This window comes from Paenibacillus ferrarius, from assembly GCF_002027705.1.
GTDB lineage: Bacteria > Bacillota > Bacilli > Paenibacillales > NBRC-103111 > Paenibacillus_E > Paenibacillus_E ferrarius.
In genome coordinates this window covers 1-230686 of record NZ_MBTG01000066.1, presented here as the reverse complement: position 1 = coordinate 230686, position 230686 = coordinate 1, and the positions used below count along the sequence as shown (strand labels likewise).

The window sequence follows — 230686 nt, the reverse complement described above, 5'->3', positions numbered from 1 at the left end:
TAAATATGTCCATCTTTCCATCGCTGCTTCCAAATCAGCCGCGGTTTGCTGCTCCTGCTCATACAAATCACGAACACGGTCAAAATCGCTTCCGGCCGATTCGATTTGCTTTTTCAAACTTGCTGCTTTGTCTTCTATGGAAGCAATGGTATTTTCGATTTCGTCCCATTCCTTTTGTTCTTTGAACGAAAGCTTCTTGGGACGGCTCGAACCCGAAGCATTCCCCGCTGGGGCCGAACTCGCCGCAGTAGACGGAGCTGATTTGGCTGCGCTGGCATTGCGTATCATTTCCTTGCGAGCCTGCTCAGCTTCTTCCTCTTCCCGTTTCTCTTCCAAGTAATCCGAGTAGTTGCCAATGTATGGTTCAATTCGGCCTTGACCGTCAAATGCGAATAAATGAGAAACCGTCCGATCCAAGAAATAGCGATCATGGGACACCGTAATAACAGCCCCTGGGAATTGATCCAAGTAGTCTTCCAGTATGGTCAAAGTTTGAATATCCAAGTCATTCGTCGGCTCATCGAGCAGCAGAACATTCGGCTCGCCCATCAAGGTACGCAGCAAATAAAGTCTGCGCCGCTCTCCTCCTGACAGCTTTCCAATCGGCGACCATTGCAATGTTGGTGAGAATAAAAATCGCTCCAGCATTTGCGAAGCTGAGATCGTTTCTCCATCCGACGTGCGGATAAGCTCAGCCGCTTCCTTGATGTACTCGATGACGCGCATTTTCTCGTCCATCTCGACGTTCTCTTGCGTGTAGTACGCCAGCTTCACGGTCGTACCGGTCTCAATCGTGCCGCTGTCGGGCTGAATCCGCCCAGCGAGCATGTTCAGCAGCGTCGATTTCCCGCTGCCGTTCGGACCGATGATGCCGAGCCGATCTCGCGGCATCACGATGTAGCTGAAGCCGCTGAGCAGCGGCTTCCCGCTCTCAAATGCCTTGGTGATGGCTTCCAGCTCCATCACCTTCTTGCCTAGGCGGCTGCCGGCCAGCGCCATGTCCATCTTCTCTCCGGGACCGTCCACTTTGTGGTCCCGCAGGTCTTCGGCGCGCTGAATCCGCGCCTTCTGCTTCGTCGTGCGCGCTTTCGCGCCGCGACGGAGCCATGCAAGCTCGCGGCGCAGCAGATTCTGCCGCTTGTCTTCGCTGGATGCTTCGGATTCCATCCGCTCTGCTTTCTTCTCGAGGAACGCCTCATAGTTGCCCTCGTAGCTGTAGATCTTGCCCCGGTCCAGCTCCAGCATGCGGTTCGTGACCCGCTCCAGGAAGTACCGGTCATGCGTAACGAGCAGCAGCGCGCCGCGCCACTTGCCGAGGAATTCCTCGAGCCAGATGGCGGTCTCGTTATCAATATGGTTCGTCGGCTCATCCAGGATGAGCAGGTCGGCGGGCTGAATCAGCACGCGCGCCATGGCGACGCGCTTGCGCTGACCGCCGGAGAGCTGGCCGACGGGCTTGTCGAACTGGCTGATGCCTAGCTTCATCAGCACAGTTTTGGCCAAGGTGCTGGCTTCCCAGGCACCTTGTTCATCCATGCGCGACTGGGCTGCGAACAGCCGCGATTGTTTCTTCTCGCTGGAAGCGTCGAGCTCCAGCTCTGCTAGTGCCAGCTCATAGTCGCGAAGCGTCTTCATGAGCGGCGTGTCGCCGTGAAATACTTGCTCAAGGACCGTGGAGTTCGGATCGAACTCCGGGTTCTGCGGCAAGTATTCCACGCGGAAATGGTTCGCGTGCACAAGCTTGCCGCGATCCGCTGTTTCCAGCCCCGCCAGCAGCTTCAGCAGCGTGGACTTGCCTGTGCCGTTCACGCCAATGAGACCGATGCGCTGCTTCTCGTTCACCGTGAACGAGATATCATCGAACAACACCTTGTCACCGAATGTTTTGGTAATGTTGACTGCACTTAGTATATTCATGCTTCCACCGGCTCCATGATATAGGCGGCAAGCAGAGCTGCTGTATTCACTACTGCATCCATATGCGTTCTTTCCATGCTGTGTGACGCATGAACGCCAGGACCAACCAAGGCCGCACGAATATCGCGTCCGCCTCTGAGCGCGGCTGTTGCATCTGAGCTGTATCTTGGATAAATATCAACGGCATAGCCGATTTCCAGCTTCTCCGCAAGTTCGATCATTTTCGAAGTCATCTGATAATCATAAGGTCCCGAGGAATCTTTCGCACAGATCGAAACATCGCGTTCACTGCCGCTCAAATCATCACCAAGCGCGCCCATATCCACCGCAATGAAATCCGTAATATCTTCCGGAATGAAAGAGGAACCATGACCAACTTCTTCATAATTAGAGAAGAACAGCTTGATCGTGAATACAGGCTGCAAGCCTTCTTCTTTCATTAACTTAAGCAAACCGAACAATGACGCTACACTAGCTTTATCGTCCAGATGACGTGACTTTACGAAACCGTTGGCTTTCACTTGTACCCGCGGATCGAACGAAATATAATCGCCAACGCGAATGCCCAAAGCTTGAACCTCTTTTTTGGAATTCACCAATTCATCAATACGCACTTCCATGTTGGCTTCATCCCGTTTGTACTCTCTAGCATCCTCATACACGTGGACAGAAGGCCTTGAAGTTAAAATAGTACCATCATAGACACGTTCATCACGTGTATGAATTTGCACGTATTCATTTTCGATGGCTCCCATCATGAATCCGCCCAAAGAAGTGATTTTCAAAGTACCGTTCTCTTTGATAGAACGAACCATCGCGCCAAGTGTATCCACATGGGCAGAGATGCCGATCACTCGGTCTTCGCGTGTTCCCGGTATGGTCACAATGCCGCAGCCTTTATTCGTATATGTAAGCTCATATCCGAGTTTAGTTACTTCTTGCTCTACCTTTTGCATAATGTGGTGCGTATAACCTGTCGGACTTGGTGTGCGCAGCAGCATCTCTAGAATGTCCGTCATATAGGCTTGATTAAGTTTTGACTTCACTTGGGAATCATCCCTTTTCTATAAATTAATGGCTGTCTAAACAAACAAAAAACAGTGCAGCCTAGGATACTTAGGCATGCTAGTGACATAAATCACCAACTAACCTCTTCTAAGGATACTACACTGTTCCCTTATGTTTTTCAAACCTGATTAGCTTAAGAAATCCACACAAACCGAAGTACCATCAAGAACTGTCTTCATATGAGCCTTCACTGCTTCATGAATCGGATGTGTGTCATAGACCTTCAGATCCTCTAAGGAATCAAATTTCGTGATTAGCGCAATATCATAAGAACGTTCCAAATGAAGGATATCTGTTCCAACCTCAATATATCGGAGAACATCAATTTTGCCTTCCATATTGGTAAGAACATTTTTCGTTACTTCTACAGCTTCCGGACTGCGGTCTTTCAACTTAAAAAACACAATGTGAGTTAACATGAATCATTTCCCCCTGTGAAATTAATTGGTTACTTTCGCTGACCACTCTTCAACATCCCAAACTCTAGTTACCCAACCTTCATAGAATTCAGGTTCATGGCAAACGAGTAAAACAGTACCTTTGTATGCTTTCAAAGCGCGCTGGAGCTCTTCTTTGGCAACGACGTCCAAATGGTTCGTTGGCTCATCGAACAGCAGCCAATTGCTTTCTCGCATCAATAATTTGCAAAGTCTGACTTTCGCTTGCTCACCACCGCTAAGCTTACTCATCGCGCGCGTGATGTGCTCATTTTTGAGCCCTACCCGAGCAAGCGCTCCTCTAACCTCATTCTGCGTCATGGAAGAGAACTCATTCCAAACATCATCAATCGGTGTCATATTCGGCGCTTTCACCTCTTGCTCAAAATAAGCAGGGCTTAAATAATCGCCAAGAAATGTTTTGCCGTTGAATGGCTCAATTTTCCCCAAAATGGTCTTGAGCAGAGTTGATTTACCAACCCCATTGCACCCGACGATCGCAATCTTCTCGCCGCGTTCAATCGTGACATTCATCTCTGGTAATAGTGCGCGATCATAGCCGATCTCCAGCTTTTGCGCCTCAAAGACAACTCTGCTGCTTGAACGCGATTCTTTGAACACAAAAGTCGGTTTCATAGCCGTCTCGGGACGTTCAATGCGATCAATTTTGTCGAGCTGCTTCTCCCTACTCTTAGCCCTTGTAGAAGTTGAAGCACGCGCTTTGTTTCGCGCAATGAAATCCTCTTGCTTTTTGATAAACTCCTGCTGCTTTTCATACGCATCAATATGCTGCGATTTGTTCATCTCAGCCATATCAAGGAATTTCTCATAATTCGCTGTGTAGCGAGTTAGCTTCGTAAATTCCAAATGATAGACAACATTAACGACTTCATTCATAAATTCCGTGTCATGTGAAATAAGCATAAAAGCAAACGGGTAATCCTTAAGATACATCTTCAACCATTCAATATGCTCTACGTCCAAATAGTTCGTTGGCTCATCCAAAAGAAGCACGGTCGGCTTCTCCAAAAGAAGCTTCGCCAGAAGAACTTTCGTCCGCTGTCCGCCGCTCAAGGAAGTAACATCACGCTCGAGGCCAATTGCATTAAGTCCAAGACCATTAGCCATTTCATCAATTTTAACATCCAACAAATAGAAGCCGCCAATGTCCAAACGCTCTTGAATTTCGCCCATTTGCTCTAACAGCAATTCAAGCTCATCTGGCGTGGCATCTCCCATTTTCTCCGTAATGGCCATCATTTCTTTTTCCGCTTCAAATAAAGGTAAAAAAGCATCACGCAGAATATCACGAATCGTTTTGCCTGGCGTCAGCACCGAGTGCTGATCCAAGTACCCATAATGAACTCGTGGCGTCCACTCCACTTTTCCTGTATCCTTCAAAAGCTTACCAGTCAATATATTCATCAACGTGGATTTCCCCACGCCATTTGCTCCAACAATACCAACACGTTCGCCCGCAAGCAGTCGGAATGACACATTTTTGAATAATGTCCGATCTCCGAAGCTATGGCTCAAATCTTCAATTGTCAAAAGACTCATCTCGTAAACACAAACCCCTGTCTGTTAAAAACTAATCGCATCCATTCGCGACTTCTTATTATACCACTCGCGCTGCAAGACAGGAAGTAGTTAAATTGTTCTAGGAAGCGTATTCATGCAAGAAATGCATAAAAACGCCCCTTTTGGGACGCAATATTTTATCATCACTTGTCATTTTCGCCTTTTTTTCACCTTTTCCCTCGCTTTATAGCCTAAACCTTATTTCCTGTCTGACTATACGAATTTCGTCGCCGTCCTTCAGCGGATAACGTTGATAAGCAACCAGCAATTCGCCATTCAAGTAGGTCCCATTTGTTGAACCAGCATCTTGAATCTCGTAGCTGATCTCTTTTTTTATGATCTCGGTATGAATGCGAGAAACGCCTGCTTCTTCCAGAACACAGTCTACTTTAATATTCGCGTCTCCTCTTCCTATTGTAAAATGATCGTTAGTGATAGATATCGTTCTCACATTATCTTCGGTTTTCACTTCGATGCGCGGCCCGGCTGCTTGTAATTTTACATTCCCTAAGAACACGGTTGCGTTAGGCAGTTTATTATGAAGCAGTGATGTATGCTGGTGTAAATTGTCATAGTAATTTTGAACATCTATAAGCTTCTCATCACCCTCTGGAAATTGACTTTTCACTATACTCTCGGCTTGTATTTCACCCGATGGCGTGAACGTTTGATGTTGTCCACCTTGTGGCGTCATGGGCAAACCAAGAAATTTCAAAACAAGCCATATATCTGCCAGTATTATCGTGATACCAGCAGTAACATGCAGCGTCTCTGTCGACGGATACGTAAAATAATTTTGCCATACAAATGCACTAAGCAAAATAACTACAGCAAGTGCAATAAGTTGTGACCTTTGCGTCAGAGGTGTAAAGGAAGTTGATTGCATATCCGCTTTCACTGCTTTCACTACTTGCTCATCTTGCTGCACATTAGGTGCATTTTGATTCCATTTTTGGGGCTCCGACTGATAGTCCACTTGCTGGGCTAGATGGGGCTTTGGCAAGTTATTGAACTGTTCTGGATGTGGTGGATCTGAATATGTTCGATCCGTTTCTAATTCATATTGATGATTAACTGGAGCTGCCAACTCCTTTGGAACAACGGTTTGTTTATCCATTAGTTGCAAGAAAAAATCTTTATAGTCTTGCAGCCGATGCATGGATGTGCATGCCGTCAGAATCGCATTCACTTCATTCCTTTCCTCATCTTTCAAAGCAAGCAGCATGTGATCCATAAATAAGGCTAAAGATTTAGTAACGGACTGATCTTCCGATAACGGTTCAATAGGGATGTAAGTCAAATAGATGTCTGACCACTCAGCACCCATAAAAATAAAATTCTCCTTCAGCACATACCCTTCTTCGTTTAACATATAGTTCTTATTCGCTTCCAGAGTGCTTACGATGGCAACCATCATTTTGGCGAATTTAAGCTTGGAAAGCCCTTCTATTTTCACCACATGAGCAAGCATGCGCTTGGACGAAATGTTGTAAAGCAGGCTGATCCGGAAATCTATTTCCTGTATTTCCAAAGGCAACAGATTCGGGATGTCATTAGCCTCAAGCATCTTAACCTGCAGCATGGACAACTCTTTTGCCTCTAATCCATGCTCTTTATGAAGCGCCATATAATGGCCGTGATTGTAGACAAACTCATACCTAAGACCAAATACTTCTTGTGTCAAGGCTCCACCACCTCTTCTCATAAAAACATATAGCACCATGTCAATGCGACGCCAGGTACAACCGCATACATAAACGGAAATTTCGTGTTTTTTTGATGCTTCAAAGATCGCAAACTGCTCATGTCATGACACGCGATAGCCCCATACAACCATAGGGCGAGCTTGTGTCCAGTTGCTGCCATCTGCCTCTGAATACCGAGTAAAAGAAGACCAATAAGACCCGCACACAAGATCGCATAGAGCATGGCTTGAACAACGAATGTGACTCCCATGATGGCGCCAATTGCTGCAAACAGCTTCACATCGCCAGCACCTAAAGCTCCAAAAAAATAAAGCAAGATCAGTGCAATAAATCCAACTGCCGCTCCAACCAAGGCAAGAAGCAGCCCCTTCCATCCTTCGTAAGCAAAATGGAAAAACACACCTGCAATTGTTCCACATAGTGTCAATTTATTGGGAATGATGGAATGACGGATATCCGTAATAAAAGCTAACGTAACGAACAGTAAAAGGATAACATGAATCATAAATTCCCCTCCCATTTAAGCACCAACCCACGCTCGCTCATAGGCCCTCTTTTTTAGAATGATCTGCTGACTGATAAATGGCAAAGGAAGTTTATAAGTAATCTGAGCTTCAATGCTCAGGATTGCGTTTCCGCCGTTTTCCATACTTGGAAGGGTTATCGAGGTCACCTTGAATGTATCTTTTGGAACGGTTCGCTCATCACAAAAGGCATAAACAATCGGTGTAAAGACCGTTTGCATGCGCGGTTTTATGTGAGTGTCATAGAACTCGTCCAGCGCCTCCGCCCCCTTATCTTCACTGAGCTCACGCTTCTCTTTCTCCCATCTGATTAATTCTAAAAGTGGCTCTGGAATGTAAGCGGCGTATTCATCGGCCAAGCTTTCAACATTTGTCACTTGTGTTCTGACAGCTTGCACACGTTCGATTACGGCCGTCAATATCTCAGCCGGCCGGCTCTGTTCAAGCCTCGACTTGCTTTCTTGTACGAGGAGCTGCACTGGATACAGTTGACCTGCGATGCTTTTGGTTGCTTCGCTCACGCCTGCTTGCAGAGCTAATTCCAAAACAGCAATCTGAATACAAACAACCAAACCGACAACAAATGCCAGAAAAAAAGGAAGCACAAGTGAGGCCTCCAGTACGATCCCTCCTTGCTGCTCTTTATATAATTTACGAACCACTAATGCACTCTCCTTTGTTAGTATGCTATAGCGGCTGTTTGACTAAAGCGGCAGTAATTGCCCTGTACGTTACAGCCAAGCAAACCCGAGCCATCCAAAAGCTTCATAAGCTGTGGGATAAACCACAATCTCACTTCACTCACAGCATATCCCTGCAAATATGTCGTCTCTTGCACTAAATCCTTGCTGTTGTTAAGCTCAATAAGCGCCTGCATTCTAGCCATGAGTTTTGTATTATTGCTATGCATCATGAGGAATACACGCAAATAGTCTTTGTACGTTAAACGAAGCACTGAAGTCGTTATTTTCGCAGACAGCTCCACAGCTTCCCCTTTAATCAGTTTGCTCATGTCTTGAATCGCAAGCAGCGCTCCTTCCGCGGCTGCAGCCAAAAGAACAAGCAGCGGCGAGCCCACATTGAGCAGCTCTTTCTTGGGATCCAGAAGTGCTTCGACTGTTCGGATCGCCAATCGGAAGGAAAACATTTCCGCATACGCAGATGAGATATTCGCACCGCATGAGGAAAATCCATACAATAAATATTCCACTTCTTGATTCTTTAGAGCGTGGGCTCCCGGATCTACAAGCTCACTGGACTTCTTTGGATTCCCATTAGGATCAAGCTCCAGCCCATAAGTTCGATAATTAAATTTGGTTAGCGCAAATTCGTTCACATACAATTCATCACGGAGTGAATCCGCCGCCAAATTAAATGCCTCCAGCATTCCCATCGCTTTTAAACTCACAGGCTCTGATTTCTCGAGATCATAGGCTATTTCACTGCCAATTGTCGTTTCCTGTGCGTTGGCTTCTCGATACTTTCGATACAAGCCCTTAGCATCCGCAGATGAATTTCCTGATCCTTGCAATCTTTCATACATCGCATTATCACCATTTGACGAACTAAACACGGTGCACGTACCCATTGCTTGCTTAGCTTGATCAAGAACTGCTTGAATTTTAGTCTTTTGCTCTTGTTTATTCGTGGAAATCACGTTGTTGCGGTCCATTCGCGTTTTCTCCAGCAAGCTTTGTGTGCCATAAAATCCTACTGCTTCTGTGTTATAACTTTGATTTGCTGAATTAGCTCTGTTTGTTTGATCGGGGGTGAAAAGATATATCGAGTCCATTACTTCCTGAAAAGCAGAAAACAGCGCAGTTATGCTAGCTATAGAGGTCTGATATTTATAAAAATAATCATCTCCCATCATGGAAACATTTTGAAACACTTCATTTACGTTTTCATTTCCAATTCCAGCATTGCGAGGGATTCCATCTATTTTCGTCCGAAGCTCGTCATTCCGCTGTTTGGCTAAACGAAGAGCGGGTTCAATGTTCTGCTGCAATTGCACAATTACTTGGCCATCAGCCGGAACCTCCAGCTTTGTCGCTGCCAGCAGCGCCGCATACTTCATAATTAACTGTAATAAGACATCCAGTTCATTTAATTTCTGATTCAGCATTTGAGCTTGCTCAGCCAATCTGCTTTTCGCTTGCAGCATGTTCTGTATCCCAGCTGCACTTACTGAACCTGCTTGGCTGAGAGCAGCAATAGACATATCCATATTAGATATGGACTCACGGATTGATTCCATTTGACTCCTGATGCTGCTCATCTCGCTTTTTACTTCATCAACCGTATGCAGACCGATCTGAGCAGCTAACTGATCCAGCTCTGTGATGCGTGCTAGATAATACGTGTAATATTGCTGTGTTTGCGCATGCAGGTTCTCAGCGCTTTCCCAAGCCTCATCCAGAGCTTCCTCACGCTGATTAATAAGCCTTTCCAATTCTGCAGCATTTTTTGAGAATTGTGTGCCGAACTGAAATGGTGGTGTTGTTCCACTTTTCCGAAATTTATCCGTAATTTCTAACGTGTACTCAATAGGAGCTTTGATTTTCATATCTTCCAGCACTTGTTTTTCAAAAACGGTATGACTCGCCAACGAATACACAGGAGTAACCCGAATACTTTCATTTACAGGCCTTGTGTCTATATAATGAAAAGCACCAGCTGCTGTTTGACCTGACAAATTGGCGGTAAATACCTCTCGGAACAATGTCTCACTTTCATTCTGTGAAATGCCCAGTCCGTACAGACCCATTTTGTGAAGCTCCTGATCATACGCTGACATAACAGAACGAGCTGCGGCCTTAACAGCCGAATCGCTTTCTTTTTCTGCCAGTTTAATACGCGCAAAATCAATTAATACGGCTTGGAACAAAAAAATTGGCACAATGATTAGAATGAGATAAACAGAAACTGCGCCGCTTTCAGAACGAATGAATCTCTTCAATTACTCTCCCCTTTCTAGTTGTGTATAACAACTACAATTCCTTTGCTTTCCAACTCCTTTCGAAAAGAGCTTGAAGGCATCTCCTTGCCACTAGCATCCTTTTTGAAAAAATGCCATACAATCCCTTTTACTTGTGTCCCTTGCTTGAGCAGTTCTATGTCTTTGGGCATTTGTTCTCTGCGGAGTTGAAACTCCGTCATGCTATAAAAGGCTTGATGAGCAATTCCTCGTGCGTCCAAGGCATCAACAGTTCTGCTCAATCCCGATACAGTTTCCAATACAACTTCTTTGCCGCCAACGAGCTTTTTCAAATAAGCAGCAGCTTGACGCTCAGACTTAATCGTTACCTCAGGTCCAGCTAAATCACCATATTCTGGCTCAATGAGGGCTTCCTTGGCTTTTTGCGGGGAAATTCTGCCTTTAATGGTTTGAAAGTAAGTTCTTGTAATATCCGTTAATCGGATGAGTTCAATTGGATCGACAATATGCGAAATCCCTGTAGCAGATGTCTTATTTACATGCAGCCATTTATCTACAAATGGAGGTATTATATATGACTTATTCAGCTTCACTTCAATCTGCCTATCCAGTACATAATTCACAAACTTGGCAGTTCCAGTTATCCCCTGAGGCAACAACACTGACGCTTTGGCAAGCTTTCGCTCAACTTGACCGTTTGCTGCTAAGGCAGGAAGCTGAATTTGAGATGAGCCGCTGCCTGTCAGCATACCGAATAAATCCGAAATGTTATCTTGAGTAAGCCGCCAGTAGAGACCATCGCTTTTACTAGGGTTAAAATTGCCCGTAACGATATCTTTGTGACTGTTATCCCATGTAAACGCGAGCCGCTCGGCTGTGGATCTTGCCATTTGCTGAACAAAAACTCGCTGATACACATACATGCCCAGAAAGAGCAGCGTAACCGTACACATTAAAATAACAGGAAATACAAGTGAAGCCTCGAGCGTGAAGCTTCCCTGCTCACTGGTTGCCAAGCTATTGCGTTTGGGTTTACGGTGCACAGCTGGCCGTCGGACTTGGCGCACAGGGTACAACTGCGCTGTTGTCTTTGAGATCCGTATTGGCATCGCCAATCAACTTCTGAAACCAACTTACGATCCACTTTCTGAAAATAATTGCTATAGCAACTAGCACAGCAACAATCAATAAAATCTCCAGTGTTCCGAGACCTTCCTCATCTTCCCAGAAGTGCTTAAAGCCAGATACTAACCTTTCCATTGTTGAACTCCTCCTCATTTATTGTTCCATCATTAGTAAAGCCGGTGCAGCAACAATAACCATGACAACAACGAAAATAAGTACCATGGGGAACACCAGCTTGGAAGATGCTTCTTCCCCCAAGGTTCGTGAGACCGACTTCCTGCGCTGCCATAGATCCAATGAAAGAGAATGAAGAGAAACAGCAAAATCATGACCTCCGCGTTTATAGTTCAGCAGGAGTGTAGAAGTAAACAGCGACACTTCATGAAGTGCGCAGCGCTTGCTGAAATCCTCCATCACTTTGGTGAAAGAAATGTTCATTTGCAGTTCATGAACTGCTTGCGCCAGTTCTTTGTACAGTGGGGTGTCCGACTTGTGAGGTCTAGCCTCCACACAGCGAATCCACGCTTGATTGACAGTCTCGCCAGCATTCACAAGCAGGACGATTGTGCTCAGGACCTCCGGCAATTCAAGGATAATTAATTGCTGTTTTTTGCGAATTTGGATATCCAAATCACGGACCATAAGCAAGGGGATGATAGCGCTGAGAAGTGCGCCAAAACTCAACAAAGAACCATCTCCGCCAGCCAAAACAGAAAGGAAAGTCAACGTCATTAAACATAAAGTACTTGCGGAAATCATCTCTGCATAAAACCATTTCGTCCCTTGTGCAGCAAAGCTTCTGCCATACAAGGTAATTAGCTTGTGATAGATCTTAGCTGTAAGATCGGGCCATTTCTCTATCAAATTAAACTTATCTACAAGCAAATAGCTGTATGGCAAAAGCATCTTGATCCGAAATGGATACAATTGTCCTTTCAGCACATTGGCATATCGGCTGCGCCCCCATAGAAACAACAAAAGTAACCCAAAAACTTGTGCCATGCACACAAATGTGATCCACATGTTACACCTTAATATTCATAATTTTGTGGGTTAGCAAATAACAAGCTCCCAAGAGCAGTAAACAAACAGTCATAATGAGCAGGCCACTACCGGTATAAAGAGGCTGCATATATTCAGGGGAAGTGAAAGCCAATACGGCAACAATAGCGATCGGGGCAAAAAGCAAAACCCTCGATTCAAAACGTTTCTGTGCAATCATGACGGATATATCCTGGGATATCTCAAGCTTTTCGCCAATGACAGTGGCAGTTCTTTTCATGACCTCTATAAGATTTCCCCCTGATCTTTTGCAAGTGAGGAACACATCCGTGAAGCTTCTTACATCTTCCAAATGACTACGATCGGCAAAGTTTTTAAGTGCCGCTTCAATTGGTTCGCCATTTTCAACTCTGCGACAAATAATACTGAATTCAATGACAATGAAGCAGGCAGGATCAGAATAAAGCAGCTTCAGATCTTCCAAAGCCTCTCGAAAAGCCGTTTCAATTGATTTCCCCACCGTCATCGAAGATGATAAACAGCTTAGCGCTTGTTTAAACTGGACATATAACTTGTTTTTGCGATTTTGGATTAAATGCTGTTTGCGGAAACGTGGAAATGTGAGCCCTATCATGGATAAGCCAGCGGCGAGGATTAAGCTTTTGTAGAAAATGTAGCCAACAATAAAAGCAGGAATAGCCAGCATCAATATGGCAATCATTTTTTCTTTCGCGGTCAACTCATAAAGATTGTAGTCGATCAGTTGATTAATGTTGGAGGGTTGGGGAGCTAGAGATGTTTTATTCATAATTGAACCAATCCGGAAGCTTTTTGCCAGCCATTTGAATTTTGTGCAAGTTATTAAGTCTGTTGCCTGTGTACGTAAGCTCACCAATCACTTTTCGATCAGCCGTCTCTCCTCTTTCCTCAAATAAGAATAGTGGAAGAAGCTGTACCTCGCCCTCTTTAACATCAAGAACCTCATGAATTTCGGTTACTCTTCGCGAACGATCGCGTATTCGGCTAATATGAACGATGATATCAAGCGCCGACGCGATTTGTTTACGGATAACCTCGACTGGAAGCGGCGCACTGCTAAGCACCATTGTTTCAAGTCGACTCAGCATGTCTACGGAGGTGTTAGAATGCCCCGAACTAAGGCTTCCATCATGCCCGGTATTCATTGCTGCCAACATATCTAGCGCTTCCGCCCCACGTACCTCGCCAACGATGATTCGATTAGGACGCATACGCAGCGAGGATCGAATCAGATCTCTAATGCTGATCTCGCCTTTGCCTTCTGTATTGGCATTGCGAGTCTCCATTCGCACTAAATTAGGCACATTTTGAATCTGCAGCTCGGCGGAATCTTCAATGGTGATGATGCGTTCATGTGAAGGAATCCAGGCACTAAGTGCATTGAGGAAAGTCGTTTTCCCAGAGCCCGTACCTCCTCCAACAAAAATGTTGTAGCCTGACTCAACGAACACTCGCAGGACATCTGCGGCTTCCCGCGACACGCTCCCCATATGAATTAAATCGTCCATAAGAAGAGGCTTTTCCGGAAACTTACGGATGGTTAGCGCAGGTCCGCTTAACGAGGCAGGAGGCAATACAATATTAACCCTTGACCCATCGTGTAAACGTGCATCTACAATTGGGGTTGATTGATTCACAATACGATTCACTTTAGAAACAATCATTTGAATCAAGTCTTCAAGCTTCTCAGCACTTTCCAAAACATAGGGGTATCGTTCTACTGCTCCATTTCTTTCAAAGAAAATGTTTTCATGGCCATTAACCATAATTTCTGTTACGGATGGATCATCAATTAGCGGTTGAAGAACATCCAATCCCCGAAAAGAATCAAATATTCGCTTCACCCCCATCTGCATCTCACTAGATGTCCACCCCTGTTCATCAGCAAGGCTGAAAATGGCATGCTCAATAAGTTCAAACAATTTCGCATCACTCACTGTGCTTGAAAGATCAAGTCTCTCCTTAATATCTTGCTTCAGAGTGTGAAATAACTGTTGATTCAAGAAGCAGCAGCTCCTTCCCGCTGCGTGGCGAACCTATCCTTACCTCCACAAGTAGCTGCGAACATGTCGTACGTTTGTTCAGAAAAAACAGCTGATTGCCACATCTGAGCGGGAGAACTCACCGTTTTCCAATCAGGAATGTACGGAAGCTTAAATGCCAGCTCTTTTCCCAAAACGGAAAAATCGTTAGTTAGAATACCTGTAAATTTATTCAGTACAAAATGAATATTCGGCTTGAAACCAAGCTGTTTGTGCAGTATTTGCGTTTTGAATAAATCCGTTACGTCATCTCGGAGCAGCCAAATGATGTGATCACTGGATTCTATACATTTTACAATTCTCGGATGCAAAGTAGCCTCCAAATCAACAATGATAAAGTCGTATTCATTCTGAGCAATGATCGTATCTAGAAGCAGTCGGATATGCTCGCCGCTCATTTCCTGCATTTCCCTGATTTGATCGTCAGGACATAGATGGTCTAAACGCCATCTGGCATCATGAGATTTAAGCAGCTGCAGCTTGGGACCCAATAGATCAGGTGAGCTTTTCAAATAATAGAGAATCTGGGAAAATCGGTTTCTATCACCCTGCAGCCACTGTGAAGCAGCGCTGACCAATTCAAGACTTAAATAAAATACTTGTTGCCCGCGAAAAGACAATTGCTTTGCCAAATGCAGGGCGGTCATCGTTTTGCCACTGTTCCCACTGCTGCTGAAAATAGAAAACACCTTCGTTCTTTTCATTCCGATTCCTTTATCGTAATGATTCTTCTCCGCATAGAAGGCATGAAGACGTGAAAGCAATTGACTCAAGGACTGAAACCGATATAAAAAAGGGATTTTAGTCTCAGCTTCCTTGGAGTTAGCGATGGTTTCACTTAAAACCATTTTGAATAATGAAGTGCTCTGATTGAGCAAAAGTGGATAGAACGTCTCTGAGAACAATAAAATGCCTTCTACCGGCTGATGCTCAATGACTTCCAGGATGTATTCCCATTTGGAAAACAATTTCACCTGCAAACGCTCTGCGAACTCTGAAGAACGGACAAACGCTGCGAGTCTTTCTGCGTACAGGTTGTCATCATCCAAGACGTACAGTTGAATTTTATTCATTACTACCTCCTTTAAGTTGAGGATAATTTCGCATAAACACCACTGCCAATTAACACTAAACCAATGATGAAGAGCACAATTGCCAGACGTACGGCGGTCGCAACGTTCATGTATCAACCTCCTTTGTATGTCGGAAAAACAAAAAAAGCACGCGCCGATGGCAGAGAACGAGTCTCCACGATCAGCGGTGCTTCCGCTTGTCCGATATATGTATCCAGATTATACCACATACAACTGAAAAAACAATCCTTTTATTCCCAAGGATATTTCATCGTAAAAAAACCGGCAAGCTTCTTGCTTTCCACTCTCCGCATCCTTCTCATCTCTGCTCGTTGTGGTGCAGATTCATGAAGCTTCGTCTCTTCCTCGGTTTCCGGGATCACCTGAGGAACCTCAACCGGAACTTTGTTATCGTCCAACGCAACGAAAGTTAGGAAAGAAGTCGCGGCAATTTTTCTTGCCCCTGTCTTCAAATCTTCCGTAACTACCTTGACGAAAACTTCCATTGAGCTTTTCCCGGTCCAAGTAACGAAAGACTCCAAACACACAGAATCCGAAGTGTGAATCGGCGACAAAAAGTCTACGGAATCCGTCGAGGCTGTGACCACAGATCGCCTGCAATGTTTATGCGCGGCAATCGATGCAATATCATCAATGTACGACATTAGCTTGCCACCGAACAAGGTATTGTGGTTATTCACATCGGTTGGAAAAATGCGTGATGTTTTGAAGCAGCGAGATTCTCTGGCAAAACGTTGTTCCATAAACGAATAGCCCCCATTATTTACATGAAAATAGAAATATGACTCATCATAACACACTTATCGTGTTTGTGGTTATAACTTAGGACACGCGTGTAATATAGTAATACAAGCTAGATAACCAAAGAGGAGGTGCTGTCATGTTTTCATTCATTGTGGTGTTTCTCATTACTTATGCGCTTTTTTCAATCTCCGGTGTGCTATTCCCAACAGATCTAACTTACTATAAGACTTTGAAAAAACCAAGCTGGAATCCGCCAGCTAAGCTTTTTGGCATCGCGTGGGGAATTCTTTATGCCTTAATTTCCGCTTCAGTGGCCATTGTTTATACCAAAACGGACGGATTTCAAGAAGCCGCTGCGAGCTATGTTCTTCTTTTACTCATCAACTATTTGGCGAATCAGGCATTTACTTTCATTGAGTTTAAATTAAAAGACCGGAGACTAGCCTTTCTGGACACAGCTATCGTAGCCATTACGACCTTCTTATTGATAAATGCTACAATTCCTTATTCCAAGCTCGCTGCATGGCTGTTAATCCCCTACTTGCTCTGGTCTTGTTTTGCTACAGTGCTCGCATGGTCCATTTATCAGTTAAATAAAGATGCTAAGCATTCTGTTTAAAACGGGAAAACCATGATTTCTTTGGAGCTGACGCCCTCCTTTCCCACATGCTCGCAGGCAAAATTTCGTGAAGCAAAGGACTTAATGCATCGCTTAACCGCTCTAGAATATCAGGTCTCTCTTGAATGCATTCACCTTTCATAACAGCTTGCATGACTTCCGCCCGTGATATTTCCGGCATTGTACATAGCGGTGCAGTCGGCAGCGCATCCAGCCATTCCTTGCGATATTGTCCAGGCAGATTTCCGTTTGCAACAAAATGAACCTTTTTGCCTCGTTTCTGATACATCATAAACAGCTCAAACAAAGCTCGCGAACGGGGTCGATGGCATTTGCCGGGAGAAGCATCCAGAAGCACAACAATTTCATCTGCACTATGGCATAGCTCTTGAACAGCAGCCTCTTGCCAATTCGTCGATACGTCCCAAATGACGATCGGCTTTTTAATTGTGTGAAGAAGTTTTAAGGTGTCCGCGGGATGCCAACTGCTCAATAACCCATCAGGATGAACAGGTACCCATGTCGTAAAACCATCAGTCCAGCTGGCTGCGGTCGACAACTTTTGCTCTGACACAAGATGATGGCTGAATGCATAATCTTTGGGTGCTTTGATATCGCCATATAAAAGCATGTACAAATCCGGTTCGATCGTAGGCTCTTCAACTACAGCGTTAGGAATCTGCCTAGCATGAAGAATTCTCGCCAAGGATATCGCCGCAAAGGTAGAGCCGGCTCCGGCAAATAAGCTTCCAATCACAATTAATTTATCCGAAGAAGTGGTGAGGTTGAGTTGGTCAGAATGTAACATTTCGGGCTGCAAGGGGGATGGTACCGAATAAATCGAACGAAGCCTCATTTTCACTTCCAAAGCTGATTGACAGCGATGTTGAGGATTCTCTTGAAGGAGTAATTGTATCGTAGTGGTCAGGACCTCTGGCAGGTCAGAGCGAATATGTCCCAACAGTTTCTGAGTAAGATAAGCATATTGCCCTCTGGATAATAAATAATACAACATGGACCCAAGTGTATACAGATCCGTACGAGCGTCCGTTTGGTCGCCACTAAATTGCTCCGGTGCTGCGAATCCTATGGTTCCCATCTGAACCGTGTCTGACTGTTTGCCGCGCTCATAATGCCTAGCCACCCCAAAATCAATCAAACGTACCTGATCATGCTCATTCAACATCACATTAGAAGGTTTAAGATCACGGTAGATAATAGGTCGAGGTTGAAACGTATGCAAATAATGAAATAGATCACATAGCTGAAAGGCGATGCTCACAATTTGGGCAACGGGCAGATCACGCCCCTGCTGATCAAATAAATCTTGTAACGTTGGCCCCTGGATATAATCCATCACCAAGAAGCCTTTTCCATCCTCCGTAGTAAAATAATCAACTAATTGCGGCAGCTGCGGGTGTTGCAGTGTGGCCAGCATTTCAGCCTCTTCCAGAAAGCTCGTCAGCGTACCCTCAAGCGGCATACATTCTTTCACCGCCCATTTCTTCCCTTTAAGCTTCATATCTTCCGCCAAATATACGTGGCTCATCCCGCCTTGAGCGAGAATCGCTTCGATCCGATATCTGCCTCCAAGGCAAGTTCCAATCCAATTTATCTTCCTATTCACAGTAAATAAAAGCCCCCCTTATCAGGTAAGAATTACCTTGATTATAAGAGGGACATCTTTATAAATCTACATTTTTTTCCACATTCTATGTCTTTTGCAAATATAGCGTCAATTCTTCCCGATTGTGAAACAATTGTTTGGCTTTAAGCAGGAACAAGGACGGCTCCAATATCCGTAAAATATCGCGAACCGTTTGGAAAGGTTTCTTGTGCATAAGCTTAACCGTAATGATCGCCGTTCCCCCGCTCTGCAAGGAATAGAGAAGATCAGCCACAAGTCGTCCCATCTGCCGAGGGTCCCAGCTCATGTCACAAACAAGCAGATCAAATTCATTGTCCCGCAGCTTTACATCTCCGGCATTTTTCTTATGGATCTTGAGCAGTGGATTGCCAAGAAGCCGAGGACTCATCGCCGCTGGATCAATGGCTGTTACTTTCAGCCCACGTTCCAATAGCAAGGAGGTCCAGCCCCCAGGAGCTGCGCCGATATCAAGCGCCGTACGAGCCACACTGAAATCAATTCCGAACCGCTGTTCAGCTTCAAGCAGCTTGAATTTGGCACGGGAGATTTGGTCTTGCTCCTTCATAAAGCGGATAGCGCCACCCGACCAGTCGGATAAATTGTCGCTTGGCTTCGACAGTCCTACGAACAGCTTCGCAGCACTAATATATACCGAAATAATATGATCCGAATAACGAACAACAGGCTCACCCAAGATCTCGGAAACGATAATCTCGTCGAATGCAGCCTTAATGGAGAAAGGCGCATAGGGCACATCAGCGCGCTCATCTTTGCGAACCTGCGTAGCTATCTTCTCACCAGGAAGAATGAGACCAGCTTGAAAAGCTTCTCTCAACCAACCTTTGAGATGTTCAATATCCGCATCCGTACGGCTTATTTCAAATTCTTGAGTAACAGGCTGAACATGCCTTAGAAACATAGGCTCCTGTTCTTTGATGACGGCTATCGGATCTTCAATCTCCGCCGGTACTTCGAATAAAAACACTTCCGTAGGCACCAGCAAATAGAATTTCGTTAACGGGAATAACTTGCGTATTTCATCTTGCGCATATTGAGCGAACCCATGGTTCGAGGTGCCAATATAAGTATTTGTATGTGTCATAGCCGCATCCTTTATGTAAACTTCAATTCTATTCAATGACCTTGATCCAAGGACGATCTTGATACCACTCTAACGAAATTTGCACATCAAAAGCTTTTTGAATATTTTCAGGCGTCAGCACTTCTTCTTTGGGACCCGCCGCAATCAATTCCCCTTGTTCAATAATGGCAACATGCGTAAATAAAGGGATGATTTCTTCAATGTGATGAGTGACGTAAACGACAGTAATATTCTGTTTGCTTAGATCGTTGACATCTCGCAAAAACCGCTCTCTCTCGTAGAGATCCAGACCTGCCGCGGGTTCATCCATAATCAGAATGGAAGGTTTCATCATCAGTGAGCGTGCGAGCATCACTTTTTTGCGTTCGCCCTGGGAAAGACTTCCCAAAGGCTGATTGGCCAAATGAGGAATACGAACCTGCTCCAGCATAACCAATGCACGATCTTTTACCTCTTGCGGAATTTCCTGATAAAACCGTAGAAAAGCATATTCACCCGTCGCTACAACCTCTTGGACAGGATCGTTCAAATTCATTTTTTCAAATAACGATTGCGAAATATAGCCGATTTTCTTACGCACTTCCCTGACATCGCATTGCCCGTAACGATTGCCCAATACATCTACCGTCCCCCGACTAGGGAATTCGTATCCATTCATCATTTCGAGCAGTGTTGTTTTCCCTGATCCATTGCGACCCAGCAATACCCAGTGTTCACCTGGTGCGATGTGTACGTTCACATCATTTAGAATATGTCGTTCTCCGCGGATAAAATGAATATGAGATAAATGTATCATATGACGTTAGATTCCTTTCTTATTGCGCTTCTTTCGGATAAGTACCTTGTGCAATTTGTATAAGCAGCTCATCCGGAATCCGGTTCGGATACACAGACGTCCCTTCCGGCTTGGCCGTATAGAGCATTTGGTACATAGCTGTGCAAGCCGCCCGACTAGAGGTATGAATATAAATCGTCCTAGGGAATTTCTGCTTATGAAGAAGCCAAAGCACGACATCCATTCCCGTTTGCGCTGAAGTCCAGCCTAGATCATGATCAAGGGAAAGAATATCCACTTCGAATTCTTCAAGCAGCAAGACGCACTCATTGACATCCTTGGCTAATGTAAAACCAGAGGGACAAGGTCGCAAGTCATCTAAGTATACATGAATCATGACCGGATTTCCTTTCTTGTTCATGTCGTTTGACAATTAAGTATCTTTGACCAGCGATTTCACAAGGGCGATCTCCTGTGTATGCGTACCATCTGCACCCGAACTCGTTTCTAATACGATTGGAATATGAGTTAAGAATGGTGAACTCAATAGCGTTTCGAAATTCTCACGTCCAATATAGCCCGCCCCAATATTCGCATGCCGATCTCGCCGAGACCCATAGGGATATACCGAATCATTCAAATGAACGGCTTTCATATGCGGGAGATAATCAAGCTGCAAACCCTTAGTCTCCAGCTCGTTCCAGTTATGCCCCTGCCATAAGCCACTAGCAAAAGCATGACACGTATCCAAGCAAAATCCGATCTTCCCTGGAGATTCGCACAGCTTCCTTATCTGAACCATTTCTTCCATGGTTAGGCCAAGCTGAGCGCCTTCACCAGCCTGATTTTCAAGAAGAATGAGAGAAGAACCCTCATAGCCCTGCGTCGCACTATTCAAACATTGTATTATATTTTTGTAGCCTTGTAACGGGTCTTTTCCAACATATTTTCCAAAATGCACCACGAGCCCCACTGACCCACAGGCATCGGTAATGTCGAGCGCATTTTTCAACAGATTTACCATCAGCTCGCGCTCAGCCTCTTCAGCTGCTGGATTTAGCGGATATGGCGCATGGCCAATCGATAACAACCCATGTTCCGAACACAAATGCGCACAGGCTTGCGCATCTTGGTTATTCCATATTTTTGTAGAAAGACGACGAGGATTCATCGGAAAATATTGAAAGGCACTGGCGCCTAGCGATAACGCTGTTTTGGCCGCACCTAAATAACCACCTCTTGTGCTAACGTGCGCCCCAATAAATCGTTCACTTTGTTGCGCTTTCATGATTGGCAATTCGCGCAATAGAAACATTTACGACTGGAAACTTCTTCCTTAATCAAAAGGTGCCCACAGCGCAAGCAAGGCTCGCCTTCTCGATCATACACACGACATTTGGCATCAAATTGTCCCGTCAACCGGTCCCCAACAAATAAGGGTTCCTCCATGTAACCACCAAACTGAATAGCTTCAAGAAGCACAGTTCGCATCGCTTGATAAAGTCGATTCTGTTCTTCCTCTGTCAATGTAGGCAATTTACGCAGGGGCAGAATCCCCGCAATGAAGCAAATCTCATCCGAATAACAATTCCCGATACCGGAAAGAAAGGACTGATCAACAAGCGAAACTTTCAGATTGCTTTTCTTACTGTTCAACACTTTCTGAAACTGTGGAAATGTAAAGCCAGGCTCCAAAGGTTCCGGCCCAAGCTTCCCGAATAATTGTTGCACCTCAGACGGAGAATGCATATGCAAATACCCTAGGCGCAAACCAATGAAATATAAGTGCTTCAATCCAAAATCAATGACAACCTGCGCCGTTCTATCTGGCTTTTCTTCTTCCGAGCCGTAAAACATCCATCCCCCAAGCATCAGATGCAAAACCAATATCTCGCGCGTTTCCAAGTAAAATAGTAAATGCTTAGCTCTGCGGTCAATTCGGATAATCCGATTTCCCGTCAAGGTTCGAACAAAAAAATCCGAATCTACATTCAAAGATTTAGGACGAGTCACCTCTGCGCCTGTAATCTGTCTCCCTTGAATCAAGCGTGTTAATTGCTGACGATAGGTTTCCATTTCTGGAAGCTCGGGCATGTTATTTCCTCCTTGTTCTTTTCTTCCTTGTATGTCCAAAAGAAGGGGAACGTAAACGGAAATGGGATCATGCTGAGCCTGATTTGGAAACGTTTATATTAATCCTTCACTCACATAGATCGGCTTCATTCTTCTAGTCTTGGAGGCAGCTCTTTGATTAGCTTGCACCGCCAATGCGGTTGATTTGCGCACAGGTGTTTCTGATTTCCTCAGCTTGTCCTTTAGGCGCCTGATCCGCTTCTCTAAAGCTTCCTCGACTTCATGTTGTTTCTTATCTGCGCGCTGCAGCGAACGGCGACGCCACAGCTTCGCCCAAGCCTCTTCCGCATAAAAAATAGCTTGCTCCCAGTTCCGCTCACGATGCTCGTAGAACATAGCTAGTTCTAAATAAGGATCAATCTGCAAGGCAATACTCGCATGCTTAATCGCTATCCATCTTTTCCACAAATCAACTGCGCGAGAGTAATTCGCTCTTTTCTTATAAAATGCAGCCAACTGCAGAATCGCATGTTCGTAATCCATGGAAGATATTTCACCTTCCTGATCATTCATGAGCCTAGTGAATAATTCACTGAAATAGCTTTCTGACTTTCGTTGGCGCTTCATTTTGTCAAGCCATTGGCCGGTCCTAAAAAGCTCTTCGAGCTCAAGTTCAGGCTCTGGAATAAACGCAGGCGTGTCATCTGACAGCAGTTTGCCGAAATGAATGGCCAGCGCCGCTAAGGTTACAATGTCATGCTCATTATGCACGAATACCCCTTGGAGGATAGCTGGATTCTTCTCAGCCAGATACTGAAAATATAAGGTTGGCGCCATCGAACCAGGAACGTCGTCCACTCGTTCAAAGCCTAGCCGGCTTTCTTCAACTTTGCTTAATCGACAGGAGGTCAGCGTATTTCGCCACAAGCTGCGTGATGAATAGAGCAGATCAAGTTGAAGCAGCTTGGCATCGTCCAGCTTAAGGCGATTCAGGACATAGCGATTTTTCAGAATCGGCCAGTCAAACGTGCGACCATTATAAGAAACAATATGTGTAAAACGGCTCAGCAGCTCTTGCAAATATACAAGCATTGCCTGTTCTTCCGCAGGATTGCGAATGAATAGTTGTTCCACCGTGAAAGACTCAGCTGTATAAAAGCCGATGCCGACCATGAACGGCACATTGCCCGCACCGACGCCAAGTCCAGTCGTTTCGGTATCGAAAAAGAGCAGCGCTTCGTGCTGGACGACCTCGTCACGGTCGTGAAAGCCGCTCAGTTGCTGCGCCACTTCGGCCAGCTCACGCAGCCGATACTTGCCATGCACGCTGTGCGCGCCATACGTACAGCGCCGCATGATGAACGAGCCCGCTGAGCTCGTTTCTATATGAGCGCCGAGCTGCGCCCACTCGCCGTCTGCCACAGGCAGTGGCGGCGGAGCTGCTTGCGCCGCCGGGCCCTTCAGGCGGCCCAGCCTTTCGCGCAGCCCGCTCATCGGGCACCGCCGTCGAGCTGCGCCAGAAGCTCCAGTGCGAGCTTCTTGCCAAGCAAGCCGACCTCTTCGATCGGCCCGACACAGGCCGGACAGCCGCTTATGCAGCCGCAGCTCTGAATCAGGCTGTGCGCTTGATCCATCAGTTGTCCGTGCACCTCGTACAGCCGATCACTCAAACCGACGCCGCCTGGATAGCGGTCATAGAAAAACACGGTCGGGAGCTTATTATGCACCGCCTTCACCTGTGGAACAACCCGAATATCCATCGGGTCGCACATCAAATACAGCGGTGCCAGATGCGAGAGAACATTCGCAATGCCAAGCAGCGCGTACTGCATATCGTTAGCCGAACGTCCGGCGGACATCTCTTCATCAAAGGTGAACCAATAGGAACTGGTATGGAGTTCTTCCTCCGGCAGCCGAATTGGACCGGAACCTATGTTCTCATGTGTCCTTAGACGGATTTTTTTGAAAATGGTTGGCTGCGCATTGATGGTTACTTCACCTAATTGACGAAGCAATCCCCCGCTTCTGCCCTCACGGTTCACATGAAGTACTTTCAGCTGCACGGCCATACTGGCATCGGTATAATAATCCACATCAACTTGGCGAACGAAAGCTTTCTTCTCTTCATAGTCCAGCTTCTCAACTTGAAATTGGACCCCTTCATGTATATATATGGCTTCTTCATGAATAAGCGTTGGCGCACTGAAGCGGTCACACTCGCCAATAACCCGATTCGCGTTAGTCATATCAATAATAATAAAATTCTCTTGAGCTGCTGAGCGAAGCGATATATTGTGAGCTGGAAAAGACTGCTCCATCCAATACCAGCGATCATTCACTTGATGAAGCACCTGCTCCTCCGTTAAATACTCAAGCACATCCTTAAGAGATTCATCGCCAAACTTCTCATTCGCCTCAAAAGGCAGCTCATACGCCGCACATTTGACATGATCCACCAAGATGATCAAATTGTCAGGATGAATGCGCGCTTGCTCTGGCGGCCGCTCAAAAAAGTACCGGGGATTCTGAATCAAATATTGATCCAGCGGATTGCTGCTCGCGACGAGGATCGTCAGCGAGGTCTCCTGCCGCCGTCCTGCACGCCCGGACTGCTGCCAAGTGCTGGCTATCGTGCCTGGATAGCCATTGAGCACGCACGCTTGCAGCTGGCCAATGTCGATGCCCAGCTCCAGCGCGTTCGTGCTGACGACGCCGCGGATTTCGCCGCTGCGCAAGCCCTTCTCAATCTCCCGGCGAAGCTTCGGGAGATATCCGCCGCGATAGCCGCGAATCGATTTGCTGCCCAGCTCGTGGGTCACGAGTTCCTGCAGATAGGTCAGCAAAATCTCAACGCGCACGCGGCTCCGAGCAAAAACAATCGTCTGTATCCCGCTTCGCAGCAGTGTGCCTGCCAGCTTGCGCGTCTCCAAGACGGAGCTTTTGCGAATCCCCAGCTGTTGGTTAACGACTGGCGGATTATAGAACACGAAGTGCTTCTCGCCTGCCGGCGCTCCGTTATTGTCAATCAGCTTGACGCTTTCGCCAATAAGTCGCTCCGCATGCTCTTTGGGGTTGTCGATTGTGGCGGAAGCGCAAATAAATTGCGGCTTGGAGCCATAGAATCGACAAATGCGCTTGAGCCTGCGGATGACATTCGCCACATGACTGCCAAATACGCCGCGGTAGGAATGCACCTCGTCAATGACGATATAATTCAAATTCTCGAACAGCTTCACCCATTTGGTATGATGCGGAAGAATCGCAGAATGAAGCATATCCGGATTCGTTACTACAATATGACCGGCATTCCGAATAGCCTGTCTAACCGTCGGGGGCGTGTCGCCGTCATAAGTATGAGTCTTAATGTCGACTTCCATAAAGTCTACCATTTCTTGCAGCTCGGCAACCTGATCCTGGGCCAGTGCCTTTGTTGGAAATAGATATAGTGCACGAGAAGCATCGTTCTCGAGAATTTTTTGGAGTACGGGCAGATTGTAGCAAAGTGTCTTCCCCGAAGCCGTTGGCGTCACTGTCACTACGTGATGACCGGCTGTCACTTGATTGAAAGATTCCGCTTGGTGCGTGTATAGCTGATGAATGTTTTTGTGCCCGAGTGCAACACGAATACCCTCATGCAATCCATCTGGAAAAGAAGCCAGCTTGGGATCACGCGGGGGTATTGTATGCCAATAGGTTACTTGCGACATGATCTCAGGCGACTTGCGCAGCCCTTCAATCATTTCTACCATGGAGGAAACTTTACCTGTTAAAGGATTCATATGCGAATCTCCTTATGCATTTCGTTTCTTCCATTTTACAGAATATACGTTCGCATGTCTACATAAGATCCGATGAATCATCGTAATCATACCGTAAACCATCATGATCTCCATTAGTAAGAGCAGCGTTCACATGGAGGGCATGCTTGGCACTCTCTTGCATTTTGACTAAAACTTCTTGATAATCTCTAGAGCGCTGTTCTTCCTTTTCGTATTTCATAGCCGCTCGCAATGCTCTTTCAATGATAATGACATCATGACTAGTAAAATTCACAGTTCCTCGCACCCTCTTCTTGGAGCTTGATTTCATAACAACTAGTTTTGCCAAAATCGAGAATTACCATACTATTCATGGGAATTTTCAGAAACTCGTATTACTTGTAGAAATCAGGTAAAATTAGGAAGAATACAATCTGAAGGAGGAATTCATAGTGACAAGCTCTCTACCAACTGAAATCGAAACGAATCGTCAGCCCGATCATGAAATCAATCCGCAGTTCCTAACACGCTGGTCCCCGCGCTCATTTACGAATCAAGAAGTAACTGAGGATGTACTTCTTAGCCTATTCGAAGCAGCAAGATGGGCGCCATCCGGCAGCAATTTGCAGCCTTGGCGTTTCATCATTGCACGTACGGATGAGCAGAAAGCCAAGTTCCACGAATTCATTATGCCTGCTAATCGGGAATGGTGCGAGAAGGCTCCAGTGCTTGCCCTTGTGATCTCTCACACCAAGACATCAAGAGGCGACAACAATCCCAGCCATCAATTTGATGCAGGTACGGCTTGGGGATATCTTGCCCTAGAGGCCAATAACCAAGGACTTGTTACTCATGCTATGGGCGGATTCCATCGTGACCAAGCTCGCGAAGCGCTGCAAATTCCTGAGGATTATGACATTCACGCTGTAATCGCGATCGGCTACCGCGGCCCTGTCGATGCCCTTGCCGAGAAATTTCAAGAACGCGAAACGCCTTCAACCCGACGTCCCCTTAACGAACTGCTCTTTTCTGGAGAATTTGGCCAGACCCTCTAGCAAAAGCAAAGAAGTCTTGCTCCCATTAGGAGCAAGGCTTTTTCGCTATTCTTTCATTTATACATAGGGTGGGTCCCATGCTTTTTTATCCCATCCCAGCGTGTCGCTGACGACTTTCATGTCACGGTCAAGATGTACATTAACGCCGAAGGACAGCTTGCGTTTATACCAGAAACGTACATCACGCCACTGTACCTCGTAGCCATCACTCTTCTCGCTCCAGCTTACGTGAATTCGCTGCGCAAAGTGCAGGAATGCTCTAACCCCATCGGTCCCCATCGTTGCCTGCACGATCGGATGCGTATCCGCATTGGTATATTCCGCTTTGCTATACTCTTCTTGCACCTGGATACGACCCTCGCGAATCTCTCCCAAATAAAATCGCTTATCTCCCTCGACAACAAATTGCCAATGAAACCAGCTCAGGCTTGGAATAAGATGACATATCGCATCGCTGAGTTTAAGCTCATTTTGGACCGCTTCGATCAACCGTTTGCGCTGTGATGCCCTAATCGCGATATAGAAGAAGCTTGCGCCATAGATGAGCCCGAACATTTCACCGATGTGACTGCCACCGCTCCCTCCCCAAATGAAGAGCCAAACTAGGATTCCCAGCGTATGAAGGGCGAATAAGAAAGGTTCATACAGACAAAGCGTGTCCAGATGGAACCATTTCGCAGACAAAGGTCGAAAACACTGGACGCCGTACACATTAAACAAATCGAGAAACACGTGAAACACGACGGCTGCAAACGTCCACAAATATAAGCTTATTAAGTGCTCCCAGACACCAAACATCGCTGCTAGAGGTACACTGATAAGGACAGGCCAGATAAACAAGGCCGGCAGTGAGTGTGTAATGCCGCGATGAACACGCAAATATGTCGCGTATCCTTTGAGGCGAGCCAATGTATCGAAATCAGGAGCGTGCGAGCCAATCAGCGTGCCTGCAAGTATGGCATGCGCTAAATTTGGATCTTGCACGACTGCTGGTTCCAAGCAAGCTAAACCTGCTAGGGAGACGCCGAAAAGTAAGTGGCTTCCTGTGTCCATCTGATGATCACCTATCCTTTGGATCGATGTATGTTATCCCACTTCCGCTGTTGCAAATGCATGATTTCCTACTAAGCTGCCTTCGACTTCATCTGAACCATTTTCCCAACGCTCATGTGTATTAAACCAGTAAAACCAAGCCGCTGGCTGTTCACGAACGACTTGCTCAATGAATGAATTTAAAGTGAGATTCGCCGCGGAACGCTCTTTACGACCAGTTCCATCAAATTGTTCATGCAAATATATCGGTGTGCCAAATTGAAGCTGATGCTTAAACCCTTGAAGGCGATAGCCATAAAAGGGGACAACGGGTACTTGCAGTTCCAGCGCCAACATAGCTGCACCTTCTGGGGTGCGCGTTAGTTTGCCGAAAAGTCTGGATAACGGAAAGTTCGGCCGCCAGAAATCACCAAGCAGAAAGACGATGCCACCTGAACGCACATGCTTTTTCAAAGTTCGGTACATTTCCAGCTGGGGAACGCTATCATAATCCAAACCTTTGCAGCCCAATGCAGCAAACTTCGAGTAGAGAGGTTTAAGTTCTGGACTCCCTGCTGAAGCAACGGTCAAACAGTCATATTTCTGCGATAAATACCAATAATAATAGAAAAAATTTCCAACATGCGGAGTAAAGATGATGAAGCCTTTCCCGTTTGCCTGTTTACTCGCGTCTTCAAGCGCATTCTCACCTAGAACATTAAAATTAGCTGTAGAATGGGTTGGCAATGTTTGGGATCGAAATAAAATTTCGCACAAAGTAAACACGATATTTTCCACGTAATGCTTGATCAATAGTTTCAATGAACGCTCGGGCATTCCACCCAGCAGCTCTACTAGATTAAGCTTCATACGCCGCAGAAATCCTTTGCTTAGTGCCATATATACAATAAAAGCGACCACTGAGCATGTCATTGAAATCATCCAGTTAGGGAACAAGCTGATGACTTTTTCAATTCGAGCCATTTTCTCCTCATTAGACGTTAATTGACCGATCCAATCGTACAAATCAGATCCTCCTTGCTTGATTAGGTTGTAAGAAAATGACGTTTATAACGACGCGTAATGCGATCTTTTTGTAAAATGATGAAAAAATCCACAGTCCCGAAACTCTCGTCATAAGCCGGATCTCCGCCAATCTCTGCACCAAGCCATTGATAGCCTTTCATCAGAGGCGGGAGTTTGCGGAAAATGTCTTTATCATTGCTGTCTATTTCAAATTGTGCAAGACCATGAATGCGATGTGTAGAAAGTGGCTTAACTCCGTATCGGTCAGTAATGACTTGTTTGTGCAGGAGCAGTGAATAGATCAAATTCAGTTCTTCCAAATTCTTGATATGAACGCTCGCACAACCTATCAAATGCGTATAATTCTGTTCACTGATATAACCGGCAATACCTTCCCACAGCAGTTGAATGGCTTTGCCTCCGCGATATGCTGGATCAATGCAGCTGCGCCCGAGTTCAAGCGTGTGTAATTTGAGAGCAGCATAGGACGCCAGATCGAATTCCGTTTCTGAATAAAATCCAATTCCATGCAAAGCACGATCTCCAGGAAGCAATCGGTACGTACCAACCACCTGCTCAGTTTCGATATCTTTGACAATCAGGTGATCACAGTACGCATCATAAGCGTCTCTTTCAATACCCTCTTCGTTTCGCAGCTGCAGATTGTTCTCTTCCTCAACGAAGACTTGATACCTTAGTCGCAGGGCTTGCTCAATCTCTCGTGCACTGCGGGCAAGCGAAACCGAAAGCTTAGTATGCTGGGCGGCCGTATTCAGAAGTATTCCACTCAACTTCCTCACACCTTTCAACTGGAGTCTCACTTCTCAAGGTTAGCAGAGGATTATTAAATGTTCGTCTTCGTGTTGTTAAGCTTTTGTAATTTTTGCGCGGCATGCCAAAGACCGCAACACGTCTTCTAGACGAATTGCGGTCAGCATTTCACATTTAACTTATAAACTTCATATAAACAAGCAATCTATTCAGCATGACAGCTGCCTGTGCTCTTGTTGCATTTGCGTGCGGATCAAGCTTGGTATCTGAAACACCTTGAATCAACCCGTTTTGTAAAGTAATGGCCATGGCTTCTCGAGCCCAATCGTCAATGGCATCATGGTCTTTAAAAGGGGTCAGAATCGTGTCTTCTGACGCAGTCACAGCCGTTTGACCAGCGCTTTGTAGGGTGCGAGTCACCATAGCTGCCATCTGCTCGCGGGAAACTTTCTGAAGCGGACGAAAAGTGCCATCATCATAACCTTGAATGAGTCCAGCTTTTGCTGCCGTATCAACGATTCCAGCATACCAATCTTCTTTGCGAATATCTTGAAAGTTTCCACTTCCAGAAGCATCAAGGCTATTCTCACGAAGGCCGAGCGCTCTGATTAACAAAGCAGCAAACTCAGCTCGTGAAATCTCTTTCTCAGGATCGAACTTATCACCGCTCACACCACTGACAATCCCCTTCGAAGCTAGCTTCTCTACATCAGTTTGCGCCCAATGAGCCTGCATATCCACAAAGGACTTATTCCCATTAATAACCGTATAAATACCGCCATACTGGTCCTTAATATGCATCGTCCACTTGCCTTCATCATTGCTTAATGTAGATGGAACAAAAAATGATTCTCCCGTCATCGCATCTACTCGGACTGCTGTAGAATTGGTTGGGTACGATGCTCCCGGCAAAACAAGCGAACGCTCCACATAGAGGCCATCTAGCGTGTTAAGCACGTTTCCGCCGGCACTAATCTGGAATTCCATAGGATTCGTGACTAGCAAGCTGGCATTAGTATCAGCTACCTTCTGACTAACCGTTCCAGCTAGTTGTCCTGCTATGTGCTTAATTTGCACGCTGATCAAACCATCTCCACCGCCAGCTTGCATGGCATGATTTTTCATTAGCAGCAGTGGAATAGACATATAATTGCCGTCCAATTCAATCCGAATAACAGCCTTATAGTTGGTCATTTGTACATAGGCCAAAGCACTTGCAGGAAATTCAATCAGGGTTGTATCCTTATAATCCTGTAGATGCATTGTCAATAAAGACTCAGCATTGGCATTAAGTGTAGTAAAAGCAGAATTTAAGGCCTCCCCATTTACCCGAACTCTGGACAATAAACCGCCTTCTGGCGAATTCTCGCGAATTAATTCACCATTCAAGACACTATTGGATTTATTCGCCAAAGCATTGACGACAACACTTTGCAAAGTTACATCCACGGCAGGTCCAGTCGTTGACCAATTCCCAGCCAAATCACCCGCTTCAACCTTAAAATGATAGCTTTCACCTTGCGTCAAACTTGTCAAATTGGCTGATTGCTCACTCCCGCTTACGGTTGTTAACAAATTCGAACCGTTGTATATCCGGTAAGAGGTAACACCAACATTATCCGTTGCAGCCGTCCAAGATAACGTCACACTAGAATCTGTTGGCAGCGAAGAGGTTAGACTGGATCCATAATTCCACGTAGGAAGCAGCCCATCAACCGCGCCCGCGCCTACTGTCACATAGATGGAAGTAGATATCCCATTATAAGTGACTGTTATCGTAGAACTGCCTGCGGACAACGCTGAAAGATAACCGCTTGAGTTGACGTTTACAACCGCGGGATTCGAGCTGGTATAGCTTGAACTAGATGTTACATTGGTCGCATTATTATTACTGTCATAAGCATTGATGGTTAGATATCTGGTTCCGTTAAGCGCCAAGCTTACATTGCTGGAATCTGCTTCAATTCGACTCATGGCTGTTGTCACAGAGACCGTCGTTGAAGCAGTGAAACTGCCATAACTGGCAGTAACCGTTGTTGTACCTGCGGATAACGCCGTTAAGGCTCCGCTTGCGTTTACAGAAGCAACAGAAGGATTTGAACTTACGTAGGTGATACCGCTTGTCAAAGTTTGCGTACTGCCGTCATTTTTGTAACCGATCACATACGGATAGCGATTCGCGCCGATCTGTAAGGAATAAGAATACGTGTCAAAAGCAATACGATTCAAATTCGCAAGCACCGTCGAAACCGTCACGGATGCCGAAGCTGTTTTTCCCTGATAGGTTGCGGTCAAATAGGTCGTCCCGGATGAAACACCCGAAATAATTCCGTTTGAGTTAACCGTTGCTATCGAAGGATTGCTTATCGTATAGGTCGCTCCGGTTGAAATATTTTGTGAATTTCCATTGTTGTATGTGCCTGTCAAATAGCTGGTTGCGGTCTGGCCTGGCACTATAGCATAATTGGTCAAATCAAGCGCAATTCGATTTAAAGTTTGCGAAGTACCTGGCGTCGCTCCCCCACCCGGTCCATAGATCTGAAACTCAGCTACATTCGCATATGTGCCCGGTGTACCCACGCTTGTCGTTGTTAAACGAAAGTAGCGAGCCGTTACATTCCCTTCATCCACATAGCGCGGATCTCCCAGCTGTGAATTTCCTGTGCGGTCTGCAAAGGTATACCAAGTAAGCCCATCGATCGAAAAATCAATCTTGTAGCCATAAGCCTCGCGCCGTCTCTCATATGTCGTCTCAAAACGCTGCACATTGAGCAGCTGCCCGAGGTCAACTACAAGCCACTGCGGCAATGTGGTGCTGCTTGGCGCCCAGCGAGTTGATAAATCACCATCTACAGCCTTTGAAGAACCAAGTGCAGAGGAGAAACTGCTATACGCAGCTGTCGTTAAGGGAAAGCAGCAAGAGAGGTTCATTCGTTGTATAGACGCGAAAATCATAAATACTTGCTCCATCGCCAGGAGTCCCTACGCCTAACACTTGTATGCGTACGAATCTAGCTAGACTATCCCCAGTATCGGAATAATAGGGGAAATTCAGCTCCATATTCGTAGACTTATCGGCAAAACTGCTCCAATTCATACCATCCGTTGAAGTTTCAATCGTGTACTGATAGAAGCTATCAACATGTTCAAAAACCGTTTCAATACGCTTCACGTGAACGTTCTGAGCAAGATCAACCGTTAGCCATTGCGGCAATTGCAAGCTCCCGGCGGCCCATTTGGTCTGAATAAACCGATCTATGGCTTGGTTTGCACTGTAGGTTGCCCCTGTCACAGAAGAAGCAACGGCAGATTTTCCTTCAGATACAGGAATTTCCGCTGCCTTGGCAGTCTGGCTACAACCTATTAAGCTAAACATTGCACTTACAAACACGACTAGGAATAGTTCCATTACAGTCCGTCTGTAAACCGAATACGTCATGTCCACCCCCATTTCTTAAGCGTTTACATTAATTTTATCAGATCAAAAGCACATCCGTATATAGTCGATTTTTCCACAATATTGCAAGGGATTCGATCAAGCTACAGGCGATAAAGGTGAATCAAATGTCGAAGTGGTCATGTCAAAAGAGCGTGCTTTAGCGTTCGGCCAAAAGAAGCAAACTGACGATGACTTTTATCATGATTCAGGATCTTTGTAGGCCTGACATATTTCTCTAATCATAATGTAAAAAATGGAGGACATGAAGATTGAAAGCAGCACTTCTGCCCAAGTGATTCCCATAGTTTCACCTCAGATTTCTAACTGCTTTTGGTTAGTTTATGAGTGAAACGGGATAAAATAACTGCTCACTAATGAAATATTCACCTTCCTTAATAAAGCAAAAGGCTGTCCCCTAGGCTTCCAGATCAGATCCGTTCACCCAAGTGTAAAAGCCTGCGAAAATACAGGAATTTCTGGGCGAATTCGGTTGAAAAGTGGAAATGCCTGCAATTGTGCAGGCATTTTTATCTTTTTCGGCCGCTCATCCAGAAAAAGCCTCAAAAACCTGCACAAACGCAAGAATTTAATAGTTCAGCCTGTTTCAGGAGAAAAAAAGATGCATAATTGCAGGTTTAGAGAAAGCAACTGAGCTAGAGCTCAGAGAAAGTAGGAAGCTGATCAAGAGATTCTCAGAACCCGTAACAGCTATAGTGAAATAGATCCGGACGCCGAGCTGCCGGTAATCGAAAAGTAAAAGTAAGTTTGGTATAGGCACGATTAATCCTCTCCGAATCCCAATGAGAAAACCTCTATCGAGGCCATTCAAAGATGAGCGACCGCGTTTAGAGGTAGGTTTTATCGCCAAATAGAAAGACGTTTTCGGGAACCGAAAACTTATACTTTCTATTGTGGTCAAAAAAGCTGTCCCTCAAGTAGATTCATCTACTTATGGACAGCCCCTTTTCACACCTTTCGCGGCAATTCGAAACTCCAAAAATCTTTGGCTATATAGCTGTTCATATGAACTTGCTGAGCCTCATGCAGAAGTTCCGACACTGCATCACCTTGATAGCGTGAACTGATATGCGTCATGATCAGGACATTGGCCCCTGCTTCCCGAGCTATCCTTGCTGCATCATGTGATGTAGCATGATCAAAGGAATATGCCAGCTCCTGCTTGTCCATGGCAAACGTCGCTTCATGAACCAATATATCCGCGCCGCGAGCAAGTTGTTGTGCTCCATTGCAATAACGTGTATCACCTAGAATGACGATGATCCTCCCAGGAATCGGAGCTCCCAGATAATCCATCCCGTGGAGCGTTCGACCATCTTCCAACTGAACCGTCTGGCCTTGCTTCAGCTTTCCATAGATCGGCCCTGCGGGCACCCCCAGTTCCTTCAGCTTATCCTGCATGAGCTTGCCTGGCTGATCCTTCTCTATGATTCGAAAGCCAAAACATTCAATCCGATGCTCCAATCGTGCCGTCTCCACTTGAAAGCTGTCATCTTCGAAAATAATGCCCTCTTCGAGGATCTCCACGATCTGAAGTGCATACGTCAAATGAGCACCGCTCACTTCAAGGGCTGTATCAACAAAGCGCTTTAACCCTTGAGGGCCATACAGCGTAAGTGGCGTATCTCCTCCTAAATAAGAGCGGCTTGTTAACAACCCTGGAAGACCGTACAGATGATCGCCATGCAAATGAGTGATGAAGATCATTTCAGTACGTCCCAATTTCACAGGTGAATTCAGAATCTGCTGCTGTGTTCCTTCACCACAATCGAATAACCAATAGGTTCCTCGTTCTTCAAGCAGGTTCAACGCTATCGAAGTCACGTTTCGCTGCTTGGAAGGCATACCTGCCCCTGTTCCCAAAAAATACAAGTCCACGATTTCAAACTCCATTCTCTGCTTGTGAATTACAAATGGAAAGCGAGGACGCTGCCGAACATGAATGTCCGTATCAGCTGCCTCGCTTTATTCATTAACGTTCTAACCTACGTTAAAGTAACGCGCCTCTTTATGTCCAAATACAATGGCCGATACGGATGCTTCCGGTTCCATCATGAAGGATTCTGTCAACTCGACTCCGATATCCTCAGGCTTCAACAAGTTGAACAGCTTCGCTTGATCCTCCAGATTTGGACATGCCGGATATCCGAAGGAGAAGCGCTGACCGATATATTTCGCGCCAAATCTCTCTTGCATAGTCATATCTGCACGATCGGCAATCCCTAGTACATCCCGCATAATATGATGGATGCGTTCCGCAAATCCTTCCGCAACTTCTAGAGCTGTTGCCTGCAGCGCATGGGATTTCAAATAATCCCCTTTATCCCGCCATTCCTTGGCCAGTTCATTAATATCATGTCCTGCTGTAACTAATAGGAACCCTACATAATCCATTTGGCCGCTCTCAACGGACTTCAAATAGTCTGACAAGCACAGGTACGGCTCTTTATCCTGACGCGGGAAGGTGAAAGTCTCAAGAACCTTGCTGTGATCCTGCGGATCATAAATAATGATATCATTCCCATTTGATTGAGCCGGGAAGAAGCGATACATCCCGTGGGCCTTGATGATGCCATTTTTCTGAGCTGCATAGAGGATGGAATCCACCGTATCTTTTAACTGCATAGCCTTCGCATCTTTGTCGCCAAGCAGCTGTTCAACTTTGCCTTTTAAGCCTAAGTGATGCCCTAGCAGCATTTGCATATTGACATATGGCATCAAATGACTGATTGGATAATCCCTGAGAATGTGGCGCTCTGTATCCTGAGGAACCTGAACCGGCAAATCTTTGGAAACAGCGGAAGAACTCACACGTGTTAGCTGAGGCATGACTTCTTCTTTCTTGCCTGCATCCATAACGTCCGATTCCAGGCTCTCTCTGAGCTCTTGAATGAGTCGCTTGCGTTGTTCAGGATCACTAAGCCGGTTGGCAATATCCAACCCGTCCATCGCATCCTTCGCATACAGGACAACACCTTCATACTCCGGCTGGATACGTGTTTTCGTGAACTTACGCGTCAGCGCGGCGCCGCCAACCAATATGGGTACATCTACACCAGCTGTCTTCAAATCCTGCGCCGTGATTACCATTTGCTGCGCTGATTTGACAAGCAACCCAGATAAACCAATCGCGTCCGGCAGTTCTTTCCGATAAGCTTCAATAATTTGCTCAGGCGGTACTTTAATGCCGAGATTAACAATTTTATAGCCATTATTCGATAAAATAATCTCGACCAGGTTCTTCCCGATATCATGCACATCGCCCTTCACCGTGGCCAAAATAATTTTGCCCTTCACCGCAGTTTCGGATTTCTCCATAAACGGCTCCAAATAATTCACGGAAGCCTTCATCACTTCGGCACTTTGCAGAACTTCTGCGACAATTAACTCATTGTTGTTGAAAAGGCGGCCTACTTCCTCCATTCCCTTCATAAGCGGCCCGTTAATGACCTCCAGCGGTGAATAGGTTTGCAAGGCAATCTCCAAATCTGGAATCAAGCCTTCTTTGGTTCCTTCAACCACATAAGAACCTAGTCTTTCTTCCAAAGAAAGATTCGAAATTTTCTCTTTTTTCTCAACCTTTTTCTCACGGAAATGAGCAACGAATTGAGCAAGTGTATCGTCGTTCGTATTATAGATGAGCTCTTCAGCTAATTGACGTTCTGTGTCCGGTATGGAAGCATACCGTTCAAGCTTCTCTGTATTTACGATAGCATAATCAAGACCAGCTTTCGTACAGTGGTACAAATAAACGGAGTTCAGAACCTCACGCCCAGCATCCGGCAAACCAAAAGAGATATTGCTTAAGCCCAGAATCGTTTTGGCTTTCGGGTATTTCTCCTTGATCATCTTAATTCCTTCAATGGTTTCCACAGCAGAACCGATATACTGCGGATCTCCTGAACCAACAGGGAACATATTCGGATCGAAGATAATATCTTCTGGATTCATCCCATACTTCTGTGTTAAAAGCTCATAGGAGCGCGTCGCCACTTCAATTTTCGCCTCGCGCGAAACCGCTTGACCTCGCTCATCAATGAGAATACAGACCACAGCAGCCCCATACCGTTTGATTAATGGCAAAATGCCTTCAAATTTCGTTTCGCCATCCTCTAAATTAATCGAGTTAATGATAGCCTTCCCTTGTGAATATTTGAGTCCAAGCTCGATAATGTGATCATACGTGGAGTCAATCATTAACGGAACTTTTACTTTTTTCACAACCTGCTGCATGAACTCCTCAACCGCATAAGCCTCATCAATGTCTGTATCTTGTAAGTTAATATCGATAACATGAGCACCGTTCTTCACTTGCGTACGAGCAATTTCAGATCCTTCTTCAAACTTGCCTTCTTTGATCAGACGTTTAAATTTGCGCGAGCCCGAAATATTCGTCCGTTCACCAACCATAATAGGACGGTTCTCAGGTTCAATGAACAACGTCTCAATCCCGGAAACAGCAGGCAAATGAGTCCCATATTCCGTTCTAGGCTTATACTGACTTAATGTCTCGGCCATTGCACGGATATGTTCCGGCGTAGTTCCACAGCAGCCTCCTGCGATATTCAGCCAGCCCTGCTCGGCAAATCCAGCCATTTTCTTAGCCAATGATTCCGGAGATTCGTGATAGTGGCCGTTCTCATCAGGCAAGCCTGCATTCGGATAACAGCTGATCGCTGAATCTGCGATATCAGATAGCGTACGAATATGATCCCTCATGAACTCGGGACCGGTTGCACAGTTAAGTCCCATAGAGATAGGCTTCAGATGTTCAAGTGAAATATAAAAGGACTCAATATTTTGACCGGCTAGCGTAGTCCCCATCGGTTCAATCGTTCCTGAGATCATAATCGGAAGCTCAATACCCGTTTGTTCAAATGCACGGCGAATTCCGATGCTTCCCGCTTTCACGTTCAGCGTATCTTGGGAAGTTTCCAACAAAATGGCGTCTACACCTGCTTCAACCAAAGCTAATGCCTGCTCATAGTAGCTATCTTCCAACTGTTCGAATGTGACTCCACCTGTGACAGACAGCGTCTTCGTAGTTGGACCCATTGCGCCTACAACATAACGCGGCCACTCCGGTGTTGAGTACTTATTTGCGGCTTCAATCGCCAGCTTGGCTGCCGCCAAATTTAATTCCCGATGACGGTCTTGTAAATCATATTCTGCAAGAACCACACTCGTTGTACCGAATGTGTTCGTTTCTATCATATCAGCACCCGCAGCGAAATAAGCTTCATGAATTTTACGGATAATGTCCGGGCGTGTGACGCAAAGAATTTCATTACACCCATCTAGATCATCGCTTCCGAAATCATCAGCTGTTAAATTCTCCTGCTGAATCATCGTACCCATGGCACCATCGAGTATCATGATCTTTTTCTTGAGCTGCTCTTGAATCGGCGGTTTAGACATTACATGACTCCCTTTCAACTTATCCTACACGATATCTAATTAAAAACGACAAATTATGTTAAGATTTAGTGTAACAGAATAAGGCTTCTATGAAAAGATTATGAATAAACTTAATTACCCATAGGATTTATCGGAAAAATTTCTCTTCCTCCATCGACAGCCACCCTCATTTCAACTATAATACATAGTATATTTATTAAGAAAGAGGGATGCAGCATGGCACAAATAAGAATTCGCAAAACCAATGAACGAATTGAAGGCGAAGCAGAAGTAAAAGCCTTCTTGGATAGCCACAACGTCGTCTATGAGCACTGGAATCCAACTAAGCTTCCTGAGGCGCTTCGCGAGAAATTCATCTTGAGTGATGACGAGAAGGCTCAAATCATCAGCACGTATGAAGAAGAAATCCGTGACTTGGCCGCTAGACGTGGCTACGAAATTTGGGACGTTATTGCCCTTTCGGATTCAACGCCTGATATCGAAAAGCTTCTCCAGAAATTCGAGCAAGTCCACACGCATACCGAAGATGAAATTCGCGCTATCGTGTCCGGCAAAGGAATTTTCATTATTAAATCCGAAGACGAAGTTGGTTACTTTGACGTTGAGCTTGAGCCTGGTGACGTAATTTCTGTTCCAGAAAATACAAACCATTTCTTTACCTTAATGGACAACCGTGAAATCGTCGCTGTTCGTCTCTTTATCGAAAAAGATGGCTGGGTTGCTTACAACATCGAAGATCCGGACTTCATCAAAGCTTAATTCTATTAACAAAAGCCCAACGGTGCAGGACATTGGTCCATACAGCCGTTGGGCTTTTTGAATGATGGTGTTACCCGTTCGCAATGATCGGTATAATATCTTGAAGTCGTGACACCTCGTACGCTGGTACGATCTCGTCACCACTTTGAAGGCCATGATGGTTAATCCATATATTGCGCATCCCCACCCTGCCGGACCCCAGAATATCCGTTGTCAGCTTGTCCCCAATCATGATTCCCTCTTCAGCTTGAATATCAAGCAAACCTAAAGCATGATTGAAAATAGAAACATCTGGTTTCCCTACCCCAAATTCCCCAGAGATCACGATGTGGTCAAAATAGGCTGCGATGTTCGGTACACCTGCCAATTTTTCTTTTTGCAAATCGGGCGAACCGTTTGTTAATAATAGAAGCTTGTACTTCCCTTTCAAAGCGTCCAACACTCGGAATGTTTCCTCATATACGAAAGGACGGCTGCGGCGTTCCGCAGGAAAAAGTTCACCAAGCTTGTAACCAAGCTCGCGGTCTTCTATGCCCAGCGCGCTTAACCCTCTTGTCCAAGATTCCGTGCGATAACCGGGTGCTAGCTTTTCCAGCTTACGAAAGTTCTCGTTCTCACCTTGCGTAAAATTAGCCCAAAGGCCTTCAAATGGATTAATGCCTATCATCTTCGTGAATGCAAAAGTATCATATGTTTCATATAATGCGCGTGCTTCCTTGCGAACAGAAGCTTCTAGTTCTTCAGGATTCACTGCTGCATGCTTTGCCGCTTCGGCACATGTCGCTTCAAAAGCTTCCTGCACACTTCGGTCATCCCACAGGAGCGTGTCATCCAAATCAAAAAGCACAGCTTTCAACGTCATCATTCATTTCCCCTTTTGAATGTTGTTTCTATATGAACAAGCAACTACTCTTCGTCCGTAAACTTGATAGAATCAAGTTGAACTTTAAGATTGCCTCGGAAAGCTTCAATGTACTTTTTTCTTAATTCATTGCGTTCATCAATTTCTTCATCAGTTAAGCCGACTGTTTTTGCTTTGCGCGCAAGTTCATTGATACGCTCAATGTTTTTATCCATATCGTCACTCATAATGATCCTCCCAGACAAAAATTCAATATGACTAATACTTTGCCATCCCAATTCAGGAATGTCAAGGAAACAGCAAAAAGAGGTATAGGAAAAGTCCTCACCCCGATGTTATATAAATTAAATAATTGTGAGATTGGATCACGGAAGAATAAGTACTTGTCCTTCTTGAAGGGCGCTGGTCGTTAAATGATTGATTGTCTTAATTTTATCTATATAGGAACGAATGTTCTCTCCACTCTTTTTATGTAATGAAGCAATCTCCCAGATCGTATCGCCACGTTGAATGACAACTCGTTCTTGAACGATTGTTCTGTAAATTTGATTTGAGTTTGAAGGAGATTGCTTAACCGCTGAAGTGTTTGTAGAAGTAGTTGCTGCATCCCCTGCATAGGCTTGAACCATAGCACCACACGAAAACACCGCTACCAGAATAATCGCTAACAAGAAAAAGCGAACAAACGCTTTTGTGTTACCGAAACTAAAAGTCATCCTTTTGGATGCGTCAGCTGATCTACGAGGTAGGTGTGAGTGGTTAGTGTTCGAATAAGCCATATACATGAGTAATCATCTCCCAAACATTTGTTCTGGTATCAGAATAACACGAACACATGTTTGAGTCAATCCTTTTTCTCGAACTTATGTTTGTACGAACTCGGGTTCTATGTTATACTTTGGGTAATGATTCCCAGTATTGGAGTGATAACTATTGAGTAAGATTTCGCAGCGTCAGCAAGCTATATTGGATTTCATTAAGAACGAAGTGAAAGATAAGGGGTATCCGCCTTCCGTTAGAGAAATCGGAGAAGCTGTTGGACTAGCTTCCAGTTCTACTGTACACGGCCATTTGGAACGTCTTGAGAAGAAGGGTTTAATTCGTCGAGATCCTACCAAGCCACGTGCAATTGAGATTCTGGGCTTGGATGGCGCAGAAACGCATTTTGCCATCTCTGTCGCTCGCGTACCTCTCGTCGGGAAAGTTACCGCCGGTGTTCCTATCACAGCAACAGAGAACATTGAAGACTATTTCCCGCTTCCCGTCAGTATGGTCAAAGACAACAATGTATTCATGCTCAGCGTTATGGGAGACAGCATGATTGATGCCGGTATTCATAATGGTGATTATGTCATCGTTAAGCAGCAGCAAACAGCTAATAACGGAGACATTGTTGTAGCAATGACAGAAGACGATGAAGCAACCGTGAAACGCTTCTACAAAGAACGTGACCATATCCGACTACAACCGGAGAATTCCGCTTTACAACCGATTCTCCTGAAGCACGTAACGATTCTGGGTCGTGTTATCGGCTTGTTCCGCGACATGTAGCATGGCATACAGGACTACTTTTATTTTTTGAATCGCACTAAAGTGGATAAAGGCGAATTCCCATTCAATTGGAATGGAAATTCGCCTTTATTTTGGTTTTCTTTATATTTGCTATTTTTATGATGTCAATTCTATCGGCAGGCTCAGCGCTGATATGATGCCGTCGCCCTCCGGAGACGGCCTTTTTCGCAGGCTCAGCCTACATTCGCGGGGGCTGCCTTCTTTGCTCGTTGAGCCTGCCTTTTCGGCAGGCTCAACACGGGTTCAATGCTGGCACCCGTTAAAGCCAACTTAAGCTTCAACAAAGCCTCGCCTAAGCAGTCTGACTAAAACTTAAGTGCCCAATTCCCCGCACGGAAAATAGGTTCAACCGTGCCGTCTTCCAGATAACCATCGATCTCTAGATCTGATGTGCCAATCATAAAATCAACATGAATCAAGCTCGTGTTCCCACCTCGCGCCTTCAATTCATCCGTCGAAAGGGTTGCTCCGTCTTTCACATTAATCGGGTAGCAGCTGCCCAAAGCTAGGTGACAGGAAGCATTTTCATCAATGCCAGTGTTGTAGAAAATTCGATCCAGATTGGAGATCGGCGAATCATAAGGAACAAGGGCTACTTCGCCTAAATAGCGGGCACCTTCATCCATATCCAGCAGCCGGGATAAATGCTCATAACCAACCTCCGCTTGGTAGTCCACAACTTTTCCTTCTTCAAATCGGAATGAAAAACGATCCACTAACGCCCCGTTCACATTCAATGGCTTTGTACTTGAAACGACACCGCGAACACCCGTTCTCTTCGGCATTGTGAAGACTTCTTCCGTCGGCATATTGGCTACAAAACGAATACCACTCCCATTCGCTTTATCGCCGCCAAGCCAAATATGGTTTTCTGGCAACTCGACGGTTAAGTCAGTTCCTGTTGCGCGATAGTGCAGAGCTCGATATTTCTTCTCATTCAACACTTTGCGAACGCGTTTTAGCTGCTCAATATGCGTTCGCCACGCGGCAACCGGATCTTCTTCATATACGCGATTTATTTTAAAAATAGCCTCCCACATGGCATTAACGCGCTGCTCTTCCGGCAATTCTGCGTACACCTTGTTCGCCCATGCCACGGTAGGCGCTTTAATCAAACACCAGCTGAATGTACTTGTCCTAACATACTGCTGATACTTGCCTCTCGCCGTAGCAGCGGCTTTGGATGCTCTGGAAATCAAGCTTGCCTCTATGCCTGCATACAAATCAGGATCTGGTACCTTGATATTCAACAAAGCCCCGCCATTCTCAACAAAACGCTCCAACATTTCTGTATACCACAGTGGGTAATAATCGAAAGCTTCATCATGCGCATGTTCAAATTTGCTGCGAGTTATGACATCATCCTGCCAATGTACCTGAACGAAGTTCGCACCCGCTTCATAAGCTTTTTTTACAATAAGCCTCGTCAGCTCCAAGGACTCCAGCGGCGATTCAATCATAAGATCTTGCCCTTTATTCAAATTCACTCCGATTTTGACGACAAGCTCTGCATACTTTTCCAAATTCCTTTGAAAATTGTCCATTGCATCTCTTCTCCTTCGCGTGAAAAAGCCCATCAACCTAGTAAATTCCTAGTTTTGACGGGCTTCTCCTATCTAGTTGTTTATGCTCGAATTGACGATTATTCTAGTACAAGGAAAGATATTGATCTCGTTCCCATTGGTGAACTTGTGTGCGGTACATATCCCACTCAATTTCTTTGAGCTCATAGAAGTGAGCCAAAGCATGCTCGCCAAGTGTATCGCAGATCACGTCATCACGAAGCAACTCGTCCAGCGCTTGCTTAAGATCGAGCGGCAAGCTTGGAATACCTTGACTTTCTCTCTCTTCTTCCGACATGACATAAATGTTGCGGTCAGTTGGAGGAGGCAGCTGCATTTTGTTCTTAATTCCATCAAGACCAGCTGCAAGCATAACAGCCAGCGCCAAATAAGGGTTAGCCGCAGGATCCGGGTTGCGCACTTCAACACGCGTGCTTAATCCACGGGAAGCCGGGATACGAATCATCGGGCTCCGGTTGCTGGCTGACCATGCCACGTAGCAAGGTGCCTCATAACCAGGAACAAGACGTTTATAAGAGTTAACCGTAGGATTGGTAATCGCAGCGAAAGAACGTGCATGGCGAAGTACGCCTGCCATGTATTGTCTTGCTACAGTGCTCAATCCTAGTTTGTCGTTCTCATCATAGAAAGCATTGACATCGTCTTTGAAAAGCGATTGGTGACAGTGCATACCGGATCCGTTCATTCCGAACAAAGGCTTAGGCATAAATGTTGCATGCAGGCCATGCTGTCTAGCTACTGTTTTAACTACCAGTTTGAACGTTTGGATTTGGTCAGCAGCTTTAATCGCATCTGCATATTTGAAGTCGATTTCGTGTTGACCTGGCGCCACTTCGTGGTGAGAAGCTTCGATTTCGAAGCCCATTTCTTCCAGTGTCAGAACGATGTCGCGGCGACAGTTTTCGCCTAAGTCCATTGGAGCCAAATCAAAGTATCCGCCTTGATCATTCAGTTCCGTTGTCGGATTGCCTTTTTCATCTGTTTTGAATAAGAAAAATTCAGGCTCCGGACCCACGTTCATTGCCGTGTAACCCATTTCTTCCGCTTGTTTCAAGGCATTTTTCAGGATAGCACGAGGATCTCCAGCGAACGGGCTGCCGTCCGGCATATAGATATCGCAGATCAAACGCGCTACTTTGCTCTCTGTCACCCAAGGGAAAATAACCCATGTATCCAAATCCGGATATAGATACATATCGGACTCTTCAATACGAACATACCCCTCAATGGAAGAGCCATCGAACATCATTTTATTGTCGAGTGCTTTTTCAAGCTGGCTGAAAGGAATTTCCACGTTCTTAATGCTGCCCATCAAGTCTGTAAATTGCAAACGGATGAAGCGAACGTTTTCCTCTTTTGCAATACGAAGAATATCTTCTTTTGTATAATTATCATTGTAGCTCACGTGTGCATTCTCCTCTCGATTTTACAAACGCTTACGAAATGTTACTTGTAGAATCTGGAAAGCTGTCCTTGAATCAGTGAAACCTGATCAGGCCGTTTGCCTCCGCCAATCAATTGCTGCTTCAACATTTTGTGCAGCTGAGAGTCGGTTAATTCTTTACGCTTAACTTCCGTATGCTCGTTCAAAATGGTTGCATCCTCGGAATCTTTGTCCACAGGAATAAGAACTTGCTTGATCCCTGCGATGTTGACACCTTTTTCAATCAAATCTTTAATTTCAAGAAGACGTTCTACATCGTTAAAGGAATAGAGTCTTTGATTGCCTGCTGTTCTTGCCGGAATAATAAGTTCGTGCTGTTCATAATAGCGAATTTGTCTCGCGGTTAAATCTGTCAGCTTCATGACAATTCCGATAGGGAACAACGCCATATTTCTACGTATTTCATCACTCATGCTAATCACTCCTGCTCCGTAAGTACCTCAACCTTATTGTACCTTTCTCACAAAAACGTGTCAAGGAGTGTTAGGTTTGTTCACAGTCTCGATTTTCATATCAATTCCTTGTCTACCATATGCTGGATAGCTGTCAACACCCCTAATTTACAGTGCGAATACGTTAGTCCACCCTGCATATAAGCGATGTAAGGCTCTCGTATAGGCGCATCTGCCGATAACTCCAAGCTGCCGCCTTGAATGAAAGTCCCTGCTGCCATGATAACAGGATGCTCATATCCAGGCATGTCCCAAGGCTCCGGCACCACGTGCGAATCCACAGCAGCCGCCTTCTGGATGCCCTGCACGAAAGTGATCAAGTGATCCGCGGAAGTGAAACGAATCGCTTGGATAAGGTCCGTGCGCGGCGTCTGCCAACGCGGATGGCTCTCGAAGCCCAGCTCTTCGAACACCGCAGCGGCGAAGACGGAGCCCTTAACAGCTTGCCCGACTAGATGCGGGGCAAGAAACAGCCCTTGGAACATGGCTCGCGTAGTCCCGAGCATGGCGCCAACCTCGCCCCCGATTCCTGGGGCGGTTAACCGATAAGCGGCGAGCTCCACGAGGTCGCGCCGCCCGGCAATGTAGCCTCCGGACGGGGCGATGCCGCCGCCCGGATTCTTAATCAGCGAGCCAGCCATCAGATCGACGCCAACCTGCGTCGGCTCCTGCAGCTCGGTAAATTCGCCATAGCAATTATCGACGAAAACGATAAGCGCCGGGTTGATTTCCTTCACGAATCGGACCATTTCGCCGATTTGCTCTATTGTGAACGACGGGCGCCAGGAGTAGCCGCGGGAGCGCTGTATACCGATAACCTTGGTATTCGGCTGAATTGCCGCTGCGATAGCAGGCCAGTCGGGAGCGCCCTCTTCGGTCAGAGCAACTTCGCTGTAAGCGATGCCGAAATCCTGTAAGGAACCCGTACCGTCCCCTGGCTTTCCAATAACTTTGTGCAATGTGTCATAGGGCTTCCCCGTTATGTAAAGTAGATGTTCGCTTGGTCGCAGAACACCAAATAACGCAGTCCCAATCGTGTGGGTACCCGAAACGAAGTGAGGACGAACAAGTGCCGCTTCGGCTCCCATGGCATCGGCATATACAAGATCGAGCACTTCTCTGCCGCGGTCATTATAGCCATACCCCGTCGAAGAGGCGAAATGATAATCGCTTACTTTGTGCTCCTGGAAAGCACGAATAACTTTCCATTGATTCAAATCAATGGTTTTCTCAATTTGCCGGAAAGCACTCTCCACTTTGCGTTCAGCGCTTTCCATTAAACCCATAACTTTATCCCCGAATTGCATGGTTAGTAACTCTCTCCCTCATGATCTTGTAACTCTTGCTGCGCTTGTTGATCATAGGCGATTAATTGGTATGCCAGCTTCACGTAATCATCCTTGTTGACTCGCACTTTGAATACCATGTCTTCGCCATCTACTTCTGTCTCGAGCACATCGCCGATGCGGTACATCAAGGAAATAATATCACCTTTGTCTGCCGGAATGCGAAACTCTCTGCTTTCGCCCATCAGCTTCTCTTGAATCACATGGCGAAGCCGTTCCAGATCTTCCTGATTGTACGCACTGATTTTCAGAAATTCCCCTTCGGCAGAGATCATTTCCCGCTCTTCCTGGGAACAAACATCAATCTTATTGAAAAGCGTCAATTGTTCCTTCTGATGCGCTCCCAGCTCTTCTAATACTTCCTCAACGACACGCATTTGCTCGTTGCGCATATCTGTTGAGCTGTCAACAACATGCAGGATCAAATCAGCCTCATTGGCCTCCTCTAGCGTTGCACGGAAGGATGCGACAAGATCATGCGGCAGGTTCTGAATAAATCCTACGGTGTCCGTCAAAACGATCTCTTTGCCGCCGGGCAGCTCCATTGTCCGTGATGTAGGATCTAAGGTAGCGAACAATTGGTTCTCAATATAGACGTCAGCTTGCGTCAATTGTTTCAATAAAGTTGATTTGCCAGCATTGGTATAGCCAACAAGCGCTACTTGAAACACGCCTGTTTTCTTGCGGCGCTCGCGGTGCAAGGTACGATGGCGAACGACTTCTTCCAGCTGGGCCTTCAATTCATCAATTCGTCCGCGAATATGTCTTCGATCGGTTTCCAACTTGGACTCACCGGGACCTCTAGTTCCAATTCCTCCTCCAAGACGCGAGAGGTTTTTGCCTTGTCCAGACAGCCTTGGGAGCAAGTAGCTAAGCTGCGCGAGCTCAACTTGAATAATCCCTTCACGCGTTTTTGCACGCTGCGCGAAGATATCCAAAATCAGCTGAGTACGATCGATGATTTTCACATCCAAGGCTGCTTCCAAATTCCGCACTTGAGCGCCCGATAATTCTTGGTCAAATATCGCCGTATTCCCGCCAAGCTCTTCAAGCCGAAGTCTCAGCTCTTCGACCTTCCCTTTGCCGATGAACCATTTGGAGTCTTTGGTTTCCTTATTCTGCGTCATCGTCTCCAGAACAAGGACCCCTGCTGTCTCAGCCAACTTGACCAGCTCTTGCAAGGAATATTCGGCAAGCAATTCATTCTTCTTTTGTTTTTGAGTGACCAGGCTAACCAGTACCGCGCGGTCATCGATTTCTTTTTCTACCATATGTGAAGTTGTTTTCATATAAGGTCTCCTTTGCATGTCATTCAGACGTGGGAAATAGCCGCAATTCGGCGTATTCCTTCATCATTGTGTAGGAAATGCATGGGAAAGTCAATTTGCGGAGCAGGAATATTTGATTATAATCGAGTCTGCTGCAAAACATAAATAAAACCGAAAGGCCAGTGGCCTTCCGGTTAGCATTTCATGGCATTATGCAAATAAACTTTGCCCTAAATAGGCTCCTTTTGCCGTTACCCCCGGCAGAACAGCGAAATATCCGCCGCCTGTTGTATCGGTATAGGCAAGCATTCGATCCGGAAGCTTCGGATTCGTCAATCTCTTTTGAATGGATTCAAACTGTGTTTGAATGTTCCGATTGAAGCATACGAAGAGCAATCCTGCATTAATACGACCTACATCATCCAGATTATCCATGAAATTATACCCGCGGCGCAGGATACGTTCCCGCTCGGAATTCTCGCCAGCACGCGGATTGGATAAACGAATATGCGAATCAAGCGCCGTAACTTTGCCTTCAGCATCGCCAGCGAAATTCGGTTGATCGAACTCGCCATGCGCATCCAGCGGTGCCCCTGACACCTTCTGACGGCCCATAATGGTTTCTTGATCGGAATAGGACTGTTGATCCCAAGTTTCAATCCGCATATGAATTCGGCGAACGACCATGTAAGTACCGCCAGCCAGCCAAGGTGCACCATCGGAACTCTCAACCCACACATTATTTTTCATGAAGTTCTCATCATTTAGTGCAGGATTATTAGTACCGTCTTTGAAGCCAAAGAGGTTGCGTTTCGTTCCCTGAGATTTCACGCCGAGCTGTCCTGTCTGCTGCCACCGCAAATGAGCGACACCGCGAGCAGCCTTGGACAAATTACGGATAGCATGGAAACAGATCATAGGATCGTCAGAACAAGCCTGAATCACAATATCTCCATGTGTCAGTTGGTCCTGCAGCGAATCTTTATGGAAAATAGGCATCTCCGTCAAGCCCGCCGGCTTGCGTGAACGCAGTCCGAAGCGATCTATCCCCTCTTTTTCGAACAAAGTAGAACCAACCGCGAAAGTAATGGTCAGTTTTCCCGTATCCAGCCCGATCTGCTCCCCCGTATCGATAGGCGGAAATTTAGCATCCTGCGGCTCCACAGCCAAAGGCTTGCCAGCCATTAACGTAGCAGCCATCTCCGTCCAATGCTTCAGGAGTTCTTGCAGTTCTTTAACATCCGATGTCGTTACATCAAAGGCAGCTACATTGGCAAAGTTCTGGGCAGGAGTCACAACTCCAGTTTGATGAGCACCGTAGAACGAGATAGTTTCATTCGCAGCATCCGCAGAGGCGACATGAGAACCGCTGGGCATCACTTGTTTGGCTTTCCCCAACAGATCTCCAAGTACTACCCCGGCCGCGCCTGCAGCTGTCATTCCCAGAAACGCACGGCGATTCATTTTATCCCCCATGACCTTCGTAAGCCCCTTTCATCATCATTCTTATTTGCTTAATGTGCCTGGCATTTTCACAAGCGGCTCAGCCAGTGCTTCCAGTTTATTTTTCAAATCGATTTGTTTGGCTTGTTCTATTTTACTGAAATCGTTCCAAGTCGCTCCAACCGGAGAAAGAGTATTCATCGTCTCGATGACAGCGGCAAGGCTTTTGCTGATCTTCTCATCCAGTGCTGCGTCTTTTTTCTTCAATTCAGCTTTGACGAGGTCATAAATGGCTTGTGCGCCTTCAACGTTAGCACGAATGACTGGTACAGTCGCTCCGCTCCAGCGCTCTTCTTCACCCGTAATTTTTTTGGATTGAGCTTCTTCCATCAACTCGCCAACACCGGCGATAAAGTCAGATGGTTCAATGGTTGTTGAAGCAATGGCTTGCTGCATTTTCTTGCCGTCTTCTAATAAACGAGCAGAGAAAGACTCTGCATCCTTCACATTCTTTTTGACAAATAGTAAATACTCTATACGGTGATAGCCCGTGAATGCTGGATCTTTCTCATTTTTGAAGTCATCTACCCGTGCATCCATAACGCCATCCAACTCGCTGAATGTCTCGATAATCGGTTCTATTCTCTCATAGGGCATCCGTGATTGTCCATAGGCTTCTTGTGCCTTTTTCAAGTCGCCGCTTTTCACTGCCGCGTCAAGCTGCTCCAAAAGTGTAACCAACTGCTTGCCTTGGTCCTGTACATATTTATTGTAAGCCTTAGCTGCCTCTTGCAGCTCTTTGGAGGCTGTGATGACATCTTTATTCACTGCGCCTTTGTTGTCTGCGAAGGAAGTTGTCAGTTCGGCAACAGCAGCTTTCAGATTATTGTTAAGCGCTGTTAATGTCGGATAATCCAGCTTGTCTTGTTTCAAACCTGCTTCCAAAGGTGTTAAGAATTTTTCCACTTTAAAATACAGCTCAGGGAACTTCGGTTTGACTTCGTCCTCGAAGCTTACCCATTGATTTTCGAATTGCTCCGATAATTTCTTCGGATCTTTCACTTTGTTAGCATCCAATTGGGTTTTCAATTGATCAATACTTGCTGTAAGTGCCGCAGAACCATCTTTGAATGGAACTTTAGCTGGCTCTGTTGTTGTTGTCTTACCACAGCCTGCGAGTACTAGTGTTGTAGCTGCTGCCAAAATAATAAGTTGCTTACGTTTGTTCATCGGGAAAAACCCCTCCACTATTTCTATTTGTATGATTTATTGGATATTGCCATGTTTCTGATTTGAATGGACTTACGACGGTCCCAAAGGACTGCAAATGCTGCTGATAGCAAAAGAACAAATTGCGGGATTGCACTTTCTAAAGTTGGATAAAGTGCAATTACATCCCAGCTTGGCAGCCAAGAAGCGGTTGTTGCTGGTAAATAACCCGCTAATTGCAGCCCGTGAACACCCATCCCTGCAAATTTGAAACAGAGATAGAACACGAAGAAGCTGGACACCAGGAAGAACGGACGCATTGGAATTTTCAAACCAATCTTCAGGATTAAGAAAGAAACAATCAATAAAATTGCAACCCCGATAGCAATACCGCCGAGCAAAGAGCTCAAAGAAATCGAGGAAGCCATTCCGATCATGAAGAGTGCGGTTTCTGTGCCTTCACGAAAGACCGCAAGAAAAGCAAGCAGGCTAAGCGATACCAGGCTGCCAGTAGCCAACGCTTTGACACTCTGATCTCTTATGTACTGCTGCCAGTTGGAGACACTGGATTTGCTGTGCAGCCAGTAACTCATATACAGCAGCATGACAGCAGCGAAAATGCCGGTACACCCTGCAATCAAGAAATTGTTATTGCCAAAAGCACTGGCAGAGAACAATTGCTGAACGACAACCCCGAGGGCTACACTGACAAGCAAGCCAGCGCCAACGCCATACCAGATCCATTTTTTCTTATCACCATGGCCTGATTTATTCAGGAAACCAAGCAGCGCGATAACAACAAGAAGTGCTTCTAATCCTTCACGCAGTAGAATTGTCGTCGCATCTAGCATCGTATAGCTGGTTTTTGCTGCCAATGGCCCCAAATCAGCGTGCATGCGCGCGATAGTAGCTGAGGCATCCGTCACTTGAGGCGGAACAGCCGACAATTGTGCATAGGCTGTAACCATGTCTCTCTCCATTGACGTATAAACAGAGGAAGATTGTGTTAGAACAATCCCTTCAATTTGCAGCCAGGAATTCCGAAGCGTCTGTATACTGTCTGAAGCGCCGGCAGCATCATTTTTCTTGAGCTGATCAGCGGCAGTTTCGAGCAAAGTAACTAAGGAACCCACAGTCACGCTGCCATTATTTTGAATGGCTTTACCGAAAGCTTCCAAATTGCCATCAATGAAGCTCTTATTCAGACTGTGAAGTTCTTTAAGACCGGCTACCAGCTTCTGAGCGTCCACGGGCTGTTTCAGCGTCTGAAAGGATACTTCGCCCATCGCTTGTTCGATCTTTTGATACGCAGCAGTTGACTTCGACTTAATCCCCTCTTCATAAGTCAGCCAATTCATTTGAAACGTATCGAACAACTTGGAGGCATCCTCAAGCTTACCGCTTTCCGCCGCCTGTATGGCACTCACGATTCCTTCATCCGCTTTGGCCAGATCCGTTTCGGCAGTAGCCCCTGCACTCATTGGTACGGATATAAACATAAGCAGCGCTATCCAACTCGCTAAGAAAACTTTACGCATGTACCACAACTCCCCATCATATATAACCAATTTTAACTTCATCAATAGTGATAATCATTATCATCTTAAAAGTTCACTCTGTCTATTTTACTCCGATCAGCCAATCTGTCAATTGTTTTATACAATAAAAAAAGAGGCTCTCCCCAAAGTAGATAAATCTACGTGAGAACAGTCCTCTTCATTCTGAAATTGTTCGTTTTTTCCGAAAGTCAACTGGCAGTTTACCCCAGTCCCCGAATTCTGCATGATTCCTGCGAATATGCATCCCTTTTCACCCAATTTGCTCGAATAAGACTGCACTATCGCAGGCTTTCCATCCTGAAACGTTCACTTAAATTTCATATCTTCCGGCCTGATCGACATCAGCTCAATTTTCGAAGGGGCGTTGATATATTGGCTGAGCAGCCTTACCGCTTGATGCCTCATCGCTTTCTCCAGAATGTTGCGCACATACCTCGCATTGCTGAAAGCGCGCCATGTCGTAGCCTTCTCCTCAACTAAATGCTGTTTAAGCTTCACAATCGTCTGCGGCAGCAAAACATACTCTCGATCCTTCGCCATCAGCTCCGTGATCTGAATCAATTGTTCAATGGGATAGTCCTCGAAATCAATTTGAATGGGGAAACGTGAAGGCAGACCCGGATTCGTTGCCAGAAATTGATCCATTTCGTCGCTATAGCCGGCGAGGATGAGGATGAATTCATTCTTCTTATCCTCCATCCCTTTCACCAGCGCATCTATCGACTCCTTGCCGAAATCCTTATCTCCCCCACGCGCCAAGCTGTAGGCTTCATCAATAAATAGAATCCCACCCATCGCCTTCTTCATCAGTTCTCGGGTCTTTAATGCGGTATGCCCAATGTATTCTCCTACGAGATCTGCCCGTTCCACCTCGATAAAATGACCTTTGCTCAGAACGCCCATCGCGTGAAACATCCGGCCCATCAGCCTTGCGACCGTCGTTTTCCCCGTACCTGGGCTTCCTTTGAAAATCATATGATACACATGCGCATTGCTGATCAGTCCTGCTTCGGCACGAAACTGGGAGATTTGCAACAGCGCATATATTTCATGTACCAGCTCTTTGACATTATCGAGGCCGATCAATTGGTTAAGCTCCTTGAAAATATCCGAAAGAGGACCTTCCATCGGCGTCCTTTTTCCGGTTACTTGCGGCTCGGAATCAGCCAGCGGCGAAGCGTTTAGTGGGTCGCCTACACCATCAACCGACCGCCTATGCGTGCCAGGCTCAGGCTGCCGCAAGACGATGTTGATCTGTCTGGATGGCAAGCTTCGACCACTCATGAGGATCACCTCGTTCACAGGATGGTTTCTTGGTTCGTATCAATCCATCCTACGCTCGTTTGATCCATTTTAGACCGCGCCAGCCCTTATTGGGGCTTATAAGATTGGTTAACGATATAATGCTCGACCACAGGGAACGGATCATAGAAATGGTGCAGCAGCTTGCGCCACTCTTGATATTCCGCTGAACCTCGAAAGCCCACCGTATGGTCTTCAAGAGTCTCCCAGTGAACAAGCAGCAAATATTTGTTGCTATCCTCGAGACATACTTGCAACTCATGAGAGATATAGCCTTTCATTGATGAAATGATCGACGAGGCTTGCTGAAACGCTGCTTCAAACTCTGCATTTTTCCCTGGAATGACAGGAAGTATGGCTACTTCTAGAATCATACATATTCCTTCCTTTCTTCTGGAAAATGGGATGTATCCGCATGGAGCTGAATATGAGGTCTGCTATCCTTGAATTCAACGATACTTAAGCAAGTTGGATGAAAATAAGGCGGGTTCCACAGCTCGGCCAGCGATTTCTGCTCCAAATACGCCATGATAATTTTCAATGTCACCGAATGCGACACCAAGGCAATTGTTTTCCCTGCATGTTCTTCAACCAAACGTTCTAGAGCAGGAATAACACGTCTTTGCAGATCTTCAAACGATTCACCTTTTGAAGTCTTGTACATCTGGGGAGCGTGCCAGAACGCATGAAAGTTATCCGGGTCCAGTTCCTCAATTTCAGAGGAGATTCGCCCTTCCCATGCCCCTAAATTCATTTCTCTCCAGTCATCGGAAGTGTGAATGTCCATGTCACGTGTGCCTTTCACTATCGTTGCCGTTTGAAGAGCACGCCCGCTGCTGCTTGCACACAACTTGTCAAAATGAACATCCTGCAAAGCATTGGACAACCAAGTCGCCTGCTGCTGTCCTTTGGCTGTTAGAGGCGAGTCCAAGTGTCCTTGCATTCTGCGCTCCTCATTCCACTGTGTTTCCCCATGCCGAATCAAATAAAGCTTCGTCATTGCCCGATTTCCCCCTGTCGCTGCTAAAAATTAAGATAACATGAGTAATGCTGTAAAAGAGTCCAGATCAAGCGCTCCAAAATAACGGCGCATGTCCACTTGCGCTAATCGCTCTCTGAGCGCTGATTCCTCATAGCGCGAACCTTTTAAGATGTCTTCCAGCTCAGCCACATCGCCTGCTCCGAAGAAATCACCGTAGATTTTCGCTTGATTGATACGTCCTTCCTCAATATCTAGCCGCACATCCACAGAACCAACGCCTTTGAAGCGTTTGGAGTTTTGAACTGTGCTTTTGGGCGATTTCCCATAATTCCAGTCCCAGTTCTGGTAACGCTCTTGGGATAGCTCGTGAATACGGGACCAGTCTTCCTTAGTCAATGTATAAGTTGGAATCTGATCGGTTTCGACGCCAAAAATAAAGGAAAGCAGCTTTAATCGGAACTCTTCCATCGTAATGGGTTCATTTAGCAGCTCGACAATGTTAGCCACCCTGCTCCGAATCGATTTAATCCCTTTGGACTGGATTTTATCCGGGCTTACTTTCAGCGCGGATACGACATTTTCTATTTCGGAGTCAAAAAGCAGTGTGCCATGACTGAACATTCTGCCTTTCGTTGAGAACTGGGCATTGCCAGAAATTTTGCGCTCACCGACTTGAATATCATTTCTTCCCGTCAAAGCCGCTTCAACCCCAAGACTGCCAAGCGCAGCCACGACTGGCTCGGTGAACTTTTGGAAATTGTGAAAGGAATTGCCGTCATCTTTGGTTATGAAACTGAAGTTCAAATTCCCCAAATCATGATACACCGCCCCGCCGCCGGATAGTCTGCGAACGACATGCAGGTTGCGGGATTTCACATACTCCGAATTAATTTCTTCCAGTGTATTTTGGTTTTTACCAATGATGATGGAAGGCTCGTTGATATAAAACAGAAGATAACTTTCCTCCGAAGGCAATTGTCTCAGTGCATATTCTTCAATCGCCAAATTAATGCGCGGATCTGTAATTCCTTCATTGTCTATAAATAGCATTGTCGTTCTCCTTCTTTCAATCTTGCAATTGAATGGTCATCGTTCGATTCAAGGTCAGCATACCTAACGATTGATAAAAGGCGATGGCGCGTTCATTGAACTCCCACACGTTGAGCTCAAGCGATGAAGCTTGCCGTTGCTGAGCCCAATCGGCAGCAGCTTGATAGAGCTTCGTACCGATACCCTGCCGCTGATAATCGGGTGAAACAGCCAATTCGTTGATATAGGCATAGGTGCGAGGAACTAAAGCTTCGTAAGCCTGGCTTTTTTTCATTTCAAGCATAGCTGTGCCAACTACCAAACCGCTTGTTTCTGCTACAAGAATTGCTTTGCTCATCTGATCGGAGAAGCTCCGATACCAGCCCATAGCTACTACACGGTCAAGTCTGGCAAACCGATCCGGCAATGCATCCGCATGCTCCTCTTGCCCGGTACGAATCAGGGCGTTTACTGCTTCATAATCCTCCAAGCGCGCTGAGCGTATCTTGAGTTCCAAGCAATCTGCCTCCTATTCATCTGCAGCTGTATGTAATCCTCTGTCTCATAGCTTACCTTATAAAAGGTTTATTTTCCACTTTACCTTATTGTATTTTTATGCATAAATATGTATATTTATTTATATCGAAATGAAGATTGGAGTTGTTCCCCATTGAATAAGGAAACCGATTTGTGCTCGACGATCGAACCCATAGCTTCGAATACTTGGCCTGCTGAAGCCTCGCATCATCTTGAGCATTGGCTGGTTCGAGCCTCTCAAGGCGTTACTAAACGCGCAAATAGTGTGCTTGCTATTGGTGAGTACCCCAAAGACCCCCAATGGTTGGCGAAAATCGAGCAGTTTTATTTATCACAGCACTTGCCGGCCATCTTTCATGTGAGCGGCGCTTCTCCCGCAGGTTTGGATGAAAGGCTAGAAGCAGAAGGCTATTCGCTTGATACGCCATGTTTATTAATGAGTGCATCCAGTCATGAAGTTGCAGAACGAGCCTATAACAAACGGATTCAGCAAGCTCACTCCGCTGTCACGACAGTTTGGACGGATAAGCCAGATGCCGATTGGCTTGCCGCTTTTCTCGAGCTGGAACAGTTTCCAGAAGAACGCAGAGCCTTCTATGCAGGTCTTTTTGATCGAATGCCTGAAGCCAAAGGGTTCGTCAAGCTTCTGCAAGATGGCCAAATCCTTGCATTAGGAACCGCTCTCGTCGAAGGGGAATGGGCGGGCTTCGTTAACGTTGTCGTCCACGAGAACCACCGCGGTAAAGGTATCGGTTACCTATTGATGCATGCCTTAACGGAGTGGAGTATGGAGCAAGGAGCTCAGCGGCAATATTTGCAGGTCGTTGCCAGCAATCAACCTGCCGTTAGCTTGTATGAAAAGCTTGGCTATCAGGCTTCCTCTGGCTATCATTACCGCGTCAAGTATGATTTGTAGGCCATTGCTGCATCCTAACTAAGAATTTGGATAGGATGAAAGGAGCATTCCCTCATGGCTACAGCTACCGAACAGAAACCTGCTTTTCCCCCTCAGCACCAGAACCAGCAGCCAGGCCTCGAAGATCAGATGAATCCTCGGCCTGTGTTTGAACCAGCTCCATATAAGGCGGCAGGCAAGCTGCAAGATAAAGTTGCATTGATTACCGGAGGTGACAGCGGCATAGGCCGGGCTGTTGCTATTGCTTATGCCAAAGAAGGCGCAGATGTCGTGTTCGTCTATCTCAACGAGCATGCTGATGCCGAAGAAACACATCGTCATGTAGAAAAGGCCGGACGGCAATGCCTACATGTCGCAGGCGATATTGGCGATGAGAACTTCTGTACCCATTTGATCGAACAAGTTATTCAGAAGTTCGGCAAGCTCGATATCCTGATTAATAATGCCGCTGAGCAGCATCCGCAGCCAAGCATAGCCAATATTACATCAGAGCAGCTCGAGCGAACCTTTCGCACGAACATTTTCTCCTTTTTCTATATGACGAAAGCAGCATTGCCTCATTTGAAGCCGGGAAGCGCGATTATTAATACAGCTTCCATTACAGCTTATCAAGGGCATGAGAGCTTGCTCGATTACTCCGCTACCAAAGGCGCCATCGTCACCTTCACACGCTCATTGTCCCTTCAACTGAATGCCCAAGGAATTCGCGTGAATGCTGTGGCACCTGGACCGATTTGGACGCCTCTCATACCTTCTACCTTTACAGCAGAAGAAGTGGCAACCTTCGGCTCGACCACCCCCATGAAACGTGCTGGTCAGCCCAGCGAATTGGCAGCAAGTTATGTGTTCCTTGCCAGCGAGGATTCCTCCTACATGGCCGGGCAAGTACTGCATGTGAATGGCGGCACAATCGTGAACGGTTAACTAGGACTAGGATGCACGTCAAAAAAAGCATGACGGACAAGTGGACTTCTCCGCTTATCTGCCATGCTTTTTTCTTTTATATGCCAGCCTTTAGCAGTATTTTCGTCCATATCCATTTCGTATAGGCCATCGTTTCCCGTGCCTCATGATACGGCATGAACAGCACTTCCGACTTCGTGGAGGAGACAAGCGGCTGCTTCAAACCAACCGTTTCCGCGATATCCAGGGACCGCGAGCCATGGTAGCTATGGGTCATAATAATCGAACTGACCCAACCCTTCTGATCCATAATTTGCTTGCTGTAAAGCAAATTCTCATAAGTGCTTGTAGCCCGCGGCTCGATTAGAATGCTCTTGGCCGGCAGCCCTTTTTTCACTAAATAATCGCGCATCCCTTCGGCTTCCGTCAATTTGGAACCATTATGGTCCAATCCGCCGCTGACAATCAGCTGTTTGAATTTCCCCTGCTTGTACAGCTGAATGGCCAAATCCAGCCGTTCCTGCAGCCCTGGGCTTGGAATGTCCTGACGAAGGGAAGCGCCTAGCACAATGCCAACATCTACTTGTTCTGGCAGAGGCTGGTTGGGAGCTACTTGTACTTTCCACTGGACATAAACGATCCACGCAACCCCCAAGAGAAACCCAATCATACAAAGCCGAAACAAGGTCGTTAAACTGCGACGCAGCTTCGATTTTGGGGCATTCCCCTTGCTTTTCCTAGGTTTGGCTGTCATTGTTTTTTGGTTTTTGTTCATATGGGTTCTCACACTCATCCAAGCTACTCCTTGTCCAAAAATACGCTCACTTGACGAAACAGGTTAGGTGCATCGTCGCTATGACAAATAAGATGATCGGATCTAGGATGCCAATGGATTTCGCGTTGACCTCTCAATTTACTGTAGATATAGCGCGCACTTTGTGGATGTATTACCTGATCCCTTTCAGACTGCGCGATCAATGTGGGGATATGTACTTGGCTCAGCTCCGGTTTCAGATGCCGGACCAACCGTGTGAATTGCCAAGCGGCTCTGAGCGGCGTTGACTTGGCTTTGACCAGACTTACTTTGCGCTGGTACTTCCATTCATCGCGTATCACTTCAAGCATTCTGCCTGGACTGACGTAAATCACCGCCGTGTTAAGTAAAATAAGTCTGCGAATTGGATATCTGACCGCTAAATACGCAGCAAGCAGTCCCCCCATGGAGAAACCGACCATATCGAAAGAGCCGTATTTCGCTGTCATTGCCTGCGCATGCTCTTCAGCTGCCCGCACCCAGTCTTCCCAATGAGACGACTTCAGATGATGGTACGAATCCCCGTTCCATGGCAGTCTGGGCACTTCACAAAGCTGACCGCGGTCTCGCAAATGCCGAGCTAACGGTTCCACCTCATAAGGCCCCCCCGTAAAACCGTGGAACAATAAACATGGCTGCTTCACCCGGCATCCTCTCCTACCCTTTGTTTAAGCATTCATACTCAACACATTTATTTTTCTTTGATGGTGATCGCGTCGATCGTTACCTTTTCTTTGGGCTTGCTCGGAGTTGATTCTCCGCCCATCTCAACAGGAGTCTCGGCGATTTTGGCAATCGTCGCCATGCCTTCAGCCGTTACTTTGCCGAAAATGGTGTAGTCAGGCTTTTTGTTGAGTGCAGAGCAATCATCTCCTGAGCAAATGAAGAACTGGCTGCCGTTCGTATTCGGCCCTGAATTGGCCATGGCAACAATACCCGCTTCATATTTATGCGTTGTTTTCAGTTCATCGGCAAATTTGTACCCAGGGCCTCCTCGGCCTGTTCCTTGCGGGTCTCCCGTTTGAATCATAAAGTTTTTGATAATCCGATGAAACGTAACGTTGTTGTAAAACCCTTCTTTGGATAAGAAGACAAAGTTATTTACCGTTTTGGGAGCTTCATTGGCAAACAGATCAATCGTAAAGGAACCTTTGGACGTTTTCACTTCCGCTTGATACGTTTTCTTGACGTCAATCACCATATCCGGTGCTTTCGTCCATTGTTTGGATGCCGCAGGTGAAGCTGTGGCGCTTGTTGCTGGAGTAGCGGTTGCTGCCGCCGTAGCTCCGCTCTTAGGCGTTGCTGTCCCTCCTGCTGTTTCAGACGGCTTGTTGCCGCAAGCAGCGGCTAACAAGGTCAGTCCGATTAGTACAACCGGCAATAATTTCTTTGATTTGACTGCGTTCATTGTCATTTCCTCCAGGTGTGAAATAGTGGGATTCGTCAGAATAACTCTTCTTCATTGTAATGCTTATGGATTGATTGGAGCAATGACCTGACCTGCATCCTTCGGTTTGTCTGAAGTTCCATCCACAGGCTTGTTTGCCGGAGGAGCGCTTGGACTTGGCGAAGGACTTGGACTTGGATTGGGATTACTGCCAGGACTAGGGCTCGGGCTTGAACTAGGACTAGAACCCGGCTTATCTGTATTGGTTGGCGAAGTCGTTGGTTTAGTTCCTGGTGACGTTGATGGCCCCAAAGGATCCTTCCCATTGCCAGGCGAAGGAGATGGCGACATCGTTGGCGTTGGCGATGGACTTACACCACCCGGCAATGTGTCATCCTTCGGTACTTCTACGCCAGCCACATTCGACTTGGCCCCTTGGGCATTCGTATCTATACTGATAGGCACAACATAATATTGGTACGATTCCCCACTGTTCACGGAGGTATCATTCACGCTAGGCGTAGCTGATTGTATCAACATTCTGGCATCTGCTTCCGCTGCACCTTTACGATAAAGCTGATAAGCAATTTTGTCTCCCAGAGATGACCAAGCTATTTTCACTGACTTTTTATCAGGTTCATAAATGGCCGTCAAATCGCTGATACCGCTTGGCGGTTCCGTCAAATCAGGCACACTATCCGGCTTCACAAAGTTTGTAACGGGCCGGCCATCCAACGATTTGGTCATGACTTCCTTGAAAATCATGGACGGACTTCCGCTTCCTATCGTCACGTAATGCTTGGCATCGACTTTATCGAAGCCTTCCCACACCGCTGCTGTCCATTCCGGTGTATAACCGACGAACCAAACATCACGATCATATTGCTCAATTCCCTTGATGTCGAGTCCCGTTGTTCCTGTTTTTCCCGCTACAGGACGGTTCATTTTCGCTTTGGTTCCCGTACCGCCCGGTTCAACTACCCCTTGCAGCAGGAGCGTCATATAATAAGCCGTTTTCGGTTGAATCACTTGCTTGCTCTCAGGCTTATAAACGGCAACTTCCTTGTCTTTAGCATCTGTAATGCGCAGAATGGCATGGGTCTTATTTTGAACGCCTTGATTCGCAAAAGCTGTGTAAGCCGCTGCCATTTGCAATGGCGATACGCCATCGGTTAAGCCGCCTAACGCGATCGACAAGTTACGATCTTTTGTTGCGTTTAATGGAATGCCGAGCTTTTTGGCAAAATCCATTCCGGTTGTGACTTTAATTTGATCTAGCAGCCAGACCGGAGCCAAGTTATACGATTTTTTGACCGCCTCAAACATCGATATTTGTCCATGTGTCGCACGGTCATAATTTCGAGGCGAGTAGGTTCCGTTGCCGAATGATGTTTGCGTATCATCCATGATGGAATACGGCGTATACTTTCCGCTTTCTAGTGCCGGTCCATAGGCGGCTATCGGTTTGAAAGAGGAACCTGGCTGCCTTTTGGAATACACGCGGCTGAACCCTCTGGATTTATAATCCCGACCGCCTATCATCGCCATTAAGGCACCGGTTTTGTTGTCCATAATGACCATCGCGCTTTGAATTTTCTGACCGTCTGAAGCATCCTTTTGGAAAAAGCTCGGATTCGCATAGGTTGTCTCCATCGTTTGTTGAGCTTTCACATTCATTGACGTGTAGATGTGGTACCCTTTTGTCAGCAATTCATCTTCATCAATGCCATACATATCTTCCGCTTCATTCATCACATAGTCCACATATGTCGCATATTCCTGTGAACCTTGGGTTGCAGCCGGCGGAGCTACATAATCAACGGCTGCCGCTTCCGCACGCTCGGCTTCGGTGATATAGCCTTGATCGGTCATCAATCTAAGAACAACAGCCCGGCGCTCCTTGGAAAGATCAGGGTTTTTGAGCGGCGAATATTTGGAAGGCGCCTTCGGCAATGCCGCAAGTGTCGCCATTTCCCAAATCTTCAGATCGTTCAGATTGGACTTCCCGAAGTATACCTTGGCAGCGGCTTTGATCCCATAAGCATTGCTCCCAAAAAAGATACGATTCAAATATCGTTCAAGAATTTCATCCTTCGTATACTTCTCGTCTAGCGCAAACGCAATGGACATCTCTGTTCCTTTGCGGAACGCTGTTTTCTCAGAGCTAAGAAACACATTTTTGGCCAGCTGCTGCGTAATCGTACTTCCGCCTTCTACAGCGCTCATATGAATGATATCTTTGGCCAAAGCGCGTCCAATCGCCCAGAAGTCGACGCCTGCATGCTGTTCAAAGCGGCGGTCTTCTGTTGCAATGAACGCTTGCTTCAAGCGCTCCGGAACATCTTTAATATTGACGCTCTCGCGGTTTTCGCCTTTGTAGATCTTGGCAATTTCCTTCGCTGGCTTGTCTTTGCCATCTTTATCTTTGCCTTCTTCTTGCGCATAAATAAGCGTTGATTCATTCGTAGTCTCAATTTTATCAATATTGTTTTCCAGGATTTTGAAGCCGCTCATAATAACGACGATATAAATGGCTAATGCACATATAAGAGCTAAAATCGCTGCGATAATTGTACCTGTAATCAGCTTCCGGAAACTAAATCCCTTTTTCTTAGAACCTTTACCGTTTCCTTTCGGCTTCGATTTCGTATTCGCTGCCGTTTGCTTGTTCGTAGGTTTCTCCAAATCCACCGACTCCCCCGTTGTTCATATCTTTATCTAATAACCAACAAAAGAACAACCTTAAACAAGGTTGCTCCCACAAGTTTCTATTCGGTTAGACGATTCAGTCCATTAAAAAGTTGCAAAACGAACGAAACGAAGTATTGATTATTCCGTAGCTTCAGCTGCCGCCATGAGCGAAACTGCACGCTGCGGAGTGAAGGTAGAGATTGCATGCTTGTACACCATTTGCTGACGGCCTTCGCTATCAATGATAATGGTGAAATTGTCAAAAGCGCGAATTAATCCTCTGATTTGAAACCCATTGGTTAAATAGACGGTAACGGGAATGCTTTCTTTGCGCAGTTGATTAAGAAAATTGTCCTGGATATTAATGGATCTGTTCATCAATAGGTCCCCCTTAATGGAATGAAACTTTCGCCTGAAGGCGCTATTTTCTAATGGTGATATTTGTTAATTATATTCAATTTTATGTACAAACTTTCCTGCTAGTATATCATTAATAATTTGGAAATGGGCAGAAAAATTTGCTGAATCCGTTACATCCACCCAATGAATGTCCTTCATATGCCGAAACCAAGATAATTGGCGCTTGGCATATCGGCGTGTATCACGCTTCAATAGGGTGACTGCCGCTTCGAGACTCATGTCCCCTTCGAGATAACTTACGATCTCTTTGTAGCCCAGAGCTTGCATGGAAATCGCTTGTTTGGGACAGCCGGCCGCAAGCAAAGACTCCACTTCTTCAAGAAGCCCCTCCTGCATCATGGCATCAATCCGCTCTTCGATACGCTTATAGAGAAGCGCTCGGTCCATCGTTAAGCCAATAATACATAGTTCGTAAGGCGACTCTTTTTTCTGGGAAGCCAAATGAGTTGACATCGTTTCACCGGAAACATGGTAAATCTCAAGCGCACGTATAACTCTTCTGCGATCATTGGCGTGCAGTCGATCCGCACTGCCAGGATCAATCTCACGCAGCCTCTGATGAAGCGCCTCATCCCCGTTCGAGAGGGCGAATGCTTCCTGTTCTTGGCGGAATGCTTCATCCATACTGACATCCGTAAACTGATAATTGTAACAGACGGATTCGATATAAAGGCCCGTTCCTCCTACGATAAAAGGAATCTTGCCACGCGAGTGGATGTCCATAATCAAATCCTTCACGCGCTCTTGAAATTCAGCCGCCGAGAAGGGATAAGAAGGATCGTGAATATCAATCAAATGATGCGGGACAAGCTTCTGCTCAGCTTCGCTCGCTTTGGCTGTTCCAATATCCATGCCACGATAGACCTGCATGGAATCACCGGAAATAATTTCACAGCCAAACTGCTGAGCGATTTCTAAGCTCAGCTTGGTTTTGCCAACTGCCGTGGGACCAAGAAGCACGAGTAATTTCGGCTTGGCTGATGGGGCTAACACAGTCGAATCACTCCATACGTTGTTTTGGTCGTTGATCTTAAGACATGCTCGAATCCGAGCCGATCAAACTCTTTACTGTCTCTGCTTTCTTTGAGCACGATGCTCTTGCGGGCGACACGTCTGGCTTCTGAGAGGGAAGCTAAGCTTACGGCTTCATCGTTCGCACTGCGCCGAAGATGAGAAATCGCTTGAGATTCCTCAATCGGACTGCGGAACATCGGATCAAAATAAACGATATCCACACTTTGGTCAGCAAGCTGCTGCAAATAAGCGAGATGATTCGTTTGTTTGACTTCGATACGTCTCATTGCTTCGTTAAGCTCCGCAATTTCTGATTCATATACGGCTAACCCTTCATGAATCAGCATCGCCGGGATTTCTTCGCTTTCTAGAGCAGTCACTTTTCCCTGCTTGCCAACCGCATAGGAAAAGACAATCGCATCCGAAGCTAATCCGGCTGTACAGTCCACAATAACATGACCTGCTTCTGCACCTGAAGCCTCAATCAAGAGGTCGGATTCCCCCCGCTGCATCCGTTTCACACGAACGAGCGCCATACTCGGGTGGAAAAAATACGCAGGATGGTCATCTTCATAGTACCTGATCTCATCTCTGGTCACAAGCAGAAGGGACTTTTCTTTATAATTTTTCCTAAGATGTTCCAAAGAATACTTTTTGCGCTGAACAAGTTGACCGCCATAATCCGCCGCTAGTCGCCCTGCTTTGTGCAGCAGTTCCTTGGACGGATTGTATGAAGTTGTAACTAACACGGATTTACATCACTCGCTTAAACATTTTTTCCAACTCATAAGTCGTAAAACTAACAACAATCGGTCGACCATGCGGACACGTATACGGATTACGGCAGCTGGCAAGACGGTCTATCAATGTTTCCATTTCAAGAACGCTGAGACCTTGATTGGCTTTGATCGACGCTTTGCACGAACACATGATGGCTGCTTTTTCTCTTAACTTGGCGATATCTACGGCCTTTTTCTCGCTCAGCACCCACTCGCACATTTCTTCGACGATCCCTTTTTCCTCACCGGACGGGAACCAATGCGGATGAGCGCGAACGAGGAACGTATTTCCCCCGAAGGCTTCCATATACACGCCCGCCTGTTCAAACAAAGACAGCTTGTCCGCAATCAAACCAGCTTCCGACGGTGTGAATTCCAATGTAATCGGAACGAGCAATTCTTGGCTTGCCTCAGCAGGATTGCCAAAACGCTCGTAATAATATTCATAGTTAATTCGTTCATGCGCAGCATGCTGGTCAATCAAGAAAAGTCCTTCATCATTCTGCGCGACCAAATACGTGCCATGCATTTGTCCAATGGGATCTAATCTTGGAAATGCCGGCAGTTTCGGCGTCTCGCTGTCCGTCGTCGCCGGCAGCAAGTCCATGAAGGCTTCATTCGTGCGGCGCTGCTGCTGGATCGAAGCGCTTCTTGGATTACCGCTTGGAGGTGCATACGCGTTACTGGATGTTGATTGGGTACGAACGGGACTGGAAACCGCTGGCGTGAATGTGCTTTTTGTGGACTCCACCCTTGGTGTCCATGCTGGGACTTCACTTGTCTTCCCTGAATCTGACCGGTACGGAGTCAAGATTTCTTTGATTTGAGGCGGAGCTTCTGCAAAGCTCTGAGCTTTGGACTCCCGCTGTTGACCAGCGTTCTGAATCGACATCTCTGTTGGTGTGAAGGATTGCTGCTTAGGCGCAGGCGCAGGCGCAGGCTCTAATGTCCTTGCCAGATCCAGCTGTTCCTGCACGTAAGCGCCTTTCGGCGCTGCCGGCTTGACGCCTTGCGGAATCAGCACTTGTCTGCCGAACAATCGCTTCACTTCCGCTTCGATGAGTGCGGTCAACTCCGCTTCTTTGCTGAAGCGGACCTCAAGCTTGGATGGATGCACGTTCACATCCACCAAGGAAGGGTCCATCCCGATCTGCAGCACCGCGACGGGAAAGCGGTTGATCGGCAGCAGGGTATGATACCCCTGCAGCAGAGCTTGATTCAGCGCGAAATTGCGCACGTATCGACCATTCACGATGGTCGATATGCCGCCTCGGTTCGCGCGGGTCATCTCGGGCTTCGCCACGAAGCCCGAGATGGTATAATCCAAGCTTTCCACTTGGAGTGGAAGCATTTGCTTGCCTATGGCCGTGCCATAGATGCCGGCAATCACTTGCAGCAAATCACCGTTGCCAAGCGTCTGGAGAAGCACATTGCCGTTGTGCTTCAACGAGAAAGCGATGCCGGGATGCGCCAGGGCTAATCTGTACAAATAATCAGAGATGTGCCCAAGCTCCGTCTGAATCGTCTTCATATACTTCAAGCGAGCCGGCGTATTGTAGAACAAATCTCTTACCGTAACTTCCGTCCCCCGCGAAGCAGCTGTTTCCTCGACACTGCGAATCGTGCCGCCTTCGATGAGAACTTTGCGCCCCAAGCCATCAGTAGTTGAGCTTGTGACGCATTCCAGCTTCGAGACGGAAGCAATACTCGGCAAAGCCTCGCCTCGAAAACCTAATGTCCGAATCGAGAACAAATCCTTGCTCGTTGCGATCTTGCTCGTCGCATGACGCTGAAACGCCAGCTCGCAATCCTCCAGCGCCATCCCAGACCCATTGTCGGATACGCGTATTAACTGAAGCCCGCCCTCTTCGATGGTCACGTCAATTCGTGTGCTCTCAGCATCAACCGAATTCTCAACGAGTTCCTTCACAACAGAGGAAGGGCGTTCCACCACTTCCCCGGCTGCAATCTGGTTCGCTATATGTTCGCTTAAGAGTTGAATTTTACCCATATTTCCTAGTTCCCCTTTACTGCGCGAATGGAAACATTCTCTCCTTGGTCATTCACTTTCAGCTGTGGAAAATAATCATCAAACAGATCGACATTAACATAGCTTGCACCATTTTCAATGATCAGCTTATCAGCTTCAACTGGAATGGCATGCGTTCCTTTACTGTCAGCGACTTCAACGGTACGATTGGCCTCATTCCACGTAATCGTAGCACCGACAAGTGCAGCAAGCCCACGGGTTGACGCATATAATTTCCCGTTTTCATGAAAGCTGCCGAAGCCTGTTGCCGTTTCAACACCATTAAAGGTTACAGAATGCTTAGAAATCTGCACATTAATATCCGCGATGCCGGATTGATGCAAAGCTGTGATTAACTGTGCTGCAGCTCCATCCACTTTAATATCTGGTGTGATGCCAACTTTGTTCACTTTACGCTTATTCGGCGTCAAGTACTCTTCAATCGTTACTTTCAGCGCACTGTTATTATCCAGCTGATACAGCTGTTGTACGCTGCCTTTGCCGTAAGTTTGCATGCCGATTACTTTCGCTACGTTATAATCCTGCAATGCGCCAGATAAAACTTCCGATGCGCTTGCGCTATTTTCATTAGCCAAAACATAAACAGGAATGTTTAACTCCGAACCTCCTGTAATTAGAACAGGATCATCTTCGCCATTGCGATCACGCGTATGAATCAAGACGCCTTCTTTGACAAAATGCTTGGCAATGTTCTGTGCCGTATCAACAAGGCCGCCTGGATTATTGCGCACATCGAGAATCAACGTTTTCAAGCCTTTCGCTTGAAGCGCCGCTAATTGCGTGTCAAAGTCTTCATCAGCGTCACTTGAGAACTCAGTAATTTGGATATAGCCAACACCATTAGAGAAGCTTTGGCTGTAAACCTCGGGGACATTCACGCCTTTGCGAGTAAGCTCTACCGTAAGCTCTTTGCCTTCTCGCTCCACTGTAACTTTCACTTTGGAGCCTTCGACACCGACAATCTTGTTGCGCACTTCATCAATGGAGGTTTTGGAGGCGGTGACGCCATCGACAGCACGAACATAATCATCACGCTTTAAGCCGGCAATTTCAGCTGGAGACCCTGCGAAAATTTCTGACAAGTAGACTCCGCTCTCATCAATACCGATGCGCGCACCCATACCAACATAATTATTTTCCAGCGAGCTGGTGAACTGATTATATTCTTCCTTGCTAAAAAATACCGTATATGGATCTTTTAATCCCGCAATCATTTGCTTAATGCTTTGATTCGCAAGCGCTTCTTCTGTCACACCGCTCACATGCATTTTACCGATGATTTCTCGAACTTGCTGAGTTTGCAAATCTTCTTGTGCGATAGCACTTACGGGCAGCACCGTCATCAAAGCCGACGCAAGCGCTAAGGAAACCTTCATTGTTTTCAATCTTGGCTGTTGGTTCATATGCGTCTCTCCTTGAATTGTAAGATGAAATGATTAAAATTATTGCAGCTTTTGTTTCCATTCGTATACTAAATTAAGCGCCTGCAGCGGCGTCATATTAATTAAATCAATCCCCTTGAGCTGGTCGATCACAAGCTGAGCTTTGCCGTCCGGCTTCTTCTTGACGGCAGCGCTTGAAGGGCTGTCCTCCTCGAAGAGGGACAGCTGCTGGATCGGGGCTGCCTTCGCCTGCGGGGCAGCCGTTGTTGCGGCGGTCTGAGCTGCGCCAGCCGCCCGCTCTTCAAAGCCATTCAGCAGCTCGTATGAGCGCTGAATGATCGTATCCGGCAGCCCGGCGATTTCGGCACAATAGATGCCGTAACTCGTACTGGCTGCCCCGGGAATGAGCTTGCGCAGGAAGGTGACCTGCCTGCCGCTCTCTTTCACGGCCATGCAGTGATTGCGCAGATGCAGGAGGCTTTCCTCCAGATGGGCAAGCTCGTGGAAATGCGTTGACACAAGCGTCTTGCAGCCGATGCGGTCATGCAGGAATTCAATCACAGCCTGCGCGATGGCCATGCCTTCACCTGTTGAGGTGCCGCGGCCAAGCTCATCGATGATGACCAAGCTTCTGCTTGTTGCCTTCTCGGTCATGACTTGGATGTCCATCATCTCAACCATGAAGGTACTTTGCCCGCCGATTAAGTCATCCGCAGCACCGATCCTCGTGAAGATCCGGTCCGTGACCGGGATGCGCGCGGATCGGGCAGGTACAAAGCAGCCGATCTGCGCGAGCAGGCAGATGACGGCAACTTGCCGCATGTAGGTACTTTTGCCGGCCATATTCGGACCGGTAATGAGCAGGATGCGGCCCTGCTCCTGCTCCAAACGCGTATCGTTCGCGATGAACGAGCCGTCTTGGATGACCGCCTCCACAACCGGATGGCGGCCTTCCTCGATCAACAGATCGAAGCCTTCGCCGATCTCCGGCTTGCGGAAGTGCTGCGCCGCGCTGACCGCAGCCAGCGATTGATACACATCAGCGGTCGCAATAACTTCCGCCAGCTTCTGCAGTCTGGAGATATGCTGAGAGATCCGGTCGCGAAGTTCCGTGAACAGCTCATACTCCAGATCAACCATTTTATCCTGCGCTTCCAGAATAAGCGCTTCTTTCTCTTTGAGCTCCGGCGTCACATAACGTTCGGCATTCGCCAGCGTTTGTTTGCGCTCGTAACGGCCTTCCTGCAAGGCGGACATGTTCGCCTTCGTCACTTCAATAAAGTAACCAAACACCTTGTTGTAGCCGATTTTCAGCGACTTGATGCCTGTCGCCTCCCGCTCCTGACGCTCAAGCTCAGCGATCCACTGCTTGCCGTTCTTGCTCGCTTCCCTGAGTTGGTCCAGATAAGGCTGGTAGCCTTCCCGAATCATGCCGCCATCGCGGATAGACACCGGAGGCTCATCTTCAATGGCGCTGGCAATCCATGACATCACATCATCGCAGTTGTCCATATTGTCGACTAGCTTGCGCAGTGTTTCGGAGCCGGAAGCTGCACAGACCTCTTGCAGCAGAGGAACCTGCTGCAAGGAATGCTTCAAAGCGATCATATCGCGGGCATTCGCATTCCCATAGGAGATACGCGCCACCAGCCGTTCCAAATCATAAACTTCCTTCAAGGCCTGCTTCACATCTTCACGGACGATAAGCTGATTATAGAGTAGGTTCACAGCTTCCAAACGCTCTTCGATGCGCGTAACGCTCATCAGCGGCTTCTCAATCCAGCGGCGCAGCATGCGCGCACCCATCGCCGTCACAGTTTTGTCCAGCAGCCAAAGCAGTGAGCCTTTTTTGGCGCGTTCGCGGACTGTTTCGACCAGTTCAAGATTTCTACGTGTGAAAGGATCCATCGTCATGAATTGATCCGGTTCATACACACGAATATGCTTGACATGTGTCAGCGCGCGTTTCTGCGTTTCTTTCAAATAAGCCAGCAAGGAAGCTACGCCTTGCCGATTCAAAGCAGATAGCGTAGCTAGAGCAGAATCTTCTGCGAAATGCTCATCCAGCAGCTTCTCATCGACCTCTGTCCACTCTGTTAATACCGTACTGCGCCCCCAGGCAATGCCTGTTTCGCGAATGGTAGCGAGATTGCCTTGATTCGTAATGATTTCTGACGGGTTATACACATTAAGTTCATCAATAACAAGTTCCCAAGAGTTGCTCAGCAGGGTCGTGTACAGCTCGCCTGTTGAAATATCACAGGCTGTAAAAGCATAATTATTCGCTTCGTTCACAATGGAAACGATGTAATTGTTGCTCGATTCCCCTAACAATTTGCTGTCCATAACCGTTCCTGGCGTGACAATCCGGACGATTTCACGGCGAACGACACCTTTGGCTTCAGCAGGATCTTCCACCTGCTCGCAAATCGCCACTTTATAGCCCTTCTCGATGAGCCGCGACATATAATTTTCTGCTGCGTGATGAGGAACTCCGCACATCGGAATCTTCTCGTCAGCGCCGCCTTCTCGGCCAGTTAACGTAATCTCCAGCTCGCGTGAAGCATTAATCGCATCGTCAAAAAACATTTCATAAAAATCTCCCAGACGAAAAAACAAAAAAGCATCCGGGACTTGCGCCTTCACGGCCAAGTATTGCTGAATCATCGGCGTATATTGGGCCACCTTGCGTTCCTCCAACCAATTACAGTATTCATGATAAAACTATGAAACTAGCAATTACAATTTTCATATGTGTGCAAAGAAGACATATCGAAGCTGCCTATGAGGAGCTTTGAACGTGTAAGTAAGTGTTCCTTATCAAGCGACAAGAGCCTCTAGAAATTGTTCTTCAACCAGCCTCTAGAGACTCGCAATCTAACCTCTGAACAGTTATTTCCCAAGAGATCATCGTAGTATGTTATTATAACATGATTTGTTCTTCAAAAGCTTCTTTCAGGGTGATACGGAGCAATTTTCCAAGCCTTGCGAATATCCGCTCTTTCATCCCATGGTTCCATGGACATTACTCTTGCTTGGAGCCGATCCAGATCCGCTGCATAGACCTCATACCCATTCAATTGTTCAAGATCCTGCCAAAGCTTCGCAACTGTGGCTTGAAGCCGCTGTTTATCTCCGCGATAGTAGGCTGCTTGCACATCCGGCTCCTGCAAGGGTTGCCGCGTGAGCAGCCAGTAATTGTCCGCGATCAACGAAGCAAGAGCAAAGATGCCGCGCGTGATGACCGGCGACTGCATCCAGCTCGGCAGTGTGCGGTACTCGAAGCCTCCGTGCGACTTCTTCCGAAAGTCGCCGAGAAAACCGTACCGAGGGCGGCGCTCGCGTGTCGACTCGCCCTCGATCAAGATCAAGGGCAGCGCGAGGTAATTATCGAGCGCGCGCAGCAAATGCCCATTCAGCCAGCAGCGGCTGAAGTGGATATGTCCGCCGAGGGGGTAGCCTCCCACCGGCATGCCGCCCGAGAGCCAAGCGAGGCTCTCGTCTTCGATCTTCCGCGTGGCGAGCTGCATCGTAGCCTGCAGATTCCTCGCCAGCTCACGCGGGTCCGTACTTGGCTGCGGGCGCAGCTCCGCCAGCGGAAGAATCAAGCGCTGGCCGCTGAGCACGATCGCATCGCAGCCCACCTCGCCCTCCCGCGTCAGAAAGCGGTCAGCGAAGACGACTTTGCCCTGCGGGCTCAGCAGCAGAAACTCAGGGTCGCTGCCAAGCATCACGCGCTCCTTGCGGCGCAGCTCCTTCGCCAAGCCCATCTCGTAGCGGTCGATCGCTTGCGCATACAGCGAAGCCAGCCTCCCGTTCAGCTTAGGAACAGGATCAACATCCAGTACCAACGTGTGACCGCTGCGCAGCACACCGATGGTGACTAACCCATAATCCAAACCCAAGGCATAGATCGCTTTGACAGCTTCGCGGCTTGCTCTGCGAACATGAAAGCTTGCCCGCTCAGGAGCCACTTCTATGTAGGCCGAATGAACACTCGACTGTCTCTGGTCAACGAGTGTTTTCTCCGATAACAACAAGGTTTCTTTTTTCTCATATACGACTAATGTCTGCAAATGAAAGATAGCTACTTTATATTTATACGTAAAGGCTGGTCGTTCCTCCTTGCCGCCAAGTGAGCCATAGGAAGCAATCGTCTTGATCCCATGCATCTGCAGCAATTCATCGCGCTTCGAACGTTTCTGAGCTCTCACAATCGCTTTAATTGGCTGTAAAGCTTGCCTATTCGGCAGCTCATCGTGCGCTGCTCCCCAGTGAAGGATGACCGTGCCGCGCCAATTCTCAGGGAGCTTTGTTCCGCTGGGGACACGTATAAGTCCCGCCAGCTCCAGTGCTTCTTTTTCCTGTGCGTGCAGCAAAAAAGTTTCCATGGCCTTGGCTCCCCATTCCTCACATGACCTATCCGTTCAATCGACCGTACATACGCCCAATTATTGACAAAAAACAAAAAAGAGGGCAAATGCCCTCTGCCGAACCTCTATCGCCCGCATATACTGGCGTATACAGATTCTTAATCCAAATCGTCTTCGAGCAAGTCGGCATCGAGATCCTCGAAATCTCCATCGCCATGATCATCGAAATCCACATGCTTGTCGTCGAAGTCATTGCAGCCGTTGGTGCAAACGACTACACAGACTTTCGTTTCGGCAATCAGCTCGACTTGGAATTCGCGTTCTACCCGAATGATGACGCTGTCGCCGCTTGAAGAGATACTAGCTTCCACACAGTTGGGCTCTTGCGTTGCGACAGCAGACACTTCGGCAGTAGTCGGCTTATGTTTTTTGTCCAGATAGCTTAGTCCAACAATTTCTACATACGAAATGGTTTCTTTTGCTACGTCTGTTTTGGTGTTACGATCGTAAGAATACCAGATGTTGATATCATAAGTACCAACTACTTCTACGCCATCTCCGGATTGGATCGCCTCGAATTGGTTATTAATAATCCAAGCGCCCAATATACTGGTCGGAGAAAAGGGCGGAGTCACGGTATGACTTACATGCGAAAATTTGCGACCTTTACCGCAGACAGCTTTTGTAATGATCTCTCTGCATTGCAAATCTTTATCTAATGACATCCTTTCAACCTCCTCCATACAATCATTCATTACAAGTGTATGCAGGACAGTAGTCTAGAGTGACAAATATTTTTATATTATTTTTGAGCAAGAAACATACTGATAGCTGTCAGAGTCAACCTGCCTCGGGACGCTGTTTTTTCTGCTTTTTGGCAATGGATAAATAGTGCATAAGTTCTCTGTTCAGCTGAAGAATCGCCGCCCGCACTTCGAATTCAGCGCGGCTTTCCGGCAGCGGCATCATTTTATAACGCTCATCAAGCTCCTTCAAGTCTTTCTCCGATTCACCCGTATAGTAATCTTCCTTCACAGAATGACTAATATCTTCAAGGATACCAGCAACAAGCTCTCCTTGCGGCAATGTCTGGTACACCTGGGCGACAAGATCAATCATGCGATGGATGGATTCCAGCTGTTCGCCGCGCATGAAAAAGTAGACACGCCAATAAGGATCTCCTCCGAATATAAGCCGATTTTCCATGGCGCGTTTAGCCAAGGCAGCTCCTTGTTCAATCTCTTCACTGACCTCCAACAGCTCTTTCCCATCCCAGATCACCGTGTTATCCCGAAGATGCTTGGCCATGTTGACGAAAATATCGGAAAACAACGTCTCGATTCTCTCCTTATGCCTAACAATCTTTTTATCGGCCTTCGGCATATAAGCGATATTGATGAGTGTCGCCGTACCTAGTCCGACGAGCAGCAAACTCATTTCATTCAGTACCGATCTCCATCCCGCATCTTCATAAGCAAAAAGATGCAGCATGACAACAGCTCCAGTCACAGCACCCTCTGTAATTCGCAAACGATGCAGCAAGGGAAAGACAATAAGCAGAAAGACGCCAACTACCCAAACATGGAACCCAACTACTTGAAACAGCAAACAACCGATCAACAGTGCTAGCAAGGAGGCTGCAATCCGATGAAGGGCGCTTTGAATTCCTTTTTTCTTCGTCACTTCTATCCCGAGAATGGCTAGAAGCCCTGCTGCTGCAGGCGTTTTTACCCCAAAAACATGCGCAATATACATGGCAATTACTACCGCAAGGGCGGTTTTCAGCACACGAAAGCCCATAGCGTCTTCACCTCTTTACTGGTTATACCTATGGGCTCATTATTTCATTTTCGACAAGATGTGGCAAGCTTCACCGATGTTTTGTCAATCTTTTTTCCAAATAAGAAACCAGCTGATACATGATTGTAGCGACAATGGCGATGACGAACAACGTAGAGATGACCAAGGTGAAATTAAATACTTGAAAACCATATATAATCAAGTAGCCAAGCCCCATCTGAGAGACGAGAAACTCTCCCACAATGACACCAACCCACGCTAACCCTACATTTACTTTCAATGTGGAAACGATAGCCGGAAAGGACGCCGGCAGAATAGCCTTCAGAAATATTTTCCGCTGATTGCCTCCGAATAACGTAACGACCTTGACATAGTTCTGATCAACCTCTTTGAAGCTTCCGTATACGACGAGCGTCGTAATGATAACCGTAATCGATAGCGTTGTGGCAATAATCGAAAGCAATCCCGGCCCCAGCCCTACAATAAATAGCGGACCCAGCGCTACCTTCGGCATGCTGTTAAGGACGACGATATAGGGATCAAGCACTCTTGATAGAAACGGCGACCACCAAATGATGACGGCTAGCGCTGTTCCAAACAAAGTCCCTAAAGCAAAGCCGATAATCGTCTCTACGACGGTGACCCCGACATGAGGAAGCAGGCTTCCGTCAAGCAGTTTATCCCAGAGCAGCCGAAACACTTTGGTCGGATAACTAAAAAGCAGCACATCAATCCATCTCAAGCGAGCAGCAGCTTCCCATAAGGCGAAGAAGAGCAGGAGAATCGCAAGCTGGACAAGCCGGACATTTTTCGTTTCCTTCTTTTTCGCGCTCACATACTTCTGATGAATTTGTTTCGTGAGCACTTCATCTGCGGCTGCGATGACTTTCGTGTTAAGCTGCTTATCCTTCATGCTTCTTGCCCTCCAAATTCCTGCCAAATCAAGCGAAATAGGGCATGGAAGCCAGGCAGTTCCCGCGCTGCGAATGGGACTGTCGTCCGAATCTCTTCCGGAATCTCGAAGGTTTGACGGATGCGCCCTGGATTCGGATCCAGCACAATGATACGGTCACTCATTGCAATAGCCTCTGTGATATCGTGCGTGACAAGGAGTGCTGTCTTCTTTTTGGCATGCAGCGTCTCTACAACCAAATCTTCCAACTGCAGTTTGGTTTGGTAATCCAAAGCAGAGAATGGTTCATCCAGCAGCAGGAGTTCGGGCTCCGTGGCCAGCGTTCGAACTAGCGCTACGCGTTGGCGCATGCCTCCGGAAAGCTGAGTCGGGTAATAATCTTTGAACCCCAGCAAACCCATTTCTTCCAATAAATGCAGTACTTTCTGCTTTGCTTCCTTCGTTAATGCGCCAGTGATCTCCAAACCCATGCAAGCATTATCTTCAATCGTGCGCCAAGGAAAGAGATAATCCTGCTGCAGCATGTATCCGACCCTCGTGGATGGTTCCGTAACTTTCTTCCCTGCGATCGTCACCGTGCCAACGGTCGGCTTGATGAGCCCGGCAATAATGGACAAGAGAGTTGTCTTCCCACAGCCGCTAGGACCAATCAAACTGACGAATTCACCACGTTCAATGGTCAAATTAATCTGCTGAACAGCAAGCGTTGCCCGCTCCTCGGTTACATAGACCTGTGTTACGTCCTGTACAGTCACAGCTGAATCCATGTTCATACTCCCCTCTTGTTCGAATCAATGACGACTTGTTGCTAACTTATTACGGTTTTACAGTTGTTTTTGCTTTCTCAGCGAATGTATTGTTAACGAGCGTCTTCCAAGCTACTTTTTCCTTCAGCTCGCCCGCGGACGTCATCACATCCAGCAGATTGTTCCATTCCTGCTCATCCACAATGCCATCCGTAGCGAATGAACCTTGATCTTTATACCTTTGAACAACACTTTTCACAATTCCAGCATCGATATCTTTGAAAAAGGGCAGAACCGCCGTTGTAATTTCATCTACGCTTTTGGCTGCAACCCACAACTGCGCACGCTGAATGGCATTCGTAAACTTCTGCGTTGTTTCGGCATTCGCCTTCAAGAAGCTTTGTTTCGTCATAAACACCGTGTAAGGCAAGTGCCCGCTCTCTACGCCAAAGGAAGCAACGACGAAACCTTTGCCTTCTTTCTCAACGATGGAAGCTTGTGGTTCGAAGAGCTGTACATACTCCCCTGTCCCTGAAGAATAGGCAGAGGCAATATTGGCGAAATCAATATTTTGAATCAGCTCCAGATCTTTCTTCGGATCAATGCCATGCTTCTTAAGTGTGAATTCTCCAGCCATTTGCGGCATGCCGCCTTTTCTTTGACCGAGAAATACCGAACCTTTCAAAGCATTCCAGTCAAAAGCGTCCACTTTCTTGCGGGCTACGAGAAATGTGCCATCCGTTTGCGTCAGCTGCGCAAAATTAATAACCGGATCGCCTGACCCTTGCTGCGAGACATAGATGGAAGTCTCCGAGCCAACCAACGCGACATCAATCGCGCCTGAAAGCAAGGCGGTCATCGTTTTATCACCGCCCGGCGTCGTTGTTAACTCCACATCCAGACCTTCATCCTTAAAAAATCCTTGCGACAACGCCACATACTGCGGTGCATAAAATAATGAACGTGTTACTTCGCCAATCCGTACCTTTGTTGTTACTGTGCTTTTCGTGCCGCACGCGGATACGACAATACTTAGCAGTAGGACGGCAGATAAAGCGATTCCCCATCTTTTCCGATTGTTCATAGACGTCCCTCCGATTAAAGTTGTACTGTATCCTATGCAGAAGCCCAGAAGTCGGTTAACGGTGTTTCGGGCAGAAACCGTTGTCAAATAAAAAAAAGGACGCCCAACCTTCCTGATGCGGAAAGTTTGAGCATCCTCTTTAACCTGTAGCAGGATTCCTGCTAGTATAGTTAGATCCCGTAAACCGATTTGTATTTCTCTTCCAAATACGATACCAAGTAATCAGGATTCAACTCTTCCCCTGTCACTTGCACAATAATTTCGTTTGGTGTTAATAATTTGCCGTGTTGGTATACCTTATCTGTCAACCACTCTTTAATCGGCACCAGATTGCCCGCGGCAATCAAGCTGTCGAAATTCGGCAATTCTTTGCGCAGGGTTTCTGTGAATTGCGCCGCGTACATGTTGCCAAGCGCATAGGAAGGGAAATAGCCGAAAGCTCCGCCCGACCAATGTACATCCTGCAGCACGCCTTCTCCATCATTAGACGGAGTTACGCCTAAGTACTCTTCATATTTCTCATTCCACGCCTGCGGCAGGTCTGCTACAGCGATCGTACCGTTGAATAAGCCTTTTTCCAGCTCGTAGCGAATCATAATATGCAAGTTATACGTCAATTCATCGGCTTCAATTCGAATTAGCGAAGGCTCGATATGATTGATCGCTTTATAAAAGGAATCCACGTCGACATCGTCGATTTGACCGCTGAACGTCGTTTGCAGCTCACCATAATACCGTTCCCAGAACGCCTTGCTGCGACCAATCACATTTTCCCAGAAACGGGACTGCGACTCATGAATCCCCATCGAGGTTCCCGTGCACAGATTCGTCCCGACCAAATCCTTGGATATGTTTTGCTCATACAGCGCATGACCGCCCTCATGTATGGTGCCAAATAAAGCAGAGGTAATGTCATCCGGCAAATATCTGGTCGTGATACGCACATCGCCCGGATTTAACGCCGTGGCAAAAGGATGCACCGTCTCATCCAAGCGGCCCGCATCAAAGTCATATTGCATTTGCTTCAAAATCGAAAGTGAAAATTGCTTCTGTTTGCTAATTTCGAATTGCTGATCCAAAAAGGAGCGATTCGGCTGGTTCGGAGAAGCTTGAATCCGCTGAAGCAAAGGAACTGCCTTTTCGCGCAGTGCGCCAAATACTTCATCCAGCTTTTCGACGGTCATGCCAGGTTCGTACATATCTAACAAAGTGTTATATTTATGTCCTTCATAGCCCCACAGCTCAATAAACTCTTGGGTTGCCGCGACGATTTTCTCCAAATAGGGCTGAAAGGACACCCAATCCGAGTTGTGTTTAGCTTCTTCCCATGCCGATTCGGCTTGTGAAGTAAGCACAACATAGGCTTGATATTTTTCAGCCGGTATTTTCTTGCTGCGGTCATATTCCTTTTGGCATTCCAGAACCATTTTGCGTGAAATGGCATCTAACTTTTCCAGCTCTGCCGGCTGCGTAAAAAATTGCACATAACTTCCCATTTCATCCGATGTGGACATCCGGAAAACCTCGGTGGATAGTTCTCCGACAACTTCGGAGCGAGTCTCAATTCCTTTTTTCGGAGCGCCGGTGCGCATATCCCAATAAATGAGAGCGATGGCCTCCTCGTACTGTTTCATTTTGCGAACATACGCTTTGAACGATTCCAGCTTTGCTGGTGCAGCTTGCACACTCATGCTCTAATCTCCTCCCAAAAGTTTCTTAATTTATCATACTTCGTCCCCTTCTCAGAATCAAATTTATGCTAGTGTATGTTAGAATAATGACAAGCCTTTTCACTTTGGCGCAAAGCACGCAAATTATTGAAGGAGCTGACGCAGCATGAATATCACTTTTACAGAAACAGCGATAGATCGAATAACGCCTTTATTAGCCGGAGATGACGCGGTATTGAATCTCGTTTTTGACACAGAAGATTGTGGCTGCTCGGTGAATGGCGTACCCACCCTTTGGATCGTCTCCAAAGCCAATGAAGAGAAACTTGTTGCTGAGACGAATCGGTTTACACTGACCTATAAAGCCAAGGATGAGATCTTTTTCGAAGAGAATATGACAATTGACTTCCACGAGAAGAACAAATCCTATATACTGAAGAGTAATAATCAGATTTACAATGCTAGTATGAGCTTAATTAACAAAAGATAAAGCTGCATCAACAAAGACAGCAGCAACAACTTACTTGGAGGGAAAGCCATGTCTTTGATGAATGAAATTCTGCATTACAATGAGGAATTTGTCGAGACCAAGCAGTACAAGGAGTTCTTGACGACGAAGTTTCCCGACAAACGTATGGTCGTTCTCACCTGCATGGATACTCGGTTGGTAGAGCTGCTGCCCAAAGCTATGAACCTCCATAATGGAGATGCCAAAATTATCAAAAATGCCGGCGCCATCGTCTCCCATCCATTTGGCAGCATAATGCGCAGCATTGTTGTCGCCGTGTATGAGCTGGATGCGGACGAGGTGTTCGTCATTGGTCACCATGATTGCGGGATGACAGGGCTAAACTCGGATCACGTCATCGCCAACGCCAAAAAACGCGGAGTTTCCGACGATGTCATCGCAACCTTGGGCCACTCCGGCATCAACTTATCTCGTTGGCTGACGGGCTTTGAGCATGTCAGAGAAGGTATCGAGAAAAGCGTGAATATTATTCGGAATCACCCACTGCTTCCCAAAAATTTGCCAGTTCACGGGTTGATCATTGATCCCGTAACAGGTCGGCTTGATTTGGTCGCAGACGGCTATCAACAACCGGAAGACGTACATAGCTAAAACGAAAGAGCTGTTGCCTAGAGGAAGTCATAGGCTGCAGCTCTTTCTCGCTCTTTAAGGGTGCTTGAACTGCCGCAAGTAAGAAAGCAAGAAAGAAAGCATGTTCCTTGGTTCGCGGAGTTCGAAACCTGCAAAAGTGCAGGCTTTTTCAACAAAACCGAATGAAAAATAGAAAAGCCTGCGATTATGCAGGCTTTTCCATCTTTTTCATCCTGAAGTCAGAAATACGCCGCCAAAACCTGCATAATTGCAGGAATTTATGGATTTACGGCTAAACCAAGCGCAAAAGGATGCACAATCGCAGGCTTTTTCAAATGTAAAACTGCACTTCACACTCACGGATGTCCATACCTTGGATAGGCTGCTACATGTCTAATGATTTGATCAGACGTTTGGCATCCCCATTCGGAGTTGCTATTACCTCGTACATATTAATCGTGACATTCGTATTCAATTGTTCGGATTTAATCGAACCGAAATCAATAAATTGGACGCCAGACATAATTTTTTGCTGACCCGTGAAGGTCATCGCTTTGGAGCTGAGCAGACGTCCTTCTGAATCGACCACTTCAAACAATAAGGAAGAGAAATTAGCATCCGTAATCACCTGCTCTTGGCGATTGACATCCAGGTCAACCCGCAAACGGTAGGCATAAGAGGCATCTTTACTATACGTTGCACTCACCGAGTAGTCCTTGAGGTTAATCGTGAATGGATACAAGGACATCGGACCTGTCGTTGGTATTGACTGAACAGCCGTCTTGTAAGAACCTACTGCCAAACGATTAGCATCGTATAAGTTAAGCGCAAGTTTATCAGCCTTTTCCGTGCCTGGAAGCAGGTACGAATAGCTGACTACGTAACTGGTGTTCGGAGCGATGTTCTTCGAAGTCATTGTTTGACGTACTCCGGAATACGTGTAGCCCTCTACATTGGTTAGATCGGATTGGAAATCTGGGATCGTTAAAGTATCTGTCCCTTTATTCGTTAATTTGTACTTCGCTACAATCGTTTTGAAGCCGAAATCAGCATTCTCACTCATGCCCATCTCTACCAGCGAGACATCGATATTAGAATCAATCAGATTACTTGCCGTGAACTTGAACGGAGTCCCCAGTGTATAATCTTCTGCAGCTGAATATGAGGAAACTTCCCCTCCGCTGCCCGCTCCTGCTAGTGTCGTAACCGAAACAGGCAAAGTTGCCGCTTGCTTATTGGTGCTTGCCTCCGTGTTTCCTGTACTGGTTCCAGTACTGCTTCCTGTACCGCTTCCACTGCTGTTTCCAGGCTGCGCTGCTCCTCCGGCGGCTTCCTGCTTCTCAAGAACAACCAACTGCAGCGCATCGGTAGTTAAGCCTGCCGGCAAAATGCCTGTGAAACGGAAAGTTGTTGCTTCATTCGGAGCTAAATACGTTGTACGCACGGAGTTGTCATTCGCTAACACCGCAACGCTGCCGCGAAGTGCCTGGAACTCGGCTGACAGGTTGGGGATGGCTACTACCCCTTCGCTTTTATTCGTTAACGTCACGTTCCCTTGCAGATGCAAGCCGTCGGATTGCTTGCTTGCTGCCGCCCAGGAGGTCGATATCGTTAGTCCTTTTTCATCCGTGTTGGGATATTCGGCGTTGGTGCCGATTTTGCCGATAACGAATGACTTCGCCGTATTCAGAGAGCCTAATACGGTTGTTTTCACTTTGCCTTTGGGCGAGAAAAGCAAGGTTAAGCTGCTTGTGTCAAGCGAAGCCGGAACCGCCGTTTGCAAGGTTGCTTTGATCGGCTGCTGCGGAAGCAAGGATTGCCCTGCCCCTTTGGCAAACTGGGCATTATACGTCAAGCCTTTGCTGTCCTGGTAGTTGTATTCTAGGCCGTCCGGCAGCTTGAGGGTAGCATCGCTTAAATTTTCCAGCACCAGATCGGTATAAACGATCCATGCTCCATCTTTGTATACCTTATAGCTGTTGCCCAATTGCGCGGTAACTAACGCATTGTCGCTTAGTGTCGCATCAATTTCCTGTAAATTAATGACAGCTTGCTGCTGTACCGATTGTCCGGTTTCCGTCAATACTGCATCGACAGACAACGCGCCAATATCATGCATTTTATTATAATTCCATTCAAAAATATCGACTTTCAACTGACCTGGCGCTAAATTCGCAGGAATTTCGGACGTAAACTTGAACGTCCCCGTTTCCCCTCCTTTAACACGCGCTGTTACTTTCTCCGTCAGCTTGGCTGTATAGGACACGCCGTTCGCGTCAATGACCTTGACGCCATAGTTGTTGAAATCAACTGGCGTGACGCTGTTGTTATTCAGCCCGAGCGAGAAACGAAGCGAGCTGTTATCAGCGCCTGCGGACAAAGCAACCTTGTCTAGGGTAAAGTAGACGGAATCATTCAGAAACACGCCTTCCTTCCCAGCGAAAGCCGAAGTGGCCAAAGGTAGTGTTAGGAAGCTTGCAGCTGTCAGCATAAGGGCTGAGCGGCTCAGCAAGCGTTTCATCTTTCGTTGTTGGATCACAGGGAGTCCTCCTTCAAATTTCGCATAAAATAATGCTTCTATCCTAGCTGCATTTCGTACAATTAATCTGATCTTAAAGCGTCAATCGGACGCAGTTTAGAAGCTTTGTTCGCTGGGTATAAGCCAAATATCACACCAACAAGCACAGAGAATAAGAAAGCATACAAGCTTATATCGAAAGATAAGCTAGTCGTTTGCTTCGGACTGAAATACGGCAGCGCATAGGATAATCCTATGCCTAACGCAAGTCCTATCAAACCACCCATGCCGCTAATGACGACAGCTTCAACGAGAAACTGCAGCAAAATATTTCGCCGCTTGGCGCCAATCGATTTGCGAATACCAATTTCCCTCGTTCGTTCACTGACAGTAACCAACATAATATTCATAATTCCGATTCCGCCGACCAGCAGGGAAATAAGGGCAACAGCTACTAATTGATTCGTAAGTGTATTCGTCGATTCAGTCCGTGCTTTGAGCAGCTCATCCTGGTTCGTCAAAACGAAGCCTGTATCGCTTTTAAATTTATAAGTCAGGTACTGTTTCATCGTTTCTTGGGCGGCGTAAATATCATCCTTTGTTGGGGCCTCCACATAGGTCGTCCGGATTTGCCCCAATTTAAACACACGTCGAGCTGTTTCTAGAGGGACAATAACCGAGCTATCGACGGAAGCTCCACCAATATTGGAACCCTTCTCCTTCAAAGTACCGATGACGCTAAAAACGGCTCCATCAATGTTGATTTCCTCGCCTACAGGGTCCAGCGTTCCAAAATAAGTCTTCGCTACTTCACTGCCCAAGATTGCTACATTCGAGCGAAATTCAAGATCAGTAGGAGAAAGATTGCGGCCTTTATCAATGGTTGCTTTGATAATCCCGAAGTAGCGATCATTCGTACCAATGACGTTGTATTTCTCTTGAGTACGATCATATTTAATGTTCGATCCGTTTTTGGTCATGGTTGGGGCAATGGACTTGAACTCCGGGAAATTCTCGAAATTCATTAGCTCATTGTAATCCAACTGCGTAGCACGCCCGTTCCCTGTTGCGGTTACAACAAGCAGATTCGTCCCCATATTCTCGTACTGTTTGGCGATTTGTTCCGAAGTCCCTTGCCCGATTGACACCAGTGTGACTACAGAGCTAACCCCGATAATGACACCCAGCATCGTTAGAAAAGTTCGCAACGGACTTGAAATGATTGTCCGAAGCGACATTCTGAGCAGTTCATTTACCTTCATATGCCCACCTCTTGCTGAAGGCTCTGCACCGGATTATTCCGGTAATCATCAATGATAACACCGTCTCGGAGTGCTACGACCCGCTGGGCATTATTGGCAATGTGATGATCATGTGTAATCAGCACGATCGTATTGCCTTGGGCATTTAATTGTAAAATTAATTCCAACACTTCTTCTCCGGTTCTGGAATCCAACGCTCCGGTTGGTTCATCCGCCAAGATCAGGGAAGGCGAGATCGCCAGTGCCCTCGCAATCGCTACACGCTGCTGCTGGCCTCCGGAAAGCTCGCTTGGTTTATGATGACCACGTTCTCCCATGCCAAGCATCTTTAACATATTGTGAGCACGTTCCCGCCGTTCCTTCCTGGCAATTCCGGCATAGATCATCGGGAGCTCGACATTTTCCATCGCAGATAATCGAGGCAACAAGTTAAATTGTTGAAAAATGAAACCGATTTTCTGATTGCGCAGCTCGGCAAGGGCATTATCGCTCATGTGCTCGGTTACGACGCCATCCAGTATATAGCTGCCCGATGTAGGAACATCCAGCAAGCCAATGGTATTCATTAGCGTTGATTTCCCTGATCCGCTGGGTCCGATGATCGCGACGAAATCCCCCTCGGCTACAGAAAGCGATATGCTGCGCAATATGGGCAGATCTTCCAGACCACGCTTATAGGTTTTGGTTATTTCTTTGAGTTCAATGATATTCATGCCGCAATCCCTCCTTTCCAGGCAGTATTATCTACCACCGCCGCCACCACCACCGCTGTTAATCCGCGTAGCTCCTGTATTGCCGCCACCACCGCCAGCTCCGCCTGGTCCGCCGCCTTGTTGGAATCCGGCACCGCCGCCAAATCCGCCTGCACCACCTGCGCCGCCGCTTTGCTGGAACTGTTGTCTTAACTTATTAATCTCATCTTGACTTAAATTTTGCTGTCTTTTCACAGTTGGCAGAACAACTTTGTCGCCTTCTTTAAGTCCTTCAGTAATTTCGATTTGCGTTTTGGAACGTATGCCGATCTTAACCTCATGCTCCGTCTCCAGCGTGCCATCTGCTTTCTTCAGCGTAACAACACGCTTCCCTTTGGAGGATTGAAGCGCTTCTGGCGAGATATAGATGGCATCCTTTTTATCTTGAATCAAAATTTCGCCGGTTGCAGTCATCCCATATTTCAATACATTATCCTTATTGTCAGTAGCTAGGACAACATCATAGAACGTTACGCCATTCGTTGTCGTTCCAACAGTGGAGACCTGCGTAACTTCTGCCGGGAAAATACGTCCTGGGTAAGAATCTACTTTAATCTCTGCTTTCATTCCCGTCTTAATGTTAGGAAGGTCCAACTCATCCACTTGAACAGGCAGCTGCATTTTGGCAAAGCTGGCTACTGCTCCGAGCTGCGTACCGCTCGTCACTTTACTTCCCACTTGAAAGTTGCTCAAAATATCATTTTTCTTATTCACGAAGTCTGTTGAGAAAACACCATCAAATGGCGCTAAAATTTTCAACCCGTCGACCTTGTCTTTCGCCGCATCCACTTTCAGCTTCTGACGTTCTATGGCAGACTGCTTCGTAAGAATATCATCGCCCAAGGTATCGTTCACGAAAGTACTGATGACATCGCCTTGATGAACCATATTCCCTGTTTTGAATGGCAGAGTCGACACATTGCCGGTTGTCCCAGCCAGAATCGTTGTTACTTTGAGATACTGCAAGACGCCCTTGCCTTGCGAATCCACAGAACGACCGCCGATAGCGACGGTGCCCAACACATTCGTACCTGCATCCATCGAGTTGTCATTCGGAACCGTAACGTCGATATCAATCACCTTTCCGCCCTTGCCATCGGATTTTGGATCTTTGGAAATCGTTTCGATGCTTCCAGTTTTGGTAATCATGAAACCGTCCAGCGTGATATCTACAGCATCGCCTTTATGCAGCTGCGCAGCGTCTTCCACATAAAAGGGAAGTGTCACTGTCAATGTATTTACGTCAGCAATGGTAGCAATTTTCGTTGATTTGTTAATGGATGACCCTAAGTCAAGATTCGTTGCGTATGTAAGTTTGCCGGAAACTGGTGCTTTCACGCCCATTAAACCTTGCTGCTGCTGTAAAGAACTCAAATCTTTCTCAAGCTGCTCATAGTTCAGCTCAGCATCCTGCAAATCGCTTTCCAGACTGGAGCTCGTGAGTTCAATCAGAACATCGCCGGCTTTGACCGCTTGATTCCGTTTCAAGTTAATTGATTTAATATTGGCATCCTGTGTAATTGAAATGATTTGCGTATCCTTAGGCTCGAATTGCGCCGTCCCAGATACGGACGATCGAATATTGCCTTTCCTCACATCGGTCGTCACTTCTTTGACATCCGCTGTTTTCGTTTTCTTTCCTTTCGCCAGATAAACATACGTGCCGCCAGCACATAGAATAACTGCGAGACTTATAATAAGCCATTTGCTGCGATACCATTTCATGAAGTTGCTTCCTCCTAAGATTTAATCTCGAGCCAAATCTTATCTTGATTTCACTTTGAGTTGTTTGCCTTAACCACGAATTGCGAGCGGCTAATTCTGCTTGGAAACAAGCAAATCGACCAATTGCTGTTCAATGCTCATTCCCATGGTTTTGGGATCCATCTGCTGCTTCTCCCCGTCTGCACGATCCATTTCACCAGCTTCAGCCTCTCGCTCGGCTTTTCTCCGCGCTATAAAAGCATCGATCCGCTTTTCTCGCTCCTCATCAGATAATGCCAGACCTGGATTGTCCATTCGCTTCGCGATGCGTTGCGTCAATTGCTTGATTTGCTCATCAAGGAATGCTTTCTGCTCAGCAGACAGGCTGCGAAGCACTTGCTTGCGTTCAGCATCACTCATGCTCCCTTCCTTCATGCTTTGACGAATAGAAGGCAGCATAGCGGCAGCTTGCTTAGTCGTTATAACAAGAGAAGCGTTCCGATCCATCCGAAGCAAGGTCTGAAAGAACATAACCAACTGCATCTCCGTCAGATTTTGAACATCTTCGTCGGGGTGTCCATCATGTGAGGATAGCCCAGATGCGGGAGAAGACGTCGCTACGGCTGTTAAAGAATCCACGGCAGGCACGTCCGAGTTGCAAGCGCTTAACAGAAAAGTTAGGAGTGTGAAGCCCATAACCACCTTGTGTGTGCACCTAATCATACATACACCTCCAAGACAAAAAAATCCTGTCCACAAGCAACAGGATACTGATTAAACATGAATTAAGTTTGCTTAACTTGTAAAAAAATTGTGAATAGCCGACGAAATGCGAGGAAATGCGACACGAAATTCCGTGCCTTCTCCGACTCGACTGTGAGCCTGTATGGTTCCTTGCATCCCAGTGACCAAATGTTTCACAATCGTCAAACCAAGACCAGTCCCCGTCGCCACATCCGAACGTGAGGTTCTTGCTTCATCGGCTTTATAGAACCGATCCCATATTCGATCAAGCTCGGCTTCTGTCATACCAGTCCCGGTATCCCGAATATAAAGGATAACTTCTTTCTCCTGGATTTCAAGTGCAACCGTTAGCGTTCCGCCCTCCGGCGTAAATTTTAATGAATTATAAATTAAGTTTTGCACGATTTGCGCAAAGCGATCTGGATCCAGCTGTACATGACCTGGTTCCTTGAGTGGATCAGGCAGGATCAGATGAAGAGAAATTTGCTTGAGCGCAATCGGGGCCTTCAATAGCTCAAGCGAGTCTTCCAGTGTTTCTGCCATGTTCACAGGCCTCATACGGAAGACATCAACCCCATTTTGAATCTGTGCCAGATCCAGAAGATCCGTAACAAGCCGCTGAAGGCGTTGAACCTCTTGATCGCAAATACGTAAATAATGCGAATATTTATCTTCGGGTATGACCTTATCATTCATCGCCACGATAAAGCCTCGAAGCGTCGTCAAAGGTGAACGAAGTTCATGGGAGACGTTCGTCAGAAATTCCTGCCGATTTCCTTCCCACTCTTCCAACTGCTCCACCATGAAATTGAAGCTAGCTGCAAGCTGACCAACCTCATCCTGCGAGGTAATGGGTACTCTCGTTGTGAAATCTCCATGCGCCAGCTCAAGCGCTGCTCGGTTCATTTGCTGCAGCGGACCTGCAAGCTTGCGAGAGATAATGAATAGAATGAATCCAACCGCAAGGAGGGAGAACAACAACGGCACCATTATATTGACCCTTACAGCAGAGATGGCCTCACTAATATCACCTGCGGGAAAATGTAGAACGATGACAATAGGCTGACCATTGAGCTGAGACGGTGCATGATAGGTAAACAGATTAACGTTGCGCCCATCAGGCGTAGTTAATGCAACCATCCCATACCCGGAATGACCGTGCAGCCCGTCAATGAATAACGCATCCATCTGCTTGGGAATCCCCCGTCCTTCACTGTCCGAGGAGCCATTCAAAATATTGCCCTTATCATCAACCAGCCACACCTGTCCATTAATGCTTCTTGCCAAAATACGGATCGTATATTTCAATTCACGAGTCGTAATCGTCCCATCCTGGACAGAGTTCATCAGACGCGTCACTTCGACATTGCGTTTCTCCAACAGCTCAATCTTATCTTTGTAAAATAAATCGGTGAAATAGTAATTCCAGAACAAAAAGAGACCTGCGAAGAAAAGAACACAAGTCGCAAGAAAAGATAAAAATATTTTTAAATACAGACTGTTGTACTTGCTTATTATCCAGCGTTTGGCCTTAAGCATGCTGAACCACCTCAAACGAGTACCCTATCCCCCATAAAGTCTGAATGTTCCAGCTGTCATGTTGTCCGAGTTTTTTGCGCAAGTTTTTCACATGTGCATCTACAGTTCGCGTACCACCTGAGAAATCAAAATTCCACACATACCCCAGCAAATCTTCACGTGTAAACACACGGCTTGGATGACTCGTCAAGAAATAGAGCAGTTCGATTTCCTTCGGTGTTAATTCAACCCGTTTGCCGCCGACCATGACCCGGTACTGCTCCAAATCTATGACGATATTGCCGATCTCCAGCCACTTCCGCGTGGCGCTCTGAGTGCCGGTTGGTTCAGGAGATACTTGAATCGTACGGCGCAGCACTGCTTTAATCCGGGCAATCAGCTCGTTGGGGTCAAACGGCTTAACCAAATAATCATCAACACCAAGATTGAACCCTCTCAATTTATCGATAGACTCCCCTTTTGCTGTGAGGAATATGATTGGAGTTTGATGAAGTGGGGCTTCCATTTTGCGAATTTGATCACAAAGCTCATAACCCGAAATATCAGGCAGCATAATGTCGAGCAGCACTAAATTCGGTTTCTCGGCTGCAATCGTTCGAAGCACCTCCTGACCGCGAGGCAGCAAGATCGCTTCATAATTGGAATGCTCTAAGTACAAGCGGACGACCTCCGCAATATTGGGCTCATCATCAACGACTAAAACTTTACCTTCCGAACTCACTTGGCGCCACCCTTTTCCTTGCGGATTTGCTGTTGTCTCGCTCTTTCTGATATAACCTCGGAACGGTCTCGCCGCGTATGCTTGTGGGTTAGCTCCTCATCGAGCAAACGGCTCGCCCCCTGCCACATCAATCCTTTTCTTTCACATTCTGCTGCACACCAAGCGTTCAACGCCATATCTGAAATCGGTAAATTGATATCCGCATATACGTAATCCTGATGCTCAATCTGAGTTAGTGTTTGACTGAGAATCTGCTTCAGTTTGTCAGCGTCCAGCCCCAATGAAGCGAGATGAGCGGCATCCATATTGCCTGCTGCGCTTTGCAGCATCTTCGCTGCACCGCTGCGGTTCCCTCTTCGAATATGGTACATGCCAACTGCGATTTGGATAAGAGCCACATACGTCTTACTGCGTTCATCTCCTGGATGTTCCTTCCAGAACTCCTCCATTACCTCATGACATTCAAAGTAGTCACGCTCCGCATGGAAATAAAGTAAATATGCGAGATAAGCTTCTGGATACTGCTTCATGAATCGTTCCCCTCACCTTGTTGAAATCACGGCAATGCCTCTATATTCCTCATGTTACTCGAAAGTTGTGTCAGCGTCCAATATCAGCGTGCGTAAAGTCTGAATTTCTACCATTTCCCAGCGCAACCATTCTAGCATTTGAAACGTCCAATTAAGTAGCTTACTAGAAAGAGGCGTGATGAATGAAAATTGGAAAATGGATGCTTACAAGCACCCTGATACTCGCCATGACCGTACCCACTGCGGTTCAAGCAGCAGGCACAGGCTCAGACAAAACTACGAAATACCGCGTTTATCAATACAATCATGTGCTTATGGAATTTGCTGCTTATGCGCAAGCAGAAGCCTTTGCCAAAGGTTTTACGAATAGTCATGTCGAAGAAATCGGCACACGCAAATGGCTGTGGAACAATTTCCCCCGCTATCAAGTTTATCAATTGGATGCTTCCTTGCCAGAATGGCAATTCGCCACCTTGGATGCCGCCATCGCGGAAGCCAAGAAATGGACAAACGCAAGCGTAAGAGACCTCCAATCCACAGGCTGGGTGTGGAATAATTATCCGAAGTATCAGGTCTATCAGAACGAAATCACCCTTGATTCTTGGAAATTCCAAACGCTGAATGAAGCCATCGCGGAAGCCAAGAAGTGGGGCAGCGCCCATATTATTGAGCTTAACAGCAATCAATGGGTGTGGGATAACATCGCAAGCGATGTCAAAAAGCTGCTTAGCTCAGGCGATCCCATCTATAAGGTGTATCAAGGAACCTTTTCAGCCGATAATTGGGCGTTTGCTTCCTTAGAAGATGCTGTTAAAGAAGCACTCAAATGGGGAAATTCAACAGTTGTCAATACAACGACCAAAGCTACCGTATACAGCAATCTTAAATCTTATAAAGTATTTCAAAACGATACCTTCCTGCAAGAATTTACGTCCATGGATGATGCTATCGATTATGGCAAGCAATGGGGGCATAGCGCTGTTTTTAAAGACGGGCACAAAATTTGGAATAACTATGCATCCTATCAAGTGCTGCAGAACTCCTCTCTCATCGGCGAATTCAAAACCATTCCAGAAGCACTGAATTATAGCATCCAATACAGTAATGCTTCCATTCAAACACTGGACCATAGCTTGCTTTGGGATAATTTCAAAAAGCTTCAGGTTTGGGGCTGGAATGGCCAGTCCGGCGGTGAGACCATTAAATCGCAAGTCAACAACACCATCGGACTTGATGTCGATTCTCCCAGCTATTTCGAACTGGCTGACGCGTCCGGCAACTTGAAGGATAATTCCAATGCGGATACCGTCAAATGGCTGCAAAAAAGCGGCTACACCGTGTATCCACTGGTCAGCAACCAATTCAGTTCAAGCCTAACAACACAGTTTCTTGCAGATAGCGCTGCACAGGATAAATTCATTAAGGCTTTGGTTGATCGCTCAGTCCTTCTTGGTGTTCCCGGCATTAACGTAGACTTCGAAAGTCTGGCCGGATCAGATCGCAATGCTTTTACCGCATTCATCACCAAATTAACCGCCTATGCTCATTTGCAAGGCTTGGTCATTTCCATTGATCTTCCCCGCGGAAGTGTCAAATGGAATCATCTTTCCGCTTTTGATCATGAGAAGCTCGGGAATCTCGTTGATTACGTAGTCATCATGGCTTACGATCAGTTCTACAAAGGAAGTACCTCCGCAGGTTCAGTCGCTGGTCTTCCTTGGACAGACGGCGGTATTCAAGAATTCCTGTCCTATGGCATCCCACGGGACAAAATCATTCTAGGCATCCCTTATTATGTAAGAGAATGGAAACTAGATGCTGCCGGCGCTTTACAGGGCAATCGTACCGTATTAATGAAAGACATTCCGGCGCTAATCGCGTCCAAAACCACGACGCAGACATGGGACAAAACCTTCGAACAATACCGTGTTGAGTATCAAGAAAATGGCTTCACCTATGTATTCTGGCTAGAAGATCAAGCTACTGTCAAAGCCCGTCTGGACATGGCCAAAAAATATGACATTGCCGGTGTCGCCGCATGGCGCCTAGGTTACGATTCAGCGGATCTATGGAAATCCGTGCTGCAAAACAAGTAGTTATTAACGTTAATAGTAAAAAGAATAACAAAAAGCACATACAGGGCATTAGACCTGAATGTGCTTTTTATTTTAATTTAGCTAAAATAATCCCCATTGACTAAACGTCGTCTCCGTTCCGCAATCCGAACAGAATTTGGCATCTGCTTTATTCACCTTACTGCACCCTTTATGGAGCAAAGATTTCTCTTTTGTGCATTTATTTTTTAGCGGGGCTCCGCAACGAATGCAATATTTGTCGTCTTTATCTGCCACATACTGGCACCGGAAACAAGTTTGCAGTTCATTCTTCTCAGCCATAAAATTCAACTCCTTGAAGATTAACATTCTTACTCCAAGTATATGTATCGTATAGCCTTACGGGTGAATAGGTTCCCTCATCAATAAATCATTTCCAGTCTATGTATAAAAATAGGCCTCTTTCGCCTACCCTATAACGTAGAGGAGGTGAAACAAGCATGGCTAAAGATGTTCTTTGTGAAGTGAATTCCTGCAAAAACTGGGCTACAGGCAATAAGTGCAATGCGAACTCGATTTATGTCGTGAGCCACCACGGCAGCAACCAAGCCCGCAATTCCGAGGAAACCGATTGTAAAACGTTTGAGCCTAAAGTTTAGTGGAACTGGTTTAGAGGAACTGCTAAAGAAGAAAGATTTAGTTCGTGATGAAGAGGCCGTCTTGGCCTCTTTTTCGTTCTCTATAGACATTGTAACCAATAATGATAATTATTATCACTATTTATTTAGAAAGATTTTCGAGATCCTCAAGCTCCTGTGTCGGCGCTTGGCAGGCAAAGTTCTGGCACACATAGGCTGTAGCCTGCCCCCCAAGCGGCAGCTTGTCCTGCACAAGCGGAATCAGCTTGCGCACTTCTTCGCCTGCCGGGCCCGGCGGGTGCAGAATCAGCAGCGCATTCGGCAGGTACTGCCGCCGCACCGCGCGCAGCATCTGCTGCGTCAGCGGCTTCGCCGGATCGCCGGCAATCACGATTTCGCTGGCTTCGCCATAAGCGAAATCGAGCGCGGCCAGCGTAAGCGCGTGGCCCGGCGGGTGCGCTGCTACAGCTCCGGCGAACGCTTGGAGCTGCACGTCCGCTGCCTGCGACAGCTTCGCGTCGTAGGTCAGCCTCGCCAGCCGCTGCATATTCAGCGCGGCTGCTCCGTTCCCCGACGGCGTCGCGCCGTCGTAGATCTCTTTGGGGCGGGTGAGCAGCTGCTCGGCATCGCTGCCGTAGAAGTAGAGCCCGCCCTTCTCTTCGTCCCCGAAGAGACGAAGCATCTCTGCGTTCAGCTGGACCGCTTCACGGAGATAGCGCAGCTCGAACGTGGCTTCGTACAGCTCGATCAGGCCCCACACGAGGAACGCGTAATCGTCCACGTAGCCGAGATAAGCTGCTTCGCCATCGCGATAGCGAGCGAGCAAACGCCCATCCTCGCGGCGCAGCTCGCGAAGCAGGAAGTCCGCGGCTTTGGCAGCCGCCTCCGCGTAAACAGGCTTGTCCAAGGCACATGCAGCCTTGGACAGCGCAGCAATCATCAGACCGTTCCACGAAGTCAGAATCTTATCATCCTTGCCCGGATGAACGCGCTGTTCGCGGTGCTCGAACAACTTGACGCGGGCCGCTTCCAACCGATGCTTCAGCTCCTGCAAGGGAATCTGCTTACGCTTCGCAACAGAAGCTAACGTCGTGTCAATCAGATTCGGGATATTATGCCCTTCATAATTCCCCGACTCCGTAATATCGTACAGCTCACTATAGAGATCGCCGTCCTCTACGCCCAAAACAACCTCGATTTCGTCCGGCGTCCAGACATAGAACCTGCCTTCTTCGCCTTCCGAATCCGCGTCCTCGGCGGAATAGAATCCTCCGCCTTCGTCCGTCATATCGCGCAGAACATACGTAATAATCTGCTCAGCGACCTCAGCATACTTCTCTTTTCCGGTCACTTGGTAAGCTTCTATGTACGTCATAACTAACAACGCGTTGTCGTACAGCATCTTTTCAAAATGAGGAACCAACCATCTTTCATCGACAGAATACCTCGAAAATCCGAAGCCGATGTGGTCGTACATTCCTCCACGATGCATAGCATCCAGCGTCTTTTCAACCATTTCAAGCGCTTTTTCCTTACCGGTTTTATGATAATACCTTAGTAGAAACGATAGATTATGAGCGGTCGGAAACTTGGGCGAGCTGCCGAAGCCACCATTTGCTGGATCAAATGTACTCTCATACAAACGAAATGCCTCATGGAGCGTTTCCTCCGTAACCTCGCCACCCGTGCGATGCTCGAGCAGTCGACTTGTCGTCTCTTGCATAACCTGCTCCCCCACCTCACGAATTCGCTCGGCGTCTTCCTTCCACTTCGCGGCCATCTGGGCTATGATCTCTACCAATCCAGACCGGTTATATTTCCGACTACGCGGGAAATAAGTTCCTGCAAAGAATGGCTTCTTCTCTGGTGTCAGGAACACCGTCAGCGGCCAGCCGCCTTGACCAGTCATCGCCTGGCATACAGCCATGTAGATGTGATCGACGTCCGGCCGCTCTTCGCGGTCGACTTTGATCGAGATGAAATCCTTGTTCAGCATGTTTGCTACGGTTTGGTCTTCGAAGGATTCGTGTGCCATGACGTGGCACCAATGACATGTGCTATAACCGATAGATAGGAAAATCGGCTTGTTTTCAAGCTTGGCGATTTCAAAAGCTTCTTCCGACCAAGGGAACCAGTCTACTGGGTTGTATTGATGTTGAAGCAAATACGGTGACTTTTCATTGGCTAGTCTATTGGATTGATGTGAAGTTGTCATGGGGCATCACCTCTTTATATTCTGGATTATTTTGCTAATGGATCAAGTTTAGCATAACCTTCAAGCAAAAGAAAAAACCTCTGCAATAAGGGTTGAGATGTTAAGAATGGGCCAAGGAATAAATAATATAGTTCAAAAATACAAAAAGTGACAGCAGAAAAGCCGGTTTTTCCCTACTATAAGGAACACCGGCTTTCATGTCGTTTCTACTCTTTTCCTATATACTTATCCATAAAGCGATCTACTCTTTGGAAATATTCAGTGGGGTAATGATTGATGGCATCGATATGCTCCGTATTATTCGGGTACCATGCTTCTGAATATGGGTCATCTTTTAATGACTCAAAAATTGCTTCTGTATTTTTATAACTAATTTGCTGATCTCCAGTCCCATGAATCAGCATAACTGGCTTGTCTTTCATCCTCTTTACTGCATCCATAGGAGATACGGAATCAAGATCAACCTTAATGACCCATTTACCCACCCATATCGATGTATAACTAAATGGAAACGCAGGTAAACCTGAAAAGAAAGGCAAACCCTCTCTCAGAAATAGACCAGCATTACGAAAAGGACTATCCGCAATTACGGCTTTGATGTCATCACTTTCACTTGCGGCTAGCAAAGAAGTAGCAGCACCCATTGAAAAGCCGATAACTCCAATGTTATCACCCGTATGGTCTCTGGATTTTAAATAGCTTACTGCTCCTAGTAAATCGTATTTTTCATTGAGGCCCAGTGTAATCAAATCACCATCGGATTTACCTTGCGAGCTGAGGTCAAATGACAATACATTGTAGCCTTTCGGAACGAAATGCTCTACTAACTTTGGGGTCCGCCCTTTGACTAAACGATTGCTCGTATATCCATGGACGACAATAATCGTCTTATTACTTGCTTTACCAGAAAGACCACTTGCAGGAAAGAAGGAACCTCTAATCGTATTATCATTTTTCAAACTCTTGAACTCGACCTCTTCGTAGGGAGTTTTATCGATATTCAATTCGTAGCTGACATTAGTGTCTCTAGGATGGTGCAACAAGGTGTCTATTACTTTATAAGATATAAAAAATACAAGAGCCATCACAAGCAAAAGTACGATCCCTAGGCTCAATAAGATCTTCCGCCATTTTTTCAAACGAATGTTAGATGTCAGATTTGGTTGTAATGATGTTTGACTCATTTAAATTCCTCCTGTTTTTCTTCATGTTGTATGGGTGCGAACAAATATAAGGCATGCCCCTTCAAGCTTTCCCACTCGGGGTGATGAATAATACTTTCTCCTAGAGTTAAACCTACTCCGTTTAAGAAAGAGATGTAGGCACGAGAGATCATTGCCGGAGAAAAGTTTTTATTGAATTCTCCCATTAACTGTCCCTTGGCATAGACGCATTCGATAGTATCTGTCATTACTTTTGTACTTTCAAGGACCATCTGTGTAAGTTCAGGAAATCTTATCCGTTGTCCTAAGACATATTGAACAAGCCGTAATTCATTTGTATAGCAATAGATATGATTGAATTGTTCTTCTACCATGTTCTTAATTAGTACGCCCGGCGTTCCCTCTTCTTTTAGACAAGCAAGCGATTTCACCTGAATATCAGCAAGCGGCTCAAGGACAGCGGCGTTGAATAAAGCTTCTTTGTTAGGGAAATATTGAAATATGGTTCCAGGAGACACTCCCACACTCTGCGCAATGAGAGCCGTTGTGGTATTAGAATATCCACTTTCCGCGAACAGGACAACAGCTTCTTGTAGGATACGACTTCGCCGCTTCAGTCTTTTTTCTTCATTGATTGGTCTTGCCAAATGTATTCCCCTCCCTTTAAACAGAATTTTTTAATTAATTAAATGGTCAATCAATTAATTAATAATATATCTCTAATTACTAATAATAGCAAGAGTGAATTCATCTAACTCCTAAGTAGGATGAAACTTCACAAATAAAAACAAGCCGGAGCGCTGCCCAATATGCGCTCCGGCTTGTTTTTTATATGTAGTTTCAGCTTCATACTACTATCTGGAAATAATTAATATTTGATTCACGCGAACATCCCATCAGTGGCATGTCGAATAGCCTATGCTGAGGAAGATAGGCTTTTTTTCTCGTATCGCTTGTTCAAATGCTTTCTCACTCCAAGGGAACCAATCAACCGGATTATAAGCATGTTGCAACAAATACGGCGACTAGTTTAGGGATCAGTAAAGCGCCAACCATAGCCGTATCCTTAAAAGTTGGCAACACCTGTCAGCTCCCCTATAGAACTGGTAGTTATTGGAGATATTGATGAGAAAGCAACTGTAACTATCTCAAGCAAGGGCTTGTATATGCCTATAATGCACAAATCAAAGGATTCATTAGAAGCTATGATTAAATGAATGATTACCATATTAGTCATCAACCTTCTATAGGGTTGGTGCTTCTTGTTGGTGCTTCTTCATTTAACTTTTAAAACATCTATATAAAGTAATCTCTGATCATTTGGAAACTCAATATCCTCATGAAAATGACCAAAAAACCATTGTTTGTACTTTAACTTCACTTCTAGATTATAAAAATACGAATGCATCTGATCCAATTCATATTGAAAGCCAAGTCTTGTAGCAATGTGCACCATTGTGCTGCTTGAACACGTATGAGTTATTACATAATCTACTGTCCAATCATGCTTATCTAAATTACTCAAGCCTTCCTCATACTCGTTATACGATGGCATTTCACGTCTCCACCACGATATGCCTTCTTTACGATGTTGTTTATCATGTGAGTCGGCCCCACCAAATGTGAAAAACTTCAAACCTTCTATTTCAAATACTTGGCCGCGCATAAGATGAATCACGCTATCATTGATTCTATGCACTTTTCCACCGTTCCAAACCTCAACTGGATAAGCGTCCAGCATGTCATGATTCTCATGATTTCCGTCGATGAACAGCGTTGTGAATGGCTTCTCTTTATGAAGCCATTTAAGCCAATACTGATCCTCTTTATCACCATTCCAAATTAAGCCGAAGTCACCTGAGATGATCACGAAGTCATCTTTAGTCATTTTCTTTTGTTCGGGGAAATTTTTAGTGTTGAGCCTTCGACCAATACTGATGCTGCCGTGTACATCACCTGTTATGTAGATCATGGCTATTCCTCCCCGTTCAAACCGTTAACCATTTCATTAAAGATTTTTTTGTAATGATATAAATCATACTGAACCTCAAGTGAATCAATTACACACCAAAAATTTTCTTCATTGAAGTCTTTAAACTCGGTAGCAACACTCTCAGCAAGATTATGGAAGGCATGAGCAATACGCATATTCCTATTAAATGTTTCCTCGCTTAACTCCCCTGAATTCTTTATATCAAGAAAAGCCTGATATATTAATATGTTATATGCCTTTTTCCTTAAAATATTCATTTGCACACTCCATAAAATTCCCGTTTATTTCTCTTACCTTCCCAATATTCTCTACAATTTTTCTTAAATCATTTAACTCGACAATGCTTTCTTTTTGATCTAATATATCTATTTCCTCTGCAGAAATGTGTAAGCATCCAACAGACTCACCATGATTGACTTCGCAAAAAACTCTAAAACCTCAATTATTCACTCTCGTTCTCCCTATCCGCTAAAGTCCTTACTTCTAAAGGTTTGGAAGGACGGTTACCACAGAAATAACATGTTAAATCACCGCATGCAGCTTTTAACCACGTATTACAGTAAGCACAAAATTCATGATCATACCTATCGTAGTAAATGATTGCATTTTCACATTTCTCGCACTTTTTATTCCCGACAATTACTCCACCAATTTGAAAATAGTTATCCACTATTATTTTACGTTCCTTTTTGTTGACTTTTATTTTCATTCATCATCCCCCTTTGTTCACAATTCAAGAATCTCCAGCAACAGCTTCCTAGCTTTTTCATAACTCTTATACTCAGTATTAAATATTGAAAATTGAGCGATATTCATTTCAAGAAATATGTATTTAGTGAATCTTTCAAAAAAGTTCATTTTAAGTAAGTTTATCTGCCTCAAAGGTATATCGTCTTCATGACCATTTAAAACATAACTAATTGTTCCTGTAATTGTCATACAATAATCATTGAAATCCGCATTGAAGATCTCATTTGGAATTAAAGAGAACTCATGTTTATACATAGCCTGAATTCTGTCAGTATCTCTATAAGGAAAAGGGTTGAGTAATTCATTGCTATACAGATTACGTAGATCACTTACTAGCTTCGATTTATCCATCAATGCCTTCAACTTATCACTATCCCATGCAAATACCAGTGGTGAACCCTTCTCCGTTGGCTTCCACCCTTGTTTAATTGCTTCGATGATAATCATGACAACATCTTTGGGCTTGACTACCTTCAAATTCAAACTATCAAGATTTGGGAATTCAACCCAAAAATCGTTAATGTCAGATTTTATGTGTACTTCAATTCTGCGTCCCTTTTCCTTTCCATGTTCCACTATTAACACAATTAGTCCTTTGGTTGTTGCGGAGATAGTCCACCTGAATTCTTCATCTCCTACAATGATTTTCCTAGAACCCTTCTTACCTAGTGTCAATTTTTCACCCTTGAGATAAATTCCAATCTAAATTATTCCTTGTTTTATACATTCTTAATGTTCTACCTAATTAAAAACAGTATCCCAAATTTGCTTTACAACATGTGGACGACTCTCTTGAGGATAAAATAAAATAGAAACTACAATTGTTAATAGGACAATTACTACATATCTAAGTGTATATCGAGGTTGTTTATATATTTTCTGATTTATTCCGATAATAATGATGATACTGTTTACTATAAAAATTAATGGTAATGCAACAATTCTCCCTAATCCTGTGAATGGAAATTGTTCAACTAATAACCAAACAACTAGGACAGAAGGTAGCATTGCAACCAAAAAATTCAAAATGCTACTACTAATTATTTTCAAATCAATTGTTCTCCTTTTAGCCAGATATATCAATGAAATCCAAGTTTTAATGAATAAGTAAGCGCTGGCTTAGGCACTATTCCGTACAACCGCAATAATTCATCAGTTCTATCTATCGTCATATGTATATGCCAACATCCTTTTGAAAATCAATTCAGCTTCGTTTTCTTCCTCATAATCATAATAGAAGTTGTTCGATTTCATGAGTAATAACCGCAATATCTCTTGATTCAAAACGGATAACTGGATTTTCCCAATCTTCGTTTTTTATAAGAACCAATACATAATTCCCTTCCACTTTGGCTTCGGGATACCAACCTAAATCAACCATAATATTATCTTTATGTAGTTGTAATAAGTCCTCCGTAAAGTTCCAGCAAAATGATGTATCTTCTTCAACAAAGTGAGCAGGGTCTGCTTCATCAAACACATTCCAATTCACTTTCCAGCCTGTGGGGATTCGCAATGGTTGTAAAGCCATAAGGGTCACCTTTGATTATCTTTCTGATTTAAATTCCTGTTACCATTGAAAGTTCGGTTATTGAATATTCCCTACCTTTAAAATTGAAATGGAGTTCATGCCCTATAGCTAAGTCTCTTTCTAAGTCTTCGTATGAATACGACAATACGAATCACATAGACTCGTTTTATTTCATTGCACAGTGTCAATAATAAATTCTCCCTTAAGCGATCTTACAATGTATAGTTCATCAAAACCTTCACTCATTTGAGGAGACTGAAGTTTACTCATTACACTTTTAATACCTACCTCTGGAACTTTCTCCTTGCCTTGGCGAGTTTCATTTCTCTTGATTGATTCGTCAAAATTAGGCTCAAAAAAATATCCAACTATTTTGTATTTAGAATCCTTAGCCATATCAATATATTTTTTTCTGTCTTCAATCGTTGGATTTGTATTATCAACGACAAAAGATTGCTTGGCTTGAACTGAAGCTGCAAGATAGATATTTTCTCTATGTCTTGTTTTCAACATATCCAAATTTATTCGCATGTGTGTATTAAAAAATCTTTCTTTGAAGAAAGTCGATTTACCTGACGCTTGAATACCAACGAAAATAACGCATTCCACAATTACTCATCCTTATCCAAAAATACATATTGGTTAATGTAATTTCTATTCTGTGAGAATATTGGCGTTTCATGATCAACATCCCATTTAGTCCTTTGCGTTTCTCCTTTGTAATACTGCTGCTTATTGATGCAAACTCCTCTTTTCTGCCATATGGGCAGATCGTTCCAATTAATATCCTTCTCTAAAAACAGCTTATCTTGAAGTTGCTTTCCAGTGAGACCATGCAACTGTTTATGTGGGAAGTTTGCTTGTGCCACCATTGAAATGCTATTTTTGGTAGCATCTTGCTGTCTCCATAAGAAGTAATTTGCTACTTCATCGTGTGGCATTACCCATGCCCTACTATCGAAAGTTGCCAGTGGTTTATCTGGATAATACGGTTTGATTATCTCATTGAATTTCGCTGTTGCCATCGATGCAGATACTGAGACCATTTTTTGAATATTATTTTCAAACCATGATTGAGTTGTTAACTTATCATAGTTTGTAAGTAAGATTGATATTTCATCACTTTGTTGATATACAATTTTACATCCCATTATATTTTGAGCGAGGTCCTTACAAGTTTCCCATAATGCATTTGTTAGTGTTTCATCAAAAGGTTTTTTCATTCCTTTTGTGAAGGTATGGAAGTGACAACCATCAATCCTTAAGATGACAGGAAGTCTACGCGGCAAACTGTCTCTAAATGCGTTTTCATATTGCTTCATTCTGTTGCCAAAGTCATCTTTCTTCATATCTATTCATTCCCTTTCCTGTTAACAGAATTGATTCTTTTAGTTCATATCTTCCTCAGCCAATATTAAAAGGTAGTGCGACTGTTAGATTATTTTGTTTTGCAAAATCCTCAATTACAAATGAAATTCTTGATTGAATTATCTCTCATTATTTTTCCCTTTTAAAAGACTGTACTTTCGTAGTAAAAATACTCAACACCACAGAGAGTACTACATATGTCCAAAAACCATGAATTTCGAAGCCAGATAAATACCTATCAAGCAACCACAACTTTATGGGTGTTAGAATAATGGAGGCTAGAATAAGCAAAGGAGTTGTTAAACAACCAATGCCCACAACAATTGAAAGCATTGACGCAGCTAGCATCAAACTGTATAGGAAGCTAATAACAAACATAAGGATAGACGCAAGTATCAATGTCTTTGTATCCGCGATAGATATGTATTGATTAAAGTACTCATTACCTATCCAAAACACTATCAAAGTAACCAGTAAATTGAGCAAATTTCTCAACTAACAAAACCTCCTTAAACGTATATAGACTTATTTTTTCATTACTTTTATTTACTCATGAATGCTCCAGTCATAATTTTCAATTTTCACAAGAATATCAGTATCTTTGTCTCTCTCATACGCACAATGTAAGGTTTCGGAATTGTCAATAAACTCCAAAATAGAATCATCCATATTTAACATCTTTCCAACTGAAATCACTTGGAAATTCTCTGAGTTAGCAGAAAATTCATCATCCTCATATCCACTAAAGAAGACCCATCCCAAATCATGCTCATTATCTGGGTCGAACCGTAACATGAAGTTAAACTCATTCCTTGATAGTACATCATTACTTACTGTAATTTTCTTATCAAAATAGTAGTCCATGTCCTTAGCATACGGATCATCTAGTTGAGTACTGCAAATATGTTCTGATTTAAAATCAATCAAATCACCATGCTGAAGTGAACTCAAATAGTATGGCTGATTAGCTAACTTCCCACGGAAGTCAGTTTCATTTCGCTCAAGGATTTCCACCCACATTCTCTCAGCTTGACATCCATTATCAAATGTCTCCGTTGCCATGAATATTAGCTTAACTAAATCGCCTACTTTCAGTTGAGTTATTACTTGATCGCTTGGAAGATAAAACGTATAAGGTGATTCTTTATGAATTTCAACAGCGCTATCTAATTTCCACGTCATTATCTATTTTCTCTCCTACGGTTTGATTGTTATCTTCTTTTTACTGTTCTTTGTTGTTATCTACTTCTGCTTCTTTCTTCTCTTATTTTTTCTCATCATCTACTTTTCGCTTCTTATTACTATCGTCGTTCTTGCTCTGGGTCTGGTACAATACGGTCCCCTGTCTATTATTTGGGACATCTTTATATAATCTTTTAGGCTGAATAACATTATTATTGTGAGTAAATGTCCTACCATTTTATTCCCAAACAGTGCGTTGAAGTTGTGTAATCATATTGCCAGATAAATTACCAAGCGATACATTATTACTCGTAGATTCTTTCTTACTACCGGGGGGGCATTGTCTTTTGCTTATTGCGTGTTTTGCCTAGATTTATGAACATTCCCATCACGCCTCCTTCTCACTCCCTCATCATTTCAATAATCCACAATGATCTATTTTATTAAACAAACAACATGTTATTCAAAAAAGTTGTCAGCATAATCTTTATGAGCATTTTAGTTAGGAAAGGATGTGTATTTTATATATGGCAAATTGTAGCTACAAAGTATATAATAATATTTACAAGCGTACAATAAAAGAGAGTGCAAACGCGTCAACGTCTACACTCCCGCACCACGATAGCCGCTTTTAAGGGCGGTTGGCTTTAGACTTATAGGTAAGGCGTTAGAATAGACCGCGTTCCTCGTCAAAAGGGCGGTCTATTTCTTTTTCTGCGAAAGTTCGATGATTTTAATAATCAGCGTTAGAAACGCAATAAGCAGCGCACTAGAGCTAATGACAATAATCATAACGTCTTTCACATCCATGGGGCATCACCTCCTCTGCAGGAGACTAGCCGACCGCCCATATAAGCCATTCTATTGTGATTGGATTATTATACCATTTTGTAGAGATTGATGCGAGATAAGATTAATCATAGCCGCAACCAAATTCGCAAACAAAAAATGTTTTTTCTGTTTCTCCAAAACAATGATGACACGCGTATATATCAATAACTTCTATTAAGCTTGCCTGACTATGTCGAACTCTAAATTGCTCAATTCGTTCTTCAGAAAAATCATTATGATTTAACCAATATGTTACTTCATTAATAAATTTTAAAGGACTATACTGCTTTATGTTTACGTTTTTGTGATGACCAGGAATCCAAATAGTTTTTAAAATTTCAGCCCATCTTGCTTCTGTAATTGACTCGTCATCCAGATTCCATTCATTTTCGGAATAAAGCCATTTAATAAACAATATGCTATAGGCTTGCTGATAATCATCAACATATGACTTATTAATAGATAAATAATTCACACCAACTGGATATTTAAACGAATCTATCTCATCAAACACGTATTTTCTTAAATCAACTGATGCAGCTATTTCAGAAAAATAATCAACATTGTTTAATAACTCAGTAATGCAAACAATTATTTTATTCATTTTTCGGTCACCTCAAAACTTCAACGATTCTTGTCTCTTTATTCACAATATCCTCATTTAATTAAGCGTATTTAGCACAAGGATAAATGCCAGAACAGGCACATCTATGACCCAGACTAATAAAATCGCTCTTTCATTGACTAAGTAATTCATTAATCTTATCTATTTTTGTTACGTCCTTTTCATTGTTTTTTGTCCTTCTGTAGCTGTCCTTCAAGCTTCTTGAATAAACTTTTAAAAAGTCTTCTAGGACTAATGATTGATACTTCACTCCAACTAATTCAACCAAATCGAGCTTTTTGTAATCCACACCTGCAAAATCATTTAAATCTTCGACAAATGCAAATGCCAGTTTGACTCCGTCCTTGCGAAATTCATGCTCTCTCTTATTACAATCACCATATATTTATAAATCGTACACCTGTACTCTACATCTATTCTTTAAAATTAAAAAAATGTATATCACTGTTGGAAATTGTTGTCTTATTACCCAACAAATCAAAAATGATATAATATTGATTTCGATTTTTTTCTAAATTCGGCTCTATTCCTTCATTTACTGAAAATAAGTATCGAGCTTTCCTTTTAGGGAGTATCTGAAATATAGCACTTATATCTTCTGTATCTACTTTTTTATGGTTCAAAATATGTAAATAATTAAACACTTCACCAGATCTGGAATCTATCATTTGAGATCCAATATCAAGTGATATTGATTCTCTTAAATCTCTCGTTTTCTCAAATATCAATCTAAAATCATTTATTACCGTTTGGCTACTTCCTCGACTATACGCTCTACAAACGTTTGTTATACCTCCAACTAATGACGTACAAATAAAATCATTCTTCTCATCTATCCTACTGCAGTAATCATTATTATATAAATTTCTACAAACAGTCATTTCTTTTTCACTAAAGAACATGTCTATTCCATCATCGTTCTCATCTAATAACAATTTCAAATTTTTGAATTTACTGTCTCTAAAACCTAGTTTTTTTATTAGATAGTCAATATCGCTTTTAGAAACACTTTGTTTGTTTGATTTAATAGTATAATAAATATTACTATCATTACCAATAAATGTGTAATTTGGTGCAATTGAATTTGAGATTACGACATTATGGATAGAATTGTATGAAGAATATGAGATAAATAAAATCCAATACCCAAATACAATAATCATCGATATTATCCAATATCTTTTTGCTTTCACTTGCTTTCTAATAATGAAATGATTTGAAAACACATAAATTATCAATAAAATAATAGTAGGTATTAATCCAATTCCCCAAACTAGTATAAGAGGAATAGAAATAAACAATCCTACACCTATTATTATATTAATTAGCAGAAACATAATCAGAACAAGTCTTTTCAAAAGAATTCTCCTCAGAATTTGAATTAAAACTTACTTTTATCTATTGGCAATTTTTTCTAATTCCCCAAGTATTTTTACGTTATTGAAGTTCTCAATACTTATTTTCAGTTCTTTAATCAAATAAATTAATCCATTTGCCCAACACTCATCGTTTTCCTTGGTTGCTCTATTTGACAACCGCAGCATTGTCCCAGCATGGCTTGCTACACAACTCATTTGATTGTTTAGCAAGAAGAATCACGTCATCATCTTTCAATTTTGTTAATTCTGTTATTGCATTTTGTTGGATGCATTCAAGATTATTCCAATCTAAATCTTTCATCAACTGATATATTTCATCCAAGTTATTCACCTTCTATTTCAATAAATTACCATTACCTTCAAGTTATTATACAGCAAAAAACCAGCTTTGACTGATATATGTAGTAGATTTCCTTTGAGAAACTTCGATTTTAACGAATTACAATAATCCCAACTTCAAGAATAAAACAAATTTTCACCACAACAAGGGAACTTCTCTAGCCCTACTCTTGTCTAATAGGATGGGGGTGAACAGATGGATTATCAATATCTAACATATATGAATCACATAGACAAAACCGATCTGAACCATCTGATGACCGAGTATGGGACTGATGTATGGAAATATGCTTATGCGATCACACGAAACCGCGAGCAGGCGAGCGATGTGGCTCAAGAGGTTTTTATTAAGGTGTACAACCATATCGGCTCTTATCGCGGGCAATCTTCGTTGAAGACGTGGCTTTTGTCCATTACGAGGAATGAAGCGATCAATGTGCGCAGGTCAAGCTATGTGCGTCGCATCATGTTGTTTGAGAAAGTGAAGCCTCACGCTACTGGGGCGTCCGCCGAAGTGGCTTTTTTGGGCGAACAATCGGCCCGGGATATTTGGGCAATTGTGATGAGCTTGTCAACCAAACTTCGTGAAGTACTTGTGCTGGATTTGGAACATGATCTTAAGATATCCGAAATGGCTCGCTTGTTGAATGTATCGGAGGGTACGGTCAAGTCGAGACTTAGCCGCGCGCGCAAAATGGTAGAGAAGAAATGGAGGGAAAATGACCGTGAGTGAACCCAAACCAGCTTGGTACGAAATTGCCAAAAAAGGCTCAATAGCAAGCACTCCATTTGACGAGGAATTAAAGCGGTCTGTATTAAGCAAGGTTGATCGACGCGAAACGCGGTATTTGCAGTCGGTTAAACAAGTGTTGGCGGCAATATTGGTATGCATGGCACTGGGATTGTCCTTGCTGCTTGTAACAAATGAAGGGGTTTTATTTAAAAAAAGCGAGCAAGCCGCATCCCCTCCGGCAGGAACTCCATTTCAATCCGTTTCGGGTAATGACACCAACAAGGAACATCCTTTTGCGTATAAGCTGCTCGACGCCAGACTCACTGGCAATGGCAGCATAATTTCCATGAACGACCCCGACATCCTGCCAGGATTGGGCAATAAGGTGAACCCGCTGCATGCTTATGACAATCGGATGATCTACAAGATATCCTATACTGATATCGAAGTGCTGAGCAAAAAGGATTTGGACGGTTTTGGCACCCTCTTGAAGTATAAGGCGATTAAGGATGACCCCAAGTTGCCATACTTCAAAAAAGGGGAAGAACATTTTGGATACACCGTTGACGGCTTAACCGGACCTGAGGTTATATATGACTTTGGGACTGGCAACCTCTATGATGCTCAGATGGCTGTAACGCGTGTATTTGGTCACCAGACTCTGAAAATATGGCTAGTATGCGGAGCCGATGGCATCCGTGTATGTACTTATTATAATCGTGAGCAAAACGGGGGAATGGCCAGTTATTTGGAGTTCGATAATGCGACGATGTACGAACGCGATCTCAACGGAGATGGATTGGAAGAAGCTATCGCTGTTTCTAATACAACTGGACAGATTTATATCTTCAAGGAAAATGCGGAGCAATTATATTGGGTCAGCGTACGAGAGACGCTTGGGGCAGGCGAACAAGATGTAGTGTCCTACGAAGAAGCATCAGGAATGTTTACGGTGCTGAAACAGGATATTGGTCTCAGGAAGTACCGATATATCGAGAATGCGGATAAGTTTGTGTTAGTAGAATGAAGAATTTCGATTTGGAAGCAGCGCGCACCGATTGAAATTCCGGTGCGCGCTCGTTTTATTAAATAAAGAAAAATGGCAAAAGAAATAATAAAGCAATGGATGACCACAATAATGGGTTAAAACCGCCAAAACCCCAAGCTGAGGTTTGCGCCTTGTTTTTGATTACCTTCAGCTCTTTTTTTACTTTACCAGGTTTGGTTGAAAGAACTGTAGCATTGTTGAAACCCTGGTTAATAAATAATCCTTGTCCTGAGACATTGTCTAACGTTCCTACAACCTGAGTGCCATCATGAAGAACTGCACATACCTGTTGTCCGATGTAGGGTCTGCATGACTCTGCACATATTGGATAGATGGGTTGCATTCCTGATTCCTCCTCGTTTAATAATCCTATTAGCTTTAAATTTAAACATCGCTTAAAAAGGCCGCACTCGTTGCATCATGCCAATCCAAACCTCAGCATTACCTCCTTCAACAACAAGTCTCTTCATTTTATGGAGGTGATCAGCATCATGACCTAGACAAGAATGTAGAAGGGGAAAATTGTACTCTCTTTTATACTGCGGCTGGGACGAAAAATAAAAAAAGAAGAGGTTGCCCTCTTCTTTTAAGTTTATTCATGGTTTCTTTGTTAAGGAAGTTTAGCAGCCTGCTAAACAATAGGGATATGCTCACACCGATGAACAAGAATCTCGCTCAACAATCTTGCTATCTACGATCCAATGATTCGTAAACTCGCCTTCTAGGACAGACAGCTTATGCATGAGCAGCTTGACGGATTGAACACCAAGCTCGGAAGGCTGCAAATCCATTCCCGTTAAGGAAGGCGTCACTTGATGCATCATAGAAAGATCACCGCAGATGACGAACAATGAGATGTCCTCCGGTACGCAGTAACCCAGATCCTTCAGTGCATTCATCGCACTGAATGCCGTGCGGTCATCATCTGAGATAATGGCGGTCACCTTTTCTTCGAGATTTGCTAGCGTATTGTACGTTTCATCGTAACCATATCTCATATATTCCTCTGAATATATAAGCGGCTTGTAATGAATCATATGCGGTCGAAGCTCGATCTGATGTGCCTCCAAGGCATGAATGAACGCCTCAGTCCGTACAATAGAAACGGTCATTTGCTGACCCGCGTTAAGAAACATGATGTTTCGATGACCCTTGCTAATCAAATAGTTGCATATATCATGAATGATTTTGTCATTGTTGTTATTTACGGTAGAAACGTCCTCAATGCCTTGATTCATGATTTTGCCAACCGTGACAAAAGGAATTTGATTCTGATGCAGCAGCTGAATACGCCTATCTTCTTTCGTTGGACCTAGCACAATAGCACCGTCAATGGGGTAACTGGCAAGGGAAGGTGTCTTGACCTCCTCGACAGCTATCATGTCCAGCAGTACGCGATATCCATAAGTAGAAGCTTCCAGAATAACTCCGTTGATGAATTGATTATGAAAGGCGCTGAAGAAGAAATTCCCGTGTGGAATCGTAAGGCCGATCGCCATTGTTTTCTTAGTGACTAAACTCCTTGCAGTGTGATTCGGCACGTAGTTCAATTCTCTGGAAACCCTCAACACTCTTTCCGTCACCTTTGGACTCGTAGGTCTTTTCTGGCTAAATACATTGGATACGGTTCCTTTGGAAACTCCCGCCAGACGGGCGACATCGTCGATTTTTGCCATTGTGCAGTAACATCCCCTCCAAGCAGATTCAAGCTAATTGTAAATTAAGTGCTTCCACCAAATCAATCAAGGCTTGCGGCTCACTTATGGTATAATTCGGAATTTCCAAATCATCTGCAGGTGCTTTCGGGTACCTCTCGGTCCAGCTTAGGAAAACACTGGTTATTCCTAATTCGTTAGCTCCTCTGACATCCCGGCTCAGGTTATTTCCAACCATAATGATTCGCGAATAATCCTTTTCGCTTAGATCCATTGCGCCAACTGCCGCCTTAAACATGCGAGGGCTGGGCTTTGAAGCTTTGACAGGCTCTGAATAGGTCAATGTTTCAAAATAATCATACAGGCCATTCTGAGTCAGTAAATTTTTGAAAGATTGCGCATCGCCGTCGGCGACAAGAGCCAGCCTATAGCCTCGTTCGGCAAGTGTCCTCACCATGATGTCTGCGCCAGGAATCACTTTGCCATGAATCACAATCCCTTGTTCATCGCGTATTTCAGTACCCTCATCAATAATTGTATCTCCACAATCCAAAAAAACAATTAATTTCTTTTCTTCGGCCTTAGATTCCGCTTGCTGTTTCATTCTCTGCACCCCTCAGATTTAATTCCTCCGCATAATGACAAGCTGTGAAGTGATTATGTCCTACTTCACGGAGCTGCGGAACTTCCTTTACACACTTATCTGTTCTATATGCGCATCTTGGATGAAAGTGGCAGCCGCTTGGCGGATTTGCCGGATTCGGAACCTCGCCTTCCAAGATGATCCTATTCTTCTTCAGCTCCGGAGAGCGGAAATCTTTCGTCTATTAAACCGGTTTAATTTAAGAATCAGGATATTTGTAAGCGCTTCATTAAAACGCTTTATTTGTATAATACATTGCATCATGCCTGTGTGCAACAAAATTTTTACAGAAGGTGGAAAATAGCGAGATTAAGACTTGAAATAACAAAAAGAAGTGCTACAATAAATTTAAACAACGTTTAAAACATCGTTTTATTTTTTAAGATCGATAGGAGGTCAAAGATGGAAACGAACAAAAAAAGTGAAACAAAAGAAAAAATTATGCATGCCATTCTAGAGTTGGCCAAAAAAGAAGGCTTTGAAAGTATCACCATAAGAAAAATTGCTCAGGTTTCCGGCACCAATGTTTCTCTCGTTAACTATTACTTTGGTTCTAAAGAAAACTTAATCAGCGAATCCATTAAATTGATCTTGAACAGTTTCCAGCATACTTTTGCTGTACTTGATGACCCCTCCTTGCCTGCCAAGGAGAGATTGAAACAATTTCTGCTTGATTATTTACTAGTCATTCGCCAATATCCCGAATTGCTCTCCAGAATCATTCTTATGGGAAACACTGTTTTCGCATCTCAGCATGAGTATGGCTCATTTTTACAAATGTTGGGGTTTCCTAAGGTTCAAGCTATTTTAAAAGAAATAACCGGTGAACAGCAGCCCGAGCAGTTGATTATGATGATGGTGCAAATTTTTGGAGCCATCTTTCTACCTGCACTCATGAGTCCCATTCTGGAATCGGGGGCTTCTGTGCATATAGCACCTATAGATAAACAAATTGAGCTGCTCTTTGAACGATATTTTCATTAAAAAATCATTGAGGTGATGAATATGAACTTTTTGAGAAAATATTGGCAAGATTTAGGATTTGCAGTGGCACTTCTTGTAGGTTTCTATCTGATGATCAATTGGGAATCGCTCCCCCAACTACAAGTCATTTTATGGTTAAGTTTTGTTGCGATTCTCCTTCATCAATTTGAAGAATATCGTTGGCCGGGGTATTTTGCCGGTCTGTTTAACCAGGTTATATTTAGAAGTGAGGCGCCTGAAAGATATCCGCTGAATAAACAATCTGCCATGATTATTAATCTAATCATCGCTTATGTGTTTTATTTGCTCCCTCTTTTGTTCCCCTCCATCGTCTGGCTGGGCCTCGCCCCCGTTATGATGGGCTTTTTCCAAGTCATATGGCATGGAGTCTTCGCAAATATGAAAGCGAAAAGCTTATATAATCCAGGATTATTTTCTTCACTGTTCCTTCATGTCCCTATCGGGATCTGGTATCTCTCGTATGTGAATAAACACAGCTTAATAAACCCAACTGACTGGATTGTGGGCACGATCTATTTTATCGTCGCCGTTTATATTCTCATTGTGAAAGGGAACATGTGGCTTCGAAACAAAAGCTCCCTTCATAGCTTTTCCAAGAAACAATTAGGACCCTATCGTAGTTAACACCTGCGAAAATAAAAAGAATATGGAGCTCTTCTTCGAAAGAAAAGCCCCATATTCTTACTTTATTAATTCTAAATGCAGCAATGGAAAGGGATTTCCTGAACCATCAAGTTCAGAACGCCCTATCTGTACAAAACCAAATTTCTTATAAAAAGCAACTGCACCTTCGTTTTGCTCGTTGACATCAACTTGAAGAGTACTGCCTTTTAATTTCTCCGCATGATTAATTAATCGACTTCCAACCCCTTGTCCGTGAAACTCAGGATCAACGAATAGCATTTCAATTTTCATACCATCAAGCCCAATAAAACCTATCGGCACCTGACTTGTGTTCAATTCCAACCAAACCTCTGAAGATTGCAGAGCTTCATTCTGAACCATCTTGTGATAAAAATTAATATCTTCTTCCGTTAAGAAAGTATGTGTTTGAATCACAGCTCGATGCCAAATATCCACTAGTTTATCGTGATATTTCACTTGATAGCTAACAATTTCGTTGTGCATATATGATCCTCCAAGATTGTATTAGCGATAACTCGTAGTCTCTACAAGACTATTCAATTATCTAATTTAACCATTTAATCATCCGGTCGAATAGATGTCCGCTGACCGTTACGACGCCATCTTCCTTATATCCCATCTTAACGTACAATAGCTTGGCAGCCGTATTTTCTTGATCTACGAGCAGCATAATTTTATCATGGCCAAGCTCTGCGGCTTGCTGTTCGAACAACCGCAGCAGCTTGGTTCCAATTCCTCTGCCTTGATAGTCCGCGTGAACGGCAATGGAGTCCAAATAATATTCATCCTCGCGTGCTTCACGTTCAATGGTTTGCACTGCGCTGCCAATTGCAGATAGACGTTCGAGAAATGGACGATCCAGCTCCGCCGCTCGACTGCCATGATAGGCAAGCATAAAGGCGATCACGCGCTCGTCTTCTTCCAACACTAGGACGTTTTCGAAGCTGATGCGGTTTCCTTTTTCCCGGAAAAACCCCTCCAGAACATGGAGAGCTGTCCCGACATCATTGGTGCCTGCCAGTGTGTGGACAATATCGCCTATCGCCGTATACATTAAATTAATGACTGCAGTCGCATCTTCTTTTTTGGCCTGTCGTATCATGAATGTTCCTCCTGTATTAAACAAATCCCTAGATAATTAATATCAATATCAAATTAAAAAAGTCTGTAACATACCCCTGCAGCTACCAATACTTGTTTGCATTCACCTTTTATAGCACAAGGGGATTTCTCATTCTTTCTATATATAAAGTATACCCGTAATATAACAGAAGACAACCAACCGGTTTTATTCATATTCATTTAAAGGAATTTCATATTTAAAGTCGCTGTTCTGTGTTCGTTAAAAATCATTACTTCCAACTACAACCAAAAAAAGCGCGTATATGGTATAATATTGTCGAGATTTGCCATTTTATGATATTGAAAGGGACTAATATGAAAAAACTAATTTTACTGATTTTTGTTTTATCAATTGTTGGATGCCAATCGGCTAAAGTTGAGGATCAAACTTTAACTGATAAGAATGCCATTCAGAGCGAAACTAAGAGAGACGAAAAACCTCAGCAAGTCGAAGTAGACAAAGGACTTTTAAATGTTGAAATCACACTTCCTGCATCCATGTTCAAAGGTCAAGATGTAGAGCAGGTGATAACCCAAGCGAAAGCGGAAGGTGTTAAAGAAGCGACCAAAAATGAAGACGGTTCTATCACTTATAAGATGTCTAAATCAGTCCACACTGAACTAGTAAAAGAAATGGAAGCCCAAATTTTAAAAACTATTGAAGATGTTAAGAGTGGTAAAAACTTTCCATCAATTAAGGATGTTTCTTATAACAAGCCATTTTCCGAGTTTACTTTAACAGTAGATAAAGAAGCTTATGAAAAAAGCTTCGATGGATTCGCATCCTTAGGAATTGGACTCAGTTCCATGTATTATCAACTGTTTAATGGAGTTTCTTCAGATAAAAATAAAGTGACCATAAATATTAAAGATGAGAAGACCGGAAGTGTTTTTAAAACCGTTGTTTATCCTGACGCACTGGAAAAAATGAAATAATGATTATCCACTTATAGTGAGTGAATTACTTAATCCAAAGACCGACCAAAAACCCCGTGTAACGTTAACGGGGTTTTTAAATGTAATGGTTTTTTTGGCGAAATCCCACCGTGAGACATGAAAGTCTATTAAATGTCAACTAAGCTTTCAACCTATTATACCCTTTATCCCCATAAGGCTGAAGTTCATCCAACCACAGCTTTTCCATCTGCTTAAGTTCCCACTTGATGTCTGCAACGTCATCCGTTTCTTTCTCCTCCAGCACTTCGAAAGCAAATGCCTCGGCCCCTAGTTCCTTCCAATCATTTTGCAATTGGGCATTGGCGAACCTTCCCGAATCCAGCTGCATCTGAATGGTCATCCATTTGTTTTTGAGATTGGGGTAACTATCTACGTAAATTTTGCCGCTGATCTTATTCATAATTTGTATGACACCCATATAGGTCTTTATCTGCTTGAATTCTTCCTGCAGCTCCTTGCGCTTGCTCTTGTCCATATATATCTCCTTTCAACGTACACATAAGTTTACTGCTATCACAAATATCTTGCGATGATCCGAACCAGCTGTGCTGGCAGCTCTGTCAGATTGGTAATATCCAGAAACCTTTCGTTTCCATAGATGTGGTTGATTACATCCTTGTCTTGGCCAATCGCGGCTGCAAGGAATGTAATTCCTTTGCGTTCATATTCGGCAATCGTTTGCTGCATATCTTGGGTCGCATAGCTTCCCGTATAATCGTCCATTGCTTTCGGCTGTCCGTCGCTTATGCTGATCAACAGCTTGGTCTGTTGCGTTGTTTTGGCTAAACGCTCGGCCATAATTCGAAGCGCCATGCCATCCCGATTGTTGCTTCTAGCTCGAATCCCCATCAGTCTGAAGCGGTCATTGGCATCCACTTGGTCATAATCCGCATAAGCATAAATGGACATTTGCTCTAATTTGGAGACATCCGCCGTATCACCGTAAATTAAAATGGGAATATGACAAATTGCACAAAACTCATATACGGCCATTACAGCCCGCTTGGCTGCTTCTAATCTTCCAAAAGCCGCCATAGATGCTGATTCATCAATCCTTAAACCAACCGCAAGTGAAGGCGAATCCGTTGGCGGACGTTTTTTGGCAAAATACTTAAAATCCCGATAAGCCACACTATCTGCTTGAAATTTACTGCCATAATAATGATTCCTTGCGAATTCAGCAGAAATATCATGTTCCAACAAAGGAAGCGTCTTTCTGGCAATTTCTCTTATGACAGGCATAAGCTCATTACTTAAGCTTTCATATTCCTGCTCACTGTTCGGACCGTATTCGGGACGGTGAACAATGAGTTTAACTCCTTTGTGAATCGAATCAGACACAATCGTCCTTGCGTCTTGATTTAACTTTTTGCGGAAATCCCGCTCCTTTTGCTTCGCATTCTCAAGCATGGCTTCAGGGTTGGCCTGATGATATTTGGGAGTACCCGCCTCCCCTGTATCTGAACTTTCCATATCCGTTGAATCATCAGAAACGTCAGAAGTGCTATCGTCACTATCCGCTGATTTCTTCAAGGCGATTCCCTGCTCCTCTTCACTGCTCACATGCTCACAATCGGTGTCGTCTATTTCTCCCATTGTCTTGATTTCTACCGTATCAAAAATTCGTTTTTTTTTTGAAAATTGATCTCGACTTCATCCAGACTTGCTAACAAGCCATGTTTTTTCAGGGCATCTTCCAGCAATTTGATTTCTTCTGAATCGGTCGTTATTTTGTAAATGACCTTATGATAAAGCGATTCTCTTGCCGAAGCGCCTTCGGCTACAGCGTCTGCCCAGTAGAAGTAGGATCGCATTCCAGCGACGCCTTTAATGCCACTCGCCCGGGCTGTTTTATCCAAGATAATTATGATATCCGCCAAGAGGCCAAGTACCTTTTGATTCCTATATTCGGTTTTGGCCATTGCCCGTTCTATCATCATGTCTTTCGATGGGAGGTCCATCTTTTCCGAATGCTGTATTCTGTCACGCAGTGCCTCGTTTAGTGGCCTTGTCCCCGCATAACTGCGATTAGTTGTGATGATTGCTATGAAATCGGGGTGTCTGTGAATCATTTCTGTAGGAAGATTAATGCTCCCGTCCAGCTCCAAAGCAGAATTGAGTGCCATTAATACCGCGGCATCCCGTATAACCGTTGGTTCTTGAATTTCTAGCAGATAGCCTTTTTGAAAAGCTCTAACAATCTCAGAAGGGTAAAAACGATACTCAACAACGTCGTCCTCGGTATTTTGAGCCATCATCTTCAATAACCTCTTCATCTTTAAAGCTGCCTGTTCCTGCGAAATGCCCAGCACGTTCATCACGATTTCCGATGTGCTTTGAAAACTATCGCTCTCATATATGGCTTTCAAGACAAGTTGATCCTCGGACTGCATCTGTTCTAATCGTTCATTTGAAATAACCGGTAGAATAGAGCCAATAATATCGGATTTGTCCATATCGGCAAAACACGTCACTTTCGTATAGGGCAGCCCTAAATCAGCTGAAAGTGCTTTGGCTAGCTGCGTTTTGCCTGAACCGGCATCACCTTCTAACAAAATATTGGCGATTTTCATTTCTCCCCGATGCCAATTGCGCTTTATTTCATTACAAATACGCCGCTCTTCTTCACTTTCCTTATGAGACGATGGCTTTGTCCAGACGAGCCCTTTTTCTATCTCCGTTAATTGTCTAGTTGGTGACAGTACATTATTTTCATGTTTACTCATACCCGCATTCCTTTCGATAAATTTTAATAACCCATTTCTTTTAACAGACGGGATAAAATACTAAGCCTTTCTCCAATCATTTCGCCATCATCACTAAGCGCCTGCGCGAACAGTTTAATATCATGATCAATCATCGGATTGTCTTCACATACAGCCACAGTCATAGCATTCCCTTGCAGACCAATACGGTCTATCGTGGCGTTCTCTGGATCATACAGCTTCGGAAACCGATAAGCCTCCTGGAAGTGCAAGCTGCTTCTGCATATTAGAATAGCCAGATCAAGTACACGATGCATAGGCAGCTCTTCGGATTGACGGGACCATTTCTCCCCAGTATGCCTCCATACTTTTGCCGAAATATCGACCTTCCCTCTGTCATTCCACTGAGCTAATCCAAGGGATATCCCTTGAGCATCCGTGTTTAGGGCATATCTGCCGTCCACCTGCTCATAATTCTCGGATACGATGACAGGTTTATGTTTTAAAGTTGTTGGTATTTTCATTTTTTGGCACACTCCATTTTATAATTTACTAAATTACTTATTTACTGATTTACTAAATGACTACTTCATAATAACCTGCAATTCACCAACAGTCAATACGGTCATATGACCAAAAGCTGGTGCTGCAACTTAGTCTTGCTTCATCTTGCCGCGGTTACTCGGCTTTTCAAATAAAAGAAAAAACCCATGCTCAGCAATGGGTTTAAGGCTTCCTTACCTAATGATCTAGTTCTTTAATCGACTTAAAGCCATAATATTGGGCATAAATAGTATTGGGCCAAACATTTGGGTTACCCCCTATATCGCTAATGAAGACATGACGATTCAGAGTTTGGTATGGACTTGATTTATCAATACTAAATGGTTTTACGATAACCGAATCATTGCCTGTTTGTTTTTCATTATTCAATGAATTCATCCTTGCATTATTTTCATGATACAGGATCGAATATTGCCTGATTACAAATCCCATCGTAACGATTAAAAAGCAAATGGTTGCTATATTTAATGTCTTCACAATTTTAATGTTAAACAACCTTTTCGTGACTTCAATTCTTAATAACCCCAAAACTCCGATGATAAGGAATACACTGGACCCAAAACCTGCTCTTAGAGGAAATTGCGGTGAAGCAAACATAATGAGGTTATTTAGAATACTGAAACCGATAAATGTAAAAGAATAAAGGAAATCATGACCGTACGTAATCAACATATTTTTGAATGAAAGCTTGTTCCTAACCAAATAATTCAATAAAACTGACATTATCATTATAAAAGCAATCCAAACCGGTACTTGGAATTTCATGATACTAATGGTCATAAATGCTGGAACCTTGATATGATACAAGAGAAATGAATAGTCGGCAGGTTTTTCCATATGACTAGCTCTGACCATATTGCCTGGCGCCAAAATCAAAAATAAATAGCCAATCATAGTCCCCGCAAACCCGGCTAACATCCACTTGCCCATCATTCGTTTCTGTAAGAAATATACAACAGCAATAGCTGTAAGGATAAGTACTAACAATGATGTATTCTCGTTCGACCATCCCGCAAGTATTCCCATTATGAACATACCAAGCAATTGAATAATGTTGTCCTTAACAAACACCGCATTGGACAAAAGCTTAAGCCGGTACGGTATTAAAAAAAGCAACATGATGACAGTCGTCCACAGATAATTAACGGACCCAATTAACCAAATTGTTGTTTCTCCAAAGCTAGGTAAACTAACCCAGCACAATAACGCGATCAACAGTACAATCGAAACATTTCGACTGAATTTCAGCTTCTTGCCTTGAGAATGCCAATAAATAAGATAAATGAGCGCAACATAGACCAGCGCATTCAAGAATGATCTTAACAATTTGCTTGTCATTAAAAGGGTTTGACCTAAGGTATGCGCAACCGTCCTGCCTCCCCATTGAACATAGTGCATTTGCTGCGATTTCACGACATCAATAAGATTTTCAATTTTCTTTGACTTATCCCACATGAATGAGTAATTAAAATCGTCTGCAAATAACGGTGTCAACAAATTGAGCGTGAACATAACCAGGAAAATGAGGGTCAAAATAATTACATTCTTATTTTTAATAATAACCACAATTTTTCCCTTCTTTGTCTAAATTCTATATGTTCATTGGGACATCACTTTTATTGGTTGAGCTATTAGATTCTTTTTGACCATTATACTCATCGACAAAATATAGAGGCCTTCTTTTCGTTTCATTAAATACGCGTCCAAGGTATTCTCCGATAATTCCTAACGATAACAGTTGGATGCCACCCAAAAATAACATGACCGTCATTAGCGAGGGATACCCGGCAATACTCTCTCCAAAGAGCAGCGTTTTAAAAATGATCCAGGCCATATAAATAAATGCCCACATAGAAACTATGCTGCCTAAAATAACCGACAGTCTTAACGGAGCCGTTGTAAAGGAGGTAATTCCTTCAATCGCTAGATCCATTAGCTTCAAATAATTCCATTTAGACACTCCAGCTGCCCTTGAATCACGATCAAATAATATTTCCTTTTTATTATAGCCAATCCAACTAAACATGCCTTTGGTGTATCTTTGGGATTCGCGAAGTTTTTTCAGTGCTTCCACACACCTTTTATCCAGCAATCGAAAATCTCCGGTGTTTTCTTGTATTGGAATCCTTGCCACTTTTTTTAGTATTTTGTAAAATGTTTTTGCTGTCCATTTTTTAAACATCGTTTCGCCAGAGCGCGTTCTTCTTTTGGCATAAATATCGTCATAACCTTCCTCCCAATAACGAATCATTTCGGGTATCAGCTCAGGGGGATCTTGAAGATCTGCATCTAGAATGATAACCGCATCCCCTTTGACATAATCTAAACCGGCGATCATGGCAATTTCTTTTCCAAAATTACGCGAGAAATCAATATAAGAAATCCTGCCGTCCATTTCTCTTAAGTTTTTAATAATTTCTAAGGTTGCATCTTTACTGCCATCGTTCACAAAAAGGATTTCAAATTGATAAAAACTTATTTTCTGCAAGACGAAAGTTAGACGATTATAAAGCTGATGCAAAACTTCTGCTTCGTTATAGGCTGGAATCAGTATGGTAACCGTTTTCATTGAGTTAACATCTCCCAGAATTAAATTCTTTATAAAGAACTCATTTTGCCAGTGATACTAATATTTTGAGCTTGTTTACTTCTTAGTTTTCTATTTGAAATGGCCATTTCTTTTAATTTCTTCAAATGCTAGAAAGGACAGAAGAAATCCTGAAATGCATAAAAACAGTAAAACACCGTACGATCCCAAAAATCCAATATATGTTGCCGCTGTTCCGCCGGTGTGGAGTACTACCACTGGGATAATCGACAATGCCCTTAGTACATCAAGAGTGGGCATATATGGTTTTATCAAAAATTATACCTCCTTAAACTACACTTCTGTTCATTATAACGAACATCCAGTGATTTGTAAATGTTGCCACAGTGGAAAAAACCACAGATTAATGTGACTTTGTCACAGTCATATATCCCTGTTTAGTGATAAAATGTTTCTACCAGAAATTCAAATATCTACATGGAGATGACACCCATGAGCTCACCAGTTTTTGATTACATCCCTCAAATTATTTCGCTGTTTCCGAGCTTGACAGATATCAGCGAAGAAGATTGGCAGACAGAAGGAATCAAAGTGCGGGAAGTAAAGCCGAATTATGTTATTCAAGAAGGACAGTTTCTTGATTATGCGGTTATGCTCCTCGAAGGTACCGTACGAATGTACAAAGTCAGTTCCGGTGGAAGGGAGATAACCCTTTATAGAATTAATGGCGGTGAATGTTGTCCGCTCATGATCTCCAGCATTTTAGGAGAAACTGAATATGAAGCTACGGCTTGTATTGAAAAGCCCTGCCTCGCCGTATTAATTCCTGTCCATGCTTTCAGAGATTGGATGGATCGATATCGAAATTTCCGCCAATATATGTTCAAATCCATTGCCAAACGAATTATTATCATGTCCAACCTTCTGGACAGCATCAATTTCAAATCAATCCGCGGCAGAATTTCTGAATATTTGGTTCAAATGACCAGCGATAGCAGTGGAGTTCTCACGATTACCCATGATACGCTGTCAATTGAACTGGGAACAGCTCGCGAGGTCATCAGTCGAACACTGAAAATGCTTGAAAAGGAAAAGCTCATCACGCTCTCAAGGGGAAGCATCACGATTATCAACCGGGGCGGGTTGGAACATTATGTGGAATTATAAGCAAAGACAGCTCATCATTTTTTCTATGTGACAAAGTTACAGATACTTCTGCCTTACCTTGGTATGATCAAGCCTGTAGAGCATACCCATACGAAGCGGAGGAAACGAACAAATGAAAAATGTAGGTGGAACTGATCGAGCTGTACGCATCATTGCTGGCTTAGCACTCTTATCACTCTTCTATTTCTTTAGTGGATATTGGAAATTATTTGGCCTCACGGCACTTCCATTCCTCGTCACCGGCTTGACGCAAAAATGCGGCATCAATAAGTGGCTGGGCCGCAACACTTGCACAATTCGCTAAGTGCTGCTTCCTTAGAGTATACAAAAAGCCCTCTGAATAACTGCAACGCAAGCAGCGGTTTTCAGAGGGAATCTCATTTGTCGTTCCGGGCAAGGCGGAATCCAAGGTCGTCGATCGCTAATGACGGATGACTGCGACGACGGCACGAAGCTCCACAGCCTCTCTCCTCTTCTGCCCAGCTGCCGCCACGAAAAATTCGGTAGGAGCCATATACATTCTTATCATAAATATCCCAGCACCACTCCCAAACATTGCCTAGCATATCATACAACCCCCAAGCATTCGGCTCTTTTGTGCCTATTTCATGGATGCTTCCTCCTGAATTGTCACGATACCAGGCAATCTGATCAATCTCACCGTATCTGTATCCAGACGTTCCTGCTTTACAGGCATACTGCCATTCTGCTTCTGAAGGAAGTCGAAAGCCGTTGGATTCCCAGTGGCAGATAACACTTTCTCCATCATTAGGATTGGAATAAAACGGCTGCAACCCAGTTTGTTGGGAAAGGTGATTACAGAAAGAAATGGCATCATGCCAAGACACATTTACAACAGGCTTTTGGTCACGGTCACCAACATCATAAAGTGCCGTAGTTACAGGATAAGGGGCGAGAAGAAACGGTTTGATTTCAACCTGCCATTTACTTTGTGTTCTATCATCTCTTAAATCAATAACTCCACCCGGAATTTTCACCATTGGATAATTGCTCAGGCTCATTCCTTCATGATCCATGCTTTCTCTCCTATTCACGTAAAAAATCATCTCCTAGGTTAAGCAAGTCTCAGCTTCTCTACAGCTTCTTGTTCAGTCGACAAGAAAAAGATATCCTTCCCTTGATTGCTCTCGCCAATGAATTGTTTCAAACTCATACTTGAATACATCGAATAATCACCAACAATGGCAATTTTCACATGATAATTAATAAACTTTTGCAATATTTCACCTGCCAGCCGTGTTTTTAAGTTGAAAAAGTCTTCACAAATGGCTGATTTATTCAAAATTATACGATCACAGCCTGCTTCATAATTTACCGTAGCTATTAAATCTAATGCAGACTGAATGTCAGTTATGAGTAACTCTTCACTAGTTACAACAGCAATTTTTACGTCGTTCTCATTTAATGTCGTAATTTTCATCATTATCCTCCAATGAATGCTTATTGTTTGTTCGTCAACTATCCTTTATCCTTCTGTTATTTTCTTTACATAATCCTCACAAATAGATCGATTGTCTTCACTGTTCAGTGGCTGCACATTCGCCACTCGAAAGAAACTTAGCCCCACTACCATCGCCAGCAAGCCATAGGCAGCACTTTGGGAATCCTCAACTTTCATCTGCCCTGTCGCCTTCCCATAGTCAAAAATCTTCATGAGGCCTTGCATATCCGCCGAATAACTCGCAGAAACAACCTCTTGCAAATTACGATCCAATGCCGCTCTGGAAAAGAAGTGAAGGAACAGTTTGGCTTGATCTTCAAGTGGGATAAACATCTTTTCAGTACCTTCAAGCTCTGATACATTGATTGCTCCCTGCGTTACATCGCTAAGCGGCGGTAGGAGATGTGCCAGAGTGACCTCGATCATATCCGCAGCACTCATGGTAGGCTGAATAGCAGCATTGATTTTTAAGCCATAATAAGCAAAAAAAGCCTTAAATGACTCGATCATCAAGTTATCTTTATTTTTAAAATAATATGAGACAACCCCCTTCGAGCAATCTGCATACTCAGCGACTTTATCCAAAGTCATGCCGTCAATCCCATGTCTGCTTATGCACATTAATGTAGCATTAATAACAGCTGCCCTACGTATTGGTTCCATTCCTACTTTAGGCATGTTTGTTTATGTCCTCATTTCATAAAAAAACTAATTTTATTTATACTGAACAGACAGAATAAATAAAATGTATCGCAACTGCAACCTTCTGTCAAGTACGCTGTGATTAACTAACGAAAGCAAAAAAGCCAGCTCACGGCTGACTTTTCACAATTGGGATCCAAATTTCACTCTTGAACGTGGGTGACGATACATCTTTATGTTCGTTCCATAATAGTTCAGGACCTTCCGCTTGCTCATAATTGGAGGATGGGAACCATTCTGAATAAATGCGACCCCAAACATTTTGAAGGGTATCCGGAAAGGGGCCGACGGCATTTCATTCCCCCCTTGAATAGAAAGCGTAAAGAACATTTTTGGGTAAACTTTCAGGGTTTGTCCCTTATTTCTGGCTTCAGTTGGTGTCACACCATGCAGGCTTTGAAAAGCCCTGGTAAAAGCGTCTGGCGAGTTGTATCCATATTTAATGGCAATATCAATAACCCTTCTATCACTTTCATGAAGCTCAAATGCTGCAAGCGTCAGCCGTCTGCGGCGAATGTATTCGGACAAGGAGACACCGGCCAGAAAAGAAAACATTCTTTTGAAATGATACTCCGAGCAATAAGCCAATCTGGCTATTTCCTTGAAATCAATCTCATTTGCAAGATTTTCTTCAATATAGGTTAAAGCACTATTCATTCTGTCAATCATGTCTGCTTATCACCTCCTCTTACCTCAAGAATATCAGGTATTATACGTATTGATCCGACTTTTCGAGCAAAGTTAAGTAGGGTCATCGCTTTAAAACCCGTTTTCTGCATTCCAAGAAAGAGTAGCATTCTTTATTTTAGAGTATTCCTATCCATTCAATGAAAAATGAGCCATCCTATGCTTTAGCTCCAGTTATTTTTTAAAAACCTGCAAATATACATCTTTTTCACACTTGAAATAGCCTCAAACACTAAATTCCTGCGTTTGTGCAGGCATTTAGTGCTTTTTCTAGATTAAAGGCTGGAAAAAATGAAAATACCTGCACAATTGCAGGTATCTCCACTTTTCAACCATATTCACCTGAAAATTCCTGCACTTCCGCAGTTTTTTACACTGGGCATATAGGACAGCCACATTCACTAAGCCCTTTTCTTCCGAGTCACCACATCGAAAATAACAGCGGCAGCTAACACAGCACCGCGAATCATATATTGATAGGAAATCCCGATCCCCATTAAATTCATGCCACTGGACAGCGATGCCATGACAATTGCGCCAATAATGGAACCCGTCACTTTGCCTACTCCGCCGGCAGCAGAAACACCACCTACATAAGCAGCCGCAATCGCGTCGAGTTCAAACAACGTGCCTGCCGTCGTAGTCGCCGACTGTAGGCGAGATGTGAAGAGGATACCGGATAATGCCGAAAGCATCCCCATGGAACCGAATACAATGTAAGTTATCTTCTTAACACTGATCCCGCTTAGATTCGCAGCTTCCGGATTGCTTCCTACTGCGTAAATATGCCTTCCCAGTACAGTTGAAGTCGTCAAAAAGTGATAGATCACCACGACGAGCAGCACAATAATAACCGTCCAGGAGAATCCGTTGTAACCTGCGAGAATCCACGTGATATAGGCAATGATAGCTGAAACGAAAACCACTTTTACGACAAAAATACTCTTGGATACCACTTCAAAATTGTATTTCAGTTTGCTCGAACGTTTGGATAATTCACTATACACATAAATGACAATCAAGATGGCGCCTAAAATTAAGGAAAGCAAGTTCAAGCCGTTCACTTTGGCAATCGATGGAATGAAACCATTACCGATGGCGTTGAAATGATCGTCTTTGATAATGATGGTTCCCGTCTTTTCAGTGACTCGCAGCAAGGCTCCCCTGAATATGAGCATTCCCGCCAAGGAAGCAACAAAGGAAGGAATTCCGAATTGTGCAACCAATAGACCATTAAATAAACCAACAACAATACCAAGTACCAAAATGATTGGAATGGTGATATAGAACGGAACCCCGGCCTGTGTCAGGAGGACAGCTGTAATGGCACCCAGAAATCCAGCGGCAAAACCAACCGATAAATCAATATGCCTAATTACAATGACCAGCGTCATTCCTACTGCCAACACGGCAATATACCCTGTAGCATCAATCAAGTTGCTAATGTTACGTGACGACATGAACAGACCGTCTGTCATGATCGAGAAAGTCAGCATGATGATAAACAAGGCAATGTACATCCCATAATCCCGAATATTTACTTTAATTAACGATTTCGCTTCATTGTAGAATTGCACCTGACTTCCTCCTATTGCGTTGCAAGCTTCATTATGGTTTCTTGATCTGCTTCATTACTGGATAGTTCGCCCGTTATTTTCCCTTCAGCCATTACATATACCCGATCACTCATGCCTAAGACTTCCGTCAGCTCAGAAGAGATCATGATGATGCTCATGCCTTCGCCAATCAGCTTATTCATAATCGTGTAAATTTCAAATTTGGCGCCCACGTCAATACCGCGAGTTGGTTCATCCAAGATAAGCAAGGTTGGGTTCACAAACAACCACTTCCCAAGCGATACTTTCTGCTGATTGCCTCCGCTTAAATTACCGACAAGCTGCTCAACCGAAGGGGCTTTAATGTTTAACGATTGTTTGTAATGATTGGAAATTTTCACTTCTTCATTATTGTTGATGACCCCTTGTGCTGATATTGAAGGCAGATTGGCTGCTGAAATATTTTGTTTAATATCTTGAATCAAAAACAAGCCGTCACCTTTACGATCTTCTGTGACATAAGCGATTCCTGCTTGGATCGCATCTTTGGGATGTTTAAATACTTTTTTCACACCGTCTACAGCTAGCTCGCCTTTTAATCTATACGATTTGGGATTACCGAAAATACTCTGCGCCAGTTCTGTTCGTCCAGAACCCATCAAGCCTGCGATACCGACAATTTCGCCTTTTTTGACATGGATATGAACATCTTTGACTACTTCTCGGCCCAGTTCGGGATCATAAGCCGTCCAGTTGCGCGTTTCGAGGACTGTACCACCGAATTGCTTATTCATTCTTTTGGGGTAAATATCATCAATTTCACGACCAACCATACTCTTGATGATGACGCTTTCGGAAATCTCGTCTTTAGAGGCATCCAGCGTACAGATCGTTCTGCCATCACGCAGTACAGTTACTTTATCCGCTATAGAAATAACTTCTTTCAGCTTATGGGAGATCATAATGCTTGTAATTCCTTGCTTTTTAAGCTCCCTCAGCAGCTCCAACAAATTCTCGCTTTCTTTCTCGTTCAGCGCAGCCGTTGGCTCATCCAGAATAAGCAGTTTCACATGTTTACTCAACGCCTTGGCAATTTCAACAAGCTGTTGTTTGCCTACGCCCAAATCCTTGATCAGGACTTCCGGATTCACCTGAAGCTTTACTTTTTCAAGCATGTCTTTGGCGCGATTAATCGTTTGATTCCAATCCACAAGGAAGCCTTTTTTCACTTCATTCCCTGCAAAAATATTCTCATATACCGTGAGATCAGGAAATAATGCTAATTCTTGATAAATGATTGCAATGCCTGCTTTCACGCTGTCGCTTATTTTCGAGAAATGCTGGATTTGGCCTTCAAATACAATATCTCCCGCATAGGTTCCATAAGGGTATACCCCGCTAAGCACTTTCATTAATGTCGATTTACCCGCGCCGTTTTCACCGATCAAACAATGAATCTCGCCTGTCTGGACTTTAAAACTGACATCCGTGAGCGCTTTTACGCCTACGAATTCTTTGGATATATGATTCATTTCCAATATATTTATGCTCATAACCACATAGCGCTCCTTACCCAAATATCTCGTGGAATAAAGGAATAGTGATAGATAGATCTATCACTATTCCTTCCAAACTATGTCTGAATACGGTTACAATCCTTTGAAATCGCTCGCTTGATAATAACCAGAATCAATGAGTGCTGATTTGACGTTGCTTTTCTCAACGACGATGACGTTCGTTTGTTTCGCTTTCACATCGATTTTGCCGTTTTTGTAGGATCCAGTTGTTTCAGGCGCCTTGCCATCGAGAATAGAGACCGCCATCCCCATCGCATCTTTGACAAGTGTGCGCACATCTTTGAATACCGTCATGGATTGCTTGCTGTCGATAATGTATTGAACGGATGCTTTTTCAGCATCTTGCCCTGTAACTACAAAGCTGGTAACGGCTTTATCTGTCCCAAAAACATCGGCGATCGAACGAGCTGTACCGTCATTAGGAGCTAAGATGGCGACATCGCCTTTTTTATCAGCTGAAGCAGCTGTCAAATGGGTTTGCGCTTTATTTTTAGCTTCGTTCGCATCCCAGTTTGTTGTCACTTGGCCAATGATTTTGCTTAATTGATCACGTGTCAACTCAGCAGTTGCTTGCAGTCCAACCGCTTCGCTGGAGTTCGCAATTTTGAAAGTGCCGTCGGCAATCTTAGGTTGAAGCACCGACCAAGCGCCTTGGAAGAACAAGAACGCATTGTTATCAGAAGCAGCGCCCGCATACAAGTACAAAGGCTGCCCTTTTCCTTTGGCATGATCAACTAGATACTTCGCTTGTGCTTTGCCTACGGCAACGCTGTCGAAAGTGACATAATAGTTAACCGCATCCGTGTTAGTGATCAAACGGTCATAGGAGATGACTTGGATGCCTGCTTTTTTGGCTGCTTCAACCGAAGCCGCTGCTGCATCGCCATCTTGCGGACAAATGATTAATACTTTGATACCTTTGGCGATCAAGGCATCTACGTTTTCTTTTTCCTTGGCAGAAGATCCTTGGCTGAACAAAATTTCAGTTGTGTACTTGGTGCCGTTTAATGCATCTTTGAAGCGCTGCTCATCTTGAACCCATCTCGGCTCGTCTTTCGTAGGCAAGACAATCCCCACACTGACTTTGCTGCTTGTGCCGCAGGCTGCAACAACAACGGCAAACATCATAATGACCAACAGGAGTGAAATCGCTTTCAGAGTACTTTTCATTCGTAAACCCCTCTCATTTGTTTTAGCTTAGCGCCAATTACAAAATGAGTATATCACTGGATTTACCTCATGTATCCGCTTTAAATTAGCACTTTTTTATAGCTTGCTATACTATTTTGTTATTTGGATCATGGCTTCACATTCTTGTAAACGTCCTCTTTCTTATGGAACCCATCGGCAATGATGGTTGCATCCATATTGAATTTATCGACGGCAATCGGTTCAAGAAGTATCGAGGGAACATCATTTTTTTTGTTGTTGACTTTTTTATCTGCGTGGACATTTTCGCCTTTTGCCATTCGCACAGCCAGCTCAGCAGCCGTTTCAGCAAGCTTTTTGATCGGTTTGTACACCGTCATCGTTTGTGTGCCTTCAACAATTCGCTGAGCGGCTGCAAGCTCTGCATCTTGTCCCGAAACGGGAATTTGACCAGCCAAATGCTGGGCAACCAAAGCTTGAATAACGCCGCCTGCCGTTGCGTCATTCGCAGCAACTACGGCCTGAATGTTATTGTGATTAGCCGCCAAGGCCAGCTCCATGTTCGCCAACGCGTTTGCAGGCTTCCATTCTTTCGTAGACTGGTCAAAAACGATTGTGATATCTCCGTTCTCTACGAATGGCTTCAGAATATTCATCTGCCCTGCTTTGAACATATGGGCGTTGTTGTCTGTGTCGGCGCCTTCAATGAGGACATAATTCCCTCTGGGCACCTTCGATGTGATGGCTTTCGCTTGCAGCTCGCCGGCTTTCTCATTATCGAAAGACACATATAAATCAACATCCGAATTGACGATCAAACGGTCATAGGAGATGACTTTAATGCCTGCTTTATGGGCTTTTTCTACAATGGCCGATGAAATCTCCGCATTATGGGGTACAACAACAAGCACGTCTACGCCTTGTGAAATTAAGTTCTCCGCTTGCGAAAGCTGTTTGGCATCGTCTCCATTCGCTGCTTGAACTTCAATTTGTGCGCCAAGCTTCTCAACAGCAGCTTTGAACAAATCTCTGTCCTTCTGCCAGCGTTCTTCCAAAAGCGTATCGATGGATAACCCGATAACCACCTTCTTCTTTTTCCATTTTTCATTATCGATTGATGGGCTGTCTGCTTGCTGCTTCGAAATTTCACTTGATTTATGACTTGATAAGGTCATCGAACAGGAGGAAAAAGAAAACGCCAAGACAGCCACAACACCTGCAATTCCGCTCAATATATACCGTTTATCCATTGTCTGCCGCCTTCTTCTCATCACTTTTTGATCGTGGGCCGAATGAGCATTTTACGATAATCTGTCGGTGAATGGCCTACAAGCTTCTTAAACACTCTGCTAAAATAATTCGGATCATGGTACCCTACTTCGAACGTGATTTCCTTCAGACTTTTATCTGATTCCTGCATTAATTGTTTGGCCATTTCGATACGATATTCCGTTAAATAATCGATATAGTTCATCCCAAAATGCTCTTTAAAGAGCTTGCTCACATAAAAAGGATTTCGATTCACGATAGCCGCGATTCTTTCCAATGAAAGATCCTCATGCGCATATTTTCGAATATACTGCTTCATGGTTTGAAGCAGATCTGATTCTGCTTCTCTTACTTCCACTAACTGATGAATCAGGTAGCGGGTCTCTGCTTTCAATTGCGTATAGCTAGTCGTTTGGTAACGAAAATAAGGTTTATTAACGTCAATGCCCATCTCCTGCAGCAGTTTAGTTACATTAACCAGCAACTCAAAAACTCGCTGCTGCGCCATATCGATCCTTTGACCCACACCTTCGAATACATCAATAATTTTGGCAACTTGCTCACCGGCCGATTCCCATTTTCCACATCGAACTTCATCAAGAACATTTTTTTCCAATTCAATCGTTAGGCTTCTATCCACTTGATTGTCAGCATGCGGCACATCCTCATATAAACAATAATGAACAGGCAATGAGCTGTCGATTGAAGCTAGGAGCGCTTCGTGATAGGATCTACGCATTTCCCTCACATCTTGGCATTGTCCTCCTACACCGATGAATAGACGATAATCGTTTCTCCGGTTCAAAGCTTGAATCAAATTTCGCGCTAAGCCGACTGCTTGAGCACGATAGGACAACTCTCCATCCATAAAGACAATCAGTTGGACTTGTTTTCCAGACATTTTACCGACCCAGCATGTAATGGATGAATCATGAATCTGCTGTATGAGTTTCGAATACAGTTCCTCCAGCTCTGCTGGTTGTCCTCCTCCCGCCATGGCATGCGTGAATTGCACATTGACAACAAAGCCACTTTTCACCGAAGGAAAGCCTAACAAATCCATCATTTCGCTAAGATAGGCAGATGGAACGTAGTCAAATAATAACTGCTCCACGATATCTGCTTCTACCATCGGCATCATTTTTTGCAATCTATGCTTCTCCGAGCTTCGCTTCTGCCGCTCAATTTGGGTATTTTTAATCTCATTCACTACTTTGCCTATGGTTTCCAGCACCACCGATATCCTGCTTGGTTTAAGCATGTAATCATAAACACCCAGTCTTATCGCCTGTTGAGCAAATTCAAAGGTATCGAATGCGGTTACAATAATAAATTTAATACTATCATTCGCTTCTCTAATTTTTTCAATAGCTTGCAGGCCATTAATGCCCGGCATTTTAATATCCATCGTGATGAGATCAGGCTGAAGCCGAGCGGCAGCTTCGATTGCTTCCCTCCCATTAGAGGCTTCGCCTACGACCTCGATGTCAAGGGAACTCTCCGCCATAATTTTATGAAGAGCGATACGCTCAATAGGTTCGTCGTCCACGATCATCATCCGAATCATTTCATTTGCCTCCTTGGCAGCTTCAATGTCATACATGTGCCCATCCCTAACTGGGATTCCACATCCATAATTTCCTCAATTCCATAAAACAGCTGAAGCCGATGAATGACATTCCAAATACCGATTCCGGTGGAATGCCCTTTGTAAGCTGAATTTTCCGTATTTGATAATAGCCTATTCAATTGTTCTTGATCCATGCCTTGACCTGTATCCTGCACCTGTACAATGACGCAAGTCTCCTCATTTTTCACGCGAATCGTTAATGTTCCGCCTTCTTCGGCAGGTTCAATCGCATAAATAAACGCATTCTCTGCTAGCGGTTGCAGGATAAGAATGGGCAGTTCAATAGACAGCGCTTCTTCGTCAATTTCTCTTACAACTCGCAAACGCTCACCAAACCTTGCTTTTTGAATCGTTAAATATTCTTCAAGAACTTCCAATTCATCCTTAAGCGACACCTTGCTATCCAGTTTGCGGAGATTATATCGAAGCATCCCGGCCACAGAGCTAATTAATTCACTGGTTTTATCTGCGCCTGCCAGATAGGCTTCTTTGGAAAGCATATTTAGCGTATTAAAAAGAAAATGCGGATTAATCTGACTTTGCAAGCTTTTCAGCTCGCTTTCTTTCAACATGAGCTTATGTTTATGAAGATCGTATTCCAACTGCGCTTTGCTCTGGATGTCGTCGATTAAATTGCCTATTTTCATTCTCATGCTATCCAGGGTAATGGCCAGAAATGTCATTTCATCATTGTTCTTGATTTCGATCGGATTTTTGAAATTTCCTCGCGATAGTTCACGAGCAGATTGTGTAAGCTTTAATAATGGCTGAGTCATACTGTTCACGAATCGATAGGAAAACAGCAGCAATAGCAAGGAAACCAAGGCCAGCGTCCAAAAGCCCATTTTTTTAATATCCTCACTCCGTTTAATAATTTTTCGATAAAATGCATCATAGGTGTTCTGCTCGCCGCTAATTAACGTTAAGGTTGTTTCCGAAATATATTTGGACATGTTCGTTGCTTCATCGAACTCTTTGGCGGCATTTTCGTCATCATTGTCTTTTTGGAAACGAACCGCTAAATCCATCGCTTGTGATTGACTTTCCAGCATATTCTGAAGATTGTCTAACAGCATGCTGTTGTTCATATTTCGCAACCAGTTCATGTCAGACCTCGTGCGCAGCAATCTGCTGTTGTCTTCAACATACTGATTCATGCTGTCTAACGTAGGAGAAATACGGTATTTATTCAAGGAGGTTAAAGCTTGACGGCTTATTTGCGAGGCTTCGTTCATCTGCATATAGCGCTGAAGAATTTCGTTGTACTTTTCCACCGTCTTCTGATTAAAGAGGCTCATAGATATCCAAATAATAGCCATAATGACCCAGATTAAGATCGACAGCATCATCATTTTACTTCGAATGGTTTTCAAAGGCTGTCTCCTCTTCTCCAGTTGAAGTTACGATACTGATTGGCGTGAAGTAGCTATTATCCAGTGGCAGCTGAATCGCATCCAGCCACCGTTTCATCAAATTAACGCTCATTTCGCCCATCTCCTCATAATGCTGCGAAAGGCCGGCTTGAACAAGCCCATTATTAATCAACATGACCGTTTGCGGAGAATCATCAAAAATGAAAATAGGGTAATCTTTCATCCGGGAACGTGATTTCGCTGCTTGAACAATGCTCTCACCTGAATCGGCTGGCAGACTAATAAACGCATCTACTTTCGGATAATGATTCAAAATATCATTGGTTTGTATTTTCGGCTGCAGCGTTTCATTATCGGCCGAAGCGAAAACGAGTTTAATCCCCGGATATTTGCCAAATATTTCACCAAGCCCTTTTAACCTTAACTCATCCGTACCTGGAGATGTCATGCTTTTGACGACACCAACAGTTCCGCGACCGTTCAGCTGAGTTGCGATATATTCCCCCATAATGATGCCTTCTTGATAATGGTCCGATCCAACATAGGATTTGCGCAAGCTGTCAGGCGCGTCGGAATTAATCGTTATGACCGGGATCCCTTTGGCTGTCGCTTTCTTCACCATGCGATCGAACTCGGGATGATCAACACCTTCTACAATAATCCCGCTCGCTTTGGAAGCGATTGCAATATCAATTTGCTTAATCAACTCATCTAAATTCGAGCGATATACCCCCCAGAAATCAATTTTGATCTGATGCGCATCTGCCGCTGTACGCGCGCCTTTCTGAATTTCATTCATCATGAAGCTGCCTTGCTCTTGAGAAATAATAACAATTCGCTCCGCATGCTCACTCAGCATCGGCTCTGCCCTGCTTGCAATGCCCAAATCGCTTTGATATATCGTGAACATATAGTACAAGGAGAAAGATAAAGTGAGAAAACTACTGGAAATAATTGCAATTAAGATGAGCTTTTTCATAGGTTCTCCACCATTCCCCACCATTTTCAGACACTTGATCCAAGACAGACTAACCGTTAAAACAGAGTAACTACTAAATCCTAGATTTAACTATTATACATAAAAATACAATTCAATTATATGAAAATTCACATCAACAAACATAACAAAAAAGCATTAACTACTGGCTAATGCTTAAGCTCCATCTCACATTCGCGAAAGTCTTTCATCTGAGCCAGGCGATCCCGAGTATCATCGGCCGTACTCCCATGAAAACCTGCGAAAGTACAGGTTTATTTCAACGAAATCGAGTAAAAAGTGCAAATGCCTGCGATTATGCAGGCATTTCACGCTTTTTTATCACACACTTATAAATAGTCCGCAAAAGCATGCAGAAACGCAGGAATTCACTCATTCGGGGTCATTCTATGAACAAAAAAATGCATATTTGCAGGTTTACAGACAGCTCCTGAATTTTCACCCGAATTTCTGGTCCCTCCGCCTAGCCTTTCACATAGTATAATTCGACAACACCTAATTTAGCTGAAGGGCAGGAACCAAAGAAAATGAACTCCTATATGGATTTTACATCACCATCCGTGCAGTTTTCTTATGATCTGCGCAACAATCCGCTTATCATTAAAGATAGTCGCAACTTTATTAATACGCTCTCTGTCAATCAACTGAACACCTTGGGAAATGTCTCTTTGCTCGATATTTTCCTTAGCCAATCCAACGTCGTCGAACCACATAGCCACCAAAATGCCTCAGAGCTGGTCTACTGTATTTCCGGATCGGCCGTTGTTTCTTTAATTAATCCTTTTACCAAAAAATTAGTTAATATCCCTATCACGCCAGGAATCGTCGCAAACATTCCCCAAGGTTGGTGGCATTACGAAATTGCTACGGTTGATAATACCCATTTGTTAGCGATTTTTGATGCGCCTATTCCTGAATTCATTGCAGGCTCCGACATACTTCGGCTTACACCAGCAGAAATACTGGCCCATACTTATTGTCTTAATGAAGCTCAGATCAAAGAAGCCTTAGCCCCTATTCAGAGCACACTCATCATCGGTCCACCGGTGAATTGCAGCCAAACCCCCTCCGATCAACAACCAAAACAGCCCACTGGCGCTGCGTATTATCCATCGACCTACAGATATGTCCAGCAGATGCCTTTCATTGGAAATGGCGGGGCTGTCTAGTCATTTTAGAGAAACAACATAAAAGGATGTCATCCTCATCGCATTTGAGGAAACATCTTTTTTATGTTGTTACCAGCACTTCTGATTAAAAAAAATTCAGATATCAGACAGATGTCCAAGCGGGTAACTCCTTCATCGCATTAAATAGTTTAGAAAATATAATAGGAGGTATTTCACTATGGGATGTAATTCTTCAGGGGCTGCACTCACTTGCTGTTCGGATAAAAACTTTGTGCAAGATAAGGTATGTACACCTTGGAGCGGTACTGTTGTCGCGGCTGATGTCCTAGTTGCCCTATTTACAAACAACATCAATCAAAACATTGTAGGTACTGGATATGTGCAATATGATGTAGGACCTGCGGATATCACACTTAATTTCCTTGATAGCACAGGAAACCCGATTAATCCGACCCCCCTTTCACTTTCAGCAGGCACTAGCCTGGCCTTCACTTACCGACGCTTCAGTGCTATTCAGTTAACGCTTCCAGGAGCAACAGCTGGCACCTACCAAGGTGAGTTTTGCATAACAACTCGATACCCTGTCCAATAAGAACTTTAAGAGGAGGGATAAACGTATGTGTAATTCTGATTTAGCACTTAGTTGCTGTTCGGATAAAATCACTGTGCAGGATAAGGTTTGCACTAATTTTCTAATAGCTGCCGCTGGAACTCAAGTCATATACTCTGACAACATCTCTCAAAATATCAATGGCACAGGCTATGTTAAGTTCGAAACGGGAACCGGCACATTGACGGTTAATTTTTTTAGAACCGGAGTCGTTGCTGCGATTCAAACCATCGTTATACCAGCAGGAGGCAGCGCTTCATTCACAGCTTCCAGATTCAATTCAATCTCCTTAACCTCCACAGCAGCAGCAGCCCAGGGTGAATTTTGCCTAACAGTGCGTTATAATCTATAACTTTCAGCTCAAGGTGGTTCTTTCATCAACGGAAGAACCACCTTTCCTATTTTTCATGGGCCTTAGCTTGCAATTGCAACGTAGTCGACACCACATATTTTCCTTCCACATAGGTCATTGCCTGTTCTTTAGATGAAATCCTGATTGAAGTAATGCCTTGACCTATAAAATTGTTCGTGTTGCCAGGTGATACAGACAAATGTTTCTTTTCAGCACCTTCAATTTCTACTTCCAAAGCATCTGTACTGGCCGAGTCGCAATAAATACTTAACTGTGCTACCGCAATCGCTGCATCCACATCCGTTTCCCATATTAGAAAAGGAGGTTGTATTCCTTGAATTAAAATGTTTCCACAGCATTCCTTTTCCACAACAATTGAGGGAGAAGGACTTGGAGGACTTGGTGGGTCTACTGGGTCCACAGGGTTCACAGGGTCCACTGGAATTATGGGATTGATAGGAACAACTGGAACTATTGGAATTATTGGTGTTATCGGAGTTACAGGCGGCGGTACTGGAGTTACAGGAAAAGTACATATTGGAATTAAGCATCGTTTAGGAAATGGTTTCTTTTTATGCTTGCATTTCGGAGGACACGGGAATATAGGAAAGCATTTCCTTTTTCGTCTTCGATGCTTTCGACGATTTTTCTTTTTTTTGCATGTCATCTTGCACTTACTTTTATGAACATAAGAGGACTTCACCACTACGATGACCTTTAATGCTAATAAGGCATTTTTATTAGGACAGCAATTCCTTCTCAGCATTCTCCCCTTCTTTCAAAAGCACAAAAATAGTTCCCCACTTACATTAAATGAATCTTCTCGATACATGGTCATTCAATATCAAGATTTATTTCAAAAGCGGGTAGGAGCCTATTAAATTCATTTCTATTTTCAATAAACCTATCGCTCTTGCGAAGTTTTATTTAACTTATTTCATGCATCGACCAAACGACACCATTCGAAGCTCCATTACCTATGTTAAGTGAAATCGTAAGCCCATTTGCATTATAAAAAAGTCCAATAACATCACCTGCTGAAAGTGTAACATCTCCTGCCAAAGTTATAGCTCCATTACCAAGCACTGCTCTTAAGGTTAAAAGCAAGGCAATGTTCACATTTAAAATAGGCAACAAACCGGTTATCAAATTGGTAGCCGTGGGCGATGTTTGTTGAACAACAAAAAAGGGATTAATCCCAGCCCCAAGACTTACAGATAAAGCGGCAGTAGTCGTGTAATTAATCGTTGCAGCAATCGAATATCGCCCTGTCGTCGGAACCGTGAAATTGCCTGTGACCGCATTAAAATTAGCATTCGAAAAATAAGGACTGGCTACGGACCAATTGGTAAGTTGTGAGCTTGCCGATATGGTCAATGTGGACAAGTATGCCGAAAATCCCTGAATAGCAAAATTAGGACCAGTAGCTCCTGTTGCCCCTGTCGCTCCCGTGGCGCCCGCTGTCCCTGTCGCTCCCGTTGCCCCTGCGGTCCCTGTCACTCCCGTGGCCCCTTCGCTCCCCGTCGCTCCCGTCACTCCTGCGGTCCCTGTCGCTCCCGTTGCTCCTGCGGTCCCTGTCGCTCCCGTCACTCCCGCTGTCCCCGTCGCTCCCGTTACGCCTGCGGTCCCCGTCGCTCCCGTCACTCCTGCTGTCCCTGTCGCTCCCGTCACTCCTGCGGTACCCGTCGCTCCCGTCACTCCTGCGGTCCCCGTCGCTCCCGTTGCTCCTGCTGTCCCCGTCGCTCCCGTTGCCCCTGCGGTCCCTGTCGCTCCCGTCACTCCTGCGGTCCCTGTCGCTCCCGTCACTCCCGCTGTCCCCGTCGCTCCCGTTACGCCTTCTGTCCCTGTCGCTCCCGTTACGCCTGCGCTCCCCGTCGCTCCCGTTGCTCCTGCTGTCCCTGTCGCTCCCGTAGCTCCTGCGGTCCCTGTCGCTCCCGTAGCTCCTGCGGTACCCGTCGCTCCCGTGGCTCCTGTGGCACCTGTCGCTCCCGTTGCCCCTGCTGTCCCTGTCGCTCCCGTAGCTCCTGCGCTCCCTGTCGCTCCCGTAGCTCCTGCGGTACCCGTCGCTCCCGTCACTCCCGCTGTCCCCGTCGCCCCCGTGGCTCCAGCGGTACCCGTCGCTCCCGTCACTCCCGCTGTCCCTGTCGCTCCCGTCACTCCTGCGGTCCCTGTCGCTCCCGTCACTCCTGCGGTCCCTGTCGCTCCCGTCACTCCTGCGGTACCTGTCGCTCCCGTCACTCCCGCTGTCCCCGTCGCTCCCGTTACGCCTGCGGTCCCTGTCGCTCCCGTTACGCCTGTGGTCCCCGTCGCTCCCGTCACTCCCGCTGTTCCCGTCGCTCCCGTTACTCCTGCTGTCCCCGTCGCTCCCGTCACTCCTGCGGTTCCTGTCGCTCCCGTCACTCCTGCGGTCCCTGTCGCTCCCGTTGCTCCTGTGGCACCTGTCGCTCCCGTCGCTCCCGTCACTCCCGCTGTCCCAGTCACTCCTGCGGCACCCGTCGCTCCCGTGCCACCGGTTGCTCCTGTAACTCCTATTGCTCCTGTTGCACCTGTCGCACCAGTGCCCCCCGTTGCTCCTACGGCACCTGTTGTTCCTTTCTCTCCTGTTACCCCTACTGCACCCGTTATCCCTATTGCTCCTGTTGCTCCTGTCTCCCCCGTTACCCCTATTGCACCCGTTACACCCGTTGCTCCTGTCTCTCCTGTTACCCCTACTGTACCCGTTATCCCTGTTGCTCCTGTAGCCCCTGTCTCACCCGTTACCCCTATAGCACCTGTTACTCCTGTAGCTCCTGTCTCCCCCGTACCCCCAGTAACTCCTGTCGCCCCAGTGGGACCAGTGGGCCCCGTAGGACCCGTTATTCCTTTCTTCGGAGTAATTCCATCACAACTCAAACTCCCAGAATCCGAACAGGAACAATTACTGCTCGTGCATCCCGAAAGTGCCCGGCTATACTTCGAGTTGCTATTGTACATCTACATTAGCCCCTCCCATTACAAGTTTTTCTGCCTTCTAGCAATGAATCTATATAGAATCGATTACATTGACATTACCTCTATGACTATTAGATGCTTCTCCGTTTTTTTTGCTTGTACACCAGCCTTACTCTCATAAAATACTTTTTGCAATTTCAAAAATCAGGCTGTATTTACCAACTTGGACCCATGATCCGCTATATTCACTCTTGGAGAGAGACTATCTTTGCAACTATCATGACCGGCTTAAAAAGCATATTTTGCGTGGAAAACATCCATATCAACTTATGCCTGTCTTATAGCATCCTCAATTTGGGGGAATAGCAAAAAAACCGCTCAAATCCCTACATTGGAAGCAAGGAGAGAACAGTTTTTATGAAATTCTAATTATGAAATAACTGACTAATCTGTTGCATAAAGCGATCATGACCAAAAGCATTGTACTCATTCCAAGGAGCTTCCAAGCCAGTCAGGCCAGAAGTAAAATGAACTTGTTTGTTCTTCACAGCTTTAAGATCCCTCCAAGCCTCCTGTTTGGAAATTAGCTGCCATGTTGATTGCGAAATAGGATCCTTGGAAATGTTCATAATAATATGATCTGCATCCAAATCAGCAAGGTCCCGGACTTCAACTGACTTCGTCCATCCAATCTGGTCTATATGCTCTGCGGGAACAATCCCAAGATCATCATATAAAACTGTTCCAGCACGACGTCCCCATATTAATAATCGCTCATTGTGAACCACGACAACTAGAACCGATTGATCTTTCAAGATCATCTTAATGGATTTATGGATCCCCTTTGCCTTTTGATCGTAAGCATCGAGCCATTTCTCAGCGTCTTTTGTTTTACCTAGAAACTCTGCCGTTAATTGGTGATGCTCTCGCCAGCTTTTGTCCCATGGCAAGAATAGCGCAGGCGCGATTTGCGCCAGCCTTTTTTGTTCGTCCGCTTCAATCCAACAATCGATTCCAATAATATAATCCGGTTGCATTTTTCTCAAAGACTCACGATTGAAATCATAATGATGGCTTAACGGCACCAACACATCAAAAGCATATCTACTCCGGTAGTAGTCAGTCCAATAATGATCCAATGGAGCAGCATAGGGGATGATTTGCAGCGCCAATAATTGACCGATATTTACCCAGCTGTATGCAGCTATTTTCAAATGTGCCTGTTTCAAATAAACCGCAGGTGCTACGCTCATATGCTTCTTAAAGAGGTTGCTGAAGTACGTCTCATTCTTATACCCTACACGAAAAGCAATATCGCGAAGCGTACAATCGGGCATCTCCCTCATCAGCTTTTTGGCCTCGCTCAATCTCAGCTCTGTCACATATTCAATAACACCTTTACCGAATTTTTCTTTAAAAAGGCGCATGAAATGAAATCGACTCCATCCAATGTTTGCCGTGAGCTGTTCAATTGTAATTTCTTGGGCAAAATCACGTTCAAGCTGTCCCTTAGCATATTCCAGCGCCATGGCCGTCTTCTGCTCTTCATGTTTTAACACAAGTCCAATCAATTCGTGGAATCCTGCTTCACTGCTAAAACGGTCTGCTAAGCTGCCATTATTCCAAGTCGCGGCAATCGTTTTGCATAAAGGCAGCACCGCAGCTGCGGGCAGCATGATGGCTTCGCCTTCCACAGGGAAATTATGTATCGCATGTGCCACAGCCGTCTGTTCGGAGGCTGATTTCATTTCATACGCTTGAAACCGTAAAATTGTCAGCCCAAGCTCCCTTCCAGCATGCAAACCCGCTTCAATCAGCTGGCCCGGCCGACATAGGAACACAGCACCGGGGCGCAAAGGATAGTATTGCCCGTTAACAACAAGACGGCCTTCACTCGTATCGGATACAATGAACATTAGCGAATCGCTTTCAATAAAATCCCGCTCATGCGGCGATTTCAGCTGTGGCTCCGTTAACCGTTCAACCCCAATTAATTTAAACCATAGCTTGAAAAGCAGCTCTTCATTCTCTAAAAAGGATTTGGTCTCATCTATTCTCATAAGCTTCTATTATTTAACCAACGAACGCAGAACATCATCCATAATCAATTTATTGGCAATCGCGTTCTGGTTGAACCAATGACCTGAGTCCACTTCATAAACATGGCCTTGTTTCACCGCAGGAAGCTGTTTCCATAGCGGATTATCAACCGGTGCTTTAGCACGACCTTTGCCTGACAAGACGAAGATATAATCAACATCATCTAGCTGGGCTAATGCTTCTAACGAATAAGTATCATAATCACCTTTTAACAATTTCGGCTGCTTAAACCCGAATCCTTGATAGAGCATGTTGCCGCTGTAGAAATTAGCTCCGAACAACTTGAATCCTTTTTCATCAGCCGATTGCAATAATACAGCCGTTTTGTCGCCAATTGCCGCATGAATTTTCTCCTTCGACTCCTTCAGCTGTTGATCGTACTTCTTCAGAGCTTGCTCCGCTTCACTCGTTTTGCCAAGGACTTCGCCAAGCTTCGTCAAGTTGCCGCGCCAGTCATTTTCATTCGTAGAAAGCACAAAGGTAGGAGCAATCTTGGAAAACTCTTCATAGGTACCATTCTTCATATAAGTAGGCGCGAGCATAATGATTAAATCAGGGTTATGGCTTAGAGCTTGCTCTGGTTTAAGACCTCCGTTCATATCAAGAACTGGCACATCTTTAAGCACATTTTGCAAATAAAGCTGCGGCTCACCAGCGGCGGACCATTGTGCAGCAGGCTTAACCCCTATAGCAGTCATGGAATCTTCCAGAAATGGCGCGATGATATTCTTGGGCTGAGCTGGAACCTTAACCTCATGTCCCATGGCATCTTTCATAATCCGATCGGGCGCGGCAGTTTGAACAGCTTTTTCGGTAGATTGTGCGGCTGTTGGACTGCTTCCCCCTTGTTTTGTATCGTTACCGGCTCCACAGCCAGCTAAAAATAACGAGGTTATCACACAGACAGCTGTAATGTTTACCCATGTTCTTGCGTGTTTCATTATACTCTCCCCTTGAATGATACTGATTATCATTATCGATATAGTGGAGTATATATGAATATTGCCCATTTGTGAATACGCAAAAATGCTGAGTTTACTTAGAGGAGCAGCACAATTGTATAACTACGCCCCAGAATCGACCGCTTTTCACATGTTCTCTTGTTGTAAATTAGCCAGCGGCTTCACCAAACTCTCCCATCTTGCCGGTATTGCCTCCCTATGATCTGCATATACAGCTCGTAAATAATGTGAGATCAAAGTAACTTGATCTTCGACAACTACCTCTCGAATTTCGGAAGCTTTTGTAGGTACAAGATGATTTTTAACCGTCTTATAACTGTTCAGGGGTAGGAACATCTCAGGACTTTTCTTGTAGGAACAGGATTTGGGATACCGCGGTGAGCTTCCGGAGTCATATTTGGATAACTTCACTTCGGAATAGTGTGCAAGCAGTAGTGCGCTCGCGTCAAATTCTAATACGGCAAACCCTTCATGTGGCTCTCTTCTTGTATAAGTAGCTAGCATTTTCTGACAATCCTTCAACGTTGGCCAAAAAAATACATGCCGATCTATACACGCTCGAAATTGCTCCTGTGAAGTAGACGGATCTATCATACTGTCTGGAATTCTCAAATGAGCATTAATCGTGATCGCATGTTCCTTGTATATTGCGTTTAAAGCCGAAGTTCGGCGTTCTCCTGGCAGGACGGGATTGAGCATATAGCTGGAGAACAACGTATCGAAATGAGCCATTGCCGGCAAATTTTTTATTCTCGTAAAATGATAAAGACATCTTCTGCTTTTCGGTTTGGTAATGTCCGCGACTATGGTTTCCTTCATGATCACATTCCTTTTCACTTATTCTTTCCTACTTTGACCCCAAACTGCATGTGATATACCGCTTGAAAAAGAGATGTGATTTTTGGATAATAAAAGCAGAATGCCAAAACACAGTTCCGGTTGGTAGTCCGGACGCATGCGGATACAAAGTATCCCTTGTCAGTAACCTTCCCCCCTTGGGATGTCCCGCATTCTGATTGGAGCAAAGGGGGCGGTTCGTTTGAAACTAACCGACTCAGAGTTCAAAAAGCAAAAGAAAAACATCGCGGTAAATGAGGCTGCCTTAGGCAGCCTTTTCTGTGCGTTTGCCCTAATGCGGGCTGTGCCTCTAACATTGGCTTTAGAACTGTAAAATGATACAATTTGGAAGGTACATCTTCTACCCAATAAAGCGAAGGAGTGAAATGAATGTCATTGGATATTTATTTGAATTTCAAAGGAAACTGTCGAGAGGCCGTTGAGTATTATGCCTCAGTATTCGGCTTAGAGAAGCCCAACATTATGACATTTGGAGACAACCCTCAAGATCCTTCCTACCCGCTTCCAGAAGAAGCCAAGAATTTGGTTATGCACGCTCGCCTGAGCATTAGCGGCAGCACAGTCATGTTCTCTGATACGTTCCCTGGCATGCCTTATATAGCTGGAAACAATATCAGCTTATCGCTGGTCAGTCCCAACTTGGTAGAAGTCCAAAATGCCTTTCATAAGCTAAAAGAAGGCGGAAAAGTAGGCATGGAGCTGCAAGAAACTTTTTGGAGCAAATGCTATGGCAACTTGGAAGATAAATTCGGTATCCAGTGGCAGTTTAACTATGACAATGGCGAAACTGTTTACTAATTCCTATTAAATGAGAAAACCGTCAGGAAACCTCCTGACGGTTCTTTTGCATGCAAATGGATGCCAGAGGGATTCTTTCAAGCCAGCGCTAATCATTAGGGCTATCCCAAAACCAGAACAAACTATAGAATAGGAGATATTAACTTAGAGACAGATTCCAGAAAACGAATGCGCAGTGAGCGTTTATCGTATTCCTCAAGCGTCAACTCCATACACCCTTCCATGTCCTTCCAGAACGTATTTTCCAGCTTTTTAGCTGTTTCCGCATGGTACATAAGGGCATTGGTCTCAAAATTAAGCCGCAAGCTGCGAATATCGAAATTGGCCGTTCCCACGGAAGCAACTTTGCCATCGACAACGATCGTTTTCGCATGCAAAAAGCCTTGATCATACAAATAACATTTCACCCCTGCGCGCAGCAGCTCACCTACATAATACAAGGATGCCCAATGAACGAATAAGTGATCTGCTTTCTGTGGAATCATGATGCGTACTTCGATCCCTGACAAAGCTGCTATTCGCAAAGCATTCAGCATGCTTTCTTCCGGGATAAAATAAGGCGTTTGCAGCAAAATTCGACTCTTCGCCATATGAATCATCTTCAAAAAGGTATACACAAAATGAGGCCAAGCTTCGTTTGGTCCACTTGCCACAATTTGCATAGGCACCTGTGCCGGTTCTTCGGTTATTTTGGGATCTGGGAAATAGTACGGTTCCAGTTCCATCATCGTTTCTGAAGCTAAATTCCAATCGAGAATAAATCGGGACTGCAGCGCCCTGACTACACTGCCCGTCAAACGCAAATGGGTATCTCTCCAGTAGCCAAATTTCGGATCTAACCCAAGGTACTCGTTGCCCACATTGAAGCCGCCCATATAACCAATCTGACCATCAATGATGACAAGCTTGCGATGGTTCCGATAATTCACCCGATAATTCAAATAAGGAATTCGTGATGGAAAAAAGGCCGCCTTCTGACCCCCTGCTTTCAGAAAGTCCCGAAAAAACGAATCCTTCAATGATCGTGAACCAATATCATCGTACAAGAACCTGACAATAACGCCTTGTTCCGCTTTTTTAGTCAGAGCCTGCATCACCTTTTGTCCCAAAGAATCATTCTTCACGATGTAATACTGCATATGAATATGCGATTCAGCAGCTTCAATTTTCATTAATAAATCACTGAATTTCGCTACGCCGTCTGTAAAAATATGTACCCCGTTGTCTTGCGTTAGGAAAGCATCATTCGTAGCCACATTCAAATAAATTAAATCTCGATACTGGCCTACCATAGGATCAATATAAGGCAGTGTCCCATCCATCAATTGTTCCCGCTGCTCGGAAATAACGGTTTGAACCCTTTCCAGCATGCGGCGATTCCATTTGTACAGCTTTCTGCGGCTTAGATTTTGTCCGAATATCACATATAGAATAAATCCTAAAATAGGAATGAACAAAAGCACCATCAACCAAGACCATGTTGCGGCTACATTTCGCCGTTCCAAAAAAACAACCGCAATCGCAAGCAAAATATTAATAACGAATAAAAACGTAAGTGCGTGTGAGTACCAGTACATAATTCAACTCCACCATTTCATTGTCCAATGATACCCATTATACCTCAAATAGGCCAAATACGAAAAAGCCCTTATCCGCGTAATGGGAGCAAGAGTATTCTGAAAAGCAAAGACTGGAAGCCATAAGCCCCCAGTCCTTGTTTAGAACATTTATTTCACCATATCCTTATAAAGTGCCATATATTGCGCAGCTGATTTTTTCCAACTGAAATCGCCCTTTTTCATATTTTGCTGCATTTTCAACCAAGCATCTCGATCATTCTTGTAGAAAAATACAGCTCGGCGAATCGTGTGCAGCATATCATGCGCGTTATAATGGCTGAAGGTGAAACCAGTTCCTTCTCCAGTAAACTCATTGTACGGTTGGACCGTATCTTTGAGCCCGCCTGTCTCTCTTACAATAGGGACTGATCGATACCTGAGGGCAATTAATTGGCCTATGCCGCAAGGCTCGAACTGCGAAGGCATCAAGAACATGTCTGAAGCCGCATAAATTTGATGAGCCAAAGCTTCATCGAAATTAATTTGAGCCGACACTTTACCCGGGTGTGTCTGAGCGGCGTAGCGGAACATTTGCTCATAGCCCGCTTCCCCTGTACCCAGCACTACGAGTTGGATATCCAAACCTAGTATCTCTGGAAGCACGTGCTGGATAAGATCCAGCCCTTTTTGCTGCACAAGACGCGTAACCAAGGCAATCATCGGGACATCTCCATCCACCGGCAAGCCCAAACGCTCCTGAAGAGCCAGCTTGTTTTGCTGCTTCTTGGGTAAAGAATCACGATAATTCACCACAAGGTGCGGGTCCGTCATCGGATCGAAGATGTCATAGTCAATGCCATTGACGATGCCTTGCAGTTGATCCTTCCGGTGCCGCAGCAGGCTGTCCAAATACTCCCCGTAATAAGGCGTTTGGATTTCTTCGGCATAAGTCTGACTCACCGTAGTCAAACGATCCGAGTACAGAAGTCCGCCTTTGAGGAAACTGGCGCCGCCGTGCAATTCAAGCGCATTGCCCGTGAAATGATCGTCAGACAAACCGAACAAATCTTTCAAGAGCGATTGATCAAACACGCCTTGATATTTCAGGTTATGAACGGTCGTTACCGTTTTGATCTGGTTAAAGAAAGGCAAATGCTGATAGTGAGCTTTCAGCAAAACAGGGATCATACTGGCTTGCCAATCATGACAATGAATAACATCCGGCTGGAAATCAAGCAGCGGCAGGGCCTCAATCACGCCTCTGCAGAAGAAGCCGAATCGCTCAGCTTCATCGCCGTATCCATAAATACCAGGTCGTTTGAAGTAAAATTCATTATCCACGAAATAGAACGTAACGCCATCCTGTTCAAGCACGTCAATCCCGATGTACTGCTTGCGCCAACCGACATAAATATCAAACGTGACGACCGACGTCATAGCCTCCCGATACTTGGCTGGGATATCGCCATACTTCGGCAGAATCACTCTGACATCCAGACCTTGCTGGCTCAGTTCCTTCGGCAGTGAGCCAATGACATCAGCCAGACCTCCGGTTTTAATAAAAGGTACAGCCTCTGATGCGGCAAAAAGTACTTTCAATCTTCCCACTCCTCCAGACTAAATCACTTTCGTTTTCGCTGCGATGAATGGCGCTTTGTTGTCACCTGTCAACACGCGGCCGCGGCTGATGAAGACATCTTTATCCAGAATGGCATTCTCGATAATCACATTCTCCTCGATCTCACAGTTCTGAAGAATGATGCTGTTCTTCACATAAGCACCCTTACGAATTTTCACACCACGGAACAGGATACTATTCTCGACCTTGCCTTCGATCATGCAGCCGTTCGCCAGAAGCGTGTTCTTCACTGCTGCGGAATCCGAGTACTTGGCCGGCGGTTCATCCTTGACCTTGGTATAAATCAGATTCTTCTGGAAGAATAGTTCTCTCCAGATGGCAGGATTCAGAAGCTGCATACTGTGCTTATAGTAGCCTTGGATCGAATTAACGATGCCCACGTGGCCTTCGAATTTATACCCATAAACACTCAATTTATCAATGTTCTTCATGATACCGTCACGAACCAGATGATCATATCCTTGCGCTAAGCACGATTCAACCATATCCAGCAGCAATGCTTTGCTCATCACATACATTTCCATCGATATATTGTTGGTCCGCAAACGTCCCGTGTGATCTTCCATAAGGGTCACTTGACCGCTTTCTTTCACAGCTAGGCGGCGAAATTTCCCTTGAATCTCTTCATCCGTCTGTTTATATATAACCGTAATGTCGGCTTGTGAATCTTCGTGATAGCGAACCACGTCGCGCAAGTCAAGGTTGCACACCATATGACTGCGTGAAATAATGACCAATTCCTCTTTCCCCCGATAGAAATAGTCGCGGTGGCTGTAGAATTGATATAAGTCGCCACGGGAAATTCCTGTAGGCTCATCCATCACAGATGGCAGTACGAACAAACCGCCGCGCTTTCTGTCCAGATCCCACTCTTTGCCGGACCCCAGGTGATCCATTAACGAACGATATTTGTGTTGGGTGAAGACGGCCACATTATCAATTCCTGAATTAACCATATTGGATAAGGTAAAATCAATTAACCGATAACGTCCTCCGAACGGCACCGAAGCCGGGCAGCGAAAATAAGTCAGTTCCTCCAAATCATCCGGTTCATTTACTAAATTAATGACACCCATCACATGTTTCATCTGATATCATCCCTTCTGAATGGCGTTCGCTGTAATTCGTTCATTGCCGCCGATAAGTACTATTTCCCCGTTGCCATCTACGACAGCCCCGTCTTCAACCACCGTATTTTCACCAATAATAGCTTTATGTATGGTGACGTTATTGCCAATTTTGGCATTCGGCATGATGACAGAATCGCGGATTTGGCTGCCTTCGCCTACCTGCACGCCAAAAAATAACACAGAATGATCAACATCGCCAAAAATCGCACAGCCTTCATTCACAAGCGAACGCTTGATGTTAGCCGTTGGAGCAATATATTGGGCTGGCTGATAGGGATTCTGGGAATAAACACGCCAATCTTTATCGTTCAGATTGAGCTCATTTTTATCATCCAACAGATCCATATTCGCTTCCCATAAGCTGTCGATCGTACCGACGTCTTTCCAGTACCCTTCGAAAGGATACGCGAACATCCTTGCTTCATCTTTCAACATCATTGGAATGATATCTTTACCGAAATCTTTGCTGGAGTTCGGATTAGCTTCATCTTCAAGCAGATAAGCCTTCAGTACACTCCAGTTAAAAATATAGATACCCATCGAAGCCAAGTTGCTGTTAGCTTCTTTTGGTTTTTCTGCGAATTCAGTTACTTCCTGTTTGTCATTCACGCTCATAATCCCGAAGCGGCTGGTTTCTTCCCATTTCACTTCAATAACAGCAATGGTAGCATCCGCCTTCTTCTCTTTGTGATACGACAGCATGAGATCATAGTCCATTTTATAAATGTGATCACCTGAAATGACCAAGACATACTCAGGATCATATTGCTCAATAAAACCAATGTTGCGGTAGATGGCATTGGCTGTGCCTTTGTACCAATCGCCGCCTTTTTGCTCCATGAAGGGTGGCAGTACCGTGACACCGCCATATTTACGGTCCAAATCCCATGAGCTTCCAATGCCGATATACGTGTTGAGTACCAGCGGCTGATACTGCGTAAGAACACCGACAGTGTCAATTCCTGAGTTCGTGCAATTGCTAAGGGTGAAATCAATAATCCGATACTTCCCGCCAAAATGCACGGCTGGCTTAGCCAAATTGTTCGTCAGAACGCCTAATCTTCGTCCTTCTCCTCCAGCGAGGAGCATGGCAACACACTCTTTACTGCGCATATCTGATTTCCCCCTTCAACTTCGTCAATCACAGTTTGGAATTCACTTCTACATTTTATATAAACAGCCGCAAGCGGCGGAATACACAAGGATAGACTATGACGCAAATTATGCCATGGGCGTTGTTCGCTTGTAATCGGAAGCTTGTTGCCTTGTCCAGATCCACCATACGCAGGATCATCGCTGTTAAAAACAATGTCATAGACGCCATGCTTGGGAACACCAATACGGTAATCGGGATGAACGACCGGGGTGAAATTACAGACCAGAATCAAGTCATCCTCGGGCAAATTCCCTTTGCGCATGAAAGTCACAACACTTTGGCTTTCATCATGCGGATTAATCCATTGAAAGCCTTCATAACTATGATCCAACTGCCACAAGGCAGGTTCATCCAAGTAAAATTGGTTGAGTGACTTCACAAAATGATGCATTTGCTGGTGCTTTTCATAGCCGTCCAATAAGAACCAGTCGACTTCCTCCTGATCCTTCCATTCGTCGAATTGACCGAATTCACTGCCCATGAACAACAGCTTTTTGCCTGGATGGCCTGACATATAACCATAAAGAACACGTAGATTTGCGAATTTCTGCCAGTAATCTCCCGGCATTTTATGTAAGAGTGAACGTTTGCCATGTACGACCTCATCGTGAGAAAAAGGAAGCACATAATTCTCACTAAACGTGTACATGAACGAAAACGTAATTAACTTATGATGATATTTGCGGTTAATCGGATCAAGCTTCATATAACGAAGCATATCGTTCATCCAGCCCATGTTCCACTTGTAATTAAATCCAAGCCCTCCGTCATGAACCGGTGCTGTAACGAGCGGCCAATCCGTCGAATCCTCGGCCATCATTAAAGCATCTGGGAAATAGGAGAATACCACTTGATTCAATTTGCGTAGAAATGCCACCGCTTCGGGATTATCATCCCCGCCCCATTGATTCTTGATCGGCTTTTCATTCCATCTACCGAAATTCAAATGAAGCATAGAAGCTACAGCATCCACACGAATGCCATCAATATGATACATGTCCATCCAAAAAACAGCATTAGAAATTAAGAAACTCTGCACCTCCGGTCGCCCGAAGTCGAACGTGAGCGTCCCCCACTCCAGCTTTTCCGCTTTGCGAGGATCTTCATATTCATACAGGGGTTTTCCGTCGAACTGCCGAAGTCCATGACTGTCTTTGCAGAAATGGCCTGGCACCCAGTCCATAATGACGCCAATCCCCTTCTGGTGGCAGCGATCAACGAATTGCATGAACGCCTTCGGAGAACCGTGCCGGCTCGTTACAGAATAATAGCCTGTCGCTTGATAGCCCCAAGACCGGTCAAACGGATGCTCGGCAAGCGGCATTAATTCAATATGGGTATATCCCATTTCAGCTGCATAATCCACAAGCTCGCCTGCCAGCTGCTCATATGTATATAAATCTTCACTGTGGCGATCTTTCTTGCGCCATGTCCCTAAGTGTACTTCATAAATAGCAAGCGGCTTATTGTAGGCAGGCACTTCTTTTTTGAGCTGCTGCCAGCTTTGATCCTGCCACTCATATCCGTCCAAATCAACGACACGCGAGGCGGTGCCTGGTCGTAATTCGGAATAAAAGGCATAGGGATCAGCTTTCAACTGAACTTGACCTGTCTGGCTATGAATCTCGTATTTATAATGATCGCCTTCACCTGCTTCTGGCACAAATACCATCCAAACGCCAAGTGTGCTTACTCTTTCCATGGGGTGTGCCCCAGATTGCCATTGATTAAAATCACCAAGCAAATAAATCTGTTTGGCATGAGGTGCCCATAAGGTAAAGCGAACTCCCTCTTGCCCGGTTGTCTTGCTTACATGCGCCCCTAGGATGCGATAGCTTTGGTAAAGGGATCCTTCATGAAGCAGAAATAAGTCTTCTGAGCTGGGTATACCAACATTTGCCCCCATGTTAACCTCCTAAATCCAACGTTTTGATTCGAATCTCTATGCAACAATAAACGCTTACTCTACAAATACAACAAGCAGGTAAAGAATTCCTTCAATTCCATTTGATTAAAAAAAGGAAAATACACGGCCTTAGGTGAATTAATAGGATGACAACTGACTGAAAGGTGGAAATGAAATGATGAAAGACAAAGTAAAAGGACTCGTCGTTGGCATAACGATTGGTTCATTAATTAGCGGGACTGTCGCTTTTGCGGCAAGCAGCCAAATCGATGTAGCATTCCGAAGCCTAAAGTATATGTTTGATGGCGTCGAAAAAGCACCAACCGAAGGAAAAGCATTCATTTATGAAGGCTCTACTTATGTACCCCTTCGCTTCGTAAGTGAAGCACTTGGCAAAAAAGTCGAGTGGGATGAAGCCAATGAAACCGTCTGGATAGGCAATAATCCGAATCGTGTCGTCGCTACTTACAAAGGTGGACAAGTGACCAAAGGTGAGTTTGATACTTTTTTTGCGTTGCAGGCACTGTTCAATAACGCTCACAGTACATCCAAGGATGATCCTGAATATCAGAAGAGCATGGTTACGGAATTGATCCAAAACCGCATCCTCTACAGCAGATCTTCTGATGCTGATCAAACTGCTGCCAAAGCCGGAGCGGCTAAACAGATCAGCACATGGAAAGCACAGTTTGGCGAAGCTAAATTCTTGGAAGACCTGAAAAAAGCAAACGTAACGGAAACAGATCTTCAGTACTTCTTAGTGGGCAGCTTATGCGCTCAGAACGTGATCAAATCCAGCATTACTGATGCGCAATTAAAAGCCAAATATGAGGATTCCCTCAAAGTGGATAAAAATGCATTCACGATCGCCTCCGTGCGACATATCCTTATTGGATTAACCTCAGGAGAAGACGGCAGCAAGACTCGGACCAAAGAAGAAGCGCTCAAAATTGCCAAAGATGTGCAGCAAAAACTGAAAAACGGCGATGACTTCGTGAAGCTAGCCAAAGAATATTCCGATGATCCAGGTTCCAAAGATAACGGCGGCTTATATGCGGACGCTGATGTGAACCAATGGGTTCCTGAATTTAAGAAAGCCACGATTGAACAGCCGGTTGGCACGGTTGGCGAGCCTGTCGAATCGCAATTTGGCTACCATTTGATTAAAGTGGACAGCCGTTCCGTGAAATCTTTTGACGCTGTGAAAGAGCAGCTGCGCGCCGCACTCGAGCAAGATCAATTCCAACAATTTTCCCAAAAAGAACTGCATGATTTGATTGAAAAGATCGATTTAAGTCAATAAATGGTGTACAATGAATGTTTGTTAAAGTATACAAGTTGAAGGATGGATTACAGCAATGTTTTATGCAAAAGATTGGGCAGATTACGAGCTTCTCGATACGGGCGGCGGCGAAAAGCTGGAGCGTTGGGGCTCCATCGTTCTGAGAAGACCGGACCCACAAATTATATGGCCGTTGGAAAAAGAAACAGCGCAGTGGCGCCAAGCTGATGCGCATTATCACCGCAGCTCCAGCGGCGGCGGACAATGGCAGCAAAACGCCGAGCTTCCTGAGCGCTGGACGATTACCTACGACCAGAAGCTTTCGTTCTACATTAAGCCAACCAGCTTCAAGCATACAGGCTTATTCCCAGAACAAGCGGTGAACTGGAAATGGATGATCGATAAGATCCAGCAGGCAGGACGTCCGATTAAAGTGTTGAATCTGTTCGCCTATACAGGCGGAGCTTCCCTTGCTTGCGCATATGCCGGCGCCGAGGTATGTCATGTCGATGCATCCAAAGGTGTCGTGCAATGGGCGAAAGAGAATTTGCAGCTGAGTGGACTTGGCAGCCGTCCTGTTCGCTTTATTACAGATGATGTTTTCAAATTTGTCCAAAGAGAGCAGCGTCGCGGCAGTAAATATGATGCGATCATCATGGACCCGCCTTCCTACGGACGTGGACCTAATGGCGAGACATGGAAATTGGAAGATGACCTCTTCCCATTCATCCAAACGTGCAAGACGATTCTCACGGACAATCCGTTATTCCTGTTGATCAACTCGTATACGACAGGCATTTCGTCTACCGTGCTTGAAAATATCTTGACCATGTCGATGAAAGCCAAGCATGGCGGCACGATCTCCAGCGGAGAAATCGGCTTGCCGATTACGAACTCCGGCCTAAAGCTTCCGTGCGGCATCCTAGGACGCTGGGAGGCGTAACGTGAGCCGATCGAACGATGTTTCGGGAGCATCTCAAATCCCGATTTTGTTCGAAGACAACCACATTCTTGTGGTGGAGAAGCCCGTCAATATGCCCACGCAGGAAGATGAATCGCGTGATCTGGATCTGCTCAATGCGCTGAAGGACGATATCAAGCTGCGGTACAACAAGCCTGGGAACGTGTACCTCGGGCTTGTACACCGTCTGGATCGTCCAGTTGGCGGCGTGATGGTCTTCGCCAAAACGTCAAAAGCCGCGTCACGATTATCGGACGCGGTCAGAACACGGCAGCTCGACAAGACATATGTCGCTGTCGTGCACGGTAAGCCGCCACAGCCGTCCGCTACGCTTCGTCATTGGCTTTGGAAGGACACACGCACGAATACCGTCAGCGTGGTCAGAGAAGGCCAGCAGGACGCCAAGGAGGCTGTGCTGGACTATAAGCTGCTGGGCAGCCAGGACGGGTTCAGCTTGATCCAGATCAAGCTTCACACCGGGCGGCCGCATCAAATCCGCGTGCAGCTGGCAGCCATCGGCTGCACGCTCTACGGCGACCAGCGCTACGGCAGCGCGGTCAACAAGCCCGGCCAGCAGCTTGCGCTCTGGGCGACGGCGCTTTCCTTTGAGCATCCAACGCTCAAAGAGACGATGCGCTTCAGGTCGCTGCCGCCGATGCAGCGGCCGTGGACTGAATTTACGATCCCAGAATTGTAAATTCACTGGCAGCTGTTAATTGGCGACTTTCCCCAACAAATAAATAAGCAATTTCTGATTATGGGCGGAAACGCGACTCAGGTACGAATCCAACAGTTCTTCACGGATGGATGTACCTCTCTCGCATTCCGTCTTTCCTTTTTCCGTGACATTGACCCACACGATTCTGCGGTCCTTCTCGTCCCGCTCCCGCGCAATTAACTCCGCTTTCTCCATCCGGTCCAGTAGCGTTGTGACAGCCGCAGGTGTTGTGGATAAATATTCAATAAGATCCGAAGGCTTCATCCGCTCATGTGTCATTAGCAGTTCCAGTACATGCAGCTGACCTTCCGTAATGGTAGGAGCCAAGCCTACCTCCATTTGATTCTTCAATTCCTTGGACAATTTAAGCCATAACTTTCCGAACTCATCGGAATACATCTTCCTCATCAACTCGCTTCCAACATCTTCTAACGCCAGTATAGCACGCCTTTTCTCTCGTTTAAAGGTTAATGCCATTAATATTTTCAGACAAATCTTGCGCCCTGCTGAGACATGCTGTGACTTCACAGGACATGCTGTCGATCATTCCCTAACTTTGTCCAATCACGCGCGGATAACCAAGCTTTTCGACTTCTTTTAACAATCTGCTGGGCACTTACATATACTGTGGAGTAGATGCAAATAACCCTTATCCCTGCTTGTGCTGCTTGCTTGGCGAAATGATGCTCATCTAAAGGAGTGGTTCATTATGGAAGATTGGAAAGTAGAGCTTGGCAAAAAAGCTCTGAATGCCGGCGTATTAAAAGACCCACAGTGGCTGGATCGATTAGACGAACCGATGCCTCTGTGGGTCCTATTGGAAATTGCTTTTCAGCTTATTGAGAAGCTCGATCCCCCTTCAATCAGCTATGACTGAGGAAATCGCAGCACGTCGATAATTGTTTCTGTTTTGGTTACAGGAATCATCTGCTTGCCTTGTGCTTTGCGGTCTTCCAAAGGCGCCGTTTCCGTTGAGAATCGCAGCTTATCGCCATTGCTCATGATCGCTGTAATGAGATAATCCATTTTCACGATAAACGTTCGGATCAACGCTGAACCGTTTGGTCGCACGCGCTTGCCTTCCTTGAATTCGAAGGTTAGAATCCCCTTCCCACCGCGTCCTTGAATCGGATAGTCGACGACAAGGGATCGCTTCGCATACCCGAGGTCCGAGATCACGAGTACTTCCCCTTCATCCCCATAAATCCACTCGGCTGCGACAATTTCGTCGTCGTCCTTGAGCTGGATGCCGCGAACACCAGCGGCCGCACGGCCCATCGGGTTCACTTCCTCCTCACGGAAACGGATGCTCATTCCTAGTTTCGTGACCAGCAAGATTTCCTTCGTATTGTCACTCAGGTGTACATGCAGCACTTCGTCGTTCTCGCCGATCTTACAAGCTACAAGCCCGTTTGAACGGTTCGTCATGTACTCCTTCAGCTCCGTACGTTTCACTTGACCCTTGCGGGTTACAAAGACGAGTGACTTCGTCGGATCATCAAAGCCTTTGACCGGAATCACGTTGACGATCCGATCTTCCTTAGCAATTGGAATGACATTGACAATAGCAGTGCCGTTCTCTTTCCACTTGTACTCAGGTATTTGGTGAACCGGCAGCAAGTAATACTGCCCTTTCTTCGTGAAAATCAACAGATTCTCAATGGTATTCACGTCCAGCAGGAAGCGCAAGTAATCACGTTCCTTAAGTCCCGTGTTCTCCAATTCACCGCCAGAACGTGTGAACGAAAGCTTGCTCGTCCGCTTTAAGTAACCTTCATTGGAAAGTGTGACAAAGACATCTTCCGAATTGACGAGAACTTCCAAATTAACCTTCAGCTCTTCAACTTCACCTTGGATTTCGGAGCGGCGATCAATCCCATACTTTTTGCGAACCTCGCCCATTTCATCTTTAATGACGCCAAGCAGCTTCTTCAAGCTGCCCAGAATGCCGCGTAAATAGGCAATCGTTTTCTCAACGTCTTTCAGCTCTTTTTCAAGCGTTGTAATTTCTAAATTCGTCAGACGGTATAATTGCAAAACGAGAATGGCATCGGCTTGACGCTCTGAGAACCCGAATTTCTCGACGAGGTTGTTTTGTGCATCTTGTCTGTTCTTGGAAGCCTTGATAACGGCAATCACTTCGTCCAAAATATTTAACGCTTTGACAAGCCCTTCCAACACATGCGCGCGGTCCTCGGCTTTCTCAAGCTCATATTGCGAGCGGAAAGTGACAACTTCTTTCTGATGCTCAATATAAGCTTCCAGAATCTCACGAATACCTAATTGCCGTGGAGCTTTGTTCACAATCGCAACCATGTTGAAGTTGTAGGTCACTTGCAAATCCGTTTTCTTGAGCAAATAGGCAAGAATCCCTTGCGCATCCGCTTCCTTTTTCAACTCGATGACAATTCTTAAGCCATTACGGCCGCTTTCGTCACGGACTTCTGCAATGCCTTCGATTTTCTTCTCAAGTCGAATATTTTCCATCGCAGTAACGAGACGAGATTTCACAACTTGATAAGGAATCTCGGTGATCACAAGCTGCTGCCGACCGCCGCGCATATCTTCAATGGCTGTTTTGGAACGGATATGGATACGTCCTTTACCCGTACGGTAAGCTTCCCGAATCCCATCTTCGCCCATAATAATCCCGGAAGTAGGGAAATCGGGACCTTTGACGATTTGCATCAATTCATCCACCGTTATTTCCGGTTTATCGATCATGGCCGTACAGGCATCGATGATTTCCCGTAAATTATGAGGTGGAATTTCAGTTGCGAACCCGGCGGAAATACCACTGACGCCATTGACAAGCAGATTCGGATAACGGGCCGGAAGCACAACTGGCTCTTTAGTCGAGTTATCAAAGTTATCCTTGAACATAACCGTTCTCTTCTCGATATCACGCAGCAGCTCCATGGCAATCTCAGAGAGACGAGCTTCTGTATAACGCATAGCAGCGGGCGGATCATCATCCAAGGAACCCCAGTTGCCATGTCCGTCAACGAGGGTATGTCCCATCTTCCAAGGTTGTGCCATCCGCACCATGCCATCATAGATGGAGGCATCTCCATGCGGATGGTAGTTCCCCATCACATCACCGACGGTTTTGGCGGATTTACGATAAGGTTTATCCGGCGTGTTCCCCGAGTCATACATCGCGTACAGCACACGTCGTTGTACGGGCTTCAAGCCATCTCGAACGTCCGGGATCGCGCGATCCTGAATAATATATTTGGAATAACGCCCGAAGCGATCGCCTACGATCTCCTCTAGAAAGGCGGGCAAAAACTCTTCTAAAATACTCAACTTTCAGTCACCACTCTTTTTGGTCTACTCTACATATTCGGTAAAATCGACGTTCTCGATAATCCAACGCTTGCGCGGATCTACTTTATCACCCATCAAAGTTGTTACACGACGCTCAGCTTTCGCCGCATCTTCAATTTGCACTTGCAGAAGTGTCCGGCTCTCGGGGTTCATCGTCGTTTCCCACAGCTGATCCGGATTCATCTCGCCAAGACCCTTGTAACGCTGAAGTTCGGTATTCTTGCCTAATTCTTTGACTACAACCTGCAATTGATCATCTGTCCAAGCATAACGATGACCGCCATTTTTGCCTTTTCTGGTCACTTTATACAGAGGAGGCTGGGCGATATAGATTTTGCCGGCATCAATCAAAGGCTTCATGTAGCGGTAGAAGAAGGTTAGAAGCAGCACTTGAATGTGCGCACCGTCCGTATCGGCATCAGTCATAATAATAATCTTGCCGTAATTCATCTCTTCTAATTCAAATTCGGAACCAACGCCTGCTCCAATAGCCGCGATGATCGCTTTGTACTCTTCATTCTTCATAATGTCGAGAAGCTTCGCTTTCTCGGGATTCATCGGCTTTCCTTTGAGCGGCAAAATAGCCTGGTGCTTCGAGTCGCGTCCTTGCTTCGCAGAACCACCGGCGGAATCACCTTCCACGACGAACAATTCATTACGCTGCAAATCCTTCGATTGGGCAGGCGTCAGCTTGCCGTTCAGGTTGGAGCTTTCGCTCTTTCCTTTCTTGCCGCTGCGAATCTCTTCGCGTGCTTTGCGAGCAGCTTCTCTTGCTTTGGATGCTTGTACAGCTTTCCTCAGCATCATTTGCGCGATTTGTGGATTTTCCTCCAAAAACACAGTCATTTTATCCGTTACAATCGCATCTACGACGCTTCGTGCAATGGCACTTCCGAGCTGATCTTTCGTTTGACCGACGAATTCCACATCGCCCATTTTAATATTAATAACGACCATCATACCTTCACGAAGATCGGTACCGTCTAGATTTTTCTCTTTTTCTTTGAGAATTCCTGCTTTGCGGGCATATTCATTCATCACACGCGTATAGGCTGTCTTGAAGCCAGTCTCATGTGTACCGCCGCCGCGGGTCGGAATCGCATTCACGAAAGAAGCAATCGTTTCGGTATACCCGTCATTGTATTGAAGTGCGACTTCAACTTCAATTTCATCCTTCTCGGAGGCAAAATGAATGACAGGATGAAGCACCGTCTTCTCTTCATTGAGGAATTCAACGAATTGGCTTGCGCCGCCTTCGTACTGGAAAGAATCCAGTTTATCCGTTCTTTCATCCTTCAAATTAACAAGAAGCCCGGAATTCAAAAACGCAATTTCTTGCAATCGCTCTGCAAGTGTATCATAGCTAATCGTTGTTCCGCCTTGGAATACGCGTTTGTCAGGCTTGAAGGTTACCTTCGTCCCTGTGCGATTCGTATTCCCGATAATATCAAGACCTGTAACGGGTTCACCAACATGTTCAATACCCTTATCATCAACCCAATACTCAAAGCGCATTTTGTGCACCTTGCCGTCGCGGTTGATTTCTACTTCCAGCCACTCTGAAAGCGCATTGGTAACGGATGCTCCTACACCATGCAATCCCCCAGATTTCTTGTAGCCCGAACCGCCGAACTTTCCTCCGGCATGAAGAATGGTAAACACAACTTGCGGTGTTGGAACACCGGTCTTGTGCGTCCCAGTCGGAATGCCCCTGCCGTTGTCCTGCACAGTAATCGACTGATCTTTATGTATGGTGACCATAATCTTGGAACAATGCTTCGCTAGATGCTCATCAACCGCATTATCTACGATCTCCCAGATCAAATGATGCAAGCCGGAAGCACTTGTGCTGCCGATATACATCCCTGGTCTTTTGCGCACTGCGACAAGTCCCTCCAGAACCTGTATATCATCCACATCATAATCCGATGCAGGGGCTTTTCCATTCGCAAATTCTAGCTGCTCAGTCATTGAAGCCCTCCTTTATCTCTAATAGGGGATCTTTGATAGAGATCAAAGTCTCACCTTGTTTATCCTAATTCAACACATCTTTACGGGAGAAAACTGTAAAGGAAACAATGAGCGAGGCCAACGCCCAAACGCTTAAAACACTTAGGGAGAACGTCAAGTCCATCCCCTTGATCGGCGGCAAGCCTCCCGTTAAATACTTCGTTAAGTCCAAATTAACCATGAATAAATATTTTGCGGTTTCCCAGGACGATACCATATTGGAAAGAATTGTACCTGATATCAATACCGCCAGCATGACCCCCATACCAGCTGCTGTAGAGCGGACAAGCACGGAAAGCATCAGCGACATCAAAGCAACGACAATCGCTGAGAACCAAACCAATCCAAGTTCCATCAAGAGAAAGAACCATTGATCAACGGCTCGCGCCTTACTGAAATCCACATCAGTACCCGAAACCTGAATGCCTGTAATCACAGGTTCCAACCATCCTCCGTAGCCAAAAACCACGCCGGAAATCAGGTAACAAAGCACAGCGGTAGACAGAACTGTCAGCGAAGTAAAGAAGATGACTGTAATTAATTTACTCAATAGGATTTTCCATCGCCGGACCGGTCTTGTCAACAATAATTTAATAGTCCCCGTAGAATGCTCGGATGATACGATGTCTGCGGAAATGACCATGATAATCAAAGGAATAAATAATCCTACTGCATTTTTGACAAAATCACGGGTAAAAGTCACGGCATTCGGTGAGGTTGGATCCACATCTTTATCTAAATAATAGTTGGCAATCTGGATTTGCACACGCAGCTGCTGCTTCCACTCATCCGGTGTTCGTGCTGAGCTTAAACGCTTTTCCCAGTCGACAATTTTCTGACGCTGATCCGCTTTCCAGTCCGTTGTTCCAAACTGCTTTTGCGTATTTTGGGCAACACGCATCTGGGCGTAAGTGAACATGGGGATGAGAGCAAGCAGAATGAGTACAATCACATAAAAACGTTTTTTCTTAATCATCTTGATACATTCATTTTTGACAAGATCCACAAGAATTAGCATTTCTCTCACCCTCCCCCTATTGAATGGTTTCACCTTCGGTTAGGCTTAAGAACAAATCTTCAAGTGTTGGATTTTTGATTTCTACAGCATACAGGCTAATTCCTGCTTCCATTAATTGCCGACTTAGCTGTGGAACATGTTCTTTATCCATTTGTGTAACAATTTGTTTAACCGAAGGTTGTCCAAGAATCGTTGAGTCCTGTTCGATTGCTTCAATGGCCGTAACTAATGACGACGCATGTAGAAGCCCCTCAGCTTGTTCAGCCGGAGACACCGTCCAGACGACTTTTCCGCCTTGCGCAATTAAATCATGAACCGCTCCGACTTGAATAACCTCGCCATGACTAATAATCGCAACACGATCACACATTTGCTGAATTTCAGTAAGCAGGTGACTCGAGACGAACAGACTCAAGCCGTCCGCAGCCAAACGCTGAATAAATTCCCGCATTTCCTTGATCCCTTGCGGATCCAAGCCATTCGTAGGCTCGTCCAAGATTAATAAGCTTGGCCGTCCCAGCAGTGCCTGTGCAATGCCCAGCCGCTGACGCATGCCCAAGGAATAGGTCCGCACTTTATCATGAATGCGCTGATCCATCGAGACGATCTCAACGACTTCTTGAATTCGCTTCTCATCGACATCCGGCAGCATTCGGGCGAAATGCTCAAGATTCTCCCAACCCGTCAAGTAACTGTAAAGCTCCGGATTCTCTACGATACACCCTACTTGCTGCATCGCTTGATCATGCTGTTTACGCACGTCAAACCCGCAAATGTGGATCGTTCCCTCCGTTGGACGAATAAGATCAACAAGCATCCGAATAGTTGTTGTTTTCCCCGATCCGTTAGGCCCTAAGAAGCCAAAGATCTCTCCGGCATAGACATCAAATGAAATCCCTTTGATAATTTCTTTATTTTTTATCCGCTTCTTCACATTTCTCACAGATAGCACAACGGCTGGTGATGTTCCCGGTCCATTCATTCTGGTCTCCCCTTCCTATTTCAGAATTTGTACAATTCGATCAGCAATCCGCTCATAGCCATCACTGTTCGGGTGAAAATGATCGGCTGAAGACAAATATTTAATCAAATTTTGTTCAAATAAATCATAAGTTGGGACAATCACCATCTCCGGATAGCGATTCATCATGCCAAAAACGCCGTCATTCCAACGTTGTACAATTAACGAACCTTCTCTTTTTGGATCTAAATCCAGAAATGGATGGTACAGACCAACATAGAGCAAGGTTGCTTTCGGATTTGCCTGATGAATGGCTTGCAGAATCTTGTCCATTTGAAGCAGTGCAGGAGCTACACGTTTGGCTGCGGCTTCAGGGTTAAATTCGGTTTGGTTCTCGCCAGTAAAGAGGCCTTCCCCTCCGGCGAAAATATCATTGCCTCCGATGGTCAGCAAAATAATGTCTGCCTGCGCAAGCGCATCCTGCGTCTTTTTGAGGGCAAGATCGGCTAGCAGCTGATCACTCTTGTAGCCAGGAATTGCTAAATTATTAAGCAAAAATACCGGTTTGCCGGTTTCCTTCTCCAGCTTCTCACGAACACGGCCAACATAACCTTTGCCTGTATTGTCGCCTGTTCCCGCTGTCAATGAATCGCCCAAGGCAACAATTTGAAGCTTGCTTCTGCTTTCAATCATAGATTCTTTCTTCGGCGCTTCGTTCACAAGCTGAAGATCTCCAGATGCTTTGGGAAACCATATTTGATTCGCAGCATAGGCAAAGCCTACAGCGAAAACAATCGTGGATATCGTTGCGGTCAGGCCAATTGCCCCCCAGATGAAACGAGTTGATTTCAATGAAGTCCCCTCCTGCGAATAAATGGCATAATTCACTATAAGAGTATAGCTTCTTGCCTAAATTTGCAAACGCTACAAAACAGATTAGCACGTTAAGGGATCATACGTTCGTATTCATTGTAACAAAAAAGCTGGTTAACCGCCACAGCAGCGAACCAGCTTCTTGCTTAATCTTTACACAGCATCCTGCAAAAATTTGTATTGCGCTTGAATAAGTCCATAATAAATCTTCTGTTCTTTCATCAATTCATCATGATTGCCGATCTCCATCATACGTCCATGATCAAGAACGACAATCTTGTCCGCATTGCGTATCGTGGATAAGCGGTGAGCAACAATAAACGATGTCCGTCCAGCAAGCAGCGTCTTAAGCGCTTGTTGGATTTTAAGCTCGGTGTCCGTATCAATACTTGCCGTAGCTTCATCCAGAATGAGCACTCGCGGATTAGCCAGCAACGCTCTAGCGAAAGAAATTAATTGACGCTGCCCCATGGACAATACGTTCCCGCGCTCTTGAACTTCGGTATCATAGCCGCCTGGCAGACTTACGATAAAATCATGCGCATGCACAGCTTTGGCTACTTGTTCAACTTCTTGGTCAGTCGCATCCAATCGGCCAAAACGAATATTGTCTCTAATTGTACCCGAGAAGATAAACGTATCCTGAAGCACGACGCCAATCTGCGAACGCAAGCTTTGAATAGTAACCTGACGGATATCCTGACCATCGATTAGCACTCTTCCTTGATTCGGATCATAGAAACGGCATAGTAAGTTCATGATGGTACTTTTACCCGACCCGGTGTGCCCAACGAGCGCAATCGATTGACCAGCCTGTACATCCAACTGAATCCCGTTTAGTGCAGGACGGCCTGGTTCATATTCAAACACCAGATTCTCGAATTTCACATTCCCTTGAATGCTTGGCAATGGTTTTGCATCTTCAATCTCAGCCACACTTGGCTTCTCATCAATAAATTCGAAGATTCTTTCCGCAGAAGCCATCGCAATGAGCAGTTGTGAATACATTTGCCCTAGGCGTGTAATTGGCTCCCAGAAATAGCCGATATATGTAGCGAACGCAACCAACAAGCCCACGGAGATTTCTTCGGTTTGAATAAGATGAGCTCCCAGCCAGAACAAGATGCAATAGCCGATTGCTCCTGTAATTTCGATCAGTGGACCAAAGGATTGGTTCAGCATGGAAGCTCTGTTCCACGACAGACGATTAACCATATTCATCTTGGTGAAGAAATGGATATTCTCTTTCTCTTGACTATACGCTTGTGTTACGCGAATGCCTTGAATACACTCATTTAAGTGAGCATTCAGGCGCGATTGTTTCATCGTTACGTCCTGCCAGGCATGGCGGATCTTTTTGCGAAGCTTTGTACTCACAAAAAACATAATCGGAACGGTTACGATAATCGCAGCGCCCAGCTTGAAATTAAAGGTCAATAAAATAATAATGATCCCACAAAGCTGAACCACGTCAATAAGTAAATTGACAACGCCATTTGTAAATAAATCTTGTAGCGAGTTGACATAGTTCGTTACCCGTACAAGGACTGATCCGGCAGGTCTTGTATCGAAAAAACGGAATGAGAGCTTCTGAATATGACTGAATAAATCATGACGCAAGTCATAAATAACGCGCTGCCCAATCATATTCGTGAATTTAATGCGAAACGTATTGGCAATCCATTGAATCAGATAGACGCCGAACATAATGCCAACAATGATAATAAGCAAATTAGTGTCTTTCGGGATGATGGCTTTGTCAATCGCTTCGCGAATGAGCAAAGGAACGGTCAATTTGGTTATGGCGCCCACTAGCATCATGATGATAATAATCGGCAGCATTTGTTTCCGGTAAGGCTTCATGTAACTAAATAAACGCTTCAACTGGCCCCAATCAAACGGTTTATCAATCAATTCATCGTCTTGATAGACGAAGCGCTGTCCGGCTTGCGATTGTTCTTTATCGGCAGAAGCATCCTTTTGCTTTGTATTCGTACTCAATGTGCTAACCTTCTTTCTTGCGCAGCTGCATGTAGTTGAGTATCCAGCAACGTCTCGGAATTCGTTTCCTTCGCAGCCGCCGCTTGGGTCTCGGCAGCTGACTTCGGAGGCTGGTCTGCATACTGAATCTGATAGGTTTGACGGTAAAGTCCTTCTTGCTGCAGCAGGTCCTGATGGACACCGCGTTGAACAATTCGTCCTTTATCCAATACAATAATTTCATCTGCATGCTTCAAAGAAGAAATGCGATGGGCAATAATGAATGTTGTACGCCCTTTCATAACTTCGCCAAAACCGGCTTGAATTTCGTGTTCCGTTTCCATATCAACAGCGCTAGTTGCATCGTCAAGCACAAGTATTTTGGGATCTTTAAGCAAGGCTCTAGCAATTGCAATCCGCTGCTTTTGTCCGCCTGATAAACCAAGGCCGCGTTCACCTACAACTGTGTCATAGCCTTCAGGGAGCTCCATGATGAAATTATGCGCTTTGGACAATTTTGCTGCGCGGATGATTTCCTCCATCGTCACATCTTTACGTCCGTAAGCGATATTGTTGCGAATCGTTGAGGAGAATAAAAAAGTCTCTTGGAACACCGTCGCAATTTGATTTCGGTAAGTTTCCAGCTGCACGGAACGAATATCTTTGCCGTCCAGTTCAACTTTGCCTTCTTTGACGTTGTACGCCCTCATCAAGAGCGAAATAACCGTTGTTTTCCCCGAACCTGTGCTTCCTAACAACCCGATGACAGATCCCGGCGGAGCATCCAGTGTGAAGTCATACAAGGCAGGCTGCTTCTCCGGATACGCGAAGGTCACATGATCAAAACGCACATGTCCTTGCACCTCATCGTTGTTCAAAGCAATAGCGTCCTGCTGATCTTTCACATGCATATATTGATGCAGGATTTCCAGAATTTTCTCTCCGGAAGCCTTCGTTTGCGTAAAGTTATTGATATGAAACCCTAGACCCCACATAGGTCCAATGATGTACCAAATTAGACTGAAACAGGCTACAAGCTCGCCTAGCGTGATCGTGTTTTGTATAACCATATAGCCGCCAGCACCAAGCAGTGTAACAACACTCAAGTTCGCCAGAATTTCCATGATTGGAAAATATTTGGCCCATATTCCTGAGGTTTCGATGTTCATTGCTTTGTAATCCTCATTGCGGGCTGAGAATTTCGTCACTTCATGAGGCTCACGGGCAAAGGATTTAACGGTCCGTACCCCTGTAATATTTTCTTGCACCGCGGTAGTCATCGTACTGAGTGATTGACGAACCATTCGGAAAGCCGGATGGATTTTCCCTTCAAAGCGCACGGCGGTAAATGCCAGAAACGGCATCGTAATCATGGTCAGCAGCGCCAACTTCCAGTTAATCGAGAACATCATGCCCATCCCGAACACCAGCATCAGGACCACGTTCAGAAGTTGGGCAAATCCAAAACCGATGAATTGCCGTATGGCTTCCAAATCAGCGGTCAACCGTGACATCAGATCCCCTGTTCTTGCTTGATCATAATATTGGAAGGATAAGTACTGAAGCTTATTGTACAGCGCATTCCGTAAGTGATAGGCAACACGATTCCCCAAGCGGCCTCCACATAAGCCATGTAGAAATTGGAATATCCCTTTGGTTGATACGACTAAAACAACGATTAGTGCGAGTTTGGGAACGAGCTCGAATTGTTTCTTTGCGATTACGTTGTCAATTAAATACCGAAGTAAATTCGGGTAAACCAGGCCAAGCGCTGTTGCCATTGCTAAACATAAAATTGCTCCGAAAAATAACTTCTTCTCTGGCCAGAAATACGGCTTCAGTTGCCTGAACACATCCACGTTGGGGGTCCCCTCCTCAGAAGGATAAATTGGAAAAGCTAGGTAAGCGTTTTAATACTTAATGAATCTTAACACCATCCCTAGGAGCGAGCAATCAGAAGAAAACAGGATTTAAACGCTTAAACGACCATAACCTCACAAAAACTTGCAGGAATCCCCTCTATTCTTTAAAATCATCCCGATAACCGCCAATGTAAACCCTTACATGAGCATGCATGGAAAAGGGTTGGCCAAGTTCCTAGGAACGAGACCAACCCTTCACAGAAATCAAGAAACAAAGGCTTTCAATTGATGCTGAATGGATATTAGTTCATCCAAATCAATCTTCATTTCAAGCGCGTCACGCATGCCCTCGGCATGTTCTTGCCACTGCTGAAGCATCAAATTCTTCAGCTGAAGCAGCCAATTTTCCAATTGATTGGCATAAGCTTGCTCAAGCTCCAAAGTACGATGTTCCATAAACTGGGCAACAGGGGCTGTCATGCGATTTTCCAAATCAGCCCTTAGCTTGCTTTTGCCATCCCCTTCAAAAAACTGCTTCGCATTTTTAAAGTGGCCTTGAAGCAATTTCAAGGAAACATCCGGCACTTCTAATTTCGCACTAATTTCCGGCGTGGCAAATGAATTTAATTCATAAGTGCTGCTTTCGTAGCCATCCATGATGTCACGAAGCTGGTCATCCCAGCGTTTCACTCGATTGCCGCTAATCAAATTCATCCGATTCTCAACCCGCAGCGTGGTTGCCAGAACTTCTTGGGACAGATCGTAGCCGATCATCCTAATCAATTCATTCCAGGCAGCTTGCAGCGCTTGTTTCGGGTCTCTCGCCTCATCTCTGAACGTGGAGGGATTGAAGGCGTAATTATACAGCTCTCCGAAGCGATACATCGTGCGCTGCTTCACATAATACAAAAGCTCTTGAATCTCTTTCCTCAGCTCTTTTGACTCGGCTTCAAAGCCCGTGTTCTCTAACAGCGCAGCCCCCGCTTGCTCATCCTGAGCCAACTGAGCAAGCTGAAGCTTCCGATTGGCTTCGCCGGATTGAGCACGCTCCAGCCATTGCTGCATCGTAGCAATCGCACGATTTAATTCCAAATTAGCTGAATGTACAGCAACTTCACTGAGTTCGTTGAAAGTAAACTTGACAAAATCCTGCTCAAAGGGCTGAATCCCTGATTGTGCAATGAGCGCTTCATCGCCATTTATTTTCCCTTCGGAAGCCAAATAACTGGAGATCGGATAAATTCTTGGATTTCGGATTCCATGCTGAAGCAAGTTCGTTTCCACATGTTTAATGACCCCATCCAACTCTTCACGGCTAGCTGCAAGATCAGCGGCATTGACGATGAAAAACATTTTATCCATTTCAAAGCTATCCTTGACGCGGCCAAGCTGCAGAAGGAATTCACGATCCGCTTGCGAGAACGCATGATTATAATATGTCACGAACAGAATAGCATCGGCATTCTTAATATAATTAAAGGCTACTCCCGTATGACGGGCATTAATCGAATCGGCTCCAGGCGTATCGACGAAAATAATGCCTTGGTCCGTCAAAGGATTTGAATAATACAGTTCTATAAATTCTACAAAACAAGATTTGGATTCATCAGCCACATAGCTGGGGAATTCTTCTTTTGTGATTTTGAGCTCGGAACCCAACTGATCCGCTGCCAGTGACCAGCCTTTCTCTACAGCTTTCAAGAAAGAATAATGCGGTTTTCCTTTGGCGGTTACATCCGATGGCGAAAGTGCGCTAATGCGTTTCAGCGCAGACGCCATATCTGAGGCCGGCACGCCTAGAATTTCCAAGGAATACAGGACATCCTCCTGAATCGCGTCAGCTTTCTTCATCTTCACCTTGGCCGTACCATGCGGCCATCCTTCTTGCGGCGGCATGATCTTATTGATCGCCGCCGTCGTCGGGTTCGGCGAGACCGGCAGCACTCTTTCGCCAATCAAGCTATTCGCGAAAGAGGATTTGCCGGCACTGAAAGCGCCGAACAAGGCGATCGTGAACGTCCGCTGCCGCAGACGTTCCGATTTATCGCGCATGGAGCGCGCGATCGACTTCATCGACGGCAAAGCGTCGATGAGGCTCGAGGCCGCCTGCAAGTCGGCGGCCTTGCGCTCCATGCGCCTGCCGTGTTCACCTGAGGTGAACGCGGTAGGCGCTGGAGCAGCGGCTGCCTCCACAGGGGCAGCCGTGGCGCCTGCGGCCGCTGACGCTGTCGCGGCGGCCTGCAGTATCTTATCCATGGAGGTTGCGGCCAGACTTGGATGCATAGGCGAGCAGGTGACGGAGTCACCGACCAGCCCCCCGCTAAGCGGGGCGGCTGCCGTCTCCTCCATGGCTGTGTACAGCTGCGCGTCCGGCAGCGCCGGCGCAGCGGGTTTCCGCCAGCTGGCCATAGCCAGCAGCTGGGCGGTACCTGCCGCCTCGGCATCTTCGAGGCGCTGCAGTTCCCTGCTCGCGCTTAGGCGAACGCCAAGCGAGTCAAGCTCTGCGGCAAGCGCAGCGATCGCTTGCGCAGAATGCTCGCGGACAGCATCCGCCAGCAGATCAATGACCGCAAAAGCCATTTTGCGATATTGCTGCTTAATGTCCGATGACACCTGTTTCATATAATTCAGCGTATATTCACCGCCGAAAGTAGCGCCGGCATTCACTTGTGACGCCAACCATGCCGTTGTCACAGGAACTTGAATGGCTTCAATCTGCGCAATAAGCGCCGTATCGAACTGCCCATTGCTCTGCGCAGCCTTTTTCAAAGCATCACGCAGATGCCAGTCGATCTGCGCTTCTACTTGCTCAGCTAGATCTGCTTGAAACGAAGCTAACCGTTTCTCCGTCTCTGCAGCCGTTTGTGCGGCTCGCGAGAAGAAACCAACTTTGAACCCTGGCTTGCGGCTCTCCAGATACGAGTGCGCCTGATCCCGGGTCAAAGCCGGTGTAATATTGGCGTTCTCGATGATCACGCCAACTTCCTTGCGCAAGCTTGCCGTCAAAGCTTCCGGCAGCCCCTTCAAAGCCGCAAGCTCCGCCTGCTTCGCAGCACTTTGCGCCTGAATCTCCTGCACGTCGCCTTCTTGGCTGATTTGCTCCATAAGCTCCGCCTTGAGCGGCTCATGCTGTTCAGCCAGCCACTTGCCGTGCTCCGCTGCCAAATAACGCGCGGAAGCGTCGATGCTGTAGCTGCGCAGCTCATCACCGCGCTCAATCAAACGGCTAAGCAGCCATTGCAATTTCGCATACTCATTATGCGGATGGCTCGGCTCCTTCATCGTAACGAACAGTAGGCCGTCCGGCTCGATGCCCCAGCTCAAAAAGGCTTGCTTCGTCCCTTCTTGATACTGTGCAAAAGGCAGCTCCCATTCCTTGTGTTTGTCAATCATATTGACAATCAGGTAGAGAGGCTTGCCCCATTCTTTCATCCTTTTCGTGAACGCGAGATTAACTTCCGACTGCACATGGTTGTAGTCCATCACATAGAACACCACATCAGCCAAATGCAAGGCCGACTCTGTGGATTGGTGATGGGCATCATCCGTTGAATCAATTCCAGGGGTATCCAGCAGCGCCGTATGCTCGCCCAAAAAAGCAATCGGATAGGTGATCTCTACCGTTTCAATATCCGTCCCATTGACACAATAAGCATCCAGCTCTTCCAGAGCAATTGTCGTTTGCTTCGCGTGTACCCCTGCATCCTCATTTCGCAAGCGATGACTAACATGAGCGCCCGGTGCCCCATTGCGTATGCTTACGATATTCGCACTTGTTGGAATAGGACTGGAAGGCAGCAAAGCGTGCCCGCACAGTTGATTAATCAAAGTGGATTTCCCAGCTGAGAAATGCCCACAGAAGGCAATATTCATGCGTCCAGACTGAATTTTGTCAAGCAATTGCCCTAATTTATTCGCATTGTCAAGATCACCTGCTGTTTGCATTGTAACCTGCATGTTCCTGATCGCATCCGGCATCACCGAGATACTTGTATCTATCGCTTGCGTCATTCGTCCATTCCGCTCCTTATTCACCGTTCTAGCTAAACGTGTCCTTCACGACACAGAAAAAAATCTCCCAAAGGGAGATTTCGTTGTTTAGGACATGACGGCTTTTTCTTTTTCCGGTAAGAAAATTTCAAAAACATCGCGGTGTTGCAAAATTGTAATGTCTGAATCCCTTACTTTCATGACAACAACTTCAGTTTTTGTTTTCATTTTGTCTATGTAATTCTGAGGAACCTCACCTGATTCACTGACTGTTACACCTTCAATGACTTTTTCCTCATTATCGGCTAATGGTGTATTAATCACTTGTTCAAAAATATCAGAGAACAGTTCAAAACTATTGGTGTATACGGCGATGCATTTCATTTTAAATCCCATCCTTTGTCTGCATATCATTTGTTTGTAATAGTTTTCCTAATTGGGCCTGATTTCATACGCTTCTTGCCCTCACGGCATACATCCAATAAAGGGCATACCGTGCACATCGGGTTCTGTGCTTTACAGTGATAACGACCAAAAAAGATTAGACGATGATGGGTTAGTGTCCATTCCTCTCGCGGAACCTTCTTCATCAGCTTCTTCTCAACCTCTAGTACCGAGTCGTCCCAGCCAACCAATCCCAGCCTTTTCGAGACTCGCTCAACATGTGTGTCAACCGCAATAGCAGGGACACCAAAAGCATTCGATACGACGACATTAGCGGTTTTGCGGCCTACGCCAGGAAGCTCGACCAATTGCTCGTGTTTTTCTGGAATTTCGCCATCAAACTTGTCCAGTAACAGTCGACACAATTTTTGAATATTACTTGCCTTATTTCGAAATAGTCCAATCCGTCGAATATCTTGCTCAAGCTCCTCAAGCGGAACAGCCAGATAATCCTCAGGCGTCTTATATTTCTGAAATAAATCCAATGTCACCTTATTCACGGTTTCATCGGTACATTGCGCTGATAGCAGTACCGCTATCGTAAGTTCGAAAGGGTTGCTGTGGCGCAGCTCACAATGTGCATCCGGAAAGAGATCAGCGATGGTATCCAAAATATGCCTTACAATCTTCTGCGTCATGTCTTTACTTCCTTAGGGACGTAATATTCTCCAGTTTATCGAATTGTGCGGGTAGAATCAATGCTTGAAAGCGTCAAAATGCGAACATTTTCTAAAAAAATGCCATATTTATTTTTAAAATGAATAAAAATCCGCCTGTCATAGAAGTTTTGCTTCTAATTTACAGACGGATAAGCAATCAAATTTGTTCAAAGCTTATTTTTCAATCTCGACAATTTTATTATCCAGGACATAAATCATGACTTGATCTCCACTTACAAAAGCAGTTGGAACCACAACATCTGTCCCTTTATGGTAATACGCTCTTGGGAAAAGATTATAGGACGTTTTGTCTCCGGCGCTTGTTGATTTGAAATTAAATTGATTTACGATGCTATTAAAATTGTCCACTTCACGCTTTAAGGCAGCAGCAACTTGAATAATCACCTTGTCACTCGCATCCTTCATCACCTGAACGCGATCGCCAACTTTGATGGAAGCGAAGCTAAGATCCAAACCACCGTTCATCTTGACGCCATAGTTGCTGCCCACGCTAACGACTTGATTTCTGCCTGCGAAATCCTGAACCGTTAAACTCATGCTAGCTGCATTGACACCTGTTACTTTACCGCGAATTGGGCTATTGATTTCTGCTTTCAAAACAGCAAGCCCTTTGAACGTTAATCTCACGTAATCATCAATGGCGAAATCGGAAATCGCTCCTGAAGTTTGGTCTGCTTTGACAATTGGAACACCCTCTAAGGAAATCGTATACGAGTTATTCGCCTCATCGGTCACCGTAAGTTGTTTGCTGTTGATGTTTACAATCGCTGTTTTATAAAGTCCCATCTTGCTTGTCACAATTTTCGTGACAATATTTTGATCAAAGCTGAGCATTAAGCTTACATTATCGCCTACTTTTAAATCAGACAATTTGCTGTTCTGCTTATTAGCCAGTTCGACTTGCGGCGCGTAAGTAAGCTTGAACGTCAAGCTTTGACCACTGTCTGTTTTCAACGTAACATCGTTGGTTTGCAGATTTAATTGTGTCAGCGCACCATCCAGCTGTTGGGACATTTTAATTTGTGTTACGTTGCTCTTAGAAACTAATAAATCAACATATTTCCCAGCAGTAAATGTACTGTTGAAATTTGAGAAGGGAAGTGTTTGCCCCGCGTAAGAAATAGAAACCGTATCCGTTAATTTATAAGCGTGCGGAATACCCATGTTATCAATAACGGTTAGTAATTTCGACGTTGCATTATAGTTGTCAATTTTGGCAAAGTACAAATTATCAATCGAACGATTCGTCACCGTTATTAAGGTAACCTTATTATTCAGTACATCAAGCTTCAACTGATCGCCAGGAGCAATGTCATAGATACTAGGCGACGTTAAACCATTGATTTGAACTTGGACATTATCTGCAAGTAAATAGGCGGCAAGCGCGGAGCCTGATGTCTTAGTAATTGTCAGATAAGTTTTATCATCACTTAGCCCTTTAAGCGTTCCCTCTATGCTGACACCAACGTCTGCCTGTTTTTTAACAACAATCTTAACAGCCTCACTGTTTTTGACAGTGTAATCAATCGTGTCCCCAACATGCAAGGAATTAATATCGACTAAACTGTTATCTGCCAACGTTGCAATCAAACTGCTGGAGAAAGTATACGTTTCAGCTTCACCGGAAGTTAATTCCAGAAGGGTAACTTGCATCGTATCTTTGTTAATGTTCTGGATGGTACCTGTTGCTGTCTTGTTAACGGGAACCTGCTTTACAACAACAGATGTATATTTATCCGTTTTTACAATCTTGCTTTTACGCAGTTGAAGTGTACTGCCCGGGACAATCTCTCCAAGGCTCATTCCACGACCTTTTGTATCGGTTATGCTAACGTCTGTAGCCAGATCATAACTTTCGTAGTCATCGAGCGTAGCTTTCATCGTCCCCAAATTCAGCTTGAGCAGCTTGCCTTCTTTGATATCCAGTTGAAGCTCATCGCTGAGAATTTCCACATAGTAAGCTGTTCCATTTACTTGAACGATAGACACTTCATATGTTTCCTGAAACGTATTCGTATTCGCTTCAATTGCCGTGTCATTCTTGTTGCCGTAGAATACAGCGTTTGACGACAGTTTGTATGTGCTTGTATTGCCGTCTTTATCCATAAGACCAATACTGCCGCTTGTTAGCGAGGTTAAATAGCCTTTGACGACACGCGATGGCAGTGTAGCCAAATTCTTCTGAGAACGGCTCAGAAACGCTGCCATTTGTGCGCGCGTGACAACACCTTTAGGCTGAAAGCTGCCATCCTCAAAGCCATCTACGATTTTCAGCGAAACCGCCGCATTCACATACCCTAACGTTGTGCTGCTAATGGAATTATTATCTTTAAACGTAGTTGGCGTCGTTGACATGCTTTGAGCTAACGCACCTTTGCCAATTGCACGGACCACGACTTCAGCTACCCATTCTCGGGTTGCTTTCCGTTCGCCCCACTTTTCTTTGGACTTCTCATCCAGGCTTCTTTGTTTCTCTTCTTCATTGGTGATTAAGCCTTTCTGAAGAGCGATAGCGACATAATTGCGTGCATAATTATCCACTAACATGAAGTCAGGGAAAATCGTTGAATTCGTCATGGCATCGACATCACCTTGAAGGCCCATCATGCGCGTTGCCATAATCAGTACATCCTGCTGCGTAACCGAATTTTCAGCGCGGTAGGCTCCGTCCTCAAATCCATCAATAACGCCCTCTAAAGCTAGTTTGGAAATATGACGAATGCCCCAATAGTCTGAACTCACATCTGGAAAAGAAGTTTTCACATTATTAGCTGGGGATGTTGAGTTTGGCGTCGTATTTGCAGCCAATGCCGGCGTTCCCGCAAGACTTGTTACGATTAATGAACTTACAATTGCACTTGCCAATTTCTTATTTTTCATCGTTGATATTGACTCCTCTGCTACTCCATTTAGTTAGGTCGTTTAATCGGATACGGAAGCTCTATATGACCCATTAAACTATCGACTTGTTTGCCGTCTTTCAGGACATACAAGGTTTTCACTTCCGGAAATTGAAAAACGGTTTTCTTCAAAGCTTGCAAAAACAACTCCTCGCCCGGGGCGCCTAGTTGTGTCTTAGGTCCGAATTTGAGATCGATTTTAAGTTCACCCTTAGCTTTGTCAAAAGCTATGCTCGTGAATGTCAAATCGTCAAATAACGAAACGGCTTTCGGATCATCACTCTTTTTGAGCGCCTTCAAAGCGGCTTCATAGACATCGGAATCCAGCTTGTAGCTGATTGTGACTTCTTTTTCAACAAGCTTCATCTCGTCCTGATCACTGTAAAAAGCTTTCACCGTCTTCTGTTTCAACGGATCAGGTGTTGGGGACGGGATTGGTGTAGGACTTGGTGCCACCGGTGTTGCTAGAGGCGCATCCGTAGTTGGAGGTGTAGCTCCACCTATCATTTGCGGCTTCTGACCACAGGCAGTTAACGATAACGTGATGGCACTTACAAGCAGAACCCCATGGAACAGGCGTCTTGTTTTGGTCATCTCACTCACTCCTTAGCGTTTTGCATAGCAAAACTAACTTCGAAAGCTGCATATAAGCTCTCGTCTCTTATTTGAGGTTCAAATATTCTTTGATTGCAGCTACGAGGGAAGCGGCTACTTTGTCTTGAAAAGCTTCTTTGTACATGGCAGATTCATCACTTTTATTAGACAAATATCCCACTTCTACCAGGACAGCTGGCATTGTTGTTTTGGTAATTACGCGAAAATCCGCTTGGCGTACCTTGCGATCAGGGAATCCCGTCGCTGCCACCACTTTCTCATGCACGACATTGGCAAAATCTATGCTTTCCGGTCTGTTATAATACGTTTCCGTTCCTGTTACGGTTGATTTGGCACTATTCCCATGAATGGAGAGGAATAGATCTACCATGTTGTCATTGGCAAAAGAAACTCGGTTATCCAGAGGTATGAACGTATCATCGGATCTCGTCATCATCACAACAACCCGCTTATCTTGAGCAAGCAGCTTCTCTACCTTCTTCGCTGTTGCAAGTGTAAATTCCTTCTCGTGCTTTCCGGTAATGGACAGAGCTCCCGGATCTTGATCACCGTGTCCAGCATCAATAACGACCGTTAATTGGTGTTCAGCTATCGTAGCTGTCCATTGATTAGGAAGTTTTGAAGTTTGTGACTTATAGTCCGCTGGTGCTTTCAAATCAAGAATAATCCTTACGGTAGCAGGGTTATCCGCGAAATTGGAAAAACGCACTTTCTGAACTAGCGGGTGCTTGGACGGTAATTCACCGGAATTATTAACAAGCAGCTTCTGGAGGGATTCATCCAATTTCGTATTCGGGAAATCGAATACAATTCTATTGGGATTGGATAATTTTAACACGGTTGGCGTTAGCGCTCCGTCCTTGGCGTTCACAATCAAATCCTTTTCCGTAAGCTGAATCAAGTTCAACAAATGAACATTGGGATCAGGTGGCTTTATCCCGTTCTCATCCCCAGTTGGAGGTGCAGTTGGGGGTGAAGTTGTAGGCACAGTTGGGGGTGAAGTTGGTTTCGTTGGCGCCACTGTTGGCGGCGCTGTCGGTTTCGAAGTCCCCGGCTGATTCCCATCCCCTTTGTCAACAGGAGCCGTTACTGGTTTGGAGTCGGTATCATCTTTTTTGAACATATGGACGGAAGACGTTAACGCGTCCCACTTAAATTCAATACCCATTCTGGAACCAATGAAACTAAGAGGCAGCATGGTATTTCCATTTTCAATGATCGGCGCTACTTCCATCGTTTCTTTTTTGCCGTTGATAACGGCAGTCTTGTTATCAATGACCAGTTGGATATTAACATCATCCTTGACAATCGTCACTTTGCGGGCAGCTGGGTCCCACGTTACTTTGGCTCCGATTTCTTGAACAATAATTCGCACAGGCACAATGGTATTTCCACTAACGATGCGGGGTTCTACTTCCGTAGAAGTCAATCTTTTCTCATTCATAAAAAGTTTAATAGCAGCGGGGGATTCTGCGCCAAGCGCATAAGTTGGCAGGAGCAGCATGCAAACAAACAAGAATAAACAAAATGCAGGAAATTTCATCATTCACCTCTATGTAATGTCGGAATTGTGGATATTAGCTTTGTCATTTGGAAATCTATCTTTTAAATCTAGCAGCAGCATGTCAATTATATCAAATTAGGCACTCTCCCGACAGCAAAACCTCCGTTCGTTCGACAATCTGGTAATCTATTAGACGTAGCAAACTACCAAAAGTTGCAAAATAGAACGAAAAAAACAACCCATTGGCTGATCGGCCAACGGGTTGTTGTCTCATAGCAGGTTTCGAACCTGCAAAAAAGCGCAATCCATGGAAATTCCCATGAATTACGCTATCAGTTAAAGCTTATTTGTAAGCTAAACGTTTTTGGTGAGCTTGCTCATAGGCAGTGATTTTGTCTTCATGCTGCAGCGTCAGACCGATGTCATCCAAGCCTTGCAGCAAGAATTGACGACGGTGCTCGTCAATGTTGAACGTAATTTCCAAGCCATGCTCATCTGTCAGCTTGTTGTTTTCAAGATCGACACTCAGCTTGTAGCCATCATATTTCGCTGTACGGGCAAATAGATCATCCACTTGCTCTTCCGATAGCTTGATTGGCAAAATGCTGTTTTTAAAACAGTTGTTGTAGAAAATATCCGCGTAGGAAGGTGCGATAATAACGCGGAATCCAAAATCTTGAATCGCCCAAGGCGCGTGCTCACGGGAAGATCCGCAACCGAAGTTGGCTCTGGAGAGCAAGACCGATGCTCCTTGGAAACGTTCTTGGTTCAAAGGGAAACTCTCAATAACATTCCCCGCTTCATCCCATCTCCATTCGAAGAAAAGGAATTGCCCGAAGCCGGAACGCTCGATTCTTTTAAGAAATTGCTTAGGGATAATAGCATCTGTATCTACGTTTACACGGTCCACGGGACCAACTAGACCTGTATGTTGTTTCAAAGCTTCCATGTTTTCATTCTCCTTAATCAACCAAAATTAAGCTTGTTGGTATTCTTTGATTTCCCAATCACGAACATCGTAGAAATGACCTTTGATCGCTGCAGCAACAGCCATAGCTGGTGAAACCAGATGCGTGCGTCCGCCGCGGCCTTGACGACCTTCGAAGTTACGGTTGGATGTGGATGCACAACGTTGACCTGGTTGCAGTACGTCTGGGTTCATCGCCAGACACATGCTGCATCCTGCATCGCGCCACTCGAAGCCTGCGTTTGAGAATATTTTGTCCAAGCCTTCTTTTTCAGCTTGAATTTTCACACGGCCTGAGCCTGGAACGACGATCGCGGTCACGCTAGGATCAACAGTGTAGCCTTGAGCAATTTTGGCAGCGGCACGAAGATCTTCAATACGACCGTTCGTACAGGAGCCGATGAAAACATAATCAACTTTCAGGTCCGTCATCGGTGTGCCTGGTGTTAAATCCATATATTCAAGCGCTTTTTCAGCAGCTTTGCGTTCATTCTCGGTTTCGAAGCTTTGTGGATCCGGAACAAGTGCGTTAACGCCAGTACCCATGCCTGGGCTAGTTCCCCAGGTTACTTGCGGGATCAACGTATCCGCGTCAAATTCCAATACCCAATCATATTCAGCGCCTTCGTCAGTAACAAGCGTAGCCCATTCTGCTACCGCTGCATCGAAATCAGCACCTTGCGGTACATACTCACGACCACGCAGATAGTTGAAAGTCGTTGCGTCAGGAGCAATCAAACCTGCTCTTGCTCCACCTTCAATGGACATGTTACAAACGGTCATACGCTCTTCCATGGAAAGACCACGGATTGCTTCGCCTGTGTATTCAATAACATAACCAGTTGCAAAATCAGTGCCGTATTTGGCAATGACGCCTAAGATCAAATCTTTGGCTGTAACGCCTGGTTTCAAGCTACCTGTAATACGCACTTCCAAAGATTTCGCTCTGGATTGTTGCAGCGTTTGCGTAGCAAGCACGTGTTCAACTTCACTTGTTCCGATACCGAAAGCAAGCGCACCAAACGCACCGTGAGTCGAAGTATGACTATCGCCGCAAACGATCGTTTTACCTGGGTGTGTAAGGCCAAGTTCTGGACCCATAACGTGCACGACACCCTGGTCGATGCTGTCTAGGTCGAACAACGTAACGCCGAAATCACGGCAGTTTTGGGAAAGCGTATCAATTTGTTGTTTGGAAATTGGATCTGTGATGTTGAAGCGATCCTTCGTTGGTACGTTATGATCCATTGTTGCAAAAGTCAGATCAGGTCTGCGAACTTTACGACCCGATAAGCGAAGTCCTTCGAACGCCTGTGGAGAAGTTACTTCGTGCACTAGCTGCAAGTCAATATAGATAACGCTAGGCTTGCCTTCTTCCTGGTTAATTACGTGATTATCCCAGATTTTCTCAAACATTGTCTTTTTACTCATATCCAGTCACCTCTTGTCATTATCCGCTCTTTTTGTTCTTGTCTTACCCTCATAACGTAGTTTAACACGGAACTCGTCATTGCTCCAAGATATAATAACTATAAGCTTGATAGGAATAGACTATAGTAATATTAGGGTATTCTCCACTGAAGACTTATAAATAAGGAATTATCAATGGCTAATTCTCGTAAATGCAAACTATTGCCCCACAGCAGCAACTTCTTTATATGAATATAAGGCATTTAACTTAAACATACGTCCAAACAAAGGATAATTACTGACATAATATATTGTGTAAGTTAATCCTTTCAAAGGAGTGATATGAATATGGGAGTAGCAGTAACAGAAGGGCACCGTCGTAATAATGTAGCTGAAGTTTTAGTTCTCTTTATTCTTTTAGTTATCATTACAATGGCTTTTGCATGGTAATAATGTTGTTTTAACAAAAGGCTGCCTTAGCTTTTTTCCTAGCTAAGGCTTTTGTTTAATTGCTAATCTAGTAAAAAAACTAGCGAGACAGCCTCATTTGATGTAAAGCTGAAGAATGCTCGCATTTCAATAGAATAAGGAGCCTCTAGGACTACTATTTACGGGAAAAGCTGGCGGTGGGATTGAATGGCGCTGAGCCAACGCCATCGTTAACGAGCACGACACCTTATAGGCGAATTCCGCTACCCAGCGATTATGAAAGCCTGCAAAAGTGCAGGCTTTTTCGATTAAATCGGGTGAAAACACCAGAAAGCCTGCGATAGTGCAGGCTTTTTCGATTAAATCGGGTGAAAACACCAGAAAGCCTGCGATAGTGCAGGCTTTTTAAGGATTTCAATCCTAGAATCGAAAAAAGACCTCGAAAGGATGCATATTCGCAGGAATTATGCGAAATAAACGGACGTGAAGTAAAACTCACAACTTGGGCAGAGCCTTAAGCGACTTCAGCGGCTCAACCACTCCTACTCCAATCACCCTAATCACTCCAGATACTCAAGCCACTCCAGCTACTCCAGACACTTCAACCACCCCAGTCCCTCCAGTTACTCCAGACACTTTAACCACTCTAGTCACTCTAGCTACTCCAGATACTCTAGCCACTCCAGTCACTCTAGTTACTCCAGACACTCCGCTACTCCAATCACTCCAGTTACTCCAGACACTCCAGCTACTCCAATCACTTCAACCACTCTAGTCACTCCAGTCACTCCAGACACTCCAGTTACTCCAGTTACTCCAGTTACTCCAATCACTCCAGACACTTCAACCACTTCAACCACTTCAACCACTTCAACCACTTCAACCACTCCAGTCACTCCAGCCACTCCAATAACTCCAGTAATTCCAGCACTCCAGCTACTCCAATCCCCCAGTCACTCCAGTAGCTCCAGCCACTCTACTCACTCCAACATTTAACTAATCATTTGTTATCTTTAGCAATAATAACCAGGCGCTCAAAACCAAGGTTAGCGATTATACCAGCTATAGGTATTATGCGTGACTCACCGATTATGAAAGCCTGCCAAAGTGCAGGCTTTTTCGATCAAATCGGGTGAAAACACCAAAAAGCCTGCGATTATGCAGGCTTTTCAAGCTTTTCCAACCTGAAATCGAAAAAAGCTCTCAAAAGGATGCATAATCGCAGGCTTTTCCCTATTTCCCCCGTTCCCAAGCCAAAAAGGATGCATATACGCAGGAATTATGCGAAACAAACGGACGAGCCTAAGGCACTCTGCCAGCATGGGCATACTCAAGCGACTCAAGCCAACGCGCGGCGATAAAGTGTGTCTAAACAAAATGACAGGTATAACCCTGCTGCCAACTGTCTTCCGCTCCCTCTCACAAAGCTATCTCTCCGTCTATGAGTGTTTGAAAATCGAAATAGGTGGTTAGAGTCTAGTATAAGCAATTATACCAGTATGAAAAGGATGTGTGTTTCTATGCTTTGGACAATTTTCGTTATTATACTTGTGATGTGGGCTTTGGGAATGGGGTTTGGAATTGGCGGGAGTTTGATTCATCTGCTTCTTGTCTTGGCCTTGATATCATTAATATTTAATTTGGTAACAGGAAGAAGAAGCAATTGATAACAATAGGATGCCTTCAATTTACAAATAACCAGCCTAAAGCAGTTTGTGGAACTTATCCGCAGACTGCTTTTTGCGTGGAAATGGTCATTATCTGATATAGTAAGGATAAGCATTATAGGTAGAACCAATCAAATACAGCTTATATGATTACTTTTCAGGAGATGATCTATCCATGGAATTACGTCAACTTCAATATGCGATTCAAATTGCGATTGAGCGAAATTTCTCGCGCGCCGCGGAAAAGCTTCACATCGCCCAGCCTTCGCTTAGCCAGCAATTATCCAAGCTTGAGAAAGAAATAGGCGTCCTTCTCTTTCAGCGCAGTACGAATTCGGTTGAACTCACGCACGCTGGAGCCCTTTTTGTAGAGAAATCACAAAAAATTCTCGATATGGTTGAACAGCTCAAGAAGGAAATGGAAGATATTTCGCAAATGAAAAAAGGCCGCCTCGTTGTCGGCAGCATGCCAATTACGGGGTCGACGATACTGCCTTTGGTTGTACCTGCCTTTCAAGCTGCTTATCCGGATATCGAGATCTCGCTCGTAGAGGAAACCTCGGCAAACTTAGAAACTTTAACTATGAACGGTCAAACAGATATTTCCCTGCTCTCTCTACCCCTGCGCGAGGAATCGCTCGTCTACGAAACCTTGCTGGAGGAAGAAATCGTCCTTGCCGTACCACCGAAGCACCCTTTAGCCGCTAGCAATGAGCCGATACGCATCAAACAGCTCGAGAAGGAAGCCTTTATCGCTTTGAAAAAAGGGCAGGGCTTTCGCAAGCTGACGCTGGAATTATGCCAAGAAGCCGGCATAACGCCAAATATCGTTTTCGAATCCAGCAACATGGAAACCGTGCAATCGCTTGTAGCAGCCGGTATGGGCATTGCTTTCGTGCCTTACTTAATCTCGAAGCGAAGCTTCAGCGAGCTGTTCCCTGTCCATCTAACTCTTGAAGACAGACCAACGCGGACCCTGGTAATTGCGTATCGCAAAGGCAGATACATTTCTAAAGCAGCGGAAGCTTTCGTGTCTACCATGAAAGAAGTGATGGGCACAATTGTCTAACATTCGGAGGAAATCAAAGCAATGAACAAAACACAGCGATTGATTCAACTCATGATGGCCGTAAACGAACGCATGCAATTTACCACCAAGGAAATGGCTGACGAATTCCAAGTATCGGAGCGGACCATGCACCGTTATTTGCAAGAGCTGAGCGAACTTGGCATGCCGCTTTATACGGAATTTGGCCCGCATGGGGGCTACCGTTTATTGAAAAAGAGGATGCTCCCGCCGATCCTCTTCTCGGAACAAGAAGCCGCTGCCATGTTCTTCGCTTTTCAGTCGCTCCAGTTTTATGGAGCGCTCCCTTTTGCAGCAGAATCAACAACAGCCTTGAATAAATTCTATCACTATCTCCCGTCAGATACGAAGGCGCGTATAGATGCTATGAAGGATCGTGTCTCCTTCTGGACTCCAACTCGAACGCAAAGCTCCCCCTTCCTGGAGCAATTATTGGAAGCAGCGATCGCAGAGCAGCCTCTGCACCTTACTTATTCCTCCAAAGAAGGGGTTACCGAGCGAGTTGTGCAGCCTGTCGGCATTTATTCCTCGAATGGCTTCTGGTACTTCCCCTCCTTTTGCTTTCGGAAGGAAGCCATTCTCCTATTTCGCGCGGATCGCATCCTAGCCCTTGAGAACGCTGAAGCCGACCATCCACGCCAAAGCTTCCAGCACTATACGCTAGGCGACTGGCTCAAAGCAGGACAAGACATGACGACAGAGGCTTCCTATTTGAAGCTGAAAGTCAGGCTGACTCCCGATGGCGTAAGAGCTTATGAACGCAGCAACGGGCTGGATGAGAACCTCGAACACAAGGAAGACGGCAGCGGTTTGCTCATCACCGAGTTCCATCCCAGCAACTTACATTATTTTTCCAAATATTATTTGAGTCTGGGCAAAGAAGCGGTTGTCGAGGAGCCGCTAGAAATGGTGCAATGGATTCGCGAGCAGATTCATGCCATGCAGCATGCATACGGCCCCAACATAACTTGAAATACCATGACAACTATTGTCAACGTTAAGCATTTGCATGAATCCCAAGAAAAGCTTGCATGGGAAAATCGCTGTAGTTACTGGCGCTAGTCGCGGCAGCGGCCGTGGTATCGCCCTTGCTTGTTGAAGCTTTGCATCCGACAGAATCCGTTGAATATATGGGACGGGCTGTCGTCGCATTAGCTTATGATCCCTACGTTTCTCAGAAAAGCGGGCAGCTTCTCGAGGTTGGAGCCTTGGCGGAATCGTACGGATATAGATGGAAGACGTATGCCTCCTTTCCGCGTACAGTCTCCCCCATGAACCATTTGCAATTTAAATTAGGCGGTTGGATTCGGCAGTTGTGAAAGACTGCTATGTTCCAATCGCCTTTTTTGTTGCATCAACAAACTCCCTAACACTTTGAACGTTGCGCGCATATGATATATAAATATTTCTTATCGCTTGACTAATTTTTCGTGATAAAGAAACAATGCCTAGGAGGCGGAAAACCATGACATTATTGAAAGCAATTGAACAGTCATTCTGTAAATTGCAGGAGCCATCGCTTGAACAACTTCAAGCAGCGATGACATCCATCGAAAGCTTGCTCCATGAGGTCCCGAAATATAAAACAGAACCAGAGCATCTGGCTTATGGCCGAAATGTCATTTATAGCGCTACAAACTTAGAAGTGATCGTTATCCATATTCCAGCATTTGAAGCTACTGCTATCCACAATCACGGTCAATCCATCGGAGTTGCCTATTTAACACAAGGCTCCTTAATCAACACCAAATTTCATTTGGATTGTGAAGGGTACCCTGTGGCCGACACTGAGGATGCCATTAACGCAAAAGAATACTTCACAGCTCCCTCCGAGCAAATTCATCAGCTGAGCAATCCTAGCTCAGAAGCGGCCATTTCGATCCATGTCTATAGTCCGCCCCTTCGACAAGTAGAACGATACCTCCCCTATAGCGAAATCCTTGACTATGTCATCTAACTATGAAAAACCCCCTGCATTCACGCAGCAATGCGTGCTTACAGGGGGTTTGGCTATTAAAATTGAAGTGAGTTCTCGATGAAGGCTTTCAATTCGGAGATCGGCATCCGAGTTTGTTCCATCGTATCACGGTCACGAACCGTTACTTGACCATCGGTTTCGGACTCGAAATCGTATGTGATGCAGAATGGCGTACCGATTTCATCGTGACGACGATATCTTTTGCCAATGGATCCTGTATCATCGTAATCCACCATGAAATGCTTCGCAAGATCGGCAAATACGGCTTGTGCGCCTTCATTCAATTTCTTGGATAGCGGGAAAATAGCTGCTTTAACCGGTGCAAGCGCCGGGTGGAAATGAAGAACCGTACGGCTGTCGTCACCTTCGAGCTTCTGCTCTTCGAAAGCATCAATCAACAGTGCTAATGTAACCCGGTCAGCACCTAGTGAAGGCTCGATACAATAAGGAACATAACGCTCATTCGTATCTTGTTCGATGTAATTGAAATCTTCACCGGAATGCTCCATGTGCTGTTTCAAATCGAAATCGGTACGATCAGCGATACCCCACAGCTCGCCCCAGCCGAATGGAAATTTGTATTCGATATCTGTAGTAGCATTGCTGTAGTGGGAAAGCTCATCTTCGTTGTGATCACGCAGACGAAGATTGTCTGGCTTAGCGCCCAGCGACAACAACCAGTTGTGACAGAAGCTTCTCCAGTACTCGAACCATTTCATGTCTTCTCCTGGCTTACAGAAGAACTCAAGCTCCATTTGCTCGAATTCACGCGTACGGAACGTAAAGTTGCCTGGCGTGATTTCATTACGGAAGCTTTTGCCGATTTGGCCGATACCGAATGGCAGTTTTTTGCGCATCGTGCGCTGTACGTTTTTGAAGTTGACGAAAATCCCTTGTGCCGTCTCCGGACGCAGGTACACCACATTGGAACTGGCTTCTGTTACGCCTTGGAACGTTTTGAACATCAGGTTGAATTGACGAATATCCGTGAAATCCTTGCTTCCGCAATCTGGACAAACGATCTCGTTATCCACGATCAGCTTCATCATATCGTCAAAGGTCATGCCGTCCACGATGATTTCGATATCTTTTTCCGCCAGCTTGTTCTCGATCAATTTATCTGCACGATGACGGGCTTTGCAGCTTTTGCAATCGATCATCGGATCGTTGAAGTTGCCTACGTGACCGGATGCCACCCATGCTTGCGGGTTCATCAGAATCGCTGCATCAAGACCGACGTTGTACGGGGATTCTTGCACGAATTTTTTCCACCATGCGCGTTTGATGTTGTTTTTGAGTTCAACACCCAGTGGACCGTAATCCCACGTATTCGCCAAACCCCCATAAATTTCCGAGCCTGGAAATACAAAACCTCTGTGTTTCGCTAATGCTACGACTTGATCCATTGTGACACTCATTGCTCAATCGCTCCTTCATCTTCTCGTAAAATGGGTCAATGACCTCTACTGACCCCTCTGGTGCTGAGCAGACGCAAAAAAGGCTCAACATCCAAAGGCATCAAAGAATGCCTAGGGACGAGAGCCTGAAGCACCCGCGGTTCCACCCTAGTTGATACACCTGTTCAAAGCGTGCATCCCCTTTATCGTATTGGCTCCGGATAGCCTTTTTCCTTGAGCTTCTGTCTGGGCTCTCACCGTCCCCAGCTCGCTGAACAAGAAGTTGTTCAAGTACTATTCATCCTTCACAGCCACAATTGATCATTCAATTGGCTTTAGTTTACAGAAAAACCGTCAAAAAATCAAACGGTATCCGCTAAACTTTTTATTTTTAGTATAAATGCGGACGACGGTCTTCAAAAACAGGTATCTTGGCACGCACACGCACGACCTCTGTCAGATCAATCGTCGCACGCAAAATCGCTTCCTGCTCGTCACCTTCCACCAAAACCTCGCCCCAAGGATCAATGACCATCGAATGTCCGAAGAAATTCGTCGTTCCACTCGTCCCTACACGATTACAAGAAACAACATACATTTGATTTTCAATTGCTCTAGCCATAAGCAGCGTACGCCAGTGATGCAAGCGAGGATGCGGCCATTCCGCAGGAACGAACAAAATTCTAGCGCCATCAAGCGCTAATTTGCGAGCAAGCTCAGGAAACCGGATATCATAACAGATCATGGCACCTGCCGGAACGCCTTCAAGCTCGAAACGGCCAAGCTGATCCCCGCTATGCAGAAACTTTTCCTCGTCCATCAGACGGAATAAGTGAATTTTGGAATACTCCGCGATTTCCGTGCCTTCCCGGTCAAACGCATAAATCGTGTTCAAGACACGATCTTCTCTTTTATCCGCGATGGAACCGCCGATCAGATTGACTTGATGCTTTTGGGCAAACTTACTGAGAAAGGCCTTCGTCCGTTCCCCGTTTGAGTCAGCTAGCTGCTGAATCTCGGTCAAGGCGTAGCCTGTATTCCACATTTCGGGAAACACAATAACGTCCGGCTTCTGCTCAGCCTGAATCGCTTGCTCCAAAAGTTTTTCCAGGTGCAAAAAGTTAGTATCGGGCTCACCGATGGTAATATCCATTTGAATTAGAGCAATATGCAACAACTGTGATTCGGACATGCGCTCGAAACTCCTTTCATGGGCAAAAATAGTGCTATCTCCTCATAGTAGTCGAAATTAGTGTTCAACTCAATCATTAGCGCTATGGTTTAAACGATTTGGACTGTCCTCTGGCAATACTCAGAGTCTGCCAATGCGCACTTGCCCAATGCTTGCTCAGAAATACGATTTGCCCAACATGATAGCCATAATGCGAAACTTGCCGCTGAATGGCCTGCAGTACCGTATGTCCCTCCCCACGAATAAGGACAATTTTGAGAACATCCTCAGCTGTGAGGGATTCCAACGTCTGAAAAAGAATGGCCCAGCCTTCCTCCCAAAGGGAAATCAGCGCTTCACGCGCAAGCTGTTTGCCTTCGAATTCGCCATCGCGTTCCCTTGTTTCTTTCTCACCATCTGTGGTTAAGAAATCCGTCCAGCGAGATCTCATATTCCCATGCATATGCTTGATCAGCACTTCCAAGGAATTCGACTCTTCATCTAAGGTTAAATAAAAATGCGCTTCCGCGGTTTGAGCCAAGGCTTTATCCGCCAGCTTTTTCATATTGACAAACGCACGTATTGATTCCTGCAAAAAAGCTTCTGCGACTTGGGATTGTTCCGACATCGTCTCATCACCTTTCTCATCCTATGGGATAACCATAAGACAAGGAAAGCCGGAAGTAAAATCGATTATTTTCATCACTATGAAAAAAAGTTTAATCATGTTACATTAAGGATATTAATCAAAATCCCGACCTTCGGAGTGTGAATTAAACCGTGACGAATTTATCTACGAAATCAAGCGCCTTTTCCATACAGCCTGCTGAACGGATGAAAGGTTTACCGACGCAATTTTTCGCAACGCTCGTTGGCAAAGCCAACGCACAGATCGCACAAGGCCACGACGTTATCAATTTGGGCCAAGGAAATCCGGATCGTCCCACGCCTCCGCATATCGTGGCATCCATCCAAGAAGCAGCAGCCAATCCGCTGTATCACAAATATCCGCCTTTCAGCGGCTTCCCTTTCTTGAAGCAAGCGGTTGCCCAGCGTTACAAGGAAGATCACAACGTCGATCTTGATCCCGAGACAGAAGTCGCGATTCTGTTCGGCGGCAAAACTGGACTCATTGAGATCGCTCAGTGCTTGCTGAATCCCGGCGATGTATGCCTAGTTCCCGATCCAGGTTATCCAGACTACTGGTCAGGCGTAGCGCTGGCAGGCGCAGAAATGGCGTTCATGCCTCTGCGGGAAGAAAATAACTTCCTGCCTGATTACTCCCAGCTTAAGGAGTCCGATTTGAACAGAGCCAAGCTTATGTTCATTAATTATCCGAACAATCCGACAGGCGCCACAGCCCCTGCCTCCTTCTATGAAGAAACCGTTGCTTTCGCAGAGCGCAATGGTGTCGTGGTGGCAAGTGATTTCGCTTACGGAGCTATCGGTTTCGATGGTCAGAAGCCCGTGAGCTTCCTGCAAACTCCAGGTGCCAAAGAAGTCGGTATCGAGTTCTATACGCTTTCCAAAACATACAACATGGCCGGTTGGCGCGTAGGGTTCGCCCTCGGCAATAAAGAAGTAATCCGTCTTATTAACCTGATGCAGGATCATTATTACTGCTCTCTCTTTGGCGGTATTCAAGTTGCTGCCGCAACAGCATTAACAGGGCCGCAGGACTGTGTAACCGAGCTGCGCGACGTGTATGAGAGCCGCCGCAATGCCCTCTATTCCTCACTGGCTGGCATTGGCTGGCATGCTCGTCCTTCACAAGGTTCGTTCTTCTCGTGGCTGCCGGTCCCCAAAGGCCATACCTCACAAAGCTTGGCTGATCTGCTGCTCGAAGGAGCCAAAGTTGTGGTCGCACCGGGCATCGGCTTCGGGACACATGGAGAAGGATATGTGCGACTCGGACTCCTATCTTCGGAAGAGAGATTGCAAGAAGCTGTCCAGCGAATCGGCAGCCTGCATTTGTTTGAGTAGTCGCCACGAACAGGCTCAATGCGTTGGTGAATTAGGTGCTTGCTTCTTTACAAACATTCGATCAGCGTGCTATTCTAGATAGAACCAAAAAAGGAAGTCCTCAAAAACTTCTATATCGCAACGTAATGATGGGAATAGTAGGAACGTAAAGCACGTAGCCAGAGAGTAAGCTCCATAGTCTGAGAGAGCCTGCCGTGAACCGATTCTGAACCCGCCCCTGAACAGTCAACGATGAGTTGAACAGCCCCCTGCTGTTATTAGGGAATCTAGAGTGGGTGCTGCCTTGAGGCATGCGCCAATCTAAGGTGGTACCGCGGAAGCAACAGACTTTCGTCCTTATGTGTTAAGGACGGGAGTCTTTTTTGTATATACATATATAGAAATAAAGGATGGGATCGTTATGACTCAGCGCATTGTTGTCAAAATCGGCAGCAGCTCACTAACTTCAGATACAGGCGGTTTGAACCCTGACAAAATCCGTTTCTTCGCCACTGAGCTTGCACAATTGCAGAAAGACGGCAATCAAGTGCTGCTCGTCACGTCCGGCGCGGTTGCCGCAGGCTTCACCTCTCTCGGCTACCGCACACGGCCTAAGGTGCTGCACGAGAAACAGGCCGCTGCCGCCGTCGGGCAAGCGCTTCTGATGCAAGCGTACCATGAAGCCTTTGCGTCCCACGCGGTAAGCGTGGCGCAAATTCTGCTGACCCGGTACGACTTCTCCAACCGCAAGCGCGTCCAGAACGCGCTGATGACGATCGACGAGCTGCTGCAGCGCGGCGTCGTTCCGATCATTAACGAGAACGACACCGTCTCGGTCGATGAACTGAAATTCGGCGACAACGATACGTTGTCTGCCTTGGTCGGCAATTTGGTCAAAGCTAGCAAATTGATCATCATTACCGATATGGACGGCCTCTACACGGACGATCCAAGGAAAAACGCGAACGCGCAGCGCATCGAACGCGTAGACGCCATCAGCGATGAGCTGTTCAGCTTCGCTGGAGGCTCTGGGAGCGCGGTCGGCACCGGCGGCATGCGCTCCAAAGTCGAAGCCGCCCGCATCGCAATGCGCGGGGGCGTGCCGGTATTCATCGGGCGCGTGCTCGAGCCCAGCGATTTGGCCTATGCCGTGAACGGCACGGGCAAGGGCACTTACTTCGACACGGCGCTCAACAATCTGCCGGTGAAGAAGCAGTGGGTTGGCTTCCATTCGCTGCCCCAAGGACAAATCCTTGTCGACCAAGGCGCGATGACAGCTTTGATCAGCGGCGGCAAGAGCTTGCTCCCCGCTGGCATCATCGGCGCTACCGGCGATTTCCACCCTGGCGATGTCGTCGAGGTTTTGAACAAGGAAGGCGCGCTGCTTGGCCGCGGCGTCGTCAATTACGCCGCTTGGCAGGTGCAAGCCGCCGCAGGCTTAAGCACCGATGAAGTTCAGAAGCGGGTCGAAGTCTCCCGTATTGAAGTGATTCATCGGGATGAATGGGTCCCTTTGACCTAGTTAAGAAAGAGAGGCGAGCTGACACATGAGACAACAACGAATGCTGATCCCGACCCAACGCGATGTTCCGGGAGACGCCGAAGCTGCAAGCCATCGCCTCATGCTGAGAGCGGGCTTGATCCGTCAGCTCTCAAGCGGAATTTACTCCTATTTACCTTTAGGGCTGAAAGCTCTTCAGCATATACAAGCGATTGTCCGTGAAGAAATGGATGCAGCAGGCGCTCAAGAAATGCTTATGCCTGCCCTCCACCCTGCCGAATTGTGGAAAGCTTCCGGCCGATGGGACGTTTATGGCCCAGAGCTCATGCGTTTGGAAGATCGACATGGTCGGGAATTTGCCCTTGGCGCTACCCATGAGGAAGTCATTACTTCTCTAGTGAAGGATGAGATTCATTCCTACAAAAAGCTGCCGGTTACCCTATATCAGATTCAGACCAAATATCGGGATGAACGCAGACCCCGTTTTGGACTTCTGCGCGGACGAGAATTTCTAATGAAAGACGCTTACTCGTTCGATCGCACGGATAGCGGACTTGATGACAGCTATACCAGCATGTATAACGCTTATGTCCGAATTTTCACACGATGCGGCTTGAAGTTCCGAGCTGTTGAAGCAGATTCCGGCGCCATCGGCGGTACCGACACCCATGAATTCATGGCACTTGCCGATATCGGCGAAGATACCATTGTCCATTGCCCGTCTTGCCAATATGCCGCCAATCTGGAAAAAGCCGTTGGTCGTATACCCCAACTAGCAGAGAGCCTAGACACTAATAATGACTCGGCAGTATCTGAGCTTGTAAAAACTCATACGCCTGGCGTAAGCACAATTAAGCAATTAGGCCAATTTTTCAAGCAATCGCCCGCTCAGATCATCAAGTCGATTGCCCTGGAAGCTGATGGAACGCCCGTCATCGTGCTCCTCCGAGGAGATTATGAACTGAATGAAGTCAAACTGAAGCAAGCGATTGGTGCAGAGAATGTCACTCTACTATCCGAAGATGGCATCCTAAAGCTAGGATCAACTCCCGGATTTATCGGTCCCATCGGACTGCAAAATGTTAAAATCATTGCAGATGTGTCGATCTATGGGATGAAGAATGCTATCGTTGGCGCCAACGAACCCGATTATCACTTGCTCCATGTTGATCTTCATCGCGATCTTCCGGGGTTAACCTTTCAAGATGTTCACAATGTCGCAGAAGGGGAGTTATGTTCCCATTGCGGCAACGAGCTTTCCTTTGCCAAAGGAATCGAGCTTGGGCACGTCTTCAAACTCGGCACCAAATACAGCCGTTCGCTTGGCGCGACATTCAGCAATGAAAATGGCGTTACTGAACCCATCATTATGGGCTGTTATGGCATTGGCGTTTCCCGTGTGCTTGCTGCCGTTATTGAACAACACTACGATGAGCAAGGTATCCTTTGGCCAGAAACTCTTGCGCCATTTTCGATTCATCTCCTTACCGTACATGTCCATGACGAGATGCAGATGAAGCTTTCTCAAGATATTTATACAAGCCTGCAAAATGCCGGTTACTCCGTTCTGTGGGATGATCGCGATGAGCGTCCAGGTGTGAAATTCAATGATTCTGACCTGCTAGGTTTCCCATTGCGAATAACTGTAGGTAAGAAAGCAAACGAACAAATGATAGAATGCAAAGAACGCCGCAGCGGAAAACAATATGAATTAATGGCCAATCAACTGCTTAGCCATTGCCAATCCTTTTTTCAATCAGGAGGTATATCGAATCATGAGTGAAGTCATTCAAAAATCAAAATTAGCCAAACAAGCGGCTCAAACGATGGGCAATTTGACAACCGAACAAAAAAACGCGGCACTGCTCCTTATGGCGGATGCTCTTGTCACTGAACAGCATTCCATTATTGAAGCCAATGCGAAGGATTTGCAAAGAGGCAAAGAGCAAGGCACAAGCGCTTCGCTTCTCGACCGTTTAGCTTTAAATGAATCGCGGATTGCCGCAATTGCCGAAGGACTTCGCCAAATTGCTGAACTGCCGGATCCGGTTGGAGATACGCTGGAAGCCTTTGATCGTCCAAACGGCCTGCGTATTCGCAAAATCCGTGTTCCCCTAGGTGTTGTCGGCATTATTTATGAAGCCAGACCCAATGTAACCGTGGATGCCGCTGGGTTATGTCTAAAAACTGGCAATGCGGTTGTGCTGCGTGGAGGCTCTTCCGCCTTATTTTCCAATGAGCGCATCGTCCAGGTTCTGCATGAAGCACTTCACCGTTCGGCGATTCCAGCGGATGCCCTGCAATTAATTCTCAGCGCTGATCGCAGCTCGGTGGATGAAATGCTGAAGTTGAACGGCTTGATTGATGTTCTGATCCCAAGGGGCGGCAGCTCACTTATTCAAAATGTTGTCAATAACGCCTCTGTTCCTGTCATTGAAACAGGCGCAGGTGTGTGTCATACTTTTATAGATGAAAGTGCACAGCTGGATATGGCGGTACGCATTGGCATCAATGCCAAAGCTCAGCGTCCTTCTGTTTGCAATTCGATGGAAACATTGCTCGTACATGAGGCGATTGCCGAAAAGCATCTGAGTGCAATTGCCGAAGCGTTCACAGGTGCTCATGTTGAGCTTCGCGGTGACGAGCGCGCTCGAGCGCTGGTGCCTAGCATGCATGAAGCTGTAACTGAGGATTGGAAGACGGAATACGGGGATTACATCCTCTCCATTAAAGTCGTCAAAAATCTCGACGAAGCACTCTCCCATATTCGTGAATATGGCACGATGCACTCGGAGTGTATTGTAACGGAAGATGCCGCTAATGCTGAAAGATTCCTGCAGGAAGTGGATGCTGCTGCGGTTTATCATAATGCATCGACCCGTTTTACGGATGGATTTGAATTTGGCTTCGGAGCCGAAATCGGTATCTCCACTCAAAAGCTGCACGCTCGTGGACCTATGGGGCTGCCTGCTTTAACATCAACCAAATTCCGCGTCTACGGAAACGGTCAAATACGAGAATAAGAATTCACCATTAAGGAGGTTTGCACAATGTCTACAACTTTATCACAGGCCAAAATCGCCTTTGTCGGCGCGGGCTCGATGGCAGAAGCTATCATCCGCGGGCTCATCGAAACCAAGGTAGCCGAACCGCAAAATTTATATGTCATGAACCGTTCGGATCAAAACCGTCTGGCGTTCCTACGCTCAGAATACGGGCTGCAAGCCACGTCCGACAACCAAACAAAAGAAACTTTTCTGCGTGAAGCTGACGTTGTCGTGTTGTGCATGAAGCCCAAAGATGTCGTAACCTCTTTCGCAGAACTGCAGCCGCTGCTGAATGAAAAGCAGCTTCTTGTTTCTGTGATTGCAGGGCTGTCGATCGCCAAAACAGAAGCATTATTGCAAACGGCCATGCCAATCGTTCGCACGATGCCGAATACCTCCAGCACCATTGGTTTAGGCGCTACAGGAATGAGCTTCTCCGCTAAGGTCAATGATACATTCAAGCAGCTGGCTACCCAGATGTTCGAAGCTGTTGGCATCGTGACGATTGTCGAAGAAGAGAAAATGGAAATCGTAACCGGCGTATCGGGCAGCGGTCCTGCTTATGTCTACTATTTCATGGAAGCTATGATCAAAGCTGCTATCGAAGGCGGGCTTACGGAAGAGGATGCGCGCCAACTGACGCTGCAAACTGTACTTGGCGCCGCGCATATGGTTGAGCATACACAGGAGAATCCTGCTGAGCTGAGACGCAAAGTGACTTCGCCTAACGGCGCAACGCAAGCTTCGATTGAAGCTCTCGATCGGTTTCAGTTTAGTGAAGCCGTTGCGCAAGCTGTTTTCCGCTCCGCTGAGCGGGCCAAAGAAATGGGCGAGCAGATTGCTGCGCCAAGCCCGATTGCCAAATCATCCTAATCGAATTAGGATTCATACTAACTTAAGCAGGTGAATGTTTCGATGAGTGCCTATTGTTTAGCAACGTATCGGAGTTTCGATGAGAAAGCCGATTTTCATAAAAAAGCAACAAGTATTGCCGTTGGTCTCACCGTCGGGAGCTGGACGGAGCTCCCTGAAGCGCAAAAAGCGCAAATGGAGAAGCATTTAGGCAAAGTCATTTCGGTCGAGGTCCATGAACCCGCGTCAGGCGAAGCGGCCTCGAGCCGTTATGCGGATATCACCATTGCCTATCCCGATGTTAATTTCAGCCGCGATATTCCGGCTCTGTTAGTTACCGTATTCGGAAAGCTCTCGATGGATGGCAAAATCAGGCTGATCGACTTATCTTTCTCCTCCGACTTTCTATCCGGCTTCTCGGGTCCGAAATTCGGCATGCAAGGAGTCAGAGACTTGCTTGGTGTGCATGATCGACCTTTGTTGATGAGCATTTTCAAGTCTGTTGTGGGCTATGAGCTTCCTGCGCTGCGTGAGCAATTTTATTTGCAAGCGGCCGGCGGGGTTGATTTGATCAAAGACGATGAGATTTTATTCGAAAATCCTTTAACTCCGCTGGAGAAGCGGATTGAGATTTGTTTGGAAGCCGCTGAGCAGGCCACCCAGTTAACCGGCCAAAAGCTGCTTTATGCCGTTAACCTGACTGGCTCCACCTCCAAGCTTGCCGCGCAAGCCAAAAAAGCGATCGCAGCAGGCGCTAATGCCCTTCTGTTTAATGTTTTGGCTTACGGCTTCGATGTCTTGCACGAGCTAAGCTCCGATCCGGAGATTACGATTCCGATCATGGCGCACCCAGCCTTGGCGGGAGCGACTTATCCTTCTCCGCATTATGGCATCTCTCCGTCCGTACTGCTTGGGAAGCTTATGCGTTTGGCCGGAGCTGATTTGGTCCTTTTCCCTTCACCTTACGGCTCGGTCGTTATGCCAAGAGAAGAAAATTTAGCGATTAAGCACGTATTGCTGACGAAGAATTTACATCAAGACTATGCTTACAATGCTTCATCTGATGCCATTTTGAAGCTTGCAGCCAGTTTCCCTGTACCTTCTGCCGGCATTCATCCAGGACTCGTGCCTCATATCCTGCGAGATTTCGGCACAGACGTCATCGTCAACGCAGGCGGCGGCATCCATGGTCATCGCATGGGTACGATCGGAGGCGGACATGCTTTCCGACAAGCGATTGACGCAACATTACAAGGCATCAGCCTTCGCGATTATGCCCAAACACATCCAGAATTGCAATCAGCTATTGATACTTGGGGGACTCCGGAATGAGCAAGGAACGCATTATCTTCTGTGACTTTGACGGTACCATTACCGTTAACGATAACATCGTTGCGATCATGAAGCATTTTAACCCACCAGGCTGGGATGCCATTGTAGAGCAAATTTTGAGTAAGAAAATCTCAATCAAGCAAGGCGTAGGCGCTATGTTCGCCCTTCTCCCTACTTCACGCAGAGAAGAAATTATCGACTATGCTATCTCTAACGCTGTGATCCGAGATGGCTTCAAAGAGTTCGTTGATTATTGCCAAGTCAACGGGATTAAGCTGCTGATTACGAGCGGCGGCATTGATTTCTTTATCTATCCGCTGCTTAAGCCATTTCCGATTAGCGTTGATCATATTTATTGCAATGCCAGCTCTTTCGAAGGCAGTACCATTGAAATTTTATGGCCAAACCGCTGTGACGAACATTGCACAACCGATTGCGGCATGTGCAAAACAAGCATTATTCGTTCTTATCCCGCTGAGAAATATGAGCGGATCATCATCGGAGACAGCATTACCGATTTCGAGGGCGCGAAGCTGGTCGATACCATCTTCGCACGCGCACATCTGATCGACATGTGCGAACAGCTTAACTATCCCTATTACGCATTTGATACCTTCTTCGATATTATGAAGCAACTGGAGGCTGAACCTGTCATATGAGCATTCTACTAGAAGAGAAACAACGAGCATTTGCTGATTTACGCGAGATTAAAGCTAATTTGGCAGCTAGAGGCTGGTTTCCGGCAACAAGCGGCAATTTGTCCGTTCGTGTGGGAGGCTTTGAGCCAGATGCTTTTACTTTTGCCATCACCTCAAGCGGAAGAGATAAATCCGTACAAACACCGGAAGATTTCTTGCTTGTGAATGAAAAAGGTCAGCCTACTGAAGCTACAAGCCTCAAGCCTTCGGCAGAAACGTTAATTCATAGTGAAATCTACCGTTTAACCGGCGCAGGCGCTATTTTCCACGTACATACCATCTTCAACAACTTGATTTCTGAGCTTTATTGGGAACGCAAAAGCATTCCTGTTGATGGTGTTGAACTGATTAAAGCTTTTAATATCTGGGATGAGGAAGCGCAGGTCGAAATTCCAATTTTGCCGAATTACGCTGAAATCCCGCGTATTGCCGAGCTAGTCGAAGGTGCGATTGTTCCACGCATTCCTGGCATCGTGCTGCGCAAACATGGCATCTATGCGTGGGGCGCCAATGCTTTTGAAGCCAAACGCCATCTGGAAGCGTTCGAATTCCTCTTCGAATACGTCTACCGCTCCCATTTGCTGCACAAAGGGGTATAAGTCAACATCGGGTAACTGATACATAGGGAACGAGCATGCGGGCATTGCAGCGCATTCTCGTTCTTTTTTTATTTGATAGAAAAAAAGCGCTTCCGCAGGCTTTTGAGTTGATGAGTGTCTCATGATGTTTGTTGAGCAGATGTTGAGAGAGCGGTTTCACTCTGGATGCTGTGAATGCTGGATAGAGCGAGTGGTGGTTTGAGATATCTCCCAGAAACGACGATAAGACTGGGGATCGGAAGTATCCCTCAGCCTTATGGTTGTAGTGGAGCTTATGTCGGTCACCTACCTCGTACATCCTGCCTTAATTTACGCTGAACTTCAACCACTCCGCTATCACTTATGGAGGATTGCCGGCTAAAACACCACCGGTAAGGCTGTTTTTCGGCCTTAAAGATGCGGGTTGGCGCTGACTTCCGCCGATAAGGCTGAAAAACAGCCCTATCTCACTCGGATTTACACCAAGCCAAACAACCCCTACTTGTAAGCATGTTAAAAAACCTCCAACCCCACGGCTAACGAGGGGGATGGAGGTTTGTTCCAACTTTTATCTAGATTGCCGAAAACGCTGAGAATATTCCTTCGCTTGATCCACGGTAGCCACTCGATTGCGGTTCCATTCCATCAAAATGCGATCAATATAGCGGAAATGGACTTTGCCCGCAAACACGGCTTCCTTGAGCGCCGTCAGAATCAGATCCTCTTTGTACATATCCTTATCCAACCAGCCGGTAATGGTTTCAAGCTCCATCGGTGTTAAGGGACGTGCAAATTCCCGCTCAAAAGTTGTGAAAATGTTTCTGGCATTCTCGTCAACGATAACAGGCTGCCGCGCATTTGCCGCTTCGGCTAACTGCTCCTCAGCTACCCGTTTAGCCAGTTTACGATATAGCGGGGTCAGATTGTAGCGTTCACTCCGAATGCCTGTGGATGCTTCCATATCCTCGTCAATCATAATAAACTGTTCATGAATCAGCTTCTGCAAGCTGGAGATTACTTGATCAGGGGAAGCTGACATTCGCGCCTGAATCTCATCTGTTGTTGGGAACTCTTTTTTTTCTTTTTCCAAAAAGGAGATCAGATGAATCAGTGTCATCACTTCGATTTCACTGACGTCCAGTGCCCGATAATGTTTCAAAAGCAGAAGCGGAATCCCCACGCTTCCCTCCTGGAAACTGGCCAGAAGAGCTGCTTCTATCTGCTGCTGTGTAATTGTCTGTTTACTCAATGTGCGATTCGGCTCCCCTTTCTACCCATGGTTGATAAATCTGTTTACGGGTATAGACGGTATAAAAGACGCGGGAATGGAATCGTTTCGCGGACATGATCAAGTCCACAGATCCAAGCGACGGTGCGTTCAAGTCCAAGTCCGAAACCGGAATGCGGCACTGTGCCATATTTCCGCAGGTCAAGGTACCATTGATAAGCTTCTTTGGACAACTCATGCTCTTGGAAGCGCTGCTCCATTAATTCCGGATCGTCAATGCGCTGGCTGCCTCCAATAATTTCGCCATACCCCTCCGGAGCAATCATATCGGCACAAAGTACAACCTCAGGTCGGCTCGGATCAGGCTTCATGTAGAACGCCTTAATTTCTGTCGGCCAATGGGTTATGAAAACAGGCGTCTCATATTGAGCAGCAATCGCCGTCTCATGCGGAGCCCCGAAGTCTTCGCCCCATTCGAATTCATGACCATTTTTTTGCAGGAAATCGACCGCTTGGTCGTAAGTTAATCTTGGGAAACTGCCTTGAATTTTCTCAAGTTTGGACGTATCACGCTCCAAAGTTTCCAGCTCTTGTGTACAATTGCGAAGCACGGTTTGAACTATGTGAGATACAAATTGCTCCTGAATCTCCAAGTTTTCAGCGTGATCAACGAATGCCATTTCCGGCTCAATCATCCAGAATTCAATCAAATGACGGCGCGTCTTCGATTTCTCAGCTCGAAATGTCGGGCCAAAGGAATACACGCGGCCTAATGCCATCGCTGCTGCCTCCATATAAAGCTGCCCGCTCTGTGTAAGGAAAGCGTCCTCATCAAAATACTTCGTATGGAACAAATTAGTCGTTCCCTCACAGGAAGATGGCGTCAGAATCGGCGGATCAACCAGATGAAAGCCACGTTCATTGAAAAATTGCTGAATAGCTTGGATAATTTGCGCGCGAATCACAAGTACTGCCCGTTGTCGCGGACTGCGAATCCAGAGATGACGATTATCCATTAAGAAGTCTACACCGTGCTCTTTTGGTGAGATCGGATATTCTTCGGTCACCTGAATGATGTCTACCCCCAGCACGTCAAGCTCATAGCCGCCTTTGCTGCGTGTATCTTCTTTTACCGTACCTGTTATGTACAGCGAACTCTCTTGGGTCAGTTTGGATGCCGCTTCCCATACCTCTTCGCTAACGTCACTTTTTACCACAATGCCTTGTATATAGCCGGAACCGTCTCGAAGTTGTAAAAACTGAATTTTACCGCTGGAACGCTTCTTGTTCAACCAACAGCCAATCGTAACAGACTCGCCGACATGATGTTTGACTTCACCTATCGTACATTTCATCTTCCGATCGAACCTCCTTATGTGTTTCAGAATCCTTATCTATTGTACACTATTTTCTCCAAACAATCAGTCGACCGCTGCCTGGACAAGTCGATATGTATCTTCAGCAATGACCAATTCTTCATTCGTAGGAATAACGAGCACTTGTACCCTTGAGCTGGATGTCGTGATGCGACGTTCCAGCCCTCTTCCCTGACGGTTGGCTTCTTCATCGAACTCCACGCCTAGGAAGGTAAGATGTTCGCAAACAGCTTTGCGCAGCAGCTCGGAATTTTCTCCTACGCCTGCGGTAAATACAATGGCATCGATGCCGTTCATCGCCGCGGCGTAAGCACCGATATATTTGCGCAGCCGATACTCGTACATGTCAAAAGCGAGAGCAGCGTTTTTATCGCCTGCTTCCATCGCTTCTACGATCTCCCGCATGTCGCTTGAGCCCCCCGAGATCGCCTGCAGACCGCTGTGTTTGTTCAGCATGGAGCTGATCTCACCTAGCGTCAAATCCTCCTTGCCCATCGCATAGGGGACGATGGCCGGATCGAGATCGCCGCTGCGCGTGCCCATCATCAGACCTTCGAGCGGGGTCATCCCCATGCTCGTATCAACCGATTGGCCGCCCCAGATAGCGGCGCAGGAAGCTCCGTTACCGATGTGGCAGGTAACAAGCTTCAGCTGCTCCAACGGACGCCCTAGAAAGGCTGCGGCACGCTCGCTGACGTACTTGTGCGAGGTGCCGTGAAAACCATAACGGCGCACCTTATGCTTCCGATATAGCACCATCGGTATCGGGTAGAGATAGGCCGGCGCCGGCATGGTCTGGTGGAAGGCGGTGTCAAACACGACGGCCTGCGGCACGTCAGGCATGTTCGCCTCCACCGCAATAATGCCAAGCATGTGCGCCGGATTGTGCAGCGGCGCCAGATCGAAGAGCCGCTTGATCTCTTGCTTCACTTCGTCCGTGACGAGGACGGAGTTCTTGAACGATTCACCGCCATGAACAACCCGGTGACCCACGGCGTCAATTTCAGCCGTGGAGGCAAGAACACCATGCTCTGGGTGAACGAGCAGCGCCAAAACCTTGCGGATAGCTGTCGTGTGCTCAAGGATTTCGCTGACTTCGCGCACCTCGGCTTTGCCAGCGGGCTCATGGGTTAAAATCGCGGTTTCCATCCCGATGCGTTCAATTTTGCCTTTTGCCAGAACAGATTCATCTTTCATTTGAAAAAGCTGATATTTGAGTGAAGAGCTGCCCGCATTGATAACGAGAATGTTCATAGACGATCACCATCCTTATCATAGCGGAAAAAGCCTTCCCCTGTTTTAGCCCCTAGATGGCCTGCTCGCACCATTTGCTTCAATAGGAAGGATGGACGGTACTTAATGTCTCCGTAATCGCGGAACATGCCTTCCAGAGCAGCCTGAACGGAATCCAGCCCGAATCGGTCGCACATTTCCAGTGGACCATATTTGAAGTCATAGCCGATCCGCATGGCCGTGTCGATATCTTCAGCCGAAGCAACACCCTCTGATAACGTGTGCAGCGCCTCATTGATTAACGTACAGATCAATCTTGTTGTGATAAATCCAGGTGATTCATTCACCTTAATACTTTTTTTCAAAATTAGCTCATCTACGAAACGTCTTGTGCGTTCAAATGTTTCATCCGATGTTTTCATCGCCCGAATAATTTCGACAAGGTCGATTTTGGCTACTGGATGCAGAAAATGCAACCCAATAACCCGCTGTGGATTCGTTGTAATGGCTGCAATCTCGGTAACGCTTAAAGTCGATGTATTGGTCGCCAAAATAATGGCAGGGTTGCATATTTGGTTTAACTGAAAAAAGACATGCTTTTTAGCATTCAAGTCTTCGGTAATCGTTTCTATAACCATATCGCATTCGGCCATATCCTCAAGCGAATCTGCCTTTTTTATTTTAGCCAAAATCAGCTTCTTCTCCGATTCTGTCATCGCCCAGCGCTCTATTTGCTTATCTAAGCTGACCGTAATTTGCTCTAACGCACGGTCCAGTTTCTCAGTTGTTTTCTCGGCAATTCTGACTTCCAGGCCACGAGCGGCAAGCATTTCCGAAATCCCTTGCCCCATTGTGCCGCCACCAACGACGCCAATTGTTTTAAAGTTCATACCTATTTCTCCTTCTCTTGCCCCGTGATCGAACTGAAATCTATGTCTATGGGTTCCTGCGAATCATGAAAACCCACTCATATCATACAATTTTTGATGCTTAATTTCATTAGTATACACAAAACGTTCCTGAGACTTTCTCACCTTAGACACATTTCAGATACATATGCTAGATCATAGAAAATGCCTATTCTTATGCCAAATTGAACGCCGCTTTCTGTGAAAAGAGAGGTCAGAAAAATTCTTAAAAACATGCATAATCGCAGGAATTTAATGATTCAGGCTAGTAGAGGAGGTCTGGGCTGTCGAGGCATATGTACTTTTAAAAAAAGAGCCGCCCCCAAGTAGTTGATCTACTTAGAGGACAGCTCCTGCACTATGCACTTTGTGAAACAGAAGCATCAAACAGGGTACGGAACGTATCACCTGAGAGGACTTCTTCTTTCATCAATATCGCAAAAGAATGCTCGAATACGCTGCGCTGCTGCTCTAGCAATTCCTTCGTGCGTATCATCAGCGCATCCAGAATCGCCGTATTTTCTTTCATCAGCTGATCCTTCGTCACCATCTCACGGTCGATAATACCAAGCGATGTTAAGCCGGAATCCATCATATTGCGCACCATGGAAAGAGCCTGCTCGAAGTCATTTCGGGAGCCCGTACTGCGTCCGCCGTAGAAGATTTCTTCGGCCGCGGCACCACCAAGAGCAATCATGATCTGATGTTCAATATAATCTTTCGTGTACAAGTAATGGTCCTTCGGAGGATTATGACGCACATAACCAAGTGCTTTTCCGCGTGGACTCACCGTAACCTGAGAAACCGAACCAGGACGAACCATTTCGGCAATGATCGCATGGCCTAGTTCATGATAGGCGACACGCTCTTTTTCCTCTAATGCGGCTTCTTTATCTGTTCTCTCGCCCATCATCACCTTATCAATCGCCGAAGCAAGGTGATGCTGCTCAATAGCCGGTTTTTCCTCACGCATAGCATAAATCGCTGCTTCATTCAGAACGCCTTCCAGCTGAGCTCCGGAGAAGCCAAAGGTTTGATCTGCAATTGTATCCAGCGAAACACTCTTGGCTAAAGGTTTATTTTTCACGTGAATATCCAAAATAGAGAGACGGCCCTTTTTATCAGGCAAATCTACTTCAATATGACGGTCAAATCGACCAGGGCGCAATAAAGCACTATCTAGCATTTCTTTACGATTCGTTGCCGCAATGATCAGAATACGCGGAGCGTCGTTCGTATGAATGCCATCCATTTCTGTTAACAGCTGATTCAAGGTCTGATCATATTCTCGCTGCTGACCGCCATCACGCTTACCGCCAATTACATCAATCTCATCAATAAAAATGATGGCATTGTCTTTACCTTCTTTGGCCGCACGTGTTCTGGCTTCCTTAAATAAATCACGCACACGGCTGGCACCGACACCGACATACATTTCTACAAACTCACTTCCTGAAGCCGCCAAATAAACAGAATTCGTATAATGCGCGGCTGCTTTAGCCATTAATGTTTTCCCAGTCCCAGGAGGGCCTGTAAGCAAAAGCCCTTTGAGCGGTCGAATGCCCAGCTTCTTCATTTCTTCATGTTTGATCAGAAAATCAAGAGCTTCCGTTAACTCCTTCTTTGCTCGGTCTTGTCCGCCGATCTCATCAAAGGTTAAATAGGAAGGTGTGCGGTTTTTATTTTTGCGTTCACCGCCAGTTGCGACGCCAACGCCTCCGCGGCCTCTAATCATATAAAATAAAGAAACACCGAGAACCGCGACAAACAATACCGGAATCACATTTACACCCAAAAAAACAAGAAAGATAAGTAAAACAGGGATAAATCCGATACCGATTTCCTTATATATTTTACTCATTCGGCCACACTCCTATCTGTGACGATCTAGGCAGCATGATAAATTTCGTAGCATCACCATCTGTCAAACGAATGTACACATTCGACTGATCCATTTCAGTTTCCACTTTCATCGTCGGAACTTCTGCAGCATATTTCTGCAAGGTGGTTGGAATGTCCGCATAATGCTTGGTTTCCATGGCTTGAGCAACCTCGAACAAGGCTTTGGACCACCACAGCTCGAGCTTGTCTGACGGGTTGTTTTTGACATCAATATTAACTGTACGTTTGCCAATTATCGAGGCTCCATCTTTGTGAATGCGATCAACGACCGTTCTTAAACTGGCATCTTGGCTTAAAGCAACTTCTATATCAACACGGTCATTGTTCAATTTCATGGTAGAGCTTGTTACACCGGGAACCTTGCTTATAATGTCGCTTAACGGATTTTCCATTGCAAAGCTTGTATAGGCAAACCAACCGCCGAACAAAACACCGGCAGAGATAATAACACTCAACACGACAGGTAAGAGACGCAGCTTCATCAGTCAACGTCCCCCTTTCTACGGTTATTTTGTTTCGTCCGTTTCTATACGAGAAGTATATCACGGCATATACACGATTGCTCTATGAAATGAGTGGAAACAAAAAAACTCAGCCTACTGAAGGCTGAGTCGATACGTATCCAAATATTGTCCGTCTTTGAATTTATAATAATCATAGAAATGGCGCGTGCCGCCGTCTTCCTGTCTTTTGTAGAACACTTCCCACACATAATCTTGACCAAGCTTGCCTGGTATCACACGTTGGACCTCAAAGTCTTGGCCCTTTTTCAATATGACATCTCGCACTTGATCTTCTGTAAAACCTTCATCCGACATTTCCGAATGGACTTCTTTATCTGACACCCAAACGATCAGGTTTTGGCCAATCTTATCTTCACCATACACAATTTGGAACGGCTCATCTCCATAGAAAAAATCTACCTTGGTTGCTTTGGTCATGATACTTTTCTCATAAGCCGTTTCTACTGCTTTGCTTTTTCCGTCCCAGTATTCACTCTGTACATTCAAGTAAAAGCGGCTGAGCACGACACCAAGTGTCAAGATAATAAATACACCTAATGTGATGGATCGCTTCAGATTCATAAACACCGCTCACCTCCCCAGACGAACTTACCGGTTATCTGCTTATCCAATCAATCGGTCAAAGCATTGTTCAAATTCACGCTTAATTTTCTCTTCATCCAGCGTAGTGCATTCGCCCTTGCGCACAATCCAATTGCCATCCACGCATACGTCTACAACATCTTTCGCACAGGCCGAGTAGACGACATGAGAAACGAAATCCGTCTTCGGCAAGAAGTGCGGCTGATCGATATCCAAGGCAATAAAATCTGCTTTCATGCCAGGCTGCAGCGTACCCACTTGATCAAGCCATATGGATTCCGCCCCCATGCGAGTGCCCATCAACAGCGCTTCAGCAGCAGGAACAGCAAGTGGATCACCAGAAACTCCTTTGTGAATCAACGCCGCTAATCTCATTTCTTCGAACATGTCCAAATTGTTATTGGAAGCCGCTCCGTCTGTTCCCAAGGAAACTTTCACTCCAGCACGAAGCAGCTCAGGAACACGCGCCACTCCACTAGCCAGTTTAAGATTGCTGCCTGGATTATGCGATACACGAACGTCGTATTGTTTGAGAATGCTAATTTCTTCATCCGTGAGATGAACGCCATGAGCGATAAGTGCTGGTCGGCTGAATACACCCAGCTTCTCTAGATGAGCTACTGGACGAAGTCCGTATTGATCAACATTCGCTTGCACTTCTCGACTTGTCTCGGACATATGCGTGTGAATCGGCAAGTTCAAATCATGCGCAACTTGAACGATACGTTCGATATAATCCGGAGGGCACGTATATGGCGCATGAGGCGACATCATCGTTGTGATCCGGCCATTTGCTGCGCCATGCCAAGTTTTGGCAAACTCGGTCGCATCGATTAATTTGGAAGTTTGGACCTCTGGAGGACAAAGTCCAATCACACCCCGTGTAAGCACGCCGCGCATGCCGGACTCTTCCACAGCTTTTGCTACTTCATTCATATGATCATACATATCAACTACGGTCGTAGTACCGCCTTTGATCATTTCCAGAATGGACAATAATGTCCCCCATTTCACATCCTGTGACGTGAATTTGGCTTCCATTGGCCACATTTTCTCTTCTAGCCAAATTTGCAGCGCAAGATCATCACCATATCCACGCAAAAGCGACATCGCGGCATGACCATGCGTATTAACTAAGCCTGGCATGTACAGCTTATTAGTTCCGTCGATAACTTCATCATAGTTTTCTCTAGGCTCCGGAACTTGCTCTCCGATGTATGTAATTTGACTTCCTTCGATAACCATACAGCCTTTGATGGATGATTTCGCTTCATTATTAGAAATAAAAATACCATTCGTAATTAATGTTTTTTTCATACTAAAAAACCCTCTCTATGCTCATTCTATAGACAAACACTCCACTCTAAACTTTACATCTTCAGGCTTGTAAAATCAAGAATGCAACCCCGTGTAAAGAAATTGTAAATTGTCACGGAATTTTCGTTGCTTAAAGTACGATTGTTATGATACTTTTAGCATTGTGAGTTTTTTTCTACATAGGGGTCTGTTTATCCTCATAAATCGACGAAAAATCCCTCTTTTGAGGTTATTCAATGATGAGCGAATGCGTTTATCTTGTATATATAGTAAATATTAGGAGGATCTTATGACAACGTTATTCACAAAAAAGAACGAAGTCGATTTCTTGCAGCTGCTTATCCGTGCGGCAGAAAACGCACTTCAAACCGCCCAATTATTTCGCACAGCCATGATGGGTGAAAAGCCTCCGATCGAATATGTTAAACCCATCCATGATCTAGAACATGCTGGTGATTCCATTACGCATGAAATTTTCAAAGGTCTCAACAAGGTTTTCATTACCCCGATTGACCGCGAAGACATTATGATTCTCGCTTCCAAAGTTGACGACGTCACAGACGGAATTGAAGCAACCATTGCCCGTTTCGACTATTTATCTGTTTCTCACACAGATTCTTATATGAAAGAATTTTCAGCTGTCATCGTGGATTCTTGCCAACATATGCTGGATGCTTTCAAACTGCTCGCCAAGAAAAAGTATATGCAAATTCCTGAGCATACCGTTGCCATCAATTCGCTTGAAAATGACGGAGACCGCTTAATGCGTGAAGGCATTCGCCAAATTTTCATAACCCGCAAAGATCCCTACGAAGATTTCAAACTCAAAGAAATCTATGAGCGTCTGGAAGAAACGACGGATGCCTGCGAAGATGTTGCCAATATCCTTGATAGTGTCGTACTTCGTTATTCATAGGAGTTTTCGCTGCTGTGGTGCGAAGAAAGTTTTCCTGCCGGAAAACGCTTAGGAGGAACTCATGTTAACCTATTTAATCATTATCGTTGTACTTGCTCTGCTATTCGATTTCATCAATGGATTTCACGACACAGCGAATGCGATAGCAACTTCCATTTCAACACGTGCATTGAGTCCGCGAGTTGCTATCATCATGGCAGCCACACTTAACTTTGTTGGAGCCATGGTTTCTTCTAAAGTTGCCAAAACAGTTGGGGGCAGCATCGCCAATCCAGCCAAGATTGAGAACGGTGTAGAAATCGTTATTGCCGCTCTGCTTGCCGCTATTATTTGGAATTTACTTACTTGGTATCTTTCCATCCCATCTTCCTCTTCCCATACTCTACTTGGTGCCTTGGCTGGGGCTGTCATTGCTGGTGCAGGCGTCCATGCTGTGAATTGGGATGGCTTCACTCAAATTATCATCATCTTGCTGCTATCGCCAATCATTGCTTTTGGGCTAGGTTATCTGATCATGGTGTTGATCAAGTACATCGTCATCTGGTCAGGAAATACATCGCGATCCAAGCTGAATCGCATGTTCCGCACCCTGCAGATTATATCCGCTGGTCTGCTCTCCTACTCGCACGGCGGAAACGATGCACAGAAAGCAATGGGCATCATCGTGTTCGGTCTCGTCGCAGCCGGCGTGCAAACCGATCTTAACGTTCCCCTCTGGGTGAAAATCGCCGCGGCACTTGCGATGGGACTTGGTACATCCATCGGAGGCTGGCGCATTATCAAAACAGTCTCAGGTAAAATTGTTAAAATCGAGCCGATAAACGGCTTTGCCTCAGACCTAACCTCTTCCATTGTTATTCAGTTCTCAACGTTTATCGGTAAACCACTTTCGACTACACATGTGATTTCGTCCGCCATTATTGGGACAGGCAGTGTGCTGCGATTCCATGATGTACAATGGGGTACCGTTGGCCGTATGCTGATAACTTGGATCATCACCATTCCGATTAGTATCGCATTAGCGTTCTCGATCTATTTCGTGTTATTCAGACTTATTTTCTAATCCTTTAATGGGGGCTGTCCTCGAGTAGTTAAACTACTTGAGGGCAGCTTTTTTTTGTTGAAATTCTCCAGCTACGGCGGCTTTTTACAACAAAGCCTGCAATTGTGCATCTTTTTTACGCTTGAACTAGCTTCCATCATGAAATTCCTGCATTTGTGCAGGTTTTTGTGGCTTTTCTCTGGAGGAAAGGCTGGATACGCTGAAAATGCCTGCACAATTGCAGGAATTTCCACTTTTTAAGCAAATCTGGGGAAAATGCCTGCACATTTGCAGGCTTTTCGGATAGGTGCACCAAAATGAAACCAAAAAATGAGGATCGCATGGCATCTCGTGGCATGGGATGGTATGGCATGGTAATCTCATGGCATTGCATGGCATCATATGTCATGACCTCTCATGACATCTCATGACATCTCATGGAATGGCATAGCATTGCATTGCATTGCATGCCCTCTCTCATGCCCCCTTGTAGCCACTCTCTCGGCCAAACCTCACAATCAAACTGTTTGTTTCCTTGCAGCCACAAAGCAAAAAAACAGTACTAAGCTCTTTCGACGCTTAGTACTGTTATCTTCGGCTGATCCGTTACCTTCAAACAACATGAAACGGGGCTTGAATCTTATCTTATCTTATCTTATCTTATCTTATCTTATCTTATCTTATCTTATCTATCTTATCTTATCTTATCTTATCTTATCTTATCTATCTTATCCAGCCCATCTCAATCAATCCAAATAATAAGCCAAGCTCTGCAGCTCCGTTGTGAAATCCGCATAATGCACACGCACTTCCGGGGGAACTTTGATGATAACCGGAGCAAAATTGAGGATCGCTTCGATACCGCAGTCGACGAATTGATTGGCCACATTTTGGGCCTCGTTAGCGGGCACCGTGATGATGCCGATGCGCACGCCCAACTGCGACAACACGGTCTTCATTTCCGACATCGGCTGGACAATCAGATTATTGATCATCTCGCCTGCTTTTTCAGGCATCGCATCAAACAATGCGACAATTTTCATATCATTACGCAAATACGTATTATAATTGCATAATGCACGGCCCAAATTGCCCGCTCCGACAAGCGCAACTTGAATATGCCGATCGAGCTTAAGAATTTGCCTGATTTTCTCGATCAAATAAGAAATATCGTAGCCAATGCCTTTTTTCCCGAATTCCCCGAAATAAGCCAAATCCTTGCGAATCTGAGCAGGATTCAGATCCAGCTTTTGACCCAAATCCTGCGAAGAGACCGTCGATACATTTTTCATCGAAAGCTCATTCAGATAGCGCAAATATATGGGCAGCCTGCGTACGACAGCCTCCGAAATTTTCTGTGTTTTCATCCCTTACGCCTCCCCCATCCACTGCTCAATCCGCGGTAACATTTGTTCTGTTGTCATATGCTCTATCTTAGGTCCGGGCAGGGAATAGAGGAAGTGCTTGCCATAATAAGTGTCAATGACGCGCGTATCATAAATAATGACGATCCCCTTATCGGAAGCGCGCCTAACAAGCCGGCCAAACCCTTGCTTGAAACGTATGACCGCCTGCGGCACGGAAAATTTCATAAAGGGATTTTCATTGCGTTTTTTGATATTCTCACATTTGGCTTCGACCAGAGGATTGTTCGGCGGCTGGAAAGGCAAGCGAATGATAGCCAGGCAGCTCAGCGCATCCCCAGGAATGTCGACGCCTTCCCAGAAGGAACTGGTGCCCAGCAGAACGCACATTGCGTTATCTTGGAACATACGGGTCAGCTTGCTGCGATTGCTGCTGTCAATCCCTTGACCAAGCACTGTAATGCCATAAGGCCTCAGAACGTCTTTCATGCCCGCGTGGATTTGCTTCAACATCCGGTTCGAGGTGCACAGAATCAGCATTCGCCCCTTCGTAACTCGCGCTACATCGCTGAGCGATTGAATAAGGGCATTGATAAATACAGGATCACCCGCCCCTTTAATCATCGGAAAATCACGCGGAATCACAACAAGCGCTTGCTCGCGATAATTAAAAGGAGAAGGCAGCTGTACCGTTTTGAGCTTGCCGTTCTCTTCATCTTCAGGAATCGTTAAGCCCAGTTGATCCGCTGAATACTGAAAGGACTTGTTTACGGACAGCGTCGCTGAAGTAAGAATTATACTCTCTTTGGTTTCAAAGAAATGCTGTTGCAGCAAATTGCTAACATCGATAGGCACGGAGTTAAGCTGCAGGGATTTCGCCTTGGCGTATGTCCCCGCTTCCATCCAATACACATACCCCTCGTCAGCCAGCTTCATAAAAAAGTGAAGAGCATCGCGGTGATTGTACAGCTCTTTGACCGTTCCATTCAGATCGGTCACTAGCCCCTGAACACCGAACACGTCCTGCATGTCTTTCACTTCGCTCAGCAGCTTATCCAAGGTTCTCAGCATGTCATTGGCATTCAGATAAATATTATCTTCCATGATGACCAATTCCCGCCAATTATCGGGCAGGTTCTCCGACTTCATGCGAAGGACATATTGGGAGTTTTCCGTTTGAGACGGATCGCTTTGGGAGGACAACAGCTCATACAGCGACTCGCTCAAACGATCCCAATCTTCTTTGATTTTGACGATTTTCGGAAAAACACTGTCAATCGCTTGACTCCAAGCGGCAACGCGCTCTTGGTGGTCATCAGATTTCTGCAAGCGGAACCGCAGCATTGGCAATTGACCGCTTCTGTTGTCCTTATACAGCCATAAGAGAGAATGATAGAAAGCGGAGGCATGCAGCTCAATGCCCAGATGCTTGCTCGCTACTTCTTCAAAATGATGGGCCTCATCAATCACAAGATGCTTGTAAGCCGGTAGAAGGCGGTTCTCAGCCTTCATATCCGTAAAGAGGAGGGAATGGTTCGTTATGATAACATCGGCCGTATTGGCGTCATTGCGGGCGCGATGATAGAAGCACTTTTTGTACCATGGGCACATTCGATTCAGACAGGAGTCGGTATCGCTGGCAACGGAATGCCAGAACTGAGCCCCTTTATTGCCAAAATGCAGCTCTTCTTCATCTCCATGCTCGGTTTCACTGAGCCAGACCACCATCTGGGCAGCTGTAATCGGATCTTCCTTGCCATTCTCATAATCCCGTGTCGTCAGCTTTGTTTCGAATTTCCGCAAACATAAGTAATGGCTTCGGCCTTTGAGTATCGCCGCTTTGAACGGAACCGGAAAAATCGCTTTAAGCAGCGGAATGTCCCTGTCGCGCAGCTGTTCCTGCAAGTTGATGGTGTGTGTAGACACAACCACTTTCTTCTCATACTTAATGCCGTAATAAATAGACGGAATTAAATAGCCCAGCGATTTGCCCGTCCCTGTTCCGGCTTCGATCATCAAATGCTGGTCTTGCTCCAGCGATTTCTCTACCTCCCAGATCATTTGCTCCTGAGATTCCCGATCTTCAAAGATCTCGAATTTTTCCTGGAGAGCCGTCTTCAAGCTTTGATGAAACTCTTTGAAAGAAGCGCCCAAGCCGGCCTCATCCGCTTCCGTGCGAATCTCTTCTTCTTCGCCCCAATCGGCAACGTTCAGGGTAAACTGCCGGAAATACCGATTCGTATCCATATCCACACTCGTGATGGACTCTTTGTATAGACAGATTTCATCAAGAAACCAGCCTAAATCCGTGTTGCCGTTTTCGAAGATGTGCTGCAAGCGCTGAACCGTAAGGAGCGGCAAGCCAATCAAGCGCTCCAAGCACATAATCCAGATGGCTGCCGTTACTTCGGCATCACTGTCTGCCTGATGAGGCCTTTCATGATCAAGGCCAAATAAAGCGGCCACCATGCTAAGCTGAAGACTTGATATCGAGGGGAACAACATACGCAGCATATCGATGGTATCCAGTACGCGACCTGAGAACGGCGGATAGCCGGTTTTCGTTAACCCTTTTTGCAAAAAAGAAACATCAAAGGCTGCGTGATGCGCTACTAGCACACAATCAAACAACAGCGGAAACATATCCGACATCACTTGGTCGATATTCGGGGCATCCGCCACCATCTCATCGGTGATGCCCGTAAGGGTTGTAATCGAAGAAGGTATACCGATCCCTGGTTTGACCAGAGAAGTATACCTGTCTGTAATTTGAAATTGATCTATAATGACTAATCCAACCTGGATAATCTCATCCGCCGGCTGACTTCCTGTTGTTTCAAAATCCAAAACTGCAAATTTCATGACGTGTATCTTCAATCCCTTCGTCCTGCACTTCTCCTAGCATACCAAATCTCATGAGGAAAAGGGAATACCCAGTTAGCCGCTTTGTAATTAAGACTCGTCCAGATTGATCAACGGCTCTATACAAGAAGGATCGGTATGATACGCTTTTTGGAAATACTCAAAGGCTTTCTCCATGTTCTGATTCTGAACTTGAATACACCCCATAGCATTGTAGGAGATGGCTTTCATTTTGGAATTGTCGGTCAGGGGAAGAAGGAATTTGAAGTGTTGATACGCTTCGCCAAACTCTCCTTTCCGCAAATGTCCCATAGCTAGATACACTCTTGCCAGCAGGAAATCAGGCTGTCTTTCAATCAGAATCTCGAATTCCTTAATCGCTTGATCATACATGTAGAGCTTGTAATAGCCTTGGCCGCGCACGAATTCATCCGTTTGCTTCCCGGAGACATCGAGATCCATCAATTCCTTATGAAGGGTTTGGGTGCTGATCGGAACGGCCCCATAGAACTTTCCCAGCTTCTCCTCAAAAAGCAGCCACGCCTCGATGAACTCATCGCTCATCGTCTTCAACACCTGTAATTGCTCGTCAAGCTCCGCCTTTTTCTCCACATCGCTATTCGGATATTCTTTTTGGATTTCTTCCAAAACCTCGTTCATTGTGGAAAATAAATGCTTAAACATTTGGCATCCCACCTTTGCTTCGAAAGCTTATCCTCATTCTTTGTAAACAGCGCCGATTTCATGCATGGAGGAAATGATCTTAAAGGATCGTGGAATGCTCTTCCTCTTTCAGCAGCTGGGCAACCTTGTTATTGGCCCCCATGATCGCAATCGTCGGGTGATGCTTCTTCGCTTCCTCGTCACTCATCATGGCATAGGAAACAATAATCACCGTGTCGCCAGTTTGCACCAGTCGAGCGGCAGCACCATTCAAACAGATGATCCCAGAGCCTCGCGGCCCAGGAATAATATAAGTTTCTAGCCGTGCGCCATTATTGTTATTGACAATCTGTACTTTCTCATTCGGTAGCATATCGACCAAATCGATCAAATCCTCATCGATGGTAATACTTCCAATATAGTTTAAGTTCGCTTCCGTAACGGTAGCACGGTGGATTTTTGCTTTCATCATTGTGCGAAACATAGACGTCACTTCCTAACTTGTATAATGAGATTATCAATTAAACGCGTCTTGCCAAATTTAACAGCTAAAGCCACGATAATAGATGCGGGATGATGACCAATTTCGAACGGCTCCAGTGTCGGATACCCTAGTGCTTCTACGTAATCAATAGTCGCTAGCGGCGCAGTTGAAATATGGCTGCTGACCAATTGCACTAGCTCCTCTGAGGAGAATGAAGGATGAGATTGAATGAATTCCTTGACTTTCTCCAAAGATTGCGAAAGTACTAACGCTTGTTTCCGTTCCTGTTCCGAGAGATAGACATTGCGTGAACTCATAGCCAGACCATCCGCTTCGCGCAGTGTCGGACAAGGCACGATTTCAATATCAAGATTAAGATCCTGCACCATTTGTTCAATCACAGCGATCTGTTGCGCATCTTTAAGGCCAAAGAAAGCTTGATCAGGCTGCACAATATGAAACAGCTTGCTGACAACTGTGGCTACGCCGTCAAAATGCCCAGGGCGCGAAGCCCCGCAAAGCCTCGAGGTCAAACCTGTCACACTAACCGTCGTGCGAATAGGAGTTGGGTACATTTCATCTACAGTTGGCATAAACACGAGATCAGCACCCGCGGCTTCCGCCAGCTGGAGGTCCTTCTCGGTATTCCGCGGATAACGCTCGAAATCCTCGCCAGGCCCGAACTGCAACGGATTAACAAAGATGCTTAGCACCACAAGACCGCTTTGGGTCCGAGCTTTGCGAAGCAAGCTGACGTGCCCTTCGTGCAAATATCCCATCGTGGGCACAAAGCCCACGGATTGATCATGCTTGCGTCGATACTCCTTGATCCGAGTACGTAAATCGGCAATTGAATGAACTACTTGCATGGTTTGCGTAGCTTCCATGACGATCATTCCTCCTTGTCGCCGTATAAATATTGAACCACATCGTTATCCATATGAAAGGAATGATCCGGGCTAGGGAAAGCTCGTGATTTCACTTCTTTCACATATTCGCCAATACCTGCTCGAATAGTTTCCCCTATATTAGCGTAAGCTTTGACGAACTTTCTGGGAGCACTGTCAGAACCATACTGTAATAAATCATGATAAACAAGCACTTGTCCGTCGCACTGAACGCCGGAACCAATACCAATCGTCGGAATCGCCAATTGCTTGGAAATCCAAGCGGCCAACTCATCGGTTACCAATTCCAAGACGATCGCAAAAGCGCCAGCCGCCTCAATCGCTTTCGCATCGCTCAGCAGTTTCTCTGCTTGCTCTGAGCTGCGTCCCTGCACACGAAACCCACCAAGCTGATGGACTGACTGCGGTGTCAAGCCTAAATGACCAACGACAGGAACGCCTGCCTCTGTAATGGCTTTGACCGTTGCGGCGATTTCAGCGCCGCCTTCTAGCTTGACTGCCTTCGCTCCGCCCTCTTGCATCAAGCGCGCGACCCCTTTTAACGTTGCATCCAAGCTGCCGTGATACGTTAAGAATGGCATATCCGCAACGATGAATGTCCGTGAAGCCCCACGTACGGCCGCGCGAGTATGATAAACCATATCATCCATAGTGACAGGCAAAGTAGAATCGTAACCGTCTACGACATTCCCGAGTGAATCTCCCACGAGGATCACATCAATTCCTGCCTCTTCCGCCAATCTTGCCGAAGGGTAATCATACGCCGTAATCATCGTAATCGGCACGCCGTCTTGCTTCATTTTTCTCATCTTGGTCGTTGTGAGCGCTTTGCGTTGTTCCATTTCCATCCCAGCTTCCTCATATAAAATAAAAAACCTTTTAGCTAAGAGCTAAAAGGATCGCATGCAGAAAGAATCGAAGGTGATCCTTCTGTCTCGGTCCCGTAAGGCTCAGAGCAGAATCCAACATCTCGTGTAACGTTATTCAAATGTCCAATAAGATTGGCTTTCAAGCTGCAAGTGCAGTTCCTTTAAGGATACCGCCTCGTCATTCTATTATACCAAATTCGACTTCCATTTGATACCTTAAATTATTTCAATTCAATATCGCCGGAATAAATTTTAACTTTTTCTCCGTTTGCGGTAATGACCGTCAAAGCGCCGGAGTCATCCAACGAATCGGCTATCCCTTCAATAGGGCCTGAAGGCGCGTAGGTGCGAATCGGCCGCTTTAAAGTCACGCTCAGCGCCTCCCAGAGCAGTCGAATGGGCGCAAACCCTTTATCCATATAGAGCGCATAAAGATCTTCAAACTCATGGAGAAAGGCTTGTACGAGATGCTCCCTCGAGATTTCTTGACCGGATTCAATAGCAAGCGATGTCGCAATGTTTCGCAGCTCCTCAGGGTAATCCTCTGTTTTGAGATTTACACTGATGCCTATCCCGGCAATGACATATTTGAGACGCTCATCCTCACCGCTGCTCTCAAGTAAAATACCGCTGACCTTTTTACCTTTGATCAAAAGATCATTAGGCCATTTGATGCCAATCTCGACTTGGCATACTTTTTGGATAGAACGGCATAAAGCAACTGCGCTCAAGAGCGTTAGCTGCGGCATGAAATAAACAGGGACGCGCGGCGTCAAGACCATGCTCATCCATATCCCTTTACCCGGCGGAGAATGCCACGCACGGCCCATTCTCCCTCGCCCGGCTGTCTGTTCCTCAGCGAGCACAATCGTGCCTTCAGGAGCCCCTGAAGCAACCAAAGCGTGAGCAATCGTCTGAGTGGAGTCTACTGCGCCATACACATGAACTTTCTGACCCAGCACTTTGGTCTTCAATCCACTGAGCAGCTTGCTGACCTGCCAGCGGTCCGGCTTGCTTACCAACCGATAGCCCTTGCGAGGCGCTGCTTCAAATTCGTAGCCAGCTGCGCGAAGCTCTTCAATATGCTTCCATATTGCCGTACGGCTAACGTTCAGCCTGCGGCTGATTTCCTCGCCGGATACGTAGGCTTCCGGTGATTCCTGGAACAACTCCAAAATACGTTCGTTCATCTCGTTCACTCGCGATCTATCAGGAATTTAAAAAAACCGCGCTGCACTGCTACTGTGCAGCACGCGCGGCTTGTATTAGGATGTCTTTCTCGTTCGCCAGTTCTCCGAGCGCGGTTCGTTCAAGCAGCTGCTGCAGCAAGGTGCCCATCCATGGGCCCGGCTGCAGGCCAAGCTCCTCCGCCAGATCCTTGCCGGATATGGCGAGCTGCTTCAGGCTGAAGCAGGGCACCTCGCTCAGCCATGCTTCTCCGCTGCGCACCAGCTCGGGCGCTACGCTCTGGAGGAAGCGCGCGAGCTCGCCGCGCTGCTGCGAAGCATCCGGCAGCGCGCGAAGCTGCCGCAGCAGTGCGCGGGCTGCCGCTTCGCCGCGGCGCACCGCGCCAAGCTTCCAGACCCGCTCCAGATGAGCCGGGTCTGTCTGGCCGGCGGCGTCCGGAGCGCCGACGTCATGCATCTGCGCGGCTACCGATTCGCGCAGGGCGAGATCAGCTGCGACCGCGTCGCCGTCGGCGCGGGAGAAGGTCAGCTCCTGGAGCGCCGTGCGGACGACGTCCGAGGGCACCTCCAGGAGCATCAGCAGCATCGACCAGCGGTCATGCTGCCCTTCCAGCGCGCTGAGGGCATCCAGCGCGTCATCCCAAGCGAGCCAACGCTCAAAAGGCAGCGGAAGCTGCTTTTTGAGGTGTGCCGTGAGGCGGCTCGCCAGCAATAAGCGCACGGCCCGGGCGGGCGCCGGGCCTTCGATCATGCGATCCAGCTCGCTGCGCACACGCTCCATCGCGATGTGGCGCATAAGCGGGGCTTGCTTGAGCAGCGCCTGCCAAGTTCCCGCTTCGACCTGAAGCTTATAGGTCGAAGCAAACCGAACACAGCGAAGCATGCGCAGCGCATCTTCCCCAAATCGCTCTTCGGCCGAGCCTACGCAGCGAAGCACACCGGCCTCCAGATCCTTCTGACCATCAAAAGGATCCAGAATCTTGCCATTTTTGTCCATCGCCATCGCGTTCATCGTGAAATCACGACGCTTCAAATCCTCGATCAAATCGGAGATATATGCGACGGAAGCCGGCCTTCGGAAACCTTCGTATTCGGATTCTTTGCGGAATGTGGTCACTTCGTAAGTTCCCTCAGGCAATACCACGGTAACTGTACCATGCTGCAAGCCTGTAGGCACTGTGCGCGTGAAGCAAGCAATGACCTGCTCCGGAAGCGCGGAAGTTGCGATATCAATATCCTTGATCCGCCGATTCAGCACGGCATCCCGTACACAACCGCCTACCAAATAAGCCTCATACCCGGCTTCCTCCAGCTTGCAGATGACAGCCGAAGCGCCACGATCCTGTATATAACTATTAACCTTGTCTGACATGTTACTCCTGACCAGCGCTTCTCCCTATCTTATTGACAGAATGACGCTGTAATCCGATGTGATTCGGGAAGCTCTCTTCCCAGCACGCGGTAATAAATTTCCTCATATTGCATGGTTGTGATGTCGTTGCAGAACGTATTTCTGGCACGCATCAAACAGTTCTGCACAACTTGCTCATATAACGCTTGATTGCTTAGCAGGTTAACGGCAAGCTCAGCCATTTTCTCCGTATCTCCCACTTCTGCCAAATAACCCGTTTCGCCGTGGGTAATAAGCTCAGGAATACCTCCGGCATTCGACCCAATCGTTGGCACACCGCAAGCCATTGCTTCTAGCGCAACTAGCCCAAAGCTTTCTTTCTCCGAAGGCAGCAGCATCACATCCGCCAATGAAATCACCTGAGCGACATCATCTTGCTTGCCGCAGAAGGTTACCTTATCCGTAAGTCCCATTTCTTTGACTTTCGCAATCATTTTGGACAGATCAGGGCCTTCCCCGACAAACAATAGACGCGAAGGAATTCGTTGACTGACTTTTGCAAAAATATCAACAACATCCTGCACACGTTTAACCGGTCTGAAATTGGAAATATGAATTAATATTTTTTCTTCCGGCCGTGCAAACTCACTTCTTAGCTTGGAAATATCCCGGGGGTAATACACGCGCTTATCAACAAAGTTATACGTTAAATCAATATCTCGATCTATATCCAGTGATTCCCTAGTTTCTTTAATTAAATCCTTCGATACGGCGGTAACCGCATCACTTTCATTAATCGCATACCGAATTAAGTCAGAAATCGATTGATCCTGCCCCAGAACGGTTATATCTGTCCCGTGAAGCGTCGTAACTACTTTAAGCTTCGTACCCACCATCTGCTTCGCTAACAGCGCGCACACAGCATGTGGGATCGCGTAATGCACATGCAATAGGTCCAGTTCTTCCATTTTGGCCACCTGGGCCAATTTACTAGCCAAAGAAAGGTCGTAAGGCGGATAACGGAAAACATAATATTGACTGACTTCGACTTCGTGATAGAAAATATTTTTATGAAATTTACCCAAGCGAAACGGCATGCTGTGGGTAATAAAGTGAACCTCGTGTCCTTTTTCGGCAAGCAGCTTGCCAAGTTCAGTAGCAACCACACCTGATCCGCCCAAAGTTGGATAACAAGTGATGCCAATTTTAAGTTTGTCGTTCATCCTACACCTCTTTTCGATCAATCGAAACGATCTACCACATAGGGCAGCTTGGATACAAAGCCTTCTGCATACGTAATCATGCGTTTTTGCCCCATAAGGCGGTCGCGAGCTTCTACACGCTCTACATACCCTTGATTTAGCGGCGTTGCTACAGTTCCCTGCCCTGTAATAAACTGAGAACGGTAGGCACTTAGCGCTGCTAATTTTTGGGCATGCCATTCCGTCACATTAACCATTATATCTGCTTCATACACATCATTTATAAAATAAAAATACAAGTGTTCCACATTCACCGGCTCGGAATCCGGCAAATATTTTCGCAGCTTCGCATTGAAGACTGCTTCTTGAATTAATTCAGAACAAGCAATATGGTCAGGATGACGGTCCTGCCAATAAGGCGCGAACACAATCCTTGGTTGATACGTTCGAATTTCTTGCGTAATGCGCTCAATGTGGCCGCGTGTGGCCGACAGTCCCCGATCCGGTAACCCCAGATTGGTTCTGACCGTCAACCCCAACAGGCTTGCAGCCTCATTCGCTTCTTCCATTCTCGTTTCCACTGTTCCATTCGAAGACATCTCGGCATAAGTTAAATCGCAAATGCCGACCTTCACGCCTTGAGCGGTATGTTTGGCAATCGTTCCACCCATCCCAATCTCAGCATCATCAGCATGCGCGCCAAAAATAAGGATATCCAGTTTATCGCTCATGTTATTCAATACCTGGCTTATATTTATGTACGAGTTCCCGCCATGCAAAATCCCCGCGATCAAGCGCTCTAACGAGCAGCTCCGCTGTCGCAACATTCGTCGCGCAAGGAATGCCTTGAACGTCGCAAAGACGCAGGAGGGCAATAATATCAGGCTCATGCGGCTGAGCCATCAATGGATCTCGCAAGAAGATAATAAAGTCCATCTCATTTTCAGCTACTAATGCGCCAATCTGTTGATCCCCGCCAAGAGGACCTGACATAAACCGGTGAACATCTAATTTCGTGTTGTCCATAATGCGCTGTCCTGTTGTTCCTGTTCCATAGAGCTTATGTCCTTGAAAGACATGCTCATAGGCGGTTATAAAGTTCACCATTTCGTCTTTCTTACGATCATGGGCAATTAGTGCAATCTTCAACATCCTACATTCCACTCCCCTAGGGCTCTTTAATCTATAAAATGCTCAAAACCGTAAATCATTCCGCTATACGTCATTACCTTGCGTATGGCGATCGCAACCCCCGGCATATAGGCCGCTCGGTCATAAGAGTCGTGCCTTATTTTCAGCGCTTGGCCAGGCTCGGCCATGATTACTTCCTGTTGGGCAAAAATGCCCGGCAGTCGAACACTATGTATTCTAAACCCATTGTAATACCCACCGCGTGAGCCTTCAATGGTTTCTTCTTCATTCGGATTCCCTTGACGACGTTCTTCTCTCACCTCGGAGATCAGCTCAGCCGTTTTCACCGCCGTACCCGAAGGAGCATCAAGCTTCTGATCACCATGGTATTCGATGATTTCCAAATTCGGAAAGTATTTAGAGGCTTGCGCTGCGAATTTCATCATCAGAATCGCGCCGATCGAGAAGTTGGGAGCGATCAAGCCACCGATGCCCGCTTCTTGACACAGCTTGTCCAATTCAGCAATAGCTTGAGGCGTGAAGCCGGTTGTCCCCATCACAGGGCGGATACCTAAACGAATCGCTAGATTCGTATGAGAAACCGCAGTTTGCGGTCCTGTAAAATCTACGATTACATCCGGTCTTGTCTCAGTAAGCGCCTGCTCTACATCGTTGCTCATCTTGACGCCGCATTCCTCGAAGCCAACCATCTTCCCCAAATCAATTGGGCCAGAGGTGCGGGAAATACCTGCAACCAGCTCCATATCGGACTCTGTGAGTACAGTCTTCACGACCTCTCGACCCATTCTTCCACTTGCTCCAATGACTACTACTCGAATTTTACGATCCATGCGCCGTATATCTCCTTTGTGTATGTTTCCAACCTATGATTTCAACTTCCGTTTATAGCGTGCAGCCTGCTGCTTCGCAAGCTCATGATTAGGCTCCAAGCGAATGGCTTCCAATATCGTTTGATACGCTCTCGCATAATCATTGCGAAGAGCAAATACTTCGCCTAGTATAAGATACGCTTCTATCGCGAGAGGATCAAGAACAATCGCTTCTTTCAGCAAAAAAATAGCTCGTTCGGCATGCTCGGATTTGGTGCTTAACTCCTTTTGCGCATGATCGACCAATTCTCTGGCATGCAGGACTTGCAAATGATAGCGATATCCTTCATTGCCTGCTTCCAGCTCAAGCGCCTTCTTAGCATGCTCAATAGCCTGAACCAGCTTATTGCTTCTTGCAAAGGTAATCGAAAGTTTATAGTGATAGGCAGCATTGTCCGGTTCTGCAGCTATCGCTTTTTCAAACCATTCAATGGCTAATTCGAAATCATGACCAAGTATGGCTTCGTACGCTTTCTGTATTTGATCTTCTCCATTCATCTGCCCATCCTCCTTTTCGAAAGTCAGTCTCCCGTCTTCGAGGGATAGTACAGTTTATGAAGCTTACGTAGTTTCGGTGTTAATTTTGGTCCAACGACCTGCATCCCTCGTGTTGAATTTGTGCATGATTTTATCATGAGCTTCGGTCAAATCAATTCCTAGCGAGTTAGCAAAACAAATCGTAATGAACAAAATATCGCCCAGCTCCAGCTCTATGGAATTATCTGCTTCGGTACTTTTTTTGGGCTTTTCACCATAGGTATGGTTGACCTCTCGTGCCAGTTCCCCAACTTCCTCAGACATTCTCGCCAGCATCGCCAAAGGACTGAAATATCCTTCCTTGAACTGGGAAATATAAGTATCAACTTCTTGCTGTATATCTTTAAGTGTACGTTCCGACATGTTCACCCTTCTTTCCATCATGTTCACCAAAGCTATCATTACTATGTTAAACTAAACAAGAAAAGTTGACAAATTTTTTTGACCAACTCATCACGTACCCGGAGGAAAAAAAATGATTTTCAAAGAACGATTTGCTGATCAATTTATGAATGTCCTTGCCATTATGATCGGCACAGCTATCTACGCGTTTGGCTTGCATTATTTCGTCATCTCGAATGAGTTGATGGAAGGGGGCGTTACGGGCATTTCATTGCTGTTAAAATACGTACTGAACGTTCCGCCTTCGATCTCGACTTTAGTCATTAATATTCCTTTATTCTATTTGGGGTGGCGAGTCTTTGGCAAAGGTCCCATGCTGTATACGATTTTCGGCGTTGTCTCTCTCTCTTTCTTTCTATGGGTGATGGAAGTGCTTATTCGCCTTCAGTGGCTAGTCCCTTTCCACACCAGTCAAGACTACTTCTTAGCTACCTTGTATGCGGGGATTAGTTTAGGAACAGGGCTTGGACTCGTATTCCGATTTGGCGGTACGACGGGGGGATCCGATATATTAGCCCGTATCGGACAGAAAAAAAGAGGCTGGAGTGTCGGACAGGTCATCCTTATCATCGATGTTGTCGTCATCGGCTCTTCTTTTCTTTATTTGCCGAAGGAGAAAGTCCTTTATTCGCTCGTTGCGGTCTTCGTCAGTTCTCGTATCATTGATTACATATCGGAAGGTGCCTATACCGCTAAAGCCTTTACAATTATCAGCGATCAGGCTGTTCCTATGGCTAAATCCATCACCCAGGAGCTAGACCGGGGCGTAACCCTGTTTCCTGCCCGTGGTGCTTACTCTGGCAATAATAAAGAAGTCGTTTACTGCGTCGTCTATCGTCATGAAACACGAAGACTTAAAGAACTCATTCATTCCATAGATCCCCAAGCATTCATTATTATTGGTGAAGTACACGATGTCATTGGAGAAGGCTTCAAGACACAATGACAAAAAGTGGGTTGCGCATCATGTCTGCGCAACCCACTTTTTGTCATCTATTTTCGCTCTCGCGCGTTGACTTGACCGTTACCAAGCTTCTCCCTGACTGATACATCCTCCAACCAACATAAGACAGAACGCTGACGATTATGAGACCAATCCCTAAAGACCAAATAATCGGCTGTCTCGGGTCTGTAATAGGTACAAAGGCAATGGCATCCTTATTCTTCAGGAACAACTCATCCAACACTTGATTCAAATGCGTTAAGCCTGACTCCACTTGGCGTGCAGCCATTGGCTTCTCACTGATATTCTTGTGCAGAAAAACCAGCAAAGAATCAAGCTTCTGTACCGAGCTTGCCTCGCGGCTGATCAGTAAAGCAGGATGAATAATTGCGATATGCTGTGACATTTTACCGAAATCTGCCAATGCATCCGCTTGTTTGTTGGACTGGATATCCTGCGTCAATAACAGGGCATCGTTTTGAAGCACTTTATGATATTGCAACCACATGGGTTGATTTTTATGTGTCAGAGCATCTGTGGCAAGTCGTATCTTGGCAACGGCAACCTGTCCTTCATCAGAAGAATATTGAGCCGCGTTATAGACTCTTTTCGCTTGCGTTATCGTTTCCGTCAAAGCATTCAGGCCTTCCACCGAAGTAATGCCTTCAAAATGAATTTTCGGAATTTGATCCGATATTTGCTGCAATTTATTCCGTGCCTCCACGACTTGTCCATCCATCGTTTGTTTGTACATCTCGTCAGCGATTTGATTCAAAAACTCCACTCGCTGAATTTGATCTGTATCTATGGGCTTAGCAGCTTGTCCAGTCGTATTTGTACTTACCCCGCAAGCCGCGCTGATCGATGCAACAATCGTGAGCATAAGTGTTGTTGCAAGCATTCTCGTCCTGATGGAAATAAACATGGGACATCCCCTCCTTCACCATCATCATATGGAGGTTCGTCCCAATTTAGACCAGACAATATACAGTTATCGCGCTGTTTTCTGACGTGTCGCCAGACATAGAACAGCAATGATGATGCTTATCACGCTTAAGCTAATCGTAAAGCCTTCAATTATTCGATAGTAATTGTCTACGAGCACATCAGGCAGCCTTGGAAAAACGCCTCTTTCATAGTCCATGAAATCGTTCCAGAACGTCCACACCGCCACAAGGACTACCGCTGTAAGCTTGTAGCGGTACCATCTAACAAATAATAGCGCTTCCACTGCCATAGCCAAGTGAGATGCTGTCAGCATCCAGCCATCCCAGCCAACCGCTACACCATGCCAAGCCCCTGCCCATATCATCGTAACCGCCCAAATGCCATATTTAAAGGATGTAATTAATGCAAAAGCTTCAATAAATCCGCGAATGGCTTGATATAGTTTATTAGGCTTACTCGTTAAGCTGTAATCCATCAGCAAGTAGCCAATGGTTAAAGTGAAAAATAGACTCGCCGTTGGACTGTCTGGCACGAAAAACACATACCACAGCGGTTTCTCCACAATGGTATCGGTCATTTGCAACCAGTACCACTCATAACCGTAGATGGTTCCAAGAAGATTTGTGATGAAAAACAACCACAACATTTTTTTGCTTAACAGAAAATCCTTGCTCCAAAAATAGGCAATAGATAACCCTTCCTGCAAGTAAGCTCCTCCTCAACCTGATTTAAAAAAACCTGACCGCTCACGCGATCAGGTTTCCCTTTTTATTGGGCTTTTTGTTTGGCTAACCATTCTGTCAGCTTCGTGATATCAGCATCTGTTAAGCCTTTATCAATATTAGCTTGGTACTGTTTACCCATGTTGCCCTTACCATTTTTGATAATGCCAAGAATTTCATCTTGGGAATGCTTGTCACCTACACCAAGTAGGGCTGGTACACCAGAAGCCGGCATTCCTTTAAGTCCTGCGCCATGACAAGATAAGCAAGTAGCTTTCTTGTAAATTTCTGCGCCTGGATCATCAGCGGCAACAATAGCTGCGCCTTTTTTCGTCTCTTTGGAAGCACCGCCGCCTGCAGCAGCACCTTTGTTTGCGTGCATTTCTTCTTCACGCTTAATGTGCTCAGGGACGATATTTTTCTCTTTCAATTCCACTTGATAATGAGCCCATGACGTGTACGTCAAATATGTACATGCAACTAAAGACAAGATCATAAGGGATGAAGCAATTGGTCTTCTGTAGAAACGACGCTCTTTGCCTGTATCCAAGAAAGGTGCAAGCAGCAAGCCGCCGAACAGTAAACCAGGTACAACAACCGCACCAAGAACAACATAATCTCCTGATGTATATGGGTATTTCAGCAATTGATACATGAACAAGAAGTACCAATCCGGCATTGGAATGAACGCCGTGTTCTTAGGATCCGCAGGATAACCGAGCGGAGCTGGATCGGACATGACCAGTACTAACATACCGACCAAGACGACAACACCAACCATCCACTCTTTCAGTAAGAAATTTGGTACAAACGCTTCTGATTTCCCGGGATAAGCAGAATAATCTCTAGGAATCAGTCGTTGCTCTTGTGATTTCTTAATTACGCGGGAATCTCCCACATAAACGATTTTTTCGTCAGACTTATGACCATGCGCCACGCATTGACCCTCCTTTCAATTATAGCGGTCCGGAAATACCTTGTTTGCGAATCATGAAGAAATGTCCAGCAAGCAAAGCTAGCAGAACGCCCGGCAGGAAGAATACGTGGATGGCGAAGAAACGAGTCAATGTTTGTGCGCCAACGATGCTTCCACCTTGCAGCAATGTTTCAATGTAAGGTCCCGCAAATGGAACAGATGCTGCAATTTTCATACCTACTTGCGTAGCGAAATACGCTTTGTTATCCCAAGGAAGCAGGTATCCGGTAAAACCAAGACCTAACATAACGAAGAAAATCAACATGCCTACAACCCAGTTCATTTCACGAGGAGCTTTGTACGAACCAGTGAAGAACACGCGCAGGGTATGTAAGAACATCATAACGATTACTAAGCTGGCTCCCCAGTGGTGCATACCTCTGACGATAACACCGAAAGCCACTTTATGTTGCAAATAGTCAACGCTTGCATACGCGTTGATAATATCAGGCGTGTAGTACATCGTTAAGAACATACCTGACAAAATTTGAATAACTGTGATGAAAAACGTCAATCCGCCGAAGCAATATACGAAAGCGGAAAAATGATGAGCAGGGTTTACGTGCTCTGGAACCTCGTGGTCTGCTACATCCCTCCACATTGGCGTAATATCAAGACGTTCGTCAATCCAGTTGTATACGTTTTTAAACATCTGATGCTGACGCCTCCTTATACTCTTGTGTTAGCATGTAGTTGTCCCACATAAACGAAGCCATTCTCTACTTTGGTCGTGTATTCGTCCAGTGGCTTAGGTGCTACCGCAAGGTTCTTGCCATCTTGCGTATAGTGAGCACCATGACAAGGACAGAAATACTGATCTTTGTAGGCAGGGTTGTCGTTCCAGTTGACTGTACACCCAAGATGCTTACAGGTTGGATTCAACGCAAAGAGCTTGCCGCCGCTGTCTTTGGAGATCCATGCAACCAATTCAGCATCACTTTCGTACCAGCCATCTACTTGATGGACTTGGAACGTAAACGCTTGTGGAACATTTGTAATTTTACTTTCTTCGACAACTTTAACCCAGTCCGAAGCACTTTGCTTTTGAAGGACAGGATCTACAGCAAACCGTATCATCGGTATAATAATACCGGCCCCCATGAATCCTCCAGCGCCACCAAGGGTGTAAGAAAGAAATTGCCGACGAGACATTTCGCGTTTGGTCCCGGGCTTCTTCCCATGCTGTTCTTCTTTGTGATTGTTGTGATCACTCATTCTCAGGTCTACCCTCCTACATTGGCCGATGTCCGAACCCTCTCGGACGTCAGTTACCTCTATCACGTGTCGTTCGACATTACACTACATAACTAGGACATTACTAATAATAGCCTAGGACTACTAGGTCGTCAAGAATCCATAACTCCTTTTAGTCGATTGAAATCTTGGCCTTCGAACAAATTTTAACGAAATTGTCACAACTTTTTCACAGGCATTGTAAGCAGTTACTCCCCTTATCCTGCACAATTTTTTTTCCAATAATACGCTTTGTGAATAAAGTTAGTCACTCCGCTGCCACAATTGCTGAACTTGCTTGGAAATACTTGATTTGATCTGCTCCGACTCTGTTGTCCACTGATCCATATCTACGGCAATGAATAAATCTGTTTCGTCGGCTTTCCACTCAGCAGCTTCTTTATGTACGGTTAGAACGATGATATAACGGAACCCCATTCTTTTTAGATGAAGCGAGATGGTATTCAGCTGATCTCTGATCTGGGTGCCGGTTATATAATGAAGCGCCGGATAGGTGACCACTCTGCCTTTGTAAGGAAGCTCTATCGTTTCCAAAGCATCGCGCAGCTTCTCTAACGTAATCGTCACTTGCGTAGGATCTTCAAAACCTGTCAACCCGGTGACCGGGAGCAAGCAAGTATCCAAATAAGGTTTCAAATCAGGCCATTCTTGTGCAGGTACATCATTAAACTTCAATACAACTTACCTCCCTATCGTTTGCCAAAAAAGGGCTTACTATGTAATCTCAGCAATCTCTTCTTGTACTTTAATCCGTCCTCACCTGACTGTCAATTGAAAGGCTGTTTTCTCCGCGCAGCGCAGCGAATGCATCGTCCAAATCCTGCTGCTTGACAACCAGATAAGGACTCTCCCATTCACCGTCCAAATGGATGTACTGAACCGTTGCCGGTTTCAATTCGCGATAGGATTTAGTCATCGTCCGCAGTTCCTCAGAAGGGATATCCGTTTTGATGGAGCTTCCGATGATATCCAGAATGCCGCCCCAAGCAGTAATTCCGTTCAAGGACGTTAATTTATTAAGCAACTCATTCAGCACGAATTGTTCTCTTTGATTTCTAACCGTATCGGAGGACTCTGCTGTACCCATATTGGATTTGCGATAACGGATATAGTCGAGTACCTGCTTGCCGTCCAATAGCTGAAGTCCTTTTTTCAAATTAATATCTGTACCGTCGCTATCATCCTGATAACGCATATCCATGTCTACATCTACTGTCATACCTCCCAATTGATCAATTAATTTGCGAAATCCGTCAAAATTAATGACCGACATATAATCAATGGGCACTTGATATACGCGACTAAACAGGTTTTTCGTTTCATTGAGCGCCGTATTTTTGTTTTTATTATAATAATAGGCGTAGAAATAATTCGCTTTGTGAGAAGTTTCCAGTCCTGATTTCGCAGCTTCAACCTCTAGATCTCTTGGGATAGAAACGACAGTACCTTGATGGGTCTGCGGATCTACCCGAAAAAGCATCATGACGTCCGTATTCAACGATCCTTCGCTGCCTTCTCTTTCATCAGTTGCTGTCAATAAGAACGTTAACGGCTTGCTCTCGGCTTTAACGGTTTGACTCAAGTTAATATTGTTTCCGGGGAAGTTGGGCGCTCCAGTTGCTTCCGGTGCCGCAATGTGATCAATAGTTTGATTAATTTTATGAGTCAGAAAAGCAGCGTAAAGGGATAATGAGCCCACCAGCATGGCGACTGCAATGATCCCTGCCATTATGATTTTCCGTTTTTTAGTAAAACCTTTTTTGGATTCCATGTTATTTCTCCTTATGTTCAAATGATCTGTTTAAATATAATGGACGTAAGGGATAACGATTTGGTTCTTTTTCTCACATTTATTCAAATCAAAAAAGACAAGTGATTAAACATCACCTGCCTTTCTCATCTCTTGCTATTGCAGCTGCAATGACCTCATGAACCTGATGATTGTAATGTTTTCAGCTCTGACGTAAGAGCAAGGAATGTCGTTTGATCTCCCTTGGCCAGTGCACGATCAATCTCTTTATAGAGATTTTCTTCTTTATATTTGCGAATGGCATCATCCCAAACCATTTCCGCGAAAAGTGCCAGCAGCGCGTTGTTAGATACATTCATTTTTCCCATGAGACCTACCTCCAAATGTTGTCCGCGGTTTGTCAGGAGCTTCTTTTTCGCAAAAACATGTTGAATTGTAACCTGGTGTATGCCAACCCCTGTATGTGGCTCCTACTTCATCATATTCATAACGCACAGGAGCGCTTCCTTCAATCGCCCGATTCGCTAGGAATGTGTCTTTACCTACTTTATCGGAATTCTCCGAATACATGCCTTTTAAAATAGAACGACCTTGTCTTCTTCGTTAACGAAAGTCCCTTGAATCACTTTGCTCCCCAGCTTCGTTAGCTGGACAACTGTCCCATGCACCTCATCGTCCCCGATCCGGATTAATCCCAAATGCATCATCATTTGGAGGATGCGCTGTTCAACAATCGAAGTCGAGCTGTCATAATAAAATGGCTTAACCAATTTGCAGAGCACATCCGACAGGGAAGCCATCGTAACCCATTGCCCCCCCAAACGATCAATCCAGCCCGCCATGCTTGGGAGATTAGGGATTGGATTTTTGTAGAGACGCAGCCAAAATTTATAGACTTCTGTCAGGTTTTCTTTCTTCCCCTCCGTCAAGCGGGATTTCCCTTCTTCCGTCAAGCGCAGTGTTAGTCCATGCTCGCTAATCAAATTCCGATAGTAGCAATAATCGTAGATGAATGAAAATCGGTTCGGATACTCTTTAAATAAACGACCATAGCCAAACCGCCATGTCCCTTTTGTGACCATTTCTTCCTGAACCGATAAACGGTCAAGAAGCTGCTGCAGTTGTCGTTTGTACATCGAGCCGTCAGTCGTAAGCGGTATGTCTGGTTGTCCCGAGAGGAATGTCAAGAAATGAAAGATGTCGTCCACAATAAGCATTTGCTCATCCCTATAAACAGTAGGCTCTGACGATATTTGCAGCGACTGTTTGAATTGATTAGTCAGCGCATCGCTAAACTTGCGTTTCAAATCTTCCGGTACGTGGAACAAAAATTTCGTCTGTTGGGAATACCCGTTAAAAAGCCAACCCAGCTTCTTAAATTTAATAACCATATCCCGGGGATTCCAATCGCTCGACTCGTCTTTCTGGAAACGCGATTGCTGAACTCTAGCGATCAATTCTTCAATGCTGAACGCATTGCGAGAATCGAACAGAAGAGAATTCAAGAATCGGATATCCTCTTGATTCAAGCTTTGAATATGCTTCTCGAAAATTTCTCTGCGCAGCGCTGTGCTTAGAATCGATTGAATTAATTCATTCTTCGAATGACCGTTGCATTGGCATTCATAGGTATGAGCAATTCGACCTAAATCATGAATATCAGCATAGCTGAGCATGTCCGCTAGGTTCATTTGCATCCTACATCCCCCAATTGCGAAGCCTTCTGCTTCGTGGTTTCTAGTAACCATTATGGGATTTTTTCCCGAAAATATTCCGTTTAACATAAGAAAAACCGTCAGGGAAAACATCCTGACGGTCCTTTTACGTGTAAACCCATACTTTTGTTCATGGGGAGGGATGGATGTGGGGTTCCAACCGCTGTTGAAATCGTGTTTTTTGAATTTATTACGCGGTATAAACACGATTTCAAAGGCGGCACGTAAACTTTCCACCCTCACACCCATCCCTCTTCTATTCTACTTTGAGCTGCCTTCCACTTCTTTGTTCTCTAACCGGTCTGAGACCCGGTATTCGTATCCATATATCCCTTTGTAATACTCTGGATACATAGCTCCTCCACAGCTTTCACATGTAAATTGTGGCGGTACTGCCCGGTCCCCTCGATCCATTCGATCAAAATCTTGCACGACATTAAGCGGTATGCTTTCCACTTCCGAACAAGTCAAACATATATACTTCACTGTCTGTTTCGACAGCACGTAGTTGCTTAGGGACAACTGGGGTTTCTTCTTTTTGCTTTTTGTTTTTTTGCTTCCCGGTGAGATCTCGAATCATCCTTTCTAAACAGCCTCGCGCTCTCTCGCAGACTGCATATTTAATCGTTAGTTTGCCTTCTTCTAGACAGACTTCCCCCTTGTATTCATAGTAACATTCGCACTTTGGACACACCAGCGGGTCTTTACCCGTTATTCTTTGTATTCGTTCTCTCCAATTTCTGCGCTTCAGACGTCTTTGAGCGCGTACGATCCACTTCCTTGCTTCTTTTTGCCAACTTGTCACCAGCATTTTACTTACCTTTTTCAGCCTGCGCGAATAGACCCCATAATACCGGATTGTTTTAAAGTTTTCATCCGGAATATGCCGTATGACCCTTGCAATAAATTCTTCGACCGTTACTTTTTCCGTCTTCTCTTCCCCACTTTTTTTATCGTGGTAGCTGAACACGACGTATTCCCCGTCATAGGACTGGATTCGCTTTAACGCAATAGCTGGTCGCTTTATGTAGCGTCCTATGTAGCCTAGCTGGTTCTTTACGTTCCCTTTTTGTTTCGGCGCATGCACATAAAAACCTTCCCCATTGGCCGAGTAGGCTTGCTGCAGTCTGGACTGTACTTGTTTCTTCTCTTCTTCGTTCAAGCTTCTTCGAATGAGCTTTAACACCACAGTTTGCCACTGTTTTCTAAGCATTTCGAACGGCACGTAATCATACGTTTTCCATTCTCCATTTGATTTCATTCCACCCATCGTCACCAGCATATGGACATGTGGATTAAAGTTCAGACGTGAGCCAAAGGTATGTATTCCCGCAATGATGCCAGGTGTAATCTTATGTTTCTTTTCAAAATGTTCTTTTATGATTCGCACGGCCTCGTCCATGAATTCTTTCAACATTTTCCGATGCTGCAAAAAGACGCGCCATAACCCTTCATCAATGGTAAATACCACATGTCGATGATTGACTTGGAAGACATCTTCCATCAACACGCGGCTCCATTCTTCCGTTTCGCCACAGGAGCATGTTGTGCAAAAACGGCCTTTACAGCGGTACGGCACTCTCCTTATGTCATGGCATCCTTCACAGACTAAAATTTTGAATCCATTTCTAGGATCACCACAGCCACGGAACTTTTGTACCTCTTTGATGACATTTGGCCTCATATGTTCTTTATGCTTTTCTACAAAGGCATCCCAATGCCGATGTTCATCAAAAAATATTCGCTTCATTACGTTCGGGTCCATACCTCTATTTTACCAAAAATTTTAAATAA

Annotated in this window: 217 protein-coding genes and 2 pseudogenes (1 of these 219 cut by a window edge); 42 read left to right on the top strand and 177 right to left on the bottom strand. The window is 45.5% G+C overall.

The features are described from left to right. From BC351_RS38430 to BC351_RS38360, 15 genes are all read right to left on the bottom strand, one after another. Window positions 1-1917 carry the 5' portion of an ABC-F family ATP-binding cassette domain-containing protein gene (locus BC351_RS38430; RefSeq protein WP_079420958.1) on the bottom strand. It extends 33 nt beyond the left edge of the window, so only the first 1917 of its 1950 coding nucleotides appear in the window; its start codon is at window positions 1915-1917; its stop codon lies off the left edge, out of view. Continuing rightward, window positions 1914-2963 (bottom strand): M42 family metallopeptidase, encoded by a 1050-nt coding sequence (locus BC351_RS38425; RefSeq protein WP_244209320.1) that lies wholly within the window; start codon window positions 2961-2963, stop codon window positions 1914-1916. The genes BC351_RS38430 and BC351_RS38425 overlap by 4 nt, the downstream gene beginning before the upstream one ends. Before the next feature lie 150 nt (window positions 2964-3113). Continuing rightward, window positions 3114-3404 (bottom strand): Dabb family protein, encoded by a 291-nt coding sequence (locus BC351_RS38420; RefSeq protein ID WP_079420957.1) that lies wholly within the window; start codon window positions 3402-3404, stop codon window positions 3114-3116. A 21-nt stretch (window positions 3405-3425) separates the two neighbouring features. Further along, window positions 3426-4982, bottom strand: a complete 1557-nt coding sequence (locus BC351_RS38415) for an ABC-F family ATP-binding cassette domain-containing protein (RefSeq protein WP_079420956.1) — start codon at window positions 4980-4982, stop codon at window positions 3426-3428. Window positions 4983-5187: 205 nt separating this feature from the next. Further along, window positions 5188-6687: a DUF6382 domain-containing protein gene (locus BC351_RS38410; RefSeq protein ID WP_158082379.1), complete on the bottom strand. Its 1500-nt coding sequence runs from the start codon at window positions 6685-6687 to the stop codon at window positions 5188-5190. Window positions 6688-6704: 17 nt separating this feature from the next. Next, window positions 6705-7214 carry an A24 family peptidase gene (locus BC351_RS38405; protein ID WP_158082378.1) on the bottom strand — a complete coding sequence of 170 codons (510 nt, stop codon included), beginning with the start codon at window positions 7212-7214 and terminating at the stop codon, window positions 6705-6707. Window positions 7215-7229: 15 nt separating this feature from the next. Next, on the bottom strand, window positions 7230-7895 hold the full coding sequence (locus tag BC351_RS38400) for a hypothetical protein (RefSeq protein ID WP_079420953.1): 666 nt from the start codon (window positions 7893-7895) through the stop codon (window positions 7230-7232). Between the two features lie 17 nt (window positions 7896-7912). After that, entirely contained in the window at window positions 7913-10192 is a 2280-nt protein-coding gene (locus BC351_RS38395; protein WP_079420952.1) for a hypothetical protein, read from the bottom strand. A gap of 14 nt (window positions 10193-10206) precedes the next feature. Then, window positions 10207-11238: a TadE family protein gene (locus BC351_RS38390; protein ID WP_158082377.1), complete on the bottom strand. Its 1032-nt coding sequence runs from the start codon at window positions 11236-11238 to the stop codon at window positions 10207-10209. Continuing rightward, on the bottom strand, window positions 11204-11431 hold the full coding sequence (locus BC351_RS38385; RefSeq protein ID WP_079420950.1) for a Flp1 family type IVb pilin: 228 nt from the start codon (window positions 11429-11431) through the stop codon (window positions 11204-11206). Before BC351_RS38385 ends, BC351_RS38390 begins: the two co-directional genes overlap by 35 nt. Window positions 11432-11449: 18 nt before the next feature. After that, window positions 11450-12298: a type II secretion system F family protein gene (locus BC351_RS38380; RefSeq protein ID WP_158082376.1), complete on the bottom strand. Its 849-nt coding sequence runs from the start codon at window positions 12296-12298 to the stop codon at window positions 11450-11452. 22 nt (window positions 12299-12320) lie between these two features. Next, complete coding sequence (locus BC351_RS38375) at window positions 12321-13106, bottom strand: type II secretion system F family protein (protein WP_079420948.1); 786 nt, start codon at window positions 13104-13106, stop codon at window positions 12321-12323. Further along, window positions 13099-14340, bottom strand: coding sequence for a TadA family conjugal transfer-associated ATPase (locus BC351_RS38370; RefSeq protein ID WP_079420947.1), 1242 nt, complete (start codon window positions 14338-14340; stop codon window positions 13099-13101). Before BC351_RS38370 ends, BC351_RS38375 begins: the two co-directional genes overlap by 8 nt. Further along, a complete protein-coding gene (locus BC351_RS38365; RefSeq protein WP_079420946.1) occupies window positions 14337-15452 on the bottom strand; it encodes a CpaE/TadZ family protein in 1116 nt (371 codons plus the stop codon). The genes BC351_RS38370 and BC351_RS38365 overlap by 4 nt, the downstream gene beginning before the upstream one ends. 251 nt (window positions 15453-15703) lie before the next feature. Further along, the gene (locus tag BC351_RS38360; protein ID WP_079420945.1) at window positions 15704-16216 is read right to left on the bottom strand and encodes an acyl-CoA thioesterase; all 513 of its coding nucleotides are present in this window, start codon (window positions 16214-16216) and stop codon (window positions 15704-15706) included. A gap of 137 nt (window positions 16217-16353) precedes the next feature. On the opposite strand from BC351_RS38360, the gene BC351_RS38355 reads away from it, so the two are divergent. Beyond that, window positions 16354-16836, top strand: a complete 483-nt coding sequence (locus BC351_RS38355) for a TspO/MBR family protein (protein ID WP_079420944.1) — start codon at window positions 16354-16356, stop codon at window positions 16834-16836. On the opposite strand, the gene BC351_RS38350 is transcribed toward BC351_RS38355, so the two are convergent. From BC351_RS38350 to BC351_RS38310, 9 genes are all read right to left on the bottom strand, one after another. Next, window positions 16820-18463 carry a serine/threonine protein kinase gene (locus BC351_RS38350; RefSeq protein WP_079420943.1) on the bottom strand — a complete coding sequence of 548 codons (1644 nt, stop codon included), beginning with the start codon at window positions 18461-18463 and terminating at the stop codon, window positions 16820-16822. The two genes, BC351_RS38355 and BC351_RS38350, sit on opposite strands and share 17 nt — an antisense overlap. A gap of 85 nt (window positions 18464-18548) precedes the next feature. Beyond that, window positions 18549-19586 (bottom strand): SAM-dependent methyltransferase, encoded by a 1038-nt coding sequence (locus BC351_RS38345; RefSeq protein WP_079420942.1) that lies wholly within the window; start codon window positions 19584-19586, stop codon window positions 18549-18551. A 28-nt stretch (window positions 19587-19614) separates the two neighbouring features. Then, the gene (locus tag BC351_RS38340; RefSeq protein ID WP_079420941.1) at window positions 19615-20382 is read right to left on the bottom strand and encodes an ABC transporter ATP-binding protein; all 768 of its coding nucleotides are present in this window, start codon (window positions 20380-20382) and stop codon (window positions 19615-19617) included. A 19-nt stretch (window positions 20383-20401) separates the two neighbouring features. Continuing rightward, the gene (locus BC351_RS38335) at window positions 20402-20758 is read right to left on the bottom strand and encodes a cyclic-phosphate processing receiver domain-containing protein (RefSeq protein WP_079420940.1); all 357 of its coding nucleotides are present in this window, start codon (window positions 20756-20758) and stop codon (window positions 20402-20404) included. 36 nt (window positions 20759-20794) lie between these two features. Further along, window positions 20795-21676 (bottom strand): deoxyribonuclease IV, encoded by an 882-nt coding sequence (locus tag BC351_RS38330; RefSeq protein ID WP_167388057.1) that lies wholly within the window; start codon window positions 21674-21676, stop codon window positions 20795-20797. After that, window positions 21646-22455, bottom strand: coding sequence for an Fpg/Nei family DNA glycosylase (locus tag BC351_RS38325; protein ID WP_079420939.1), 810 nt, complete (start codon window positions 22453-22455; stop codon window positions 21646-21648). Before BC351_RS38325 ends, BC351_RS38330 begins: the two co-directional genes overlap by 31 nt. 93 nt (window positions 22456-22548) lie before the next feature. Next, entirely contained in the window at window positions 22549-23928 is a 1380-nt protein-coding gene (locus tag BC351_RS38320) for a ribonuclease H-like domain-containing protein (RefSeq protein ID WP_079420938.1), read from the bottom strand. After that, on the bottom strand, window positions 23925-26213 hold the full coding sequence (locus BC351_RS38315; protein ID WP_079420937.1) for a DEAD/DEAH box helicase: 2289 nt from the start codon (window positions 26211-26213) through the stop codon (window positions 23925-23927). Before BC351_RS38315 ends, BC351_RS38320 begins: the two co-directional genes overlap by 4 nt. A 58-nt stretch (window positions 26214-26271) precedes the next feature. After that, the gene (locus BC351_RS38310; RefSeq protein WP_079420936.1) at window positions 26272-26487 is read right to left on the bottom strand and encodes a hypothetical protein; all 216 of its coding nucleotides are present in this window, start codon (window positions 26485-26487) and stop codon (window positions 26272-26274) included. A gap of 157 nt (window positions 26488-26644) precedes the next feature. Between BC351_RS38310 and BC351_RS38305 the strand changes: the two genes are divergently transcribed. Next, on the top strand, window positions 26645-27247 hold the full coding sequence (locus BC351_RS38305; protein ID WP_079420935.1) for a nitroreductase family protein: 603 nt from the start codon (window positions 26645-26647) through the stop codon (window positions 27245-27247). A 57-nt stretch (window positions 27248-27304) separates the two neighbouring features. On the opposite strand, the gene BC351_RS38300 is transcribed toward BC351_RS38305, so the two are convergent. The 7 genes from BC351_RS38300 to metH form a co-directional block, all read right to left on the bottom strand. Next, window positions 27305-28300 (bottom strand): metal-dependent hydrolase, encoded by a 996-nt coding sequence (locus BC351_RS38300; RefSeq protein WP_079420934.1) that lies wholly within the window; start codon window positions 28298-28300, stop codon window positions 27305-27307. A gap of 33 nt (window positions 28301-28333) precedes the next feature. Continuing rightward, window positions 28334-29305, bottom strand: coding sequence for a lysophospholipid acyltransferase family protein (locus BC351_RS38295; RefSeq protein WP_079420933.1), 972 nt, complete (start codon window positions 29303-29305; stop codon window positions 28334-28336). A 20-nt stretch (window positions 29306-29325) separates the two neighbouring features. After that, on the bottom strand, window positions 29326-30096 hold the full coding sequence (locus tag BC351_RS38290; protein ID WP_144028663.1) for a GNAT family N-acetyltransferase: 771 nt from the start codon (window positions 30094-30096) through the stop codon (window positions 29326-29328). Between the two features lie 154 nt (window positions 30097-30250). Next, window positions 30251-33031, bottom strand: coding sequence for an S-layer homology domain-containing protein (locus tag BC351_RS38285; RefSeq protein WP_158082375.1), 2781 nt, complete (start codon window positions 33029-33031; stop codon window positions 30251-30253). Next, window positions 32964-33515 (bottom strand): discoidin domain-containing protein, encoded by a 552-nt coding sequence (locus BC351_RS38280; protein ID WP_158082374.1) that lies wholly within the window; start codon window positions 33513-33515, stop codon window positions 32964-32966. Before BC351_RS38280 ends, BC351_RS38285 begins: the two co-directional genes overlap by 68 nt. 966 nt (window positions 33516-34481) lie before the next feature. Next, complete coding sequence (rnz, locus tag BC351_RS38275) at window positions 34482-35411, bottom strand: ribonuclease Z (protein ID WP_079420930.1); 930 nt, start codon at window positions 35409-35411, stop codon at window positions 34482-34484. 102 nt (window positions 35412-35513) lie between these two features. After that, on the bottom strand, window positions 35514-38951 hold the full coding sequence (gene metH, locus BC351_RS38270) for a methionine synthase (protein WP_079420929.1): 3438 nt from the start codon (window positions 38949-38951) through the stop codon (window positions 35514-35516). A gap of 216 nt (window positions 38952-39167) precedes the next feature. Here metH and BC351_RS38265 point away from each other — a divergent pair, with 216 nt between their 5' ends. Continuing rightward, the gene (locus tag BC351_RS38265; RefSeq protein ID WP_079420928.1) at window positions 39168-39710 is read left to right on the top strand and encodes a cupin domain-containing protein; all 543 of its coding nucleotides are present in this window, start codon (window positions 39168-39170) and stop codon (window positions 39708-39710) included. Window positions 39711-39780: 70 nt separating this feature from the next. Here BC351_RS38265 and BC351_RS38260 read toward each other — a convergent pair whose 3' ends face one another. From BC351_RS38260 to BC351_RS43710, 3 genes are all read right to left on the bottom strand, one after another. Continuing rightward, window positions 39781-40572 (bottom strand): HAD family hydrolase, encoded by a 792-nt coding sequence (locus tag BC351_RS38260; RefSeq protein ID WP_079420927.1) that lies wholly within the window; start codon window positions 40570-40572, stop codon window positions 39781-39783. A gap of 44 nt (window positions 40573-40616) precedes the next feature. After that, window positions 40617-40799: a DUF896 domain-containing protein gene (locus BC351_RS38255; protein ID WP_079420926.1), complete on the bottom strand. Its 183-nt coding sequence runs from the start codon at window positions 40797-40799 to the stop codon at window positions 40617-40619. Between the two features lie 138 nt (window positions 40800-40937). Next, on the bottom strand, window positions 40938-41357 hold the full coding sequence (locus BC351_RS43710; RefSeq protein ID WP_244209319.1) for a LysM peptidoglycan-binding domain-containing protein: 420 nt from the start codon (window positions 41355-41357) through the stop codon (window positions 40938-40940). A gap of 148 nt (window positions 41358-41505) precedes the next feature. On the opposite strand from BC351_RS43710, the gene lexA reads away from it, so the two are divergent. Beyond that, a complete protein-coding gene (gene lexA / locus BC351_RS38245) occupies window positions 41506-42123 on the top strand; it encodes a transcriptional repressor LexA (RefSeq protein ID WP_079420925.1) in 618 nt (205 codons plus the stop codon). A gap of 326 nt (window positions 42124-42449) precedes the next feature. Here lexA and BC351_RS38240 read toward each other — a convergent pair whose 3' ends face one another. The 13 genes from BC351_RS38240 to BC351_RS38180 form a co-directional block, all read right to left on the bottom strand. Next, entirely contained in the window at window positions 42450-43688 is a 1239-nt protein-coding gene (locus tag BC351_RS38240; RefSeq protein ID WP_079420924.1) for an aminopeptidase, read from the bottom strand. Between the two features lie 103 nt (window positions 43689-43791). Continuing rightward, window positions 43792-45132 (bottom strand): type I glutamate--ammonia ligase, encoded by a 1341-nt coding sequence (gene glnA / locus BC351_RS38235; protein WP_079420923.1) that lies wholly within the window; start codon window positions 45130-45132, stop codon window positions 43792-43794. A gap of 41 nt (window positions 45133-45173) precedes the next feature. Continuing rightward, entirely contained in the window at window positions 45174-45584 is a 411-nt protein-coding gene (locus BC351_RS38230; RefSeq protein WP_047676992.1) for a MerR family transcriptional regulator, read from the bottom strand. Between the two features lie 95 nt (window positions 45585-45679). Continuing rightward, on the bottom strand, window positions 45680-46900 hold the full coding sequence (locus BC351_RS38225) for a methionine gamma-lyase family protein (RefSeq protein ID WP_425270965.1): 1221 nt from the start codon (window positions 46898-46900) through the stop codon (window positions 45680-45682). 32 nt (window positions 46901-46932) lie between these two features. After that, the gene (hflX, locus tag BC351_RS38220; RefSeq protein WP_079420921.1) at window positions 46933-48258 is read right to left on the bottom strand and encodes a GTPase HflX; all 1326 of its coding nucleotides are present in this window, start codon (window positions 48256-48258) and stop codon (window positions 46933-46935) included. A 189-nt stretch (window positions 48259-48447) separates the two neighbouring features. Beyond that, on the bottom strand, window positions 48448-49713 hold the full coding sequence (gene efeB, locus BC351_RS38215) for an iron uptake transporter deferrochelatase/peroxidase subunit (protein WP_079420920.1): 1266 nt from the start codon (window positions 49711-49713) through the stop codon (window positions 48448-48450). Window positions 49714-49743: 30 nt separating this feature from the next. After that, window positions 49744-50910 (bottom strand): EfeM/EfeO family lipoprotein, encoded by a 1167-nt coding sequence (locus BC351_RS38210; protein WP_079420919.1) that lies wholly within the window; start codon window positions 50908-50910, stop codon window positions 49744-49746. Between the two features lie 23 nt (window positions 50911-50933). Further along, window positions 50934-52427, bottom strand: a complete 1494-nt coding sequence (locus BC351_RS38205) for an FTR1 family iron permease (RefSeq protein ID WP_079420918.1) — start codon at window positions 52425-52427, stop codon at window positions 50934-50936. A gap of 327 nt (window positions 52428-52754) precedes the next feature. Beyond that, entirely contained in the window at window positions 52755-53732 is a 978-nt protein-coding gene (locus BC351_RS38200) for an AAA family ATPase (RefSeq protein ID WP_079420917.1), read from the bottom strand. 86 nt (window positions 53733-53818) lie between these two features. Beyond that, window positions 53819-54124 (bottom strand): antibiotic biosynthesis monooxygenase family protein, encoded by a 306-nt coding sequence (locus tag BC351_RS38195; protein ID WP_079420916.1) that lies wholly within the window; start codon window positions 54122-54124, stop codon window positions 53819-53821. Next, window positions 54121-54750 (bottom strand): histidine phosphatase family protein, encoded by a 630-nt coding sequence (locus tag BC351_RS38190; RefSeq protein ID WP_079420915.1) that lies wholly within the window; start codon window positions 54748-54750, stop codon window positions 54121-54123. Before BC351_RS38190 ends, BC351_RS38195 begins: the two co-directional genes overlap by 4 nt. Before the next feature lie 30 nt (window positions 54751-54780). Continuing rightward, window positions 54781-55782 (bottom strand): lipoate--protein ligase, encoded by a 1002-nt coding sequence (lplA, locus tag BC351_RS38185; protein WP_079420914.1) that lies wholly within the window; start codon window positions 55780-55782, stop codon window positions 54781-54783. A 16-nt stretch (window positions 55783-55798) separates the two neighbouring features. Then, window positions 55799-56278 carry a GNAT family N-acetyltransferase gene (locus tag BC351_RS38180; RefSeq protein WP_079420913.1) on the bottom strand — a complete coding sequence of 160 codons (480 nt, stop codon included), beginning with the start codon at window positions 56276-56278 and terminating at the stop codon, window positions 55799-55801. A 153-nt stretch (window positions 56279-56431) separates the two neighbouring features. On the opposite strand from BC351_RS38180, the gene BC351_RS38175 reads away from it, so the two are divergent. After that, window positions 56432-57214 (top strand): GNAT family N-acetyltransferase, encoded by a 783-nt coding sequence (locus tag BC351_RS38175; RefSeq protein WP_158082373.1) that lies wholly within the window; start codon window positions 56432-56434, stop codon window positions 57212-57214. A gap of 54 nt (window positions 57215-57268) precedes the next feature. Then, on the top strand, window positions 57269-58138 hold the full coding sequence (locus BC351_RS38170) for an SDR family oxidoreductase (RefSeq protein WP_079420911.1): 870 nt from the start codon (window positions 57269-57271) through the stop codon (window positions 58136-58138). Between the two features lie 76 nt (window positions 58139-58214). Here BC351_RS38170 and BC351_RS38165 read toward each other — a convergent pair whose 3' ends face one another. The 17 genes from BC351_RS38165 to BC351_RS38085 all read right to left on the bottom strand — a co-directional run bounded on the left by BC351_RS38165 (window position 58215) and on the right by BC351_RS38085 (window position 79261). Next, on the bottom strand, window positions 58215-58910 hold the full coding sequence (locus tag BC351_RS38165; RefSeq protein WP_144028662.1) for a YdcF family protein: 696 nt from the start codon (window positions 58908-58910) through the stop codon (window positions 58215-58217). A gap of 5 nt (window positions 58911-58915) precedes the next feature. Next, window positions 58916-59575, bottom strand: coding sequence for an alpha/beta hydrolase (locus BC351_RS38160; RefSeq protein ID WP_079420910.1), 660 nt, complete (start codon window positions 59573-59575; stop codon window positions 58916-58918). 47 nt (window positions 59576-59622) lie between these two features. Beyond that, window positions 59623-60339 carry a peptidylprolyl isomerase gene (locus BC351_RS38155; protein WP_079420909.1) on the bottom strand — a complete coding sequence of 239 codons (717 nt, stop codon included), beginning with the start codon at window positions 60337-60339 and terminating at the stop codon, window positions 59623-59625. Window positions 60340-60402: 63 nt separating this feature from the next. Next, window positions 60403-63003, bottom strand: coding sequence for a PBP1A family penicillin-binding protein (locus tag BC351_RS38150; RefSeq protein WP_144028661.1), 2601 nt, complete (start codon window positions 63001-63003; stop codon window positions 60403-60405). Between the two features lie 144 nt (window positions 63004-63147). Then, the gene (gene hfq, locus BC351_RS38145; protein ID WP_056620871.1) at window positions 63148-63387 is read right to left on the bottom strand and encodes an RNA chaperone Hfq; all 240 of its coding nucleotides are present in this window, start codon (window positions 63385-63387) and stop codon (window positions 63148-63150) included. 66 nt (window positions 63388-63453) lie between these two features. Beyond that, complete coding sequence (gene miaA / locus BC351_RS38140; protein ID WP_079420907.1) at window positions 63454-64422, bottom strand: tRNA (adenosine(37)-N6)-dimethylallyltransferase MiaA; 969 nt, start codon at window positions 64420-64422, stop codon at window positions 63454-63456. After that, window positions 64416-65192 (bottom strand): class I SAM-dependent methyltransferase, encoded by a 777-nt coding sequence (locus BC351_RS38135; protein ID WP_079420906.1) that lies wholly within the window; start codon window positions 65190-65192, stop codon window positions 64416-64418. Before BC351_RS38135 ends, miaA begins: the two co-directional genes overlap by 7 nt. A 4-nt stretch (window positions 65193-65196) precedes the next feature. Continuing rightward, window positions 65197-67233, bottom strand: coding sequence for a DNA mismatch repair endonuclease MutL (gene mutL / locus BC351_RS38130; protein WP_079420905.1), 2037 nt, complete (start codon window positions 67231-67233; stop codon window positions 65197-65199). Between the two features lie 5 nt (window positions 67234-67238). Next, window positions 67239-68675, bottom strand: a complete 1437-nt coding sequence (locus tag BC351_RS38125) for a S41 family peptidase (protein WP_079420904.1) — start codon at window positions 68673-68675, stop codon at window positions 67239-67241. A 39-nt stretch (window positions 68676-68714) separates the two neighbouring features. Next, the gene (mutS, locus tag BC351_RS38120) at window positions 68715-71339 is read right to left on the bottom strand and encodes a DNA mismatch repair protein MutS (RefSeq protein WP_079420903.1); all 2625 of its coding nucleotides are present in this window, start codon (window positions 71337-71339) and stop codon (window positions 68715-68717) included. 257 nt (window positions 71340-71596) lie between these two features. Then, window positions 71597-73045, bottom strand: a complete 1449-nt coding sequence (locus tag BC351_RS38115) for a putative amidoligase domain-containing protein (RefSeq protein WP_079420902.1) — start codon at window positions 73043-73045, stop codon at window positions 71597-71599. Between the two features lie 140 nt (window positions 73046-73185). Then, window positions 73186-73752, bottom strand: a complete 567-nt coding sequence (gene cotE, locus BC351_RS38110) for an outer spore coat protein CotE (RefSeq protein WP_079420901.1) — start codon at window positions 73750-73752, stop codon at window positions 73186-73188. 115 nt (window positions 73753-73867) lie between these two features. Next, window positions 73868-74827, bottom strand: coding sequence for an aromatic acid exporter family protein (locus BC351_RS38105; protein ID WP_079420900.1), 960 nt, complete (start codon window positions 74825-74827; stop codon window positions 73868-73870). Between the two features lie 70 nt (window positions 74828-74897). Beyond that, window positions 74898-75740: an ABC transporter permease gene (locus BC351_RS38100; RefSeq protein WP_079420899.1), complete on the bottom strand. Its 843-nt coding sequence runs from the start codon at window positions 75738-75740 to the stop codon at window positions 74898-74900. Continuing rightward, window positions 75737-76507: an ABC transporter ATP-binding protein gene (locus BC351_RS38095; protein WP_079421031.1), complete on the bottom strand. Its 771-nt coding sequence runs from the start codon at window positions 76505-76507 to the stop codon at window positions 75737-75739. Before BC351_RS38095 ends, BC351_RS38100 begins: the two co-directional genes overlap by 4 nt. A gap of 49 nt (window positions 76508-76556) precedes the next feature. Then, complete coding sequence (locus BC351_RS38090; RefSeq protein ID WP_079420898.1) at window positions 76557-77570, bottom strand: ABC transporter substrate-binding protein; 1014 nt, start codon at window positions 77568-77570, stop codon at window positions 76557-76559. Between the two features lie 170 nt (window positions 77571-77740). Beyond that, the gene (locus BC351_RS38085; protein ID WP_079420897.1) at window positions 77741-79261 is read right to left on the bottom strand and encodes a carboxypeptidase M32; all 1521 of its coding nucleotides are present in this window, start codon (window positions 79259-79261) and stop codon (window positions 77741-77743) included. A 145-nt stretch (window positions 79262-79406) separates the two neighbouring features. Here BC351_RS38085 and BC351_RS38080 point away from each other — a divergent pair, with 145 nt between their 5' ends. Both BC351_RS38080 and BC351_RS38075 read left to right on the top strand, forming a co-directional pair. After that, window positions 79407-79730, top strand: a complete 324-nt coding sequence (locus BC351_RS38080; RefSeq protein ID WP_079420896.1) for an iron-sulfur cluster biosynthesis family protein — start codon at window positions 79407-79409, stop codon at window positions 79728-79730. Between the two features lie 48 nt (window positions 79731-79778). Further along, on the top strand, window positions 79779-80360 hold the full coding sequence (locus tag BC351_RS38075) for a beta-class carbonic anhydrase (protein WP_079420895.1): 582 nt from the start codon (window positions 79779-79781) through the stop codon (window positions 80358-80360). A gap of 364 nt (window positions 80361-80724) precedes the next feature. On the opposite strand, the gene BC351_RS38070 is transcribed toward BC351_RS38075, so the two are convergent. The 8 genes from BC351_RS38070 to BC351_RS38035 all read right to left on the bottom strand — a co-directional run bounded on the left by BC351_RS38070 (window position 80725) and on the right by BC351_RS38035 (window position 90109). Beyond that, the gene (locus BC351_RS38070) at window positions 80725-82878 is read right to left on the bottom strand and encodes a hypothetical protein (protein WP_079420894.1); all 2154 of its coding nucleotides are present in this window, start codon (window positions 82876-82878) and stop codon (window positions 80725-80727) included. Window positions 82879-82940: 62 nt separating this feature from the next. Next, window positions 82941-84119, bottom strand: a complete 1179-nt coding sequence (locus BC351_RS38065) for an ABC transporter permease (protein ID WP_079420893.1) — start codon at window positions 84117-84119, stop codon at window positions 82941-82943. Beyond that, the gene (locus BC351_RS38060) at window positions 84116-84832 is read right to left on the bottom strand and encodes an ABC transporter ATP-binding protein (protein WP_079420892.1); all 717 of its coding nucleotides are present in this window, start codon (window positions 84830-84832) and stop codon (window positions 84116-84118) included. Before BC351_RS38060 ends, BC351_RS38065 begins: the two co-directional genes overlap by 4 nt. A gap of 27 nt (window positions 84833-84859) precedes the next feature. After that, on the bottom strand, window positions 84860-86596 hold the full coding sequence (locus tag BC351_RS38055; protein ID WP_079420891.1) for an efflux RND transporter periplasmic adaptor subunit: 1737 nt from the start codon (window positions 86594-86596) through the stop codon (window positions 84860-84862). Window positions 86597-86686: 90 nt separating this feature from the next. Further along, on the bottom strand, window positions 86687-87298 hold the full coding sequence (locus tag BC351_RS38050; RefSeq protein ID WP_144028660.1) for a hypothetical protein: 612 nt from the start codon (window positions 87296-87298) through the stop codon (window positions 86687-86689). A gap of 72 nt (window positions 87299-87370) precedes the next feature. Further along, window positions 87371-88858, bottom strand: a complete 1488-nt coding sequence (locus tag BC351_RS38045) for a sensor histidine kinase (RefSeq protein WP_079420889.1) — start codon at window positions 88856-88858, stop codon at window positions 87371-87373. Beyond that, complete coding sequence (locus BC351_RS38040; RefSeq protein ID WP_079420888.1) at window positions 88851-89579, bottom strand: response regulator transcription factor; 729 nt, start codon at window positions 89577-89579, stop codon at window positions 88851-88853. Before BC351_RS38040 ends, BC351_RS38045 begins: the two co-directional genes overlap by 8 nt. Beyond that, window positions 89576-90109 (bottom strand): DUF309 domain-containing protein, encoded by a 534-nt coding sequence (locus BC351_RS38035; RefSeq protein ID WP_079420887.1) that lies wholly within the window; start codon window positions 90107-90109, stop codon window positions 89576-89578. Before BC351_RS38035 ends, BC351_RS38040 begins: the two co-directional genes overlap by 4 nt. Before the next feature lie 182 nt (window positions 90110-90291). Here BC351_RS38035 and BC351_RS38030 point away from each other — a divergent pair, with 182 nt between their 5' ends. Next, complete coding sequence (locus BC351_RS38030) at window positions 90292-92205, top strand: glycosyl hydrolase family 18 protein (protein ID WP_079420886.1); 1914 nt, start codon at window positions 90292-90294, stop codon at window positions 92203-92205. A gap of 81 nt (window positions 92206-92286) precedes the next feature. Here BC351_RS38030 and BC351_RS38025 read toward each other — a convergent pair whose 3' ends face one another. Beyond that, window positions 92287-92505, bottom strand: coding sequence for a double zinc ribbon domain-containing protein (locus tag BC351_RS38025; RefSeq protein ID WP_079420885.1), 219 nt, complete (start codon window positions 92503-92505; stop codon window positions 92287-92289). Between the two features lie 158 nt (window positions 92506-92663). Here BC351_RS38025 and BC351_RS38020 point away from each other — a divergent pair, with 158 nt between their 5' ends. Then, window positions 92664-92822 carry a DUF1540 domain-containing protein gene (locus BC351_RS38020; RefSeq protein ID WP_079420884.1) on the top strand — a complete coding sequence of 53 codons (159 nt, stop codon included), beginning with the start codon at window positions 92664-92666 and terminating at the stop codon, window positions 92820-92822. Between the two features lie 121 nt (window positions 92823-92943). Here BC351_RS38020 and BC351_RS38015 read toward each other — a convergent pair whose 3' ends face one another. From BC351_RS38015 to BC351_RS42625, 18 genes and pseudogenes are all read right to left on the bottom strand, one after another. Beyond that, window positions 92944-95016, bottom strand: coding sequence for a thioredoxin domain-containing protein (locus BC351_RS38015; protein ID WP_079420883.1), 2073 nt, complete (start codon window positions 95014-95016; stop codon window positions 92944-92946). 206 nt (window positions 95017-95222) lie between these two features. Continuing rightward, a complete protein-coding gene (locus BC351_RS38010; RefSeq protein ID WP_079420882.1) occupies window positions 95223-96200 on the bottom strand; it encodes an alpha/beta hydrolase in 978 nt (325 codons plus the stop codon). Continuing rightward, window positions 96197-96826, bottom strand: a complete 630-nt coding sequence (locus BC351_RS38005) for a TetR/AcrR family transcriptional regulator (protein ID WP_079420881.1) — start codon at window positions 96824-96826, stop codon at window positions 96197-96199. The genes BC351_RS38010 and BC351_RS38005 overlap by 4 nt, the downstream gene beginning before the upstream one ends. A gap of 252 nt (window positions 96827-97078) precedes the next feature. Next, window positions 97079-97195, bottom strand: a pseudogene (locus tag BC351_RS38000) (DUF255 domain-containing protein); the annotation flags it as partial. A gap of 260 nt (window positions 97196-97455) precedes the next feature. Next, the gene (locus tag BC351_RS37995; protein ID WP_079420880.1) at window positions 97456-98151 is read right to left on the bottom strand and encodes a metallophosphoesterase family protein; all 696 of its coding nucleotides are present in this window, start codon (window positions 98149-98151) and stop codon (window positions 97456-97458) included. Window positions 98152-98153: 2 nt separating this feature from the next. Next, window positions 98154-98429, bottom strand: coding sequence for a hypothetical protein (locus BC351_RS37990; protein WP_079420879.1), 276 nt, complete (start codon window positions 98427-98429; stop codon window positions 98154-98156). A gap of 185 nt (window positions 98430-98614) precedes the next feature. After that, window positions 98615-98881 (bottom strand): hypothetical protein, encoded by a 267-nt coding sequence (locus BC351_RS37985; RefSeq protein WP_079420878.1) that lies wholly within the window; start codon window positions 98879-98881, stop codon window positions 98615-98617. Between the two features lie 17 nt (window positions 98882-98898). Beyond that, on the bottom strand, window positions 98899-99597 hold the full coding sequence (locus BC351_RS42630; protein ID WP_158082372.1) for a YxiJ family protein: 699 nt from the start codon (window positions 99595-99597) through the stop codon (window positions 98899-98901). A 66-nt stretch (window positions 99598-99663) separates the two neighbouring features. After that, window positions 99664-99972, bottom strand: a complete 309-nt coding sequence (locus BC351_RS37975) for a hypothetical protein (protein WP_079420877.1) — start codon at window positions 99970-99972, stop codon at window positions 99664-99666. Window positions 99973-100150: 178 nt separating this feature from the next. Next, window positions 100151-100453 (bottom strand): hypothetical protein, encoded by a 303-nt coding sequence (locus BC351_RS37970; RefSeq protein WP_079420876.1) that lies wholly within the window; start codon window positions 100451-100453, stop codon window positions 100151-100153. 171 nt (window positions 100454-100624) lie between these two features. Next, entirely contained in the window at window positions 100625-101062 is a 438-nt protein-coding gene (locus BC351_RS37965; RefSeq protein ID WP_079420875.1) for an AAA family ATPase, read from the bottom strand. Window positions 101063-101064: 2 nt separating this feature from the next. Beyond that, the gene (locus BC351_RS37960; RefSeq protein ID WP_079420874.1) at window positions 101065-101802 is read right to left on the bottom strand and encodes a tRNA(His) guanylyltransferase Thg1 family protein; all 738 of its coding nucleotides are present in this window, start codon (window positions 101800-101802) and stop codon (window positions 101065-101067) included. A gap of 148 nt (window positions 101803-101950) precedes the next feature. Further along, window positions 101951-102307 (bottom strand): hypothetical protein, encoded by a 357-nt coding sequence (locus tag BC351_RS44575; protein WP_425270964.1) that lies wholly within the window; start codon window positions 102305-102307, stop codon window positions 101951-101953. Between the two features lie 60 nt (window positions 102308-102367). Continuing rightward, window positions 102368-103003 carry an immunity protein Imm33 domain-containing protein gene (locus BC351_RS37950; RefSeq protein WP_079420872.1) on the bottom strand — a complete coding sequence of 212 codons (636 nt, stop codon included), beginning with the start codon at window positions 103001-103003 and terminating at the stop codon, window positions 102368-102370. Window positions 103004-103705: 702 nt separating this feature from the next. Beyond that, window positions 103706-103813, bottom strand: coding sequence for a putative holin-like toxin (locus BC351_RS43705; RefSeq protein ID WP_244209316.1), 108 nt, complete (start codon window positions 103811-103813; stop codon window positions 103706-103708). A gap of 103 nt (window positions 103814-103916) precedes the next feature. Next, window positions 103917-104438, bottom strand: a complete 522-nt coding sequence (locus BC351_RS37945; protein WP_079420871.1) for a hypothetical protein — start codon at window positions 104436-104438, stop codon at window positions 103917-103919. A gap of 434 nt (window positions 104439-104872) precedes the next feature. Further along, window positions 104873-105817, bottom strand: a complete 945-nt coding sequence (locus BC351_RS37940; protein WP_079420870.1) for a hypothetical protein — start codon at window positions 105815-105817, stop codon at window positions 104873-104875. A 166-nt stretch (window positions 105818-105983) separates the two neighbouring features. After that, the gene (locus BC351_RS42625; protein ID WP_158082371.1) at window positions 105984-106160 is read right to left on the bottom strand and encodes a hypothetical protein; all 177 of its coding nucleotides are present in this window, start codon (window positions 106158-106160) and stop codon (window positions 105984-105986) included. 213 nt (window positions 106161-106373) lie between these two features. Here BC351_RS42625 and BC351_RS37935 point away from each other — a divergent pair, with 213 nt between their 5' ends. Next, complete coding sequence (locus BC351_RS37935; protein ID WP_079420869.1) at window positions 106374-106910, top strand: RNA polymerase sigma factor; 537 nt, start codon at window positions 106374-106376, stop codon at window positions 106908-106910. Then, window positions 106903-107937 (top strand): hypothetical protein, encoded by a 1035-nt coding sequence (locus BC351_RS37930; RefSeq protein ID WP_144028659.1) that lies wholly within the window; start codon window positions 106903-106905, stop codon window positions 107935-107937. Before BC351_RS37935 ends, BC351_RS37930 begins: the two co-directional genes overlap by 8 nt. A 58-nt stretch (window positions 107938-107995) precedes the next feature. Here BC351_RS37930 and BC351_RS37925 read toward each other — a convergent pair whose 3' ends face one another. The 4 genes from BC351_RS37925 to BC351_RS37910 form a co-directional block, all read right to left on the bottom strand. Beyond that, complete coding sequence (locus tag BC351_RS37925; protein WP_079420867.1) at window positions 107996-108301, bottom strand: hypothetical protein; 306 nt, start codon at window positions 108299-108301, stop codon at window positions 107996-107998. Between the two features lie 307 nt (window positions 108302-108608). Next, the gene (locus tag BC351_RS37920; RefSeq protein ID WP_079420866.1) at window positions 108609-109634 is read right to left on the bottom strand and encodes a LacI family DNA-binding transcriptional regulator; all 1026 of its coding nucleotides are present in this window, start codon (window positions 109632-109634) and stop codon (window positions 108609-108611) included. A gap of 28 nt (window positions 109635-109662) precedes the next feature. After that, the gene (locus BC351_RS37915) at window positions 109663-110217 is read right to left on the bottom strand and encodes an HAD family hydrolase (RefSeq protein ID WP_079420865.1); all 555 of its coding nucleotides are present in this window, start codon (window positions 110215-110217) and stop codon (window positions 109663-109665) included. After that, window positions 110195-110413, bottom strand: coding sequence for an oligopeptide/dipeptide ABC transporter ATP-binding protein (locus BC351_RS37910; protein WP_079420864.1), 219 nt, complete (start codon window positions 110411-110413; stop codon window positions 110195-110197). Before BC351_RS37910 ends, BC351_RS37915 begins: the two co-directional genes overlap by 23 nt. A 245-nt stretch (window positions 110414-110658) precedes the next feature. Between BC351_RS37910 and BC351_RS37905 the strand changes: the two genes are divergently transcribed. Next, on the top strand, window positions 110659-111240 hold the full coding sequence (locus BC351_RS37905) for a TetR/AcrR family transcriptional regulator (protein WP_079420863.1): 582 nt from the start codon (window positions 110659-110661) through the stop codon (window positions 111238-111240). Window positions 111241-111261: 21 nt separating this feature from the next. Further along, window positions 111262-111885, top strand: a complete 624-nt coding sequence (locus BC351_RS37900; protein WP_079420862.1) for an HXXEE domain-containing protein — start codon at window positions 111262-111264, stop codon at window positions 111883-111885. Between the two features lie 57 nt (window positions 111886-111942). On the opposite strand, the gene BC351_RS37895 is transcribed toward BC351_RS37900, so the two are convergent. Together BC351_RS37895 and BC351_RS37890 are read right to left on the bottom strand one after the other, a co-directional pair. Then, window positions 111943-112389, bottom strand: a complete 447-nt coding sequence (locus BC351_RS37895) for an acetyltransferase (RefSeq protein ID WP_079420861.1) — start codon at window positions 112387-112389, stop codon at window positions 111943-111945. Window positions 112390-112450: 61 nt separating this feature from the next. Further along, entirely contained in the window at window positions 112451-113008 is a 558-nt protein-coding gene (locus BC351_RS37890) for a GNAT family N-acetyltransferase (protein WP_079420860.1), read from the bottom strand. Between the two features lie 335 nt (window positions 113009-113343). Between BC351_RS37890 and BC351_RS37885 the strand changes: the two genes are divergently transcribed. Further along, the gene (locus BC351_RS37885) at window positions 113344-113964 is read left to right on the top strand and encodes a hypothetical protein (protein WP_079421030.1); all 621 of its coding nucleotides are present in this window, start codon (window positions 113344-113346) and stop codon (window positions 113962-113964) included. Between the two features lie 139 nt (window positions 113965-114103). Here BC351_RS37885 and BC351_RS37880 read toward each other — a convergent pair whose 3' ends face one another. From BC351_RS37880 to BC351_RS44570, 7 genes are all read right to left on the bottom strand, one after another. Next, window positions 114104-114460, bottom strand: a complete 357-nt coding sequence (locus BC351_RS37880; protein ID WP_079420859.1) for a GIY-YIG nuclease family protein — start codon at window positions 114458-114460, stop codon at window positions 114104-114106. A gap of 38 nt (window positions 114461-114498) precedes the next feature. After that, on the bottom strand, window positions 114499-115581 hold the full coding sequence (locus BC351_RS37875; RefSeq protein WP_244209315.1) for a vWA domain-containing protein: 1083 nt from the start codon (window positions 115579-115581) through the stop codon (window positions 114499-114501). 11 nt (window positions 115582-115592) lie between these two features. Next, the gene (locus BC351_RS37870) at window positions 115593-116711 is read right to left on the bottom strand and encodes an AAA family ATPase (protein ID WP_079420858.1); all 1119 of its coding nucleotides are present in this window, start codon (window positions 116709-116711) and stop codon (window positions 115593-115595) included. Between the two features lie 23 nt (window positions 116712-116734). Continuing rightward, window positions 116735-117214: a DUF6530 family protein gene (locus BC351_RS37865; RefSeq protein WP_079420857.1), complete on the bottom strand. Its 480-nt coding sequence runs from the start codon at window positions 117212-117214 to the stop codon at window positions 116735-116737. A 217-nt stretch (window positions 117215-117431) separates the two neighbouring features. Next, window positions 117432-118820 (bottom strand): DUF3329 domain-containing protein, encoded by a 1389-nt coding sequence (locus BC351_RS37860; protein WP_079420856.1) that lies wholly within the window; start codon window positions 118818-118820, stop codon window positions 117432-117434. A gap of 25 nt (window positions 118821-118845) precedes the next feature. Next, complete coding sequence (locus BC351_RS37855) at window positions 118846-119823, bottom strand: glycosyltransferase family 2 protein (protein WP_079420855.1); 978 nt, start codon at window positions 119821-119823, stop codon at window positions 118846-118848. 90 nt (window positions 119824-119913) lie between these two features. Continuing rightward, on the bottom strand, window positions 119914-120102 hold the full coding sequence (locus BC351_RS44570) for an acyltransferase family protein (RefSeq protein ID WP_425270963.1): 189 nt from the start codon (window positions 120100-120102) through the stop codon (window positions 119914-119916). 192 nt (window positions 120103-120294) lie between these two features. Here BC351_RS44570 and BC351_RS37845 point away from each other — a divergent pair, with 192 nt between their 5' ends. Further along, on the top strand, window positions 120295-120969 hold the full coding sequence (locus tag BC351_RS37845; RefSeq protein WP_079420853.1) for a Crp/Fnr family transcriptional regulator: 675 nt from the start codon (window positions 120295-120297) through the stop codon (window positions 120967-120969). Between the two features lie 112 nt (window positions 120970-121081). After that, window positions 121082-121273, top strand: coding sequence for a YgaP family membrane protein (locus tag BC351_RS37840; protein WP_079420852.1), 192 nt, complete (start codon window positions 121082-121084; stop codon window positions 121271-121273). A gap of 73 nt (window positions 121274-121346) precedes the next feature. Here the strand turns inward: BC351_RS37840 and BC351_RS37835 are convergent, their stop codons facing one another. The 11 genes and pseudogenes from BC351_RS37835 to BC351_RS37785 all read right to left on the bottom strand — a co-directional run bounded on the left by BC351_RS37835 (window position 121347) and on the right by BC351_RS37785 (window position 133353). Continuing rightward, a complete protein-coding gene (locus tag BC351_RS37835; protein WP_079420851.1) occupies window positions 121347-122006 on the bottom strand; it encodes a formylglycine-generating enzyme family protein in 660 nt (219 codons plus the stop codon). 38 nt (window positions 122007-122044) lie between these two features. Beyond that, window positions 122045-122410: a DUF4180 domain-containing protein gene (locus BC351_RS37830; protein ID WP_079420850.1), complete on the bottom strand. Its 366-nt coding sequence runs from the start codon at window positions 122408-122410 to the stop codon at window positions 122045-122047. 45 nt (window positions 122411-122455) lie between these two features. Next, window positions 122456-123109, bottom strand: coding sequence for a TetR/AcrR family transcriptional regulator (locus BC351_RS37825; protein WP_079420849.1), 654 nt, complete (start codon window positions 123107-123109; stop codon window positions 122456-122458). Window positions 123110-123242: 133 nt separating this feature from the next. Further along, a pseudogene (locus tag BC351_RS37820) lies at window positions 123243-123802 on the bottom strand (AraC family transcriptional regulator). A gap of 419 nt (window positions 123803-124221) precedes the next feature. Beyond that, window positions 124222-125397: a sugar ABC transporter permease gene (locus BC351_RS37815; RefSeq protein ID WP_079420848.1), complete on the bottom strand. Its 1176-nt coding sequence runs from the start codon at window positions 125395-125397 to the stop codon at window positions 124222-124224. 11 nt (window positions 125398-125408) lie between these two features. Beyond that, a complete protein-coding gene (locus BC351_RS37810) occupies window positions 125409-126929 on the bottom strand; it encodes a sugar ABC transporter ATP-binding protein (protein WP_079420847.1) in 1521 nt (506 codons plus the stop codon). A 96-nt stretch (window positions 126930-127025) separates the two neighbouring features. Beyond that, a complete protein-coding gene (locus BC351_RS37805) occupies window positions 127026-128123 on the bottom strand; it encodes a sugar ABC transporter substrate-binding protein (protein ID WP_079420846.1) in 1098 nt (365 codons plus the stop codon). Window positions 128124-128251: 128 nt separating this feature from the next. Beyond that, window positions 128252-129352 carry a D-xylose ABC transporter substrate-binding protein gene (gene xylF / locus BC351_RS37800; protein WP_079420845.1) on the bottom strand — a complete coding sequence of 367 codons (1101 nt, stop codon included), beginning with the start codon at window positions 129350-129352 and terminating at the stop codon, window positions 128252-128254. Between the two features lie 20 nt (window positions 129353-129372). After that, window positions 129373-130938, bottom strand: coding sequence for a response regulator (locus BC351_RS37795; protein WP_158082370.1), 1566 nt, complete (start codon window positions 130936-130938; stop codon window positions 129373-129375). After that, window positions 130935-132374 carry a sensor histidine kinase gene (locus BC351_RS37790; RefSeq protein ID WP_079420843.1) on the bottom strand — a complete coding sequence of 480 codons (1440 nt, stop codon included), beginning with the start codon at window positions 132372-132374 and terminating at the stop codon, window positions 130935-130937. The genes BC351_RS37795 and BC351_RS37790 overlap by 4 nt, the downstream gene beginning before the upstream one ends. Continuing rightward, window positions 132355-133353 carry a sugar ABC transporter substrate-binding protein gene (locus BC351_RS37785; protein WP_158082369.1) on the bottom strand — a complete coding sequence of 333 codons (999 nt, stop codon included), beginning with the start codon at window positions 133351-133353 and terminating at the stop codon, window positions 132355-132357. The genes BC351_RS37790 and BC351_RS37785 overlap by 20 nt, the downstream gene beginning before the upstream one ends. 545 nt (window positions 133354-133898) lie before the next feature. On the opposite strand from BC351_RS37785, the gene BC351_RS37780 reads away from it, so the two are divergent. The 3 genes from BC351_RS37780 (at window position 133899) to BC351_RS37770 (ending at window position 135463) form a co-directional block, all read left to right on the top strand. Then, the gene (locus BC351_RS37780) at window positions 133899-134540 is read left to right on the top strand and encodes a cupin domain-containing protein (protein WP_079420841.1); all 642 of its coding nucleotides are present in this window, start codon (window positions 133899-133901) and stop codon (window positions 134538-134540) included. 178 nt (window positions 134541-134718) lie between these two features. After that, window positions 134719-135093 (top strand): DUF3992 domain-containing protein, encoded by a 375-nt coding sequence (locus BC351_RS37775; protein WP_079420840.1) that lies wholly within the window; start codon window positions 134719-134721, stop codon window positions 135091-135093. Between the two features lie 25 nt (window positions 135094-135118). Next, entirely contained in the window at window positions 135119-135463 is a 345-nt protein-coding gene (locus BC351_RS37770; protein ID WP_079420839.1) for a DUF3992 domain-containing protein, read from the top strand. 46 nt (window positions 135464-135509) lie between these two features. On the opposite strand, the gene BC351_RS44200 is transcribed toward BC351_RS37770, so the two are convergent. The 5 genes from BC351_RS44200 to BC351_RS37740 form a co-directional block, all read right to left on the bottom strand. Continuing rightward, entirely contained in the window at window positions 135510-136130 is a 621-nt protein-coding gene (locus tag BC351_RS44200) for an S-Ena type endospore appendage (protein ID WP_341866054.1), read from the bottom strand. 260 nt (window positions 136131-136390) lie between these two features. Further along, entirely contained in the window at window positions 136391-138436 is a 2046-nt protein-coding gene (locus BC351_RS37755; RefSeq protein ID WP_244209314.1) for a collagen-like triple helix repeat-containing protein, read from the bottom strand. Window positions 138437-138819: 383 nt separating this feature from the next. Then, the gene (locus tag BC351_RS37750; RefSeq protein WP_079420836.1) at window positions 138820-140454 is read right to left on the bottom strand and encodes a helix-turn-helix domain-containing protein; all 1635 of its coding nucleotides are present in this window, start codon (window positions 140452-140454) and stop codon (window positions 138820-138822) included. A 9-nt stretch (window positions 140455-140463) separates the two neighbouring features. After that, window positions 140464-141435 (bottom strand): ABC transporter substrate-binding protein, encoded by a 972-nt coding sequence (locus BC351_RS37745; RefSeq protein ID WP_158082368.1) that lies wholly within the window; start codon window positions 141433-141435, stop codon window positions 140464-140466. Window positions 141436-141582: 147 nt separating this feature from the next. After that, a complete protein-coding gene (locus BC351_RS37740) occupies window positions 141583-142275 on the bottom strand; it encodes a DUF7002 family protein (protein ID WP_144028658.1) in 693 nt (230 codons plus the stop codon). Window positions 142276-142495: 220 nt separating this feature from the next. On the opposite strand from BC351_RS37740, the gene BC351_RS44055 reads away from it, so the two are divergent. Continuing rightward, window positions 142496-142627 carry a hypothetical protein gene (locus BC351_RS44055; protein ID WP_279628406.1) on the top strand — a complete coding sequence of 44 codons (132 nt, stop codon included), beginning with the start codon at window positions 142496-142498 and terminating at the stop codon, window positions 142625-142627. A gap of 56 nt (window positions 142628-142683) precedes the next feature. Then, window positions 142684-143112: a VOC family protein gene (locus BC351_RS37735; RefSeq protein ID WP_079420833.1), complete on the top strand. Its 429-nt coding sequence runs from the start codon at window positions 142684-142686 to the stop codon at window positions 143110-143112. 122 nt (window positions 143113-143234) lie between these two features. On the opposite strand, the gene cls is transcribed toward BC351_RS37735, so the two are convergent. From cls to glgB, 5 genes are all read right to left on the bottom strand, one after another. After that, window positions 143235-144689: a cardiolipin synthase gene (cls, locus tag BC351_RS37730; protein WP_079420832.1), complete on the bottom strand. Its 1455-nt coding sequence runs from the start codon at window positions 144687-144689 to the stop codon at window positions 143235-143237. A gap of 150 nt (window positions 144690-144839) precedes the next feature. Further along, window positions 144840-146270, bottom strand: a complete 1431-nt coding sequence (gene glgA / locus BC351_RS37725) for a glycogen synthase GlgA (protein WP_079420831.1) — start codon at window positions 146268-146270, stop codon at window positions 144840-144842. 18 nt (window positions 146271-146288) lie between these two features. Next, window positions 146289-147398: a glucose-1-phosphate adenylyltransferase subunit GlgD gene (gene glgD / locus BC351_RS37720; RefSeq protein WP_079420830.1), complete on the bottom strand. Its 1110-nt coding sequence runs from the start codon at window positions 147396-147398 to the stop codon at window positions 146289-146291. Between the two features lie 6 nt (window positions 147399-147404). Next, complete coding sequence (locus tag BC351_RS37715) at window positions 147405-148553, bottom strand: glucose-1-phosphate adenylyltransferase (RefSeq protein ID WP_079420829.1); 1149 nt, start codon at window positions 148551-148553, stop codon at window positions 147405-147407. Further along, window positions 148496-150502 carry a 1,4-alpha-glucan branching protein GlgB gene (glgB, locus tag BC351_RS37710; protein ID WP_079420828.1) on the bottom strand — a complete coding sequence of 669 codons (2007 nt, stop codon included), beginning with the start codon at window positions 150500-150502 and terminating at the stop codon, window positions 148496-148498. Before glgB ends, BC351_RS37715 begins: the two co-directional genes overlap by 58 nt. Window positions 150503-150677: 175 nt before the next feature. Here glgB and BC351_RS37705 point away from each other — a divergent pair, with 175 nt between their 5' ends. From BC351_RS37705 to BC351_RS37695, 3 genes are read left to right on the top strand one after another with little or no spacing between them, the layout of a single operon-like run. Further along, window positions 150678-151805, top strand: a complete 1128-nt coding sequence (locus BC351_RS37705; RefSeq protein WP_079420827.1) for a peptidylprolyl isomerase — start codon at window positions 150678-150680, stop codon at window positions 151803-151805. Window positions 151806-151860: 55 nt separating this feature from the next. Then, window positions 151861-152727 carry a class I SAM-dependent methyltransferase gene (locus tag BC351_RS37700; RefSeq protein ID WP_079420826.1) on the top strand — a complete coding sequence of 289 codons (867 nt, stop codon included), beginning with the start codon at window positions 151861-151863 and terminating at the stop codon, window positions 152725-152727. A gap of 1 nt (window position 152728) precedes the next feature. Next, entirely contained in the window at window positions 152729-153442 is a 714-nt protein-coding gene (locus BC351_RS37695; protein WP_279628405.1) for an RluA family pseudouridine synthase, read from the top strand. A 15-nt stretch (window positions 153443-153457) separates the two neighbouring features. Here BC351_RS37695 and BC351_RS37690 read toward each other — a convergent pair whose 3' ends face one another. After that, window positions 153458-153862: a MarR family winged helix-turn-helix transcriptional regulator gene (locus BC351_RS37690; protein ID WP_079421026.1), complete on the bottom strand. Its 405-nt coding sequence runs from the start codon at window positions 153860-153862 to the stop codon at window positions 153458-153460. Window positions 153863-154172: 310 nt separating this feature from the next. Between BC351_RS37690 and BC351_RS42845 the strand changes: the two genes are divergently transcribed. Next, window positions 154173-154340, top strand: coding sequence for a hypothetical protein (locus tag BC351_RS42845; protein ID WP_167388056.1), 168 nt, complete (start codon window positions 154173-154175; stop codon window positions 154338-154340). On the opposite strand, the gene gyrA is transcribed toward BC351_RS42845, so the two are convergent. The 16 genes from gyrA to BC351_RS42620 all read right to left on the bottom strand — a co-directional run bounded on the left by gyrA (window position 154331) and on the right by BC351_RS42620 (window position 179341). Continuing rightward, window positions 154331-156772, bottom strand: a complete 2442-nt coding sequence (gyrA, locus tag BC351_RS37685) for a DNA gyrase subunit A (RefSeq protein ID WP_079420825.1) — start codon at window positions 156770-156772, stop codon at window positions 154331-154333. The two genes, BC351_RS42845 and gyrA, sit on opposite strands and share 10 nt — an antisense overlap. 24 nt (window positions 156773-156796) lie before the next feature. Further along, window positions 156797-158764 carry a DNA topoisomerase IV subunit B gene (parE, locus tag BC351_RS37680; RefSeq protein WP_079420824.1) on the bottom strand — a complete coding sequence of 656 codons (1968 nt, stop codon included), beginning with the start codon at window positions 158762-158764 and terminating at the stop codon, window positions 156797-156799. A 64-nt stretch (window positions 158765-158828) separates the two neighbouring features. Then, window positions 158829-159821, bottom strand: a complete 993-nt coding sequence (locus BC351_RS37675) for an ABC transporter permease (protein ID WP_079420823.1) — start codon at window positions 159819-159821, stop codon at window positions 158829-158831. A 16-nt stretch (window positions 159822-159837) separates the two neighbouring features. Then, a complete protein-coding gene (locus BC351_RS37670; RefSeq protein ID WP_079420822.1) occupies window positions 159838-160803 on the bottom strand; it encodes an ABC transporter ATP-binding protein in 966 nt (321 codons plus the stop codon). Between the two features lie 15 nt (window positions 160804-160818). Beyond that, complete coding sequence (locus BC351_RS37665) at window positions 160819-161634, bottom strand: GDSL-type esterase/lipase family protein (RefSeq protein WP_079420820.1); 816 nt, start codon at window positions 161632-161634, stop codon at window positions 160819-160821. A gap of 174 nt (window positions 161635-161808) precedes the next feature. After that, window positions 161809-163656, bottom strand: coding sequence for an ABC transporter ATP-binding protein (locus BC351_RS37660; protein ID WP_079420818.1), 1848 nt, complete (start codon window positions 163654-163656; stop codon window positions 161809-161811). Beyond that, window positions 163653-165494 (bottom strand): ABC transporter ATP-binding protein, encoded by a 1842-nt coding sequence (locus tag BC351_RS37655; protein ID WP_079420812.1) that lies wholly within the window; start codon window positions 165492-165494, stop codon window positions 163653-163655. Before BC351_RS37655 ends, BC351_RS37660 begins: the two co-directional genes overlap by 4 nt. A gap of 267 nt (window positions 165495-165761) precedes the next feature. Further along, window positions 165762-169508 carry a dynamin family protein gene (locus BC351_RS37650; RefSeq protein WP_079420810.1) on the bottom strand — a complete coding sequence of 1249 codons (3747 nt, stop codon included), beginning with the start codon at window positions 169506-169508 and terminating at the stop codon, window positions 165762-165764. Between the two features lie 87 nt (window positions 169509-169595). Next, window positions 169596-169871, bottom strand: a complete 276-nt coding sequence (locus tag BC351_RS37645) for an NAD/NADP transhydrogenase alpha subunit (protein ID WP_079420808.1) — start codon at window positions 169869-169871, stop codon at window positions 169596-169598. Between the two features lie 26 nt (window positions 169872-169897). Further along, window positions 169898-170569 (bottom strand): endonuclease III, encoded by a 672-nt coding sequence (gene nth, locus BC351_RS37640; protein WP_079420806.1) that lies wholly within the window; start codon window positions 170567-170569, stop codon window positions 169898-169900. 195 nt (window positions 170570-170764) lie between these two features. Continuing rightward, window positions 170765-173491, bottom strand: a complete 2727-nt coding sequence (locus BC351_RS37635) for an S-layer homology domain-containing protein (protein WP_079420804.1) — start codon at window positions 173489-173491, stop codon at window positions 170765-170767. Between the two features lie 29 nt (window positions 173492-173520). After that, window positions 173521-174105, bottom strand: coding sequence for a GerMN domain-containing protein (locus tag BC351_RS37630; RefSeq protein WP_079420802.1), 585 nt, complete (start codon window positions 174103-174105; stop codon window positions 173521-173523). Window positions 174106-174172: 67 nt separating this feature from the next. After that, the gene (locus tag BC351_RS37625) at window positions 174173-175672 is read right to left on the bottom strand and encodes an N-acetylmuramoyl-L-alanine amidase family protein (protein WP_079420800.1); all 1500 of its coding nucleotides are present in this window, start codon (window positions 175670-175672) and stop codon (window positions 174173-174175) included. Between the two features lie 301 nt (window positions 175673-175973). Further along, on the bottom strand, window positions 175974-176579 hold the full coding sequence (gene leuD / locus BC351_RS37620) for a 3-isopropylmalate dehydratase small subunit (protein ID WP_079420798.1): 606 nt from the start codon (window positions 176577-176579) through the stop codon (window positions 175974-175976). 27 nt (window positions 176580-176606) lie between these two features. Then, window positions 176607-178028, bottom strand: a complete 1422-nt coding sequence (gene leuC, locus BC351_RS37615; protein ID WP_079420796.1) for a 3-isopropylmalate dehydratase large subunit — start codon at window positions 178026-178028, stop codon at window positions 176607-176609. 1103 nt (window positions 178029-179131) lie between these two features. Further along, window positions 179132-179341 carry a hypothetical protein gene (locus BC351_RS42620; RefSeq protein WP_079420794.1) on the bottom strand — a complete coding sequence of 70 codons (210 nt, stop codon included), beginning with the start codon at window positions 179339-179341 and terminating at the stop codon, window positions 179132-179134. 594 nt (window positions 179342-179935) lie between these two features. Between BC351_RS42620 and BC351_RS41920 the strand changes: the two genes are divergently transcribed. The 5 genes from BC351_RS41920 to BC351_RS37590 all read left to right on the top strand — a co-directional run bounded on the left by BC351_RS41920 (window position 179936) and on the right by BC351_RS37590 (window position 183147). After that, window positions 179936-180103 carry a lmo0937 family membrane protein gene (locus tag BC351_RS41920; protein WP_341866052.1) on the top strand — a complete coding sequence of 56 codons (168 nt, stop codon included), beginning with the start codon at window positions 179936-179938 and terminating at the stop codon, window positions 180101-180103. Between the two features lie 175 nt (window positions 180104-180278). Next, complete coding sequence (locus BC351_RS37605; RefSeq protein WP_079420792.1) at window positions 180279-181172, top strand: LysR family transcriptional regulator; 894 nt, start codon at window positions 180279-180281, stop codon at window positions 181170-181172. A gap of 21 nt (window positions 181173-181193) precedes the next feature. Further along, window positions 181194-182162, top strand: coding sequence for a helix-turn-helix transcriptional regulator (locus BC351_RS37600; protein WP_079420790.1), 969 nt, complete (start codon window positions 181194-181196; stop codon window positions 182160-182162). A 104-nt stretch (window positions 182163-182266) separates the two neighbouring features. Further along, window positions 182267-182509: a hypothetical protein gene (locus BC351_RS37595; RefSeq protein WP_079420788.1), complete on the top strand. Its 243-nt coding sequence runs from the start codon at window positions 182267-182269 to the stop codon at window positions 182507-182509. 146 nt (window positions 182510-182655) lie between these two features. Continuing rightward, window positions 182656-183147 carry a cysteine dioxygenase gene (locus tag BC351_RS37590; protein WP_158082367.1) on the top strand — a complete coding sequence of 164 codons (492 nt, stop codon included), beginning with the start codon at window positions 182656-182658 and terminating at the stop codon, window positions 183145-183147. Between the two features lie 56 nt (window positions 183148-183203). On the opposite strand, the gene BC351_RS37585 is transcribed toward BC351_RS37590, so the two are convergent. The 3 genes from BC351_RS37585 to BC351_RS37575 form a co-directional block, all read right to left on the bottom strand. Next, complete coding sequence (locus tag BC351_RS37585) at window positions 183204-184586, bottom strand: glycine--tRNA ligase (RefSeq protein ID WP_079420784.1); 1383 nt, start codon at window positions 184584-184586, stop codon at window positions 183204-183206. Window positions 184587-184956: 370 nt separating this feature from the next. Further along, window positions 184957-185757, bottom strand: coding sequence for a carbon-nitrogen family hydrolase (locus BC351_RS37580; protein WP_244209313.1), 801 nt, complete (start codon window positions 185755-185757; stop codon window positions 184957-184959). An 82-nt stretch (window positions 185758-185839) separates the two neighbouring features. After that, window positions 185840-186364 (bottom strand): DUF1572 family protein, encoded by a 525-nt coding sequence (locus BC351_RS37575; RefSeq protein WP_079420782.1) that lies wholly within the window; start codon window positions 186362-186364, stop codon window positions 185840-185842. 152 nt (window positions 186365-186516) lie between these two features. Between BC351_RS37575 and BC351_RS37570 the strand changes: the two genes are divergently transcribed. The 8 genes from BC351_RS37570 (at window position 186517) to mtnB (ending at window position 195727) form a co-directional block, all read left to right on the top strand. After that, entirely contained in the window at window positions 186517-187719 is a 1203-nt protein-coding gene (locus BC351_RS37570) for a pyridoxal phosphate-dependent aminotransferase (protein WP_279628404.1), read from the top strand. 400 nt (window positions 187720-188119) lie between these two features. After that, window positions 188120-189220 carry a glutamate 5-kinase gene (gene proB / locus BC351_RS37565; protein WP_079420780.1) on the top strand — a complete coding sequence of 367 codons (1101 nt, stop codon included), beginning with the start codon at window positions 188120-188122 and terminating at the stop codon, window positions 189218-189220. Window positions 189221-189245: 25 nt separating this feature from the next. Beyond that, entirely contained in the window at window positions 189246-190982 is a 1737-nt protein-coding gene (locus tag BC351_RS37560) for a proline--tRNA ligase (RefSeq protein ID WP_079420778.1), read from the top strand. Then, window positions 190975-192222: a glutamate-5-semialdehyde dehydrogenase gene (locus BC351_RS37555; RefSeq protein WP_079420776.1), complete on the top strand. Its 1248-nt coding sequence runs from the start codon at window positions 190975-190977 to the stop codon at window positions 192220-192222. Before BC351_RS37560 ends, BC351_RS37555 begins: the two co-directional genes overlap by 8 nt. A gap of 27 nt (window positions 192223-192249) precedes the next feature. Next, window positions 192250-193119 (top strand): pyrroline-5-carboxylate reductase, encoded by an 870-nt coding sequence (gene proC / locus BC351_RS37550; protein WP_079420774.1) that lies wholly within the window; start codon window positions 192250-192252, stop codon window positions 193117-193119. 42 nt (window positions 193120-193161) lie between these two features. After that, a complete protein-coding gene (locus BC351_RS37545; RefSeq protein WP_079420772.1) occupies window positions 193162-194430 on the top strand; it encodes a 2,3-diketo-5-methylthiopentyl-1-phosphate enolase in 1269 nt (422 codons plus the stop codon). Continuing rightward, window positions 194427-195089: a 2-hydroxy-3-keto-5-methylthiopentenyl-1-phosphate phosphatase gene (locus BC351_RS37540; protein WP_079420770.1), complete on the top strand. Its 663-nt coding sequence runs from the start codon at window positions 194427-194429 to the stop codon at window positions 195087-195089. Before BC351_RS37545 ends, BC351_RS37540 begins: the two co-directional genes overlap by 4 nt. Continuing rightward, window positions 195086-195727, top strand: coding sequence for a methylthioribulose 1-phosphate dehydratase (mtnB, locus tag BC351_RS37535; RefSeq protein ID WP_079420768.1), 642 nt, complete (start codon window positions 195086-195088; stop codon window positions 195725-195727). Before BC351_RS37540 ends, mtnB begins: the two co-directional genes overlap by 4 nt. A 547-nt stretch (window positions 195728-196274) precedes the next feature. On the opposite strand, the gene BC351_RS37530 is transcribed toward mtnB, so the two are convergent. From BC351_RS37530 to BC351_RS37495, 8 genes are all read right to left on the bottom strand, one after another. Beyond that, window positions 196275-196955, bottom strand: a complete 681-nt coding sequence (locus BC351_RS37530) for a DnaD domain protein (protein WP_079420766.1) — start codon at window positions 196953-196955, stop codon at window positions 196275-196277. Between the two features lie 44 nt (window positions 196956-196999). Next, the gene (gene asnS / locus BC351_RS37525) at window positions 197000-198289 is read right to left on the bottom strand and encodes an asparagine--tRNA ligase (RefSeq protein ID WP_079420764.1); all 1290 of its coding nucleotides are present in this window, start codon (window positions 198287-198289) and stop codon (window positions 197000-197002) included. Between the two features lie 66 nt (window positions 198290-198355). Continuing rightward, window positions 198356-199564, bottom strand: a complete 1209-nt coding sequence (locus BC351_RS37520; RefSeq protein WP_079420762.1) for an acetate/propionate family kinase — start codon at window positions 199562-199564, stop codon at window positions 198356-198358. Further along, the gene (locus BC351_RS37515) at window positions 199561-200433 is read right to left on the bottom strand and encodes a 3-hydroxyacyl-CoA dehydrogenase family protein (protein WP_079420760.1); all 873 of its coding nucleotides are present in this window, start codon (window positions 200431-200433) and stop codon (window positions 199561-199563) included. Before BC351_RS37515 ends, BC351_RS37520 begins: the two co-directional genes overlap by 4 nt. 376 nt (window positions 200434-200809) lie before the next feature. Further along, window positions 200810-202312: an AAA family ATPase gene (locus BC351_RS37510; protein ID WP_079420758.1), complete on the bottom strand. Its 1503-nt coding sequence runs from the start codon at window positions 202310-202312 to the stop codon at window positions 200810-200812. Next, complete coding sequence (locus tag BC351_RS37505) at window positions 202305-202835, bottom strand: hypothetical protein (protein WP_079420756.1); 531 nt, start codon at window positions 202833-202835, stop codon at window positions 202305-202307. Before BC351_RS37505 ends, BC351_RS37510 begins: the two co-directional genes overlap by 8 nt. 114 nt (window positions 202836-202949) lie before the next feature. Continuing rightward, window positions 202950-203438, bottom strand: a complete 489-nt coding sequence (locus BC351_RS37500) for a cell wall elongation regulator TseB-like domain-containing protein (RefSeq protein ID WP_079420754.1) — start codon at window positions 203436-203438, stop codon at window positions 202950-202952. 42 nt (window positions 203439-203480) lie between these two features. Then, entirely contained in the window at window positions 203481-204776 is a 1296-nt protein-coding gene (locus BC351_RS37495; protein WP_079420753.1) for an amidohydrolase, read from the bottom strand. 289 nt (window positions 204777-205065) lie between these two features. Between BC351_RS37495 and BC351_RS37490 the strand changes: the two genes are divergently transcribed. Both BC351_RS37490 and BC351_RS37485 read left to right on the top strand, forming a co-directional pair. After that, complete coding sequence (locus tag BC351_RS37490; RefSeq protein ID WP_079420751.1) at window positions 205066-205692, top strand: DUF47 domain-containing protein; 627 nt, start codon at window positions 205066-205068, stop codon at window positions 205690-205692. Between the two features lie 61 nt (window positions 205693-205753). Beyond that, complete coding sequence (locus tag BC351_RS37485; RefSeq protein WP_079420749.1) at window positions 205754-206755, top strand: inorganic phosphate transporter; 1002 nt, start codon at window positions 205754-205756, stop codon at window positions 206753-206755. Window positions 206756-207480: 725 nt separating this feature from the next. Here BC351_RS37485 and BC351_RS37475 read toward each other — a convergent pair. The 14 genes from BC351_RS37475 to BC351_RS37410 all read right to left on the bottom strand — a co-directional run bounded on the left by BC351_RS37475 (window position 207481) and on the right by BC351_RS37410 (window position 220545). Then, on the bottom strand, window positions 207481-208101 hold the full coding sequence (locus BC351_RS37475; protein WP_079420745.1) for a redox-sensing transcriptional repressor Rex: 621 nt from the start codon (window positions 208099-208101) through the stop codon (window positions 207481-207483). Window positions 208102-208104: 3 nt separating this feature from the next. Then, entirely contained in the window at window positions 208105-210960 is a 2856-nt protein-coding gene (gene dinG / locus BC351_RS37470; RefSeq protein WP_079420743.1) for an ATP-dependent DNA helicase DinG, read from the bottom strand. Between the two features lie 90 nt (window positions 210961-211050). Then, the gene (locus BC351_RS37465; protein ID WP_079420741.1) at window positions 211051-211644 is read right to left on the bottom strand and encodes a tetratricopeptide repeat protein; all 594 of its coding nucleotides are present in this window, start codon (window positions 211642-211644) and stop codon (window positions 211051-211053) included. 79 nt (window positions 211645-211723) lie between these two features. Next, window positions 211724-212107 (bottom strand): aspartate 1-decarboxylase, encoded by a 384-nt coding sequence (gene panD, locus BC351_RS37460; protein ID WP_079420739.1) that lies wholly within the window; start codon window positions 212105-212107, stop codon window positions 211724-211726. Window positions 212108-212112: 5 nt separating this feature from the next. Continuing rightward, window positions 212113-212976: a pantoate--beta-alanine ligase gene (gene panC / locus BC351_RS37455; protein ID WP_079421023.1), complete on the bottom strand. Its 864-nt coding sequence runs from the start codon at window positions 212974-212976 to the stop codon at window positions 212113-212115. Window positions 212977-212999: 23 nt separating this feature from the next. After that, entirely contained in the window at window positions 213000-213857 is an 858-nt protein-coding gene (gene panB / locus BC351_RS37450; RefSeq protein ID WP_079421022.1) for a 3-methyl-2-oxobutanoate hydroxymethyltransferase, read from the bottom strand. Window positions 213858-214105: 248 nt separating this feature from the next. Further along, the gene (locus BC351_RS37445; protein WP_079420738.1) at window positions 214106-215074 is read right to left on the bottom strand and encodes a biotin--[acetyl-CoA-carboxylase] ligase; all 969 of its coding nucleotides are present in this window, start codon (window positions 215072-215074) and stop codon (window positions 214106-214108) included. A 49-nt stretch (window positions 215075-215123) separates the two neighbouring features. Further along, window positions 215124-216443 (bottom strand): CCA tRNA nucleotidyltransferase, encoded by a 1320-nt coding sequence (locus BC351_RS37440; protein ID WP_079420737.1) that lies wholly within the window; start codon window positions 216441-216443, stop codon window positions 215124-215126. Between the two features lie 29 nt (window positions 216444-216472). Then, window positions 216473-217645, bottom strand: a complete 1173-nt coding sequence (gene bshA / locus BC351_RS37435; RefSeq protein ID WP_079420736.1) for an N-acetyl-alpha-D-glucosaminyl L-malate synthase BshA — start codon at window positions 217643-217645, stop codon at window positions 216473-216475. Window positions 217646-217662: 17 nt separating this feature from the next. Beyond that, on the bottom strand, window positions 217663-218355 hold the full coding sequence (gene bshB1 / locus BC351_RS37430) for a bacillithiol biosynthesis deacetylase BshB1 (protein ID WP_079420735.1): 693 nt from the start codon (window positions 218353-218355) through the stop codon (window positions 217663-217665). 1 nt (window position 218356) lies between these two features. Beyond that, a complete protein-coding gene (locus BC351_RS37425) occupies window positions 218357-218776 on the bottom strand; it encodes a methylglyoxal synthase (protein ID WP_079420734.1) in 420 nt (139 codons plus the stop codon). Between the two features lie 26 nt (window positions 218777-218802). Beyond that, the gene (gene dapB, locus BC351_RS37420) at window positions 218803-219606 is read right to left on the bottom strand and encodes a 4-hydroxy-tetrahydrodipicolinate reductase (RefSeq protein WP_079420733.1); all 804 of its coding nucleotides are present in this window, start codon (window positions 219604-219606) and stop codon (window positions 218803-218805) included. Between the two features lie 33 nt (window positions 219607-219639). Beyond that, window positions 219640-220143, bottom strand: a complete 504-nt coding sequence (locus BC351_RS37415; RefSeq protein WP_079420732.1) for a tetratricopeptide repeat protein — start codon at window positions 220141-220143, stop codon at window positions 219640-219642. 63 nt (window positions 220144-220206) lie between these two features. Continuing rightward, window positions 220207-220545: a nucleotide pyrophosphohydrolase gene (locus tag BC351_RS37410; RefSeq protein ID WP_079420731.1), complete on the bottom strand. Its 339-nt coding sequence runs from the start codon at window positions 220543-220545 to the stop codon at window positions 220207-220209. 112 nt (window positions 220546-220657) lie between these two features. Here BC351_RS37410 and BC351_RS37405 point away from each other — a divergent pair, with 112 nt between their 5' ends. Next, the gene (locus tag BC351_RS37405) at window positions 220658-221530 is read left to right on the top strand and encodes a YitT family protein (RefSeq protein ID WP_079420730.1); all 873 of its coding nucleotides are present in this window, start codon (window positions 220658-220660) and stop codon (window positions 221528-221530) included. Between the two features lie 43 nt (window positions 221531-221573). On the opposite strand, the gene BC351_RS37400 is transcribed toward BC351_RS37405, so the two are convergent. From BC351_RS37400 to BC351_RS37350, 10 genes are all read right to left on the bottom strand, one after another. Further along, window positions 221574-222452 carry a sporulation protein YpjB gene (locus tag BC351_RS37400; RefSeq protein WP_079420729.1) on the bottom strand — a complete coding sequence of 293 codons (879 nt, stop codon included), beginning with the start codon at window positions 222450-222452 and terminating at the stop codon, window positions 221574-221576. 66 nt (window positions 222453-222518) lie between these two features. Beyond that, window positions 222519-223181, bottom strand: a complete 663-nt coding sequence (locus BC351_RS37395; RefSeq protein ID WP_244209312.1) for a DUF1405 domain-containing protein — start codon at window positions 223179-223181, stop codon at window positions 222519-222521. 62 nt (window positions 223182-223243) lie between these two features. Beyond that, window positions 223244-224134 (bottom strand): menaquinol-cytochrome c reductase cytochrome b/c subunit, encoded by an 891-nt coding sequence (locus BC351_RS37390; RefSeq protein ID WP_079420728.1) that lies wholly within the window; start codon window positions 224132-224134, stop codon window positions 223244-223246. Window positions 224135-224153: 19 nt separating this feature from the next. Continuing rightward, a complete protein-coding gene (gene qcrB / locus BC351_RS37385; protein WP_028554311.1) occupies window positions 224154-224825 on the bottom strand; it encodes a menaquinol-cytochrome c reductase cytochrome b subunit in 672 nt (223 codons plus the stop codon). 17 nt (window positions 224826-224842) lie between these two features. Then, entirely contained in the window at window positions 224843-225388 is a 546-nt protein-coding gene (locus BC351_RS37380) for a QcrA and Rieske domain-containing protein (protein ID WP_079420727.1), read from the bottom strand. Window positions 225389-225670: 282 nt separating this feature from the next. After that, entirely contained in the window at window positions 225671-226102 is a 432-nt protein-coding gene (locus BC351_RS37375; RefSeq protein ID WP_079420726.1) for a DUF2487 family protein, read from the bottom strand. A 70-nt stretch (window positions 226103-226172) separates the two neighbouring features. Next, window positions 226173-227198, bottom strand: coding sequence for an LCP family protein (locus tag BC351_RS37370; RefSeq protein WP_079420725.1), 1026 nt, complete (start codon window positions 227196-227198; stop codon window positions 226173-226175). A gap of 155 nt (window positions 227199-227353) precedes the next feature. Continuing rightward, window positions 227354-227545, bottom strand: coding sequence for an IDEAL domain-containing protein (locus BC351_RS37365; protein ID WP_079420724.1), 192 nt, complete (start codon window positions 227543-227545; stop codon window positions 227354-227356). 207 nt (window positions 227546-227752) lie between these two features. Then, a complete protein-coding gene (locus BC351_RS37360; RefSeq protein WP_079421020.1) occupies window positions 227753-228868 on the bottom strand; it encodes a hypothetical protein in 1116 nt (371 codons plus the stop codon). A 460-nt stretch (window positions 228869-229328) separates the two neighbouring features. Next, on the bottom strand, window positions 229329-230657 hold the full coding sequence (locus BC351_RS37350; protein WP_167388014.1) for an IS91 family transposase: 1329 nt from the start codon (window positions 230655-230657) through the stop codon (window positions 229329-229331). Between the last annotated feature and the right edge of the window lie 29 nt (window positions 230658-230686).

Coding starts and splice junctions, on each gene's coding strand:
- BC351_RS37750 (WP_079420836.1), bottom strand. CDS start 140,454: ATGAGAATAGATGAGACCAAATCCTTTTTAGAGAATGAAGAGCTGCTT.
- BC351_RS37780 (WP_079420841.1), top strand. CDS start 133,899: ATGAACTCCTATATGGATTTTACATCACCATCCGTGCAGTTTTCTTAT.
- BC351_RS38065 (WP_079420893.1), bottom strand. CDS start 84,119: ATGAAGGTAAATGAACTGCTCAGAATGTCGCTTCGGACAATCATTTCA.
- BC351_RS38170 (WP_079420911.1), top strand. CDS start 57,269: ATGGCTACAGCTACCGAACAGAAACCTGCTTTTCCCCCTCAGCACCAG.
- BC351_RS38300 (WP_079420934.1), bottom strand. CDS start 28,300: ATGGACACAGGAAGCCACTTACTTTTCGGCGTCTCCCTAGCAGGTTTA.
- BC351_RS37900 (WP_079420862.1), top strand. CDS start 111,262: ATGAACTTTTTGAGAAAATATTGGCAAGATTTAGGATTTGCAGTGGCA.
- BC351_RS38335 (WP_079420940.1), bottom strand. CDS start 20,758: ATGATTCATGTATACTTAGATGACTTGCGACCTTGTCCCTCTGGTTTT.
- BC351_RS38340 (WP_079420941.1), bottom strand. CDS start 20,382: ATGATACATTTATCTCATATTCATTTTATCCGCGGAGAACGACATATT.
- BC351_RS38050 (WP_144028660.1), bottom strand. CDS start 87,298: ATGATTAGGTGCACACACAAGGTGGTTATGGGCTTCACACTCCTAACT.
- mtnB (WP_079420768.1), top strand. CDS start 195,086: ATGAGCATTCTACTAGAAGAGAAACAACGAGCATTTGCTGATTTACGC.
- BC351_RS37475 (WP_079420745.1), bottom strand. CDS start 208,101: ATGAAAACACAGAAAATTTCGGAGGCTGTCGTACGCAGGCTGCCCATA.
- parE (WP_079420824.1), bottom strand. CDS start 158,764: ATGACTGAGCAGCTAGAATTTGCGAATGGAAAAGCCCCTGCATCGGAT.
- qcrB (WP_028554311.1), bottom strand. CDS start 224,825: ATGTTTAAAAACGTATACAACTGGATTGACGAACGTCTTGATATTACG.
- lplA (WP_079420914.1), bottom strand. CDS start 55,782: ATGCTATTTATAGACAATGAAGGAATTACAGATCCGCGCATTAATTTG.
- leuC (WP_079420796.1), bottom strand. CDS start 178,028: ATGAGTAAAAAGACAATGTTTGAGAAAATCTGGGATAATCACGTAATT.
- BC351_RS38055 (WP_079420891.1), bottom strand. CDS start 86,596: ATGAAATGGTATCGCAGCAAATGGCTTATTATAAGTCTCGCAGTTATT.
- BC351_RS37635 (WP_079420804.1), bottom strand. CDS start 173,491: ATGAAAAATAAGAAATTGGCAAGTGCAATTGTAAGTTCATTAATCGTA.
- BC351_RS38285 (WP_158082375.1), bottom strand. CDS start 33,031: ATGATTTTCGCGTCTATACAACGAATGAACCTCTCTTGCTGCTTTCCC.
- BC351_RS38085 (WP_079420897.1), bottom strand. CDS start 79,261: ATGAGTGTGCAAGCTGCACCAGCAAAGCTGGAATCGTTCAAAGCGTAT.
- BC351_RS37365 (WP_079420724.1), bottom strand. CDS start 227,545: ATGGGAAAAATGAATGTATCTAACAACGCGCTGCTGGCACTTTTCGCG.
- mutL (WP_079420905.1), bottom strand. CDS start 67,233: ATGGGTAAAATTCAACTCTTAAGCGAACATATAGCGAACCAGATTGCA.
- nth (WP_079420806.1), bottom strand. CDS start 170,569: ATGACGCAGAAGATTGTAAGGCATATTTTGGATACCATCGCTGATCTC.
- BC351_RS37405 (WP_079420730.1), top strand. CDS start 220,658: ATGATTTTCAAAGAACGATTTGCTGATCAATTTATGAATGTCCTTGCC.
- BC351_RS38320 (WP_079420938.1), bottom strand. CDS start 23,928: ATGAGCGGGCTGCGCGAAAGGCTGGGCCGCCTGAAGGGCCCGGCGGCG.
- BC351_RS38015 (WP_079420883.1), bottom strand. CDS start 95,016: ATGACAACTTCACATCAATCCAATAGACTAGCCAATGAAAAGTCACCG.
- BC351_RS37465 (WP_079420741.1), bottom strand. CDS start 211,644: ATGTTTAAGCATTTATTTTCCACAATGAACGAGGTTTTGGAAGAAATC.
- BC351_RS37370 (WP_079420725.1), bottom strand. CDS start 227,198: ATGGAATCCAAAAAAGGTTTTACTAAAAAACGGAAAATCATAATGGCA.
- BC351_RS38280 (WP_158082374.1), bottom strand. CDS start 33,515: ATGACGTATTCGGTTTACAGACGGACTGTAATGGAACTATTCCTAGTC.
- BC351_RS44200 (WP_341866054.1), bottom strand. CDS start 136,130: ATGACATGCAAAAAAAAGAAAAATCGTCGAAAGCATCGAAGACGAAAA.
- BC351_RS37440 (WP_079420737.1), bottom strand. CDS start 216,443: ATGTCAGACAAGGTTAATAGTTATATACAGGATCGTGGCGCTTCGGCT.
- BC351_RS38195 (WP_079420916.1), bottom strand. CDS start 54,124: ATGATTCTAGAAGTAGCCATACTTCCTGTCATTCCAGGGAAAAATGCA.
- BC351_RS37935 (WP_079420869.1), top strand. CDS start 106,374: ATGGATTATCAATATCTAACATATATGAATCACATAGACAAAACCGAT.
- BC351_RS37585 (WP_079420784.1), bottom strand. CDS start 184,586: ATGAGTGTCACAATGGATCAAGTCGTAGCATTAGCGAAACACAGAGGT.
- BC351_RS38045 (WP_079420889.1), bottom strand. CDS start 88,858: ATGCTTAAGGCCAAACGCTGGATAATAAGCAAGTACAACAGTCTGTAT.
- BC351_RS37845 (WP_079420853.1), top strand. CDS start 120,295: ATGAGCTCACCAGTTTTTGATTACATCCCTCAAATTATTTCGCTGTTT.
- BC351_RS37590 (WP_158082367.1), top strand. CDS start 182,656: ATGACATTATTGAAAGCAATTGAACAGTCATTCTGTAAATTGCAGGAG.
- BC351_RS44570 (WP_425270963.1), bottom strand. CDS start 120,102: ATGCCCACTCTTGATGTACTAAGGGCATTGTCGATTATCCCAGTGGTA.
- bshB1 (WP_079420735.1), bottom strand. CDS start 218,355: ATGAGCGATAAACTGGATATCCTTATTTTTGGCGCGCATGCTGATGAT.
- hflX (WP_079420921.1), bottom strand. CDS start 48,258: ATGAAAACAACTTCACATATGGTAGAAAAAGAAATCGATGACCGCGCG.
- BC351_RS37715 (WP_079420829.1), bottom strand. CDS start 148,553: ATGCGCAGTAAAGAGTGTGTTGCCATGCTCCTCGCTGGAGGAGAAGGA.
- BC351_RS37675 (WP_079420823.1), bottom strand. CDS start 159,821: ATGCTAATTCTTGTGGATCTTGTCAAAAATGAATGTATCAAGATGATT.
- BC351_RS37670 (WP_079420822.1), bottom strand. CDS start 160,803: ATGAATGGACCGGGAACATCACCAGCCGTTGTGCTATCTGTGAGAAAT.
- BC351_RS37545 (WP_079420772.1), top strand. CDS start 193,162: ATGAGTGCCTATTGTTTAGCAACGTATCGGAGTTTCGATGAGAAAGCC.
- BC351_RS37705 (WP_079420827.1), top strand. CDS start 150,678: ATGATGAAAGACAAAGTAAAAGGACTCGTCGTTGGCATAACGATTGGT.
- BC351_RS38345 (WP_079420942.1), bottom strand. CDS start 19,586: ATGACACATACAAATACTTATATTGGCACCTCGAACCATGGGTTCGCT.
- panB (WP_079421022.1), bottom strand. CDS start 213,857: ATGGAACAACGCAAAGCGCTCACAACGACCAAGATGAGAAAAATGAAG.
- BC351_RS37495 (WP_079420753.1), bottom strand. CDS start 204,776: ATGAAAAAAACATTAATTACGAATGGTATTTTTATTTCTAATAATGAA.
- BC351_RS37775 (WP_079420840.1), top strand. CDS start 134,719: ATGGGATGTAATTCTTCAGGGGCTGCACTCACTTGCTGTTCGGATAAA.
- leuD (WP_079420798.1), bottom strand. CDS start 176,579: ATGGAAGCTTTGAAACAACATACAGGTCTAGTTGGTCCCGTGGACCGT.
- asnS (WP_079420764.1), bottom strand. CDS start 198,289: ATGAAATGTACGATAGGTGAAGTCAAACATCATGTCGGCGAGTCTGTT.
- BC351_RS38090 (WP_079420898.1), bottom strand. CDS start 77,570: ATGAACAATCGGAAAAGATGGGGAATCGCTTTATCTGCCGTCCTACTG.
- bshA (WP_079420736.1), bottom strand. CDS start 217,645: ATGAACGACAAACTTAAAATTGGCATCACTTGTTATCCAACTTTGGGC.
- hfq (WP_056620871.1), bottom strand. CDS start 63,387: ATGAACAGATCCATTAATATCCAGGACAATTTTCTTAATCAACTGCGC.
- BC351_RS37415 (WP_079420732.1), bottom strand. CDS start 220,143: ATGAATGGAGAAGATCAAATACAGAAAGCGTACGAAGCCATACTTGGT.
- BC351_RS37360 (WP_079421020.1), bottom strand. CDS start 228,868: ATGAACCTAGCGGACATGCTCAGCTATGCTGATATTCATGATTTAGGT.
- BC351_RS37985 (WP_079420878.1), bottom strand. CDS start 98,881: ATGAAAATAAAAGTCAACAAAAAGGAACGTAAAATAATAGTGGATAAC.
- BC351_RS37625 (WP_079420800.1), bottom strand. CDS start 175,672: ATGATGAAATTTCCTGCATTTTGTTTATTCTTGTTTGTTTGCATGCTG.
- BC351_RS42845 (WP_167388056.1), top strand. CDS start 154,173: ATGGAAGATTGGAAAGTAGAGCTTGGCAAAAAAGCTCTGAATGCCGGC.
- BC351_RS37555 (WP_079420776.1), top strand. CDS start 190,975: ATGAGTGAAGTCATTCAAAAATCAAAATTAGCCAAACAAGCGGCTCAA.
- BC351_RS37485 (WP_079420749.1), top strand. CDS start 205,754: ATGTTAACCTATTTAATCATTATCGTTGTACTTGCTCTGCTATTCGAT.
- BC351_RS38325 (WP_079420939.1), bottom strand. CDS start 22,455: ATGCCCGAGCTTCCAGAAATGGAAACCTATCGTCAGCAATTAACACGC.
- BC351_RS38240 (WP_079420924.1), bottom strand. CDS start 43,688: ATGGACAATTTTCAAAGGAATTTGGAAAAGTATGCAGAGCTTGTCGTC.
- BC351_RS37880 (WP_079420859.1), bottom strand. CDS start 114,460: ATGGACAAGAGCAAGCGCAAGGAGCTGCAGGAAGAATTCAAGCAGATA.
- BC351_RS38415 (WP_079420956.1), bottom strand. CDS start 4,982: ATGAGTCTTTTGACAATTGAAGATTTGAGCCATAGCTTCGGAGATCGG.
- BC351_RS37950 (WP_079420872.1), bottom strand. CDS start 103,003: ATGACGTGGAAATTAGATAGCGCTGTTGAAATTCATAAAGAATCACCT.
- BC351_RS43705 (WP_244209316.1), bottom strand. CDS start 103,813: ATGGATGTGAAAGACGTTATGATTATTGTCATTAGCTCTAGTGCGCTG.
- BC351_RS38010 (WP_079420882.1), bottom strand. CDS start 96,200: ATGAGTCAAACATCATTACAACCAAATCTGACATCTAACATTCGTTTG.
- BC351_RS38225 (WP_425270965.1), bottom strand. CDS start 46,900: ATGGAAAGCGCTGAACGCAAAGTGGAGAGTGCTTTCCGGCAAATTGAG.
- dapB (WP_079420733.1), bottom strand. CDS start 219,606: ATGGATCGTAAAATTCGAGTAGTAGTCATTGGAGCAAGTGGAAGAATG.
- BC351_RS38155 (WP_079420909.1), bottom strand. CDS start 60,339: ATGAACGCAGTCAAATCAAAGAAATTATTGCCGGTTGTACTAATCGGA.
- metH (WP_079420929.1), bottom strand. CDS start 38,951: ATGTCTAAACCGCCGATTCAAGAGCAGCTCAAGAAAAAGATCATGATA.
- BC351_RS38165 (WP_144028662.1), bottom strand. CDS start 58,910: ATGAGTGTGAGAACCCATATGAACAAAAACCAAAAAACAATGACAGCC.
- BC351_RS38405 (WP_158082378.1), bottom strand. CDS start 7,214: ATGATTCATGTTATCCTTTTACTGTTCGTTACGTTAGCTTTTATTACG.
- BC351_RS37905 (WP_079420863.1), top strand. CDS start 110,659: ATGGAAACGAACAAAAAAAGTGAAACAAAAGAAAAAATTATGCATGCC.
- panD (WP_079420739.1), bottom strand. CDS start 212,107: ATGTTTCGCACAATGATGAAAGCAAAAATCCACCGTGCTACCGTTACG.
- cotE (WP_079420901.1), bottom strand. CDS start 73,752: ATGTCATTAGATAAAGATTTGCAATGCAGAGAGATCATTACAAAAGCT.
- BC351_RS37425 (WP_079420734.1), bottom strand. CDS start 218,776: ATGTTGAAGATTGCACTAATTGCCCATGATCGTAAGAAAGACGAAATG.
- BC351_RS37990 (WP_079420879.1), bottom strand. CDS start 98,429: ATGAATATTTTAAGGAAAAAGGCATATAACATATTAATATATCAGGCT.
- BC351_RS37410 (WP_079420731.1), bottom strand. CDS start 220,545: ATGTCGGAACGTACACTTAAAGATATACAGCAAGAAGTTGATACTTAT.
- BC351_RS38230 (WP_047676992.1), bottom strand. CDS start 45,584: ATGAGTGATGAAATACGTAGAAATATGGCGTTGTTCCCTATCGGAATT.
- BC351_RS38375 (WP_079420948.1), bottom strand. CDS start 13,106: ATGAATAAAACATCTCTAGCTCCCCAACCCTCCAACATTAATCAACTG.
- BC351_RS37920 (WP_079420866.1), bottom strand. CDS start 109,634: ATGGCAAAAATCGACGATGTCGCCCGTCTGGCGGGAGTTTCCAAAGGA.
- BC351_RS37755 (WP_244209314.1), bottom strand. CDS start 138,436: ATGTACAATAGCAACTCGAAGTATAGCCGGGCACTTTCGGGATGCACG.
- BC351_RS37735 (WP_079420833.1), top strand. CDS start 142,684: ATGTCATTGGATATTTATTTGAATTTCAAAGGAAACTGTCGAGAGGCC.
- BC351_RS37855 (WP_079420855.1), bottom strand. CDS start 119,823: ATGAAAACGGTTACCATACTGATTCCAGCCTATAACGAAGCAGAAGTT.
- BC351_RS38115 (WP_079420902.1), bottom strand. CDS start 73,045: ATGGAAACTTTTTTGCTGCACGCACAGGAAAAAGAAGCACTGGAGCTG.
- glgD (WP_079420830.1), bottom strand. CDS start 147,398: ATGAAACATGTGATGGGTGTCATTAATTTAGTAAATGAACCGGATGAT.
- BC351_RS38080 (WP_079420896.1), top strand. CDS start 79,407: ATGAATATCACTTTTACAGAAACAGCGATAGATCGAATAACGCCTTTA.
- BC351_RS38330 (WP_167388057.1), bottom strand. CDS start 21,676: ATGTTTCTATTGCGCGAATTGCCAATCATGAAAGCGCAACAAAGTGAA.
- BC351_RS38020 (WP_079420884.1), top strand. CDS start 92,664: ATGGCTAAAGATGTTCTTTGTGAAGTGAATTCCTGCAAAAACTGGGCT.
- BC351_RS37870 (WP_079420858.1), bottom strand. CDS start 116,711: ATGAGTAAACATGAAAATAATGTACTGTCACCAACTAGACAATTAACG.
- BC351_RS37885 (WP_079421030.1), top strand. CDS start 113,344: ATGAAAAAACTAATTTTACTGATTTTTGTTTTATCAATTGTTGGATGC.
- BC351_RS37745 (WP_158082368.1), bottom strand. CDS start 141,435: ATGAAACACGCAAGAACATGGGTAAACATTACAGCTGTCTGTGTGATA.
- BC351_RS38060 (WP_079420892.1), bottom strand. CDS start 84,832: ATGAATATCATTGAACTCAAAGAAATAACCAAAACCTATAAGCGTGGT.
- BC351_RS37600 (WP_079420790.1), top strand. CDS start 181,194: ATGAACAAAACACAGCGATTGATTCAACTCATGATGGCCGTAAACGAA.
- BC351_RS37645 (WP_079420808.1), bottom strand. CDS start 169,871: ATGAAATGCATCGCCGTATACACCAATAGTTTTGAACTGTTCTCTGAT.
- BC351_RS37560 (WP_079420778.1), top strand. CDS start 189,246: ATGAGACAACAACGAATGCTGATCCCGACCCAACGCGATGTTCCGGGA.
- xylF (WP_079420845.1), bottom strand. CDS start 129,352: ATGGATAAACGGTATATATTGAGCGGAATTGCAGGTGTTGTGGCTGTC.
- BC351_RS37510 (WP_079420758.1), bottom strand. CDS start 202,312: ATGAGTAAAATATATAAGGAAATCGGTATCGGATTTATCCCTGTTTTA.
- BC351_RS37810 (WP_079420847.1), bottom strand. CDS start 126,929: ATGAGCATAAATATATTGGAAATGAATCATATATCCAAAGAATTCGTA.
- BC351_RS37895 (WP_079420861.1), bottom strand. CDS start 112,389: ATGCACAACGAAATTGTTAGCTATCAAGTGAAATATCACGATAAACTA.
- BC351_RS37770 (WP_079420839.1), top strand. CDS start 135,119: ATGTGTAATTCTGATTTAGCACTTAGTTGCTGTTCGGATAAAATCACT.
- BC351_RS37700 (WP_079420826.1), top strand. CDS start 151,861: ATGTTTTATGCAAAAGATTGGGCAGATTACGAGCTTCTCGATACGGGC.
- BC351_RS38385 (WP_079420950.1), bottom strand. CDS start 11,431: ATGGAAAGGTTAGTATCTGGCTTTAAGCACTTCTGGGAAGATGAGGAA.
- BC351_RS38025 (WP_079420885.1), bottom strand. CDS start 92,505: ATGGCTGAGAAGAATGAACTGCAAACTTGTTTCCGGTGCCAGTATGTG.
- BC351_RS38365 (WP_079420946.1), bottom strand. CDS start 15,452: ATGAATAAAATTCAACTGTACGTCTTGGATGATGACAACCTGTACGCA.
- BC351_RS37740 (WP_144028658.1), bottom strand. CDS start 142,275: ATGAAGGAAACCATAGTCGCGGACATTACCAAACCGAAAAGCAGAAGA.
- BC351_RS38355 (WP_079420944.1), top strand. CDS start 16,354: ATGTTTTCATTCATTGTGGTGTTTCTCATTACTTATGCGCTTTTTTCA.
- BC351_RS37500 (WP_079420754.1), bottom strand. CDS start 203,438: ATGAATCTGAAGCGATCCATCACATTAGGTGTATTTATTATCTTGACA.
- BC351_RS38035 (WP_079420887.1), bottom strand. CDS start 90,109: ATGAAGCAGTATCCAGAAGCTTATCTCGCATATTTACTTTATTTCCAT.
- BC351_RS37575 (WP_079420782.1), bottom strand. CDS start 186,364: ATGTCGGAACAATCCCAAGTCGCAGAAGCTTTTTTGCAGGAATCAATA.
- BC351_RS38125 (WP_079420904.1), bottom strand. CDS start 68,675: ATGAACCAACAGCCAAGATTGAAAACAATGAAGGTTTCCTTAGCGCTT.
- BC351_RS38420 (WP_079420957.1), bottom strand. CDS start 3,404: ATGTTAACTCACATTGTGTTTTTTAAGTTGAAAGACCGCAGTCCGGAA.
- BC351_RS37580 (WP_244209313.1), bottom strand. CDS start 185,757: ATGTCCGAATCACAGTTGTTGCATATTGCTCTAATTCAAATGGATATT.
- BC351_RS38105 (WP_079420900.1), bottom strand. CDS start 74,827: ATGGGCTTTCGTGTGCTGAAAACCGCCCTTGCGGTAGTAATTGCCATG.
- BC351_RS37875 (WP_244209315.1), bottom strand. CDS start 115,581: ATGGGAGAAATAGACGACACCGATTGTGAGCATGTGAGCAGTGAAGAG.
- BC351_RS38095 (WP_079421031.1), bottom strand. CDS start 76,507: ATGGATTCAGCTGTGACTGTACAGGACGTAACACAGGTCTATGTAACC.
- BC351_RS38210 (WP_079420919.1), bottom strand. CDS start 50,910: ATGAACAAACGTAAGCAACTTATTATTTTGGCAGCAGCTACAACACTA.
- glgB (WP_079420828.1), bottom strand. CDS start 150,502: ATGGGGGCAAATGTTGGTATACCCAGCTCAGAAGACTTATTTCTGCTT.
- BC351_RS37805 (WP_079420846.1), bottom strand. CDS start 128,123: ATGAAAAGTACTCTGAAAGCGATTTCACTCCTGTTGGTCATTATGATG.
- BC351_RS38100 (WP_079420899.1), bottom strand. CDS start 75,740: ATGAAGGATAAGCAGCTTAACACGAAAGTCATCGCAGCCGCAGATGAA.
- dinG (WP_079420743.1), bottom strand. CDS start 210,960: ATGAAATTTGCAGTTTTGGATTTTGAAACAACAGGAAGTCAGCCGGCG.
- BC351_RS37795 (WP_158082370.1), bottom strand. CDS start 130,938: ATGATTCGGATGATGATCGTGGACGACGAACCTATTGAGCGTATCGCT.
- BC351_RS38380 (WP_158082376.1), bottom strand. CDS start 12,298: ATGGCACAAGTTTTTGGGTTACTTTTGTTGTTTCTATGGGGGCGCAGC.
- BC351_RS37945 (WP_079420871.1), bottom strand. CDS start 104,438: ATGAATAAAATAATTGTTTGCATTACTGAGTTATTAAACAATGTTGAT.
- BC351_RS37490 (WP_079420751.1), top strand. CDS start 205,066: ATGACAACGTTATTCACAAAAAAGAACGAAGTCGATTTCTTGCAGCTG.
- BC351_RS37690 (WP_079421026.1), bottom strand. CDS start 153,862: ATGTATTCCGATGAGTTCGGAAAGTTATGGCTTAAATTGTCCAAGGAA.
- BC351_RS37505 (WP_079420756.1), bottom strand. CDS start 202,835: ATGAAGCTGCGTCTCTTACCTGTCGTGTTGAGTGTTATTATCTCTGCC.
- BC351_RS38075 (WP_079420895.1), top strand. CDS start 79,779: ATGTCTTTGATGAATGAAATTCTGCATTACAATGAGGAATTTGTCGAG.
- BC351_RS38030 (WP_079420886.1), top strand. CDS start 90,292: ATGAAAATTGGAAAATGGATGCTTACAAGCACCCTGATACTCGCCATG.
- BC351_RS37605 (WP_079420792.1), top strand. CDS start 180,279: ATGGAATTACGTCAACTTCAATATGCGATTCAAATTGCGATTGAGCGA.
- BC351_RS43710 (WP_244209319.1), bottom strand. CDS start 41,357: ATGTATATGGCTTATTCGAACACTAACCACTCACACCTACCTCGTAGA.
- BC351_RS38200 (WP_079420917.1), bottom strand. CDS start 53,732: ATGAGTGGTCGAAGCTTGCCATCCAGACAGATCAACATCGTCTTGCGG.
- BC351_RS37380 (WP_079420727.1), bottom strand. CDS start 225,388: ATGAGTGATCACAACAATCACAAAGAAGAACAGCATGGGAAGAAGCCC.
- BC351_RS41920 (WP_341866052.1), top strand. CDS start 179,936: ATGAAAAGGATGTGTGTTTCTATGCTTTGGACAATTTTCGTTATTATA.
- BC351_RS37830 (WP_079420850.1), bottom strand. CDS start 122,410: ATGAAAATTACGACATTAAATGAGAACGACGTAAAAATTGCTGTTGTA.
- BC351_RS37825 (WP_079420849.1), bottom strand. CDS start 123,109: ATGCCTAAAGTAGGAATGGAACCAATACGTAGGGCAGCTGTTATTAAT.
- BC351_RS38255 (WP_079420926.1), bottom strand. CDS start 40,799: ATGAGTGACGATATGGATAAAAACATTGAGCGTATCAATGAACTTGCG.
- BC351_RS37865 (WP_079420857.1), bottom strand. CDS start 117,214: ATGAAAATACCAACAACTTTAAAACATAAACCTGTCATCGTATCCGAG.
- BC351_RS37515 (WP_079420760.1), bottom strand. CDS start 200,433: ATGAACTTTAAAACAATTGGCGTCGTTGGTGGCGGCACAATGGGGCAA.
- BC351_RS37445 (WP_079420738.1), bottom strand. CDS start 215,074: ATGAACGAACGTATTTTGGAGTTGTTCCAGGAATCACCGGAAGCCTAC.
- BC351_RS38360 (WP_079420945.1), bottom strand. CDS start 16,216: ATGGAACAACGTTTTGCCAGAGAATCTCGCTGCTTCAAAACATCACGC.
- panC (WP_079421023.1), bottom strand. CDS start 212,976: ATGCAAGTAGTTCATTCAATTGCCGATTTACGTACTCGGATCAAGGAG.
- BC351_RS37630 (WP_079420802.1), bottom strand. CDS start 174,105: ATGACCAAAACAAGACGCCTGTTCCATGGGGTTCTGCTTGTAAGTGCC.
- BC351_RS37785 (WP_158082369.1), bottom strand. CDS start 133,353: ATGAAAAAGCTCATCTTAATTGCAATTATTTCCAGTAGTTTTCTCACT.
- proB (WP_079420780.1), top strand. CDS start 188,120: ATGACTCAGCGCATTGTTGTCAAAATCGGCAGCAGCTCACTAACTTCA.
- BC351_RS37890 (WP_079420860.1), bottom strand. CDS start 113,008: ATGATACGACAGGCCAAAAAAGAAGATGCGACTGCAGTCATTAATTTA.
- cls (WP_079420832.1), bottom strand. CDS start 144,689: ATGTACTGGTACTCACACGCACTTACGTTTTTATTCGTTATTAATATT.
- BC351_RS38260 (WP_079420927.1), bottom strand. CDS start 40,572: ATGACGTTGAAAGCTGTGCTTTTTGATTTGGATGACACGCTCCTGTGG.
- BC351_RS37350 (WP_167388014.1), bottom strand. CDS start 230,657: ATGGACCCGAACGTAATGAAGCGAATATTTTTTGATGAACATCGGCAT.
- BC351_RS38205 (WP_079420918.1), bottom strand. CDS start 52,427: ATGCGTAAAGTTTTCTTAGCGAGTTGGATAGCGCTGCTTATGTTTATA.
- efeB (WP_079420920.1), bottom strand. CDS start 49,713: ATGGGGGATAAAATGAATCGCCGTGCGTTTCTGGGAATGACAGCTGCA.
- BC351_RS37520 (WP_079420762.1), bottom strand. CDS start 199,564: ATGAACATTCTCGTTATCAATGCGGGCAGCTCTTCACTCAAATATCAG.
- BC351_RS37835 (WP_079420851.1), bottom strand. CDS start 122,006: ATGGATCATGAAGGAATGAGCCTGAGCAATTATCCAATGGTGAAAATT.
- BC351_RS37540 (WP_079420770.1), top strand. CDS start 194,427: ATGAGCAAGGAACGCATTATCTTCTGTGACTTTGACGGTACCATTACC.
- proC (WP_079420774.1), top strand. CDS start 192,250: ATGTCTACAACTTTATCACAGGCCAAAATCGCCTTTGTCGGCGCGGGC.
- BC351_RS37650 (WP_079420810.1), bottom strand. CDS start 169,508: ATGACGCAAGCGATAGATACAAGTATCTCGGTGATGCCGGATGCGATC.
- BC351_RS37970 (WP_079420876.1), bottom strand. CDS start 100,453: ATGGCTTTACAACCATTGCGAATCCCCACAGGCTGGAAAGTGAATTGG.
- BC351_RS37995 (WP_079420880.1), bottom strand. CDS start 98,151: ATGATCTACATAACAGGTGATGTACACGGCAGCATCAGTATTGGTCGA.
- BC351_RS38315 (WP_079420937.1), bottom strand. CDS start 26,213: ATGAATCCTTTAACAGGTAAAGTTTCCTCCATGGTAGAAATGATTGAA.
- BC351_RS37915 (WP_079420865.1), bottom strand. CDS start 110,217: ATGAAACAGCAAGCGGAATCTAAGGCCGAAGAAAAGAAATTAATTGTT.
- BC351_RS38190 (WP_079420915.1), bottom strand. CDS start 54,750: ATGACGAAGCTTTATTTGATTCGGCATGGGGAAACACAGTGGAATGAG.
- BC351_RS37960 (WP_079420874.1), bottom strand. CDS start 101,802: ATGAAGAAAGATGACTTTGGCAACAGAATGAAGCAATATGAAAACGCA.
- BC351_RS38265 (WP_079420928.1), top strand. CDS start 39,168: ATGGCACAAATAAGAATTCGCAAAACCAATGAACGAATTGAAGGCGAA.
- BC351_RS37840 (WP_079420852.1), top strand. CDS start 121,082: ATGAAAAATGTAGGTGGAACTGATCGAGCTGTACGCATCATTGCTGGC.
- BC351_RS37400 (WP_079420729.1), bottom strand. CDS start 222,452: ATGTTTATTTCCATCAGGACGAGAATGCTTGCAACAACACTTATGCTC.
- BC351_RS37925 (WP_079420867.1), bottom strand. CDS start 108,301: ATGCAACCCATCTATCCAATATGTGCAGAGTCATGCAGACCCTACATC.